Origin of the sequence: Streptomyces sp. NPDC006296 (assembly GCF_040613235.1) — a bacterium.
Lineage (GTDB): Bacteria > Actinomycetota > Actinomycetes > Streptomycetales > Streptomycetaceae > Streptomyces.
Genome location: NZ_JBEXRT010000007.1, coordinates 1 through 187593, shown reverse-complemented (window position 1 = coordinate 187593; position 187593 = coordinate 1). Strand labels below are relative to the sequence as shown.

The 187593-nt window shown below is 70.9% G+C and carries 158 protein-coding genes, 2 tRNA genes and 4 pseudogenes; 57 read left to right on the top strand and 107 right to left on the bottom strand.

What is annotated here, in order from left to right; all coding sequences use genetic code 11:
• Positions 1-590: 590 nt before the first annotated feature.
• The 6 genes from proC to ABZ172_RS07630 form a co-directional block, all read right to left on the bottom strand.
• The gene (proC, locus tag ABZ172_RS07655) at positions 591-1400 is read right to left on the bottom strand and encodes a pyrroline-5-carboxylate reductase (protein WP_356881187.1); all 810 of its coding nucleotides are present in this window, start codon (positions 1398-1400) and stop codon (positions 591-593) included.
• Between the two features lie 59 nt (positions 1401-1459).
• Positions 1460-2218, bottom strand: coding sequence for an ABC transporter permease (locus tag ABZ172_RS07650; RefSeq protein WP_356881185.1), 759 nt, complete (start codon positions 2216-2218; stop codon positions 1460-1462).
• Positions 2215-3006, bottom strand: a complete 792-nt coding sequence (locus ABZ172_RS07645; RefSeq protein WP_356881183.1) for an ABC transporter ATP-binding protein — start codon at positions 3004-3006, stop codon at positions 2215-2217. The genes ABZ172_RS07650 and ABZ172_RS07645 overlap by 4 nt, the downstream gene beginning before the upstream one ends.
• Before the next feature lie 63 nt (positions 3007-3069).
• Complete coding sequence (locus ABZ172_RS07640; protein WP_356881181.1) at positions 3070-3840, bottom strand: methyltransferase domain-containing protein; 771 nt, start codon at positions 3838-3840, stop codon at positions 3070-3072.
• Positions 3841-3982: 142 nt separating this feature from the next.
• Positions 3983-4528 carry a hypothetical protein gene (locus ABZ172_RS07635; protein WP_356881179.1) on the bottom strand — a complete coding sequence of 182 codons (546 nt, stop codon included), beginning with the start codon at positions 4526-4528 and terminating at the stop codon, positions 3983-3985.
• Between the two features lie 34 nt (positions 4529-4562).
• Positions 4563-4898 (bottom strand): SH3 domain-containing protein, encoded by a 336-nt coding sequence (locus tag ABZ172_RS07630; protein WP_356881177.1) that lies wholly within the window; start codon positions 4896-4898, stop codon positions 4563-4565.
• A 124-nt stretch (positions 4899-5022) separates the two neighbouring features.
• On the opposite strand from ABZ172_RS07630, the gene ABZ172_RS07625 reads away from it, so the two are divergent.
• Positions 5023-7191 carry a serine/threonine-protein kinase gene (locus tag ABZ172_RS07625; protein WP_356881175.1) on the top strand — a complete coding sequence of 723 codons (2169 nt, stop codon included), beginning with the start codon at positions 5023-5025 and terminating at the stop codon, positions 7189-7191.
• A gap of 34 nt (positions 7192-7225) precedes the next feature.
• On the opposite strand, the gene ilvD is transcribed toward ABZ172_RS07625, so the two are convergent.
• The 4 genes from ilvD to ABZ172_RS07605 all read right to left on the bottom strand — a co-directional run bounded on the left by ilvD (position 7226) and on the right by ABZ172_RS07605 (position 11815).
• Positions 7226-9076 (bottom strand): dihydroxy-acid dehydratase, encoded by a 1851-nt coding sequence (ilvD, locus tag ABZ172_RS07620; RefSeq protein ID WP_356881173.1) that lies wholly within the window; start codon positions 9074-9076, stop codon positions 7226-7228.
• Positions 9077-9285: 209 nt separating this feature from the next.
• Entirely contained in the window at positions 9286-9909 is a 624-nt protein-coding gene (locus ABZ172_RS07615; protein WP_356881171.1) for a TetR family transcriptional regulator, read from the bottom strand.
• Positions 9906-10730: a sugar phosphate isomerase/epimerase gene (locus ABZ172_RS07610; RefSeq protein WP_356881169.1), complete on the bottom strand. Its 825-nt coding sequence runs from the start codon at positions 10728-10730 to the stop codon at positions 9906-9908. The genes ABZ172_RS07615 and ABZ172_RS07610 overlap by 4 nt, the downstream gene beginning before the upstream one ends.
• A gap of 134 nt (positions 10731-10864) precedes the next feature.
• A complete protein-coding gene (locus ABZ172_RS07605) occupies positions 10865-11815 on the bottom strand; it encodes a Ppx/GppA phosphatase family protein (RefSeq protein WP_356881167.1) in 951 nt (316 codons plus the stop codon).
• Positions 11816-11847: 32 nt separating this feature from the next.
• Here ABZ172_RS07605 and ABZ172_RS07600 point away from each other — a divergent pair, with 32 nt between their 5' ends.
• Positions 11848-12690: a hypothetical protein gene (locus tag ABZ172_RS07600; protein WP_356881165.1), complete on the top strand. Its 843-nt coding sequence runs from the start codon at positions 11848-11850 to the stop codon at positions 12688-12690.
• Positions 12691-12973: 283 nt separating this feature from the next.
• On the opposite strand, the gene ABZ172_RS07595 is transcribed toward ABZ172_RS07600, so the two are convergent.
• The gene (locus ABZ172_RS07595) at positions 12974-14791 is read right to left on the bottom strand and encodes a hypothetical protein (RefSeq protein WP_356881163.1); all 1818 of its coding nucleotides are present in this window, start codon (positions 14789-14791) and stop codon (positions 12974-12976) included.
• A 135-nt stretch (positions 14792-14926) separates the two neighbouring features.
• Here ABZ172_RS07595 and radA point away from each other — a divergent pair, with 135 nt between their 5' ends.
• Positions 14927-16339, top strand: a complete 1413-nt coding sequence (radA, locus tag ABZ172_RS07590; RefSeq protein ID WP_356881161.1) for a DNA repair protein RadA — start codon at positions 14927-14929, stop codon at positions 16337-16339.
• 80 nt (positions 16340-16419) lie between these two features.
• Entirely contained in the window at positions 16420-17544 is a 1125-nt protein-coding gene (gene disA, locus ABZ172_RS07585; RefSeq protein WP_356881159.1) for a DNA integrity scanning diadenylate cyclase DisA, read from the top strand.
• 236 nt (positions 17545-17780) lie between these two features.
• On the opposite strand, the gene ABZ172_RS07580 is transcribed toward disA, so the two are convergent.
• Positions 17781-18614, bottom strand: coding sequence for a hypothetical protein (locus ABZ172_RS07580; RefSeq protein ID WP_356881214.1), 834 nt, complete (start codon positions 18612-18614; stop codon positions 17781-17783).
• Between the two features lie 261 nt (positions 18615-18875).
• On the opposite strand from ABZ172_RS07580, the gene ABZ172_RS07575 reads away from it, so the two are divergent.
• The 5 genes from ABZ172_RS07575 (at position 18876) to cseC (ending at position 23298) form a co-directional block, all read left to right on the top strand.
• Entirely contained in the window at positions 18876-19778 is a 903-nt protein-coding gene (locus tag ABZ172_RS07575) for an A/G-specific adenine glycosylase (RefSeq protein WP_356881157.1), read from the top strand.
• 209 nt (positions 19779-19987) lie between these two features.
• The gene (locus tag ABZ172_RS07570; protein WP_356881155.1) at positions 19988-20572 is read left to right on the top strand and encodes a SigE family RNA polymerase sigma factor; all 585 of its coding nucleotides are present in this window, start codon (positions 19988-19990) and stop codon (positions 20570-20572) included.
• A gap of 71 nt (positions 20573-20643) precedes the next feature.
• Positions 20644-21255: a hypothetical protein gene (locus ABZ172_RS07565; protein ID WP_356881212.1), complete on the top strand. Its 612-nt coding sequence runs from the start codon at positions 20644-20646 to the stop codon at positions 21253-21255.
• A gap of 10 nt (positions 21256-21265) precedes the next feature.
• Positions 21266-21979 (top strand): two-component system response regulator CseB, encoded by a 714-nt coding sequence (cseB, locus tag ABZ172_RS07560; protein ID WP_356881153.1) that lies wholly within the window; start codon positions 21266-21268, stop codon positions 21977-21979.
• On the top strand, positions 21976-23298 hold the full coding sequence (gene cseC / locus ABZ172_RS07555) for a two-component system sensor histidine kinase CseC (RefSeq protein WP_356881151.1): 1323 nt from the start codon (positions 21976-21978) through the stop codon (positions 23296-23298). The genes cseB and cseC overlap by 4 nt, the downstream gene beginning before the upstream one ends.
• A 342-nt stretch (positions 23299-23640) precedes the next feature.
• On the opposite strand, the gene ABZ172_RS07550 is transcribed toward cseC, so the two are convergent.
• A complete protein-coding gene (locus tag ABZ172_RS07550) occupies positions 23641-25218 on the bottom strand; it encodes an MDR family MFS transporter (protein WP_356881149.1) in 1578 nt (525 codons plus the stop codon).
• 131 nt (positions 25219-25349) lie between these two features.
• Here ABZ172_RS07550 and ABZ172_RS07545 point away from each other — a divergent pair, with 131 nt between their 5' ends.
• Positions 25350-25934 carry a helix-turn-helix domain-containing protein gene (locus tag ABZ172_RS07545; RefSeq protein WP_356881147.1) on the top strand — a complete coding sequence of 195 codons (585 nt, stop codon included), beginning with the start codon at positions 25350-25352 and terminating at the stop codon, positions 25932-25934.
• Positions 25935-26046: 112 nt separating this feature from the next.
• Here the strand turns inward: ABZ172_RS07545 and ABZ172_RS07540 are convergent, their stop codons facing one another.
• The 3 genes from ABZ172_RS07540 to ABZ172_RS07530 form a co-directional block, all read right to left on the bottom strand.
• The gene (locus ABZ172_RS07540) at positions 26047-26769 is read right to left on the bottom strand and encodes a M23 family metallopeptidase (protein WP_356881145.1); all 723 of its coding nucleotides are present in this window, start codon (positions 26767-26769) and stop codon (positions 26047-26049) included.
• 624 nt (positions 26770-27393) lie between these two features.
• A complete protein-coding gene (locus ABZ172_RS07535; protein WP_356881143.1) occupies positions 27394-28182 on the bottom strand; it encodes a hypothetical protein in 789 nt (262 codons plus the stop codon).
• Between the two features lie 444 nt (positions 28183-28626).
• A complete protein-coding gene (locus ABZ172_RS07530) occupies positions 28627-31152 on the bottom strand; it encodes an ATP-dependent Clp protease ATP-binding subunit (protein ID WP_356881141.1) in 2526 nt (841 codons plus the stop codon).
• A gap of 439 nt (positions 31153-31591) precedes the next feature.
• On the opposite strand from ABZ172_RS07530, the gene ABZ172_RS07525 reads away from it, so the two are divergent.
• Positions 31592-32179 carry an SCO3374 family protein gene (locus tag ABZ172_RS07525; RefSeq protein WP_356881139.1) on the top strand — a complete coding sequence of 196 codons (588 nt, stop codon included), beginning with the start codon at positions 31592-31594 and terminating at the stop codon, positions 32177-32179.
• Here the strand turns inward: ABZ172_RS07525 and ABZ172_RS07520 are convergent.
• From ABZ172_RS07520 to ABZ172_RS07470, 11 genes are all read right to left on the bottom strand, one after another.
• Positions 32158-32493 carry an Lsr2 family protein gene (locus tag ABZ172_RS07520; RefSeq protein WP_356881210.1) on the bottom strand — a complete coding sequence of 112 codons (336 nt, stop codon included), beginning with the start codon at positions 32491-32493 and terminating at the stop codon, positions 32158-32160. The genes ABZ172_RS07525 and ABZ172_RS07520 overlap by 22 nt on opposite strands.
• 145 nt (positions 32494-32638) lie before the next feature.
• Positions 32639-33262, bottom strand: a complete 624-nt coding sequence (locus tag ABZ172_RS07515; RefSeq protein WP_356881137.1) for an amino-acid N-acetyltransferase — start codon at positions 33260-33262, stop codon at positions 32639-32641.
• 9 nt (positions 33263-33271) lie between these two features.
• A complete protein-coding gene (locus tag ABZ172_RS07510) occupies positions 33272-33706 on the bottom strand; it encodes a BlaI/MecI/CopY family transcriptional regulator (protein ID WP_356881135.1) in 435 nt (144 codons plus the stop codon).
• A 103-nt stretch (positions 33707-33809) separates the two neighbouring features.
• Positions 33810-33989, bottom strand: coding sequence for a hypothetical protein (locus ABZ172_RS07505; RefSeq protein ID WP_014155530.1), 180 nt, complete (start codon positions 33987-33989; stop codon positions 33810-33812).
• A 66-nt stretch (positions 33990-34055) separates the two neighbouring features.
• Entirely contained in the window at positions 34056-34652 is a 597-nt protein-coding gene (locus ABZ172_RS07500; RefSeq protein ID WP_356881208.1) for a hypothetical protein, read from the bottom strand.
• A 140-nt stretch (positions 34653-34792) separates the two neighbouring features.
• The gene (locus tag ABZ172_RS07495; protein ID WP_356881132.1) at positions 34793-35590 is read right to left on the bottom strand and encodes a type III pantothenate kinase; all 798 of its coding nucleotides are present in this window, start codon (positions 35588-35590) and stop codon (positions 34793-34795) included.
• Positions 35590-36639 carry a carboxylating nicotinate-nucleotide diphosphorylase gene (gene nadC, locus ABZ172_RS07490; protein WP_356881130.1) on the bottom strand — a complete coding sequence of 350 codons (1050 nt, stop codon included), beginning with the start codon at positions 36637-36639 and terminating at the stop codon, positions 35590-35592. Before nadC ends, ABZ172_RS07495 begins: the two co-directional genes overlap by 1 nt.
• Complete coding sequence (locus ABZ172_RS07485; protein ID WP_356881128.1) at positions 36636-38402, bottom strand: L-aspartate oxidase; 1767 nt, start codon at positions 38400-38402, stop codon at positions 36636-36638. The genes nadC and ABZ172_RS07485 overlap by 4 nt, the downstream gene beginning before the upstream one ends.
• Positions 38399-39412 (bottom strand): pantoate--beta-alanine ligase, encoded by a 1014-nt coding sequence (panC, locus tag ABZ172_RS07480; RefSeq protein WP_356881126.1) that lies wholly within the window; start codon positions 39410-39412, stop codon positions 38399-38401. Before panC ends, ABZ172_RS07485 begins: the two co-directional genes overlap by 4 nt.
• Entirely contained in the window at positions 39412-40392 is a 981-nt protein-coding gene (locus ABZ172_RS07475; RefSeq protein ID WP_356881124.1) for a DUF2520 domain-containing protein, read from the bottom strand. Before ABZ172_RS07475 ends, panC begins: the two co-directional genes overlap by 1 nt.
• A gap of 414 nt (positions 40393-40806) precedes the next feature.
• Positions 40807-40965 (bottom strand): hypothetical protein, encoded by a 159-nt coding sequence (locus ABZ172_RS07470; protein ID WP_356881122.1) that lies wholly within the window; start codon positions 40963-40965, stop codon positions 40807-40809.
• Between the two features lie 103 nt (positions 40966-41068).
• On the opposite strand from ABZ172_RS07470, the gene ABZ172_RS07465 reads away from it, so the two are divergent.
• A complete protein-coding gene (locus tag ABZ172_RS07465) occupies positions 41069-42181 on the top strand; it encodes a DUF5937 family protein (RefSeq protein ID WP_356881206.1) in 1113 nt (370 codons plus the stop codon).
• Positions 42182-42213: 32 nt separating this feature from the next.
• Here ABZ172_RS07465 and ABZ172_RS07460 read toward each other — a convergent pair whose 3' ends face one another.
• Positions 42214-42888 carry a response regulator transcription factor gene (locus tag ABZ172_RS07460; RefSeq protein ID WP_356881120.1) on the bottom strand — a complete coding sequence of 225 codons (675 nt, stop codon included), beginning with the start codon at positions 42886-42888 and terminating at the stop codon, positions 42214-42216.
• A gap of 20 nt (positions 42889-42908) precedes the next feature.
• Positions 42909-44117, bottom strand: a complete 1209-nt coding sequence (locus ABZ172_RS07455) for a sensor histidine kinase (protein WP_356881118.1) — start codon at positions 44115-44117, stop codon at positions 42909-42911.
• A gap of 96 nt (positions 44118-44213) precedes the next feature.
• On the opposite strand from ABZ172_RS07455, the gene ABZ172_RS07450 reads away from it, so the two are divergent.
• Together ABZ172_RS07450 and ABZ172_RS07445 are read left to right on the top strand one after the other, a co-directional pair.
• A complete protein-coding gene (locus tag ABZ172_RS07450) occupies positions 44214-45197 on the top strand; it encodes an SAM-dependent methyltransferase (protein WP_356881116.1) in 984 nt (327 codons plus the stop codon).
• 67 nt (positions 45198-45264) lie between these two features.
• On the top strand, positions 45265-46407 hold the full coding sequence (locus tag ABZ172_RS07445; RefSeq protein WP_356881114.1) for an NADH-quinone oxidoreductase subunit D: 1143 nt from the start codon (positions 45265-45267) through the stop codon (positions 46405-46407).
• A 115-nt stretch (positions 46408-46522) separates the two neighbouring features.
• On the opposite strand, the gene ABZ172_RS07440 is transcribed toward ABZ172_RS07445, so the two are convergent.
• The 4 genes from ABZ172_RS07440 to ABZ172_RS07425 all read right to left on the bottom strand — a co-directional run bounded on the left by ABZ172_RS07440 (position 46523) and on the right by ABZ172_RS07425 (position 50080).
• Positions 46523-47551: a hypothetical protein gene (locus tag ABZ172_RS07440; protein WP_356881112.1), complete on the bottom strand. Its 1029-nt coding sequence runs from the start codon at positions 47549-47551 to the stop codon at positions 46523-46525.
• A 104-nt stretch (positions 47552-47655) separates the two neighbouring features.
• Positions 47656-48630 carry an ABC transporter substrate-binding protein gene (locus tag ABZ172_RS07435; protein WP_356881110.1) on the bottom strand — a complete coding sequence of 325 codons (975 nt, stop codon included), beginning with the start codon at positions 48628-48630 and terminating at the stop codon, positions 47656-47658.
• Between the two features lie 52 nt (positions 48631-48682).
• Entirely contained in the window at positions 48683-49357 is a 675-nt protein-coding gene (locus ABZ172_RS07430; protein WP_356881108.1) for an ABC transporter permease, read from the bottom strand.
• Positions 49358-49360: 3 nt separating this feature from the next.
• Positions 49361-50080, bottom strand: a complete 720-nt coding sequence (locus tag ABZ172_RS07425) for an ABC transporter permease (protein WP_356881106.1) — start codon at positions 50078-50080, stop codon at positions 49361-49363.
• A gap of 140 nt (positions 50081-50220) precedes the next feature.
• Here ABZ172_RS07425 and ABZ172_RS07420 point away from each other — a divergent pair, with 140 nt between their 5' ends.
• The 6 genes from ABZ172_RS07420 (at position 50221) to ABZ172_RS07395 (ending at position 55013) form a co-directional block, all read left to right on the top strand.
• Positions 50221-51411, top strand: coding sequence for a betaine/proline/choline family ABC transporter ATP-binding protein (locus ABZ172_RS07420; RefSeq protein WP_356881104.1), 1191 nt, complete (start codon positions 50221-50223; stop codon positions 51409-51411).
• Between the two features lie 545 nt (positions 51412-51956).
• The gene (folP, locus tag ABZ172_RS07415; protein ID WP_356881103.1) at positions 51957-52817 is read left to right on the top strand and encodes a dihydropteroate synthase; all 861 of its coding nucleotides are present in this window, start codon (positions 51957-51959) and stop codon (positions 52815-52817) included.
• On the top strand, positions 52814-53296 hold the full coding sequence (locus ABZ172_RS07410; RefSeq protein WP_356881101.1) for a nuclear transport factor 2 family protein: 483 nt from the start codon (positions 52814-52816) through the stop codon (positions 53294-53296). Before folP ends, ABZ172_RS07410 begins: the two co-directional genes overlap by 4 nt.
• Before the next feature lie 194 nt (positions 53297-53490).
• On the top strand, positions 53491-53850 hold the full coding sequence (gene folB, locus ABZ172_RS07405; RefSeq protein WP_356881099.1) for a dihydroneopterin aldolase: 360 nt from the start codon (positions 53491-53493) through the stop codon (positions 53848-53850).
• Positions 53847-54458: a 2-amino-4-hydroxy-6-hydroxymethyldihydropteridine diphosphokinase gene (gene folK / locus ABZ172_RS07400; protein ID WP_356881097.1), complete on the top strand. Its 612-nt coding sequence runs from the start codon at positions 53847-53849 to the stop codon at positions 54456-54458. The genes folB and folK overlap by 4 nt, the downstream gene beginning before the upstream one ends.
• Before the next feature lie 69 nt (positions 54459-54527).
• Entirely contained in the window at positions 54528-55013 is a 486-nt protein-coding gene (locus ABZ172_RS07395; protein ID WP_356881095.1) for a DUF3180 domain-containing protein, read from the top strand.
• 488 nt (positions 55014-55501) lie between these two features.
• On the opposite strand, the gene folE is transcribed toward ABZ172_RS07395, so the two are convergent.
• The 6 genes from folE to dacB all read right to left on the bottom strand — a co-directional run bounded on the left by folE (position 55502) and on the right by dacB (position 63116).
• A complete protein-coding gene (gene folE / locus ABZ172_RS07390) occupies positions 55502-56107 on the bottom strand; it encodes a GTP cyclohydrolase I FolE (protein WP_356881093.1) in 606 nt (201 codons plus the stop codon).
• A 185-nt stretch (positions 56108-56292) separates the two neighbouring features.
• On the bottom strand, positions 56293-58341 hold the full coding sequence (gene ftsH / locus ABZ172_RS07385; RefSeq protein WP_356881091.1) for an ATP-dependent zinc metalloprotease FtsH: 2049 nt from the start codon (positions 58339-58341) through the stop codon (positions 56293-56295).
• A 208-nt stretch (positions 58342-58549) separates the two neighbouring features.
• Complete coding sequence (gene hpt, locus ABZ172_RS07380) at positions 58550-59089, bottom strand: hypoxanthine phosphoribosyltransferase (RefSeq protein ID WP_356881204.1); 540 nt, start codon at positions 59087-59089, stop codon at positions 58550-58552.
• 99 nt (positions 59090-59188) lie between these two features.
• Positions 59189-60262: a tRNA lysidine(34) synthetase TilS gene (tilS, locus tag ABZ172_RS07375; protein WP_356881089.1), complete on the bottom strand. Its 1074-nt coding sequence runs from the start codon at positions 60260-60262 to the stop codon at positions 59189-59191.
• A gap of 187 nt (positions 60263-60449) precedes the next feature.
• Positions 60450-61586, bottom strand: a complete 1137-nt coding sequence (locus ABZ172_RS07370) for a zinc-dependent metalloprotease (protein WP_356881087.1) — start codon at positions 61584-61586, stop codon at positions 60450-60452.
• A gap of 48 nt (positions 61587-61634) precedes the next feature.
• Positions 61635-63116, bottom strand: a complete 1482-nt coding sequence (gene dacB / locus ABZ172_RS07365) for a D-alanyl-D-alanine carboxypeptidase/D-alanyl-D-alanine-endopeptidase (protein ID WP_356881085.1) — start codon at positions 63114-63116, stop codon at positions 61635-61637.
• Positions 63117-63202: 86 nt separating this feature from the next.
• On the opposite strand from dacB, the gene ABZ172_RS07360 reads away from it, so the two are divergent.
• Together ABZ172_RS07360 and ABZ172_RS07355 are read left to right on the top strand one after the other, a co-directional pair.
• Positions 63203-63697, top strand: a complete 495-nt coding sequence (locus tag ABZ172_RS07360; RefSeq protein ID WP_356881202.1) for an inorganic diphosphatase — start codon at positions 63203-63205, stop codon at positions 63695-63697.
• Positions 63698-63893: 196 nt separating this feature from the next.
• Positions 63894-65609, top strand: coding sequence for a threonine/serine exporter family protein (locus ABZ172_RS07355; protein WP_356881083.1), 1716 nt, complete (start codon positions 63894-63896; stop codon positions 65607-65609).
• Positions 65610-65672: 63 nt separating this feature from the next.
• Here ABZ172_RS07355 and ABZ172_RS07350 read toward each other — a convergent pair whose 3' ends face one another.
• Positions 65673-67118, bottom strand: coding sequence for a VTT domain-containing protein (locus tag ABZ172_RS07350; protein ID WP_356881081.1), 1446 nt, complete (start codon positions 67116-67118; stop codon positions 65673-65675).
• Between the two features lie 149 nt (positions 67119-67267).
• On the opposite strand from ABZ172_RS07350, the gene ABZ172_RS07345 reads away from it, so the two are divergent.
• The 3 genes from ABZ172_RS07345 (at position 67268) to ABZ172_RS07335 (ending at position 69786) form a co-directional block, all read left to right on the top strand.
• On the top strand, positions 67268-67633 hold the full coding sequence (locus ABZ172_RS07345) for a YbjQ family protein (RefSeq protein ID WP_356881079.1): 366 nt from the start codon (positions 67268-67270) through the stop codon (positions 67631-67633).
• A 90-nt stretch (positions 67634-67723) separates the two neighbouring features.
• On the top strand, positions 67724-68347 hold the full coding sequence (gene wrbA / locus ABZ172_RS07340) for an NAD(P)H:quinone oxidoreductase (RefSeq protein WP_356881077.1): 624 nt from the start codon (positions 67724-67726) through the stop codon (positions 68345-68347).
• Positions 68348-68361: 14 nt separating this feature from the next.
• The gene (locus tag ABZ172_RS07335; protein ID WP_356881075.1) at positions 68362-69786 is read left to right on the top strand and encodes a glutamate decarboxylase; all 1425 of its coding nucleotides are present in this window, start codon (positions 68362-68364) and stop codon (positions 69784-69786) included.
• A gap of 50 nt (positions 69787-69836) precedes the next feature.
• Here ABZ172_RS07335 and ABZ172_RS07330 read toward each other — a convergent pair whose 3' ends face one another.
• From ABZ172_RS07330 to ABZ172_RS07320, 3 genes are all read right to left on the bottom strand, one after another.
• The gene (locus ABZ172_RS07330) at positions 69837-70478 is read right to left on the bottom strand and encodes a PadR family transcriptional regulator (protein WP_356881073.1); all 642 of its coding nucleotides are present in this window, start codon (positions 70476-70478) and stop codon (positions 69837-69839) included.
• A 284-nt stretch (positions 70479-70762) separates the two neighbouring features.
• A complete protein-coding gene (locus ABZ172_RS07325) occupies positions 70763-72160 on the bottom strand; it encodes an aldehyde dehydrogenase family protein (RefSeq protein ID WP_356881071.1) in 1398 nt (465 codons plus the stop codon).
• A 54-nt stretch (positions 72161-72214) separates the two neighbouring features.
• On the bottom strand, positions 72215-73099 hold the full coding sequence (locus tag ABZ172_RS07320) for a helix-turn-helix transcriptional regulator (protein ID WP_356881069.1): 885 nt from the start codon (positions 73097-73099) through the stop codon (positions 72215-72217).
• A gap of 368 nt (positions 73100-73467) precedes the next feature.
• On the opposite strand from ABZ172_RS07320, the gene ABZ172_RS07315 reads away from it, so the two are divergent.
• A complete protein-coding gene (locus tag ABZ172_RS07315) occupies positions 73468-74007 on the top strand; it encodes an ATP-binding protein (RefSeq protein ID WP_356881067.1) in 540 nt (179 codons plus the stop codon).
• A 56-nt stretch (positions 74008-74063) separates the two neighbouring features.
• Here ABZ172_RS07315 and ABZ172_RS07310 read toward each other — a convergent pair whose 3' ends face one another.
• From ABZ172_RS07310 to ABZ172_RS07295, 4 genes are all read right to left on the bottom strand, one after another.
• Positions 74064-74306: a DUF397 domain-containing protein gene (locus ABZ172_RS07310; RefSeq protein WP_356881065.1), complete on the bottom strand. Its 243-nt coding sequence runs from the start codon at positions 74304-74306 to the stop codon at positions 74064-74066.
• A 329-nt stretch (positions 74307-74635) separates the two neighbouring features.
• Positions 74636-76717, bottom strand: a complete 2082-nt coding sequence (locus ABZ172_RS07305) for an FUSC family protein (protein WP_356881063.1) — start codon at positions 76715-76717, stop codon at positions 74636-74638.
• Between the two features lie 46 nt (positions 76718-76763).
• Positions 76764-77948, bottom strand: coding sequence for a DUF2786 domain-containing protein (locus ABZ172_RS07300; protein ID WP_356881061.1), 1185 nt, complete (start codon positions 77946-77948; stop codon positions 76764-76766).
• A 125-nt stretch (positions 77949-78073) separates the two neighbouring features.
• Complete coding sequence (locus ABZ172_RS07295) at positions 78074-79003, bottom strand: NADP-dependent oxidoreductase (RefSeq protein WP_356881200.1); 930 nt, start codon at positions 79001-79003, stop codon at positions 78074-78076.
• A gap of 185 nt (positions 79004-79188) precedes the next feature.
• Between ABZ172_RS07295 and ABZ172_RS07290 the strand changes: the two genes are divergently transcribed.
• Positions 79189-80895 (top strand): bifunctional 3'-5' exonuclease/DNA polymerase, encoded by a 1707-nt coding sequence (locus tag ABZ172_RS07290; RefSeq protein WP_356881059.1) that lies wholly within the window; start codon positions 79189-79191, stop codon positions 80893-80895.
• Between the two features lie 212 nt (positions 80896-81107).
• On the opposite strand, the gene ABZ172_RS07285 is transcribed toward ABZ172_RS07290, so the two are convergent.
• The 16 genes and pseudogenes from ABZ172_RS07285 to ABZ172_RS07210 form a co-directional block, all read right to left on the bottom strand.
• Entirely contained in the window at positions 81108-82292 is a 1185-nt protein-coding gene (locus tag ABZ172_RS07285) for an alcohol dehydrogenase catalytic domain-containing protein (RefSeq protein WP_356881057.1), read from the bottom strand.
• A 261-nt stretch (positions 82293-82553) separates the two neighbouring features.
• Positions 82554-83534 (bottom strand): TIGR03557 family F420-dependent LLM class oxidoreductase, encoded by a 981-nt coding sequence (locus tag ABZ172_RS07280; protein WP_356881055.1) that lies wholly within the window; start codon positions 83532-83534, stop codon positions 82554-82556.
• Between the two features lie 108 nt (positions 83535-83642).
• Positions 83643-84311 carry an HAD family hydrolase gene (locus ABZ172_RS07275; RefSeq protein ID WP_356881198.1) on the bottom strand — a complete coding sequence of 223 codons (669 nt, stop codon included), beginning with the start codon at positions 84309-84311 and terminating at the stop codon, positions 83643-83645.
• Positions 84312-84331: 20 nt separating this feature from the next.
• Complete coding sequence (locus ABZ172_RS07270) at positions 84332-84769, bottom strand: DUF5709 domain-containing protein (RefSeq protein ID WP_356881053.1); 438 nt, start codon at positions 84767-84769, stop codon at positions 84332-84334.
• 49 nt (positions 84770-84818) lie between these two features.
• A complete protein-coding gene (locus ABZ172_RS07265) occupies positions 84819-85145 on the bottom strand; it encodes a plasmid stabilization protein (RefSeq protein WP_356881051.1) in 327 nt (108 codons plus the stop codon).
• A 261-nt stretch (positions 85146-85406) separates the two neighbouring features.
• Positions 85407-85603: pseudogene (locus ABZ172_RS07260) on the bottom strand (zinc-binding dehydrogenase); the annotation flags it as partial.
• 735 nt (positions 85604-86338) lie between these two features.
• Positions 86339-87454 (bottom strand): hypothetical protein, encoded by a 1116-nt coding sequence (locus tag ABZ172_RS07255; RefSeq protein ID WP_356881050.1) that lies wholly within the window; start codon positions 87452-87454, stop codon positions 86339-86341.
• Entirely contained in the window at positions 87435-91901 is a 4467-nt protein-coding gene (locus ABZ172_RS07250; protein WP_356881048.1) for a hypothetical protein, read from the bottom strand. Before ABZ172_RS07250 ends, ABZ172_RS07255 begins: the two co-directional genes overlap by 20 nt.
• Before the next feature lie 13 nt (positions 91902-91914).
• On the bottom strand, positions 91915-92739 hold the full coding sequence (locus ABZ172_RS07245) for a hypothetical protein (RefSeq protein ID WP_356881046.1): 825 nt from the start codon (positions 92737-92739) through the stop codon (positions 91915-91917).
• A complete protein-coding gene (locus ABZ172_RS07240; protein WP_356881044.1) occupies positions 92736-94232 on the bottom strand; it encodes a hypothetical protein in 1497 nt (498 codons plus the stop codon). The genes ABZ172_RS07245 and ABZ172_RS07240 overlap by 4 nt, the downstream gene beginning before the upstream one ends.
• Positions 94233-94560: 328 nt before the next feature.
• The gene (locus ABZ172_RS07235; RefSeq protein ID WP_356881042.1) at positions 94561-95430 is read right to left on the bottom strand and encodes a GNAT family N-acetyltransferase; all 870 of its coding nucleotides are present in this window, start codon (positions 95428-95430) and stop codon (positions 94561-94563) included.
• A gap of 78 nt (positions 95431-95508) precedes the next feature.
• Entirely contained in the window at positions 95509-95673 is a 165-nt protein-coding gene (locus ABZ172_RS07230; protein WP_356881040.1) for a hypothetical protein, read from the bottom strand.
• Complete coding sequence (locus tag ABZ172_RS07225; protein ID WP_356881038.1) at positions 95670-96791, bottom strand: radical SAM protein; 1122 nt, start codon at positions 96789-96791, stop codon at positions 95670-95672. Before ABZ172_RS07225 ends, ABZ172_RS07230 begins: the two co-directional genes overlap by 4 nt.
• Positions 96792-96801: 10 nt before the next feature.
• The gene (locus tag ABZ172_RS07220; protein ID WP_356881036.1) at positions 96802-97380 is read right to left on the bottom strand and encodes a hypothetical protein; all 579 of its coding nucleotides are present in this window, start codon (positions 97378-97380) and stop codon (positions 96802-96804) included.
• Positions 97377-97778 carry an ATP-binding protein gene (locus tag ABZ172_RS07215; RefSeq protein ID WP_356881034.1) on the bottom strand — a complete coding sequence of 134 codons (402 nt, stop codon included), beginning with the start codon at positions 97776-97778 and terminating at the stop codon, positions 97377-97379. Before ABZ172_RS07215 ends, ABZ172_RS07220 begins: the two co-directional genes overlap by 4 nt.
• 17 nt (positions 97779-97795) lie before the next feature.
• Entirely contained in the window at positions 97796-98215 is a 420-nt protein-coding gene (locus ABZ172_RS07210; RefSeq protein ID WP_356881032.1) for a hypothetical protein, read from the bottom strand.
• 153 nt (positions 98216-98368) lie between these two features.
• Between ABZ172_RS07210 and ABZ172_RS07205 the strand changes: the two genes are divergently transcribed.
• From ABZ172_RS07205 to ABZ172_RS07195, 3 genes are read left to right on the top strand one after another with little or no spacing between them, the layout of a single operon-like run.
• On the top strand, positions 98369-99469 hold the full coding sequence (locus ABZ172_RS07205) for a helix-turn-helix domain-containing protein (protein WP_356881030.1): 1101 nt from the start codon (positions 98369-98371) through the stop codon (positions 99467-99469).
• Positions 99470-99482: 13 nt separating this feature from the next.
• Positions 99483-100151: a YdcF family protein gene (locus tag ABZ172_RS07200; RefSeq protein WP_356881028.1), complete on the top strand. Its 669-nt coding sequence runs from the start codon at positions 99483-99485 to the stop codon at positions 100149-100151.
• Positions 100093-100917: a WbqC family protein gene (locus ABZ172_RS07195; protein ID WP_356881026.1), complete on the top strand. Its 825-nt coding sequence runs from the start codon at positions 100093-100095 to the stop codon at positions 100915-100917. The genes ABZ172_RS07200 and ABZ172_RS07195 overlap by 59 nt, the downstream gene beginning before the upstream one ends.
• 45 nt (positions 100918-100962) lie before the next feature.
• Here the strand turns inward: ABZ172_RS07195 and ABZ172_RS07190 are convergent, their stop codons facing one another.
• The 5 genes from ABZ172_RS07190 to ABZ172_RS07170 form a co-directional block, all read right to left on the bottom strand.
• Complete coding sequence (locus tag ABZ172_RS07190; protein ID WP_356881024.1) at positions 100963-102702, bottom strand: mobilization protein; 1740 nt, start codon at positions 102700-102702, stop codon at positions 100963-100965.
• A 5-nt stretch (positions 102703-102707) separates the two neighbouring features.
• Positions 102708-103244 carry a MobC family plasmid mobilization relaxosome protein gene (locus tag ABZ172_RS07185; RefSeq protein WP_356881022.1) on the bottom strand — a complete coding sequence of 179 codons (537 nt, stop codon included), beginning with the start codon at positions 103242-103244 and terminating at the stop codon, positions 102708-102710.
• Positions 103245-103568: 324 nt separating this feature from the next.
• Positions 103569-104432 carry a DUF2637 domain-containing protein gene (locus ABZ172_RS07180; RefSeq protein ID WP_356881020.1) on the bottom strand — a complete coding sequence of 288 codons (864 nt, stop codon included), beginning with the start codon at positions 104430-104432 and terminating at the stop codon, positions 103569-103571.
• 419 nt (positions 104433-104851) lie between these two features.
• On the bottom strand, positions 104852-106153 hold the full coding sequence (locus tag ABZ172_RS07175) for a DUF3631 domain-containing protein (protein WP_356881018.1): 1302 nt from the start codon (positions 106151-106153) through the stop codon (positions 104852-104854).
• Positions 106154-106386: 233 nt separating this feature from the next.
• Positions 106387-106617: a hypothetical protein gene (locus ABZ172_RS07170; protein WP_356881016.1), complete on the bottom strand. Its 231-nt coding sequence runs from the start codon at positions 106615-106617 to the stop codon at positions 106387-106389.
• 94 nt (positions 106618-106711) lie between these two features.
• Between ABZ172_RS07170 and ABZ172_RS07165 the strand changes: the two genes are divergently transcribed.
• Positions 106712-107413 (top strand): helix-turn-helix transcriptional regulator, encoded by a 702-nt coding sequence (locus ABZ172_RS07165; RefSeq protein WP_356881014.1) that lies wholly within the window; start codon positions 106712-106714, stop codon positions 107411-107413.
• The gene (locus ABZ172_RS07160; protein WP_356881012.1) at positions 107410-109071 is read left to right on the top strand and encodes a tyrosine-type recombinase/integrase; all 1662 of its coding nucleotides are present in this window, start codon (positions 107410-107412) and stop codon (positions 109069-109071) included. The genes ABZ172_RS07165 and ABZ172_RS07160 overlap by 4 nt, the downstream gene beginning before the upstream one ends.
• Before the next feature lie 367 nt (positions 109072-109438).
• Here the strand turns inward: ABZ172_RS07160 and ABZ172_RS07155 are convergent, their stop codons facing one another.
• From ABZ172_RS07155 to ABZ172_RS07145, 3 genes and pseudogenes are all read right to left on the bottom strand, one after another.
• Positions 109439-110917, bottom strand: a complete 1479-nt coding sequence (locus ABZ172_RS07155; RefSeq protein ID WP_356881010.1) for a phospholipase D-like domain-containing protein — start codon at positions 110915-110917, stop codon at positions 109439-109441.
• The gene (locus ABZ172_RS07150; protein WP_356881008.1) at positions 110914-114432 is read right to left on the bottom strand and encodes an AAA domain-containing protein; all 3519 of its coding nucleotides are present in this window, start codon (positions 114430-114432) and stop codon (positions 110914-110916) included. The genes ABZ172_RS07155 and ABZ172_RS07150 overlap by 4 nt, the downstream gene beginning before the upstream one ends.
• A gap of 282 nt (positions 114433-114714) precedes the next feature.
• Positions 114715-115352: pseudogene (locus tag ABZ172_RS07145) on the bottom strand (DUF3631 domain-containing protein); the annotation flags it as partial.
• On the opposite strand from ABZ172_RS07145, the pseudogene ABZ172_RS07140 reads away from it, so the two are divergent.
• A pseudogene (locus ABZ172_RS07140) lies at positions 115330-115737 on the top strand (tyrosine-type recombinase/integrase); the annotation flags it as partial. The pseudogenes ABZ172_RS07145 and ABZ172_RS07140 sit on opposite strands and share 23 nt — an antisense overlap.
• Before the next feature lie 160 nt (positions 115738-115897).
• Here the strand turns inward: ABZ172_RS07140 and ABZ172_RS07135 are convergent.
• The 11 genes from ABZ172_RS07135 to ABZ172_RS07085 form a co-directional block, all read right to left on the bottom strand.
• Positions 115898-115971, bottom strand: a tRNA-Thr gene (locus ABZ172_RS07135).
• Between the two features lie 98 nt (positions 115972-116069).
• The gene (locus ABZ172_RS07130) at positions 116070-117599 is read right to left on the bottom strand and encodes an alpha/beta hydrolase (RefSeq protein WP_356881006.1); all 1530 of its coding nucleotides are present in this window, start codon (positions 117597-117599) and stop codon (positions 116070-116072) included.
• Positions 117600-117799: 200 nt separating this feature from the next.
• The gene (locus tag ABZ172_RS07125) at positions 117800-119005 is read right to left on the bottom strand and encodes a DNA polymerase III subunit delta' (protein WP_356881004.1); all 1206 of its coding nucleotides are present in this window, start codon (positions 119003-119005) and stop codon (positions 117800-117802) included.
• Between the two features lie 128 nt (positions 119006-119133).
• Complete coding sequence (gene tmk, locus ABZ172_RS07120; RefSeq protein ID WP_356881001.1) at positions 119134-122244, bottom strand: dTMP kinase; 3111 nt, start codon at positions 122242-122244, stop codon at positions 119134-119136.
• 225 nt (positions 122245-122469) lie between these two features.
• Positions 122470-125355 (bottom strand): type I DNA topoisomerase, encoded by a 2886-nt coding sequence (gene topA, locus ABZ172_RS07115; RefSeq protein WP_356880999.1) that lies wholly within the window; start codon positions 125353-125355, stop codon positions 122470-122472.
• A gap of 280 nt (positions 125356-125635) precedes the next feature.
• Positions 125636-125833 carry a hypothetical protein gene (locus tag ABZ172_RS07110; protein WP_356880997.1) on the bottom strand — a complete coding sequence of 66 codons (198 nt, stop codon included), beginning with the start codon at positions 125831-125833 and terminating at the stop codon, positions 125636-125638.
• 667 nt (positions 125834-126500) lie between these two features.
• Positions 126501-128003: a methyltransferase gene (locus ABZ172_RS07105; RefSeq protein WP_356880995.1), complete on the bottom strand. Its 1503-nt coding sequence runs from the start codon at positions 128001-128003 to the stop codon at positions 126501-126503.
• 150 nt (positions 128004-128153) lie between these two features.
• Positions 128154-128780 carry a small secreted protein gene (locus ABZ172_RS07100; protein WP_356880993.1) on the bottom strand — a complete coding sequence of 209 codons (627 nt, stop codon included), beginning with the start codon at positions 128778-128780 and terminating at the stop codon, positions 128154-128156.
• 308 nt (positions 128781-129088) lie between these two features.
• Complete coding sequence (locus ABZ172_RS07095) at positions 129089-131536, bottom strand: sodium-translocating pyrophosphatase (RefSeq protein ID WP_356880991.1); 2448 nt, start codon at positions 131534-131536, stop codon at positions 129089-129091.
• 1187 nt (positions 131537-132723) lie between these two features.
• The gene (locus tag ABZ172_RS07090) at positions 132724-133170 is read right to left on the bottom strand and encodes an ATP-binding protein (RefSeq protein WP_356880989.1); all 447 of its coding nucleotides are present in this window, start codon (positions 133168-133170) and stop codon (positions 132724-132726) included.
• 205 nt (positions 133171-133375) lie between these two features.
• Positions 133376-133729 carry an STAS domain-containing protein gene (locus ABZ172_RS07085; protein WP_003967428.1) on the bottom strand — a complete coding sequence of 118 codons (354 nt, stop codon included), beginning with the start codon at positions 133727-133729 and terminating at the stop codon, positions 133376-133378.
• 79 nt (positions 133730-133808) lie between these two features.
• Between ABZ172_RS07085 and ABZ172_RS07080 the strand changes: the two genes are divergently transcribed.
• Positions 133809-136319 carry a DEAD/DEAH box helicase gene (locus ABZ172_RS07080; protein ID WP_356880987.1) on the top strand — a complete coding sequence of 837 codons (2511 nt, stop codon included), beginning with the start codon at positions 133809-133811 and terminating at the stop codon, positions 136317-136319.
• Between the two features lie 222 nt (positions 136320-136541).
• Here ABZ172_RS07080 and ABZ172_RS07075 read toward each other — a convergent pair whose 3' ends face one another.
• From ABZ172_RS07075 to ABZ172_RS07065, 3 genes are read right to left on the bottom strand one after another with little or no spacing between them, the layout of a single operon-like run.
• Entirely contained in the window at positions 136542-137015 is a 474-nt protein-coding gene (locus tag ABZ172_RS07075) for an Rv3654c family TadE-like protein (protein ID WP_356880985.1), read from the bottom strand.
• On the bottom strand, positions 137012-137392 hold the full coding sequence (locus ABZ172_RS07070; protein WP_356880983.1) for a TadE family type IV pilus minor pilin: 381 nt from the start codon (positions 137390-137392) through the stop codon (positions 137012-137014). Before ABZ172_RS07070 ends, ABZ172_RS07075 begins: the two co-directional genes overlap by 4 nt.
• The gene (locus ABZ172_RS07065; RefSeq protein ID WP_356881196.1) at positions 137379-137615 is read right to left on the bottom strand and encodes a DUF4244 domain-containing protein; all 237 of its coding nucleotides are present in this window, start codon (positions 137613-137615) and stop codon (positions 137379-137381) included. Before ABZ172_RS07065 ends, ABZ172_RS07070 begins: the two co-directional genes overlap by 14 nt.
• A 104-nt stretch (positions 137616-137719) precedes the next feature.
• Here ABZ172_RS07065 and ABZ172_RS07060 point away from each other — a divergent pair, with 104 nt between their 5' ends.
• Complete coding sequence (locus ABZ172_RS07060) at positions 137720-137917, top strand: hypothetical protein (protein ID WP_356880981.1); 198 nt, start codon at positions 137720-137722, stop codon at positions 137915-137917.
• Here ABZ172_RS07060 and ABZ172_RS07055 read toward each other — a convergent pair.
• Genes ABZ172_RS07055 through ssd form a run of 4 tightly spaced genes read right to left on the bottom strand, consistent with a single transcriptional unit; the run spans position 137901 to position 141839 of the window.
• Positions 137901-138695 carry a type II secretion system F family protein gene (locus ABZ172_RS07055; RefSeq protein WP_356881194.1) on the bottom strand — a complete coding sequence of 265 codons (795 nt, stop codon included), beginning with the start codon at positions 138693-138695 and terminating at the stop codon, positions 137901-137903. The two genes, ABZ172_RS07060 and ABZ172_RS07055, sit on opposite strands and share 17 nt — an antisense overlap.
• 14 nt (positions 138696-138709) lie before the next feature.
• Positions 138710-139552, bottom strand: a complete 843-nt coding sequence (locus ABZ172_RS07050) for a type II secretion system F family protein (protein WP_356881192.1) — start codon at positions 139550-139552, stop codon at positions 138710-138712.
• Positions 139553-139569: 17 nt separating this feature from the next.
• The gene (locus tag ABZ172_RS07045) at positions 139570-140718 is read right to left on the bottom strand and encodes a TadA family conjugal transfer-associated ATPase (RefSeq protein ID WP_356880979.1); all 1149 of its coding nucleotides are present in this window, start codon (positions 140716-140718) and stop codon (positions 139570-139572) included.
• The gene (ssd, locus tag ABZ172_RS07040; RefSeq protein ID WP_356881189.1) at positions 140715-141839 is read right to left on the bottom strand and encodes a septum site-determining protein Ssd; all 1125 of its coding nucleotides are present in this window, start codon (positions 141837-141839) and stop codon (positions 140715-140717) included. Before ssd ends, ABZ172_RS07045 begins: the two co-directional genes overlap by 4 nt.
• Before the next feature lie 513 nt (positions 141840-142352).
• Between ssd and ABZ172_RS07035 the strand changes: the two genes are divergently transcribed.
• Complete coding sequence (locus ABZ172_RS07035; RefSeq protein WP_356880977.1) at positions 142353-143192, top strand: HAD-IB family hydrolase; 840 nt, start codon at positions 142353-142355, stop codon at positions 143190-143192.
• 447 nt (positions 143193-143639) lie between these two features.
• On the opposite strand, the gene ABZ172_RS07030 is transcribed toward ABZ172_RS07035, so the two are convergent.
• Entirely contained in the window at positions 143640-144464 is an 825-nt protein-coding gene (locus ABZ172_RS07030) for an oxidoreductase (RefSeq protein WP_356880975.1), read from the bottom strand.
• A gap of 102 nt (positions 144465-144566) precedes the next feature.
• Between ABZ172_RS07030 and ABZ172_RS07025 the strand changes: the two genes are divergently transcribed.
• Positions 144567-145562 carry an ATP-binding protein gene (locus tag ABZ172_RS07025; protein ID WP_356880973.1) on the top strand — a complete coding sequence of 332 codons (996 nt, stop codon included), beginning with the start codon at positions 144567-144569 and terminating at the stop codon, positions 145560-145562.
• 30 nt (positions 145563-145592) lie between these two features.
• On the opposite strand, the gene ABZ172_RS07020 is transcribed toward ABZ172_RS07025, so the two are convergent.
• Complete coding sequence (locus ABZ172_RS07020; protein WP_356880971.1) at positions 145593-146915, bottom strand: hypothetical protein; 1323 nt, start codon at positions 146913-146915, stop codon at positions 145593-145595.
• 298 nt (positions 146916-147213) lie between these two features.
• Between ABZ172_RS07020 and ABZ172_RS07015 the strand changes: the two genes are divergently transcribed.
• From ABZ172_RS07015 to ABZ172_RS06990, 6 genes are all read left to right on the top strand, one after another.
• Complete coding sequence (locus ABZ172_RS07015) at positions 147214-149715, top strand: SulP family inorganic anion transporter (protein WP_356880969.1); 2502 nt, start codon at positions 147214-147216, stop codon at positions 149713-149715.
• 180 nt (positions 149716-149895) lie between these two features.
• Positions 149896-151863, top strand: coding sequence for an acetate--CoA ligase (gene acs, locus ABZ172_RS07010; RefSeq protein ID WP_356880967.1), 1968 nt, complete (start codon positions 149896-149898; stop codon positions 151861-151863).
• Positions 151864-152546: 683 nt separating this feature from the next.
• Positions 152547-153986 carry a Na+/H+ antiporter NhaA gene (nhaA, locus tag ABZ172_RS07005; RefSeq protein ID WP_356880965.1) on the top strand — a complete coding sequence of 480 codons (1440 nt, stop codon included), beginning with the start codon at positions 152547-152549 and terminating at the stop codon, positions 153984-153986.
• A gap of 39 nt (positions 153987-154025) precedes the next feature.
• Entirely contained in the window at positions 154026-154556 is a 531-nt protein-coding gene (locus ABZ172_RS07000; protein ID WP_356880963.1) for a phage holin family protein, read from the top strand.
• Entirely contained in the window at positions 154553-155530 is a 978-nt protein-coding gene (locus tag ABZ172_RS06995) for an alpha/beta hydrolase (protein ID WP_356880961.1), read from the top strand. The genes ABZ172_RS07000 and ABZ172_RS06995 overlap by 4 nt, the downstream gene beginning before the upstream one ends.
• A gap of 106 nt (positions 155531-155636) precedes the next feature.
• Complete coding sequence (locus ABZ172_RS06990) at positions 155637-155840, top strand: hypothetical protein (protein ID WP_356880959.1); 204 nt, start codon at positions 155637-155639, stop codon at positions 155838-155840.
• A 695-nt stretch (positions 155841-156535) separates the two neighbouring features.
• On the opposite strand, the gene ABZ172_RS06985 is transcribed toward ABZ172_RS06990, so the two are convergent.
• The 3 genes from ABZ172_RS06985 to nth form a co-directional block, all read right to left on the bottom strand.
• Positions 156536-157741, bottom strand: a complete 1206-nt coding sequence (locus ABZ172_RS06985; protein ID WP_356880957.1) for a MarP family serine protease — start codon at positions 157739-157741, stop codon at positions 156536-156538.
• A 91-nt stretch (positions 157742-157832) separates the two neighbouring features.
• A complete protein-coding gene (locus ABZ172_RS06980) occupies positions 157833-158573 on the bottom strand; it encodes a CoA pyrophosphatase (protein WP_356880955.1) in 741 nt (246 codons plus the stop codon).
• A gap of 203 nt (positions 158574-158776) precedes the next feature.
• Entirely contained in the window at positions 158777-159781 is a 1005-nt protein-coding gene (nth, locus tag ABZ172_RS06975; protein ID WP_356880953.1) for an endonuclease III, read from the bottom strand.
• A gap of 310 nt (positions 159782-160091) precedes the next feature.
• Between nth and ABZ172_RS06970 the strand changes: the two genes are divergently transcribed.
• Positions 160092-160766 (top strand): Crp/Fnr family transcriptional regulator, encoded by a 675-nt coding sequence (locus tag ABZ172_RS06970; protein WP_014046869.1) that lies wholly within the window; start codon positions 160092-160094, stop codon positions 160764-160766.
• 188 nt (positions 160767-160954) lie between these two features.
• Here ABZ172_RS06970 and ABZ172_RS06965 read toward each other — a convergent pair whose 3' ends face one another.
• From ABZ172_RS06965 to ABZ172_RS06950, 4 genes are all read right to left on the bottom strand, one after another.
• The gene (locus ABZ172_RS06965; RefSeq protein ID WP_356880951.1) at positions 160955-161785 is read right to left on the bottom strand and encodes an MBL fold metallo-hydrolase; all 831 of its coding nucleotides are present in this window, start codon (positions 161783-161785) and stop codon (positions 160955-160957) included.
• Positions 161782-162714 (bottom strand): NUDIX hydrolase, encoded by a 933-nt coding sequence (locus ABZ172_RS06960; RefSeq protein WP_356880949.1) that lies wholly within the window; start codon positions 162712-162714, stop codon positions 161782-161784. Before ABZ172_RS06960 ends, ABZ172_RS06965 begins: the two co-directional genes overlap by 4 nt.
• A 269-nt stretch (positions 162715-162983) precedes the next feature.
• Entirely contained in the window at positions 162984-163454 is a 471-nt protein-coding gene (locus tag ABZ172_RS06955; RefSeq protein WP_356880947.1) for a RidA family protein, read from the bottom strand.
• Positions 163454-163612 carry a DUF4177 domain-containing protein gene (locus ABZ172_RS06950; RefSeq protein WP_019992579.1) on the bottom strand — a complete coding sequence of 53 codons (159 nt, stop codon included), beginning with the start codon at positions 163610-163612 and terminating at the stop codon, positions 163454-163456. Before ABZ172_RS06950 ends, ABZ172_RS06955 begins: the two co-directional genes overlap by 1 nt.
• Positions 163613-163684: 72 nt before the next feature.
• Between ABZ172_RS06950 and ABZ172_RS06945 the strand changes: the two genes are divergently transcribed.
• Together ABZ172_RS06945 and ABZ172_RS06940 are read left to right on the top strand one after the other, a co-directional pair.
• Complete coding sequence (locus ABZ172_RS06945; RefSeq protein ID WP_356880945.1) at positions 163685-164719, top strand: ArsA-related P-loop ATPase; 1035 nt, start codon at positions 163685-163687, stop codon at positions 164717-164719.
• Positions 164716-166155: an ArsA family ATPase gene (locus tag ABZ172_RS06940; RefSeq protein WP_356880943.1), complete on the top strand. Its 1440-nt coding sequence runs from the start codon at positions 164716-164718 to the stop codon at positions 166153-166155. Before ABZ172_RS06945 ends, ABZ172_RS06940 begins: the two co-directional genes overlap by 4 nt.
• A gap of 34 nt (positions 166156-166189) precedes the next feature.
• Here ABZ172_RS06940 and ABZ172_RS06935 read toward each other — a convergent pair whose 3' ends face one another.
• A complete protein-coding gene (locus tag ABZ172_RS06935; protein ID WP_356880941.1) occupies positions 166190-166555 on the bottom strand; it encodes a WhiB family transcriptional regulator in 366 nt (121 codons plus the stop codon).
• Positions 166556-166952: 397 nt separating this feature from the next.
• On the opposite strand from ABZ172_RS06935, the gene ABZ172_RS06930 reads away from it, so the two are divergent.
• Positions 166953-169208, top strand: a complete 2256-nt coding sequence (locus ABZ172_RS06930; RefSeq protein WP_356880939.1) for a transglycosylase domain-containing protein — start codon at positions 166953-166955, stop codon at positions 169206-169208.
• An 81-nt stretch (positions 169209-169289) separates the two neighbouring features.
• Here ABZ172_RS06930 and ABZ172_RS06925 read toward each other — a convergent pair whose 3' ends face one another.
• Positions 169290-169754 carry a GatB/YqeY domain-containing protein gene (locus ABZ172_RS06925; RefSeq protein ID WP_356880937.1) on the bottom strand — a complete coding sequence of 155 codons (465 nt, stop codon included), beginning with the start codon at positions 169752-169754 and terminating at the stop codon, positions 169290-169292.
• A 79-nt stretch (positions 169755-169833) separates the two neighbouring features.
• Between ABZ172_RS06925 and ABZ172_RS06920 the strand changes: the two genes are divergently transcribed.
• Positions 169834-170772 carry a metallophosphoesterase gene (locus ABZ172_RS06920; protein ID WP_356880935.1) on the top strand — a complete coding sequence of 313 codons (939 nt, stop codon included), beginning with the start codon at positions 169834-169836 and terminating at the stop codon, positions 170770-170772.
• A gap of 122 nt (positions 170773-170894) precedes the next feature.
• Positions 170895-170968 (top strand) — tRNA-Pro (locus ABZ172_RS06915).
• A gap of 493 nt (positions 170969-171461) precedes the next feature.
• Here the strand turns inward: ABZ172_RS06915 and ABZ172_RS06910 are convergent.
• Both ABZ172_RS06910 and ABZ172_RS06905 read right to left on the bottom strand, forming a co-directional pair.
• Positions 171462-172384: pseudogene (locus tag ABZ172_RS06910) on the bottom strand (RNA polymerase sigma-70 factor).
• Between the two features lie 71 nt (positions 172385-172455).
• Entirely contained in the window at positions 172456-172929 is a 474-nt protein-coding gene (locus ABZ172_RS06905; RefSeq protein ID WP_356880933.1) for a carboxymuconolactone decarboxylase family protein, read from the bottom strand.
• A 207-nt stretch (positions 172930-173136) separates the two neighbouring features.
• On the opposite strand from ABZ172_RS06905, the gene ABZ172_RS06900 reads away from it, so the two are divergent.
• The gene (locus ABZ172_RS06900; RefSeq protein ID WP_356880931.1) at positions 173137-173475 is read left to right on the top strand and encodes a hypothetical protein; all 339 of its coding nucleotides are present in this window, start codon (positions 173137-173139) and stop codon (positions 173473-173475) included.
• A gap of 274 nt (positions 173476-173749) precedes the next feature.
• Here ABZ172_RS06900 and ABZ172_RS06895 read toward each other — a convergent pair whose 3' ends face one another.
• Positions 173750-174946 carry a HAMP domain-containing sensor histidine kinase gene (locus ABZ172_RS06895; RefSeq protein WP_356880929.1) on the bottom strand — a complete coding sequence of 399 codons (1197 nt, stop codon included), beginning with the start codon at positions 174944-174946 and terminating at the stop codon, positions 173750-173752.
• A complete protein-coding gene (locus tag ABZ172_RS06890; RefSeq protein WP_356880927.1) occupies positions 174937-175599 on the bottom strand; it encodes a response regulator transcription factor in 663 nt (220 codons plus the stop codon). The genes ABZ172_RS06895 and ABZ172_RS06890 overlap by 10 nt, the downstream gene beginning before the upstream one ends.
• 146 nt (positions 175600-175745) lie before the next feature.
• On the opposite strand from ABZ172_RS06890, the gene ABZ172_RS06885 reads away from it, so the two are divergent.
• The 4 genes from ABZ172_RS06885 to ABZ172_RS06870 all read left to right on the top strand — a co-directional run bounded on the left by ABZ172_RS06885 (position 175746) and on the right by ABZ172_RS06870 (position 179564).
• Positions 175746-177020 (top strand): FtsX-like permease family protein, encoded by a 1275-nt coding sequence (locus tag ABZ172_RS06885; RefSeq protein ID WP_356880925.1) that lies wholly within the window; start codon positions 175746-175748, stop codon positions 177018-177020.
• A 94-nt stretch (positions 177021-177114) separates the two neighbouring features.
• Positions 177115-178500, top strand: a complete 1386-nt coding sequence (locus ABZ172_RS06880; protein WP_356880923.1) for an ABC transporter permease — start codon at positions 177115-177117, stop codon at positions 178498-178500.
• Positions 178501-178506: 6 nt separating this feature from the next.
• Positions 178507-179208: an ABC transporter ATP-binding protein gene (locus ABZ172_RS06875; protein WP_356880921.1), complete on the top strand. Its 702-nt coding sequence runs from the start codon at positions 178507-178509 to the stop codon at positions 179206-179208.
• A complete protein-coding gene (locus ABZ172_RS06870) occupies positions 179205-179564 on the top strand; it encodes a hypothetical protein (protein ID WP_356880919.1) in 360 nt (119 codons plus the stop codon). The genes ABZ172_RS06875 and ABZ172_RS06870 overlap by 4 nt, the downstream gene beginning before the upstream one ends.
• A gap of 149 nt (positions 179565-179713) precedes the next feature.
• Here ABZ172_RS06870 and ABZ172_RS06865 read toward each other — a convergent pair whose 3' ends face one another.
• Together ABZ172_RS06865 and ABZ172_RS06860 are read right to left on the bottom strand one after the other, a co-directional pair.
• Positions 179714-180856 (bottom strand): 4-oxalomesaconate tautomerase, encoded by a 1143-nt coding sequence (locus tag ABZ172_RS06865; RefSeq protein WP_356880917.1) that lies wholly within the window; start codon positions 180854-180856, stop codon positions 179714-179716.
• A gap of 701 nt (positions 180857-181557) precedes the next feature.
• Positions 181558-182115 carry an NAD(P)H-dependent oxidoreductase gene (locus ABZ172_RS06860; RefSeq protein WP_356880915.1) on the bottom strand — a complete coding sequence of 186 codons (558 nt, stop codon included), beginning with the start codon at positions 182113-182115 and terminating at the stop codon, positions 181558-181560.
• A gap of 117 nt (positions 182116-182232) precedes the next feature.
• On the opposite strand from ABZ172_RS06860, the gene ABZ172_RS06855 reads away from it, so the two are divergent.
• Positions 182233-182886 carry a helix-turn-helix domain-containing protein gene (locus tag ABZ172_RS06855; protein WP_356880913.1) on the top strand — a complete coding sequence of 218 codons (654 nt, stop codon included), beginning with the start codon at positions 182233-182235 and terminating at the stop codon, positions 182884-182886.
• Here the strand turns inward: ABZ172_RS06855 and ABZ172_RS06850 are convergent.
• A complete protein-coding gene (locus ABZ172_RS06850; RefSeq protein ID WP_356880911.1) occupies positions 182861-184120 on the bottom strand; it encodes a damage-control phosphatase ARMT1 family protein in 1260 nt (419 codons plus the stop codon). The genes ABZ172_RS06855 and ABZ172_RS06850 overlap by 26 nt on opposite strands.
• A gap of 293 nt (positions 184121-184413) precedes the next feature.
• On the opposite strand from ABZ172_RS06850, the gene htpG reads away from it, so the two are divergent.
• Both htpG and ABZ172_RS06840 read left to right on the top strand, forming a co-directional pair.
• Positions 184414-186327, top strand: coding sequence for a molecular chaperone HtpG (gene htpG / locus ABZ172_RS06845; protein ID WP_356880909.1), 1914 nt, complete (start codon positions 184414-184416; stop codon positions 186325-186327).
• A 359-nt stretch (positions 186328-186686) separates the two neighbouring features.
• Positions 186687-187481, top strand: coding sequence for an SGNH/GDSL hydrolase family protein (locus tag ABZ172_RS06840; RefSeq protein WP_356880907.1), 795 nt, complete (start codon positions 186687-186689; stop codon positions 187479-187481).
• Positions 187482-187593 lie beyond the last annotated feature (112 nt).

Genomic DNA, 187593 nt, shown 5'->3' with positions numbered 1-187593 from the left:
CTCAAGGAACGGACGCTTCCTTCGGTCCCGTTTCACCGGGGCCCTCCGGGCGCTTCCCTTCGTTCTTGCGTTTCCGACTCTATCAGACTCTTTCGTGTCCGATTCCCGGTCGAAGCGGGATCCTGCGGTACTGCTATTCGCTTTCCAGTTCTTCGCTTTCGCGTTTCCCTTTCCGGCGAGTCCGACTCTATCAGATCCATTCGGGCCTGATTCCCAGTCAGCGGGGTTCGTCTTCCCGGCCCTCGGGCCGTTCCGACGAGTGAGACATTAGCGGAATCCCCGGCCCCGACGCTAATCGGGTCGCCTTCGAACACTGATTCCCCATTTCGCACATGCGCACGTAAAAGCGCACGACAGATGTCGTTCGTTTTTCGTGGTCACTGCGGAATGGCTGTCCGGGGACCGACCGGGGTCGGCGCTCACGTCGGACAACTCGGAGCACACTACGGTTCCGTTCCGGACGTGTCAACCCCCGGTGGCGGCCGCCCCGCCGGGCGACCTCGCCGGCCGGCGTCCGGGCGGATCGGGGCGTCCGCGCCACGGGGACGCACGCCGCGGAGCCGCGCGGCGGGACGCCGGCCGGCCGGGGCTCAGCCGTTGCCGGTGGCCAGCTCGCGGCTGCGGTCGCGGGCCGCTTCGAGGGCCGCGATGAGGGCGGCCCTGACCCCGTGGTTCTCCAGCTCCCGGATGGCGCTGATGGTCGTGCCCGCGGGACTGGTGACCGCCTCGCGGAGCTTGACCGGGTGTTCGCCGCTGTCCCGCAGCATCACCGCGGCCCCGATGGCGGCCTGGACGATCAGGTCGTGGGCCTGGGCGCGGGGGAGGCCGAGCAGGATCCCGGCGTCGGTCATCGCCTCGACGAGGAAGTAGAAGTACGCGGGACCGGAGCCGGAGAGCGCGGTGGCCGCGTCCTGCTGGGACTCGGGCACCCGGAGCGTCTTGCCGACGCCGCCGAAGATCGACTCGGCGTGGTCGAGGTGCGCGGCGGTGGCGTGGCTGCCCGCGGAGATGACGGACATGCCCTCGTCCACCAGGACCGGAGTGTTCGGCATGACGCGGACGACCGGGGTGCCGGCGGTCAGATGGTCCTCGATGAAGGCGGTGGTGATGCCCGCGGCGGCTGTGATCACCAGGCGGTCGGAGGTGACGTGGGGGGCCAGTTCGGTGAGGAGCCCGCCCATGTCCTGCGGCTTGACCGCGAGGATGAGGATGTCGGCCTTCCCGGCGGCCTCGGCGTTGGTGACGGCCTCGACGCCGTAACGGGTGCGGAGCTTCTCGGCGCGCTCGGGGCGGCGGGTGGTCACCAGCAGGTCGCCCGCCCGCCAGCCGGCCCGGATCATGCCGCTGAGCAGAGCCTCGCCGATCTTTCCTGTGCCGAGGACTGCGACTGTCTGGGTCATGCGGTTCATCCTCCGGGGGCGCTGCGCGGTACGTGCTGCGCCATCCTCGCACCGTGCCCTCAGGTGGTGCGGCGGCGGAGCGTGGCGGCACCCAGACAGAGGACGAGCAGGGCGCAGCCGGCCACGACCAGCACGTCGCGGCAGAAGTCCGCGGTGACGTCGGTGTGGGTGAGCACCTGGTTCATCCCGTCGACGGCGTACGACATCGGCAGGACGGCGGAGACGGCTTCGAGGACGGGGTGCATCCGGTCGCGCGGCGTGAACAGTCCGCAGAGCAGCAGCTGCGGGAAGATCACGGCGGGCATGAACTGCACCGCCTGGAACTCGGAGGCGGCGAAGGCCGAGACGAACAGGCCGAGCGCCGTGCCGAGGAGTGCGTCGAGCAGGGCGACCATGAGCAGCAGCCACGGGGATCCCAGGACGTCGAGTCCGAGCACCCCGACGGACATCGCGGTGGCCAGGAAGGACTGGACGACGGCGACGGCACCGAAGGCCAGGGCGTATCCGGCGATCAGTTCGCCCTTGCCGAGGGGCAGGGCGAGGAGGCGTTCCAGGGTGCCGGAGGTGCGTTCGCGGAGGGTGGCGATCGAGGTCACCAGGAACATCGTGATCAGCGGGAAGATGCCGAGCAGGGAGGCGCCGACGGAGTCGAAGGTGTGCGGGTCGGCGTCGAACACGTACCGCAGCAGCGTGATCAGCAGGACCGGCACGACCAGAAGCAGGGCGACGGTGCGGGGGTCGTGGCGGAGCTGGCGCAGGACGCGTCCGGCGGTGGCCAGGACACGGGCCGGGGAGAGCGTCGGGGTGCCGGTGTTCACGAGGTCGCCTCCCGGCGGTCGTCGTCGGCCGCGGCGGCCTCGTCGACGAGACGCAGGAACGCCTCCTCGACGGTGGCGGAGCCGGTGCGGGTGCGCAGGGCGTCGGGGGTGTCGTCGGCGAGGATCCGGCCCTCGCGCATGAGCAGCAGCCGGTGGCAGCGTTCGGCCTCGTCCATGACGTGGGAGGAGACGAGGAGCGTGGTGCCCCGGACCTCGGCGAGGGAGTGGAAGAGGCTCCACAGGTCGCGGCGCAGGACGGGGTCGAGGCCGACGGTCGGCTCGTCGAGGACGAGGAGCTCGGGGGTCCCGAGCAGAGCGACGGCGAGGGAGACACGGCTGAGCTGGCCTCCGGAGAGGGTGCCGGCGAGTGTGCCGGCGCGGTGGGCGAGGCCGACGTCGTCGACGGCCCGGGCGACGGCTTCCGCCCGCGCGGTGCGGCGGGCGCGGCCCGGCAGCAGGACGGCCGCGAAGTGGTCGAGGTTCTGGCGCACCGTGAGGTCCCGGTAGACGGACGGCGCCTGCGTGACGTAGCCGACGCGCGCCCTCAGGGACGGGTGGCCCGCGGGACGGCCGAGGACGTCGAGCGTTCCCGAGACCCTGGCCTGGGTGCCGACCACGGCGCGCATGAGCGTGGACTTCCCGCAGCCGGACGGCCCGAGGAGGCCGGTGACCCGCCTCTTCGCGACGGTGAGGGCGAGGTCGCGCAGCACGGTCCGGTCTCCTCGCAGGACGGTGAGGGCCCGTGCCTCGACGGCTCCCGCGCCGGGGCCGCGCAGATAATTCATCATGTGATGAATATTGATCCCGCCGGATTGCCGCGTCAAGGGACGTGACCTGCCCGGAGCGTGCGGTCAGCGCACCAGCACCGCGAGTTCGGCCACGTAGCGCTCCTCGACCGTGCCGTCGGGGAACACGGAGGCCAGGTGTCCGCGCTCCGCGTCCAGGAACCGGCGGGCGGACTCGGTGTCCGCCCCGCCGCGCACCAGGAAGGCGGAGTGGCTGGAGAGGTTGGCGAGGTGCGTGTCGACCGGCACGCTCCGGGACCAGGGCAGCAGTCGCTGGGCGAAACCGCCGCCGGACAGCAGGTGGAGGCTGCGCGAGCCGGTGACGCCCGCGGTGCCGTGCGCGCTGTCCCGCGCACCGAAGTGGCGTCGCAGCCGGATGTTCTGGTCCGCGATCCACGGCACGGAGTCGTCGGCGACGTTCCACCAGAGCGCCAGGGCACCGCCAGGACGCAGGACGCGGAGCGCCTCGGGGAGCGCCAGGGCGGGGTCGGTCCAGTGCCAGGCCTGGGCGTAGGTGATCAGGTCGGCCGACGCGGTGGCCAGCGGGAGGCGGTTGCCGTCGCCCCGGACGACGGGCACGGAGGGCAGCGTCCGGCGCAGCTCACCCGCCATGCCGGGGCCCGGTTCCACGGCGAGGACCCGGGCACCGCGCTCGTGCAGCAGCCGGGTGGCGATGCCCGTCCCGGCTCCGGCGTCGATGACGCGGGCGCCGTTCAGGGGGCGGGCGGCCAGCTCCTCGACGGTGTCCAGGAGCGCGGCCGGGTATCCGGGGCGGGCCGCCGCGTACAGGGCGGCGGAGGCGTCGAAGGAGAGGGCGCGGGGTGGGGGTGCGGACATGGATCCATCATGTCGGCCGGCCGCCGGGGGCCGGCCGTGGACGCACACATCCCGCAGGAGACGAGCCGGGCACCGCGGGGCGTGCGCCGCGCGTCCGGACGAGCCGGGCACCGCGGACGGATCTCGGGGGGCGTGCGCCGGCTCAGCTACGGCCCGGGCGCTTCCCCTTGCCGCCCTTGCGGACCGCGGGGTTGCCGGTCCGGGCGGAGCGGCGCTTGTCGTACTGCGCGAGCGCCGTCTCGTACTCGGTCCGCCGCAGCTTCTCGCCCGGCGCCTCCGCGAACGAGCGGATGAAGTAGGCGAGGAGCGAGCCGATGAAGCCGATCGACTTGAGGCCGCGCAGCCTGTCCTCCTGGGACGGGTCGGCGGGGCGGCGGCCGAAGCCCTCCCAGGTCTTGCGGAAGGCGATGGAACTGCACACCGCGAACATCAGCACGACGAGCATGCCGACGACGCCCCCGACCTCGGCGATCTCCAGGCCCTCGTAGGCGAAGCGCAGGACGAAGCAGGCGGCGACGGCCGCGGCGAGGGAGCCGACGGTGGCACCCGCGCGCCGCAGCCCGTAGCCGCCGTCGTGGTCGACCCAGGTCGTACCGAAGAAGCGGAGGGGTTCGGGCTGCGGGCCGGGCGGGGTGCCGCCCGGAGGCACGGCCGGGGACGTTCCGGGGGCTTCGCTGTTCTCGCTCACGGAACCGATTATCCCCGGGCGCGCGACGGTGCGGTCAGTCGCAGCGCTGGGCGACGTAGCCGTCGCTGCCCGTCCTGACGTAGGCGTCCGACACGAACTGCCCGTTGGCGATGTTGTCCCAGATGTTCGACGTGCCGTACGGGCCGGTCACCCGCTCCCCCGGCTTCTGGCAGTACACCGGGACGCTGATCCCGTACGGCAGCGTGCGCACGATGCCGTACTGGGTGCCGGGTCCCCTGCGGACGTTGACGCGGTAGCCGGGTGCGACCGGGTAGACGACCGCGTTCGCGGCGAGCGCCCGCACCCCCTCCTCCGCGGCCCCGACGGTGTCCGTGCCGGCCGGGCCGACGGTGTTCTCCTCCATGCCCATGTGGGCCTCCCCCCGTGGAACGTGACGCGTGTGACGCGCAGGCTAACAAGCCCCGGCCGGCTCGCACGCACCATCGACTAGGCTCCGTGCGTCGCGCTTGCGCACGGACACACGGGGGTGGGCGATGCCGCCGCTGAGAGGGACCGGAGCACATCCGGAAGCGGAGCATCCTGAGTACGCGGGGAAGTACCGTCTGGAGGCATGCCTCGGAGCGGGCGGCATGGGTGTCGTCCATCTGGCGCGCTCCCCCTCGGGACTCCAGCTGGCGGTGAAGGTGGTGCACCGCCAGCACGCGGCGGATCCCGAGTTCAGGGCACGTTTCCGGCAGGAGGTCGCGGCCGCCCGACGGGTCAGCGGGGCGTTCACCGCGCCCGTCGTGGACGCCGACCCGGCGGCGGCGCTGCCCTGGATGGCCACCCTGTACGTCCCCGGCCCCACGCTCTCCGCCCAGGTGAAGCGGAACGGCCCGATGAGCCCCGCCGCGCTGCGCAGGCTCACGGCCGGGCTCGCCGAGGCGCTGCGCGACATCCACCGGGCCGGTGTCATCCACCGGGCCGGTGTCATCCACCGGGACCTCAAGCCGAGCAACGTGCTGCTCCCCGACACCGGGCCCAAGGTCATCGACTTCGGGATCTCGCGGCCGTCCGACAGCGATCTCCGCACGGAGACGGGCAAGCTGATCGGTTCGCCGCCGTACATGGCGCCCGAGCAGTTCCAGCGGCCCCGCGAGGTCGGTCCGGCCGCCGACGTGTTCGCGCTCGGGGCGGTGCTGGTGCACGCGGCGACGGGCCGGGGGCCCTTCGACTCGGGCAGCGCGTACCTCGTGGCCTACCAGGTGGTGCACGACGAGGCGGATCTGACCGGGGTGCCGGCGGATCTCGCCCCGCTGGTGGGGCGCTGTCTGGCCAAGGACCCGGCGGACCGCCCCACTCCGGACGAGATCATGTCGGCGCTGCACCCTCCGTCGTACGAGGCCGCCGCCTTCGTGCCCGGCCAGCGCGGGCCGCTGGCGGTCGAGTCCGCGGAGGTGCCCGAGCCGACGACGCATGTGCGGGCGGCGGACGGGCTGCCGGCCGGGGCGGGGCCGGTGAAGGGCCGCAGGACGCGGCGCGGGTTCGCGGTCGCCGCCGCGGCGGCGCTGCTGGTGGCCGGCGGACTCTGGGCGGCCGGCGCCCGGGGCGGCTCCGGGGCACCGCGGCCGGAACCCGGGGCGGAGACGGCCCGCCCCACCGCCTTCGCACCGTGGCGGACACCGCTGCGCTCCCCGGACGGTGCCACCCCCTCGTGCACGGCGGGACCGTACGGCGCCGGGGCCGCGCTGTACTGCGTCACCGCCGGTCTCGGTGCGTCCCGGCTGGACCCGACGGACGGCACGGTGCTCTGGTCGCACCGGAGCGCCTCACCGGAGGGGTCCGGGGGACGGGTGTCCGGAAGCGCGGCGTACACCCTCGTCGAGGGCGAGGAGCTGACGGCGTACGCGCCGGACGGGGGTGCCGAACTCTGGCGCACACCGATCTCCGGGTACCTCGACGTGCCCCTCTCCGCCGGTGGTCTGCTGCTGGCGGTCCGTCAGGACGGTTCGCTGCAGGCGCTCGACGCGGGAACCGGCCGGCCCCGGTGGCGGCACGCCCTCGCGGGCCACGAACGGCCGGGGCTCGCCCTGTACGAGGCCGGGACCGGGCTGGTGTACGCGTTCGAGAGCTCGGCCCGGGGGACGTCCACGCTGGTCACGGCCGTCGAGGCGCGGACCGGAGACACCGCCTGGCAGCGCAGGCTGGACGGACTGCTGACCCCGGCCGGGAGCTCGGACGGCGCGCTCCTGCTGACCTCGATGAACGAACGGGCTCAGACCACCGGCCTGGTCCGCTACGACCCGGCGCCGGGCCGCACGACGCGTATCGCGCTGCCCTTCCGGATGGACGGGCCGGAGACCGTGGTGGACGGGGACACCGCGCTGCTGCTGGAGCGCGGCGGGACGCTGCTGGCCGTCGACGTGCGGCCGGACGCGGGCCGCACGGAACGCTGGCGGCTGGAGACGGCCGTCGGGATGACCTCGGCGCCGGTGCTCGGACCGGGCGGCCGGCTGTACTTCTCGGCCGCCGACGGGCGGCTGCTCGCCGTCGACACGGAGCGCGGGGCGCTGCTCGGCCAGACGCGCCCCCGGCTGCGGGACGGGAAGCTCGGCCACGCCTCGTCGCTGCCGGCCCCCGTGGTGCTGGGCCGGAGCGTCGTCGGCACCGCCCCCGACGGGTCCGTGTTCGCCGTGGACGCGGACGGCCCCGCCGCCTGGTGAGACCAGGGACGGGGCCGGGCGGGACCGCGCAGGGTCAGCCGAGCTTGGTGACGTCGCGGACGGCACCGCGGTCGGCGCTGGTGGCCATCGCGGCGTAGGCGCGCAGGGCCGCGGAGACCTTGCGGTCGCGGTTCTTCGGCGCGTACACGCCGTTCAGCGCCGCGCGGCGGGTGGCGAGCTCCGCCTCGGGGACGAGGAGCTCGATCGAGCGGTCCGGGATGTCGATCCGGATCCGGTCGCCGTCCTCGACCAGGGCGATCGTGCCGCCGGAGGCCGCCTCGGGCGAGGCGTGCCCGATGGAGAGGCCGGAGGTGCCGCCGGAGAACCGGCCGTCCGTGACGAGCGCGCAGGTCTTGCCGAGACCGCGGCCCTTCAGGAAGGACGTGGGGTAGAGCATCTCCTGCATGCCGGGGCCGCCGCGCGGTCCCTCGTAGCGGATGACGACCACGTCGCCGTCCTTGATCTCCTTGCGGAGGATCTTGTCGACGGCGTCCTCCTGCGACTCGCAGACGACGGCCGGCCCCTCGAAGGTCCAGATCGACTCGTCGACGCCGGCCGTCTTCACGACACAGCCGTCCTCCGCGAGGTTCCCCCTGAGGACCGCCAGCCCGCCGTCCTTGGAGTACGCGTGCGCCACGTCGCGGATGCAGCCGCCGGCCGCGTCCAGGTCGAGGGTGTCCCAGCGCTCGGACTGCGAGAAGGCGGTCGCGCTGCGGACGCAGCCCGGGGCGGCGTGCCAGAGCTCCACCGCCTCGGGGGACGCGGAGCCGCCGCGGACGTCCCAGCTCTTCAGCCACTCGGCGAGGGTGTCGGAGTGGACCGCGTGCACGTCCTCGTTGAGCAGCCCGCCGCGGTGCAGCTCGCCGAGCAGCGCGGGGATGCCGCCGGCCCGGTGCACGTCCTCCATGTAGTACGTGCCGCCGGGGGCCACGTTGGGGGCGACCTTCGACAGGCACGGGACGCGGCGCGAGACCTCGTTGATGTCGTCGAGGTCGTAGTCCAGCTCGGCCTCCTCGGCCGCCGCCAGCAGGTGCAGGATCGTGTTGGTGGAGCCGCCCATGGCGATGTCCAGCGCCATGGCGTTGTCGAACGCGGCGCGGGTGCCGATGGAGCGCGGCAGGACGGTCGCGTCGTCCTGCTCGTAGTAGCGCCGGGTGATCTCGACGACCGTGCGGCCCGCGTTCTCGTACAGCGCCTTGCGGGCGGTGTGCGTGGCGAGGACCGAGCCGTTGCCGGGGAGGGAGAGGCCGAGGACCTCGGTCAGGCAGTTCATGGAGTTGGCCGTGAACATGCCGGAACAGCTGCCGCAGGTGGGACAGGCGTTCTCCTCGATGCGGAGGATGTCCTCGTCGGAGATGCTCTCGTCGACGGCGTCGCTGATCGCGTTGACCAGGTCGAGCTTGCGGACCGTGCCGTCGACGAGGGTGGCCTTGCCGGCCTCCATCGGACCGCCGGAGACGAACACCGTGGGGATGTTCAGGCGCATCGCGGCCATCAGCATCCCGGGGGTGATCTTGTCGCAGTTGGAGATGCAGATCAGGGCGTCGGCGCAGTGCGCCTCGACCATGTACTCCACGCTGTCGGCGATGAGGTCGCGCGAGGGCAGGCTGTAGAGCATGCCGCCGTGGCCCATGGCGATGCCGTCGTCCACGGCGATGGTGTTGAACTCGCGGGGCACCGCGCCCGCCGCCTTGATCGCGTCGGAGACGATCCGGCCGACGGGGGCGAGGTGGGTGTGGCCGGGCACGAACTCGGTGAAGGAGTTGGCCACCGCGACGATCGGCTTGCCGATGTCCTCGCCGGCTACGCCGGACGCCCGCATCAGGGCGCGGGCGCCCGCCATGTTGCGGCCGTGGGTGACAGTGCGGGACCTCAGCTGGGGCATCGTCGCTCGCTCCTTCTACAGAAAAGACTGCCTACGAGCGTACGCCTCCCGTGCCAAGATCTGGACATCCTGTCCGGAATGCGGGACGCGGTGCCCAGTGGGCGGGCAGTGCGGCGGCCCGGCCCACACCCTCGGCCACCTGCCCCGTCCCCTTCGCCCAGCAGGTCCGGAGCGGTGGCCGGCCGGTCCCCGAACGGTGGCCGGAGGGCTCAGCCGTCGGCCAGGTAGCGCTGGAGCGTCGGGGCCACCATGGCGACGATCTCCTCCGGGTCGGCGGAGGCCAGCGGCTCCGTCCGTACGACGTACCGCAGGATCGCGATGCCGATCATGTGGGAGGCGGCGAGCTCCGCGCGGAAGGTCGGATCCGGTACGTCGAGGTCCGCCGCGATCCGTTCCAGCAGCCTGCGCAGCACGAATCCGCGCAGCACCTTCGCCGCCGCCTCGTGCGTGAGCGCGGAGCGGATGACGGCGAGCAGCGGCGCCCGGGACACCGGGTTCTCCCAGACGCCGATGAAGTAGCGGGCCAGCCGCTCCCCGACGTCCTCCGAGGGGCCGGACAGGATCGAGGGGATGACGAGCGCGGGTTCGAAGGAGACCTCGACGGCCGCGGCGAAGACCTCGTCCTTCGTCCCGAAGTAGTGGTGGACCAGCGCCGCGTCCACACCCGCCGCCTTCGCGATGCCCCGGACGGAGGTCTTGTCGTAGCCGCGTTCGGCGAACTCCGTGCGGGCCGCCTCCAGGATCCTGGTGCGGGCGTCGGGCCCCCCGGTGCGCGCCGCGCGGGAGGGCCGGCCCCTGCGCCGGGGGGACGGGCCGTCGGCGCCCGGGGTCACGGGCGGGGAGCCCGCGCCGAGGACGCCAGGTGGAGCCGGGTGAAGGCGAGCGCCTCCGCGAGATCGGCCTCGCGTTCGGCCGAGGACATGGCACGGCGGGTGTTGACCTCGATGACCACATGGCCGTCGAAGCCGGTGCCGGCCAGCCGCTCCAGCAGTTCCGCGCAGGGCTGGTCCCCCCGGCCGGGCACCAGGTGCTCGTCCTTGCCGGAGCCCTTGCCGTCGGCGAGGTGGACGTGGGCGAGCCGGTCGCCCATCCGGTCCACCATGGCCAGGGCGTCGCTGCGGGCGGTCGCGGTGTGCGAGAGGTCCACGGTGAAGTGCCGGTAGTCGTCGTTGCTGACGTCCCAGTCCGGGGCGTACGCGAGCATCTCGCGGTCGCGGTAGCGCCACGGGTACATGTTCTCCACCGCGAAGCGCACATCGGTCTCGTCCGCCATGCGCCGGATGCCGGTGACGAAGTCCCGGGCGTAGGAGCGCTGCCAGCGGAACGGCGGGTGGACGACCACCGTCGAGGCACCGAGCGTCTCCGCGGCGGCCCTGGCGCGCTGGAGCTTGACCCACGGGTCGGTGGACCAGACCCGCTGGGTGATCAGCAGACAGGGCGCGTGCACCGCCAGGATCGGGACCCCGTGGTAGTCCGAGAGCCGCTTCAGCGCCTCGACGTCCTGGCTCACGGGGTCGGTCCAGACCATGACCTCGACACCGTCGTAGCCCAGGCGCGCAGCTGTCTCGAAGGCCGTCGCCGTCGACTCCGGATAGACGGAGGCCGTCGACAGGGCGACCTTCGCATCCGGGATGCGCACCACTGGTTCTGCCACGTGGACAGGGTACGGGCAGCGGTGTACGAGGCCGAGGGAGCCCGGCTGAAAGTGAGAAGGCCCATGCGGCACGGAGCACCGCGGCCCGCACGGGGCCCGGCCCTCCGCGGGCCGCACCCTCCGCGGGCGGCGGGTCAGGCCAGGGCCGCCGCCCGCTGCGCCGGCAGGTGGTCGAGGCGGCGCAGGATGACCCCTTCGCGCAGCGCCCAGGGGCAGATCTCCAGCTCCTCGACCCCGAACAGGTCCATCGCCCCCTCGGCGACGAGCGCCCCCGCCAGCAGCTGGGCGGCGCGCCCCTCGGTGACCCCGGGCAGGGTCCCCCGCTGCTCGACGGTCATCGCCGACAGCTTCGGCACCCACTCCTCCAGGGACGAGCGGGTGAGGAGGCGCTGCACGTAGAGCCCCTCGGCGGAACGGGCGGCTCCGGTGATCCGGGCGAGCTGCCGGAACGTCTTGGAGGTCCCGACGACGTGGTCGGGCGGCCCCAGCCGGGTGAACTCGCCCACCGTGCGGGCGATCCCTGCACGGACGTGGCGGCGCAGCGCGCGGACGTCCGTCGGGTCCGGAGGGTCGCCGGGGAGCCAGGCGGCGGTGAGACGGCCGGCGCCGAAGGGCAGCGAGACGGCGGCGTCGGGTTCCTCGTCCATCCCGTAGCCGACCTCGAGCGAGCCCCCGCCGATGTCCAGGACCAGCAGCTTGCCCGCGGACCAGCCGAACCAACGGCGGGCGGCCAGGAACGTCAGCCGGGCCTCCTCCTCCCCGCTGAGGACGGCGAGGGCGACCCCGGTCTCGTCCCGCACCCGGGTCAGCACCTCGTCCGCGTTGCCGGCCTCGCGGACGGCGGAGGTGGCGAACGCCAGCACGTCCTCGCAGCCCTTGTCCTCGGCCGCCCGGAGGGCGTCGCCGACCGTGGCGACGAGCCGGTCCACACCTTCGGGGCCGATCGAGCCCTCCGGGTCGAGGAGTTCGGCGAGCCGCAGTTCGGCCTTGTGCGAGTGGGCGGGCTGCGGGCGGGCACCGGGATGCGCGTCGACCACCAGCAGATGCACCGTGTTCGATCCCACGTCGAGGACTCCGAGTCTCATACCGGAACGCTACTGCGGCTTACTCTGGGCGGGTGCCAAAGACGAAAAAGGCGAAGCCGGACAAAGCCGCGAAGAAGCAGCCGAAATCGAAGCAGGAGATCCACCAGCCGGGAGCAGCGGGGCCGGACGGGCCCGACGAGAAGGGGCTCGACTTCCCCCGGGCCTGGGTCGAGTTCCCCGACCCCTCCGACGACGAGCAGGTCTACCGCTGCGACCTGACCTGGCTGACGTCCAGGTGGAGCTGCGTGTTCGGCAGCGGCTGCCAGGGCATCCAGGCGGGCCGTGCCGACGACGGCTGCTGCACGCTGGGCGCGCACTTCTCGGACGAGGACGACGAGAAGCGGGTGGCCGGTCACGTCGCGCGGCTCACGCCGGAGATCTGGCAGTTCCACGACGTCGGCACGGATACCGGCTGGGTCGGTGTCGACGAGGACGGCGAGCGCCAGACCCGTCGCTGGGAGGGCTCCTGCATCTTCCAGAACCGTCCCGGGTTCGCGGGCGGCATGGGCTGCTCGCTGCACATCCTGGCCCTGCGGGAGGGCAAGGAGCCGCTGGAGACCAAGCCCGACGTGTGCTGGCAGCTTCCGGTCCGGCGGACGTACGACTGGATCGAGCGGCCCGACGACACCCGGGTGCTCCAGATCTCGATCGGCGAGTACGACCGGCGCGGCTGGGGCCCCGGCGGTCACGACCTGCACTGGTGGTGCACCTCGGCGACCTCCGCGCACGGGGCCGGCGACCCGGTCTACGTGTCCTACCGGCCCGAACTCACCGAGATGATGGGCGAGGAGGCCTACGACCGGCTGGCCGGGCTCTGCGAACAGCGCCTGGCCTCGCTGCTGCCGATGGCACCGCACCCGGCCGACCCGGCCTGAGCGCCGCCGGGCACCGCGCCGGGCCGACGGCCGCCGGGGCGGGCCGAGCGTCGCCGGGGCGGGGCCTCTGGCCGAGGGCGGACGCGCGCCCCGGCCGGGGCCGACCGCCCGGTGGTCCGTGCCGAGGGCCCGGTCCCGCCGGTCCGGTGCCCCGCAGGCCCGGCACCCCGGCGTCCCGACGGCCCGCCGTGCGGCGGCCCGGTGCGGTGTGCGGCCGGGCCGCGGGCACCGGCACGGCCCGCGGCGGAACGTTTGTGCTCCGCACCCGGGCGGCCGGTGCCCGTCACCCTCCCGACCCGGACGGCTCGCCCGGGGACGACGGGCCGGACGACGGCCCGGGGTCGGTGGGCCCGTCCGACGGCGGCGGCGTGGGACTCGGCGAGTCCGGCGGGTCCGTGGGGGTCGGGGTCGGTTCCGGCGGGTCGGTGGGCTCCGTGGGGGTCGGCGTCGGGTCCGGCGACGGCGGCGGGGAGGACGGTGCGGTCGGCGTGGGGCTCGGGGCGCCGGACGACGGGTCGGGGGACGGCGCCGGGCTCCCGGGGCGCGGGGCGCCGTGGCCGCTGATCGCGACCGCCGACCCCGAGGGGGCCAGCAGGACCCGGGCGCTCCAGGGTCCGCGCGGCTCGGCCGAGCGGTCCACGAACACGTAGAAGGTGGTGCTCCGGCCGGGCGCGACCGTGCCGGACGTGCGGCTGAGGCGCAGCCACGCCGCGTCGGACCGGGCCGTCCAGGCGACGGCTTCGTCGCCCGTCGCGGTCAGCGTGATCGTCGTACGGCCTCCGGACGAGCGGGCCGAGACACTGAGCGCCCCCGCGCCGTCCGGGACGGCGCCGACGCTGACGACCTCGGCCGAGACGTCGGCGCCCGGGGTGCCGTCCGGGAAGCCGCCGTCCCCGCCGGGTCGCGCGTTGCCGCCGCTCTCGTCGTCGTACGGATCGCCCCCGGTGCCGGGTCCGCCCTCCGCCTCGGTCGCGGTGACCGAGGTGTCGCGTCCCTCGCCGGTGAGCGGCGCGCCCCGGTAGGCGGCCCACAGGGCGATCACCGGAGCGGCCACGACCGTCGCCACGACCGTGGTCGTCACCACCCGGGCCCGCACCCGGTCGCGCCGCGCGGCGTGGTCCTTGGGGTCGAGCGGGAAACCGGTCCGGCCGAAGCGCGGGGCTCCGGTCCGGGTGCGCCGGGCGTGCGCCAGGGCGACGCGCACCGAGGGGCGGGGCGCCTCGACGACCGGCAGCGGGGCGACCGGGGTGACGGCCGCTCCGGGCCAGGGACCGGAGGCACCGGCCCGCTCGGCGGCCCGGCGGCAGCGGGGGCAGTCGTCGACGTGGCGGACGAGCTCCCGGCGCAGGGCGGCCGAGAACAGCACCTGGTGGCTTCCGGTGAGCCGGGCGACCGCGGGGCAGTTCCCGTTCTCCACGACGGCGAGGGCGGCGCGGGTGCGTTCGACCTCGCAGGCGGCTCCGGCCAGGAGCTCCCGGGCGCTGCCGGCGTCGAGGCCGAGCACGGCCGCGACGGCGCGCGGGGTGAGGCCGTGGCGCACGGCGAGCTCCAGCGCCTCGCGCTGCTCCGGGCTGGTGCCCGCGGCCTCGGGCCAGGCCAGCTGGGCGAGTTCGCGCCGGCGCGCTTCGGCCGCCGGGGACTCGGCGGGGGCGCCGATATCCTCCTGCGCACCACCGGGCGCACCGGCGGCGCCCTCGTGCGGCGCGGAGCCCTGGCGGTGCGGACGCCGCCGGTGCGCCTGGCGGCCCCTGCGCTGCTCGGTGAGCACCCGCAGGCACTCCCACCTGGCCAGGGCGTACAGCCAGGATTTACGTTCCTCCTCGGCCTCGGGGCACCGGCCGTCCTGCCGTTCGGCGACCGCCAGGACCGAGCCGAGCGCCTCGGTGGCCGCCTCGTGGTCGCAGAGCACGGAGAGGCAGTAGGTGAACAGGCCGTCGAGGTACGGCTCGTCACGTGCGGGCGACCTGCGCACCGGAGGGCGGGCCTCTCGACGGTGCGCCCGGTGTGCGCCGGTGGTGTGCGTGGGGGGCTCCAGTCTGCTGCTCGTCACCGTGCGACCGTAGGCAGACCAGGGAGTGGCCCTGACAGCATTTTCCGACATTTAATCCTTACGGGTGACAGCACGCCCCGAAAGAGGACAGGGAACCCCGTTCCCTGCGGAAGCGGCACATCGGGCACATGTTCGGCCCCCGTGCCCACGGCCGGTGCTGTCGGACCGCCCCTATACGGTGACGCCATGGCTGCCCGTACGAAATCCGCGAAGGACCGGCCGTCCTACCGCTGCACCGAATGCGGCTGGACGACCGCCAAATGGCTCGGCCGCTGCCCGGAGTGCCAGGCCTGGGGGACGGTCGAGGAGTTCGGCGGCGCCCCCGCGATCCGCACGACGGCGGCGGGCCGGGTGTCCTCCGCCGCCCTGCCGATCGGGGAGGTCGACAGCCGGCAGGCGACGGCGCGCTCGACCGGGGTCGGCGAGCTGGACCGCGTGCTCGGCGGGGGCCTCGTGCCCGGCGCCGTCGTCCTGCTCGCGGGCGAGCCGGGCGTCGGCAAGTCGACGCTGCTGCTGGACGTCGCGGCCAAGGCGGCGAGCGACGACCACCGCACGCTCTACGTCACGGCCGAGGAGTCGGCGAGCCAGGTGCGGATGCGGGCCGACCGCATCCGGGCCATCGACGACCACCTGTTCCTGGCCGCCGAGACCGACCTCTCGGCGGTCCTGGGACACCTGGACGCGGTCAAGCCCTCGCTCCTCGTCCTGGACTCCGTGCAGACGGTCGCCTCCCCCGAGATCGACGGCGCACCCGGCGGCATGGCGCAGGTCCGCGAGGTCGCCGGGGCGCTCATCCGGGCCTCGAAGGAGCGCGGCATGTCGACGCTCCTGGTGGGCCACGTGACCAAGGACGGCGCGATCGCGGGGCCCCGGCTGCTGGAGCACCTGGTCGACGTGGTGCTGTCCTTCGAGGGCGACCGGCACGCGCGCCTGCGGCTGGTGCGCGGCGTCAAGAACAGGTACGGCGCCACCGACGAGGTCGGCTGCTTCGAGCTGCACGACGAGGGCATCACCGGCCTGGCCGACCCCTCCGGGCTCTTCCTCACCCGCCGCGACGAGCCGGTCCCCGGCACCTGCCTGACGGTCACCCTGGAGGGCAAGCGCCCGCTCGTCGCCGAGGTCCAGGCCCTGACGGTCGACTCGCAGATCCCCTCGCCCCGGCGCACGACCTCGGGCCTGGAGACCTCCCGGGTCTCGATGATGCTGGCCGTCCTGGAGCAGCGGGGCCGGATCAGCGCGCTCGGCAAGCGGGACATCTACAGCGCGACGGTGGGCGGCGTGAAGCTCACCGAGCCGGCCGCCGACCTCGCGATCGCCCTGGCGCTGGCCAGTGCCGCCAGTGACACACCGCTCCCGAAGAACCTCGTCGCCATCGGCGAGGTGGGCCTCGCCGGGGAGGTCAGAAGGGTCACCGGGGTCCAGCGCCGGCTCGCGGAGGCGTACCGTCTCGGGTTCAAGCACGCCCTGGTCCCGAGGGACCCGGGGCGGGTCCCGGCCGGCATGAAGGTCACGGAAGTGGCCGACATGGGTGACGCCCTGAGGGTCCTCCCCCGCCGGTCCCGGCCGGACGGACCACAGGACGACGGCGCGCGCCGGTAGACTTTGCCCTGGTTCTCGCCCGCCCGTACGACGGTACGAGGGACGCGAGGGCACCGCGAACCTGTGACCGGAGGAGTGCAGTGGCAGCCAACGACCGGGCAGCATCGCCCGGAAAGTCCGGCCAAGGCACGGGGAACGAGGCCCTGATGCGTGCCTCGTTGAGCGCGGTGGCGCCCGGGACGGCCCTCCGCGACGGCCTGGAGCGCATTCTCCGCGGCAACACCGGCGGCCTGATCGTCCTCGGCATGGACAGGACCGTCGAGTCGATGTGTACCGGCGGCTTCGTGCTGGACGTGGAGTTCACCGCGACGCGGCTGCGCGAGCTGTGCAAGCTGGACGGCGCGATGATCCTCGACAAGGACATGACGAAGATCCTGCGGGCCGGCGTCCAGCTGGTCCCGGACGCCTCCATCCCCACCGAGGAGACGGGCACCCGCCACCGCACGGCCGACCGGGTCTCCAAGGCCTGCGGCTTCCCGGTGGTGTCGGTCTCGCAGTCGATGCGCCTGATCGCCGTCTACGTGGACGGGGAGCGCCGGGTCCTGGAGGAGTCCTCCGCGATCCTGTCCCGCGCCAACCAGGCGCTCGCCACGCTGGAGCGCTACAAGCTCAGACTGGACGAGGTCGCCGGGACGCTCTCCGCGCTGGAGATCGAGGACCTGGTGACGGTCCGGGACGTGACGGCGGTCTCGCAGCGGCTGGAGATGGTGCGCCGGATCGCGACCGAGATCGCCGAGTACGTCGTGGAGCTGGGCACCGACGGCCGGCTGCTGGCCCTCCAGCTGGACGAGTTGATCGCCGGTGTGGAGCCGGAGCGCGAGCTGGTCGTGCGCGACTACGTCCCCGAGCCGACCGCGCGGCGGTCCCGCACGGTCACGGAGGCGCTCGCCGAGCTGGACACGCTCACCCACACGGAGCTGCTGGAACTGCCGGTGGTGGCACGGGCGCTGGGATACAGCGGCTCCCCGGAGACCCTGGACTCGGCGGTCTCGCCGCGCGGCTACCGGCTGCTGGCGAAGGTGCCGCGGCTGCCCGGGACGATCATCGAGCGGCTGGTGGAGCACTTCGGCGGCCTGCAGAAGCTCCTCGCCGCGAGCGTGGACGACCTCCAGGCCGTGGACGGGGTCGGCGAGGCGCGGGCCCGGAGCGTGCGGGAGGGTCTCTCGCGCCTGGCGGAGTCCTCGATCCTGGAGCGGTACGTCTGAGGTCCCCCGCCCCGGACCGCGCGCCCTGAGACAGACCGCCCACCGGAGCGGGCACGAGCCCCGGGGCAGCGGCTCACCGTCCCGGACCGCACGTCCGGAAGCTGACCGTCCGACGGACCGGCCCCGCTCCACGCCCCGTGGAGCGGGGCCGGTTCCGTGCCGCCGAGCGCGTTCCGGCGCCGAGCGCCCCGCCGCGGACGGTTCCCGCGGCGGGCCCGGGGAGGTCCGCGGTGCCGTCAGTCCTCGGCCAGGACGAACGAGGCCCGCTGCACGCTCTCGCCCTGGACCCGGGCCTCCAGCAGATACGTCCCCGGGACGGCCTTCCTGACGGGGGGCGTCGCGCACCGGGGCGCGCTCCCCCTGCGGTCCCACGTCACGGTGTGGACGATCGTCGCACCGGCCGGGATCCGCAGGAAGAAGGCGCCGCCGTCCTTCGGGCAGTCCTCGGAGGCCCACACCTGGGTGTCGTCCTCGCCCGCCTCGGTGATCGTGAACACCGCGCTCTTCGGGCCGAAGTCGGCCTTGCAGTCGGCGGTCGAGGTGTTCCTGGCGCTCAGCCGGAACTCCGGCTCGTCGTCGGGGGCGTAGCTGTTCTCCGTCCGCAGGTTCACCTGCAGGGCGGCGGGTGTGCAGTCGGGGAGCGAGGACCCGGCCGGCACCTGCTGACCGCCGGCACCGTCACCGCCGCCGGTTCCGGTGCCCGCCGACGCGGACCCGTCCGATCCGCCGGTGCCGGATCCCGCCGCGCCGCCCGTCCCGCCGTCCCCCGAGGACCCCGCAGCTCCGGAGGACCCCGAGGATCCCGCCGACGTGCCGGCTCCCGAGTCCCCCGACTCGTCGCGTCCCCCGGGGGGTTGGCCGACGACGGGGCCCGATCCCGACGGCCCGGGGGTGATGGACGGAGCGGGGTCGGAGCCTCCCGGCTTGCCGTCGTCCTTCGCTCCCCCGCCACCGCCGCTCAGGGTGACGGCCCACACGACCAGCGCCGCGAGCAGCGCGATCACCAGCACCGCTCCTGCTCTCCGACGCCAGTAGATGCTGGAGGGAAGCGGCCCGACCGGATTGCGCATAGAACCCACGGAGCGAACTGTACGAGAGATCCCGCCCGACTCCGGCCCTCAACCGCCGCTCTGATCGACAATTCTCCGGATCATCATCACGGAAGGGCTCTTCCCGGGCGCTTCCAGCCACTTTGCACCGGATCGGAGATCGTCCGTCCCGGACGAAGAGACAGAACGGGTGGCGTTATCACCCCGTGGGCCCTGAGCCGGGCGCGACACCCCCACAGCCTGACTCGCCGTCCGGTCTTCCGTGCCAGGATCGTGGGTGCGATGACTGCCACGACTGCGACACATACGCCCCCTGCCTCCCTCCATACGCCCGTCATCGGGTGGTTCGAGCAGCACGCCCGCGATCTGCCCTGGCGCCGCCCCGAAGCGGGCGCCTGGGGCGTGATGGTGAGCGAGTTCATGCTGCAGCAGACCCCGGTGAACCGGGTCCTCCCGGTCTACGAACAGTGGATGGCCCGCTGGCCGCGCCCCGCCGATCTGGCCGCCGACGCACCGGGCGAAGCGGTCCGCACCTGGGGCCGGCTCGGCTACCCGCGGCGCGCGCTACGGCTCCACGGCGCGGCGCAGGCGATAACGGAACGTCATGGCGGGGACGTACCGAGAGAGCACGGTCAGCTGCTCGCACTGCCCGGGATCGGGGAGTACACGGCCGCGGCCGTGGCCTCGTTCGCGTACGGGCAGCGCCATCCCGTGCTCGACACGAACGTCCGCAGGGTGTTCGCCAGGGCCGCCACCGGTATCCAGTACCCGCCGAACGCGACCACCGCGGCCGAGCGCAAGCTCGCCCGCGCCCTGCTCCCCGAGGAGGAGGGGCGCGCGGCGAGCTGGGCGGCGGCCACGATGGAGCTCGGCGCACTCGTGTGCACCGCGAAGAACGAGGACTGCACGCGCTGCCCGATCTCCGGTCAGTGCGCCTGGCGGCTGGCGGGCAAGCCCGCCCACCAGGGCCCGCCCCGCCGCGGCCAGACCTACGCCGGCACGGACCGGCAGGTACGGGGGCGGCTGCTCGCGGTGCTGCGCGATTCGGTCACCCCGGTGCCGCAGTCCGCGCTCGACTCCGTGTGGGAGGAGCCCGTGCAGCGGGCGCGCGCCCTGGACGGGCTCGTCGCCGACGGCCTGGTCGAGCCCCTCGCGAACGGCCGTTACCGGCTTCCCCTCACCTGATCCGCACCTCCGACCGCACGCCCCCGACCCGCACCCGCGACCGCACGGCTGTACCTCGGCTGTTACACAACCGATGGACAGCCGTGCGGTCGTGTACGGCTCCTCCGCACAGCCTCGTGACAACGCCTCCGTAACGTCACCGCACGTCGGGAACGGGACCACCCGGCGACAGCGGTACACGGGGATCCACGGGGACGGAGGCGGTTGTCATGGCGCAGAGCGAGGTGCTCGGCTTCGAGGAGTACGTACGGACCCGGCAGGACGCGCTGCTGCGCAGCGCCCGCCGGCTGGTGCCCGACCCCGTGGACGCCCAGGACCTGCTCCAGACCGCGCTGGTGCGCACCTTCGGCCGCTGGGACGGCATCGCCGACAAGTCACTCGCCGACGCCTACCTGCGCCGCGTCATGATCAACACGCGCACGGAGTGGTGGCGGGCGCGCAAGCTCGACGAGATACCCACCGAGCAGCTCCCCGACGCGAGCGTCGACGACGGCGCCGAGCAGCGGGCGGACCGCGCCCTGCTCGTGGACGTCCTCGGCGTGCTCGCTCCGAAGCAACGCAGCGTCGTCGTGCTGCGACACTGGGAGCAGTTGAGCACGGAGGAGACGGCCGCGGCGCTCGGGATGTCCGCCGGTACGGTCAAGAGCACGCTGCACCGCGCCCTGGCACGCATGCGCCAGGAGCTGGAGGAGCGTGCGACCCGGAACTGTGGGGCCGAGGAGGCACCGACGCGGATTCCCACGCAACGGAACCGGCGTCACGACGAGCGGGGGCAGGATCGGTGGGCGGCCTGACCGGCGGCACGGAGGGGACGACGGCGGCCCGGGGGAGACTCGGAGCGGGCCTGGTGGCGGGGAGTGCGGCGGTGGCCGGGCTCGCCGCCTTCGGGCTGTTGTGCGCCGGCTGCTCCTCCGGGGGCACGGGCACCCGCGACGAGGGCCCCGCGGACCCCCAGCCGGTCGCCCGGGGGACGCCGTCGACCGCGCGTGCCTCGGGGGCGGCGCAGCCCGTCCCGCAGGTGAACGCCGTGCAGCTGGTCCTGCACGACCCCGAGGTGAGCAGGCGCTTCAAGGACGACCTGAAGCCCTGCACCGGTGACGAGTACCCGGTCGACACCTCGTACGGCACGCTCACCGGCGGTTCGGCCGCCGATGTCGTGGTGAACGTGATGACCTGTGGTGACTCGGTGGGGGTCGGCACCTACGTCTACCAGCGGCGCACCGACGGTGCGTACAGGAACGTCTTCGCCGCCGAGGTGCCCGCGGTCTACGGCACCATCGACCGGGGCGACCTGGTGGTGACGACCCAGGTGTACGGCTCGAAGGACTCGGTGGCGTACCCCTCGGGCGAGGAGGTCGTCACCTACCGCTGGGCCGCCGGCCGCTTCACCGAGACCGACCGGGTGCACAACGACTTCAACCGAGCCGTCGGCAGCGGGGAGGACGGCCTCCCCGCACCGCAGACGGCGCTGAACTGAGAGCCGCCCCATGGCCGATACCCACGTCCTCTTCGTCGAGGACGACGACGTCATCCGCGAGGCCACCCAGCTCGCCCTGGAGCGGGTCGGTTTCACGGTCACCGCGGTGCCCGACGGTCTGCGGGGCCTGGAGGCCTTCCGTGCGGACCGCCCCGACATCGCGCTGCTGGACGTGATGGTCCCGGGTCTGGACGGGGTCAGCCTCTGCCGCCGCATCCGCGACGAGTCGACCGTGCCCGTGATCATGCTGTCGGCCCGGGCCGACGCGATCGACGTGGTGCTCGGTCTGGAGGCCGGGGCCGACGACTACGTCACCAAGCCGTTCGACGGGGCGGTGCTCGTCGCCCGGATCCGCGCCGTGCTGCGGCGCTTCGGCCACGCCGCCGGTGCGGGGGACGGGAGTCCCGCCGCGGCCGGCGAGGAGCAGGACGAGGCGGGCGGTGTGCTGGTCTTCGGCGACGTGGAGATCGACACCGAGGGCATGGAGGTGCGCCGCGGGGGCGCGCACGTGGGTCTGACCCCCACGGAGATGCGGCTGCTGCTGGAGTTCTCGGCGGCACCCGGCACGGTGCTCTCGCGGGACAGGCTCCTGGAGCGGGTCTGGGACTACGGCTGGGGCGGGGACACCCGCGTCGTCGACGTCCATGTGCAGCGGCTGCGCACCAAGATCGGGCAGGACCGGATCGAGACCGTCCGCGGTTTCGGCTACAAGCTGCGCGCATGAGGCGGCTGGTCCTGCGGACCGGGGTCCGCTGGAAGATCAGCGCCGCGATCGCCGCCGTCGGCGCTCTCATCGCACTGGCGCTGAGCCTCGTCGTCCACAACGCGGCCCGCATGTCGATGCTGGAGAACGCCCGCGAGGTGCAGCTGGAGCGGCTGCTGTTCGCGCAGCGGCTGTACGAGGCGACCAACGCGCAGAAGCCGTCGCCGAAGTTCGGCGCCAAGATCAACGACCCGTCGCTGCCGGACAGCCTGCGCAGCCAGATGCAGGAGAACCGGCGCGCCACCCACGTCGACGAGTACGCGGACGGGGTCCCCGACGTCTGGGCGGCCGTACCGCTCGCCAACGGCGACATCCTCTCCCTGCACACCCGGTTCGCCGACCGCAGCTCCATGATCATGAGCGATCTCGACCGGGCTCTGATCATCGGCTCGGTCTCGGTCGTCTTCGGCGGCTGCGCCCTGGGCGTCCTGATCGGCGGCCAGCTGTCCCGGCGGCTGCGCAAGGCCGCGGCGGCGGCCGGCCGGGTCGCCCAGGGCAACACGGACGTGCGGGTGCGGACGGCCGTCGGCGGGGTCGTCCGGGACGAGACCGACGAGCTGGCCCGGGCCGTGGACGCGCTCACGGACGCGCTGAACGAGCGGATCGAGGCGGAGCGCCGGGTGACCGCCGACATCGCCCATGAGCTGCGCACCCCGGTGACCGGGCTGCTCACCGCGGCCGAGCTGCTGCCCCCGGGCCGGCCGACGGAGCTCGTGCGCGACCGGGCCCAGGCGATGCGGACCCTGGTCGAGGACGTCCTGGAGGTGGCCCGGCTGGACAGCGCCTCGGAGCGGGCGGAGCTGCAGGAGCTGCCGCTGGGTGAGTTCGTCAGCCGGCGGATACGGCTGCTGGACCCGGATGTTCCGGTGCAGGTGCTGCACGAGTCCTGGGTGTCCACCGATCCGCGGCGGCTGGAGCGCATCCTTGGCAATCTGCTGGGGAACGCCGCCAAGCACGGGGCCGGCCCGGTCGAGGTCACCGTGGAGGGCCGCGTGGTGCGGATCCGCGACCACGGGCCCGGCTTCCCCGAGACGCTGCTGCAGGAGGGGCCGAGCCGGTTCCGTACGGGCAGCAGCGACCGGGCCGGGCGCGGTCACGGTCTGGGGCTGACCATCGCCGCGGGCCAGGCACGGGTCCTGGGGGCCCGGCTGACCTTCCGCAACGCGGCACCCACCGGCGGGACCGACGGCTCGGGCGGGGCGGTCGCCGTGCTGTGGCTGCCCGAACACGCGCCGACGAACACCGGGAGCTTCCCCCTGCTGCCGGAGGAAACGGCCTGAGCGCCGGGCGCGGCCCCGGGGACCTGTCGTCCTCGGGGCCGTGTCCTCGCGGTCTCGCGTCTTCGCGGTCTCGCTTGGGAGGGTCAGCGCGTCCTCGCGTTCTCGCTCCGGAGGGTCGGTGCGTCCTCGCGTCCTCGCGTTCTCGCGTCCTCGCGTCCTCGCGTTCTCGCTCCGGAGGGTCGGTGCGTCCTCGCGTTCTCGCGTTCTCGCTTAGGAGGGTCGGCGCGTCCTCGCGTCGGGGGCGGCAGGTGCCCGGGCCGGGCGGCCGGGGCGTCACGGCCGGGGGCGTCCGCGATGCCGTGTCCGGGCCGTCGCGTCGAACCGTGCCGCGCCCCCGACCGCTCAGACGGCCTGCGACTCCAGCGCCGCGGACCGGCCCGGCGCCGTTCCGTCGTCGTCCGACGAGGCCTGCGGCTTCGCCGTGCCGCGCAGCGGGACCTCCTTGACGAACAGCGCCGCGACCAGCGCCACCACCGCGACCGAGCCGCCCACCAGGAAGGCGATGTGCGTCCCCGAGGCCACGGCGTACTCGTAGGCCTCACGGGCGGCATCCGGGAGCTTCGCCAGGCTGGACGCGTCCAGCTGCGCGGACCTCTCCGTCACCCCGCCGCCGCCGCGTGCCGCCATCTCGTCCTGCACCCGACCGGTGAACAGCGCGCCCATGATGGCGACCCCGAAGGAGCTGCCGAGGGTGCGGAAGAGGGTGGTCGCGGACGAGGCGACGCCCATGTCCTTGAGCTCGACGCTGTTCTGCGCGACGAGCATCGTGATCTGCATCAGGAAGCCCATGCCCGCGCCGAGCACCGCCATGTGGATGCCGGCGGTCAGGCGCGTGGTGCCGGTGTCCATGGTGGCCAGGAGGAACAGGCCCGTGACCATGAGGACGCTGCCCACGATCGGGAAGATCTTGTACTTGCCGGTGTTCGTGGTGATGCGCCCCGCCACGAGCGAGACGACCATCATCGAGAGCAGCATCGGCAGGAGGAGCAGCCCGGAGTTGGTGGCGGAGGCCCCCTGGACCGTCTGCTGGTAGAGGGGCAGGAAGAGGACCGCCCCGAACATCACGAAGCCGGTCATGAAGCCGATCACCGACATCAGGGTGAAGTTGCGGCTGCGGAAGATGTGCAGCGGCATGATCGGCTCGGCGGCCCTGGTCTCGACGAGGACGAACCCGACGAGGGAGGCGACGCCGAGCGCGATGAGCTCCATGATCACGGCCGAGTCCCAGGCGTACTCCGAACCGCCCCAGGTGGTGACCAGCACGATCGCGGTGATGCCCACGGTGAGGAGGGCGGCGCCGAGGTAGTCGATCTTCGCCGTGGACCGCTCCTTGCGGGGCAGGTGCAGCACCACCGTGACCATGGCCAGCGCGACCGCGCCCAGCGGGAGGTTGATGTAGAAGCTCCAGCGCCAGCCCAGGTGGTCGGTGATCGCACCGCCGGCCAGCGGTCCGCCGATCATGGCGACCGCCATCACACCGGCCATCATGCCCTGGTACCTGCCGCGCTCACGGGGAGGCACGAGGTCGCCGAGGATGGCCATGACGCCGACCATCAGACCGCCCGCACCGAGGCCCTGGACCGCGCGGAACCCGATCAGCTGGCCCATGTCCTGGGCCATGCCGCTGAGCACCGAGCCGATCAGGAAGATCACGATGGACGTGAGGAAGACGCCCTTGCGTCCGTAGAGGTCGCCGAGCTTGCCCCAGATGGGGGTGGAGGCCGCGGTGGCCAGGGTGTAGGCCGTGACCACCCAGGACAGATGCTCCATGCCGCCGAGGTCGCCGACGATCGTCGGCATCGCGGTGCCGACGATCAGGTTGTCCAGCATGGCCAGCAGCATCGTGATCATCAGCGCGAGCACCACCACCCGGACGCTGCGTGTGCGCGGCTCGGCCGCCGCCTTCATCGGTTCCGCCATGTCGTCTTCCCCTGATCCCCTGGTGTCCGGTCCGCCGACCCGACACTTACTTGTCGCCCGGCTAGTTGGCTAGACTGAGGAAAGTAGACCCGTAACTAGCCGGTCGTCAAGTAAGTTCTTGGGAGAGTCGCATGGGCAGCACGCCGCAGCCGCGCCGGGGCAACACCCGCCAGCGCATTCAGGACGTCGCCCTGGAACTCTTCGCGGAACAGGGGTACGAGAAGACGTCGCTCCGTGAGATCGCCGAACGTCTGCAGGTCACCAAGGCGGCGCTCTACTACCACTTCAAGACCAAGGAGGACATCCTCGGCAGCATCTTCGAGGACCTGAACAGGCCGGTCGAGGAGCTGCTGGAGTGGGGCAGGGACCAGCCGCGGACGCTGGAGACCAAGAAGGAGATCCTGGTCCGCTACAGCGAGGCCCTCAAGGAGGCCGCGCCGCTCTTCGTCTTCATGCAGGAGAACCAGGCGGCGGTGCGCGACCTGAGTATCGGACCCACCATGAAGAAGCGGGTCGTCGCCCTGGTCGAGCTGGTCAAGGACCCGGACGCCGCACTACCCGACCAGGTGCGCTGCTTCACCGCGCTCTTCGCGATGCACGCCGGGATGATGGCCCTCAAGGACGCCGAAGGCGACCCCGAGGAGAAGCGCAAGGCTGCTCTCGAGGTCGCCTTCGAGCTGGTGACCAAGGCCCATGATCCGGGGCCCACCGCCTGACCGGGCGGCCGCGGGGCGCACGCGCCGACCGCGTGCGGCGTGAGCCGCTTCGGGCGGTGAGGGCGCCGGCCTCGGGTGCACCGGACGGTGACGCCCGCCCGCGTCGGGTCCGTCAGACGGTGACGTGCACGGACTTCAGGTACGAGACCGGGTTGAGCGCCGAACCGTAGTCGGGCGAGTTACGGATCTCGAAGTGCAGGTGCGGGCCGCTGGAGTTCCCGGTGTTGCCGGACAGGGCGATCCGGTCGCCCGTCTTCACGTGGTCACCGACCTTGACCTCTATCTTCGACAGGTGCGCGTACTGCGAGTACTTGCCGTTGGCGTGCTTGATCACGATGGCGTTGCCGTACGCGGGACCGTCGCCGCCGCCGTTCGGGCCCGCCTTGACGACCCGGCCGGTGTGCGCGGCCTCGACCTTGGTGCCGATCGGGACCGCGAAGTCCTGACCGGAGTGCTTGTGGGCCCAGCGGCTGCCGCCGGTGCCGTAGCTGGCGCTCAGCTCGTAGTGGCTGACCGGGGCCTCCCAGGAAGCGGCCTTCTTCTTGGCCGCGGCGGCCTTCTTCGCAGCCGCCTTCTTCTTCGCCGCGGCCTTCTCGGCCTTGTCGGCCTTCGCCTGGGCGGCGGCCTTGCTCTGGGCGGTCGCCTGCTGGGCGACCGAGTCGGCGGTGACCGCGCCGGCGAGGGCCGCGGTGTCCGCGGTGCCCGTCGTGCCGGACGCGAACGCCGCGCCCGCACCGAACACCATCGACGCACCCAGGCCGGCGGCCACGACGGCGCCACTGACGCGGGACATGGACGGGCGGCGGGAGTGCTGGAACGTAACGCGCTTCGACATGCGGGGAGAACCTCCGGGGTGACTGGACCCGATGCTCGACCGGGCTTGCTCCACCTTGGTAACCCGCACCCCCCAGAACACTCAAACACCCCATCTACGAACAAAAGCCGTAGTCGCGGGAGCGGGAATGCACGGCGGCCGGCACCCGGCACGCGACGAACGATCTTTTCGGGCAATATGCGCGAAACGGGTTTAACCGCAGCTCCCGCGGCATCCTTCCTGGACACGGCGCACGAACAGCGCCATATCGCCATGACCGTCAGAAGTCTGCTCCGGCGTGGGCCGAAAGTCCCACGACCGGCCACCGCTGTTTCTCCTACCGCCCCTAGTAGGGCTCCTGAGGCCTGTGCGCCTTGTCACCGCCGGTGGGTCGGAAGCCTGCCCGTTTCGGGACCTTCGGCCCCGGGGCGCCCGAGGACGGGCCTCTCTCCGCCCCGGAGCCGGGCGCGCCCACACCGGCGGACCGGACCGGCAGGGCTTACCAGGCACGGCACCGCGCGACCGGAGGGACCCGGTCTGCTGCGGAAGGCCGGCACCTCCCGCAGCAGACCGGGAGCCGGGGCGGTGAATCAGCCGCCCCGGCTCCCGGCGTCGCCCAGCCGTCGGCTCGCGCGGACCCTCCCGTCAGCCGGCGCGAACGACCCTGACCCCCTTGGCCTCGAAGTCATAGACCTTCTGATTGAGCCGCAGACCGTCGACCGCCCCGATCCACATGCTGTCGCGCCCCTTGCCCACGGCGACGGTATAGACGGTCGCCGGCGCACCTCCGTCGGCGAGCGCAGCCTTCAGCTGCGGAAAGGTGCACAGCGTGGTCTGGTTGCAACCGGTGGCCGTTCCGGCGGCACCCGTGAGGAACCACTGGCCGGTCGTGGTGGCGTCCAGAAACGGGCTCCAGCGGTCGGTCACCGGGGAGGCGTCCGGTACCCACACCATCGAGGAGTAGGTGGTGGCCGGGGCCGCCGTCAGGTTCGGATTGATCTCGAACCTGATGTTGGGCATGTTCCGCGGACCCCCGTAGGAGACGTTCTCACCGGTCTGGAAGACGTGGAAACCCAGCCGGTTCAGCCCGGACACGGGGTCGCCGTAGAAGTCGACCTCATTACCGAAGTCGACCTTCTCGCTGGGCGGGGTGAGCGAGGTGGAGTCGTCCGCCACCTCGATGCCCAGGCTGCCCGTCCCGTACGGCGGCCTGGCGGAGGGGCCGGTGACCCCGAACGATCCGAACGGGCCGTTCCGCAAGGCCGCGACGGGGGAGCCGATCGTGTTGCGGGTGATCACGCCCCAGTGGTCAGCCCTTCCCCCTCCTCCGCCGGTGACGGCCGATGCCGCTCCGGGGACGGCCGCAGCAGCGACCGCGGCCAGCGCGGTCACACCGAGCAATACTTTCCGCCTCACGTCAAAGCGAGCGCTCACGCCCACTCCTTCCAGGTGTTCGGCAGGGCGACACGAACGCCGCAACCGAGTCGGCACGCCCCGCCACAACGATGCGCTTGATAGCACAGGGTCACGAATTGTGACCTATGTGTGAATGTTTGCCGCACTTTGCGTGATGGGCAAACCGACATCCACACCACACCGCGTGCCCGCCGCCGTCCGACTGCAGTGCCGGACGACAGGATCACCCCGGAATCCGGAGCTGCGCCCCGGCGCGTGTGCCCGACCCACGCGAATGCCTCGGCCACGGAGCGGTGACGCGTGCCGCTCCGATGCAGTAGCGCGAACGAACCGCGCTACCCCGATCGCCACCGACGCGGCCGCGCCCACCGGGCCGCTGATCGAGGACACACGTCGAAGGGGCTGCCCCGGACCGAAACCGGTCCGGGGCAGCCCCTTCGACGCTCAGGCGTCCGACGCGCCCTACGCTTCCTTCGTCAGGTTCGGGCCGCCGCCCGCTGCCTGCTCGATCGGCGGGACGTCCGGCAGAGCCGACTTCTCCTCGCCGCGGAAGGAGAACGTCTTCTCGTCCCCTTCGCCCTCCGTGCCCACGACCACGATGTGACCGGGACGCAGCTCGCCGAAGAGGATCTTCTCCGAGAGGATGTCCTCGATCTGGCGCTGGATCGTCCGGCGCAGCGGCCGGGCGCCCATCACGGGGTCGTAGCCCTTCTTCGCCAGGAGCGACTTGGCCTCGGCACTGAGCTCGATGCCCATGTCGCGGTCCTTGAGGCGCTCGTCCACCTTCGCGATCATCAGGTCGACGATCTGGATGATGTCTTCCTCGGTGAGCTGGTGGAAGACGACCGTGTCGTCGACACGGTTGAGGAACTCGGGCCGGAAGTGCTGCTTGAGCTCTTCGTTGACCTTGACCTTCATCCGCTCGTAGTTCGTCTTCACGTCGCCCTGGGCGGCGAAGCCCAGGTTGAAGCCCTTCGAGATGTCCCTGGTCCCGAGGTTGGTCGTCATGATGATGACCGTGTTCTTGAAGTCCACGACCCGGCCCTGGGAGTCGGTCAGGCGACCGTCCTCCAGGATCTGGAGCAGGGAATTGAAGATATCGGGGTGGGCCTTCTCGACCTCGTCGAAGAGGACGACGGAGAACGGCTTGCGGCGCACCTTCTCGGTGAGCTGGCCGCCCTCTTCGTAGCCCACGTAACCGGGGGGCGAACCGAAGAGGCGGGAAACCGTGTGCTTCTCGCTGAACTCCGACATGTCGAGGGAGATCAGCGCGTCCTCGTCGCCGAAGAGGAATTCGGCGAGCGTCTTGGAGAGCTCCGTCTTACCGACACCGGACGGGCCGGCGAAGATGAACGAGCCACCGGGGCGCTTCGGGTCCTTCAGGCCGGCCCGCGTACGGCGGATCGCCTGCGAGAGGGCCTTGATGGCGTCCTTCTGCCCGATGACGCGCTTGTGGAGCTCGTCCTCCATGCGCAGCAGACGCGAGGACTCCTCCTCGGTCAGCTTGAAGACCGGGATGCCGGTGGCGGTGGCCAGGACCTCGGCGATGAGCTCGCCGTCGACCTCGGCGACGACGTCCATGTCGCCGGCCTTCCACTCCTTCTCCCGCTTGGCCTTCGCCGCCAGCAGCTGCTTCTCCTTGTCCCGGAGCGAAGCCGCCTTCTCGAAGTCCTGGGAGTCGATCGCCGACTCCTTGTCGCGGCGGACACCCGCGATCTTCTCGTCGAACTCGCGGAGGTCCGGCGGCGCGGTCATCCGGCGGATGCGCATCCGGGAGCCGGCCTCGTCGATCAGGTCGATCGCCTTGTCCGGCAGGAAGCGGTCCGAGATGTAGCGGTCGGCCAGGGTGGCGGCCTGGACCAGCGCCTCGTCCGTGATGGAGACCCGGTGGTGGGCCTCGTAACGGTCGCGCAGACCCTTGAGGATCTCGATGGTGTGCGGCAGCGACGGCTCCGCGACCTGGATGGGCTGGAAGCGGCGCTCCAGCGCGGCGTCCTTCTCCAGGTGCTTGCGGTACTCGTCGAGCGTCGTGGCACCGATGGTCTGGAGCTCGCCCCGCGCCAGCATGGGCTTGAGGATGCTCGCGGCGTCGATCGCGCCCTCGGCGGCACCCGCACCCACCAGGGTGTGGAGCTCGTCGATGAACAGGATGATGTCGCCGCGGGTGCGGATCTCCTTGAGGACCTTCTTCAGGCGCTCCTCGAAGTCACCGCGGTAGCGGGAGCCCGCGACCAGCGCACCGAGGTCCAGGGTGTAGAGGTGCTTGTCCTTGAGGGTCTCGGGCACCTCGCCCTTGACGATGGCCTGGGCCAGGCCCTCGACGACGGCCGTCTTGCCGACGCCGGGCTCGCCGATGAGCACCGGGTTGTTCTTGGTGCGGCGGGACAGCACCTGCATGACCCGCTCGATCTCCTTCTCGCGCCCGATGACCGGGTCGAGCTTGGACTCACGAGCGGCCTGGGTGAGGTTCCGGCCGAACTGGTCGAGCACCAGGGACGTGGAGGGCGTGCCCTCCGCGGGGCCGCCGGCGGTGGCGGCCTCCTTGCCTCCCGAGTACCCGGAGAGCAGCTGGATGACCTGCTGCCGCACCCGGTTCAGGTCGGCGCCCAGCTTCACGAGGACCTGGGCGGCGACGCCCTCGCCCTCGCGGATCAGGCCGAGCAGGATGTGCTCGGTGCCGATGTAGTTGTGGCCGAGCTGAAGGGCCTCCCGGAGCGACAGCTCCAGGACCTTCTTCGCCCGGGGTGTGAAGGGGATGTGCCCGGACGGGGCCTGCTGGCCCTGACCGATGATCTCCTCCACCTGCTGGCGGACCGCCTCGAGCGAAATCCCGAGGCTCTCCAGGGCCTTAGCGGCGACACCCTCACCCTCGTGGATCAGGCCCAGGAGGATGTGCTCGGTGCCGATGTAGTTGTGGTTGAGCATCCGGGCTTCTTCCTGAGCCAGGACGACAACCCGCCGCGCGCGGTCGGTGAACCTCTCGAACATCGTTAATCGCTCCTCAGAGCGGTCAGGCAGTAAGGGGTCGGTCCCCTCCCTGTCCTTCCGCAGCTTAGTCCCGCAAGCGGGGACCGCTCATTTCAACTGCCGACACCCGGCCCTGCTTCCCGGGGAACTCCCGCCCCGAACGCCGACAACTGCTCCAACCCGATGGTGCGAGACGATGTTCCCGCAGGCCAGGCAGATAGCCCTTTCGCCAGTACGCCGATGGCGAACGTGCGACGTTTTTGCCCGCGTGTCGCCCCTTCCCACTAGGGATGTCTTACCCGCACTCACCGACAGTCCATGCGGCGCACCCCCGTTTCCTCCGCTACGGGCGAACAACTTCGCGCCGGCGGATGCCCCCGCACGCCCCCTCGGCGACCACGTTGAGCGGTCGTCCGCCGACGGCGCGTAACTCCGGGCCGGGTTCGGTGGTTCATCGGACATGGCTTCCGTCGTCCCGCCTCCCCGCTCGCCGTCCGGTTCCGAGGACCGGGCACGGTGGTACGTCCGCGAGCTCGGCTGGGCGACGGCCGGCACCTCACCGGTGCTGCTGCCGACGGGGCTGCGCTTCGACGTGCTGGAGCTGCCCGCCGCGGCAGGTCACGCGGCGCTGCGCCGGATCGGACGGACCGGTCCGGTGGCGGTGGCGGGGCAGCGGATGAGGCTGCTGGTGGCCCCGGGCGGAGCCGACGAGGTGCCCGGTCTGCTCGACTGGCTGGAGTGGGGCGGAATCGACCTCGACCTGTCCGCCGTCGGCGCCGGCGGGCACATCACGGCCCCGGCGCCGCCGGGCTGGGCGACGACGGGCTCGCCGGGGGCCGCGGTCTGGCTGCGGCCCCCCGGAACACGCCAGGAGGCGGAACGGTCCCTCCCGGCCCTCGGCGGCCTCGGGAGCAGCGGTGGGGATGCTCCCGACCTCGTGCGGCTGGTCGACGCGGCGGCCACCGAGTGCCACCGGGCCAGACTCGCTCGTGCCCGGACGCACCGGTGGGCACATCGGCCGACGGTTCAGCCGTTGGCCTGCTCGTAGGCCTCACGGATCTCGGCGGGAACACGGCCGCGGTCATTCACATTGTGGCCGTTCTCGCGCGCCCAACGGCGAATCTCGGCCGTGTCCTTGTTGCCACCGGAAACAGCGCGGCCCTTGCCGCGACCGGCCGCTGCCCGGCCACCGGTGCGACGCCCGCTCTTGGTGTACGGCTCGAGAAGACCGCGAAGCTTGTCCGCGTTGGTCGTGGTGAGGTCGATCTCGTACGTCTTGCCGTCCAGAGCGAACGTCACGGTCTCGTCAGCCTCGCCACCGTCGAGGTCATCAACAAGAAGGACCTGAACCTTCTGTGCCACCGGATTTCCTTTCATCGAAAAATGCAGTACGCGGAAAGGAAACCGCTTTTCTCCGGAAAACACAAACCCCCGGGAGGGGTTCAGCAGCGCAAGAACACGGGAAACATGCGCGATTCGGACATAGGGTTCCGGCACCTTCCGCTGCTCACAGGTGCAGAAGCATCCGACTGTTGCCCAAGGTGTTCGGCTTCACTCGTTCGAGACCCAGGAACTCGGCGACACCCTCGTCATAGGAACGCAGCAGCTCGCTGTAGACATCTCCGTCGACCGGAGTCTCCCCGATCTCGGTGAAGCCGTGCGCGGCGAAGAAGTCCACTTCGAAGGTGAGGCAGAAAACCCGGCGGACACCGAGCCAGCGCGCGGTCTGCAAGAGCTTGTCCAGAACCTGGTGCCCCACTCCTGCGCCCTTGACGCCGAGGTCCACGGCGAGGGTGCGCACTTCGGCCAGGTCCTCCCACATGACGTGGAGTGCGCCGCAGCCGATGACACGGCCGTCGTCGTCGCGTTCGGCGACCCAGAACTCCTGGATGTCCTCGTAAAGGGTCACCGTCGCTTTGTCGAGCAGGATGCCCTGGGAGACGTAGCCGTCGAGGAGTGCGCGGACGGACGCCACATCGCTGGTCCTGGCCCGGCGGACCGTGATGGCCGGCTTCGGCCCATTTACCGACGGGCCGGTATGAACATCTGCGCGAGATCCGGTTTGCGGCGCGCTATGCGTTCCTGATTGCGACTCGGTACGGTGCTCGGTTTGCGACTGCTCTGAGGACATCCCCCGACGCTATCGCCCGCTCTCCGGCGGCGCTTCATCGGCTGCGGCAGTCCCGTCGGGGCGGTTCCCGTCGGGTTCGGGGAAGTCGGGTGCCACGACCCGCATCGCATCCCGGAGCGCTTCACGCTGCTCCGCGGACATCATGCCGAAGAAGGCGACCAGTGCGGCGGCCGGGTTGTCGCTCTGCGACCAGGCTTCGTTCATCAGTGCGGCCGCGTATGCGGCACGGGTGGAAACCGCCGTATACCGATAGGCCCGGCCATCCACTTCACGGCGGACCCAGCCCTTCTGATGGAGATTGTCCATAACCGTCATGACGGTCGTGTAGGCGATGGACCGTTCCCGCTGAAGGTCCTCCAGAACTTCCCGCACGGTGACCGGGCGGTTCCATTGCCAGACCCGTGTCATCACGGTGTCTTCCAGCTCTCCCAATTGGCGCGGCACAGCGTCACCTCACGTGCTAGATGTCCGGAACGGGATCACTCCGGGACGACAGAAGGGCGCACGGCTCCCGTCGGAGCCGTGCGCCCTTCGTCCTCGGTCCGGGTCAGACGCCCTCGGGCCGCGGAGCCTGCTTGGCCAGTTCTGCGCGGGCGAGCGCCGCGTCCACCGCGGCGTCCTCCTTGGCCTTGTTCGGGCCGCCCTGGCTCTTGATGATCGTCCTGACGAGGCCGATGAAGAAGACGGCCATCACCACGGGGGGAACGAGCGCGGATACGTAGTCCATGCCGTCCAGGGTAGCGAGCCCGGCATTCCGGCCGCTCCCGGGCACCCCCCGGGCGCGGCGGCCCGCTCAGGACACGGCGCGCTCCTCCGGCGGGGGCGTCGGCGCGGGGCGGCGGCGGGGCGGGAAGACCTCGGACGGCTTGGGCATCGGCCGCTCGCGCGGCGCCGCCGGACGGGCCGGTGCGTCGGGCTTCGACGGGGTCCGGGGCCGCTCCGGCTCCTTCGCCGCCGCCAGACCGCCCGGCAGGGCCAGCAGCCTGCTGCGCGGCGCGGGCGCCGTCACGGGCGCGGCACGGCCGGCGAGACGCGCCCGCACCGATCGCTCGGCGAGCACCTGGCAGCGCTCCAGCAGGGCCGCCGCGACCGGCCCGGCGCGCAGGGCGCGCAGCGCCGCGAGGTCGTCGGGGCGGGGGTCGTAGCCCGCCGCGAGGGCGTCCTGGAGGAGTTCCAGGTAGCCGGCGAGGGAACCGGGGAGCGCTTCGCGGTAGCGGGCGAGATCGGCGAGGAGGAAGGCGCGCAGCCGTCCCGCCTCGCTCGCCGCCTCGTCCACCGCGCCCGCGAGGCGCAGGCAGTCCTGGACATCCTCTTCCGGCAGGGGCGTGGGGTGGAGGGCGTTGGCGAGAGCACGTCGGAGCACCCGGAGCTCGTCCGCGCTGAACGCCATGCCGCCGCGTGATCCGTAGGGCGTGGGCATGGCGCGACAATACGTGCTAAAGAGACAAAATCCGTTTAACCCACCGCTCGGCGGCGCGCCGTACAGCGCCGCGCCGCCGGGTCGTTCCCGCAGGTGGCCGTGGGCGCGGCCTACAGGCGGGCGATATTGCGCTCGTACACGAGGCGCAGTCCGATGAGCGTCAGCCAGGGCTCGTGCTCGTCGATGACCGAGGACTCGCCCAACACCATCGGCGCAAGGCCCCCGGTCGCGATCACCGTCACCTCGTCGGGGTCGGCCGCCAGCTCCTTCTTCATGCGCCGGACCACCCCGTCGATCTGGCCGGCGAAGCCGTACACGATGCCGGACTGCATGGCCTCGACGGTGTTCTTGCCGATGACGCTGCGGGGCCGCGCCAGCTCGATCTTGCGGAGCTGGGCGCCCTTCACGCCGAGCGCCTCCACGGAGATCTCGATCCCAGGGGCGATCACCCCGCCGGTGTACTCGCCCCGCGCGGAGACCGCGTCGAAGGTCGTGGCCGTGCCGAGGTCGACGACGATGGCCGGGCCCCCGTAGAGCTCGACGGCGGCCACCGCGTTGATGATGCGGTCCGCGCCGACCTCCTTCGGGTTGTCCGTCAGCACCGGCACACCGGTCTTGACGCCGGGCTCGACGAGGACCGCGGGGACGTCGCCGTAGTACCGGCGGGTGACCTCGCGGAGCTCGTGCAGCACGGCGGGGACCGTCGAGCAGATCGCGATGCCCTCGATGCCGTCGCCGAGCTCGACCCCGAGCAGCGGGTGCATGCCCATCAGGCCCTGGAGCAGCACGGCGAGCTCGTCGGCGGTACGGCGGGCGTCCGTGGAGATCCGCCAGTGCTCGACGATCTCCTCGCCGTCGAACAGGCCGAGGACGGTGTGGGAGTTGCCGACGTCGATGGTGAGCAGCATCAGGCGTCGGCTCCGTCGGTCGCCGCCGGGGCCTCGCGGAAGTCCAGCCCGATGTCGAGGATCGGCGAGGAGTGCGTGAGCGCCCCCACGGCGAGGTAGTCGACGCCCGCCTCGGCATAGGCGCGGGCGGAGCCGAGGCTGAGCCGGCCGGAGGACTCCAGCAGCGCACGGCCGCCGACCAGGGCGACCGCCTCGACGGTCGCGGACGGGGTGAAGTTGTCCAGCAGGATCAGGTCGGCGCCCGCGTCGATCACCTCGCGGACCTGCTCCAGGGTGTCCACCTCGACCTCGATCGGGAGCTCCGGGAACGCCTTCCTGACCCGCCGGAACGCCTCGGCGACACCGCCGGCGGCGATCACGTGGTTGTCCTTGACCAGCGCCGCGTCCACCAGGGACATCCGGTGGTTGACCCCGCCGCCGCAGCGCACCGCGTACTTCTCCAGCGCGCGCAGCCCCGGAGTGGTCTTGCGGGTGTCGCGGACCTTCGCCCCGGTGCCTTCGAGCACGTCGGCCCAGGCGCGGGTGGCGGTGGCGATCCCGGAGAGCCGGCAGAGCAGGTTGAGCGCGCTGCGCTCGCCGGTGAGCAGGTCCCTGGTGCGGGTGGTGACGGTGAGCAGCTTCTGGCCGGCGACGACCCGCTCGCCGTCCTCCACGTGCCGCTCGACCTCGAACTCGTCGGTGCAGACGATGGACAGGACGGCCTCGGCGACGCGCAGCCCCGCGACGACGCCGGCCTCACGGGCGGTGAAGTCACCGGTGGCGACGGAGTCCTCCGGGACGGTCGCCACGGTGGTGACGTCCTCGCCCCCGTCGAGGTCCTCCTCGATCGCGACGTGGGCGATGTCCTCGACCTGGACCGGGTCGAGTCCGGCCTCGGCGAGGAGCTGGGCCAGGGCGGGATCGAGGCCGCACTCCAGGCCGTCGGGGTCGTAGCCGTCACCGCAGCCGCAGCCGTCGCCGCAGCCGCCCGCGGACTCGGCCGGGGCGCCGATGTGGATCAGCGGGACGTCCACGGGGGTGGGGCGCGGATTCTCTTCGGACGTGCTCACGGTTGCGGCTCCTCGGGGGCGTCGGCGGGTCGGTTGCGGAGCTCTGCGGACGGTGCTGCGTCCGCAGGGTCTCCGGGGCGTACGGGCGGGAACGCGGCGCTGTCCGTGGTGCGGACGACGGGCTGCCGGTCCGGGGCGATGCGGACCACGAGGTGGCGCCGCCAGGCGGTGTCGTCGCGGTCGGGCCGGTCCTCGCGCCAGTGGCAGCCGCGGGTCTCCTCGCGCTCCCGGGCGGCGGCGACCAGGACCCGGGAGACGAGGAGGAGGTTGGTGGCCTCCCACGCCTCCACCCCGGGCACGGCGTCCTTGGGGCCCTCCGCCCCGGAGGAGGCCGCGGTGCGCTGGAGTGCCTCCAGCTCGTCGGCCGCGGCGGCGAGGCTCCGGGCGGAGCGGATGACCCCGGCGCCCCTGGTCATGATCCGCTGGATCGCGGTCCGGGACTCCGCGGTCAGCAGCGCGACGGTGCCCGCGGCGCCGGCCACCGGGGTGCTGCGGGAGGCCGCGTCGGGCTCCGCCGCAGGTCCGTCCACGATGTCGGCCGCGATGCGCTCGGCGAAGACCAGCCCCTCCAGGAGGGAGTTGGACGCCAGCCGGTTCGCCCCGTGCACGCCCGTACAGGCGACCTCACCGCAGGCGTACAGGCCGGGCACCGTCGTACGGCCCCGGAGGTCCGTCCGCACGCCGCCCGAGGCGTAGTGCGCCGCCGGGGCCACCGGGATCGGCCGGGTGACGGGGTCGATGCCGTGGGCGCGGCAGGCGGCCAGGATCGTGGGGAAGCGCCGCTCCCACATCGCGGCGCCGAAGTGGCGGGCGTCGAGATACATGTGCTCGGCGCCCTGGAGGTGCATCTGCCGGGTGATCGCCTTGGCGACGATGTCGCGGGGCGCCAGCTCGGCCAGCTCGTGCTGCCCGAGCATGAAGCGGGTGCCGGAGGCGTCCACGAGGTGGGCGCCCTCGCCCCGCACCGCCTCGGAGACCAGCGGCTGCTGGCCCTCGGAGCCGGCGCCGAGAAACAGGACGGTCGGATGGAACTGGACGAATTCGAGGTCGGAGACCTCGGCGCCGGCCCGCAGCGCGAGCGCCACCCCGTCGCCCGTGGAGACCGGCGGATTGGTGGTGGCGGAGAAGACCTGCCCCATGCCGCCGGTGGCGAGCACCACCGCCGGGGCGCGGACGGCGCCGACACCGTCGTGCTGGCCCTCGCCCATGACGTGCAGGGTGACGCCCTCGGTCCGGCCTTCGGCGTCCGTGAGCAGGTCCAGGACCAGGGCGTTCTCGATGATGCGCAGGGCGGCCGAGCGGACCGCCCCGACGAGGGCGCGGGAGATCTCGGCGCCCGTCGCGTCGCCGCCCGCGTGAGCGATGCGGCGCCGGTGGTGGCCCCCCTCGCGGGTCAGCGCGATCGCGCCGGTGTCCGTGGTGTCGAAGTGCGCGCCGGTGTCGATCAGCCGGCGCACGGCGTCGGGTCCCTCGGTGACCAGGGCGCGCACCGCCGTCTCGTCGCACAGGCCGGCACCGGCGACCAGGGTGTCGTCGAGGTGCTGCTCGGGGGTGTCGCCCTCGCCGAGGGCGGCGGCGATGCCGCCCTGCGCCCACCGGGTGGACCCGTCGTCCAGGCGGGCCTTGGTGACCACGACGGTGGTGAGGCCCGCCGCCGCGCAGCGCAGCGCGGTGGTCAGACCGGCCACACCGGACCCGACCACGACGACGTCCGCGTCGATGGCCCAGCCGGGGGCGGGGGCGGTCAGCCGTATACCGGTCACGCGAGCGCTCCGAGGGTCAGTGGGATGTTGTCGATGAGGCGGGTGGCTCCCACCCTCGCCGCGACGGCGAGGACCGCCTCGCCGCCGGCGCGGTCGTCGGTCACCTCGGTGAAGTCCGCCGGGTCGACGAGCGCGACGTAGTCCAGGGCCAGCGGCGGGTCCGCCTCGGCCGCCTCCTCCAGGACGGCCCGCGCCGCGGCCAGCACCGCGGAGGGTGCGACGGTCGGCCGGGCCAGCGCCACGGCCTGGGTGTCGGCGGCCGCGCGGGCCTCGCCGAGCCGGGTCAGGGCGTCGGCCCGCCCCTCACGGTCCGGGACCGTCCGGGCGCGGGCGTGCAGGGTCTGCTGGGCGGCCAGCCGGTCGCGGGCGGCGAACAGGGCCCGCGGCAGGGCCAGCGCCGTCCCGCGCTCCTCGGCGGAGAGGAAGCGGTTGCGGCTGGAGAGCGCGAGGCCGTCCGGGTCGCGGACGGTCGGCACCGCGACGATGTCGATGCCGAAGTTGAGGTCGCCCACCATGCGGCGCACCAGCGCGAGCTGCTGGGCGTCCTTCTGCCCGAAGAACGCCGCGTCCGGCCGCGTGAGGTGGAGGAGCTTCGCGACGACGGTCAGCATGCCGTCGAAATGTCCGGGGCGCGCGGCACCCTCCAGCCGCTCCCCCATGGGGCCCGCGGTGATCCTGACCTGGGGGTCCCCGCCGGGGTAGACCTCGTCGGCGGAGGGGGCGAAGACCGCGTCGGCCCCGGCCCCGGTGGCGACGGCGAGGTCGGCGTCCAGGGTGCGGGGGTAGCGGTCGAGGTCGGCGGCCTCGCCGAACTGGAGCGGGTTGACGAAGACGGTGACGACGACCTGCCCCTCCGGTCCCGCGGCGGCGCGCGCCGCGCGGATCAGGGTGGCGTGGCCGTCGTGGAGCGCGCCCATCGTCATGACGACGGCACGGCGTGCGCCGGCGGCCCGGCCGAGGGCCTCCAGCTCGGCGGCGGAGCGGAGCAGGGTGGCGGGTGCGGTGTTCATCACTTCTCCCCCGGTCCGGACTCGCCGGGACCGTGTGTGCCGTTCGTGCCGTTCGTGCCGTTCGCCGTGCCGCCGTCCGACAGGACGCCGAGGAGCGCCTCCGCGGACTCGGGCTTGAGCAGGCCGTGGTCCAGCGCCCGGTCGGCGGTGGCGCGCGCCAGGGCGAGGTAGCCGGGCACCGTCTGCGGTGCGTGCGCGCGGAGCTCCCGGATGTGCGCGGACACCGTGCCCGCGTCGCCCCGGGCGACGGGACCGGTCAGCGCCGCGTCGCCGGAGCGCAGGGCGTTGTCGAGCGCGGCGCCGAGCAGGGGGCCGAGCATCCGGTCGGGCGCGCCCACACCGGCCCGCCGCAGCAGGTCCATGGACTGCGCGACGAGGGTGACCAGGTGGTTCGCCCCGAGGGCGAGGGCCGCGTGGTAGAGCGGCCTGGACTCCTCGTCGATCCACTCGGGCTCGCCGCCCATCTCGATGACGAGGGCCTCGGCCGCGAGCCTGAGCTCCTCGGGGGCGGTGACCCCGAAGGAGCAGCCCGCCAGCCGCTGGACGTCGACGGAGGTCCCGGTGAAGGTCATCGCCGGATGCAGGGCGAGCGGCAGGGCGCCCGCCCGCCGCGCGGGGTCGAGCACCCGCGTCCCGTACCGCCCGGAGGTGTGGACGAGCAGCTGGCCCGGTCGCACGGCTCCGGTCTCGGCGAGGCCCTCGACCAGGCCGGGCAGCGCGTCGTCGGGGACGGTGAGCAGCACGAGCTCGGCGCGGGCGAGCACCTCGGCGGGGGTCACCAGGGGGACGTCGGGGAGCAGCGCGGCGGCCCGGCGCACGGAGGCGTCGGAGACACCGGACACGGCGACCGGGCGGTGCCCGGCGAGCGCCAGCGAGGCGGCGAGCGCGGGGCCGACCCGTCCCGCGCCGACGACTCCGACGGTGAGGCGGGCAGGGCGGTCCCTCGCGTCGAGGGATTCTCTGGAAACTGATGCGTTCACGCGGCGACGGCCTTCCGTTCCAGTCCGCAGGGGGTACCGGACGATTTCTCTGCATGCTACGCCAGCGTTTCGCCCCGCACCCCGGCCGTCCACAGCCTGTGGATAACTTTCTCCTCCGGGAGCCGCGGGACAGCGGGCGTCGGCGTGCCGGGTGGCGATGGTCCCACGGGAACGGCCCGCGGGCGGACGCTTCGGAACCGGGGCCCGGCCGGGTCGGGGGGCCCGCCGGCCGACCGGGCCGTACGGCCGCCGACGGCTCACCCGGCCTCCCGGAACCGCACCGGGCACGGGCTCCGGGACCGCATCGGAACCGCACCGGAGCCCCGTCGGCGCCCGTTCCGGGCCGGCCGGCGGCTCGCGGTCCGCGGCCCGCATGCGCGGCGGGCGCCCCGGGGCGTGCGACCGGCCCCCGTCTCAGGCCAGGGGCGGCCGGTGCGCGACCAGCCAGGCACGGACGCGCCTGCGGATCGCGCGCAGGACCGCGCGGTCGTGGGTGCCGGGCGGCGGGGGCGGCGCCTCACCGTGCCGCGCCGCCCGGCAGCTGTCGAGCATGTGCTGTTGAACGATGTCCATGCGTCCAGCCTGAACCGCGCCCCGCGGGTCCGCCCGTGGATTGACGGGCGCGGTCAAGTGACGCCGGATCCGCCCGCCCGCCCCGCACCATGGAGGGGTGAGTGTGCACATCGACATCGCGGGCCTGCCGCCCGAGCGCGTGGTCTTCGCGACCTCCCCCCTCGCCGAGCTGGGGCTCGCCCTCCACGCGCTCGCCGAGCCCGGTCACCACCCCGGCCTGCACGGCTGGACGACCGCGACCTCGGCGGCCCTGGAGCCGGATCTCGCCGACCGGCTGCACGAGGCCGAGTTCCTGTGGCGGAACACCTTCTCCGACGTCTTCATGCCGTTCGCCGGTGTCCGCGGCGGGGACGGCAGGACCGGCTCGACGCTCGCCGAGGACCTGGACGTCCTGGACCGGCTCGACGACGAGCGGTTCGTCTCGGCCGCCCTGGAGTTCACCTGTTCGAGCCTGTACGACACGGGGGCGCCCTCCCCGCTCACCGATGCCGACGCGCGGGCCCGCGCGTTCGAGATGGCCACGGCCAGGGGGGCGAAGCAGCTGGAATTCACCCGGCAGCTGCTGGCCGACCCCACCTCCGTACGCGTCTGGGTCCGGCGTCTGCTGGAGGACTGCGACCAGGCGTTCTTCGCCGACACCTGGCGGCGCGTCCGGGTCCAGCTCGCCGCCGACGCCCGGCACAAGACCGAACTGCTGCGGCGCAAGGGCGTCGGCGCGGCCCTGGAAGCCGTCTCCGAGGCACTGTCCCTGGACGAGGAGGCCGGCCGGATCAGCGTCGACAAGCTGTCCACGGGCCGGACCGTGGCCACCGGAGCGGCGGCGGGAGCCGGTCTCACCCTCGTCCCGACCAGCTTCGGCTGGCCGCACCTGATGGTGCTGCACGCCCCCGGCTGGCGTCCGGTGATCCACTACCCGGTGCACCGCCCGGAGCTGCCCTCGCCCGCCTCCGTCGAGCTCCTCCAGCTCCGGATGGAGGCGCTGGCCCACCCGCTGCGGATGCGGCTCTGCCGCAACCTGGCCCGCTCCGCCTACACCACCGGCGAACTCGCCGACTCGCACGGCATCACGCCCCCCGAGGTCTCCCGCCACCTGGCGGTGCTCAAGAAGGCGGGCCTGGTCACCACCCGGCGCCGGGGCCGGTACGTCCTGCATGCACTGGACCTGACGGTCGTGGCCCGGCTGGGCAGCGACTTCCTGGAGGGCGTGCTGCGGTGAGCGCCGGACGGCGCGCGTGACCCGCGGGCCGGTCAGCCCGCCCCGCCTCCGGCCCTGACCAGGCCCGTCTCGTAGGCGAGGACGACCACCTGGACACGGTCGCGCAGGCCCAGCTTGGTCAGGATGCGGCCCACATGGGTCTTCACGGTGGCCTCGGACAGCACCAGACGGCCCGCGATCTCGCCGTTCGACAGGCCCTGGGCGACCAGCAGCATCACCTCGCGCTCGCGCTCGGTCAGCTTCTCGACGTGCTTGTGCTGCGGCTCCTTCCGGCCGCTCGGCAGCATCGGCGAGAACCGGTCGAGCAGCCGGCGGGTGGTGGACGGTGCGACGACCGCGTCCCCGCTGTGCACCGAGCGGATGGCGGAGAGCAGTTCGCCGGGCGGCACGTCCTTGAGCATGAAGCCGCTGGCGCCCGCCCTGAGGCCGGAGAAGGCGTACTCGTCCAGGTCGAAGGTGGTCAGGATCAGCACCTTGGGCGGATCGGTGCGGGCCCGGATGCGCCGCGTCGCCTCGACGCCGTCCAGCCGGGGCATGCGGACGTCCATCAGCACCACGTCGACGGCCGTGGACCGCAGGGTCTCGACCGCCTCGGCGCCGTCGCCCGCCTCCGCCACGACCTCCATGTCCGGCTGGGCGGCCAGCACCATGCGGAAGCCGGTGCGCAGCAGCACCTGGTCGTCGACGAGCATCACGCGGATGGCCATGGGGTCTCCTGTCCTGGCAGTCAGTGTTCGGCCGGCTTGAGCGGGAGCAGGGCGCTGATCCGGAAGCCGCCGCCCTGGCGCGGGCCCGCGTCCAGGGTGCCGCCGACCATGCCGACCCGTTCGCGCATCCCGATCATCCCCTGTCCCGCGCCGTCGGCCCCGCCGTCCTCGTAGAGCTCGTGCGGAGAGCCGCGGCCGTCGTCCTCGACCAGCAGGCCGAGCCCGTCGTCGAAGTAGACCAGCCGCACGCTCGCCCCGGCGTCCGGGCCGCCGTGCTTGCGGGTGTTGGTGAGCGCCTCCTGGACGATGCGGTACGCGGTCAGCTCGACCCCGCTGGGCAGGGGGCGCGGGGTGCCCTCGATCCGGAAGTCCACCACGAGGCCGGTCTCCCGGACCTTGCCGACGAGTTCCTCGATCTGCTCGACGTCGGGCTGGGGGACGTACTCCCCGCTCTCCTCCGCGTCACCGGTCCTGAGCACTCCGAGCAGCCGGCGCATCTCGGCGAGTGCCTGGCGGCCGGTGCCGGAGATGGTCTCCAGCGCCTGCCGGGCCTGATCGGGAGACGAGTCCATGACATATGCGGCGCCGTCGGCCTGGACCACCATCACCGAGACGTTGTGCGCCACGACGTCGTGCAGTTCGCGGGCGATGCGGGCCCGTTCGGCGGCCACGGCGACCTTCGACTGCGCCTCCCGCTCCCGCTCCAGCCTGGCGGCCCGCTCCTCCAGCTGGCTGAAGTAGGCCCGCCGGGTGCGTATGGAGTCGCCGAGCACCCAGGCCAGGACGAACGGCACGGTCATGCTCACGATGTAGCCGAGCGACTGCGCCCAGCCGCCGTACGGTGCGTCGTCGGGCCAGCGCAGACGCGAGATCCCCGCGGCGGCCAGGCTGCATCCGAGGGCGAGCCGGGACGCCCAGCGCTCCCCCGACGTGGCCACGGTGTAGGTGATCACCAGCATCGCGAGGTCCGCGACGTCCGGCCGCACCCCGAGCAGCAGCTGGGCCAGCCCCATCGCGATCGCGAGCAGCAGCATCCGCTCCGGCACCCGGCGGCGCAGGGCGACCACGACGGACAGGCCGAGGGCGACCGGCACGGCGGCGACGCGCTCCAGGCCGGAACCGACCTGGCCGGCCACGATGGACACACCGGAGAACCCGAGGAGGAGGACAGCCCAGAGGATGTCGACGCCCGTCGGGTGCCTGCGGAGGAAATCGTAGAAGCGCTGCACGTCACCCAGCGTAGGGACAGCTGATCGGTGACCGGGTCAGCCGGAGGGCCGATCCGGTTCCGGGGACCGTACTCCCCAAGGTGGAGACTTGCCCACGTGACGTATGACTGGTGCCGCTGGCGGGAGGCCGCCGAGACCGCTTTGTACGGGGACGAGGGGTTCTACCGGCGCCCGGAGGGCCCCGCGGGCCATTTCCGCACGTCGGTCCACGCCTCGCCGCTGTTCGCCGCCGCCGTCGCCCGGCTGCTGACCGCCACGGCGCGGGAGCTGGGGACGGACTCGGTCGACCTGGTCGACGTGGGGGCGGGCCGGGGGGAGCTGCTGACCGGTGTGCTGGCGGCCCTCCGGGACACGGCCGACGCCCCGGCCGTACGGGCGTACGCCGTGGAGGTCGCCCCGCGCCCGCCGGGACTGGACCCGGCCGTCGAGTGGTGCGCCGGACTCCCGCAGGGCGTACGGGGCCTGCTGTTCGCCAACGAGTGGCTGGACAACGTGCCCACGGACGTCGCCGAGGCCGACGAGCACGGGGTGCCCCGGTACGTCCTGGTGCGCGCGGCGGACGGCGCGGAACGGCTCGGCGACCCGGTGGCCGGGGCCGACGCGCGCTGGCTGGAGCGCTGGTGGCCGCTGTCCCGGCCCGGCGACCGCGCGGAGATCGGCCTGCCCCGCGACGCGGCCTGGGCCCGGGCCGTCGCGTCGTTGTCCGGCGGCACCGCGGTGGCGGTGGACTACGCGCACGTACGGGCGTCGAGGCCGCCGTTCGGGACGCTCACCGGATTCCGGGAGGGCCGCGAGGTGCTGCCGGTGCCGGACGGGAGCTGCGACCTGACCTCGCACGTGGCCCTGGACGCCTGCGCGGACGCCGCGGGCGGTGCGGCCGGGCTCCTGGACCAGCGGACGGCGCTGCGGGAGCTGGGGGTCAGCGGCGAACGGCCGTCACCGGCACGGGCGTCGGCCGACCCCGTCGGCTATGTGCGGGCCCTCGCCTCGGCCGGGGAGGCCGCGGAACTCACGGCGCGCGGCGGGCTGGGCGACTTCGGCTGGCTGCGGCACCGGGTCCCGGACCGCGGGCAGGACTGAGCGGACCGCCGAGGACCACCGGCGGGCGCCGGGGGATGCCGGGGCATGCCGGGGGATACTGTCCCGCATGACGGAGACGACGATCGGCATCGGCGGCGCGGCGGAGAGCACCGACATGGTGCTGAACATCGGCCCGCAGCATCCCTCCACCCACGGGGTGCTCCGGCTGCGGCTCGTCCTGGACGGCGAGCGGATCCTGCAGGCCGAACCCGTCATCGGCTACATGCACCGGGGCGCCGAGAAGCTCTTCGAGGCCAGGGACTACCGCCAGATCATCATGCTCGCCAACCGCCACGACTGGCTGTCGGCGTTCTCCAACGAGCTCGGGGTCGTCATGGCCGTCGAGCGGATGCTCGGCATGGAGGTCCCCGAGCGCGCCGTCTGGACGAGGACACTGCTCGCGGAGCTGAACCGGGTCCTCAACCACCTGATGTTCCTGGGGTCCTATCCCCTCGAACTCGGCGGGATCACACCGGTGTTCCACGCGTTCCGGGAGCGCGAGGAACTGCAGGCCGTGATGGAGGAGGTCTCCGGCGGCCGGATGCACTACATGTTCAACCGGGTCGGCGGCCTCAAGGAGGACCTGCCCGCGGGCTGGCTCGGCCGGGCCAGGGACGCCGTGGCGTCGGTGCGTTCACGGATGGACGTGTACGACCGGCTGGTCCTCGGCAACGAGATCTTCCGGGGCCGCACCCGCGGGGTGGGGGTCCTGTCCGCCGCGGCGGTGCACGCCTACGGGGTGTCCGGGCCGATCGCCCGGGCCTCCGGCGTCGACTTCGACCTGCGGCGCGACGAGCCGTACCTCGCCTACGGGGAACTGCGGGACACGCTCAAGGTCGTCACCCGGGACGAGGGGGACTGCCTGGCCCGCTTCGAGTGCCTGCTGGAACAGACGCACAACGCCCTGGACCTCGCGGACGCCTGCCTGGACCGGATGGCCGACCTGCCTCCCGGGCCCGTGAACCAGCGGCTGCCCAAGGTGCTCAAGGCCCCGGAGGGCCACACCTACGCGTGGACCGAGAACCCGCTGGGCGTCAACGGCTACTACCTGGTGTCCACCGGCGAGAAGACCCCGTACCGGCTGAAGCTGCGCTCCGCCTCGTTCAACAACATCCAGGCCCTCACCGAACTGCTGCCGGGCACGCTCGTCGCCGACATGGTGGCGATCCTGGGCTCGCTGTTCTTCGTCGTCGGGGACATCGACAAGTAGTCCGCCGCCGGCGGGCGCGGGAGGAGCGCGGCGGGCGGCCTGCTGTCACCGGCCCGGTGAGCGGGGCCGCCGGGCTTCTGCGCCGGCGGGCCGATGGCGCCTGCGGTTCCCTCGGCTACGAGGAGACCGCGCTGCGCAGCTCGACGACCTCCAGCTGCTCGGTCTCGTCGTGCGCCGTGAGGTCGATGACCTTGCCGACGGCGCGGTTCTCGGCCGCACCCGTGCGGTGCGCCGCCAGTGCCTCCTCGCCCACCACGTCCGCGAGGTCCTCGTTCTGCACGGACTCGATCGCGGCGTTCGCCTTCTGCGTGCCGAAGAAGTCGAAGCTCCCCTGCGGCACGAGGTGCCGGCGCGCGGCGGCGTACGGGACGACGGCCGATGCGGCGGGGACGGCACGGGGCGGCCGCACGGCCGCGGGCGACAACTGCGGTGCGGGCGGGGCGGCCTGGGGACGGCGGTGCTGGAGGTCGCCCGCCCCGCCGACCGCCGCGTGCTTCCCCTTCGGGCCTCCGCCCTCCGGGTCCCGGTCCGGGGAGCGCTCACCGGTGTCGCGCGGGCGGGCCCCTCCGGCCGTGCGGCGCGCCTCCTGGAGCGCGGCGTTGCGGCTCAGGTCCCGCAGGGCCAGGGCCGCACGCTGATACGCGCCCGGCGTCGGCGTGGACCGGGCGGGCAGGAGCTCGCGCGGTGCGGACGCCTCGATGGCGAGCTGCCTGCGGCCCTCCAGCGCACTGGCCCGCTCCGTCTCGGCGTTGGCGTACCGGCGCAGCAGCCCGGCGTGTTCGCCGCGCAGACCGGCCAGTTCGACGCGCTTGCGGCGCAGCTTGGTCTCCAGCCGGGTGCGCAGCGCCCGTGACTCCTCGATGTCCGCCTCGAGCTCGGCTATGCGCTCCTCGGTCTTCCACTCGTCGCTGGCCCGGGCCCGGGTGAGCTCGGCGACCCGCAGGCCCGCCGCACGGTCCCAACTGCGCATCAGACAGGCACCGGTGACCGCCGCGGCCGCCGTCACCGCCACCAGGGCGCGCAGCGCCAGGGGATCCGCGAGGAGCCAGGCTCCGGCGGCGCAGACGGCCGGCACTCCGGCCACCACGGCGGGAGGCAGGATTCTGTGGAGGGGCGGCGAATGGCGGTGGCGTCCTCGTGGCATGGCCCGAAATTTACCGTGCGTACGAGTCACGTGGGAGGCCACCCGGCAATCTGTTCCCCGCCGGTTACCTGGCGGCCTCTCACCTGTCCCTCCGGCAGGCCTTTCTACTTCTTGATCAGCCCCTTCGACCGGAGATAGTCACCGGCCGCGTCGGCGGGCTTCGCCCGCTCGGCGTCCACCTTGCGGTTCAGTTCCGCGAGATCCTCGGTGCTCAGTGTGTCGGTGAGCTTCCCGAGCGCCTCGGCGATCTCCGGAGCTCCCGCGTCCTTGGCATTGAGCACCGGAAGGACGTTGTCCGCGTTCTGCAGCTTCTTGTCGTCCTCCAGGAACACCAGCCCGTAGGAGTCGAGCACCGCGTCCGTGGTGGTCGTGAGGACCAGTTGGTCCTTGCCGTCCTTGACGGCCTGCTTCGACTGCGGCGTGCCGACGCCCTTGGGGTCGATTCCGGTGACGTCGATGCCGTACGTCTTCTTCAGTCCGGGCGCGCAGAACGGGCGCACCTCGCACTCGTCACCCGCGGCGATCTTCACCTTGAGCTTCGATTCGCCGAGATCGGAGAGCGATGTGAGCTTGTTCTTGTCGGCGAATTCCTTCGACACCGCGAAGGCGTTCTGGTCGACCGCCCCGCCCGCCGGAAGGACCTTGAGTCCGAGCGGGGTGGCGAGCTTCTCCAGCGCGGCGACGGTGGCCGCCACGTCGCCGGAGGCGACCGGCTTCTTCTCCGCCTCGGCCGCTCCGTTGACCTTGGCGTTGAGGAATTCCGCGAGGGTCGCCGCGTATTCCGGGACGACGTCGATCTCGCCCTTCTCCAGCGAGGGCTCGTACAGCTCGCGGTTCTTCACCGTGGTGACCGAGGTGTCGTACCCGGCGTCGCCCAGGACCTGGGCGTACAGCTCGGCGAGCACCTTGGACTCGGTGAAGCCGGCGGCGCCCACGACGAGCGAGCCCTTCCCGGAGCCTGCGGCCGTGTCCGAGCCGCCCTTCTCCTTCTCCAGGCTGTCGCCGCCGCAGGCTGCGAGTGAGCCCGCCAGCACGACCGCTCCGACGACCGCACCCGCTATGCGCGAGGTCCTGCTCATGGTGTTCTCCGTCCGGGAAAAAAGGGTGTGACAGTCAAGGGGGGCCGCGCGCTCACGCGACCCTGCGGCGGCGCAGGGGCGACAGCAGCCGGTCCAGCGCCACGAGGACGCCCTCCACCACCAGGGCCAGGAGGGCGACCAGCACGGCGCCCGCGAAGACCTGAGCGGTGTCGTAGGTGTTGAAGCCGGCGGTGATGATCCGGCCCAGGCCGCCGAGGCCGACCATCGCCGCGATCGAGGCGGTGGCGATCACCTGGACGGCGGCGGACCGGAGGCCGGTCATGATCATCGGGTAGGCGAGCGGGAGCTCGACCCGCACGAAGAGCTGGACGCCCGACATCCCCATGCCGCGCGCGGCCTCCAGGACCGACCGGTCCACCTCCGTCATCCCGACGTAGGCGTTGGTCAGCAGGGGCGGCACGGCGAACAGCACCAGCGCGATGACCGTGGGCAGATAGCCGGAGTTGCGCAGCGGCGTCATCATGAAGAGCGCCAGCACCGCGAACACCGGCACCGCGCGGCCCACGTTGGAGATGTTGACGGCGAGCCCGCCCCCCTTGCCCACGTGCCCGAGGAAGAGCGCGACGGGCAGGGCGATGACACAGGCCACCGCGAGGGCGATCCCGCTGACGTACAGATGCTCGGACAGCCGCTGTGCAGCCCCGCCGTCCCCCGACCAGTTCGCACCGGTGGTGAGCCAGGTCCAGGCCTCCCCTATGACTCCCATGGATCAGCCGCCCTCCGTCGTGGCGATGCCCGGGCCGCCGGGCGCCCCGGCGGGGGTCCGTATGCGGGTCCAGGGGGTGAGCAGGCGCTGGACGCCGAGCAGCAGCAGGTCCGCCGCCACCGCGAGCAGCACGCAGAGCACGGAGGCGGTGAGCACCTGGGCCTTGAAGAAGCTGGGCAGCGCGTCCTCGATGAGGTTGCCGAGCCCGCCCTTCCCGACGAGGGAGCCGACCGTCGTCAACGCCACGGTCGACACCGTGGCGATCCGCAGCCCGGCCATCAGCGCGGGCAGCGCGAGCGGGAGCTCGACCTCCCAGAGGAGCCGGACCGGTCCGTAGCCCATGCCCTTCGCCGCCTCCCTGGCCTCCTGCGGAACCGCTTCGAGGCCGGCCAGGATGTTGCGGACCAGGATGGTCAGCGAGTAGAGCACCAGGCCGGTGACCACGAGCGCGGCGGACAGCCCGAAGAGCGGGAGCAGCAGCGAGAACATCGCCAGGGACGGCACGGTGTAGAGCACGGTGGTCAGGCCCAGCACGGGACCGGCGAAATGCCGGCCGCGGCGGGCGAGCAGGGCGAGCGGAAATGCCACCGCGAGCCCGATCAGCACGGAGGCCGCCGTGATCCAGATGTGCTGGACGGTCGCCTCGGTCAGCTCATGGCCGCGGGAGCGCAGATACTCTCCGCAGATCCAGTCGTTCGCCACCAGGCAGTTCTGTCCGGCCATCCGCCCCCACCTCCTGTTTGCCGTCGCGATGCGCACCGGGTCCGGTCCTGGAAGACCCTATCCCCGACCACCGACAATCGCCGAGGCTGTCGTATTCCGGCAACATGGCCTTCACAGAACCCGCGTCACAATGGGGAATCATGATCCGTTTCGAGCACGTCACCAAGCGGTACGCGGACGGCACCACCGCCGTCGACGACCTTTCCTTCGAGGTCGCCGAGGGTGAACTGGTCACGCTCGTCGGACCTTCCGGCTGCGGCAAGACGACCACGATGAAAATGGTCAACCGCCTGACCGAACCGACCGGGGGCCGGATATTTCTCGACGGGGACGACATATCGACCATCGATCCCGTCCGGCTCCGTCGGCGTATCGGCTACGTGATCCAGCAGGTGGGGCTCTTCCCGCACAAGACGATCCTGGAGAACACCGCGACCGTCCCCCACCTCCTGGGCTGGGGAAGGGAAAAAGGAAGGAAGCGCGCGGCCGAGCTGCTGGACCTCGTCGGACTCGACCCTTCCGTCCACGGCAGCCGCTATCCCGAGCAGCTTTCCGGCGGCCAGCGCCAACGCGTCGGAGTGGCAAGGGCTTTGGCCGCGGATCCGCCGGTCCTGCTGATGGACGAGCCTTTCGGCGCGGTCGATCCCGTCGTACGGGAAAGGCTCCAGAACGAATTCCTGAAACTGCAGGCACAGGTCCGCAAGACCGTGTTGTTCGTCACCCACGACATGGAGGAGGCCGTCCGGCTGGGCGACCGTATCGCCGTGTACGGGCAGGGCCGCATCGAGCAGTTCGACACCCCGGCCACGGTGCTGGGGGCTCCCGCGACGCCGTACGTCGCCGACTTCGTCGGGGCCGACCGCGGGCTGAAGCGGCTCTCGGTCACGCCCATCGAGGAGAGTGACCTGGACCAGCCGCCGGTCGTCCATCTCGACGATCCGCTGGCCGAGGCGACCGCGCGGCTCCGGGCCGACGGTGCGCGCTGGGCCGTCGTCCTGGACGGCCAGGAGAAGCTGCACGGCTGGATCGCGGCGGGCGACGGGGCCGCCGGGGACGGGACGACGGCCGGGGGCACGGTCCGCGAGCACGCCCGGCGGATGGAGGCCTGGCTGCCGCTCGGCGCGCCGCTCAAGCAGGCCTTCGCCACGATGCTGCAGCACGACGCGGGCTGGATCGCGGTCCTGGACGAGGAGGGCGCCGGCCGGTTCCTGGGCGTCCTCACCCCGGCCCGCCTCCATGAGGCACTGCGCCGCTCGATCGACGCCGACGCGCAGGACGTGCCGCGCGCCGACGTCGCCGTGGAGACCGTCGCGGGCGTCACCGCCGTCTGAGCCCCCGCCGGGCCCGAGCCCGGGGCGAGAGGGCCAGGGGGCCAGGGCGAGAGGGCCAGGGGGCCGCGCCCGCCCGACCCGAGCCGCCCGGTGGCGCGGGCCGGGCGCGGTCCTGTCCCGGGCGTTCCGGCGGGGTGACCGCCTCCGGCACGGAGGACCACGGCACCCGGGTCCGGCCCCCTCCACCGGGCTCGCGGCACCCTCGCCCCGGCCGCCCGCACGGCGCGGGCCACCCCTTCGGGCGTACGGCGGGATCCCGCGGACACCCCGCGGGCCGTCCCGTCGCCCCCTGGTGGATCAGCGCGCGGCGGCCGGCCGGCGGCGCCGCGAGACGGAGGCCCTCCGCGCGCCGCGGGAGTCCGAGGGGCGCCCCACGGGAGGTACGCGGGCCTTGCGACACCGCGGCGAGGTGCCGCGGCCGTCCCCGTGCTCCGTCGCAGCCCCGTCGTGCCGTCGCCGTGCTGCCGCTCCGCCACCGCCGTGCTGCCGCTCCGCCGCCGTCGCGGGCCCGCCGGGCGCGACGGGACAGACCTTAGGCTGGTCGCATGAGTACGTTGCGAGGACGGGGCACGGTGCGGGGTCTGCCGGAGTGGGACCGCTGCGCGGTCATGGGTGTCGTCAATGTGACGCCCGACTCCTTCTCCGACGGCGGCCACTGGTTCGACACCACTGCGGCGATCAAGCACGGCCTGGAACTGGTCGCCGACGGTGCGGACCTGGTCGACGTCGGCGGTGAGTCGACCCGTCCGGGCGCGACCAGGGTGGACGAGGACGAGGAACTGCGACGGGTGATCCCCGTGGTGCGGGGACTGGCCTCCGAGGGCGTCACCGTCTCCGTGGACACCATGCGCGCCAGCGTCGCCGCCCGGTCCGTCGCCGCCGGTGCGGCCCTGGTCAACGACGTGAGCGGCGGTCTCGCCGATCCGGGCATGATCCCGGTCGTCGCCGACGCCGGAGTGCCGTTCGTGGTCATGCACTGGCGCGGTTTCAGCACGTCGATGAACAGCCGCGCGGTCTACGGCGACGTCGTCGCCGAGGTGGTCGCCGAGCTCCGCGACCGCATGGAGGCCGTGATCGAGGGCGGGGTGGCCCCGGAGAGCCTGGTCGTCGACCCCGGCCTCGGCTTCGCCAAGGACGCCGCCCACGACCTCTCGCTCGTCGCGCACCTCGCCGAGCTGCACGGACTGGGCCGTCCGCTGCTGGTCGCCGCCTCCCGGAAGCGGTTCCTCGGCCACGTCCTGACCGGCGAGGGCGGGGCCCCGCCGCCCGCGCGGGAGCGCGACGCCGCCACGGCCGCGATCTCCGCCCTCGCGGCGGACGCGGGCGCCTGGGCCGTCCGGGTGCACGCGGTACGGGCGACGGCCGACGCCGTCCGGGTCGCCCGGGCCGTCGAGGGAGCCGCGTGAGCGCCGCCCGCGACGAGCACGAGGAGGCCGCGGCGGACATCGCCGCCGTCGAGCAGGCGAACACCGCCTTCTACGAGGCGCTGGAGCGCGGCGACCTCGACGGGCTCTCCGGCCTGTGGCTGCCCGGCGAGGACCTCACCGTCTCCTGCGTCCACCCGGGCTGGCCGGTGCTGACGGGCCGCGGCGAGGTACTGCGGAGCTACGCCCTGATCATGGCGAACACCGAGTACATCCAGTTCTTCCTGACGGACGTCGGGGTCGCGATGACCGGGAACACCGCCCTGGTGACCTGTACGGAGAACATCCTCAGCGGTGGCCCCGCGGAGGAGGGCGACGCACTCGGGCCGCTCGTCGGCCAGCTCGTCGTCGCCACCAACGTGTTCCGGCGCACACCGGACGGCTGGAAGCTCTGGTCCCACCACGGGTCACCCGTACTGGCGGAAACCGGCGAGGAGGAGGACGAGGAGCCGACGGCCTGAACGGCCGGACCGGACCACGGGGATTGGGCTCCCCGATCCCCGGGTATACGCGCCTACCGGCTTCGTGCCGGGGCCGGCCCGCGCCCCCGCGGGCGGGAGCTGCCGGGGCCCGCGGGTAGATTCGCTGGACGGCACCTCACCGCCCGCACGCGGCCGGGTGCCCCAGGAGACGACGAACAGCAGGAGTGATTCGCGTGGATCGTGTCGCGCTGCGCGGCCTCAAGGCCCGTGGGCACCACGGTGTCTTCCCCAGGGAACGTGAAGAGGGCCAGACCTTCATCGTGGACCTGGTCCTCGGCCTCGACACCCGCCCCGCGGCAGCCGCCGACGACCTGTCGAAGACCGTCCACTACGGGGTGGTCGCGGAGGAGGTCGTCGACGTCGTCCAGGGTGAGCCGGTCGATCTGATCGAGACGCTCGCGGAACGCATCGCGCAGCAGTGCCTCAAGCACGGAGGGGTCCAGGAGGTCGAGGTCGTCGTCCACAAGCCGGACGCCCCCATCACCGTCCCCTTCGACGACGTGACCATCACCATCACCCGGAGCCGAGCATGACTGCATTTTCCACCGAAGGGCAGAGCGACCCGACCGTACAGCCGGTACCCGCGGCCGTGGTCGAGCAGGTCGACGCGGCGGACGTCACCCTCTCCAACCCCAAACGGGCCGTGATCTCGCTCGGCTCCAACCTCGGCAACCGCCTGGACACGCTCCAGGGCGCCATCGACGCCCTGGAGGACACCCCGGGCCTCCGGGTCAAAGCGGTCTCTCCGGTCTACGAGACGGAACCCTGGGGCGTCGACCCGGACTCCCAGCCGTCCTACTTCAACGCGGTGGTCGTCGTGAAGACGACCCTGCCGCCCTCCTCCCTGCTGGAGCGCGGTCAGGCCATCGAGGAGGCCTTCGACCGGGTCCGCGAGGAGCGCTGGGGTCCGCGCACGATCGACGTCGACATCGTGTCGTACGCCGACGTCGTCTCCGACGACCCGCGGCTGACCCTCCCGCACCCGCGCGCCCACGAGCGCGCCTTCGTCCTCGCCCCCTGGCACGACGTCGACCCCGACGCCCAGCTGCCCGGTGCCGGACCGGTCGCCGACCTGCTGGCCGGTGTCGGCCGCGACGGCGTGCTTCCCCGGCCCGACCTGGAACTCCGTCTCCCCGAGTAGTCGTTAGGGTCTAGGACGACCGCCTGCGGGCGACGACACGGGCAACGGCGACGAAGGGCGGCACTCTCGGTGAAGCAACTACGGCTCGGCATCCTGGCCGGACTCTTCGCCGGGGCCGGCGTCCTGTCCTGGGGTGCGGCCCGTCTCTGGGACGCCCTGGGGACACTGCCGAGCGTGCCGCTCGCCGCGTCCGTCGTGCTGGCCGTGATCGCCGTCATCCTGCTCGCCACGGCCCTGTCGATCCGGGCGCGGCTGCGCGCCCAGCGGGAGCGGCGCCCCGGAGCGAAGGGCGTGGAGCCGATGATGGCGGCGCGCGCACTGGTCTTCGGCCAGGCCAGCGCGCTCGTCGCCGCGCTGGTCGCCGGGATGTACGGCGGCACGGGCGTCTTCCTGCTCAGCTACCTCGACGTGGCACCGCGGCGGGACCAGGCCATCTACGCGGGCTCCGCCGTGGTGGCCGGCATCGGCGTCGTGGCCGCCGCCTTCTTCCTCGAACGCGTCTGCAAGCTCCCGGACGACGGGGAGAACGAGCGGAACACGGCACAGCCCGCCTGAGCGGCGTCCGCGCACCCCACGCCCGGCAGGCGGAGCCTCCGCCCCGGAAGCCGCCGGCCGTCAGGTCGCGATCGGGGCCCCCGTCAGGTTCACCGCCGTCAGGTGTCTGACAGGTCGCCGTCCCGGCCGTGGAACGCGGCTGACCGCCGGACGTGCGCCCCAGGGCCGATCTAATCTCCCGGCCGACAGGACGGCCGCACGCCCACCGCCCGGCCGGCGCCGGTACCGTCCGCCGGCCCGGTCACCGCGGGAACGGCCCCGCAGAGCGGGAACGCCCCCGCAGACCGGGAAGGACCCCGCCGACCCGGAAGGGCATCTGCGACAGCCGGACGGCACCGCCCCGGCAGGCACACGTGGCCGCCGTGCACGACAGGCGGACGGCACCGCCCGGCAGGGACCGGGACGCCAAGACCCGACCGGCGGACGCGGCCGAGCCCCACAGGCACCGGCCCGGTCCGCCCGGCGGTCGGCGCAAGGTCACCGTCCGGTCAGCGCGCCATGATGAGGCTCATCGCCTCGGCGCGCGTGGCCGGGTCCCGCAGCTGGCCGCGGACCGCCGACGTGAGCGTCTTCGCTCCGGGCTTGCGGATGCCCCGCATCGACATGCACATGTGCTCGCACTCCACGACCACGATCACCCCGCGCGGCTCCAGGATCTCCATCAGGGACTCGGCGATCTGGGTGGTGAGCCGCTCCTGCACCTGGGGCCGCCGGGCGAAGACGTCGACCAGCCTGGCCAGCTTCGAGAGGCCGGTGATCTTGCCGGTGGCCGCCGGGATGTAGCCCACGTGCGCGACCCCGCGGAACGGCACGAGGTGGTGCTCACAGGTGCTGAACACCTCGATGTCCTTGACCAGCACCATCTCGTCGTGGCCGAGGTCGAACGTCGTCGTCAGGACGTCCTCGGGCTGCTGGTGGAGACCGGCGAATATCTCCTTGTAGGCACGGGCCACCCGGGCCGGGGTCTCACGCAGGCCCTCACGGTCGGGGTCCTCGCCGACGGCGATGAGGAGCTCACGGACGGCGGACTCGGCCCGCTTCTCGTCGAACGCGCCGATCGGGCTCTGCCCGTCGAGCGTCACCGGGTCGGTCATTCTGGTGCCTCGTTCCTCTGTGCAGTCATATACGCGGACCCGCCCGGCCTCCACGGAATGACGGCAGGCACCAAGCAGGAAAAGAAAAGCCGCGCCCCCACAGGCTAGAACCTGGGGGGCGCGGCATCCATTCCTGGCCTGGTGGAGCCCCCGTGACAGGGGCCACACCGGGTGTCGGGCCGGGGTCAGCTCTCGGGGCGGTCCTCCGGGAGCGTCTCGGTCGACGGACCGTCGTGCTTCGACAGGTCCGTCGGAGCGATCTCCGGAGTGCCCGAACCGTTGGCGGAGCCGTTGGTGAGGGCGAGCTCCTTGGGAGAGAGCACGGGCGGACGCGTCGACGGGGTGCGCCGGGCGGAACCGGTCCACGCCGGACGGGCCGGGCGCTTCACGATCGGGGCGAAGATCTCGGCGATCTGCTCCTTGCCGAGGGTCTCCTTCTCGAGGAGTTCGAGGACCAGGGCGTCGAGGATGTCGCGGTTCTCGACGAGGATCTCCCACGCGTCGTTGTGGGCGGTCTCGATGAGCTTCTTGACCTCCTCGTCGACGAGCGCCGCGACCTCTTCCGAGTAGTCGCGCTGGTGGCCCATCTCCCGGCCCACGAAAGGCTCGGTGTTGTCCCCACCGAACTTGATCGCGCCGAGCCGCTCGGTCATGCCGTACTGCGTGACCATCGCGCGGGCCGTTGCCGTGGCCTTCTCGATGTCGTTCGCAGCACCGGTCGTCGGGTCGTGGAAGACCAGCTCCTCGGCCGCGCGCCCGCCCAGCATGTACGCCAGCTGGTCGAGCATCTCGTTGCGGGTCGTGGAGTACTTGTCCTCCTCCGGGAGCACCATCGTGTAACCGAGGGCGCGGCCGCGGGAGAGGATCGTGATCTTGTGGACCGGGTCCGACTGGGGCGAGGCCGCCGCGACCAGAGCGTGTCCGCCCTCGTGGTACGCGGTGATCTTCTTTTCCTTCTCGGACATGATCCGGGTCCGCTTCTGCGGTCCCGCCACGACGCGGTCGATGGCCTCGTCGAGCATCTGGTTGTCGATCAGCTTCTTGTTGCTGCGCGCCGTGAGGAGCGCGGCCTCGTTCAGCACGTTCGACAGGTCGGCACCGGTGAAGCCGGGCGTACGGCGGGCGACGGCGTTGAGATCGACGTCCTCCGCGACCGGCTTGCCCTTCTGGTGCACCTTGAGGATCTCCAGGCGCCCCTGCATGTCCGGGCGGTCGACGGCGATCTGCCGGTCGAAGCGACCGGGACGCAGCAGCGCCGGGTCCAGGATGTCGGGCCGGTTCGTGGCGGCGATCAGAATGACGCCGCCCTTCACGTCGAAGCCGTCCATCTCGACGAGCAGCTGGTTGAGCGTCTGCTCGCGCTCGTCGTGACCGCCGCCCATACCGGCACCGCGGTGCCGGCCGACGGCGTCGATCTCGTCGACGAAGACGATCGCCGGAGCGTTCGCCTTGGCCTGCTCGAAGAGGTCCCGGACACGGGAGGCACCGACACCGACGAACATCTCGACGAAGTCGGAACCGGAGATCGAGTAGAACGGGACGCCCGCCTCGCCGGCGACGGCGCGCGCGAGCAGCGTCTTGCCCGTACCGGGCGGCCCGTACAGCAGGACGCCCTTGGGGATCTTGGCGCCGACGGCCTGGAACTTCGCCGGCTCCTGGAGGAACTCCTTGATTTCGTACAGCTCTTCGACGGCCTCGTCCGACCCCGCCACATCGGCGAACGTCGTCTTCGGCGTGTCCTTGGTGATCAGCTTGGCCTTGGACTTGCCGAACTGCATGACCTTGGAGCCGCCGCCCTGCATCTGATTCATCAGAAACAGGAACACGACCACGATCAGGACGAAGGGCAGCAGCGAGAGAAGGATCGAGACGAACGGGGACTGCTTCGACGGCGAGACGGTGTAACCCTTCTCGATGTCACCGCTCTCGAACTTCTTCTGCAGCGTGTCGGCGAGCTCGACGCCCTGGTTGCCGATGTAGCTCGCCTGGAACTTGCTGCCGGACTCGCCGTCGAGCTTCTGCTTGTCCTTCAGCTCGATCTTCAGGATCTGTTCGTCACCGGTGGTCAGCTTGGCCTGCTGCACCTGGTTCTTACTGATCGCCTGGATCACCTTGCCGGTGTCCACCGTCTTGTAGCCGCCGGACGAGCCGACGACCTGCATCAACACGACCACGGCGAGGACGGCCAGCACGATCCACATGACCGGCCCACGGAAGTATCGCTTCACGTCCATCCATACGGAGCGAAGTCGCCCCGTCCCTCCTGCCCGTAGGTAAATGCTGCTGTGAGAAAAGACTGTTCTTCGGACGGTACCCCAGCTTTGTCACCCGTGACCGCAGGGGACGCCCGACAAACCCGCCTCGAAGGCTCCAACGGCGGGAACACCACGAGGGTTCCCGGGAGTCCGGCCGGGTTCGGCCGGGCCCCTCCGGGCGGCCGGCTCAGCCGCCGTAGACGTGGGGGGCGAGCGTACCGACGAAGGGGAGGTTGCGGTACTTCTCGGCGTAGTCGAGTCCGTATCCGACGACGAACTCGTTGGGGATGTCGAAGCCGACCCACTTCACGTCGATCGCGACCTTCGCCGCGTCGGGCTTGCGGAGCAGCGTGCAGACCTCCAGGCTCGCGGGTTCGCGCGAGCCGAGGTTGGTCAGCAGCCAGGAGAGCGTCAGACCGGAGTCGATGATGTCCTCGACGATCAGGACGTGCTTGCCCTTGATGTCGGTGTCGAGGTCCTTGAGGATCCGGACCACGCCGGACGACTGGGTGCCGGCGCCGTAGGAGGAGACGGCCATCCAGTCCATGGTGACGGGGGTGGACAGGGCCCGGGCCAGGTCCGCCATGACCATCACCGCGCCCTTGAGCACGCCGATGATGAGCAGGTCCTTGCCCGCGTACTCCGCGTCGATCTTCGCCGCCAGCTCGACGAGCTTCGCGTCGATCTCTTCCTTGGTGAGGAGCACCGACTGGAGGTCGGTGCCCATGTCCTTCTCGTTCACCCGCGTCTCTTTCCCTGCCCTGCCGCACCCGGACTGTTCCCCGGACCGGACCGGCGTTTCGCCTGCGTGTCAGCCGCTTGTGCTTCAGCTCTGCCGAATCACCAGTCTGCCACCCTGCCGTCGCACCTCGACGCGGCCGGGCAGGTTGATGGCTCCCTGGCCCCGCCAGCCGGTGATGAGGCGGTCGACCTCCTCGATGTGGCGGGCGAAGAGCGAACCCGCGGGAGATCCGGCGTCGATCACGGCCCGGCGCAGCACCCGGCGGCGTACCGCGGGCGGCAGGACGGCGAGCTTGGCGCACTCCAGCCGTCCGGCGTCGTCGCGGACCGAGCCGGCGGCCTCGGCGGCCCAGGTGTCGAGGGCGTCGGCATCGTCGCGGGACAGCTGGGCCGTCCGGGCGAGCGCCTCCACGACCCCTTTGCCCAGCGCCTTCTCCAGGGCGGGCAGACCCTCGTGGCGGAGCCGGGAGCGGGTGTAGGCGGGATCGATGTTGTGGGGGTCGTCCCAGACGGGGATCGACTGCACCAGGCAGGCCTTGCGGGCGGTCTGCCGGTCGAGCTGGAGGAACGGCCGGCGGTAGCGGCCCGCCGGCCCGGAGGCGGCGGCCATCCCGGAGAGCGAGCGGATGCCCGAACCGCGGGCCAGGCCCAGCAGGACGGTCTCGGCCTGGTCGTCGCGGGTGTGGCCGAGGAGCACGGCGGCGGCGCCGAGGCGCTCCGCGGCGGCGTCCAGGGCGGCGTAGCGGGCGTCACGGGCGGCGGCCTCGGGCCCGCCGGCGCGGCCGACCCGGACGGCGACGGCCTCGACCGGGTCGAGCCGCATCTCGGCGAGACGGGCGACGACCTCGTCGGCGCGGAGCCCGGAGCCGGGCTGGAGGTTGTGGTCGACGGTGATGCCGCCGGCGCGGACGGGCAGCTTGCGCGACTCGAAGGCGAGGGCGGAGGCGAGGGCCATGGAGTCGGCGCCGCCGGAGCAGGCGACGAGCACCAGCGGGGCGTCGGGCCGCTCGGGGAGCCCGGAGTGCCGCGCGCCGGCGCCGGCCTCGGCGAGCTCGGCGCGCCCCGCCTGCTCGGTGCGACGGGTGGATTCGGTGATGACGTCGTGGAGTACGCGGCGGACCGCCAGGCGTATCGCCGCGACCGCAGGATGGGGACCCATGTCCGGTGCCCTTCGGGTGGAGTTCTGGGTGTGCCTCGGAGCGCCCGGGATGAAGTCCCGTCACTCAGAGTGCGTCGATGGTGACAGAGCCGGGCCGCCCATCGAGCATTGCACGCCTCCCCATGCCCCTACGGTCCCTCGGATGGGTGATTGGAGAGGCGGTCTTCTGCCACCGGACCGGCCAAGATCACGAATCCGCCTTACGGTGCACCCGCGCCACCCAGTCCGCCGGTGCGGCGATCTCGGCCTTGGTGGGGAGGGTGTTGGGCGAGGTCCACACCCGGTTGAAGCCGTCCATGCCGACCTCGTCCACCACGGCCCGGACGAACCGCTCGCCGTCGCGGTACTGCCGCAGCTTGGCGTCGAGCCCCAGGAGCCTGCGCAGCGCCAGGTCCAGCCGGCTCGCGCCGCGCGCCCTGCGCTGCTGGAACTTCTCCCGGATCTCGGCGACGGAGGCGACCACCTCGGGGCCCACCCCGTCCATCACGTAGTCCGCGTGCCCTTCGAGCAGGGACATCACGGCCGTGAGCCGTCCCAGGATCGCGCGCTGGGCCGGCGTCTGGACGATCTCGACGAGGCTGTGCCCGCCGTCGTCGCCCTCCTCGCCCTCGGGGCGGCTGCCGCCCGTGAAGGCCTGTGCGGCCTCGCGGAGGCGTTCGAGCACGGTCATCGGGTCGACGTCGGTCTCCTCCAGGAACGCCTGGATCTCGCCCCGCAGGTGGTCGCGGAGCCAGGGGACCCCGGTGAACTGGGTGCGGTGCGTCTCCTCGTGGAGCGCGACCCAGAGCCTGAAGTCGTGCGGGTCGACGCCGAGTTCCCGCTCGACGTGGACGATGTTGGGGGCGACCAGCAGCAGCCGTCCGCCTCCTTCGGCGGAGCCGGGCAGCTCGCGGGTGGCGGGCGCGAAGGTCTCGTACTGCCCGAGGACCCGGGACGCGAGGAACGACAGCAGCATGCCCAGTTCGACGCCGGTCACCTTGCCGCCGACCGCGCCCAGCACGGCGTTGCCGGGGCCGTTGCCGCGACGTTCCTGCATCTTCGCGAGCAGGGGGCCCAGCAGCTCGCGGAAGCCCGCGACGTTCGCCCTGATCCAGCCCGCCCGGTCCACGACGAGGACCGGGGTGTCCTCGGGTTCGTGCCCGTCCGGGATCATCCGGGTGAACGAACGGACATGCTCCTCGGAGGCCTTGGCGTGCCGCCGGAGCTCGGCGACGACGGCACGGGCCTCCTCACGGCTGATCTCGGGACCCGGCCGCACGAACCGGGTCGCGGTCGCGACCGCGAGATTCCAGTCGACCATCTCGGCACCACCGATGCTCGTCATGCGTCAACCGTACGTGAGGCGGCCGCTCCGCGGTGGGGTGTCAGCCGCTCATCGGGTGCCTTCGGCGAGGGTGGTGGCCAAGGTGTCCAGGGACGCCTCCGCCTCGGCCGGGGACGTGGTGCCCGAGGCGAGGAACGCGAACGCCAGGAGCCGGCCCTGCGGGTCCACCGCGGTCCCGGCGAGGCTGTTCACCCCGGTGAGCGTGCCGGTCTTGGCCCGGATCAGACCGGTCGCCGGGGAGGTCACGGGGAAGCGGTCACCGAGCGTGCCGCTGAATCCGGCGACCGGGAGGCCGGTGAGGACGGGGCGGAGCTCGGGGTGGTCGGGTCCGGCGGCGAGCGCGAGCAGGCCGGCGAGGAGGCCCGCGGTCACCTTGTCCGCACGGTCGAGCCCGCTGCCGTCCGCGAGCCGCGCCCCGGCCGTCGGCAGGCCCAGTCCCTTCAGCTGCGCGGTGACCGCGCGACGGCTCCCGGCGAAGGAGGCGGGCTCCCCGGCCTCGATCGCGGTCTGCCGGGCCAGGGCCTCGGCGATGTCGTTGTCGCTGTTGGTCAGGGCCCGCTCGACCAGGGCGGAGAGCGGCTTCGACCGGTGTGCCGCCAGCGTCCGCGACCCGGCCGCGGCCTTCCCCGGCACGGGGGCGGACCGGGTGGCGGCGCCCGCGTCGCCGAGCAGTCCGGCGAAGACGCCGGCGGCGTCGCGCGCGGGGTCGTCGCTCCGGGGCGCCGGCCCCCGGTCGCTGCCGTCGAGGCGGCCCTCGTCGGCCATGAGCGCGCTCATCGGCGCGATGTTCTCGTTGGGGCCGATGGGGTGGCGGGCCGGTCCCGTGTAGCGCGAGGTGTCGTAGGTCAGCCGCACCGGTCCGGCGCCCGCGTCGCGCAGGGAGCGCGCCGTGTCCGCGGCCAGGAGGCGCAGGGCCGCCTCGTCCAGGGTGGGGTCGCCCCCGCCGACGAGCGTGAGCGTCCGGGAGTCCGGCGACAGCACGACCGTCGTGGCGATCCGGTGGTCGGGGCCGAGCGCCGCGAGGGCGGCGACGGTCGTGGCGATCTTCACGGTGGACGCGGGGATCATGGGGGTGGTCGCGCCCCGCGCGTACAGCTGCTCGCCGGTGGCCGCGTCGACGACCACGCCGGTGCGGACGGAACCGAGCGCGGGCGTGTCCAGCAGGGGGTCCAGGACGGTCTTCAGGCCGCTCGATCCGGCCGGGGTGAGGCCGGTGTCGGTGCCGAGGGCGCTGAGGACCGCGGGCGCGCTGGGCGCGGGGGCCGGTCCGCCGGGCCCGTCCCCTTCGTGATGTGCGCCACCTGCGTGCCGCTCCACGGCCGCCCGGTCCCGCTCGGCCTTACGCTGACCGGAGTCCCAGGGACCGGCGGCCAGGACGGCGCCGGCGGCGACCACCAGGCCGAGCACCGCGGAGCCTGCGGCGAGCCGGCGGTTCCCCGATCCGCCCCCGTGCTTCAGGTACTTCGGGGCTTTCCACCCGCCCCACCTGCTCAACGGTTCCTCTGTCGGTCTCTGCACCGGCTCGGCCACCGTTGACCAGCCCCTTTCGCGAGCACTCGTCTGCGTGAGGGACACTTAACCACCAGTCGTATGTGTTGATCATGGAGGAGCCACCCGTGGAGTTCGACGTCACCATCGAGATCCCGAAGGGTTCGCGGAACAAGTACGAGGTGGACCACGAGACCGGTCGGATCCGCCTGGACCGTCGACTCTTCACCTCGACCAGCTACCCGGCCGACTACGGCTTCGTCGAGAACACCCTCGGCGAGGACGGCGACCCGCTGGACGCGCTGGTCATCCTGGACGAGCCGACCTTCCCGGGCTGCCTCATCAAGTGCCGCGCCATCGGCATGTTCCGGATGACCGACGAGGCCGGCGGCGACGACAAGCTGCTGTGCGTCCCGGCGTCCGACCCCCGCGTGGAGCACCTGCGCGACATCCACCACGTGTCGGAGTTCGACCGCCTGGAGATCCAGCACTTCTTCGAGGTCTACAAGGACCTGGAGCCCGGCAAGTCGGTCGAGGGCGCCGACTGGGTCGGCCGCGCCGAGGCCGAGGCCGAGATCGAGGCCTCCTACAAGCGCCTCGAGGTGCAGGGCGGCTCGCACTGACGCAGTCCCTCCGGATTCCGCTTCCGGGCGGATGAGGTGGACAGCAGCACAGGGGGCCGACCGGCCCGGCTGACCGTACGGACAACGGGCGGCGCACCTTCACCGGTGCGCCGCCCGCTGCGTGTGGCGCCCATGCCCATGCCCATACTGGGCAGAAGCGCTCCCGTGGCGGGCGGTCGAGGAGGAACGAGGTCAAGTGGTGGCGGAGCAGGGCGGTCCCGAGGACCAGAAGCCCCAGTCCGACGAGGCGCACAGCGCCTTCGCCTCGCCGGCCGGGGTCGAGCAGCCGACGGCTCCCCACGAGGACGACCACCCCTCGTCGGAATTCGCCCTTCCGGTCGGTCTGCACCCTGATCCGTCGGCCTCCGGGGGCCATGGTCAAGGTTCCGCTTCCGGGTCGGGGAACGGTTCGGGGTCCGAGTCCCTGTCCTCCGCCTTCGTGCCGCCGAGCGGATACAACGCGCAGCAGCAGAACCCCGCGTTCACTCCGGCGCAGGGCGTTCCGATGGTCCGGCTGACCAAGGAGGCGCCCTGGCAGGACCGGATGCGCACGATGCTCCGGATGCCCGTGTTCGAGCGTCCGGCGCCCGAGATCGTGCAGCGGACCGACGACTCGGGGCCCGCGGTGCCGCGGGTGCTCGACCTGACGCTGCGTATCGGCGAGCTGCTGCTCGCGGGCGGTGAGGGCGCCGAGGACGTCGAGGCGGCCATGTTCGCGGTGTCGCGTTCGTACGGCCTGCACCGCTGCGAGCCGACGGTCACCTTCACGCTGCTGTCCATCTCGTACCAGCCGTCCCTGGTCGACGACCCCGTGACGGCCAGCCGCACCGTGCGCCGACGGGGCACCGACTACACGCGGCTGGCGGCCGTGTTCCGGCTGATCGACGACATCACCACGGCGGAGCACGTCGAGGTCTCGCTGGAGGAGGCCTACCGGCGCCTGGCCGAGATCCGCCGTAACCGGCACCCCTATCCGGGCTGGGTGCTGACCGCAGCCGCGGGCCTGCTTGCCGGCTCGGCATCGGTGCTGGTCGGCGGCAATCTGCTGGTCTTCGTGGTGGCGGCGGCGGGCGCGATGCTCGGCGACCGGCTGGCCTGGCTCTGCGCCGGCCGCGGGCTGCCCGAGTTCTACCAGTTCACGGTCGCCGCGATGCCGCCGGCCGCGATGGGCATCGCCCTGACCCTCACCCACTCGACCGATGTGCGGCCCTCCGCGGTGATCACCGGTGGGCTGTTCGCGCTGCTGCCCGGGCGGGCCCTGGTCGCGGGGGTGCAGGACGGCCTGACCGGCTACTACATCACCGCGGGGGCCCGTCTCCTGGAGGTCATGTACTTCTTCATCGGCATCGTGGCCGGCGTCCTGCTGATGCTCTACCTGGGCGTGCAGCTCGGTGCGATGCTGAACCCGGAGGCGCGGTTCGTCTCCAACGACCGGCCGGTGATCCAGATCCTGGCCTCGATGGTCCTCACCCTGGCCTTCGCCATCCTGCTCCAGCAGGAACGGTCCACGGTCATCGCCGTGACGCTCAACGGCGGCGTGGCCTGGATCATCTTCGGGGCGATGGCCAGCACCGGCAACATCTCCCCGGTGGCCGCGACGGCCGTGGCGGCGGGCCTGGTGGGGCTGTTCGGCCAGCTGTTCTCGCGCTACCGCTACACCTCGTCCCTGCCGTACATCACGGCGGCGATCGGCCCGCTGCTGCCCGGTTCCGCGACCTACTTCGGTCTGCTGGGCGTCGCGCAGAACGAGGTGGACGCCGGGCTGACGTCGCTCTTCACCGCGGTCGCCACGGCCCTGGCGATCGCCATCGGGGTCAACCTGGGGAGCGAGATCTCCCGCCTGTTCATGCGGGTGCCGGGCGCCGTCGAGGGGCCGTCCCGCCGGGCGGCCAAGCGGACCCGCGGCTTCTGACGGACGAACGGCGCCCCGGTCCCCGAGCGGGGACCGGGGCGCCGTCGTCGCGTGCGCGGCCCGTCAGCGCCTGTCCTGCCGGCCGTACGGACCCGGGTCCTCCTCCTGGCCGTCGCCCGGTCGGGCCCCGCCGGCGTGACCGGGCTGACCGGCCGCGTACCGGCCGTCGTGCCCGGCCGCGTCGTACGGGGCCGCCTGGCCGCCGTACGGACCGGCCTGGTCACCGCCGCCGTACGCGCCGGAGGCGTACGGGCCCTGCGCGCCGTACGGGCCGCCCTGGTCCGCGGCGCCGTACGGGCCGCCGGAGTACGCGCCGCCCTGACCGGCGGCGTAGGGGTCCTGCGCGCCGTACTGGTGCTGAGCGCCGTACTGGTTCTGCGCGCTGTACTGGTTCTGTGCGCCGTACTGGCCGCCCTGGTCCGGGGCACCGTACTGGCCCTGTGCGCCGTGCTGGCCCTGTGCGCTGTACTGGCCCTGCGCGCCGTACTGGCCGCCCTGCTCCGGGGCGCCGTACCGGGGGGCTTCGTACGGGGCGTTCCGGGGGTCCTGGCCGCTGCCGTACGGGGCGGCCTGGCCGCCGTACTGACCGCCCTGCTGCTGACCGCCCTGGCCGTACTGGCCCGCCTGACCGCCGTACTGACCGCCCTGGCCCGCCTGACCGCCGTACGGGGCCGCCTGGGCAGCGCCGTAGGGGCCGTCGCCGTACGGGCCCGCCTGACCGCCGCCGTACGGGCCGCCCCGGCCGTTGTCGTACGGGGCGGCGCCCTCGGCCGTGTACCGGTGGGCGGCCGGGCCCTGGCCGTCCTCGTCCGCCCCGTCGTGCGGGCCCGCCGCGGGGCCGCCGGCCGAGGGGCCCTGGTCGTCGCGCTGCTGCGCGGCGTTCTGCTTCTTCGACTTGCCGCGGGCCCTCAGGAACTCGATCAGGATCGGCACCACGGAGATCAGCACGATCAGGATGAGGATCATCTCGATGTTCTCGTGCACGAAGGCGATCTTGCCGAGGGCTGCGCCGAGCAGCGTCACGCCGACACCCCAGAGGATGCCGCCGATGATGTTGAAGGTGATGAACGAGCGGTAGTCCATCCGGCTCACACCGGCGATGATCGGCGTGAACGTCCGGACGATCGGCACGAAGCGGGCCAGCACCAGCGACTTCGGGCCGTACTTCTCGAAGAACTCGTGCGCCTTCTCGACGTTCTCCTGCTTGAAGAGCCGGGAGTCCGGGCGCTTGAAGAGAGCCGGCCCCACCTTGCGGCCGAAGAGGTAGCCGACCTGGTCGCCGATGATCGCCGCCAGGGCGACCAGGACGCAGACCAGCCAGAGCGGGTACTTGAGGTCGCCCGTCGTCACCAGGAGGCCCGTGGTGAACAGCAGGGAGTCACCGGGCAGGAAGAACCCGATCAGCAGTCCGGACTCGGCGAACACGATGAGCAGGAGGCCGGGCAGCCCGAAGGTGTTGAGCAGATAATCCGGGTCCAGCCAGCTCGGGCCGAGCGCAAGCGTATTCAAGGGTCCGGGCTCCAGGGTTGGTCGGTGTGCGCGGCTGCGTGGCCGCCCCAAGCTATCAACGCTGCGGCGTACGCCTGGGTTCCACTGGCGTAAGCGGGGATGCGCACGGGGCGAACCGGGGCAAAGCTTTCCGCAGGAGGTGCCACGTCATGGGCATTGAGGACTACGGCGGCGGACAGACGCCCCGTGCGGACGTCCTGGTCGTCACGACGAACGACGTTCCCGGCCATCAGGTGACCGAGGTCATCGGCGAGGTGTTCGGACTCACGGTCCGCTCCCGCCACCTCGGCAGCCAGATCGGGGCCGGTCTGAAATCGATGGTCGGCGGTGAGCTCAAGGGGCTGACCAAGACCCTCGTCGAGACCCGGAACCAGGCGATGGAGCGGCTCGTCGAGCAGGCCAGAGCCCGCGGCGCGAACGCGGTGCTGATGATGCGCTTCGACGTGAGCGAGGCCGCTGACGTGGGCACCGAGGTCTGCGCCTACGGAACGGCCGCCGTGATCAGCAGGACCTGACCCGCACGTCCCTCTCCCCCGCGTCCGGGCCGCCCCTTGTCTCCGGCCCGTCCGCGCTCCCCGCCGCGTCCCCGCACCGGAGGTTCCCGCATGCCCACGCCCGTCAACGTAGCCGTCGTCTACTACTCCGCCACCGGCACGGTCTCCGCGATCGCCGAGGCCCTCGCGAAGGACGCCGAGGGCGCCGGCGCGCAGGTGCGCCTGCGCAAGGTCGCCGAGCTCGCCCCCCAGGCGGCGATCGACTCCAACCCGGCGTGGGCGGAACACGCCAGGGCCACGGCCGGCACCCAGGAGGTCTCGCCGGACGACATGGTCTGGGCGGACGCGGTGATCTTCGGTTCGCCGACCCGCTACGGCAACGTCTCCGCCCAGCTCAAGCAGTTCCTCGACACGCTCGGAGGGCTCTGGCAGGCCGGGCAGCTCGCCGACAAGGTCTACAGCGGCTTCACCGCCAGCAGCACCGCCCACGGCGGGCAGGAGTCCACCCTGCTGGCGCTCTACCAGACGATCCACCACTTCGGCGGCATCCTGGTGCCGCCCGGCTACACGGACCCGTCGAAGTTCGTCGACGGCAACCCGTACGGCACCTCCCACGTCTCGGGCCAGGGTGACATCCCGGTCGCCGAGCAGACCCTGACCGCGGCGCGGGTCCAGGCCGAGCGCGTCGTGAAGTTCACCCGGGCCATCAAGGCCGGACTCGCGGCCGAGGACTGAGGGGACGGCGCCCGATGGCACTCCACCAGGGACGGCGCGGCGCGGCGGCCCCGTCCGACGAGCACCGCAGGCTCGCCCTCAACCCGTTCTTCGGGGAGGCCGACCCGACCGCGCCGATGATCGCGGCACCGCCGACCCACCGGCTCCCGGACGACCCGCTCCCGCCGTCGACCGCGTACCGGCTCGTCCACGACGAGCTGATGCTCGACGGGAACTCCCGGCTCAACCTCGCCACCTTCGTCACCACCTGGATGGAACCCCAGGCCGGTGTGCTGATGAGTGAGTGCCGGGACAAGAACATGATCGACAAGGACGAGTACCCCCGCACGGCCGAGCTGGAACGGCGCTGTGTGGCGATGCTCGCCGACCTCTGGAACGCCCCCGACCCGGGGTCCACGGTGGGCTGCTCGACGACCGGCTCCAGCGAGGCCTGCATGCTGGCGGGGATGGCGCTGAAGCGGCGCTGGTCGGCCAGGAACGCCGACCGCTACCCGTCGACGGCGCGGCCCAATCTGGTGATGGGCGTCAACGTGCAGGTCTGCTGGGAGAAGTTCTGCACGTTCTGGGAGGTCGAGCCGCGCCAGGTCCCGATGGACGGTGAGCGGTTCCACCTCGACCCGCAGGCGGCCGCCGAACTGTGCGACGAGAACACCATCGGCGTGGTCGGGATCCTCGGTTCCACCTTCGACGGCTCCTACGAGCCGATCGCCGATCTGTGCGCGGCGCTCGACGACCTCCAGGAGCGCACGGGCCTCGACATCCCGGTCCATGTGGACGGGGCGTCCGGAGCGATGGTCGCCCCGTTCCTCGATCCCGATCTGGTCTGGGACTTCCGGCTGCCGCGGGTGTCCTCGATCAACACCTCCGGGCACAAGTACGGCCTGGTCTACCCGGGGGTGGGCTGGGCACTGTGGCGTTCACCGGCCGAACTCCCCGAGGAACTGGTCTTCCGGGTCAACTACCTGGGCGGCGACATGCCGACGTTCGCCCTGAACTTCTCCCGGCCCGGCGCCCAGGTGGTGGCGCAGTACTACACGTTCCTGCGGCTGGGCCGCGAGGGCTACCGGGCCGTGCAGCAGGCGTCCCGGGACATCGCGTGCCGGCTCGCCGCGGAGTTCGAGACCCTGGAGGACTTCAGGCTCCTGACCCGGGGCGACGAGCTCCCGGTGTTCGCGGTGACGACGAACCCCGACGTCCGGGCCTACGACGTCTTCGACGTGTCGAGGCGGCTGCGGGAGCGCGGCTGGCTGGTGCCCGCGTACACCTTCCCCGCCAACCGCCAGGACCTCTCGGTGCTGCGGGTCGTCTGCCGCAACGGCTTCTCCTCGGACCTCGCGGAGCTGCTGCTCGACGACCTGCGTGGGCTGCTCCCCGAACTGCGGGCCCAGGCTCATCCGCTGAACCGCGATCCCGGGGTCCGGACGGCGTTCCACCACTGAGCCGGGGGCGGGGCCCGGCCGTGCGGATCTCCGTACCGCCGGGCAGCCGGTCAGCGGGCGTCCCCGGGATCGGGCACACCGGTGGCGTAGGGGTTGCGCTGTCCCTCCGCGAGCACTCCGACGAAGGGCTCCCCCTCCCCCGCGAAGGTGTAGGCCCCCGCCTCGATGCGGGCGATCAGGCCGCGGGTCCACTCGGCACCGGAGTCGGCCGAGTGGATCCACATGTTCATGATCTCGCCGATGTGGCCGAGGGACTCCGGCCCGTCCGAGGGCGTGTAGTGCTCCGTGACCGAGGCCCGCCAGCCCTCGATGGCCGCGACGCGCTCCTTCAGGAGCGCCACCGCCTCGTCCCGCTCCAGGTCGACGAGGAAGCCGATGCCCGCCGAGAGCACGTCCATGCTCTGGTCGTACGAGGTCAGTGAGGACCGCAGCAGCGTGAAGAACTCCCGGTCACCGAGGTCGGTCGTCTCGTACTCGGTGCGGGGCGGCCCGCCCGCCGTGGACGGGGCGACGTCGTGGGCGAGCAGCAGTCCCTGCTTCGCCATCTGCTTGAGCGCGTGGTAGATCGAGCCGGGCTTGGCGTGGGACCACTCGTGGGCGCCCCAGTACTCCAGGTCGTTGCGCACCTGATAGCCGTGTGCGCGGCCGTGCTGCCGCACCGCGCCCAGGACGAGGAGACGGATCGCCGACATACCACCCACCCTTGTGCTCGGCCTCGACCAGACTAAGGGCTGCCCCTCAGCGGCCGGCCGGAGGGCGGTCCCGCCGCCCGACGTCCGCGGAGGGCACCGGCGTGGCCCGTTGCGGGGACCGGTCGCCGTGCCGGTACGGATCGTCCGCCGGTGCCTCGCGCGCTCCGCGCCCGGGGCGGCGGGAAGGCGGTCGTCCCCGCGGACCTGCGGTGCCGTAAGGGTGGCGGCCCGCACCGCCGGTGTGGCGGTCCGTCAGGCCGGCCGGCGTGCGCCGTCCGGCACGGTCAGAAGGGGAACGCCGTCCGGCCGTGCTGCACCGAGATCCACTTCCGGGTGGTGAAGGCCTCGACCGCGGCCTCGCCGTCGAGCCGTCCCGTCGCGGAGCTCCTCCCGCCTCCGAAGGCGACCGCCGGGTCGTCCTGGACGGTCGCACCGTTCACATGGAACGTCCCGCCGGTGACGCGCCGGGCGAACCGCACCCCGCGTTCGGTGTCCGCCGTGTGGACCGCGCCGCTCAGCCCGCCGGGGCTGTCGTTGACGATGCGCACCGCCTCGTCCTCGCCGTCGAAGGGCACCAGCAGCGCCGGGGGACCGAGGATCTCCTCGGTCGGCAGCGGCGGCCCCTCCGCCGGTCCGGCCGGCACGGTGGCCGTCTCGGCCCGGAGTGCACCGAGGCCCGGGGCCGTCCGGGGGTCCGGGGCCGTCCAGGGGTCCGGGGCACCCGGGTCGCCCGCCGGGAGGGCGGCGGCGACCGCGGCGGTGAACAGCCGGGTGAACTCCTCCTGCACGGTGCGGTCCACCAGGATGCGGTCGGCGGCCGTACCGGCCTGCCCCGGGAACAGGGAGCGGCTGTGGACGGCGGCCCGGACCGCGTGGCCGAGGTCGGCGTCCTCCAGCACCACCAGGGCGCTGGTGCCGCCCAGTTCGAGGACGGTCCTCTTGAACAGTCCGGCGGCGACCGCGGCGACATGGCGGCCCACCCGGTCCGAACCGGTGAACGCGATCACCTTGGGCACCGGGTGCTCGATGAAGGCGTCGCCTATCTCGGCGCTGTCGGTGACCAGGACGTTGAGGAGGCCGGCCGGCAGTCCGGCGTCCTCGAAGATCCGGGCCACCAGCCCTCCGCCGGCGACCGGGGCGTGCTGATGGGGCTTCACCACGACCGCGTTGCCCAGCGCGAGCGCGGGGGCGACGGACCTCATCGTCACCAGGAAGGGGAGGCTGACGGCACTGATCACGCCGACGACCCCGACGGGCAGCCGGTAGACCCGGTTCTCCTCGGCGTCGGCGACCGAGGGCAGCAGCCCCGCCACCGGCCGCACCGCCTGCCCTGCGGCCGCGCGCAGGACCTCCTGTGCGGCACGCACCTCGTACGCGGCCCTCGCCCTGGTCCCGCCGAGCTCATCGGTGATCAGGTCGATGATTTCTTCGCCGCGTTCTCCGACGATGCGAACGGCGTTCTCCAGAACGGCCCGCCGCTCGTGCGAACGCGTCGTCGCCCAATTCCGCTGCGCGCGTTCCGCGGCCCGATAAGCGAGGTCGACTTCCGCGGCCGTCGCCACGGTGATCGAGCAGAGTTTCTCGCCGTTGCCGGGATTGATATCGATGATGTCCCACGCACCGTTGCCGGTCAGCCACTCGCCGTCGATGTACTGGCGGGCCAGTTCACTGGGGAAGGACATGCAATCCCTTACTGCAGGCGCAGACTCCTGTGGGTAAGTCATCGTACTGTCGAATCAGATCAGCTGAAGGAGACCTCGGAGAAGATCCCGGCTCTCCTCCGGCCCCGGACTGTCCTCGTGGAGCCGGATCATGGCCTTTTCGTACTGGGCGACTTCTTCGGCCTTGTCCAGATAGAGGGCACTTGTCAGCTGCTCCAGGTAGACGATGTCCGACAGATCGGATTCCGGGAATCGCAGCATCGTGAATGCGCCGCTCTCACCGGCGTGACCGCCGAAGCTGAACGGCATCACCTGCAGAGTGATGTTCGGCTGTTCCGACATGTCGATCAGATGCCGCAGCTGCGCACGCATCACCTCGCGCCCGCCGTACGGGCGGCGGAGCGCCGCCTCGTCGAGCACGGCGTGGAAGCGGGGGGCGTTCTCGGAGACGAGCGCCTTCTGCCGCGCCAGGCGCAGGGCGACTCTGCGGTCGATCTCGGCGGCCGGCGCACCGGGCATGCCGCGGGCGACGACCGCCTGGGCGTACGCCTCGGTCTGCAGCAGCCCGTGGACGAACTGGACTTCGTAGATCCGGATGAGCGAGGCCGCTCCCTCCAGACCGACATACGTCTGGAACCAGCCGGGCAGCACATCGCCGTAGCTGTGCCACCAGCCCGCCACATTGGCCTCACGGGCCAGGCCGAGGAGGGAGCCCCGCTCCGCCTCGTCCGTGACTCCGTACAGCGTGAGCAGGTCCTCGACGTCCCTGGCCTTGAAGCTCACCCGTCCCAACTCCATGCGGCTGATCTTCGATTCGGAGGCGCGGATGGAGTAGCCGGCCGCCTCACGGGTGATGCCGCGCGACTCGCGCAGCCGCCTGAGCTGTGAGCCCAGGAGGATGCGTCGCACCACGGAACCACTCGACTCGCCTGCCGTCACCGGCTTACCGACCCTCCCCATCGCTTCCCGTACTCCGGAGCTCCCCCGAACCCCGGAGGCGGATTCTGCCACCAAAACGCTTCAGCCCGTACTCATTCGATTACAGAGAAGGGAAGACTTTCGGAAAGCTTCAGAACTGCGAAGCGGAAGAAATGAGTTCGAACCACCACGCTATCGGGCAGACCTCGCGCGTGCACGTGCATCTGCTCTTGCATCTGCCCTGCGCATTGGCAACCATGGGCCTCGCGCACCTGCGCGCTCGTTCCTGTCGCATCGCGTGGTGACGCTCGTGTCGTGTTGTACCGCCCTACCCGCAGTGCCCGCCAGAAGCTGTGACGCTACAGCCGCGAATCCCGGGAGTGCCTCGCATGGGGACGAATGGATCGACGATGCTCGAGCCGTTACGGCAGGGGCTTCCCCCCATCGATCTCTCGGCGGTCTCGGGCTCGGCGTCCTGCACGCTGCCCGCCCGGTACGAAGCGGTGGGCGGGGCACGGCGGTTCACCCGTTCGACCCTCACCTCCTGGGACCTCTGCGACCACTTCGACGACGTGGCCCTGGTCGTGTCCGAGCTGGTCACCAACGCGCTGCGGCACGCCCTTCCGGCCGACGCGGCCCGCGAGCGCCAGGACACCTCCGTCCGTCTGCATCTGATGCGCTGGACCTCCCGCCTGGTGTGCGCGGTGCGCGATCCCAGCCGGCGGGGACCGGTCGCGGGCGAGGCGCCGGACTCCGCGGAGTCCGGCCGGGGGCTGTTCCTCGTCGAGTCCTTCAGCGACTGCTGGGGCTGGCACCCCTCACCCGTACCGGCCGGGGACGATCCGTCCGACGGCGGGCTCGGCAAGGTGGTCTGGGCCCTGTTCCGGCTGACGGACCCCTCCGTGCCGGAGCTCCCCGTCACGGTCGACGCGCTCCCGGACGCCCGGTAGGCACGGCGCGCCCGCGGGCGGCCGGCAAGGGCGCCGGGGCGCGACGCGGCCGGCCGTCAGCTCCCGGCGGTCAGGTGGTCGAACTCCCCGTCCTTGACGCCCAGCAGCAGTGCCTCGATCTCGGCCGGCGTGTAGACCAGTGCGGGCCCGTCGGGGTACCGCGAGTTGCGCACCGCGATATCTCCACCGGGCAGTTTCGCGAACTCCACACATGATCCCTGTGAGTTGCTGTGCCTGCTCTTCTGCCAGACGACCCCGCGAAGCTCTGTGGCCGCCATGCCGTTGTACACGTCGTGCACAGGACGCTCCCGAGTTGCAAGGTGCAAGTGTCAACTAGCTCGGATCATAGCTGTGTTGAATTGCCAATGCATGAGCAGATGCACGTGCACGCGGGGTGCACACGTGATTACACCTTTCCCCGCGGTCCGTCCACCCCTCGGACCACAGTTTCCCCACCTCTATGAGGAAGAGACGAACGGCGTACCAATTCGGCTCCCGATCAACAGAGTTGAATGTTTCCGTTCTGCCGGCCGATGCGGTCTTCCCGGCCCATGAATCGGCCGCGGAACTCCCCGGGGACAGAGTCCCGCACCGCGGCGCACCCCGCCAGCGGTCGCGCGGCCCGCGTTCACGCCCGCCCGCTGCTGATCTCCAGCGCGTGCGAGAAGTCCTCCAGCGCCCGGAGCAGCAGGGTGGCCCCGTTCCGCACGAAGGCGTCGGGCGGCGTACCCGGGTCGGCGTCCCGGCGCTCCAGTGCGTCCCGGACCCGGCCCCAGTCCGGGACGCGACGCTCCCGCACCGCCCTGGCGCCCTCCTCGGTGGCCCGGCGCAGCGCGTCGGCCAGCCCGGCCGCCTCGGGGACGGGGGTGGCGGAGGCGGCGGGCAGGTGGGCCTCCATCAGCATCGCGACCCTGCCGAACTGGGCGAGCGCGTCCTGCGCGTCGGCCGCCGAGGTCCGGGAGATGCCCCGGTGGCGCACCGGTTCGTGCCGGGCCGTCTCCAGCGCCTCCTGCCAGGCCACACGGGCCTCCCGGGTGGTGAGGAGTGCGCTGCGCACCTCCTCCAGGCTCCGGGACGCGGGGTCGGCGTAGCGGTCGAGCACGGTGGCCGCGTAGCGCCCGTCCGTGACGACCCAGGCGGCCAGCCGGTCACGGAGCCGGGGCGTCTCCCAGGCCGGGTAGAGGGCGTACGCCAGCATCGCGAGCAGTCCGCCGATGAAGGTCAGCACCACCCGCTCGGGCACGGTCTGCGACCAGTCGTCACCCGCCATGCCGAGCAGGAAGACGACGTAGGCGGAGACGCAGACCTGGCTCACCGCGTACCCGGTGCGCATGAGCAGGTACATCAGTCCGGCGCTGACGACGGCGAGCACGGCGGACAGCACCGCACCGGGGTGCGCGGCCTGGACGATCCCGGTGGCGACGGCGACGCCGACCACGGTGCCCGTGAAGCGGGCCACCGACCGTGAGTAGGTCTGGGTGAACTCCGGGCGCATCACCATCACGGCGGTCATCGGCGCCCAGTAGCCGTGGCCGAACGGCAGCACCGATCCCAGCAGGTAGCCCGTCGCGGCGACCACCGACACCCGGACGGCGTGCCGCAGGATCGTCGAGCCGCGGCGCATCTCGCGGCGCATGGAGCGGTAGATGACGGGGACGAGCCGCAGCAGGGTGGGCCGGCGGCGGTGCGGGACCAGCGGTTCCCCGGGGGTCCGGTCGTCCGTCCCCGTCCCCTCGGCGATCTCGATGACGTCGGCGAGCAGTGCGGCGAGCCGGTCGGCGGCCCGGCGGGGAGGGCCGGTGAGGATGACCTCGGTGTCGGGGGACTTCAGCACCGACAGCGCCGTCTCGTCCAGCCGGACCGGATCCCCGTGGCGCACCGCCCGGGCCGCGGAGTCGAGCAGCGACCCGGCGGCGCCGAGGATCTCCCGCGCCCAGTAGCGCTCGGGGCCCTCGGCGGGGACCCCCAGCGCGGGGTCGGCCAGCGAGGCGAGGACGGGCCGCAGGCGTTCGGCGACCCCGCGCGCACCGTGCAGGTCGGCGGGGCGCCGACGGGCCTGGCGCGGGGTGACGGCGGCGGCGTTGCGCGCGGTCATCAGCGGTACGGGGTCGAACGGCGCGACCGGGTCGTGCCGCAGCCGGCGCGCGTAGTCGGCCACCCCCGCCAGGGCGTCGGCGAGCGCGTCGCGCTGTGCTCCCCACCGGCGGACCGGGAACAGCACGATCAGTGACGCCTGGACGAGCCCGCCGAAGGCCATCATCGCGGCGTGGGCGGCGGCGTCCACGACCGAGGTCGGCAGGGTGATCGTGACCAGCATGATCGCGACGTTGGAGCCCGCGATGATGCCGCCCGTGGGTCCCGCGGCCCAGGTCATACCGGCCGCGAACGTCCAGAGGACCAGCATCGCGAGGAAGAGCGGGGTGTGCGAGACGGTGAGGTACCCGACGAACGTCGAGACGGCCAGGCTGGCCCCGGAGACCAGGGCGAGCACGGGCCGGGGGCGCCAGCTGCGCTGGAAGGTGGCGATGGCCGCCTGGAACGCGCCGAACGCGGACCCGGCGGCGATCACCGGTCCGAACAGCGCCAGGCTGACGCCGACCACGAGGGCGAGGCCCGCTGCGCCGCGCACCGCGATGAGCGGTTCGAGACGCCGCCGCTCGATCTCCATCCCCGAGCGGGCCGTCTCCTTCAGCGCCCGGAGCCAGCTCATGGGCAGAGCCTAGCCGGATTCCCCCATGACCCCGACTTATACCGCTCTAGGGATCTAACGGCCTTTTCCGGGCTCCCGCTCCGCCCATGCCGGCCCGGTCGGCCGCGGCCGTGCCGTGCGTCCACCCTTCGAGGTCCGTCGCCCCGCGCAGCCGGGTCGTGGTGGTCCTCGGGAACATCCGCTCCGCCGTGTCCGTGACGGCGACGTCCCGGGCCGCCAGGACCGGCAGCAGGGCTCCGTCCTCCTCACGGCCGGCCCTGGCCCCGGTCTCCGAGCCCGCGGCGGCGGTGACCCGCGCGGTGTCCGCCGCGAGACGGCTGCCCAGACGCTGGGCGTAGGCCATCAGGAAGGACTGCCTGAACGTCTTGGTCCGCTTGCGCCCGCCGGCCCGCTGCCCGGCCTCCGCCCGTGTCATGGCCGCGTTGCCCTGCACCAGCAGAGAGGTGAAGAGCAGCTCCACGGACTCCAGGTCCGGCTCGAAGCCCACGACCGTGGTGAAGCCGAGGTCGCCGTTCCACACGGCGCGGCAGCGGTTCGCCGAGGCCACGGCGTCGAGCAGCACGGCCTTCGCGCTCTCGTACGGGGCGTCCACCCCGATCCTGAGGGCGCCCGGCGCGTCGGCGCTGTGCGTACGGGCGGCGAGGAGCGCCTCGTCGATGCTGTGCCGGGCCATCAGCTCCTGCGCCTTGGTGGTGAGCGCGTCCGCCTCCTCCGGGAAACCCGTCGCCTCCGCCTTGGCGAGCAGCGCCCGGATCCTGGTGAGCATGCGGGGTTCGCCGTGGACCGGGGGCCGGTGCGGAGCCCCGGCGGCCGTACCGGGCGCCGGCCCGGCCGGCTCGAGGGCCGGGAGCCGCAGCAGCAGCCGGTACAGCTCCAGCAGCGCGGAGGCGTAGGTGAAACGGTCGGGACGGTTGCGGGGCGCCGGGGCGGGCATCGCGGCGAGCTGATCCGCCCAGCGCAGAGGCAGCTGCGCGTACTGCGCCGTCTCCGCCGTGATCAGGGCGGCGGCGAGCGCGGCCCCCGCCTCGTCCAGCTCGCGCCGCACCGTCCGTACGACGTCGGCGGGCTGCCAGCCGCGGTCCCAGGCCCGCCGGACGAACTCCGCGCCCCGGCGGTGCAGCGCCTCGTCGGCGGACGGGTCCGCGGCGAGCAGGGAGGCGCCGGTGTCCAGGCCCGCGTCGCCGTCCGAGTACAGGGCCGCGGCGCACGCCCGGTCGATCACCGATTCCATCGGGCCAGGGTAGGCGGCGCGGTCGGGGGCGGCGCCGGGGAGGGCGGTGCGGGTGTTCCGGGTGCCGGGGGTGCCGGGGTGAGGTACGGGGCGTGTTCCGGGTGCAGGGGCGGGGTACGGGGTGCTCAGTCCTCCCCCGGGAGCAGCACCAGCTTGCCGCGCACATGTCCCGCCTCGCTGAGCTCCTGTGCCTGCGCCGCCGCACCGAGCGGGAAGGTCTGCGCGACGGGGATGCGCAGACCTCCGACCGCGGCCGACCGTGCGTACGCGGCGAGCCGTCCGCTCTCGTCCGGAGGGTTCCCGCCGCCCGCAGAGAAGGCCACCCCGTGGTGGGCGGCGTCCGGGTCGGCGATGGTGGAGATCCGGTCGGAGGTACCGCCGCGCAGCTCCACCGAGTCCGCCAGGGCGCCCTTGCCCGCCACGTCGAACACCGCGTCCACCCCCTGCGGTGCGGCGGCCCGCACCCGGTCCACCAGTCCCGGCCCGTATGCCACGGGGATCGCGCCGAGCACCCGGAGGTAGTCGTGGTTGGCGGGTGAGGCGGTCCCGACGACGGTGGCGCCCCGGGCCGCGGCCAGCTGGACCGCGGCGGACCCGACCGCGCCGGACGCACCGTGCACCAGCAGGGTCTCGCCGGCCGCCACCGCGAGCTCGTCGAGCACCCGCGCGGCGGTCGCGGTGGCGACCGGCAGCGCGGCGGCCTCCGCCCAGCCCAGCCCCTCCGGCTTGTGCGCGACGGCCGTCACGTCGGCCAGGACGTACGCCGCGTACGCACCGGTCACGCTCCGGCCGAGGACCTCGTCCCCGACCACGAAACGGGTGACGCCCTCTCCGGTCTCGTCGACCACCCCGGCGAACTCACTGCCGGGGGTGGCGGGCAGCGGGGTGGGGAACGCCGCCTCCATCCAGCCGTTGCGGATCTTGTAGTCGACCGGGTTGACCCCGGCCGCCCGTACCGCCACCCGGATCTGCCCGGGTCCGGCGTGGACGTCCTCGACACGGGCCGGGTGCAGGACCTCGGGGCCGCCGAACTCCTCGTACACGATCGCTTCCATCACCGTCTCCTCCGCCGCCTGCCGGATCCCGGTGCGCGCGGCGCGCACCACACCCCGATCCTCGCGGCAGACCAGCGCGTCCGCCCGGCGAGCGGGGACGCCACACCGGCCGGGCCGCCCGGAGCCGGCCCCCGCCTCCCCCGCCGACCGGGGCCGCTGTCGGTGCCGGGTGCGAGACTCGGCCCATGACCGAACGCTGGGCCCTGGCCACCGCGGAAGGGGGCGGCGCGCTTCTCGCACCGCTCACGCGCGAGGGCCTGCCCGCCGGCCCGGTGCTGACCGAGCCGGATCTCGTCGAGTCGGTCCGCTCCCGCCCCGAGGTGACCCGCTGGGTCTGGCGTTCGACCGCCGCGGTCTACCCGCGGCTGCTCGCGGCAGGCGTGCGCGTCGAGCGGTGCTACGACATCGAGTGCGCGGAGCTCCTGCTGCTCGGGCACGAGGGGCGGCTCGGGGAGCCCCGCTCGGCCGCGGCGGCCTGGGCCCGCCTGAGGAACGCCCCGGTGCCGCCCGACCCACCGCCGCGCTCCGCGGAACCCGGCTCCCAGTCCTCCCTCTTCGAGCCGCGCTCCGGCACCGACCTGCCCCTCGACGCACTGCTCCGGGTCTACGCCGAGCAGGTGCGCCGCCACGGCACGGCCGAGCACCCCGGCCGGATGGCGCTGCTCACGGCCGCCGAGTCGGCGGGCATGCTCGTCGCCGCGGAGATGAACGCCTCCGGGCTCCCCTGGCGGGCCGACGTGCACCGCGAGGTGCTGCACGACCTGCTCGGCGAGCGATACGCGGGCGGCGGGGAGCCCCGCAGACTGGCCGAGGCGGCGGACGAGGTGTCCGCGGCGTTCGGCCGCCGGGTGCGCCCCGACCTGCCCGCCGACGTCGTGAAGGCGTTCGCACAGGCGGGGATCAGGGTGAGGTCGACCCGGCGGTGGGAGCTGGAGGAGCTCGACCACCCGGCGGTGGAACCGCTGATCCGCTACAAGAAGCTGTACCGCGTCTGGACGGCGCACGGCTGGAGCTGGCTCCAGGACTGGGTGCGCGACGGCCGCTTCCGCCCGGAGTACCAGCCGGGGGGCACGGTCAGCGGACGCTGGACGACGAACGGCGGCGGGGCGCTGCAGATCCCCCGGGTGATGCGCCGGGCGGTCGTCGCCGACGAAGGCTGGCGGCTGGTCGTCGCGGACGCCGACCAGATGGAACCGCGGGTGCTGGCCGCGATCTCCCGCGACCGGGGGCTGATGGAGGTCGCCGGCCACGAGGGCGACCTCTACAAGGCACTGTCCGACCGCGCGTTCCGGGGTGACCGCGACCACGCCAAGCTCGCGCTGCTGGGAGCGATCTACGGCCAGACCTCCGGAGACGGCCTGAAGAACCTGGCCGCCCTACGGCGACGCTTCCCGCACGCCGTCGCCTACGTCGACGACGCGGCGCGGGCGGGAGAGGCGGGCCGCCTCGTCCGCACCTGGCTGGGCCGTACGAGCCCGCCCGCCGCGGGGTCGGGTGAGGACGGAGAGGCGGGGATCCCGCAGGAGCCCGAGGAGCCGCAGGGCGGGGACGCCGCCGGCACGCACGGATTCACCCCCGGCTACGCGTCGTCGAACGCCCGCGCCCGGGGCCGGTTCACCCGCAACTTCGTGGTCCAGGGCAGCGCCGCGGACTGGGCGCTGCTGCTCCTGGCGGCGCTGCGGCGGACGCTGGCCTCCCAGGGTCTGCGCGCTGAGCTGGTCTTCTTCCAGCACGACGAGGTGATCGTGCACTGCCCGGCCGAGGAGGCGCCCGCGGTCGTGGCGGCGATCCGGGAAGCCGGGGAGCTCGCCGGCCGGGTCGCCTTCGGCGAGACACCGGTCCGGTTCCCCTTCACCACGGCGGTCGTCGAGCGCTACGCGGACGCCAAGTAGCGCCCGGACCCAGCGCGGTGTGCGTCCCGGCGGGACCGTGCCGTGCCTCCGGGCGGGACCGGACCGAGTCGGCTCACCTCCCGCCCGGCCCGGGCGCCGCGACGGCAGGATTCCACTGCGCGTGCGCGCGGGTGACGACCGCCTGTGACTCAGCGATGCGCAGGGGGCGGGTGGTGCGGAGCGTGTATTCGTGCACACGGCGTCGGCCGCGGTCAGGGGATGAGCAGAGTTTTGATCATGCCGTCAGCCTTGTTCCGGAACGTCTCGTACGCCCGGGGCCCGTCCTCGAGAGGAAGGTGATGGGTGGCGAAGGAGTCCACGCCCAGCGGGTCGTCATCGGTGAGCAGCGGCAACAGGTCGTCCACCCAGCGCTTGACGTTGGCCTGCCCCATGCGCAGCTGAATCTGCTTGTCGAACATCGTGAGCAGCGGCATCGGGTCGGCGGCGCCACCGTATACGCCCGAGACGGAGATCGTGCCGCCCCGGCGCACCAGGCCGATCGCTGTGTGCAGGGCGGCAAGACGGTCGATCCCCGCCGTTTCCATCATGCGCTGCGCGATCGCGTCGGGAAGCAGGCCGACCACTGTGTGCGCCGCCTTGGCCACGGGGGAGCCGTGGGCCTCCATGCCGACGGCGTCGATCACCGCGTCCGTGCCGCGCCCCTCCGTGAGGTCGCGGACGGCGTCGCCGAGGTTCTTGTCGTGGCGACGCAGGTCGAGGCAGGTGGCGCCGTGCCTGCGCGCCCGGTCGAGGCGTTCGGGGACCAGGTCCACGCCGATGACGAGACCGGCGCCCCGGTGGAGGGCGATCCGGGCGGCCATGGCGCCGATCGGGCCGAGGCCCAGGACCGTGACGCTGCCGCCGGGCGGGACAGCCGCGTACTCCACGGCCTGCCAGGCCGTGGGCAGAACGTCGGAGAGATAGACGAACCGGTCGTCCGAAGGGCCGTGCGGGACCTTGATGGGCAGGTCGTTACCGAAGGGCACTCGTAGGTACTCGGCCTGGCCTCCGGGCACCTGCCCGTAGAGCTTGGTGTACCCGAACAGTGACGCGCCGGTGCCTCGCTCGCGCACCTGGGTGGTCTCGCACTGCGAGTGCAGCCCCTGCCCGCACATGTAGCAGTGGCCGCAGGACACGTTGAAAGGGACCACGACCCGGTCCCCGGGAGCGACGGCGGTCACCTCGCGGCCGACCTCCTCCACGACACCCATGGGTTCGTGGCCCAGAATGTCGCCCGGATCGAGATAGGGGCCGAGGACCTCGTAGAGGTGGAGGTCGGAGCCGCAGATGCCGGTGGACGTGATCTTGACGATGATGTCCGTCGGGTCCTGGATCCGAGGGTCCGGGACCGTCTCCACCTGGACATTCCGCTTTCCCTGGTAGGTCAGTGCGCGCATGGTCCGCTCCCTGCTTCGTAGTCCCCGAAGGAGGGAGCGGGTCCCACTCCGGCGGTCCCGCAACGCGCGGACCGGCCGTCGGCCGGAACACGAGCGGCCCCCCTGCAGTGACGAGGTCATGAGGAACATTGCTCTGATGACGGCCGACATGACCGATCCCTACGGTCCCCCGACGCCGACCTGCTCGTGCTCTCAGTGTGGGGCACACGCCACCAGATCGCCCGTCTCGGCGCCCCGCCCTGCACAGGGCCTCCTCTTCTTTCAGGCTTGCCCGGTGTTCGGCTCGAGCTGCCGGATGGGCCCGTCGAGCTCGCGTCGGTAGAAGTCGATGAAGCCGTCGGGGTCAGGCCCGGCGTTCTGCATGACCAGCCTGTCGAAGCCCGCGTCGACGTAGGACCGGGCGACCTCGACGTAGCGCCCGGGGTCCGCTCCGCAGGCGAACTTCTGCAGAATGTCCTCTTCGCGCACGGTGCTGGTCGCGGCATGGAAGTTGACCGGATTGGGCAGCTCGCTCATCACCTTCCACCCGGTCAGCGCCCAGCGCGACGTATCCAGAGCGGCGCGCGCGGCGGTGTGCGCGTCCGGCGCCCAGGCCATCGGAACCTCGCCGTAGCAAGGGCCGGTGCCGCCGGCGTCACGATAACTCCGGACGATGCTCGGCTTGTCCTCCGTGGCGAACAGGCCATCGCCCAGCTCGGCGGCGATGCGGGTCGAATCCCGGCCGCTGGCCGCCACCGCGATCAGGGGCGGTTCGTCGGGAAGGTCGAAGACCCGGGCGTCCTGCAGACGCAGGTGCTTTCCCTCGTAGGACCGGTAGCCCCCGCTCCACAGCAACCGGATGATGTCCAGGGCCTCCCTGAGCATTTCGTGCCGGGAGTGGACCCCGTCGGGAAATCCGGGACCGACGACATGCTCGTTGAGCCGCTCCCCCGAACCGACGCCCAGAACGAAGCGGCCTTCCGACAGCAGGGCGAGCGTCGCAGCCGCCTGAGCGATGACGGCGGGGTGATAGCGCACGGTGGGGCACGTGACCCCGGTCGCCAGACCGATCCGCGACGTCCTGGCCGCGATGCTTCCCAGCACCGCCCAGGCGAACGGTGAGTGTCCCTGGTTGTCGAGCCAGGGATGGTAGTGGTCGCTGATCTCGACGAAGTCGAATCCCGCCTCCTCTGCGAGCACGGCCTGCCTGACCAGCTCCCCCGGGCCGAAGGCCTCCGCCGCCAGTTTGTATCCCACCTGCATCTGATCCTCATTCCGCACGCGCCGTGGCCGCCTCGTCCGCACAGAAATACCCTCTGATCCCTGCACATAACGGTCGACTGTGCTGGTAGGTGACTGAAGGTCTGCGTCTCAGCCGGAGCCCGACCCGAAGGGGCTCTCGTCGAGGCGTGCGAGCAGGTCGGCGGCATCGAGGTAGACCGCCTCCGCTCCCGAACCCTGCAGGTCGGCACGGGGTATGCCGCCCGACAGGAGAGCCACCGCGGTCACCCCGGCCCGGTCCGCCGCTTCCATGTCCCACACCGTGTCGCCCACGAACACCGCCCGCTCCGCACTGACTCCGGCCAGTCGGCACGCCAGCTCGACAGGCTCGGGGGAGGGCTTTCCCCGGTCGACGTCGTCCGAGCTCGCCGTGGCCCGGATCGCGTCGTCCGCGTTGACCGCACGCCGCAGAGCATCGAGCTCAGCCCCGCTCGCCGAGGTGGCGAGGACGACCTGCCAACCGCGGGCGGCCAGGGTGCGCAGCAGATCGCCCGCGCCCCGGAAGGGCGGGAGCCGATCGAAGTACGTCGCATAGAGGACCGTGTGCGCCGAGCTGATGGCCGCGTCCTGCCCCGGATCGCGATCGGGCCCCAGCAGCCGCTCGATCAGATCACCGGAGCCGAGGCCGACCGCACGGTGGATGTCCGGCATCGGCACGATGTGCCCGGCCTGCCGAAATGCCTCCCACCAGGCCACCACATGGAGGTGATTGGTATCGGTGAGCGTGCCGTCCACATCGAAGATCGCCGCCCCCGCCATGGTCTCCCCCACCGTCGCCATCAGCCCTCACCCCGCTGGACGTCCGCCTCGTCCGCGACAAGGACGGCTGCTTCCTCCGCCGCTCCACCGTCCACACCCGCGTCCTCGCCGAGAACGTCCTTCTCCCACCGGGCCGCCTCGTCCACCGCACCGAGCCGCCCTGCCCAGGGCTCACGCTCGGCTCCTTCCAGGAGGTCGCCGTCACCGTCGGACGGTTCCACGTCGTCGTCCTCCAGGGCGAGCCGCTGCTCCAGCGACTCGCCCTGGCGCACCTCGGCCCCGGTCGTACCGAACGTGTCCACAGCGACGGGATGTCCGGGAGCCCGGTAACGTGCTTCCACCCCGTCGACCGGCTCCCGCTCGTCGACCGGGTTCTCCAGGTCGAACTCGTCGTTCGACAAATCACCACCGTCGCCCTGCGGTTGGTACACGTCGTCGCCGCGTGCGTCTGCGGGCATGTCCTGGTTCCTCCCTCGTGCGGACGGCCGTTCCCGGGCGTCGTGAGCCTCAGCGTCCGAGAGCTTTGCGGAGTTGTTCCTTGTTCATGGAGGAGCGCCCGTCGACGTTCCTCTTCCTGGCCTCCGCGTAGAGCTGATCCCTCGTGGGGCCCTGCGCGCCCCCGTGGGAACGCTCGCCTCCTCGTTCGTAGGCGGACTTCTTGTCCCGGGTGGACGTCCTGCTCGCCGTCCTCGATTCACCGGACCGAGCCCGCTGCTTGTTGACGGTCCGGGCCGCGATCTCTTTCGCGCGGCCCGTCGACGCGCCCCGTTTCTCCTGGCTCTCCTTGATGTGCTCGTACTGCCGCTCGCGCTTCTTGTCGGACCCAGCAGGCATGACGTGCTCCTCCGCTCCGTCGCGTGGGCGTCGGGCCCGGAACCCGAACGGGCTCGGGGACGCCCAGCGCGTTTCCCGTACAGGCCCCACTAAACAACGCCCACCGGTACGGCGCCCCCGGAGTCAGAAGCACGAAGGGCCACCCACCCTCGAAGCCGGGCGCAGCAGCCTGCAGGCGGACGCGACCCGCTCGGCGCCTCCGGCAGGCTCACAGGTGATTCCGTCAGGTCGCAGCGAAGAGCTTCCGTCGGTGCTGTCATCGAGGTGACCATGGTCGAGCAGCCGGTGTGCGACAGCGACGCGCTCGAAAGGACACGTCTCCTGCACGTGGACCCGGAACTTTCCCTGTTCGACGGCCGGCGAGACCGCGCAGGGCGACAGGGTCGGGGTCGGCCCGCCGCCTCTCATGCGGCGATGAGCTCCGGGTCGCCCTCGGCCGTCGCCGTCACCAGGTGGCCGGCGGCTTCAGCAATGATCTTCAAACTGATGTGTCACTGCCGGACGGGAAAAAGTAAAAGCCCCAGGTCACGGCGAGTGAGTCCTGAGGCTTCCACAGAGCCGCCTTCGGGATTCGAACCCGAGACCTACGCATTACGAGGGCCTGCAAGATCGTGACGGGTGCTGCTCTTTGGTCACCCTCAGTCCAGTTATCCCAGGTCAGGGACTTGCCGATCTCGCTGACGTGCCGCGCAATCCAACAGATGCTATGCCGTCCGCTCACGCATCGCTCACGCAATCCCGACCCTACGCACGGGGCCAGGAGTTGACGTGAGCCGCTTCTGCATCTCCTCAATGCGACACCGCATCACCTCCGCTTTCTGCTCTTCGCACCGGAGCTTCCTCTTATGCTGCGACCCGTTCCCCAGCCAGACGCTCTCGATCCACCGCCGCACGTGCTGCCTGGGTGCCTCGACGCTGTAGGCAGGGACTACGCGGGCGCTCTCCACGACATCACGGCGCTCGCCGCAGTCCGGGCAATCGACGACTCGAACGGACACGCAACTCTGGTAGCGGTGCTGAGTGTGCTTGGCGACATGGCAGGTCACGGTCACCGAGCCGCGTTTCTCGCGGTCGGCCGCCCAGTCCCTTGTCGTTGTGCCGGACAGCGGATGCGGTCCTCGCCATCGCCGACCAGCCCGACTGCGTGAGCCTGGTGCCCTCCTCGCTTCAGCTCAGAGGTGGGCCGGACCTGATCAAACGAGGTCAGCGTGCCAAGCCGTGTTGCGAATCAGGTACCGGTAGCCGACCCACTCCTGTGCCAGACGCTGACCGGCGACCAAGAGGCCGACAGCCTTCGCCCGGTGCGCAGCGGGCATCCACTCGGCCAAGGCACGAGCCTCCCCCGCTTCGACGGCCTTCTCCTTCGCGCCTCGTGCCCGTCCGAGTTCCAGGAGCGCGCCGTAAAGTCGTTCAGTGGGCTGGACAGTCGGAAGTCCCCGCTCGCCGGCCGTCTTGGATGCCGCGTGCGGGATGCGGATCCCACTCAGATCGAGGTCACCGAAGTAGCGGATCTTTGCAATGCCGTGCTTGTCCGCGATCGTGTTCACCGATGCACGGAATGTGCCGCCGAGTCCCCAGGCGACGTACCCCAGGCGGTGGTCATCAGGGAGGCTGTGGACGAGAGACCACCAGGTGGCCGAGTTCTCGACCACGAGCAGGATGTCTCCGCCGCCGACCTGTTGATAGTAGCCGTCCCCGATTTCGGTCAGGAACGTCTCTGTAAGCAGCGGCGGGTGCGTCGTGAACGTACGCAGTGCCGTGTGCAGCCGGTCGGAGTCGCCGAAGATCGGCCCCGAGCGCAGGGTATCGAAGGTCTTTTCCGGCATGGGAAAGTCCGCTTCGCTCCCGTACGTTCCGAAGATCTCCAGGGCCCGCTCCCGGAGCGGCACGGGGAAAAGGTCCGGATCGGTCATCAGCCACTGGTTGACGGCTACGTACGCGGAGCGCTGCTTCGGGGTAGCCGTCGGCCATTCTCGGGCGAGTCGGTAGAGATCGGGGTGCCAGTGCGGCATGGGCGGTGCGGGTGGTCGCGGGGGTGCGGTGGCGCAGAGCCAGATTTTGAGGGGCAGGGACACCTTGTCCCGGGTGCGTTGCTTCATCTGTTGGATCAGGCCTTGCTCTTCGAGTTCGTCCAACATCCTCGACAAGAGCAAAGGTTCAAATTCGCTGTCCGGGTTACGATTGTTCACCTTTCGGAAGGCGATCCAGACGTCGTCCAGTACGACGTGCGTCCTGCGCACGCCGCTCCAGCCCAAATCCGTGGCACCGGCTCTCAGGTGCCCGATGAACTCACTCTGCCTGTGCTTCACGGTTCTGTCCGTCTTCCGTCCCTCGCTTGAAGATTCTGGTGGTGGTGACGTTGCCCGTTCCGTCTGACTCGGGCAGCGCGTCGAGCGCCTCCTGGATCCGGTCGGTCACGGTGAGGTACTTGCGCCCCGCCCGCAGATCGGCGTCGTTACGCAACCGCAGGATGAGGGGGAAGCGTTTCAGCGTGCCGTCGTCGGACAGCCCTGTGGTGTAGATAAGTTGCACACCCAGTGCCTCGGCGACCTTGCGTTGGAGGGCGAGCAGATAGTCCGCGTTGGCCCGGCCGATCGGATTGTCGAGGAACAGGACACCGGAGTATGTGTCCCTCTCCCTGCCCCGGTTACTCGCCCGTAGGGCGGCCATGGTGCAGTACAGGAGGATGGCCGCCGTGAGGTGCTGCCCGCCCGAGAAGACGTCCTTGATCTCGGAGACTCTGATGCGCTCGTTGCGCAGCACGGCGTCGGGCTTGAGCATGTCGATCCGGAACCCCCTGGGGACGGCTGCCCTCACTCCCGCGAGCAGCAACGACATCCCGTCCCTGCGTACAGACCGCCCGTCCGCGGTGCGGCCCTTCGCCGCCTCGTCGATGACCTCCCCGATGTGCAGGTGCGCGGTGTCGTCCTGTGCGGGGGTGAAGTTGAAGCGGAGGAATTCCTGGGCGGCCCAGTCGTCCAGGCTGGCCGGCAGCCGGGACATCCGCTGCGCCTGGCGCAACAGGGCCAAGGCCTTGTCGACCTGTGCCTTGAGGTTCCGCACGATCATGGTGCGGTGCCGCTCCGTCTGGTCGATCTCCTCGTTCAGAGCGCGCAGGCGCGGCCTGAGAGCGTCGGACCACTCCGTCGCACTAGCCGCCACCCTCTCCCAACCCGCGATACGAATCTGGGTCTGCACGCGGACGTGCAGGTCCTTGAACTCCTCTGCGCCGGCGTGGTGTGTGAGCTTCTCTGTCGCCGTACGCAGGGACTGTTCGTCGGTGTGGGCAACCGTTTCGCGTGTCCTGCGTTCCTTGGCCAGCCCGGTGGCGAGCTCCTGGGCAGCGTCCGCATCACCTTCGTAGGGCACGATGTCGGCTGCGTCGCCCTCGCCCTCGGACACATCCTTGGGGAATCCGTCGACGATGAACTGGAAAGCCTTGGCCGATGCCTCGGCGCCCTCCAGTTGTTGTCCAAGCCGGGTGTGCTCCTTCTGTTGGTCCGCCGCCCTACGAGCGCTCGACGTCTGCTGCTGGCCGGCTTCCTCAACGGCTTCTGCGCAGGACTCGATATCGGCTGGGTATTCGGGAAGGTTCACCGGGGTCGTCACGCGCCCCTGGGCAGTTATGAGTTCATCCTCAGCGCGGGACGCGGCCACCGCCGCCTTGCGCGCCACGCTCTCGGCTTCCCGCACCGCCTGACGCGCGCTCTCCAAAGCCGTCGCTCGTGCCGCTTCGTCGGAGCCCTCGGGGCTCTTCAGCAGTGCGGCCGCTCTGCCGCGGAGGTCCTCGGAGAGGTTGAAGTAGCCTTGCTTCGCTTTGGCGGCGCGTTCGTTGGCTCGCTCACGCTCCTCCAACAGGTCGCTCCCGACCTGAACACGGAGATAGCGTGCCGCGGCCTGGTCGTAGGTGCTCCGCAACAAGGCTGTGGAGAGTTCGGGAACAGGATCGGTAAGGCGAACGTCCTCGCTCCCGGGCAATTTGGCCCGGTCGTCGTTGACGATACGCACGGTGCGTTGGTACTCGTCAGCTCTGCGCTGATGACCGGTGACGAGCTTCTCCAGCTCGACGACCTCATCCTCCGCCTTCCCCGCGGCTTCCTGGCGCTCCCTCATCCTCTCCTTCTCGGACGAGGCCCGCTCCGTCCATTCCGGCAGGTGGACATTTCGATCGGCGAGTGCCCTGAGCCGACCGAGCCGTTTGGTGAGCGAGTCCCGAGTCTCACGTAGGGGTGGGAGCTCCTCCTTGATCTTTCGCCGCCGTTCCTGGAGCGTCTCCAGCACTTCTTCACGTTCCGTCACCCCCGCATCGGCAGCCTTGAGCTCCCGCACCACGCCCGCGTGTTCTTCCGCCAGCTCGGTGACGCTGCCTTCGGGGTAACGCGTCCGCCAGTCCGTGAGAGCGTAGGTCAGCTTGCCGTCCTGCTCGATGCGGGCCGTCAGCTCTTCGGCGCGAGCGTTGCGTACGGTGTGCCGGGCGTCAATCGCCTCGTGCTCGGCGGCCGCCGCGTCCACGTCGTAGAGGGCGGGATGAGGCGGGATCACCACCTCGACACCGTCTGTCAGCGCGGCCTCGGGGTCGGTGAAGGTCCTGGTTGTCGCAACCGACACGAAGACAGTCGGTTGGGGACGCAGTGCCGTGAGCACGTCCCGGGCGCGGTCGATGTCAGCAGGATCGTGGAGGAGGATACCCGCGGCCAGGTGCGGCAGCCGCTCCACAATGTCGCGTCGCCGCTCGGCATCGGGGATGGCGGCGAGGTAGCGCCATCCCGGAACCGCGACCACTTTGGCGTCCTCAAGGGCCTTACAGGCATCGGAGACCACTTGGGCCGGCGGCAGGAGATCACCCGCGGCCAGGGCGTGGCGCGCCTGTTCGTCGATGGACGCGGCGACCCTCAGCTCGGTCCGCTCTCGTTCGGCCTCAAGGCGTGCGGCCTTCAATGCCTCCAGGAGCGCGGCGACATCGCGTTCGAGGTCGATGTCCGGCAGGTCGAGAAGCGCCACGAGCCGGGGGTTTGTCTCCCATCGGCCTGTTTGTGTCCGGGCCTCCTCCAAACGGTCGGCGAGCTGCTTACGGCGCCCACGCAGATCGCCCGCCTGCGACTCGGCCTTCCGCAACTCGTCCTGCGCGAGGGCCTCTCGGTCTGCGAGTTCCGCCCATTCTCGTTCCTGGTCAGTGACGCGCTGGGCAGTCTTGTCGCGTTGTTCCTGAACGGTCTCCACGCTCCGGGAGAGCGCCGCGACGTCATGGAGCAGACCGTCCGAGACAGCTGCCTCGATGTCCTCGCGCAGCTGTGTGATCAGCTTGTTGAATTCGACGGCCGCGTTCTCGGCGGTCGTGGCGTCCCGGTACGCCAGGCGTGCTCGCTCTTGTGCTGCCTTCTTCTCCTCTTCCCGCGCCGAGACCCGCTTCAGCTCGTCGGAGGCGGCGTGGGCAGCGTCGTCAGCCGTCGCCCACAGGCTGCGTGCCAGGAGACGGGCCGCGCTGTCGCGCTCTTCCAATGCCGGGCGTGCCTTCTCCTCCTCGGCGCCGATGAGTTCGGTCAATGTCTTGACCTGGGCGATGCTGTCCCCGTACTCGTGCACGGTCGAGGTCTTCTCCCAGGCATCGACCATGTCTTGCGCCCGGGACAGCCCCTTCTCCCGCGCTGCCAGCTCCCGCTGAGCCCTCTGAAGCTTCAAGTCTGCCCAGTGGCGCCGGAGTTCAGCAACAACCACCTCGGCTCGTTCGGCACAACGGGTCAGCTCTTCAAGTTCCTCTTGCGCCTTGTCGAGCTTTGCTCGCCGCCCGAGCACCACGTCGTGCTCGTTTCGCGCACGTACCCGGAGCCGTCCGCCTAGTTCCGCGACGTCACGAGCGGCCTGCTCCGCTCGACGCCGCGACTGCCGGGCGGCTTCGGCCTGTTGGGCGATGGGTCCCAGGAGATCCCGTGCGCCGGCGACGAACTCCCTCTCGGCGAGGAGCAACCCCCGACCGGCGAGCCGCTCCACATGTTCGGTGACCAGCGCCGCCAGGTCGTCCATCTCATCAGCCTTGACGATGGCCCGCAGCAGGAAGTCGACGAACTTCACGTCCGAATCGAGCTTGAGCCAGTTCGCCGCTTCACCTTCGTCGACGTTCATCTCCCTCTGGTAGCGGAAGAGTTCGGGGTCGAGTTCGAGCAGCTGCAGCCGAGTAGTCCAGTCGCCCTGATGCGGTGTCCAGTACAGGGCCAGGCTCTGGTCGGCCGCGTACGCCTCCTGGAGCTCGTCCCGGTATGTGTCCAGAGTGCGCGACTTCGTACCGACCGCCATCGGGAGGGTGTCGAGGTTGATCTCGTCACTGGGCTGCAGGCAGTACCAGCGTTCCCGCAGGTTGTCGGACACTTCGGAAGCGACCTGGTTGCGCCAGGCCATCACTTTTCCGGTCAGCAGCAGCTCCCCGGTCAGCGGGTTCATCCATTCAAGGACGATGTGGGAGACGTCCTTGGGCATGACGAACTTCTCCACGACGCGCGTGTTGGTCGTGCCCACGGTGTGGCGACGTCCGGGAAGGACGACAGAGAAAACGAGCTTGAGCAGAACTGACTTGCCGCCCCCGTTCTCCAGCAGAATCAGGCTGGCGGGCGAGGGCCGGTAGGTCGTGACGGTGGTGTCGAAGAGGGCTCCTTGCTCGGCGCCCACCTGGCGTCCCACGCCACTGAGGTCCATCGTGACGTCGTGGAAGCGGGCACCGGCCGGTCCGACCGTTCTCAACCGGACACGGGACAGCTCGTACATGAATACCGTTCTCCTAGTCGTACAACGTCTCGGAGCAGGGGGTACGGAGCGTTCCCTTCCCGGTGATGGGAGGCAGCACCCCGAGTCCCATCAATTCCTCATAGGCACGTGTGCTGGCGAGTTCACGCACATGAACCTGATAGCGGTGGGTGGCGCGGAAGACGTTCTCCCCGTCCTCAGAGTCGGCTCTGCCCTGGTGGAACATTCCGCGGTCGACCAGGTACGCGAGAGCCCGGCTGATGAGAGTGCGGGTAGCCGATGCTCCTGATCGTCCGGCCTTGGTCGGGGCGACTTCGGGCCGCCGCTCGTACGCCCGCCAAGCCTTCTCCAGTTCGCCAGCATCGGCCGGTGGATCCTGCGACTCCTCGCTCTCGGCGACGCGCTCCGCCAGCACTCGGCACACCGATCGCACCAACCGGTCAATGGACGACACCCGGACCTTGCCCTGATAGCCGTCATCCGCCAAGTCCTCGGGCCGAGGGAAGGCCAGGGCCGCGACCGCCAGGTGCGTGATGCCGTACAAGATGCGTTCGGCCTCCCGGTTCTCACGCATCCGTACCTGCCGGGCGTACTGGTCCATCCGAGTCTCGAAGGCCGACCCCGGCAGAGCGGTGTGCACCATGCCGGCACGTGTGGTGACCGCGATGACCCTCAGACCCATGCCCGCCGCGTACCGAGTGACTAGGGTCTCGAAGTCCGGATCCTCGGCGTAGCGCTTCACGAGTGCCGAGTAGGCGCTGTCGCGCGCGGGTCGGACCTTGGGTCTGAAGCCGTAGCTGACGAGTCTGCCTGCGGCCTCCGCGTCGTCAGCGACGGTCTCGATGGGATCGTTGGTCATGATCGTCCACTGTTCCTCTCCAGACGGTCGGCGTCCAGAGCCGCTCGGTCGAACGCCGCGGACGTCAGCAGCAGGTCGTCACCCTCGAACCCTTGGCTGTCCAAGGGCATTCCTGCCGATACGGCGAGCAGGACACGGTCGGCTCCCTCACTCAACGCCGTCCCAAGTTGCGGGCTGAAGGCACGCAGCGCCAATAGCACCAGCAATTCGGGGAGTTCCGAATCGAGAGACGCGGCCTCCTCCAGCAAGTCGGACAACAGCCGTGCCTCGTCGGCCAGATCGAGCAAGGACTCGGCCACGCCCTGCTGCTCGTCGGTGTACCCGCACACTTCCACGACCGGAACGAGCTCCGGCTCCTCCTCCTCGCCCGTGAACCGGGCTCGTTCGGGTGAGGGGGCGAGCAACGCGGGAACCAGCGTGGCCAGACAGAGCTGGTCCTCCGTCGTCGGCCCCACGGACTGCTCGTAGAAAGAGCGCACGGGACGAGCCGCGTCGGCCAGCGTCAGCCCCAGTACCGGCTCAAGGAGGTCGCCGTACACGTCCACCGGAGCCCTGAGGGCGGTGCCGGAGAACTGCTGGCGGTCCTGTTCGTCGAGAAAAAACCTTCGAGCGCCACGCAAGCGGGTCTGCAGCCGTGTGTGTCGCCGAACACAGTCCTCCAGAATGTCTACCAGGTCGGCGGCCTGCCTCCTGCGGAGCGGATCCTCGGACTGATCACGCACGGTGGAGACGGACCGGGCGATCGCGACCTCTTCCTCTAGCCGGTTGTCGACATGGTCCAGAGCCTCGTTGAGAAGGTCCGGTATCTCGTCCGTCCAGTCGACCGTCGTCACATTGCGGCTTGTGGCGTCGAGTTGGTCCCGGATGATCTCCGCGTACTGAATGGTGCGGATGCGGGCCTGCTCGGCCACGGCCTTCGCGTCGGCCAGCCGCCCTCGGCCGATGAGGTTGCGCAACCTCACCTCGGCGGCGATCTGGGCTGACTCCACATCTGTGTCCAACGCGCCGACCAGAACGTTCAACGCCTCGTTGGAAGCACGCAGATACAGGTCCCCATTGCTGTCCGAACGCTCTTCGATCAGCTTGAAGTCCCACTTCCTCAGCGCATATGCGCCCGCGCCGTCCACTTCTCCGTAGAAGCGGCTGAAACCCCTGTCCGCGTCCCGAACGTTGATCAAGGAGTCGAGCACCCACCCGGCGACCCGTGTGTGCTCATCGGCCGGGCGGTCCGGCGCCTGCCAGCCGACGAATCCCGCAGCCCTGAGCAGGACCTGTTCGTGGTTGGCTCCCGTGTCGTAGTCCATCGCGATAGCCACGTGATCGATGATCTGCAGGGCCACTTCGGCCATCTGGTACTGGGTACCGTTCAACCAGGGCTGCTTCGCCTGACGAATGTCGAGGTCATGCAAGGGCGCCGTGCAGGCCAGGGCCTTCAGCCTGCGTGTGAGCCCCTGGTCGGCCCAGACGTTTCGACCGCCCCCGTGATCATTCATGACGTAACTACATATGCACGACGCCGCAGGCGTCACCTGATGCACATAAGTTGGCGAGAATCAGTGCGGCACCCCTCTATCGCGACCGATCAGTAACTTTGACTCCATGGGGCCTTTTCCTGCGGATTTCCCGACCTCTTCACCCTCGTAGTCATCCGTAGTAACCTCGCCGCCAGTTGCATACTTGTCCGAATCGCATCCTGCCAGGAACTTCAGCCGCCACGTTCCCTGGGGCAAGCTCGCCTTTTGGTGCCGCACACCTCCCAACAGGGCATACGCAATGGTGGGCACCGGAAGCCCATGGAATCGGCGCGCAAAGCAGCGCGACTTATACCCACCCGGTAAACATGAACCCGAGCGTCGTGAGCCCTTCGGCAACGCACAAGTGGTCCGAAGCGCCGCCGACCTCGGTCTGGAGGAGTTGGTAGGCCACGCCGTGCGTCTTGCCCCAGTGCATGGCGGCGCGCCATAGGTGCCGGCCGATACCCTGCCCGCGAGCTTCTGGGTGCACGGCGAAGTACTGCGGCATGAGCTGGGCTACTCCCGTGGGATCGGGACGGATCTCCATGGGGCCGATGGCACCGATAACACGGCCCTCCAGCACGGCGGCAAGGACCGGCCCGCATCCCTTGGCCTTCATCTGACGGTCAAGAAAGACGAAGCCGTCGGCCGCCACGGTCTGGGCAAAGGTGGTGAAGGTGCCGCGGATGTGGGCGGGCCAGTCCTCGAGCTGACGGACGGGGCCGACAGAGGCGGGACAGGGCCGCGCAGTGAAGTCCTGGAGCTGGATCCGGACGCCACGGGGATGCGGTGTCTCCGGGCCCAGAGGCCGGACGATGCGGGCAGAGGATGCTCTGTGGACGGTGGAGAGTTTGACTGCGAGTTCCGCGGCCTGGTCCAGGATGTCGCCTCGGTGACCGTAGGCGAAGACCTTCACCGCTCCCCGGCCGCGGGTCAGCAGAGTGGGGATGAGCGTGTGGTCGGGGTGGTGCACCACGTCCTCGGCGAGGACGACCTCCTGCTTCTCGGTGCTCCAGCGGCGATCCTTGTCGTACGGCAGGAAGTGGCGCTCAGTTGCGGCGGCAACGAGGGTGGCTTCGAAGAGGTCCACGGTCAGGGCGTGCGGGTGGACGGGGCCGAGGGTGGGCACGACCGGTGCGGTGAGCACGGGGCGGAGCCAGTCCCAGCGGAAGAGCATGCGGGCACCTTAGCGCTATACATCAGGGTGCTCCGGCCCGTCGGTGGGACAGGCCGGAGCACATCGATCGGGCCGGAATTAGTGGGGGTTGTCGTCGCCGGCGTCGCAGGAGCACTCGGCGCTCTCGACGACGTCGTCCAGGTCCGCGACGAGCGTCACGGCGGCCGAAGCCACCGGGGGCGCGGCGCGGCGGGCGCTGTTGGGCGGGCCGGTCAGGATCTGTACCGGTACGGGTCCGGTCATGAGGTCACCTTCTCCTTGTCTCCGTGCTGGCAGTAGCTGTGCAGCGGCGCCTTCGCCTCCTGGTAGTGCTTGGCCAGGGGACGGCAGACCCGGCAGGTGCCGGACAGGGCGCAGCCCTCGCACCCTCCGGTGCGAAGCATCAGGCGGTCGGCGATCGTGCCGAGCCGTCGCAGTCCTTCGATGCCTTCGGCCATGAGGTCGATCTGGTCGTCGCGGCCGACCTTGCAGATCGAGACCTTGGCGTGCGGGTCGGCGTGGAAGAAGGTGTGGCCCGCGTTGCATCCGGCGAACGGTTTGCGCTGGCGCAGGTGGTCTGCGGACTGGGCGAGGAGGGGTTCTCCACCGCCGTAGATCGTCGGGGTCATGTTGGTGTACGCGTGGTGCTCCACGCCCCACTCCCCGGCGAGCGCGGCCATCGCGTCTGCCTCGCTGGCGTTGTCCTCGGTGACGACGATGTTGATGCGCAGCGACAGCCCTGCGGCGCGGGCGGCGTCCATGCCGCGCCGGAACGCCTTCCAGGCTCCGCGCCGCTGGGTGAGCGCATCGAAGGACTCCTCGCTCGCGCCGTACATGCTGACGACGAGGCGGTACGGCGGGCATTCCTGGAAGAGCTGGAGCAGGTCGGGGCGGAACAGCAGGGAGCCGTTCGTGGAGATCGTGAGCATCATTCCGGCCAGCCAGGCGTACCGGTATGCGTTCTGGAAGTGCGGGTCCATGGTCGGTTCGCCGCCGGTGATCTGGAGCCAGATGACGCCGGCCTCGCGCATGATGTCCAGGAGCTTGACCTTGTCCTCCCAGGTGAGGCCGGAGAAGGGACGTTCGCCGAGATAGCAGTGCTTGCAGCCGAAGTTGCAGCCGAGGTTGATCTCCCAGGAGGCCCGGCAGTATCCGTACGTAGACGGCTCGCGGATCAGGACCGTGTCCGCGGTCGGGGCGCCGGCGACATCGAGACCCCAGGCTTCGGCCGCCAGGTCGACCGCCCAGTCGGGCAGGGGCTGCGTGCCATCAGCGGCGTGGAGTTGCTCGTAGTGGGTGGCCGGGATTCGGGCGCCGGAACGCCCTCCGGGGCGCAGCAGGAGGTGGCCGTCGAGAAACGGGGCGGCGATGAGCTGATGCATGGCTTGCCCTTCATGGTTCGAGTCGGCAGTGCAGGGAGCAGTCCGGGCATGCGCGGCCCGAGATCGGGTCGGTGCCGCTGCCGCCGCAGGTCGAGCAGACGTCAGCGCTCGGGGTTGGCGGCGGGAGCTGGACGCGCCCGAACAGCAGTCGGTCGCCTGCAAGGGCGGCGTCCAGGTAGGCGTCGAGGCGAGCGGCGTCTGCGGACTGCGGCAGTGGGTCGAGACCGAGCAGGAGGATCGCAAGGCCGGTGCGGGTGACCAGTTCGGTCCAGGTACGGCGGGTTGGTAGCTGCAGTCGTCGGAAAGCATCAGGGATGTGCAGCAGCACGCGGTCGCCGACGAGTTGTAGGCAGCTCTCCAGCTCCGGGATGACTTCGCGGGCTCCGGTCAGGCCACCGAGGCACGCGGACAGTCTCCGCATTCGGTCCTCGGCCGGCACGGCGGTGCCGCCATCAGTCAGGACCGGGGTGTACGTGATCAGGATGTGCGCGATCTCCCTGCCATCCGGTCCGGCACCCTGCCAAGTCCAGGCTGCGAGCGACACCAGCAGGCGTAGATCAGGGCCCGACGGGGTGAGAGCGACGCTCATGCTGACGTCCCACCCGGGGCTTTGAAGCACGACCAGACGATCTTCCCGAACGGGGTGCGGTTCTCCACGCCCCAGCCGTCGGCAAGCGCGGTCACCAGGAGCAGCCCGCGGCCGGCAGTGTCCGTGTCACCGGGATGACGGGGGTGGGGGTGCTGGCGGCGGCTGTCGTGTACTTCCAGGCGCACGACTTCGTCGTCGGCGTCGAGTCTGACGAGAAAGCCGCGGCCGGGATCAGTCCCGTGGAGCACGGCGTTGGTGGCGAGTTCGGAGACGCAGAGTCGGATGTCGTCGCCTCGGCCCAGCAGGCCCCAGGTGGTCAGGGCCTCGGTGGTGAAAGCCCGTGCCTCGGTGACCGATTCGGGACGGGACGCGAAGAACCTCTGGATCGCCTTGGTCATCACGACGGTCCTCACGACTAGGCGTCCACGACTCGGGTGGTGCCGGAGTGCGAACGGTGGACGGAACCGCCTCTAGAAACGGTCGAGGGCATGGAGCGCGGGTGCCGGACCAGCAGCAGCCGGGCGCCGGCCGATTCGATCTGTCGCCCGCGTTCGGCTGCTATGCCCTTCGGGCCCAGGTGCGACATGGCGGGGGCGACGACGCCGTAGACGTCCGGCAGCGCAAGCACGTCGAGGAGGCCGGTGAACGCCGCCGGGGCGGACCTGGCGGCGTCGCGGTCGGTGAATAGGCCGGACAGTTGCAGCTCGTGCTTACGGCAGTACTCGGCAAGCGAGGCGGCCAGTGCTTCCTGCCGTGCTCGGGATACGCGCACCAGCCGCAGGAAGCCGTAAACGACCGGGCCGCTGACCAGGCGATGTTCCGTGAGGGGTTCCATGCTCGGGACCGTCCAATGGCTCGACTCGTGGTGACGCTTCGAGCTTGTCGGCAGACCAACTCGCGTGGAATCACCGCTCGTTCTACTTCCGTTCCACTTCCGTCCCGCCGCGTCGTCGGGTCTGCTTCGATGGCTGGTGGAAGGGAGTGACGCGTGGCGACCGTGCACCACTGGACCGGGCTTGAGGCCAAGGCACTACGGCTCGCTCTGCGGCTGAGCGTGCGGGCCTTCGCCGAGCGTCTGGGCCTGGCGGTCGCGACTGTGTCCAAGTGGGAGAGCAAGCTCGCTGCCACCGAGCCGAGACCCGATACCCAGGCCATCCTCGACACCGCCCTCGGACGAGCGGATGCCGCAGTCCATCTGCGCTTCGAGACGCTCCTGTCAGAGATGGCCGGCACCGTCGCCGCTGTCGGCAGACGCGTCGTCGCGTCCGGCCCCCGGGCGTGGGAGTACGAGTCCTGGGCTGACGACCTCGACCGAGTCGTGGTCGCCCTGTCCCGGCAGAACTTCGCCTTCGCCGATAGCCTTCTCACCCGGTGGCTGGGCCGGTTCAAGGCCCATGAGTTGGACGAGAAGGGCCTGTACCTCTTCGCCCGCTCAACCGCCTTACTCGGTGACCTCAAACGCGACCAAGGCGTCGTCCTGGGCCCGCTCTCGGCCCAGCACTCCTACGCCGGTGCGCGCACGGTCTTCAGTCAGCTCGACATCCCCCGCCGCGTCGCCCAGCTCGATCTGTCGCTCGCCGTCGTCACCGAGATGTCCGGCAAGCTGGAAGTCGCCGCCCGCAACTACGAGACCCTCGCCGTCGACGACCGGCTCTCCCGCCGTGACCGGGCTCGCGCACGGCTGTGGGTGGGGACGGCACTGAGCAAAGACGGCGAGCACGACTACGCGACCCGCGTCATGCAAGCAGCCACCCGCGAGTTCGAGGACCTCACCGAACCGGACGACTGGTCGGTGGCCCACCAGAAGCTCGCTCTGGCCCGCCGTGGCGCCGGCGACCTCTCTCAAGCCCTGCACTTCATCGACATCGCCCGAAGCAGCGGGATGACCGACTCACCGATGCAGCGCGTACGGCTGGACACCGCTCACGGCCACATCCTGCTCTCCGATACAGCGACCCAGGATGATGGAATCCTCGTCCTCGACCAGGCCGCCAAGGTGGCCGCGCAGTACGGACTCGTGCACCAACTGCGCAGCATCGAGGGCGTCAAGGCCATGAGTGAGGGGCCGACCGGCCCCCGGCAACGGTGACCAGGGAGAACGCGTGCGCAACGACCATCAGGGCATCACCGAGGACCAGTGGCACCAGGCCAAGCTGATCTGGGACTACCACCAGATGCAGCACGAACTGCGGCCCGTCGACGTGGCAATCGGACTGGGCAGCCACGATCTCGGCGTCGCGACCCGCTCCGCCGAGCTGTACCGCGCCGGACTGTTCCAGACGCTGGTGTTCACCGGCGGCAACAGCCCCACGACCGCCAAGGTCTTCCCTCGCGGGGAGGCAGTCCACTTCCGTGAGCACGCCATCGACCTCGGTGTCCCCGCCGATGCCATCCTGCTGGAGCCCCACGCAGCCAACACCGGGCAGAACATCACGCTCTCCCGTGAGGTCCTCGCCGCCTCCGGCATCCATCCGGCCACGGTGCTGCTGGTCTCCAAGCCGTACATGGAACGGCGATCGTTCGCGACCGCCCGCAAGCTGTGGCCCGACATCGAGTTCCTCTGCGCGTCGGAGCCGCTGGAGTTCGACGACTACCTGAAGAGCATCGGAGACGAGAAGCTCGTTCTGGACATGCTCGCCGGCGACCTCCAGCGGGTCATCGAGTATCCGAAGCTCGGATTCGCCATCGAGCAGGAAGTCCCCGAGGACGTACATGCAGCGTACGAATCTCTCATTCGCTCCGGCTTCACCAGCCGCCTCATCGCCTCGTGAGCATCCCGCTCCCGGCGGACTGTGCGCGATCCACCAACCCAACCTGTTCCCGAGGCTGACGACGCTGGCCAAGCTGTTCGCGGCGGACTACTGGATCGTCTTGGACGATGTGCAGTTCACCCGCCGCGACTACCAGCACCGAGCGCGCCTCGCCGCCGTAGACGCCCCAAGTCGCCAGCAGTGGCTCTCCATCCCCACCCACCTCCCGAGCGGTCGGCCCACCCTCATCCGAGACGCGCTGATCGAAGAGGGCGAAATCGCCCGCCGAAGGACCGCCGGAATGCTGCGGCAGAACTTCGGAGCCAGCGCGCACTGGCCCTCCCTCGCCCCGGCCCTGGACCCGGTATGGGCTTCCTTCGCCACCGGGCGGACCGCAGTGGTCGCGGAGACCTCCACCCGCGTGCTGCTGGACCTGCTCGGCTGGCGGGGCCAGATCTTCACTAGCAGCCTCCTGTCCGCCAGACCAGGCCGTTCCCTCCGGCTCGCCGACCTGGCCGCCGCGACGGGTGCTCGCGCGTACCTGTGCGGGACCGGCGGCATGACGTATCTCGACCCCGTCCCTTTCGCTGCCAGGAACATCACCGTGGCTGCCTTCCAGCCGCCGCTCACCGGCATCTGGTCGACCGCACGTCGGCTCAGTGCCTTGTGGGCTCTGGCGTCGCTCGGTCCGGACGCCCTGGCTTCTCGTCTCCGTGCCGTTGCCGACGACCATGCTGCACTGGGGCCCACCGCTCGTGAACTGCGGCCATCGGGAACGTCTGTCTGAAATGACAGCGGGCCGGAGCGGTGAAGGGCCGCGCCACCGGAATCGCTACCGCCGAGGGCGACTCCCTCGCTCCGGGACGGCAACTGGCTCCGGTGGACGCTGCTCGGCCGGAGCCGGAGTACTGGCGGCTGCTGTCGACCGCGTCGAACGGATGCGTGCGGCCTCGGCTCGGCTGATGCGTACGGGGTTGCGGCCAGTGTGCTGGATGCGCGTGATCAAGACTCGGGCCGGGCGGTGGGCCGTGTCGAGTTCGCGTTGCTCGGCGGCCTCCTTGAGGAGCTGGTGCGGTTTGTGGCCACCGGCCTCCGCATCCGCCAGGACGGTGGCGAGAGCAGGCCAGTCGCCATCGGCGAGGATGCGTTCGGCATGGTCAGGGACGGCGGCGCGGACATCGCGGGCCAGAGTGCGGCGCGCCTGTTCGCGCGGCAGGCGGTGTTCCAGATCGGCGAGCGTGGGGGCGAGGGCCTGGTCGGCAGCGGTCTGGAGGTGGTCGAGGGCCCGGCGGGCGGCGTCGGCCTGGTGAGCGTGGTTCTTCGCCTCATGCCAGCGCTGGGCGAGGACCGCCGCCCAGACCATGGCGGCGAGCAGGGCCGCGAGCGCACTGCCGTCCGATCCGGTGGCGGTGTGGATGATGTCGCGGACTGCGAGGCGTACGGTGTCGGCGGCTCGGCCTTCGGCACGGATCTGGGAGCGTTGCGCGCGAGCGAACTCCTCTGACCCTGATAGGAGTTCGAAGCGTAGGTTCGCAGGGGCGTGCTGTGCAGTGGCCTCGATCAGTTCGCCGAGCGCAGCGATGTGGGCCTGGGCTCGCGCGTCCATTCCGGACTCGTCGCCGGTTGCGTCGACGAGCTCGGCGTGGAGGGTGTCGAGAGCGTCGGTGGCCTGGTGCCAGGGGGTGGTGTGCCGGGTGCGCCGCGCGGTCGGGTGCTCCTCGGATGATGCGGTCTCCAGGCGGGCCCGCAGTTTGGGGAGGCTGAGGTCGGGGGCGATCCTTCCGCCGGCGCGATAGATCTGCTCCCCCTTGTCGTTCTCGTCGCCAGGGCGGCCGACGGCGTAGCCGAGGAGGTCTCCGGAAGGGCCGCGGCGGGGCTTGACCGCGACGTCGTCAGCTTCGAGGTAGGTGAGCAGTTCCTCGGTGTCGGTGACGTGCGGGAGGGCGGCGCGGATGCGGTCTTCCAGCCACTGTTGGCTGGTCTGCTCCCAGCCGAGGCGGTCGGCCTTGTGCATCTCGGCTTGGGTGGGGCGGCGGCTGCCTGTGCCGTCTCCCTTCTTCAACCGACGTAGCCCGTAGTCCCCTTCGATCTGGCGGCACGCGTCGCCGAGGCGGATGCCGCCGTTGTGGAGCTTGGGGCGGCGGCCGTCTTCGCGGACGGTGGTGGCAAGGATGTGGATGTGATCGTCCGCGTGGCGGACGGCGACCCAGCGACAGGCCAGGTCGTCTCCTTCGGGTGCGATGCCGGCCGCGCGCACGATGCGATCTGCGATCTCACCCCACTCAGCATCCGAGAGGTGCCGGTCCTCGGGTGCCGCACGGACTGCGCAATGCCATACGTGGTCGGTGACCGGCTTACCGAACTCGCTGTTGCGCAGTTGTACGGGCTCGTCGAGGTGACGGGCGAGTTCGGTGAGTGTCGCGTCCTCGTCGCGGCCGGGGTCGGGCATGCCGAGCATCGCGAAGGCGGCCACGAGGTGCGGGTCGAAGTGCTCGTCGTGCCGACCAGGGCCGTAGAGGTAGGCGAGCAGTCCGCGGGTCTTGGATCCGGCGGGCTTGATGGCGGCGATCATTCCGGTCAGACCTCCGTCGTGTCGGCGGGTTCGCACAGGGCCTCGGCGATCAGCTCCAGCAGCTCGTGGAGTTCTTCGAGGCGATGGCGTACGTCGGGTGGGGTGAGGTCGCTGTTGAGGGCGCGGGCGATCTGGTTGACGTTGACGCCGATGCGGTTGAGTTCGCGCAGCACTTGAGCGCGGAACATGTGGGTCCGACGTCGGTCTTCGGACAGCGGCAGGTTGGCGGTGAACCGCCCGGTGATGAAGGCAACGACGACATCGGCGGCGAAGCCGCTCTCGCCCTTGTAGCCGTGCTCGGCGGTGGCTTCCGTCAACTGGGCGAGCTGGTCGCTGGTGAAGCGCAGAGGACCGATGCGCTCTCCGCGCTTGTCTCCGGTGAACCGACGGATGGTCGGCTGGACGCCTTGCACGGGAGGCTCAGCGGCGCGGGCCGGGGTCAGGATCTCGCGCTGTACGGCGTGAAGGCTGCCCGGGTCGGGGCCGCCCTCGGCTCCGACCCCCTCGCCCGGCGCCCCCTGGCGCCGGGCCGTCTCCGCCACCCCCGGGGCGGAGAACCCCGAAGACCGGCCTTGAGTCGGACTCGGGGTACTACTGGCTCCGCCCGGGGCCGTCCTCCCAAATGCCCGACGCAGGCGGGACAGCAGCCTAGGGGACTGTGTTGAGGCAGGCGGCTCAACAGGGGTGTCGTCAGGTAGGTGCTGGCTGTGCTGCATGGAAGATGCTCCCGATACGGCTCGGCGAAATGGACCAAGGCGCCCCACCGGCATGAGCCCGCGCGTTGTCCACAGATGTGTAAATCTGCGGGGCCACCGGCGGGTGCTCGGGTGACCGGAAGGGTTCCGGTCACCCGAGCACCCGAGGCGTCAGCCGCCGGAGACCTTGATGCCAGCGGCTTCAAGTTCCGGCCGGAGCGACTCCATGACTTCGGTCTGCCGCGCGCTGCCGATCGTCAGGTTCCGATCCTTCACGGCAGCTCGCAGCAGGTCACGGGTGAGTTTGCCGTGCTGATGACCGGTGGTTCGGCCGATGTCCACCAGTTCCGCGATGGTCGCCTTCGGCGGACGGCCGCCGACTGATTTGGCCTCTGGCTCCGGGGACGTAGATTCCGTCCGCTCCTCGCCAGAAGTTTGCGGATCGTCGGCGGCAGCATCCTGCCATCGGCCCTCACCGTGCTCACCGGGCTCATCGACCGGCCGGTTCCGCACGGCTACGGAACCGATGCCGGAGGAGACACCGGCCGGGACGACGAGTTGGTGGATCTGTCGCATCAGCACGCCGAACGCGACCATCGCGGCTGCCGGAGGGACGGCAGCGACCACGTAGTCGAGGAGCGGGACGCTGCGTTCGTCGCCCGTGCCGCTGACCCCTGCGACGTTCAGTGCGATGGAGCCGACCGATCCGGTAGCGGTCACGGCGATCGCCCAGAGGTCGGTCGTACGCCGGAGCGCAGCGCGCAGCATGAGCAGTTCGCCGGCAACGATGAACGCGTCCAAGGTGGCGGGCCAGGCCCACCGGCGGATGGTGGATGCGCCGAGCCCGTGCTGGCCGGCGACATCGGCGAGGTGCGCGTAGGACAGCCAGAACGCTCCGGCTGTCAGGGCCACGATGACGATGCCGGCCGCGCCGAGCGCGAGCTGCTCTACGTCGGCACGCTTCGGTCGCTGCTCTTCGGCTGGGCCGTCATCTCGTATCTGCGGCGATGACGTGGTGAGGTACGGGGCGGTCAAGCGGGAATCTCCTTGGGGTAGTGGTGAGGGGCGTCTTCGCCGTCTTGGCCGTTGCATGTGCAGGTCAGCGCGGTACGGCTGCGCGCCGGACGTGCCGTCTTGGCAGGAAGCACTGGCGTCTTGTTCCGACTCGGAACAAGAGGTGAGGCGTAGTTCACCCCGGCTCCTGTCCGAACGCCTGCACCTGCTGGGACGGCCGCGCTACAGCAGCCGTCCCAGCGGGCAGGGCTGTGAACTGCGGCGATACGGCGAGGACGCCTGGGACGGGGCAAGACGGATCTGGACGCCGTCCCCTGCGGGCTGCACGTTCTTGGGCGTGTGCGCTGCCGTCTTGCCCTCGGTCACCGTCTTGCTGGCGTGTGCTCTGACCTGCACGATCACGGCAGGGACGGCAAGTACGGGAACCAGGGAGGTGAGGGTCAGTCTTCGCTGCGACGAGCGTCGATGGGGTAGACGGTCGGGCAGTACCGCCGCCAGGCATCGAGGAACTTGTTGCGCATGTAGCCCTTGCGCTGCGTCCGGTCGGCCATGCGTACATTGCCGGGCCGGATGTCGTAGTCCCGCAGCATCCCGCTGAGCTCCCGGGAGGTCAGGCCGAAGCGTCCACGCTCTCCCCACGGTGCTTCTGCGTCCGCGTTCAGGTGGTGCAGGAGGTCTTCGGTGGAGAGGCTGTCCGCCTCTCGCTGGGCGAAGAAGACCCGTCGGATATCGGCGAGGATGCGCGCCCCGCTCGGGTGGTCCTCCTCGGCCGCCACCTCGGCGGCGACCATTCGTGCGCACGCGATCCGCGCGAGCCGTGGCCAGCGGCCGCCGGCCAGGTCGGCGACGATCACCAGGGGCTCCCAGGTTTCGGCGGCTCGGTCCTCGACCGGCATCTCCGGCTCCAGGATCGCGGCGTCCTCCAGCAGTGGGAGGGCCCAGGCGCGGATGCGGTCGCGCAGTTCGTGCAGAGCGGGGATGTCGCGTCGCGAGCGGAAGGGTTTGACTTTCTCGCCCTCGGCCCTGCGGCGCATGCGGATGACGACCGATCGATCCATGACGGTGTCCGGCAGGTCACCGATGCCCGCGATGGCCGCCATGGCGAAGGTGGCGAACTTGTGCGGGGTGTGGTCGTTGCCGACGACCCGGGTGACGTACCGGCCGCGCTGGTGGCCGGCGTTGAGGAGGCCGCGTGTCTCCTCGTTCTTCTCCGCGACCTTGGGGCCGAAGATGGTGTCGGCCTCGTCCACCAGCAGCGTCGGCGGCTCCTCTTCGTTGATCGAGCGGAAGATGGCCGCTGGTGTGGTGTTGATGGTGAGCATCGGCTCGTGGACCGTCTCGGTCAGCACGTCCAAGAGCCGCGACTTACCGCACCGCTTCGCAGGACCCACCACTGCCAGTCGTGGGGCGTGCTGCCACGCGGGCTGGAGCTGCGTCGCCGCCACCCACAGGGTGATCGCGTCCAGCGCCTCGGAAGAGGGTGGGATCACGAACTGGGCTATCTGGGAGCGCAGTTCATTAAGCAGCTCGGATCCCGGCGTCGGCTCCGCGTCGGAAATGTTCTCCAGGCCCTTCGCCGGGTCCGCCTCGCTGCTGCCGTCGGCCGGATCGTCGTACGCGTCCGCTGTGGCACCGTCAGCCTGGGCGGGACGCAGGTGGGCGCCGGGCCGGCCGGGGATGGCTGTGGTGGGCCAGGCTGCTCGGGAGGAGGCGGAATAGGAGTCGGGGTTCTCAGGTTGCACTGGGCGGCTCCTCGTCTGGCGGTACCGGGCTTGCACGCCCCTGCCGCCGGGTCGGATCTCACGGGATTGCTGGGGAGTCTCGGGGCCTCCGGCGTTGCACCGCCGGAGGCTCTCCCTTTGCTCGCGGGGGTTTCGGTACCGCGAGCGACCACGGACAGTACGTCCACGCCATGCCACAGTCCAGCGTTCCTGTGTCAGCTCAGCGCAGAATGGTCGATGGCGCATCAGACGCCTCACGCGGCCAGCCCCAGCAAGGCCAACAAGTCTGCGGTCACCACCCGGTAGGCATTCCCAAGTCGAAGCACCCTGCACGGGTACTGGCCACGCTTGGCCAGCTCGTAACCCTTGCTCCGACCGAGCCCCAGCGCCCGATTACCCGTCTCCAGGTCAACGGCCGCCGGAAGCCCCAGAAGCTCCTCGCGACTCATCCCCTTCGCCCATCCGGCGTCGTCGTTCTCGCGCATGCGCACTCCATCCATGACTGAGCCCACGGCGAACGCGACCTCCGCGTCCGTCTCCAGGTCTTGGAATCAACGCTAAGCGAGCTAATGTGTCTCTATGACACAACACCGTAGTCATCCTAGAGAGAAGAAGGCCGACGACGGGGACGACGTCCCGGAGTGGGTGGACCAGGTCATGTCCACCGTGGCCGGCGAGGTCCGCAGACGACGGAAGGAACTGGGTTGGAGCGCGCAGGACTTGGCCGACAAATGCGCGGAGATCGGCCACCCGATCCCCCGCAACGTGATCGCCAACATGGAGTCCGGGCGCCGCTCCAACCTGCCCTTGGCAGACGTCATGGTGCTGGCCGAGGCGCTCAACACCCCGCCCATCTGCCTGCTCTATCCCGTCGGCTACGTCGAGGACGTTCAACGCCTTCCACTTCAGCACCCGACCACGTCGCTGAACGCGCTGCGCTGGTTCACCGGGGAGGAGACCGCCCTCGGCGCGGACGACGACATGCTCCGCTACTTCCGCGCCCACCACACCGCGCAGGAGCAGATGCGCCGCGCACAGCAAGACGAGGAGCACGCCCGCTACCAGGCCAAGACCGCCAACAACGCAGATCGAAAGGCCGAGGCCCTGCGAGCTCAAGCGCAGGCCGCCGTAGCCGCCGAGAAGGCCAAGACACGCCTGCACCGGGTCCGCGCCTTCATCGAGGAAGAGGGCGTCACGCCCCCATACCTGTGGCCCGACGTCATCAGCGCCATCGAATCGACCGGCACCAACCCCGACACCACCGAGGAGAATGATCTTTGAAGGGCTCCACCTATCGCCGCTGCTCCTGCCGCGACCCGAAGACCGGCAAGGAACTCGGCATCTCCTGCCCAAAGCGCAACAGCAGGAACCACTGCACCTACTCCGTCCGCCAAGAGCTCTCACCCCGCGAGGACGGCACCCGTCGTTCCTTCGCCCGTGGCGGATACGGCAACCTCAAGGCGGCCCAGGTCGATCTCGACCACGTACGCGGGCTCCTCGGGCTCGCCGACTCGGACGACCCCGAGGGCACCGAACTCATCGCCGAGATGCTGGCCGAGGTCAGCCGCGAGCGGTCTCCTCTGCCCGAGGTCGAGGAGACGCGGCGGCGCCTCAACTCCGGTCAGGACCTCATCGGCAGCCTGACCGTCGCCGAATGGCTCGACCGTTGGCTGGCCGGCAAGCGCATACGCAAGTCCGGCCTCAACCGCTACGAGACCGACATCCGCGTCCACCTGAAGCCGCGCATCGGCGACCGGCGCCTGGACCGACTACGTGTCAGCCACCTCAGCGAGATGTTCACCGAAATCCGCGACGCCAACGCCCAGATCTTGGAGGACAACACCCAACGCCGAGCCGCACGCGACGAGTTGGCGACCATCCCATGGAAGGGCGCAGAGCACCGTGCCCGCCGTAAGGCGATGAAGGCCGCGATCGACGAGATGCCGCCCTTCCGGCGCATCACCGGCCCCGCCACCCGTCAGCACGTGAAGGCGACCCTTCGCGCGGCTCTGAACGACGCGATCGGGCAGCAGATCATCACGTTCAACCCGGCCGCCCACGTGGAGATCGATCCCGTACGCAAGCCGAAGGCGCTCGTGTGGACCGACGAGCGGGTCGCCAAGTGGGAGCAGACGGGCGAGAAGCCCTCGCCCGTGATGGTCTGGACGCCGGAACAGACTGGCGCCTTCCTCGACTTCGTCGCCGAGGACCGGCTGTACGCGATGTGGCACCTGATCGCGTTCCGCGGCCTGCGCCGTGGCGAGGCGTGCGGGCAGCCGTGGTCGGAGACGAACCTCGACACCCACTTCCTCACCGTCTCCTCCCAACTCTTGCAGGACGGCTGGGAAGTGGAAGCGTCAGATCCCAAGACCGAGAGCGGCTCCCGCGTGGTCGCCCTCGACGACGACACCGTCAACGTCCTAAAACACCACCGAGAACGGCAGGACAAGGCCCGCGAAGAGTGGGGCAAAGCCTGGATCGAGACCGGCCACGTCTTCACACAGGAAGACGGCTCCTGGCTCCACCCCGGCAAGGTGACCGACCTCTTCGAGCGCCTCGTCGCCGCCTCCGGCCTCCCGCCCATCCGCCTGCACGATCTGCGGCACGGCGCGGCCACCCTCATGCTCGCCGCCGGTATCGACATCAAGATCGTCTCGGACACGCTCGGGCACAGCGACACCCGGATCACGCGTGATATCTACCAGAGCGTGCTCCCCCATGTCGGCAAGAGCGCCGCCGAGGCCACCGCGAAGCTCGTTCCCCTCCAGCGCAAGGTCGAGGCCGAGAAGGCTGCGCGCAAGGCCGCGAAGAAGCAGAAGGCCAGGAAGGCTGCAGCCAACGAGGCCGACGCTGGCAAGGGCAGCAAGCCGAAGAAGAACAAAGCGAAAGCCCAGGCCAAGGGCTCCAAGAAGGCAACTCACCTTAAGCCCAAGAACTAGGCTCCCGAGCGGCTCCGCTCAAGCAAGCAAAGTCGCGGCACCCAGACCGTGTGATGTCACCTGCCCCGAGCAACACAAAAGGCCAGGTCACACGGGCTTGCAAGATCGTGACGATGCGTTCTGAGTCGTGCTCGGCGATCCGTTTTCGGCTGGTCAGCGACATGCAGCCTGCCGATCCTATGACTTCACGCAGACCGTGGGTTCGACAGCACACAGCGTGGGCCGGCCTTCATCGCTGAGCACCGAGACCCGAACTACTGATCTGCTATGCGCTCGGCGGGGCTGGCATGTCCTGCCTGATCGAAGTGGCCCACCCGTGCCACCCACGCAGAGACCAATCAGGAGCCGGCGCCCTTGCCTCTGCGCATCATTTACTTGACTCTGGCAACGACTTAACCCGATCAAGGTAGTCCGAATACAAACGGTCTATTTCGGGCTTGATAGTGATCATAGTTCCGCGTTCATCACGGAATGGGCGGTTCGGGTCCCCTCGGAAAGAAAGCCAATTAAAACTCGTTACCACGGCGTAAGAGTCGTCCGATACCAGAACCTTAGCGTGGGTGTCTCCCAGACGCGAGAAAGTGAAGCTCTCATACTCGGTCGCCAGCCTCTGCAGCTGTGCCTCTGCTTGACGATCACGCTCTCGCGCAGATTTATCGTCACCGATTCCATATCCGATTACAACATTGACGCCGGCCGCAAGAAGTTTACGAAGGTTATCCAGAAACTCCTTATCGACGATCGCCGCACGGATCCATGGCGAGATGATTAGAAGCCTACTATTGGATGAGAGCAAAGCTCTAGCTAGTAGTGGCGCATGCTCATGCACCTCTAGCACGCGGACAGGAATTCCTTCTAGTGCGGTCTCGGCCTCGTCGAGGCGCCTAGCAACTTCTGCTGCTTGGTCGACGAATTCTTCCCTCTGTTCGTGCGATACGACGGCTGCTTTCTCTTCCAGAGCCGACAATTGATTCCTGTAGCGCTCAGTCGTACGCCTAATGACCGCCACTTCGGACTCGTCTGTGCACTGTTTGAGCAGTTCATCACTGAGCAGGGACTCGGGAGAGTTACCATCTGTGATCTGCCCAACTATCCCTACTTTCCTCAGACCTTCCGCCTTAGCGAAGGCGAGATCATGCTCCTCGCTCACTCTTCCGTCAATCGCAAAACTTACATGGATTTCTTCAGGTCGATCTACCGATTGAAAAACCAGGGAGATGGCGCGAACGAAGAATTTTTCCCTTTTCCCATCCAACGCCACAACCGTCAAGAGCTCATGCTCGGAGGCTTCAGTGACGTCACGGAGAGCTGAACCAATGCTGCTAGTGTCACCCGGACCGACCGACGGCGGATCTACAGGGAATGCGGGTATTTCTAGGATGTCGTACTGACGTAGATCTCTAGGCCGCCAGCGCATTACCTTATCAATAACGGTGTACGTCCGCTTTAGGCCGTCATAAGCCAACCGTAGCGTACGCTCCTCCGGAGTGATTTCCGCAAGATCAGATAGCACCTTCTGGCCGTGTTCGGTGACCGCATAGTGGATCTCTGACGTGCTTGTAGCGACCGCAGCAAGGCTGCCTGAATTAACGAGCTTCCCCATGATCGTGTGCACTACCTGCTCCGGTATGCCGAGGAATCTCGCGACGTCAGCACTATTTCTTAGGTCGGCTTGAATGCATTTAAGGACGAACTCGTCAAGCACACCGACGGGTTTCCTGCGCAGGAGGCGGCAACGTATAGGCACGTCCCAGAAGGGAAGACCAACCTCCCTGTACGTAGCCAACCTGTAACCGGGCCGCTTGGACAAGCGCCGCACGATCTCTTCGACTGCTGATTCTGTCATGATGCATCCATTTCCACGGTACAGTCAGCAGATCGGCGCATGTAAGAAAGCACCCGCCTCAAGGGGTTGTCGATGTCTGGAACGGAATCAATAAACCCTGCATCCCCCACTATGACCAGAGAGTCACGTGCCCGTGAAACGGCGACGTTGACTCGTTCCTCGCTTCGCAGGAACCCTAGTTCATCCCTTTCATTGGATCTGGTCACGCTGAAAATTGCAACGTCAGCCTCCTGCCCTTGGTATGAATCGACTGTGGCAACCCGCACTTTGAGCAAGTCGCGAGAGAATTCGCCGGGAGCAAGCGTTTCGACTATTTCCCTCCTCTGAGCTTCGTAACCAGTTAGAACTGCGACGCTCAGAGGCTCCGTGGACTGCTGTTTGGCAACCCATTGAAGCCTGTCAAGCAATTTGGCAATCGCTCGCGCTTCACCTTTATTTTTCACGCTCTTACCAGCTCGATTTTCACGCCTGTCTGTTCTACTGCTGGTATCGAGCCACACGGCCGTAGCTCCCAGCGCTCGTTCAATCACAGGCGATATCTGTCGCGGCTCCGAAGTGAGCGTATCATCGTAAAAGCTATGGCTGACCAATTGCCCAATTGAAGGATGCATGCGGTGTTGATGCGTGAGCGAGAAACGACACGGTTCAGGCAGTCGCTCTGACAATGCTGAGAACAATGTCTCACGCATCTCTTGTCGAGTAACCTTGTACCTGTCGAGAAGGGCAGGTTCTTCCAGGGCCTTTTCCACGAATGGCGGCAATTGCTTATCGTCACCTACCAGCACCCATTTACGGCTGTTCGCAAGGGGAACCAATGCCTCCGTCGCGGTCGCTTTCGAAGCTTCATCAATGATGCAGAGATCGAATGGTGATGTATCTGCTCCAGGGACGCCTGTAAGCCCGACACATGTCGCAGCTACGACCTGAGCACGAGCTATAAGGACAGCCGTGAAGTCTTTCCCACGGCCGAACCTTTCCTCCCACTCTGAAGCAATGCGTTGAAGACTGGCCAAGCGTGGGTCGTCTACAGCTGAGCGCTTCAGCGCCGTCGCAATTAGATCGTCAGTGGCAAGATTGGGGTCAGAGGCGAGCCCTTCGACTAGCGAGTTTCGAATACTTTCTCGCTGCTCTTTGTGCAGCTTGAGTTCCTCTCGCATACCAACAAGAAGCGCTTCCATCTCCACGAGGCGTTGCCCCAGCGGCCCTCCAGTTTCGAGTTTCGAAGCAAGATCGAGACCTACCTCGATAAACCGCTCAGCCGCAACAGAAAGATCAGTTCCTACTCCCTTCCCGGCAGCTGCTTCGATCGTTGAGGCAACTTCTAGGAGGGGGGCAGCCATGGCGTTGACTCTATCGATTTCCGATACGAGCTTCCTTCGCTCCTCTTGCGAGTTTCGAAGCTTCTGCTCAATTATCTGAACGCGGTCGTGGCGGCGCTGCAAATCTGTGGCAGCATTTTTCAGATCTGCAGAATCTAGGTCGATCCCAAGTCTGGCCGCGTACTCCTTGATGAACAGCCGGCTTTGCTCAACCACAGATTGACGCCAATAGTCCATCTGTGTAGGAACCGACAAGGGCTCCACGTCCTTGGCGAGTCTGTCTGCACGTCCGAGGCGAAGTAGAACTACCGACGGATCAAGTTCAGCAATACGCATTAACGCATTGTCCAGTGCGATATGCGTCTGCGAGGTCAGTACGATCCTTGCCTGTGGGCTCCGCCGAAGATGCTGGGCCACCATCTCTGCGATGAATGTCGTCTTTCCCGTTCCAGGCGGACCTTGCACCAAAAGGAAGTCCCGCGCACCAAGCGAGGCAGCGACTGCAGCCTTTTTTGCTTCATCGAGGTTTTGCTGTATGTACGCTTCTACAGTTACTGATTGCGGTACGGCGCTCTTACGTGGATCAAGCAAGATATCGCGGAGGTCTGCACGAACCGACCTTCGATTAGTTATGCGGTCAAGTGCATCCTTTTCTCGTTTCAGCTTGGACTTTGACGCTTCGGAGTCGAACTCTAGGTAGCCCCGCCGGGGGAGTGCATTGCTACCCCCGCGGACACTGGTGACATAGAGAATCACGTCATTATTTTCGATCCCTTCAACTTCTCCGAAGAGTACCCTCCTGCTTCCTTCCCTAATCAGTCGCGCTTCACCAATTTCAACCCCCGTGGCGTCCTCAACACGGAATCGAACTCTGCTCCCGTCTCGCCGATATTGGTCATATTTGACACGAACGCCCCGCTCATTCTCAAGAGCAAACTTGGCGTTCAGAGAAGAGCGCCACGGAGAGAATGCATCTGCATCGGCTGCGGCCGCCTCTCTCTGCGCCCGCTCGCCGTCTTTCTCAGTTACCAACTCCAGAAGTTCTGTAAGCTCTCTTGCTGCATTGCGCGCATCTGTTGGTGAGCTCGTTCGCAACTTGAGACGTGGGCGATACCACGTTGAGCGCGCCAGCTCAAGCACCTGTGCAGGGGCACGTTGTACGCGAACAACTCGCAGGAGACCTGGACGGGTCCGATGCTCTTGGAGACGCAACATGAATCTTTGTCCGCACAGTTGGAGATCTGGCTTCGCTCCCGCACGTCCGTCGAAAGCCAGCGCACCCACTTCCCGGATGTCGTCCAAGACCTGGCTCTTGGACATCGATACGTTGTACTGTTTCAGGAAGGCTTGTAGCACCTGATCAGGGAAGTCCAAAAAAATCTCAACTTCAGGTGCACGTCGCATCTCCCGGCGACTTTGAATTTCCTCCAGCTGGGCTTTCAGCACACCAGCACTCGGAGGGCGATCGTCTGGATTGTCCGATAGGCATGGTGCTAGCGCTTTGGCAATTTCCGGTGGTAGGTCTAGGTTCGCAAATCCAGATAGTACATTTTCCTCATCAGCTGGAACTCGACCTGTAAGGCAGACAAGCACCAAGACAGCGAAAGAATAAAGGTCATACGACGCCGTGGGCGTCCGAGTTCCTCGCTCCTGCGGCGAATACGGCACCGTCCCCAACGGGGCCATGGTGAGTCCGAGGCTGACAGTCTCCGCAAGTCGCGTAGTGCCGAAGTCGGCGACCTTGTACCCGCCAGTCGCAGACATGAGTATGTTCTCCGGCTTTACGTCTCTGTGGACGAACCCCTCCGCATGGATGACAGCAAGCCCCGAGAGAATTTCTCTGGCCACCGGCCAGAAATCGTCCCATCCTTCAATCTGGAGGTCATCAAGTGCTGCTAGAAGATCCTGATCTAGCCATTCGAAAACGAGGTACGGGCATCCGTCGTTGCAGCGGCCCCAGTCGATCAGCCGGGCAAGATTTGCATGATCTCCAAGCGCTTGGTAAGCACTCAGTTCGTTAGTCCAGGCAGCTTGCAGAACGCGATCATCCAAGACCTTTGAAGGATTGAAGATCTTGACTGCCACTGATGAATTATCATTCTCAAGGTCTGCTGCCTTAAATAGCTTCGCATGCCCTCCTTCGCTGACAGGAGAGCTAGGCAGAGCGAATCGATCTGCGATGATCGGCAAATTCATTACCCCCAGCTAAGCCGCCGCGACTCCCCCTGCTGCACGCTGAATCTGCGACGTGACAGCAGAGTTCATACCTGTTGTACCGCACAGATGCACTGTGTACCCGGGTTTCAAGGCAACCGCCCTGGCCACTCTTCTGACGAGCAACGTGTGACCGCCGAGCTCCGCGCCAGGACTGCGGGTCATAGGGAAGCGGGGCGATTGCGTCACGCGGACGTTCCCCATCGCCAGGTTCCGCCTGTGCACCACCGTCACGGACCCGACGGCCTCACAGGTAGCCGACCTGCTGGAGAAGCTGTCGACCTCGCGCTTGGCGGCGAAGACCCGGCGGATCTCGGCCAGGATCCGCGTTGAGCTGGATGGTATTCCTCAGCCGCCGCTTCGGCCGCCACCATCTGCGCGCACGCCGCGCGGGCGAGGCGAGGCCAGGGCCCGGCGGCAAGGTCGGCGACGGGCACCAGGGGCTCCCAGGTGTCGGGGGCGCGGTCCACCGGCATCACCGGTTCCCGGCCGGCGGCCTCATCGAGCAGCGGCTGTGTCCATGCGGCTATGCGGTTGCGCTGGTGGTCGGCGTTGAGCATGCCCCGCATCTCCGCCATCTTCGAGGTGCTGAAGATGGTGTCCGCCTCGTCCACCAGCAGGGTGGGAGGTTCGTCGGTGATGGAGCGGAGGACGGCCGCGGGCGTGGTGTTGATGGTGAGCATCGGCTCGTGGACCGTCTCGATCAGCACCTCCAGCAGCCGCGACTTGCCGCACCGCTTCGCCGGCCCGACCACCGCCAGACGCGGGGCATGCTGCCACGGGGGCTGCAGGTGCGGCGCCGCCACCCACAGCGTCACCGCATCCAGCGCCTGCCGGGAAGGCAGGATCACGAACTGGGCTACCTGAGAACGCAGGTGAGAGGTCGAGACCTCCGAGCCCAAGACAGACTGCGGCTTCCGCGTGGTCGCGCTCGACGACGGCACCGTCAACGTTCTGAGGCGGCACCGCGCGCAGCAGGACGCTGAATGCGAGGAGTGGCGATCAGCCTGGGTCGAGACCGGCATGGTCTTCACCCGGGAAGACGGCTCCCGGCTCCATCCTGGGAAGCTGACCGACCTCTTCGAGCGCCTCGTCGCCGCTTTCGGCTTCCCGCCGATCTGACTGCACGACCTCCGGCACGGCGCGGTCTCACTCATGCTCGCCGCCGGCATCGACGTGAAGATCGTGTCGGTCACGCTCGAGCACGGTGACACTCGGATAACGCGGGACATTTGCCAGAGCTTCCTGCCGCAAGTCGACAAGAATACGGCCGAGGCCAGGGCCAAGAGGAAGGGCAAGCGGAGAAGCGCAAGAGGTAGGGCACCAGCCCGCTCCGCTCACGCATCGCTCACGCAAGCAAAGCCACGACACCCCGACCGCGTCCCCCGTCACGCCCAGAGCAACAAAAAACCCCAGGTCACGGGCAATGTGACCTGGGGTTTGACTGAGCCGCCTTCGGGATTCGAACCCGAGACCTACGCATTACGAGTGCGTTGCTCTGGCCATCTGAGCTAAGGCGGCACGCTCTGTCACACCATGGTGCGGTCAGCAGCGAGGCCAAGTCTACACAGTTTCGCGGGGTGCTCCGCACCACCCGTCACCGCGGCCGTATGCGCAGGTCAGGTGCACTTCTTGCCGTCCTCGGGAGGTGTGCCGTCCAACAGATAGGTGTTGATCGCCGTGTCGATGCAGTCGCTCCCCCGGCCGTACGCCGTGTGGCCGTCGCCCTCGTAGGTCAGCAGGGTGCCGGAGGAGAGCTGGTCCGCCAGGGACTTCGCCCACGTGTAGGGGGTGGCCGGGTCGCGGGTGGTGCCGACGACGACGATCGGGGCCGCGCCCTCGGCCTCCGTGCGGTGCGGAGTGCCGGTGGGCTCCACGGGCCAGGGAGCGCAGTTCAGGGCCGCCCAGGCGAACCCCCGGCCGAAGACCGGGGATGCCTTCTCGAACTCCGGGAGCGCCTTCTCCACCGCTTCGGGGCCGGAGAAGGCGGGGGCGAGGTCGAGGCAGTTCACGGCGGCGTTGGCGAACATCAGGTTCTGGTACGAGCCGTTCGGGTCGCGCTCGTAGTAGCTGTCGGCCAGGGCGAGGAGGCCGGAGCCGTCGCCGCGCTGCGCGGCGGCGACCGCCTGGCGGAGCTGGGGCCAGGCGGACTCGTCGTACATCGCGGCGATCACCCCGGTGGTGCCCAGCGACTCCGTCAACCGGCGGGTCCCGCCCGTCGCCGCCGGCTCGGAGTCCAGGTCGGCGAAGAGCTTCTTGAGCTCGGTCGCCGCGTTCGCGGTGGACGTCGTGCCGAGCGGGCAGTCGTCCTGCTTCACGCAGTCGGCGGCGAAGGACTGGAACGCCGCCTCGAAACCCGCGGTCTGGTCGCGGTTGATGTCGATCGCGGGGAGCGACGGGTCCATGGCACCGTCCAGGACGAGCCGCCCGACCCGCGCGGGGAAGAGGTCGGCATACGTCGCGCCGAGGAACGTGCCGTACGAGGCCCCGACGTAGTGCAGCTTGTCGTCACCGAGCAGCGAGCGCAGGATGTCCATGTCGCGCGCCGTCTCGACGGTGGAGACGTGCGGGAGGATCTTCCCGGAGCGCTTCTCGCAGCCGGCCGCGAACTTCTCGTAGGACGCGGCGAGCGCGGCGACCTCGGCCTTGTCGTCCGGGGTCTGGTCCACCTGCGTGTAGGTGTCCATCTCCTTGCCGGTGAGGCACTCGACCGGCTCGCTGCGGGCCACCCCGCGCGGATCGACGGCCACCATGTCGTACCGGGCACGGACCGGCGCCGGGTAGCCGATGGCCGCGTACCCCTGGAGGTAGCCGACGGCCGAGCCGCCGGGTCCGCCGGGATTCACCAGGAGCGAGCCGATCCGCTTGCCCGGACCGGTCGCCTTCTTCCGTGAAACGGCGAGCTTCACGTCGCCGCCGTCGGGCTCGGCGTAGTCCAGCGGGGCCTTCATCGTGGTGCACTGGAAGCCCTCGACTCCGCAGTCACGCCAGCGGAGCTCCTGGCCGTAGTACGGCTGGAGTTCCTCGGAGGCGGCCGAGCCCGTCGCCGACGCGCTCGGCGCCGAACCTCCGCCGGAACAGCCGGAGACGAGAAGGCCGGCAGTGCCGAGCGCGATGGCGAACGTACGGAGCAGGCGCCTGGTGTCCATCCCCGGAGCGTAGCCGCCGTGTGACGAGTCGACCGATTCCCTGCTCATACGGGTGAATTCAGCCGGCCTCACCGACCGGGCGGGACCACGGCGCCGGGCACCCGCTCCCGGACTCGGCCCGCCCGGAGGGGATCGGCCCCGGACGGAGTCGGCCCGCCCGGAGGGATCAGCCCGCCCGGACGGGGTCGGCCGGGGAGGGATCAGCCCGCCCGGAGCGCCACCGCCATCGACTCCACGGCGAGCAGGGGTGCGACGTTGCGGTCGAGGGCACGGCGGCAGGCGAACACGGCCTCGATCCGGCGCAGGGTGCGCTCGGGGGTGGAGGACTCGGCGATCCGGTCCAGGGAGTCCCGTACGTCCGTGTTGGCCAGCGCCGTCCCGGACCCGAGCTGGAGGGCCAGCACATCGCGGTAGAAGCCGGTGAGTTCGCTCAGCGCCAGGTCGAGGCTGTCGCGCTGGGTACGCGTCCTGCGGCGCTTCTGCCGGTCCTCCAGCTCCTTCATCGCCCCCGCGGTGCCCCGCGGCATCCGGCCGCCGGCCACGGCGCCGAGCGCCGCCTTCAGGTCGTCCGTCTCCTTGACGTCGACCTCCTCCGCGACCTGCTTGGCGTCGTCCGCCGCCGTGTCGATGAGCTCCTGGGCCGCCTTCAGGCAGCCGCCGACGTCGTGGACGCGCAGCGGGAGCTTGAGCACCGCGGCGCGCCGGGCGCGCGCCCGCTCGTCCGTGGCGAGGCGGCGCGCCCTGCCGATGTGCCCCTGGGTGGCGCGGGCCGCGGAGGCCGCCCGCTCCGGGTCGATGCCGTCCCGCCTGACCAGCACATCGGCGACGGCGGCCACCGGAGGCGTGCGCAGGGTGAGATGACGGCAGCGGGACCGGATCGTGGGCAGCACGTCCTCCAGGGACGGGGCGCAGAGCAGCCACACGGTCCGGGGCGCGGGCTCCTCCACCGCCTTCAGCAGGACGTTCCCCGCACCCTCCGTGAGGCGGTCGGCGTCCTCCATGACGATGACCTGCCAGCGCCCCACGGCGGGGGACAGCTGGGCACGGCGGACGAGCTCGCGGGTCTCTTTCACACCGATGGAGAGCAGATCCGTGCGGATCACCTCGACATCGGCGTGGGTGCCGATCAGCGCCGTGTGGCAGCCGTCGCAGAAGCCGCATCCGGGTGCCCCGCCCAGCGCCCGGTCGGGGCTGGTGCACTGGAGCGCCGCGGCGAACGCCCGGGCCGCGGTGGCCCGGCCGGAACCGGGCGGACCGGTGAACAGCCAGGCATGGGTCATCCTCGAACCGGGGGGAACCGGCTCCCCCACGGACTGGGCGGTGACCAGCGCATCGGCGTCCCCGGCGGCGGCACCGAGCTGCTCCTGCACTCGGTCCTGTCCGACCAGGTCGTCCCATACGGTCATGGTCACCGCCCTTCCGGTGGTGTGGTGCGGGAACGCCGGGTGTTCCGTCGCCTCCCCATTGTGCGGGAAGGCTCTGACAGCCCCGGCGCTCCGCTCCCGGTCACGCTCCCGGATGCGTCGTGCGCCCGTCAGCGGCGCGGCTTGCGCCCGCCCCGCCCGGAGTCGCCCTGATCGTCCTCGTGGCCGCCGAGCAGTTCGTCGGCCAGGGACGGCAGATCGTCGAGGGGCGTCTCCTCGGCCCAGTCGGGCCGCGGCCGCTTCCGGCGGCCCTGGGCGTCCTGTGCCGCCTGCGGGTCGTCGCCGACCTGCGGCAGTTCACGGGTGCGCTCGTTCTCGTTCTCGGCACCGGAAGCCCCGCGCTCCTCGCGGAAGACGCCCGGCGGCACCCGGTCCGAGGGGTCCTCGTCCCGTACGGGCCGCAGCACGGCGGTCTCGTCCGCGTCCCGCACGGGCGGCAGTACAGCGGTCTCGTCCACGTCCCGCTCCGGCCGGGCGACCGGGACGGGCTGCGTGATCTCGTTCGGGTTGACGACCGGTGTCGGAACGGTGAGCTCGTTGTCCGGAACGGACGGCCCCGAGGACCGCGTCGACCCGGAACCGGACCGGCCGGACTCCTGGGACCGCTGCGCGGCGGCGTCGGCCGCGGACTTCTCCGCGCGGGCGGCCGCCTCGGCCTCGGCACGGCGACGGGCCTCCTCGGACCTGAGCAGCGCCTCCTCCGCCTTGCGCTGCTTCTCCAGGCGGGCCTGCTCCGCCTCCTTGCGGAGCCGTGCCTCCTCCTGGGCCTGCCGGCGCAGCCGCTCCTGCTCGGCCTCGCGCACCCGGTCCTCGGCTTCGAGACGGGCCCGCTCCTCCTCCGCACGGCGTCGGGCGTCCTCGGCGCGCTGCCGGGCCTCCTCCGCCTGCCGCTCGGCCTCGCGCTGCCGCGCCTCTTCCTCCTCGCGGCGCTTGCGCTCCTCCTCCTCGGCACGGAGCTTGGCGAGCTGAGCCTGCCGCTCCTGCTCGAGGCGCTCCTCCTCGGCCTTGCGCGCCGCCTCTTCCTCGGCCTTGCGCCGGGCCTCCTCCTCGGCCGCCCTGCGCGCCTCCTCCTGAGCCTTGATCTCGGCCTCGGAGAGGGGCAGGAGCCGGTCGAGCCGGTGGCGTACGACGGTGGTGATCGCCTCCGCCTCCTGCCCGGCGTCCACCACCAGGTAGCGGGCCGGGTCGGCCGCCGCGAGGGTGAGGAAGCCGGAGCGCACCCGGTCGTGGAACTCGGCCGGCTCGGACTCCAGCCGGTCGGGCGCCTCGGTGAAGCGTTCCCGGGCGGTCTGCGGGTCGACGTCCAGGAGCACCGTCAGATGCGGGACGAGTCCGCTCGTCGCCCAGCGCGAGATCCTGGCGATCTCGGTCGGGGCGAGGTCACGGCCCGCGCCCTGGTAGGCGACGGACGAGTCGATGTAGCGGTCCGAGATGACGATCGCGCCGCGCTCCAGTGCCGGGCGCACGACCGAGTCGACGTGCTCCGCCCGGTCGGCGGCGTACAGCAGCGCCTCGGCGCGGTTGGACAGGCCGGCCGACGAGACGTCCAGCAGGATCGAACGCAGCCGCTTGCCGATCGGGGTGGCCCCCGGCTCGCGGGTCACGACGACCTCGTGGCCCTTGGCGCGGATCCATTCGGCGAGCGCCTCGACCTGGGTGGACTTGCCGGCTCCGTCGCCGCCCTCCAGGACGAGGAAGAAACCGTTCGCCGCGGGAGCGACCGCCGGGTCGCCGCCGCGCAGCGCCTCGCCCAGGTCACGGCGCAGCGGGACACCGGAGCGGTCGTCGGTCTTCGCGAGGACGATCACCGCGACGGGCAGCAGCAGCGCGCCGATGAGCATCAGCGCGAAGGCGGCACCGCCGTGCGCGAAGACGAAGTCGCCGGAGCCCAGCCGGTGGCGGCCGATCGCGGCGGCGAGCAGCGGGCCGCCCACCGCGCCGAGTGCGACCAGCACGCGGACGACCGCCTGGAGGTGCTCGGTGTTCCTGGCCTGCCGGGAGGCCTCGGTCTCCTGGTCGATGACCGTGTGCCCGAGGTGCGCGGCGACCCCCGCCGCGTAACCGGCGAGGAGCGCGATCAGCAGGCCGGTGGCGGTGTCCGGCACCAGGCCCAGCGCGAGGAGCGCCACCCCGGTGACGGCCACCGCCAGCGCCAGCAGCCGACGCCGCGACAGCGCGGGCAGCACCTTGCGCGCGGTACGGATACCGAGCGCGGTGCCCCCGGTCAGCCCCAGGATCAGCAGGGCGAAGGTGGCGGGGCCGCCGCCGAGGTCGGAGGCGTGGAGCACGGAGACGCCGGCAGCGGCGGCGACGGCCCCCGCGACCGCGGAGCACGCGGCGACGACCAGCGGGATGCTGCCGGTGCGGCCCTTGTCGGTTCCCGTGCCGGCGGACGGCCGGCGCAGCCCCTCCAGGGGCGAGCGCGGCCGGGGCGTCTGGGTGGCCGGGAGTTCGAGGAAGTACAGGGTGGAGACGGAGGCGGAGAAGAGTCCCGCCGCGATGTAGGAGCCGAGGGCCGCCTGGTGGAAGGAGAACCAGTCGAAGCCGGTGCCGAGCAGTTCACCGATCAGCGCGGCGACCAGCAGCACCGCGGCGGCCGCGGGGACCGCCAGGAAGGTCGTCCGCAGGGAGAGCCTGCGCAGGGCGTCGAGGTGGTCCGGCAGCGGGCGCACGGCGGCGCCCTCCGGGGGCGGGGCGGGGAGCAGCGCGGGGGCCGCGCTCTCCTTGGCGACCGCCCAGAGGCGTTCACCGAGACCCGCCACGAACACGGTGATGAGGACCATCATGAGTGCCTTGTCCGGCATCCAGTCGATCCACAGGGGCGCGACGACCAGCAGGGCGAGCCGGAGCCCGTCCGCCCCGATCATCAGCCACCGGCGGTCGACCGGCCCGCCGGGCGCGACGAGCGCCGTCAGAGGCCCCAGGAGGACGGCTCCGAAGAGCACGGTGGAAAGGATCCGGGCACCGAAGACGGCGGCGACGGCGAAGGCCGCCCCGCGGTATCCGGGCCCGAAGGAGCCCTCGAGGACCGCCGCCTGCAGCGACAGCAGAACCAGCACGAGAAGGGCGAGTGAATCGCCGATGCTGCCGACGAGCTGGGCGCTCCACAACCGCCGGAGCGGGGGAACACGCAACAGGGCTCGTACGGCGCGCTCGCGTGAGTCTGCGGCAAGTGTGTCGGAGGTGGGGCTCACGACCGGAGGCTGCTCGGCTCGCGTCATCCGCCCAGCCTATCGGGCGCGGCACGGTGCCTGCGGGCCGCGTCCGAACATATGCCCCATAGCGGCGCCGGCCCGTCTCACGCGCATGCCGTGAGGTCCGGGGCGACCCGGTCCTCACGGCATGGAGGCAGGGCCGACGGCCGGCTCGGCGACGTCCCGCGCCCGGCCGTACGCCCGCTCCCGCGGGTGCCCGGTGCCGTGCGCGCAGGCCGGGCGCCCGTTCGGTCAGCTCTCCTCGGACGGCGCCGGGGCGGCGCTCCTCGCCGTGGTGGCGGCCTTCTTCGCGGGGGCCTTCTTGGCGGCCGTCGTCTTCTTCGCGGCCGTCGTCTTGGTGGCCGTGGCCTTCTTGGCGGTCGTCTTCTTGGCGGCCGTCGCCTTCTTGGCCGTCGTGGCCTTCTTCGCGGTCGCCTTCTTGGCCGGGGCCTTCTTCGCCGTCTTCTTCTTCGCCGGCCCCTTGGCCCGCTTCTCCGCGAGCAGCTCGTAGCCGCGCTCCGGCGTGATGTCCTCGACGCTGTCATCGGTCCGCAGCGTCGCGTTGGTCTCACCGTCGGTGACGTACGCGCCGAACCGGCCGTCCTTGACGACCACCGGTGCCCCGCTGACGGGGTCCGTGCCCAGTTCCTTCAGCGGCGGCTTGGCGGCGGCCCGCCCGCGCTGCTTCGGCTGGGCGTAGATCGCGAGGGCCTCGTCGAGCGTGATGTCGAAGAGCTGCTCCTCGGACGTCAGCGAACGCGAGTCGGTGCCCTTCTTGAGGTAGGGACCGTAGCGGCCGTTCTGCGCGGTGATCTCGACGCCCTCGGCGTCCTCACCGACGACGCGCGGCAGCGACATCAGCTTGAGCGCGTCGGCGAGCGTCACCGTGTCGAGCGACATCGACTTGAAGAGGGACGCGGTCCGCGGCTTCACCGCGTTCTTGCCCGTCTTCGGCGTGCCCTCCGGCAGCACCTCGGTGACGTAGGGGCCGTAGCGCCCGAGCTTGGCGACGATCTGGTTCCCGCCGACCGGGTCGGCGCCGAGCTCGAAGTCGCCGCTCGGCTTGGCCAGCAGCTCCTCCGCGAGCTCCACGGTCAGCTCGTCGGGCGCCAGGTCCTCCGGCACGTCCGCGCGCTGGTGGTCCTCGGAGTCCTTCTCGCCCCGCTCGATGTACGGACCGTAACGGCCGACCCGCAGCTTGATGTCGTTGCCGACGGGGAACGAGGAGATCTCGCGGGCGTCGATCGCGCCCAGGTCGGTGACGAGCTCCTTCAGGCCGCCGAGGTGGTCGCCGTCACCGTTGCCCGCGTCGGAGGCCGCACCGGCTCCGGCCGTGTCGTCCCCCGCCCCGAAGTAGAAGCGGCGCAGCCACGGCACGGACTGGGCCTCGCCCCGCGCGATGCGGTCGAGGTCGTCCTCCATCCGGGCGGTGAAGTCGTAGTCCACGAGCCGGCCGAAGTGCTTCTCCAGCAGGTTCACCACGGCGAACGAGAGGAACGACGGCACCAGGGCCGTGCCCTTCTTGAACACGTAGCCGCGGTCCAGGATGGTCCCGATGATCGAGGCGTAGGTCGACGGACGGCCGATCTCGCGCTCTTCGAGCTCCTTGACCAGCGAGGCCTCGGTGTAGCGGGCCGGGGGCTTGGTCGCATGACCGTCGACCGTGACCTCGTCGGCGGTGAGCGCGTCGCCCTCGGCGACCTGCGGGAGCCGGCGCTCACGGTCGTCCAGCTCGGCGTTCGGGTCGTCGGCGCCTTCGACGTAGGCCTTCATGAAGCCGTGGAAGGTGATCGTCTTGCCGGACGCGGAGAACTCGGCGTCGCGGCCGTCGCTCGCCCGGCCGCCGATCTTCACCGTGACGGAGTTACCCGTGGCGTCCTTCATCTGGGAGGCGACGGTCCGCTTCCAGATGAGCTCGTAGAGCCGGAACTGGTCACCGGTGAGGCCGGTCTCCGCCGGGGTGCGGAAGCGGTCGCCGGAGGGGCGGATCGCCTCGTGCGCCTCCTGCGCGTTCTTGACCTTGCCGGCGTACGTGCGGGGCTTCTCGGGCAGGTAGTTCGCCCCGTACAGCTGCGTGACCTGCGCCCGGGCCGCGGAGACCGCGGTGTCCGAGAGGGTCGTGGAGTCCGTACGCATGTAGGTGATGAAGCCGTTCTCGTACAGCTTCTGGGCCACCTGCATCGTGGCCTTGGCGCCGAAGCCCAGCTTCCGGCTCGCCTCCTGCTGGAGGGTCGTGGTGCGGAAGGGCGCGTACGGCGAGCGGCGGTACGGCTTCGACTCGACCGAGCGGACCGCGAACGCGGAGTCGGCGAGCGCCGCGGCCAGGGCGCGGGCGCCGGTCTCGTCCAGGTGCAGCGTCTGGGCGGAGCCCTGCTTCAGCTGCCCGTCGGGGCCGAAGTCGCGGCCCTGGGCGATGCGGCGCCCGTCGACCGCGCTGAGGCGGGCGACGAGCGTCGAGGGGTCGGAAGCGTCACCGGTGCGCCCGGTGGCAAACGTGCCGGTCAGGTCCCAGTACTCGGCGGAACGGAAGGCGATGCGCTCGCGTTCCCGCTCGACGACGAGGCGGGTGGCGACGGACTGGACACGGCCGGCGGAGAGCCGCGGCATGACCTTCTTCCACAGGACCGGCGAGACCTCGTAGCCGTAGAGGCGGTCGAGGATACGGCGGGTCTCCTGGGCGTCGACCATGCGCTGGTTGAGCTCGCGCGGGTGGGCGACGGCGGACCGGATCGCGTCCTTGGTGATCTCGTGGAAGACCATCCGGTGGACGGGGACCTTCGGCCTGAGGACTTCCTGCAGGTGCCACGCGATGGCTTCGCCCTCGCGGTCCTCATCGGTGGCGAGGAAGAGTTCGTCGGATTCGGCGAGGAGCTGCTTGAGCTTCCTGACCTGGGCTTTCTTGTCCGCGTTGACGACGTAGATCGGCTGGAAGTCATTGTCGACGTCCACGCCGAGACGGCGTACCTCACCGGTGTACTCGTCCGGCACCTCGGCGGCGCCGTTCGGCAGGTCGCGGATGTGCCCGACGCTCGCCTCGACGACGTATCCGGGGCCGAGGTAGCCCTTGATCGTCTTCGCCTTGGCAGGCGACTCGACGATGACGAGTCGGCGGCCTGCGGTCTCGCTGGTCGGGGACAACTTCGCTCTTCTCTCCGGTCGGCACTCGTGGGCATCCGGGCGGCGCTGTGGCGCTGCCCGCGGTGCTGTCGCTGCGGAGTGTGACGGTACAACCCGCCCCCGTGTCAAACGGCAAAAGCCCGCAACGGCCACTCGAACGGTAACCCGACTTCCGCCATTCCTGCCGCCCGGACCACCCGGTCCGCTCGTCGGGGAGCCGCCGCCTGCGGGTTTCGGGGCCCGGCCGGGGAACCTTCCGGAAAGCCGTCCGGCGGCCCGCCGCCCCTGCGGGAGAAGAGGATCAGATGCGGGTGAGGCACCACACGCCGAGGACGAGGAAGAGTACGCCGAAGAGCGTGGCCAGAAGGGTGGAGGCGACGGGGCTCACACCGCGTGCCACCGGCGCGCGCTGGACGGTGCGCGCCCCTGTCCAGACGAGGAGTGCGGTACCGAACAGCGCGAACGTCGCACCGGCGAAGACCGCGGTGACACTCTCCATGCCCGTACCCCTCACACTCTTCGCCCCGGCTTCCGCCGCGGATTCCGTGCGCCGTCGTGCGCCCCGCTGGACGGCGTGGCCGTCGGGGATGCCCGGACGGCTCCGCAGGGGGAGGCTGCCACCCCGGGGCATCGGTGCGTGGAACCCGGGATGAACGCCGCAGGACCGTCCGGCGTACCGCCGTAGCGGAACCCGCACGACGCACCGGAGCGCTGCGCGACCGGGACCGGAACACCGCTGGCAGGGCCGCCCCCCGACGCCGGAAGGGGCTGCTCCGGTACGCCGGAGCGGAGCGGTACGGACGCGTGCTCCGCACGGGTGCGGAGCACGCAGGTGGAGAGCGGGGGCGACGGGACGTGCGGAACGGGGGCGACGGTGGGGCGGGGGCGGCTGTGGCAGGGGCGGCTGCGGGGCGGGGGCTGCCGGGCAGAGGCGGGACAGCCGAGACCGGGCGTGGGCTGCCACCGGGGCCCCGGGGCGGTCAGGACGCGGGGCAGCCGGGACACAGGAACAGTGAGGCAGTGGGGCTACCGGACAGCCGGACGGCCCGGTGGTCGGCCGGGAGCCGCCGCGCCACCGAGGGCCGTCCCGGACGTGAGGCCTCCGGGGCCGGGGGACCTCGGACGCCGGGGACGGTCGGCGCCGCGGGTCGGCGACGGCCGGGCCGTCACCGCACGGGCTCCAGGAAGCCCTCCTCGACCAGCAGCCGGATCGCCTGGGGCGTCCGGTCGCGCAGCAGCACCGGGTCCTCCGCCATCAGCTGGGCGATGGCGTCCAGGATCCGGCCCGCGGGCAGCGAACCGTCGCACACTCCCGCGAACCCCGCTCCGACGGCGTCGACCTTCGTCGCCCGGCGCATTCCGCGGTGCTGACGCAGCACCACATGCTCGGGGTCCTCGGCGCCCGGCAGTCCGACCTGCTCCTGCACGACCTCCTCGGCCAGGGTGAAGTGCGCGGAGAGCAGGGCCGCGTCGTCGTGCTCCCGCAGATAGTCCTGTCGTGCGAAATGAGCCTCCACGGCGGCCCCTAGGGGCTGTTCCACCGCGTGCGGCCACTCCTCCGCCACGACCGAGGGACTTCCGACGGCCGCCGCGGACTTGCGCAGCGTGATCCACCCGAAGCCGACGGCCTTGGTGCTGCGGGCCTCGAACTCGTCGAGCCAGGCTTCGTACCGCTCGGCGTACAGGGCCGGATCCGTGCGGTGGTCGCCGCTGTCACGCAGCCACAACTCGGCGTACTGCGTGACGTCCTGCACCTCGCGCTGCACGATCCAGGCGTCGCAGCCGGCAGGCACCCAGGAGCGCACCCGGTCCTGCCACTCCTCACCCTCCACGTGCTGCCAGTTGGCGAGGAACTGCGCGTAACCGCCTTCCTCCAGCCGCTCACCGGCCTGCTGCACGAGCGTCCGGCACAGATCGTCACCGCCCATGCCGCCGTCGCGGTAGGTCAGCCGGGCGCCCGGCGAGATGACGAAGGGCGGGTTGGACACGATCAGGCCGTACGTCTCGGTGCCGACGGGCTCGAAGAGCGATCCCTCCCGCAGGTCGGCGGGGGTCGCCCCCGACAGGGCAAGGGTCAGACGGGTGAACTCCAGGGCGCGCGGGTTGACGTCCGTGGCCGTGACCCGGGTGGCGTGCTGGGCGGCGTGCAGGGCCTGGATACCGGAACCCGTGCCGAGGTCGAGCGCCGAGGTGACGGGCCTTCGCACCGTGATCCCGGCGAGCGTCGTGGAGGCCCCTCCGACGCCCAGGACGACGCCCTCCTCGTGCGAGCCGATGCCCCCGGCCCCGCCCACGGCGCACCCCAGATCGGAGACGATGAACCAGTCCTGCCCCTCGGGCCCGCCGTACGGGCGGACGTCGACGGTGGCCCTGACCAGGCCGTCCTCGTGGACCGCCCAGCCGTCCTCGACGCACTCATCGAGCGGGAGGGCTTCGGCGGCCGAGGCAGCCGGCACGGGGCGCTGCAGGAGGAACAGCCGCACCAGTGTGTCCAGCGGCGTGTTCCCGCGGGCGGCTCGGAGCGCCGGGACGGTCTCGCTGCGGGCGAGGGCGGCGTACGCGGGCGCGCCGAGCCGTTCGAGGAGGCCGTCGGCGGTGAACGCGGCGGCGATCAGGGCTTCGCGGAGCCGGGCGGCGCGATCGGATGCGGGGAGGCTGGTCGTACTCACCCGACCATTGTGGACGCTCCCGCCGACAACGGCAGCGGCCCGGCGCCCAGGGGGACGGCCGGGCGGCAGCGGCCCGGCATCCGGGGGGACTGCCGGGCCGCTGTGCGCGTGTCCGGGGGACGGCCGGGCCGTCCGCCGGTCAGGGGCTTTCTACGACTTCTCGCTCGCCGAGGCGGACGGCGACGCGGACTCCGACTCCGGCGCGGGCTGAGCGGGCGCGGGCGAAGCCGAGGCCGTCGGCTTCTGGCAGCCCTTCTGCTTCGCCATCGCGGAGCCGACCTCGCCGGACTGGAGCTTCTTCAGCGCCTGGTCACCGTTGGTGCTGATCTTGTTCAGCTCGTCGGCGATGCCCTTGAGACCGTCGGCGAACTTCGCCTGGTCCTTCGTGTCGAGCGCGTCGACCTTGGTCTTCAGGTTCGCGTAGGCCACCGAGGAGGCGTTGAGCTCCTTGACGGCCTCCTTCTGCGTGGTCTCACCGCCGTCCACGGGCGGCGCACCCGCGGACTCCACGGCCGAACCCAGCGCCTTGTACGCCTGCGAGATCTGCTGGAAGGCGGCCGAGTCGGTCTTCTGGACATCGGCGGGCTTGCTGTTGTCGGCCGTCTGCTGCTGGATCGCGGCGTTGGCGTTCGCGATCTTCTGCAACTGCGGCTGGACCTGGTCGCAGACCTTCTTCGCCCAGTCGTTGACCTTGTTGTCGCTGTCGTCGCTGCAGCCCGACAGCGTCAGTACGAGTACCGCACCGCCGGACAGTGCGGCTGCAAGCTTCTTGTTCACCGGATTGGGTCCCTTCCAAGGCTCTCGGCCCCGGAACTTACACGGCGCGTGGGTGACAATCAGGCGCCCGGTATCCGATATGTATTCTTTTGCAGCCATTTGCACCAAGAGATGTGAGGGAGATACAACTCACCCACCCGCTCGGACGCTCCCGCGGACATCCATGCGGACACACCGTCCGGTCCGCCCGTCCGACCGCTGCCCACCCGGGCCGGATGCGACGGACGCTGCGTCAGGGCGTCTGGCCGGCTGCCCCGGTGAGCGGGCGTCACCGATGACCGGCTCGGCTTCGGTCATGACCGTCCGTCTCAGGAAAGAGCCGCCGGACCGGAGGGCGTCGGGGCGCCGTCACCACCCGCGTGACCGTCTCCACCGGCCGGTCCACCGCTGTCCCCCACCGCGATTCCCCGCCGTTTGGACACGACGACCGCGGCGACGATGACCACGACGGCGATGACGGCGACCAGAGCCCGTACGCCCGCGCTCGCGTCCTGGCCGTAGCTGAACCGGACCACTGCGGGGGCGATCAGCAGCGCCACGAGATTCATCACCTTGAGAAGCGGGTTGATGGCCGGGCCCGCCGTGTCCTTGAACGGGTCACCGACCGTGTCACCGATGATCGTCGCCGCGTGGGCCGGGCTTCCCTTGCCCCCGTGGTGACCGTCCTCGACGAGCTTCTTGGCGTTGTCCCACGCTCCGCCGGAGTTGGCCAGGAAGACCGCCATCAGGGCCCCGGTGGCGATGGCACCCGCGAGGTACGAGCCGAGGGCCCCGACCCCCAGGGTGAAGCCGACGGCGATCGGTGCGAGGACGGCGAGCAGACCGGGTGTGGCCAGTTCCCGCAGAGCGTCCCTGGTGCAGATGTCGACCACGCGCCCGTACTCGGGTTTCTCCGTGCGGTCCATGATCCCGGGGTGCTCCCGGAACTGCCGGCGCACCTCGTACACCACGGCTCCCGCCGACCGGGAGACCGCGTTGATGGCCAGCCCGGAGAAGAGGAAGACCACGGCGGCCCCGAGGATCAGCCCGACCAGGTTGTTCGGCTGGGAGATGTCCAGACTCAGCCCGAGCTCCCCCGCCCGGGCACCCACGTCGCCGACCGCGGTGGCGAGGGCGTCCCGGTACGAGCCGAAGAGCGCGGACGCCGCCAGGACCGCCGTGGCGATCGCGATGCCCTTGGTGATCGCCTTGGTGGTGTTGCCGACGGCGTCCAGATCGGTGAGGACCCGGGCTCCCGCGCCCGTGACGTCGCCGGACATCTCCGCGATGCCCTGGGCGTTGTCGGAGACCGGGCCGAAGGTGTCCATCGCGACGATGACGCCCACCGTGGTGAGCAGGCCGGTACCCGCCAGGGCCACGGCGAAGAGCGCCAGCGTGATCGACGTACCGCCGAGCAGGAAGGCTCCGTAGACCCCGAGACCGATGAGGAGAGCGGCGTAGACGGCCGACTCCAGGCCGAGGGAGACACCGGCGAGCACGACGGTCGCCGGGCCCGTCAGCGAGGACTTCCCGATGTCCCGCACGGGCCGGCGGCCGGTCTCGGTGAAGTAGCCGGTGAGCTGCTGGATCAGGGCGGCGAGCACGATCCCGATGGCCACGGCGACCAGCGCGAAGACGCGCGGATCACCGCCGTGCGAGGTGATGGCCCTGTCGGTGACCCCGCCCAGCTCGGCGTAGGAGGACGGCAGATGGACGAGGACGGCCACCGCCACGAGGACGAGCGAGATCACCGCGGACACGAAGAACCCGCGGTGGACGGCGCTCATCCCGCTGCGGTCCGCGCGCCTGGGGGCCACGAGGAGGATCCCGATCACCGCCGTGACCACGCCGATCGCCGGAACGATCAGCGGGAAGGCGAGACCCGCGTCCCCGAAGGCAGCCTTGCCCAGGATGAGTGCGGCCACGAGCGTCACGGCGTACGACTCGAAGAGGTCCGCGGCCATGCCCGCGCAGTCCCCGACGTTGTCACCCACGTTGTCGGCGATGGTGGCGGCATTGCGCGGATCGTCCTCCGGGATGCCCTGCTCCACCTTGCCCACGAGGTCGGCCCCCACATCGGCGGCCTTGGTGAAGATGCCGCCCCCGACGCGCATGAACATGGCGATCAGCGCGGCACCGAGGCCGAAGCCCTCCAGCACCTTCGGCGCGTCCGCCGCGTAGACGAGCACCACGCAGGAGGCGCCGAGCAGGCCGAGGCCCACCGTGATCATGCCGACCACGCCACCGGTACGAAAAGCGATCTTCATCGCCCTGTGCGACACGACGGCGAGGTCTTTCTCCGGTTCTCCGTCCGCGGGAGTCGCCTCGCGGGCGGCGGCTGCGACGCGCACATTGCTGCGGACGGCGAGCCTCATGCCGATGTATCCGGTGGCAGCCGAGAAAAGCGCCCCCACCAGAAAGAAGAGCGAGCGCCCCGCCCGCTGGGGCCAGTTGTCGGCCGGAAGCAGCAGGAGCAGGAAGAACACGGCTGCGGCGAAAATACCGACGGTGCGCAACTGCCGGGTCAGATAGGCGTTCGCGCCCTCCTGAACGGCTGCCGCGATCTCCCTCATCCGCTCGGTGCCCTCACCGGCGGCCAGCACCTGGCGCGCCAGCAGCCGCGCCACGACGAGCGCGGCAAGGGCGACGACCGCGATGGCGACGACGATCAGCCTGTTGCCGCTGGTGAGTGCTGCGGCCGCGAACGCGGTGGACCGGCCGGACGGCACGGAAACGTGCACCAGGTCCACCGGTGGGGTGCTGAGGAACTCGGCCATACGTCCTCCTTGACGCTCAGTGCTCAAGACGTGGACGGAACGCAGGAAGAAGAGCCTGGTCAACCTAGTGGGTGGTCAGTGAAATGGTTTTTCTCCCACCCGACGGCACACCATCCCGCACGTAAACGAACCCGAATGCAGCAAGGGGAGCGACGAGCCCGATACCTGCAATACGCGGAATGTCCGGAGATCAGCGATCGGCGGTCATTGATCACTGGTCGCCGGCCTCTGGTCGCTGGTTATCGACTCATGGTTGGTGCTCGCTGATCGCGCGGAGGGAGAGCCACGAACAAGCAGATCCTTCCCGCCCGCCGGGGCTTCTCGGCACACGACACGGCCCTGGCCTGAACAGGCCGACGATCGGTGATCTCCGGCCGGCCCCGGAGATCAGCAGGATCCGGGGCTGGTTGTGGTCGGGGGTGACGGGTGTCCGGGGCTGGCTGCCGTCCGGAGACGACGTGGATCCAGGGATAACCGGGATCGGGGACTGACCGGGATCGGGGGTGGCCTGGCGTCGTAGGTGGCCCGGATCCGAGAGCGGCCCGGATCCGCGGGTGGCCGACGTCGGACCACTGACCGGCACTCGGAGGCGGCCTGGATCCGAAGCTGACCGGAACAGCCCGCAGCTGGTCACGCCGTCGGGCCCGGTGTCCGAATCCAGGGCATAGAGGCGAAGGGCCGCGGGTCGAGCAGAGGGAGGGTAGGCGCAGCTGAACGCACGGAAGGCAGCTCAGTGGAGCGCGGGTCCATGCGGAGGCTTCCCGGGAAGGAGCCGGGTCTGCGGACGCACGTCGACTGCACAGGGCGGAGGCGCTGCAGCAAGTGAGCTACCTCGTCGGACGAGGCTGCGTCAGGAACCGCGGCGGGCGAAACCGCGCGAAGGCCGAGCCGGGCCTGACCTGGCGAGGGATCGAGCAGGGCGGGCCGCGTGGGCCGTATGGGCCGGGACCGCGTGCGAGCGGACGGTGTGCGGGCCGAGTCGGGCGGAGCCACGTGCAAGGCCGGGCCGAACCGGACCCGGTGAAGGGCCGAGCAGGGCGGGCGTACGCATGCGTACGGGGTCTGCGCCGAGGCGGATGGGACCGCGGGAGGAGCCGAGCAGAGCGACTGCAGGCAGGCGGAGCCGAAAGGAGGTGGGGGCTAGGTGGACCGCTCCGGGCCCAGAGGCCGGTTCCCGTCCGGGTGGGTCAGGGAAGCGCCACGGCCGGAGTCGTCGGCCAGGTCATGCGGATCACGCCGCCGTCCGCTCCCGTACGGACCTCCACGTCGTCGACCAGGCCGCTGATGACGGCGAGGCCCATCTCGTCCTCGGTGTCGGCCTCGGTCTCCGGAACATCCGGACCGCCGCCGGGCACACCTTCTGCCGAGGTGCCGCTTCCCGCGGCAAGATGCCCGTCGCCGACCTCGATGGAGAAGGCCTTCTCGTCCTCGATCAGGACGACCGTGACGGGCGCAGTGATGTCATGGCTGCGATGCAGCCCCACGGCGCGACTGCACGCCTCGCCGACCGCGAGTCTGACCTCGTCGAGCACCGCCTCGTCGACGCCGGCCCGGCGCGCCACCGCAGCCGCCACGAGGCGGGCCGTCCTGACGTGTTCGGGCTGAGCGCTGAAGCGGAGTTCAACGGTTGGCATGCCATCCCCCTCGAACGTACGGGCGTGCGTTTCAGGGGCCCGGGCGTGACGCCCGGGTACCCCTGTTCTCATTCTCCCCCGGAAACCGACGAAGCCGGCAGTCGACCACATGGTCGACCGCCTGCTCGTGGCGGCCCGTCTGCTGCCGCCTGCCGGTCCGTCACCGCCATGCCTGCCGACCTGGGAACGGCCGGCCTGCGCCGACTCAGTCGGTGGCCGCGACAGCCTCGTCGACCGTGGTGTGAATGGGAAACACCTTGGTCAGACCTGTGATCCGGAAAATCTTGAGAATGCGCTCCTGGTTGCACACCAGGCGCAACGAGCCCTCATGGGCCCGCACACGCTTCAAGCCGCCCACGAGCACGCCGAGGCCGGTGGAGTCGAGGAAGTCGACGCCTTCCATGTCGACAACCAAGTGGTAGCTGCCGTCATTCACCAACTCGACCAACTGCTCGCGCAGCTTGGGCGCGGTATACACATCAATCTCGCCACCGACCTCGACGACCGTACGGTCGCCACCAGGCCCGGACACATTGCGAGTCGACAGGGACAGGTCCACGGATCCTCCAGCACCTTGCTATCGAGCGGTCGCCCCTCGGTCTCCCCGACGGAGGTCAGGGGACGGATCGCCAGCCGCGATGGCATTCAATCACTTACCAGCAGCCATGCACGACGCCTTGGGGCCATTGTCCGTCACGCCAGTGACACACTCGGTGTCGATGGCCAAGAATCACCGCCCCAGTCGACCACCCGGGAACGCAGGCTCGCGCCCCTCTCCCGCTGTGGTTCTCGACCGGCTCGCCGCAACGGCGGGCCGGGCAGCGCGCATCACTCATACGGAGCACCTGCCCCCGCGTGCGGGAACCCATGCCACCTGGCCCGATCGCATCCGGCCAGAAGTGATCGCGGCAATCAGCCAGGCGGGGATCGACCATCCGTGGACGCACCAAGCCGTCGCGGCCGAGCACGCTCTGGACGGCGAGTCCGTGGTGATCGCCACCGGAACGGCGTCCGGCAAATCACTCGCCTACCTCGCTCCGGTACTGAGTACCCTCCTCGACGGCTCCCATGCCCCGAACGGCCGCGGCACCACCGCCCTGTACCTCGCTCCCACCAAGGCTCTGGCCGCCGATCAGCGCCGCGGAGTGAAGGCGCTCGCGGCTCCCCTGGGCTCCGCGATCCGGCCCGCGGTCTACGACGGGGACACGCCGGTCGAAGAACGCGAATGGGTGCGCCAGTACGCCAATTACGTCCTGACGAACCCCGACATGCTGCATCGGGGGATCCTCCCGTCGCATCCCCGTTGGGCCTCGTTCCTGCGCGCGCTCCGCTTCGTCGTCATCGACGAGTGCCACACGTACCGGGGTGTCTTCGGCTCACACGTCGCCCAGGTGCTGCGCCGTCTTCGCCGTCTCTGCGCCCGCTACGGATCCGATCCCGTCTTCCTCCTCGCTTCCGCCACGGCGGCGCATCCCTCCGTCGCCGCGGGCCGTCTCACGGGTCTGCCGGTCAAGGAGGTCGCGGACGACGCCTCGCCCAGGGGGGAGATGGTGTTCGCCCTCTGGGAGCCACCGCTGACCGACCTGCACGGCGAGAAGGGTGCGCCCGTACGCCGAACCGCCACGGCCGAGACAGCCGACCTCCTGACCGATCTGACCGTCCAGGGTGTGCGCTCGGTCGCCTTCGTGCGCTCACGGCGGGGTGCCGAGCTCATCTCCGTCATCGCCAAGGAGCGGCTCGCCGAGGTGGACCGCTCCCTGCCCGGGCGCGTCGCCGCCTACCGGGGCGGTTACCTTCCCGAGGAACGCCGCGCCCTGGAGAAAGCCTTGCACTCCGGGGACCTGCTCGGGCTGGCGGCCACCACCGCGTTGGAGCTCGGCATCGACGTCTCCGGTCTGGACGCGGTCGTCATCGCCGGCTACCCGGGAACGCGTGCATCCCTCTGGCAGCAGGCAGGGCGTGCCGGACGCTCGGGGCAGGGCGCTCTTGCCGTCCTCGTGGCACGGGACGATCCGCTGGACACCTTCCTCGTCCACCATCCCGAGGCGCTGTTCGACCAGCCGGTGGAGTCGACCGTCCTGGACCCGGACAACCCCTACGTCCTCGCTCCGCACCTGTGCGCGGCGGCAGCGGAGATTCCCCTCACAGCGGCCGACCTCGCGCTCTTCGGCCCCACTGTGCCCGAACTGCTGCCCCAGCTGGAGGCCGCGAAGCTGCTGCGCAGACGGACGACGGGCTGGCACTGGACGCGCCGGGAACGCGCTGCCGACCTCACCGACATCCGGGGCGGAGGCGGCCGTCCGGTCCAGATCGTCGAGGAGGGAACCGGCCGACTGCTGGGAACGGTCGACGAAGCAGCCGCGCACACCTCCGTCCATGAGGGCGCCGTCCACCTCCACCAAGGCCGGACCTACCTGGTCCGGAACCTCGATCTGGAGGATTCGGTGGCCCTGGTGGAGGAAGCCGTCCCTCCGTACTCCACCAGCGCCCGCGACACCACGGCGATCTCCGTGCTGGAAACCGACACCGAGATCCCCTGGGGCAACGGACGGCTCTGTTTCGGCTCCGTCGAGGTCACCAACCAGGTCGTCTCCTTCCTGCGCCGCAGACTGATCACCGGAGAGGTCCTGGGCGAGACCAAACTCGACCTGCCGCCGCGCACCCTGCGCACCCGCGCCGTGTGGTGGACGGTCACCGAGGACCAGCTGGACGCCGCCCGGATCAATCCGGAGATCCTCGGAGGCGCCCTGCACGCGGCGGAGCACGCCGCCATCGGGATGCTGCCGCTCTTCGCCACCTGCGACCGCTGGGACATCGGCGGTGTCTCCGTTCCTCTGCATCCGGACACGCTCCTTCCCACGGTGTTCGTCTACGACGGCCATCCCGGTGGTGCCGGCTTCGCGGAACGCGCCTTCCGCACCGCCCGTGCATGGCTCACCGCGACGCGTCAGGCCATCGCTTCCTGCGAGTGCGAGGCAGGGTGCCCCTCCTGCATCCAGTCCCCCAAGTGCGGCAACGGCAACGAACCTCTGCACAAGCGGGGCGCGGTGCGACTCCTGACCGAGCTGCTCGGAACGGCGCCGCCGGACCTCGAAGAGGTCAACCCGGGCGGAAGCGCTGAGGACTCGCGACCGGAAGGCACCGGCTGAGGAGTGCCGCGTATCTCACGGCTCGTTCCCGAGTTCTCGGTACAGGCATTTCCCGGGCTCTCGGGTTCTGGGGTTCCCGGCCCTCGGATATTCCTGACCTTTCGGGTCACCGGGCCTTCAGGTCCCAGAGTCCTCCGGCCTCGGGTCCCTGAGCTCTCCGGGGGCTGGGGATTCTCTGACTTCTTCGAATCTTCCGGTAAGGGGCTGTCCGGTTCCCGGGGCTCACGTTTCACCGAATCCAGGGTCCCCGGGTCCAAGGACTCGGTAGTCACTCATTCCCAGGTTCACGGCCCGCAAGTGTCCGCTGCGAGTGCCGGGGACGGCGCCGGAGGCCGTGCCGGTGACAGCCGGGGGCTGCGGAGGCCCGGCTCTCGACCTGACCTCCGGTGTGTAGGGGCCGAAGCGTGCACGCGCGGTCACGTCAGCGATCTCGGCACGGACCACACAGCGCACGATCTCCGCCCGCTGCGCCAGAGCGACCTCGGCAGCCGCCCCGCAGGCCGCTTCCGCACCTCGCAGCGCCCGGTCGGCTGCGGCGAGCGCCGCCAGATCTGCTGCACCACCGGCCCTGTGACGAGCGGCCACGACCTGGCCGAGCGCGAGCACCAGCGCGAAGACCGCGCAGAGCGTCGCGGTCGTGACAGCCACCCAGACCGTCGCGAGCCCACGGTCCCCGGATCCCTCCCTCCTCGTCACGAATCCACCCCGACGCTGTCCTCGGCCAGCGCGACTGCTTCGGCACTCAGCGTCAGAGCAAGCGGTCCGGGCCCCGGTGTCGGTGCCTCGACTCTGACCCGCCACAGGCCCCCCGTACGCTCCACGGCCACGCGAGCCCTGTCCGGCGCCGATTCCCGCGCCACGGTCCGCACCGCGGCCTCAGGCTCGGACCGGGCAGCCGCCCTCGCTCCGGCGCGTGCGGCGTCCACACAGCGAATCTGGTCCGCCGCGGCCACGAGCGCCCAGACGAGAACGAACGCGAAGGCCACGAGCACGGTGAGGGCCATGGCGGCCTCCGCCGTCACCGCGCCCCGGTCGCCTTCCCTCCGCCCGAGCATCCGCTCAGAACTTCGCATCGAGGGCGTCCTTGATCAACGACTGCAGCGCCGACAGCACCGCCCCGCTGGTGACCACCTTGTAGAGCACCGCCGCGAACGCGCAGGCGGCGATGGTCCCCACCGCGTACTCGGATGTCGTCATCCCCCGGTCGAGGCCCCCGCGGCGGGCGCGCCGGCCGAAGCCTGCCGTCCACCCGCGACGCAGAACGCGCAGAGACCGCTCCATGAACTTCCTGTCCACATCAACCCCCATGTCTCAGACCTCACGGTGTTCCATCCGGAACTCTTGATTCAGCTTTCATTCAGCGCTTCGCCCCGGCCGGATCCCGGCCACGCCGCGATGCGATGGGCGAGCGAGCGGCGGCCCGGCCGCCGCTCGAGAACATCCGGCAGCCCTGCTCACCCCGGGCACACTCGGCGGTGCGGCTGTGGCGCCCGCAGTCCGACGAGGCCGTGCAGCGCATCCAGAGGGACCCGTTCCGCCGGCTCGCCTCGGGCCAGCCCCTGGACGACCTGGTGCCGTGTCTCAGCCGCTTCGGGTGAGACCGGTCGCCAGTCCGATCACCACCGGTGCCACTCCCATGGCCAGAAAGGCAGGCAGAAAACAGAGCCCCACCGGTGCGGTGATCAGCACGCCCGCCCGCTGGGCGCGCGCCACAGCAGCGCTCGCACGCTCGGCGCGTATCTCGTCGGCGATCCTGGACACGGGTTCCGCCGCAGGTGCCCCCGTCGATGCGGCGCGGGCCAGACAGCGGGCCAGCGGCGCGGCCCCCGGCAGCTCTCCGAACTGGCGCCACGCCTGGTCGGGTTCGCCGCCGAGGAGGATCACACCGGCCGTACGGGCGAGCCGCTCGCCGACCGGACCGGCAATCGTTTCCCCGACCGCCTCCGCCGCTTCCCTCGGTCCGGCACCCGCCGAGAGACAGGAGGCCAGCAGGTCGGCCGTGATCGGCAGTTGCCGGGCGATCAAAGCAGCCTCGCTCTGTGTACCGGCAGGGGTGCGCCTCCTCGCGGAACGCCACCACCGCCGCGCTCCGTACGCCGCCAGAAGGCCGACCCCGCATCCCGGAATGCCGCCCACGAGGATCCAGCCGGACGCCCAGACGGCCAGGAACACCGCCCACCGGCGCGCAGGTTCCCAGCCCGCTGCCCGTGGGTCCCACCGCCTCCGTGCCGGTCTGCTCCCACCGGACGTGACCAGCCGCGCTCCCTTCCTGCGTACGCGCTGCTCACACCGCCGATCGGCCAGGGCGAGACCGAGATACCCCACTGAACCCAGCAGCGCCCCCACGGCCCCGGCCGCTGACGCCCAGGCCTCCATGGCATACGTCCCGGTCATGCCGCCTCCCCCGCCCGCACGATCCGCGAGGCCCAGAACAGACCCACAGCCTCCAGCAGACCGCCCGTCGCCAGGCAGACGAGTCCGCCCGGGCTGTGCAGCAGCACTCTCAGTGGTTCCGCTCCGAGCGCCGCCCCGAGTCCCAGGCCCAGCACCGGCAGTAATGCCAGAACCGCGACCGTCGACCACGCGCCGGCGAGCTGGGCCCGCAACTCCTCCCGCCTCCGCCTCTCCCCCCGCAGGGCGGACTCCAGCCGGGCCAGCCCCGCACCGAGCCCGGCTCCGCCGTTCACAGCGACCCGCCAGCAGGCGGCCATACCCGCGAGACCGTCGCGGCCCGGCCCGGTCGATGCCTGCAGCAGAGCGGCCGGGACATCGCCGCCGAACCGTGCGGCAGCCAGCACGGCTGGTTCGGCGGCGCCCAGCGCCCGGGCGTCACGAGCGGCGACGAGCAAGGCCTGCCCCGGCTCGCGCCCTGCCCGTAGTTCACCGGTCACCGCCCCGCAGAGCGCCGTCACCGCGCGAGCCGCCTCCTCACGCTCACGCCGCCGCTCACGCCGCTCGATCCAGCGCTTCGCGAGAGGGACCGCCACGGCGCCCGCGAACAACGGGAGCACCGATTCGCCCAGGAGAGCGAGGAGAGCCGCCACGGGAGCACACAGCCATTCCCTCCGCCGGTCGGGAAAGGCGCGGACACCGGTCCATACGGCCGGCCCCCACGGCTCTGTCCCCCGTCGGGTCATCAAGGCCCGAGCGCGCGGTGCGCCCCTGTCCCTGGCCACGACCAGACCTCCGGCCAGACCAGTCAGGCCCGCCATCGCCCACTCCGGCATGCGCATCAGAGCGTCGGAGCCCGTCACAGCCGCTCCCCGACCAGAACTCCGAGCCGCTCCCAGCCGCGTTGCGGAACGAACCCGCCGTCGCTCCAGCTCAGCGCGGGCACGGTGACGACCAGGCCTGCGGAATCACGCTCGAGCACATGGACTTCGGCCAGGCGCCGCTGCCCGTTCCTGTCACGCACGAGGTGAACGACGACGGACAGTGCCGCGGCCAGCTGGCTGTGCAGAGCCGCACGGTCGAGGCCGGCAGCCGTCCCCAGAGCCTCCAGGCGCGCCGGAACGTGCTCGGCCGCGTTGGCGTGGACCGTGCAGCACCCACCCTCGTGCCCCGTGTTGAGAGCCGCCAGGAGCTCCGTCACCTCAGCTCCGCGGACCTCTCCCACCACCAGACGGTCAGGACGCATGCGGAGTGCCTGGCGTACGAGATCCCGCAGCGTCACCCGCCCGGCACCCTCCTGATTGGCGGGACGCGACTCCAGCCGCACGACATGCGGGTGATCGGGCCGCAGCTCCGCGGAGTCCTCCGCCAGCACGATGCGCTCGCGCTCGCCGACCGCCCCCAGCAGACTCGACAGCAAGGTGGTCTTCCCCGCGCCGGTTCCTCCACTGATCAGATAGGAGATTCGGGCCTCCACCAGCGCCCTCAGCAAGCGGTCTCCGCCGGGCGGCACCGTCCCCGCCGCAACGAGCTCCGCCAGGGTGAAGGCCTTGGGCCGCACCACCCGCAGTGAGAGACAGGTCGAGCCGACGGACACCGGCGGCAGGACCGCGTGCATGCGTGTTCCGTCCGGCAGCCGCGCGTCCACCCACGGCCTGGCGTCGTCCAGTCGGCGCCCCGCCACTGCTGCGAGCCGCTGAGCGAGCCGGCGGACGGCCGCCGCGTCCTGGAACACGACCCTGGTGAGCTCGAGTCCGCCGCCGCGGTCCACCCACACCCGGTCGGGAGCCGACACCAGCACATCGGTCACCGCCGGGTCGGCAAGCAGCCGCTCCAGCACGCCTGTACCGACCAGCTCGCCCCGCAGCTGCTCGGCAGCGCCGAGGACTTCGGCGTCACCGAGCAACCGGCCCTGCTCCCTCAGTGCGGCGGCCACCCCAGCCGGGGTAGGTGCCACACCGCTTCGGGCCAGTCGTTGGCGCACGGCGTCGAACAACGCGTCGGTCATCGTGTCCCTTCCGTCCGAGGCCGGGCCGGGACGGCCTCCGAACGGGCCGGGGCGTCCGCCAGCTCCCAGAACGCGGCGGAGAAGCGAGCCAGCGTCCCGCGGGGATCTCCGCCCGGGGGTGTCCCGTTGTCCTGGGACGAGGACAGCCCGGCCTCCGGAGGCAGATCGCCGACGAGCGGGAGCTCCAGCGCCTCTGCCACCCAGTGCTCGTCCAGACCTGCGGTGTAGGGGCCTCGGGCGACGACGCGCAGGTCCTCCAGGACCATGCGGACGGACGAGGCGACGCGCTGCGCGGCCGCGACAGCCCTCAGCTCGCCGGGCACCACCAGCAGTCCGACGTCCAGCTGCGCCAACGCCTCTGCCACGCTCTCATCGACCCTCCGCGGCAGATCGACGACCACCACGCCGCCGAGCCTGCGCGCCGCCGCGAGCACGGACCGCATGGCCTGCGGCGGAACGGTCACCTCGTCGTCACGGCCACAGCTGAGCACCCGCAGTCCGTGCAACGCAGGCAGGGACTCCTCCAGTGCCCCTCCTCCCACCCGCCCCTTCGAACGGGCGAAATCCGGCCATCGCAGACCCTCGGAGGCCTCACCGCCCAGCAGTACGTCGATGCCTCCGCCCAGGGGATCGCCGTCGATCAGCATGGTCCGCCGCCCCGAGCGCGCCGCCGTCACGGCCAGCGCGCAGGCCAAGGTGGACGCACCGGAGCCACCGCGTCCTCCCAGCACCCCGACGGTGAGTGCCGGCCTGCCCACGCCCTCCACCGCATTGGCGATCTGGTCGACGAGCCACCCCTCGGAATCGGGAAGCCGCAGCACGTACTCGGCGCCGATCTCCACGGCCAGGCGCCACACACGGGGATCGTCCTGATCCCGGCCGACGAGCATGACCCCGGGGCGGCGCGCCGCCCCGCGGCAGCCTTGTGCCGCGTCGTCACCCACCAGAACCATCGGGGCACGCTCCCATCCGCCCCTCCCCTCCGGAGGCCCGTGATGGACCTCCGGAACCGCTCCGGCCGCCGCGCACAGCCTGAGCAGATCGTCCAGCAGCTCGGCGTCCTCCGTCACGATCAGCGGTCCGCTCCGTGGCCCTTCGCCGCTCGACGTGCCCTCGCCCATGAAAGATCCAGCCACGATCTCCGCCCCTCTCACTGCCCCTTCAGTGCGGTCTCGCGGCGATCTCGAAGCTTCCGAGAGGCGCGATTCCGGAACCTGCGGACTTCGCAGGTGGAATCACCATGCAACTGCACGGAAAGACATGTGGATCTTGCTCAAAAACTGTGGACAACCCCGGCGCTGTGAATAACTCGGTAGCTCGTACAGGGGACTTTCACAGCGCAGCACTTCCACTACGCACAGTCACGACGGATGATCGATCCCATGCCTGCAAGGAGACGCCGATCATGGCCCGCAGAGGAGAGGAGGCCTCGATCCTCGGCCGTGAAACACATCCGGACATGCGACGACCCCCGCCGGGGGGGAGAGCGGGGGTCGTCCCCACGGCCGACTCGGGGGGGGGAGGAGCCGGACCGGGTTAGCACGGTCGCGAACGATCCGTGACTTCCATGGTGTACCCGAGCCCCTTCTCAAGCAAACCCACCCGCCGGACTTTACGCCGAATGGCGGGCCCCTATGCTCACCTTTGTGGAAAACTGCTTCTCGCCTCGCACAGCAGCCTTCTTTGACCTGGACAAGACGGTCATTGCGAAGTCATCGACACTGACCTTCAGCAAGTCCTTCTACCAGGGCGGGCTGATCAACCGACGCGCTGTACTGCGTACCGCGTACACACAGTTCGTGTTCCTTGCCGGAGGTGCCGATCACGACCAGATGGAGCGGATGCGCGAATACATCTCAGCGCTCTGCAAGGGGTGGAACGTCCAACAGGTGAAGGACCTGGTGGCCGAGACCCTGCACGACCTGATCGACCCGATCATCTACGACGAGGCGGCGACCCTCATCGAGGGGCACCACACCGCCGGCCGCGACGTGGTCATCGTCTCGACCTCGGGGGCCGAAGTCGTCGAACCGATCGGGGAACTGCTCGGCGCCGACCGGGTGGTGGCGACCCGAATGGTGGTGGGCGACGACGGCTGCTTCACGGGCGAGATCGAGTACTACGCCTACGGCCCCACCAAGGCAGAGGCGGTCAGGGCTCTCGCCGAGTCCGAGGGCTACGACCTCTCCCGCTGCTACGCCTACAGCGACTCCGCCACCGACGTGCCGATGCTCGAGTCCGTCGGACACCCGCACGCCGTCAATCCGGACCGCGCGCTGCGGCGAGAGGCGACTCTCAGGGAGTGGCCGATTCTCGTCTTCGACCGGCCCGTCCGGCTCAAGCAGCGTCTGCCGGCCTTCTCGATGCCTCCCCGCCCCGCACTGGTGGCGGCTGCCGCGCTGAGTGCGGCCGCCGTGACCGCCGGACTGGTCTGGTACGCCAACCGCCGCCGGTCCTCGGTGCTCGCCAGCTGACAGGCCCGCCCCGAGGGAGGCTCCGGGCGCCGCGTATCGACGCGTCGCCCCTCGGCCGGCGCTCCCGGAACGCCCGACTCACGACTATTTGAACACAAAAGTAAAGAAGTGCGGGCAAGCCTTCCACTTCCACCGGCCCCGGAGTACAAAGGAGTCAACGGCCCGCGAGACCAGGGACATCCGCGAGGATGACCTTTCACGCACAGCAGGCCCCACGGACCGCGCACGAAGGCCGAGCACCCACGCGACGTCGACCCGTCGATTACGGGCCAGCCGCACCAGGTGACGGGCAATGAACCCGACCTGATGGGCATATATCGAGGACGCTTGGTAACTCGGCGGACGTGCCAGCGGCGGTACCGGAACCGGTACCGCCGCACCCCTTTCCCGGCCCCGCCGACGCACACGCAGCACCGGCCGCCCGGGGGTGCTCTGCGCACCGAGCGGCTACGCGGCGCCCCGCTGCAGCGCCTCGCACACCGCCGTGGACTCCCGGACACCCAGTTCGACCGATCGGCCGCAGTGCGCGATCCAGGCCGCCATACCCTCCGGGCTCCCCGACAGATACCCCTCGAACGCGGCCACGTACGCCGCTCGCCCCTGCTCCGCATGGCCGACTTCGGCGGGGCAGACCGACTTGGGATCGAGCCCACTGCCGATCAGCACGATGCGCTCCGCGGTCCGGGCGACCAGGCCGTTGCACGAACCGAAGGGGCGGAGCGCGAGCAGTTCACCGTGCACCACCGCGGACGCGACCAGCGCGGGGGCGGCACCACCGGCGATGATCAGTTGCGACAGCCCTTCGAGCCGCCCGGACACCTCGCCCGCGCCGGGGAGGGGCGCCTCGATCAGCGGTTCGTCGACCGGCTCACCGGCCAGCCGGGGCCTGCCGACCGTGTCGTCAGGAGTCGCGCCACCGGCCGCCACCAGGTGCAGCCGGGCCAGGACGCGGAGCGGTGACTGCCGCCAGATGGAGAGCAGTTGACCCGCCTCCGCCGTCAGCCTGAGGGCGGCACCGACGGTGCGCGCCTCGTCCTCACCGCTGAAGTCCGTACGCCGACGCACCTCCTCGAGGTTCCAGTCGGCACCCGAGAGGGCCGCCGACCCGCGAGCTCCACGCAGAGCGGCCTCGGCGGTGACCTCGTTGCTGCGGCGCCGCATGACCCGGTGGCCGTAGACGCGGTCGACGGCCTTGCGTACGGAGTCCACCGCATCGGCGACCCCCGGCAGGTCCCCGAGGGCGGCGAGCGGATCCGAGGAAGACGTACTCATAAGTAGGAAGGCTACGCGCCCGGGGTCCGCACACCGCCGGGGAGTGGCCTTCTTCACGAAGAGTGACAACAGGGAGCAATTGAGCGACTACCCTAGGTGAACATGAAGATCGCTTTCGTGGGGAAGGGCGGCAGCGGCAAGACGACGCTGTCCTCGCTCTTCATCCGCCACCTCGCTGCCAATGAAGCCCACGTCGTCGCGGTGGACGCCGACATCAACCAGCATCTGGGCGCCGCCCTGGGGCTGGACGAGAACGAGGCCGCCGCGCTCCCGGCCATGGGCGCCCAGCTGCCGCTCATCAAGGACTACCTCCGCGGGAGCAACCCCCGCATCGCCTCGGCCGCGACGATGATCAAGACGACCCCGCCCGGGCAGGGGTCCCGGCTCCTGCGCGTCCAGGAGGACAACCCGGTCTACGACGCCTGCGCCCGGACGGTCCGCCTCGAGGACGGGGAGATCAGGCTGATGGCCACCGGGCCGTTCACCGAGACGGATCTCGGCGTCGCCTGCTACCACTCGAAGGTCGGGGCGGTGGAGCTCTGCCTCAACCACCTCGTGGACGGCCAGGACGAGTACGTGGTGGTCGACATGACGGCGGGGTCGGACTCGTTCGCGTCGGGGATGTTCACCCGCTTCGACATGACCTTCCTGGTCGCCGAGCCGACCAGGAAGGGCGTCTCCGTCTACCGTCAGTACAAGGAGTACGCGAGGGACTTCGGCATCGCGCTGAGGGTGGTGGGCAACAAGGTGCAGAGCGAGGACGACCTCGACTTCCTGCGCGCCGAGGTCGGCGACGACCTGCTGGTCGGAGTCGGCCATTCCGACTGGGTCAGGGCGATGGAGAAGGGGCGTCCGGCACCGTTCGATCTGCTGGAGGCGGACAACCGGATGGCCCTGCAGGCACTGCAGAACGCCGCCGAGGACTCGTACGAGCTGCGCGACTGGGAGCGTTACACGCGGCAGATGGTCCACTTCCACCTGAAGAACGCGGAGAGCTGGGGCAACGAGAAGACGGGCGCCGACCTGGCCGCTCAGGTCGACCCCGCCTTCGTCCTGCACGAGCACCTCACCGAAGCGTCCGCCGCACAGCCGGCCTGAACCGGCCCGGGCGAGGTCCGGGCAGCCGCCCTATCCCGCGGACCCGTCGGCCGTCCTGCCTGCCGGCCGGTCCGGCCCGGCAGGGGCGGGGCTGCCGGCCGGCTCTCCGGCCGGTGCGGTTCCCGTCAGGAACGCGGACCAGCCCGGCTTGGGCGCCTGCCCCACCTTCAGCGTCCCGAGCTTGTCGAGCGTCGCGGGGTCCTGGGCGTCCAGCCAGTCGGCGAGCTGGCGGAAGGAGACGCACTGAACGTCCTGCTGGGTGCACACCGTCTTGATCGTCTCCTCGATGGCGCGCATGTAGGTGCCACCGTTCCAGGATTCGAAGTGGTTGCCGATGATCAGCGGGGCGCGGTTCCCGTTGTAGGCGCGGCTGAACGCCTGGAGCAGGCCGTCCCGCATCTGGTTGCCCCAGTACGCGTGCTTGCCCGGGTCGCCCTGTGTCGTGCCGGACTGGTTGAACATGAAGTTGTAGTCCATCGAGAGCGTCTCGAAGGCTCGTCCCGGCACCGGGACGAGCTGGAGGGGGAGATCCCAGAGCCCGTCCTTCTTCGCCGGCCAGACCTGGTTGCCCACGCCGCTGGAGTCATAGCGGAATCCCATGGTCCGCGCGGCCGCGACCATGTTCTTCTGGCCCTCCAGGCACGGAGTGCGGGCCCCGATCAGCTCCTTGTCGTAGTCGAAGGGGAGCGGCGCCTCGCCCTTGAGGGCCGGTGTGTTGGTCTTCCAGCTCTTGACGAACGACTTCGCCTGGCTGATCTCGCTCTTCCACTCCTCGACCGACCAGGTGCCGACGCCTCCCTCCGGACCGCAGAAGTGGCCGTTGAAGTGGGTGCCGATCTCGTTGCCGTCCTGCCACGCGGCCCGCAGCTCGGTGAGGGTGTCGCGGATCCCCTCGGCGTCGTTGAATCCGATGTCGGAGCGGCCGGCCGAGTGCTGCGGCGGGTCGTAGAGCGCCTTCTTCTCCTCCGGAAGGAGGTACACGCCGCTGAGGAAGTACGTCATCCGGGCGTCGTACTTCTTCGCGACCGCGCGGAAGTGCGAGAAGAGCTTCTGGCTGTCCTCACCCGCACCGTCCCACGAGAACACCACGAACTGGGGCGGCTTCTGACCGGGCTTGAGGCGCTTGGCCGCGGGGAGCTTCGGCTGGGCCCCCGTGAACGCGGTGGACCCGTCACCGATGAGGCTGACCGGACCCTTCGGCGCAGCCGCCGGAGAGTTGCCCTCCGCGCCGGGTGCCGACTGCTCGCCGGATCCCGGCCGGGTTCCCGTACCGGAGCCCGAGCAACCGGCCAGGCCGGTGATCAGTGCCGTGACCACGGCACCCAGTGCGATCCGCTTCGTGACGGCCATCATCCGTCCACCCTCTTCCTTGCAGGATTCGTGCGTTGAAGTGCCGACACGGCGCCGTCAACCTCACACGCAGCCCTGCCGGAATCAGTACGACAAGCCGAATGAAAAGCTGCTTATTCACCTGGAAGGGTGACTCACTGCGCTATTTGATCGAAAGCATGGACACCTTTCTTTACTCTCCATTACGATTCATTTACGGAGAGTTGAAAATCCCGCCGCTGTACCCCACCGCTGCACGCCGTGATCAACGGCCGCCGTCACTCGTACACCGCGACCGCGCTGCCCCGGAGGAGACGGGAACATGTCTGCCTGCGTCCCTACCCGCAACGACCACTCGTCCCGTAGTTCGCGCCCCTCGCGCGCCTCGGGCATCAAGCGTCCGCACAGCCCGCCGCCCCGTCGGGGACGTTTCCGCGTCTCGGGTGCGGATCTGTCCGCATCGATCACCGTCTTCCTCATCGCCGTCCCCATGTCGCTCGGTCTCGCCGTCGCCATGGACGCCCCCCTCGCCGCCGGCCTCGTCGCCGCGGCGATCGGAGGGATCGTCGCCGGACTCCTGGGCGGCACACCGCTCCAGGTCAGCGGCCCCTCCGCCGGACTGACCGTGGTCACGGCCGAGTTGATCCAGGTCTACGGCTGGCGCACCACCTGCGCGATCACCATCGGCGCAGGCCTCCTCCAGATCCTGCTGGGCTCGCTGAGAGCGGCCCGTAGCGCCTTGGCCGTCAGCCCGGCCATCGTGCACGGCACACTCGCCGGGATCGGCGTGGCCATCGCCCTGGCCCAGCTGCACATCGTGCTCGGCGGGGCACCGCAGAGCTCCGCTCTCGACAACGCCCTGACACTTCCGTCACGCCTGGTGGAGTCCGATCCGGCCGCCCTCTCCATCGGGATGCTGACGGTCCTCCTCCTCATCGCGTGGCCGCGTCTGCCCGGACGGGCCGGAAAGTCCCTGGGCAGAATTCCTGCCGCGCTCGCCGCCGTGGTCATCGCCACGGCCGTCGCGGCCGCGGCGACTCCCGGGATCGCCCGTGTGAACCTCCCCTCCTGGCGCTCGCACGCGCTGCCCGAGGCGCCGCACGGCCCGGTGGCCGCGCTCGCCGCGGCGGTGTTCACGGTCATGCTCGTCGCCAGCCTCGAATCGCTGCTCGCCGCGGTCTCCGTGGACAAGCTCGCCGCGGACCGGTCGGCAGCGGCACCGAAGGACGGGACACCACCCCCCGCACCGGTCGAACGATCCGATCTCGACCGGGAGCTGCGGGCCCAGGGAATCGCCAACGCGCTGTCAGGACTGGCCGGAGGTCTCGCCGTGTCCGGCGGCGCGGTGCGCAGCTCGGCGAACGTGCGAGCGGGAGCGGAAAGCCGCGCCTCCACCGTGCTGCACGGCGTCTGGGTGCTGCTGGCCGCCCTGCTGCTGGTCACCGTCCTCGAGTGGATCCCCCTGGCCGCGCTCGCGGCCCTGGTGATGGTGGTCGGCATCCAGATGGTCAGCTTCGCCCACATCCGCAAGGTGCACCGGCACCGGGAGTTCCTGGTCTACGGCGCGACGATCAGCGGTGTGATCCTGGCCGGGGTGCTCGAGGGTGTGGCGATCGGCATCGTCGTGGCGGTCGCCGTCGCCCTGCACCGGCTGGCCCGCACCAGGATCACCGTGACGGAGCAGGACGGCCGTTACCTGGTGACCGCGCGTGGACAGCTGACCTTCCTGGCCGTCCCCCGCCTCAGCCGTGTGCTGGGGAGGCTTCCCCACGGGGTCGACGCCGTCGTCGAGTTGGACGGCTTCTTCATGGACCACGCGGCGTACGAGACGATCCAGGACTGGTACACGGCGCAGACGGCGATGGGAGCCCACATCGAGTTCACCGGACGTTCCGGTGGCCGGATCGCCGAGCCTGCGTCGGCGGCCCACTCCTGCTGCCGCCCATGGACACCGTGGCGCAACCACCACTGCCACGACGGCGTGCAGGACACCCCGGCGACCAGCACACCTGCCCCCTCGTACGTCGTCTCGAGGACCGCCCCCGCCGAGGCCGCGGCCGCGGCAGGATCCTCGGCCGGCCGGCACGGCGCCAGCCGGCTTCTCAGCGGGCTGAGTTCGTTCCAGCGCACCACCGCCCCGCTCGTCCGCGGGGAGCTGGCCCGGCTCGCCGAGGAAGGACAGCGGCCCTCACAGCTCTTCCTGACCTGTGCCGACTCCCGCCTGGTCACCAGCATGATCACCGCGAGCGGCCCGGGCGATCTCTTCACGGTGCGCAACGTCGGCAACCTCGTGCCGCCTCCGGACAGCGAGGGCTCGACGGGAAACGACGATTCCGTGGCTGCCGCGATCGAGTACGCCGTGGACGTGCTGGAAGTCGAATCCATCACCGTCTGCGGGCACTCCGGATGCGGGGCCATGCAGGCTCTGCTGAAAGCCGAGCCGGAGACGCCCCGGACGCCTCTGTGGCGCTGGTTGCGGCACGGCCTGCCGAGTGTGGAGCGCATGCGTTCCCGTGACCACTCCTGGGCGCGCATCGCAGGCCGGCTGCCCACCGACGCGGTCGAGCAGCTCTGCCTGACCAATGTCGTTCAGCAGTTGGAACACCTGCGCGCACACGAGTCGGTGGCACGCAGGCTGGCGGCAGGCACCCTGCACCTGCACGGCATGTACTTCCATGTCGGCGAGGCCCAGGCCTACCTGCTGACAGAGGGCGCCAGCTCGGGGACGGGGCCCGACGAGGTCTTCGCCCGAGTCGCCCCCGGAGCGGTGTGGGGCGCGGAGCCCGACAGCGAAGCGGCACCGACCGCTCCGGTGAGTGCCTGAACCACTCCCTCATCCGGTCCGTGAGACCTGGTGGTCCCGCTTTCACATCACGCTGCACGTGGAAGCGGGACCCGTGAGTCCCCGCACGGGGCACAGGTCTAAACCAATTCCCGGCAGACACTTGTCACCTGGCCCGCAGCCTGATGAGCTGTCCTCCGGGACACAACGGACACCCTGGGAATGGGAGATGTCGTGAGCAACGAAAGTCTGGCCAATCTGCTCAAGGAGGAGCGGCGGTTCACACCGCCCGCCGATCTGGCCGCGAACGCCAACGTGACAGTGGAGGCGTACCAGCAGGCCGAGGCGGACAGGCTGGGCTTCTGGGCCGAGCAGGCCCGCCGCCTGACCTGGGCCACGGAGCCGACGGAGACGCTCGACTGGAGCAATCCGCCCTTCGCGAAGTGGTTCGCCGACGGCGAGCTGAACGTCGCGTACAACTGCGTGGACCGCCACGTCGAGGCGGGCAACGGCGACCGGGTCGCGATCCACTTCGAGGGAGAGCCCGGCGACAGCCGCGCGATCACGTACGCGGAGCTGAAGGACGAGGTCTCCCGCGCGGCGAACGCGCTGACCGAGCTCGGGGTGGGCAAGGGCGACCGGGTCGCGGTCTATCTGCCGATGATCCCTGAGGCCGCCGTGGCGATGCTGGCCTGCGCCCGCATCGGCGCCGCCCATTCGGTGGTCTTCGGCGGCTTCTCCGCGGACGCCATCGCCGCCCGCATCCAGGACGCCGACGCCAAGGTCGTCATCACGGCCGACGGCGGCTACCGCCGCGGCAAGCCCTCGGCGCTCAAGCCCGCCGTGGACGACGCGGTCTCCCGCATCGACACGGTCGAGCACGTCCTCGTGGTCCGGCGCACCGGCCAGGACACCGCCTGGTCCGAGGGCCGGGACGTCTGGTGGCACGAGATCACCGGCCGGCAGTCGGCCGAGCACGCTCCCGAGGCCTTCGACGCGGAGCAGCCGCTCTTCATCCTGTACACGTCGGGCACCACGGGTAAGCCCAAGGGGATCCTGCACACCTCCGGGGGGTATCTCACCCAGGCGGCGTACACCCACCACGCGGTCTTCGACCTCAAGCCCGAGACCGACGTGTACTGGTGCACCGCCGACATCGGCTGGGTGACCGGACACTCGTACATCGTCTACGGCCCGCTGGCCAACGGCGCGACGCAGGTCATGTACGAGGGCACGCCCGACACGCCTCACCAGGGGCGGTTCTGGGAGATCGTCCAGAAGTACGGCGTCACGATCCTCTACACGGCGCCGACCGCGATCCGGACGTTCATGAAGTGGGGGGAGGACATCCCCGCGAAGTTCGATCTGTCGTCCCTGCGTGTCCTCGGTTCGGTCGGCGAGCCGATCAACCCCGAGGCCTGGATCTGGTACCGCAAGAACATCGGTGCGGACCTCGCCCCGATCGTGGACACCTGGTGGCAGACCGAGACCGGCGCCATGATGATCTCGCCGCTGCCCGGGGTCACGGCGACCAAGCCCGGTTCGGCTCAGCGGGCCCTGCCCGGCATCTCGGCCACCGTGGTCGACGACGAGGCCAACGAGGTACCGGACGGCGGGGGCGGCTACCTCGTCCTCACCGAGCCGTGGCCGTCGATGCTCCGCACCATCTGGGGCGACGACCAGCGCTTCATCGACACCTACTGGTCGCGCTTCGAGGGCAAGTACTTCGCGGGCGACGGCGCCAAGAAGGACCAGGACGGTGACATCTGGCTGCTCGGCCGGGTCGACGACGTCATGCTCGTGTCCGGGCACAACATCTCGACCACCGAGGTGGAATCGGCTCTGGTGTCGCACCCGTCGGTCGCCGAGGCCGCCGTGGTCGGCGCCAACGACGAGACGACCGGTCAGGCCATCGTCGCCTTCGTCATCCTGCGAGGCACCGCCACGGCCTCCGACGAACTGGTCGCCGAGCTGCGTCAGCACGTCGGCACCACGCTGGGGCCGATCGCAAAGCCCAAGCGTGTCCTTCCGGTGGCCGAGCTGCCGAAGACCCGGTCCGGCAAGATCATGCGCCGCCTGCTGCGTGATGTCGCCGAGAACCGCGAGCTGGGCGACGTCACGACGCTCACCGACTCGTCGGTGATGGCGCTCATCCAGACGCAGCTGCCCTCCGCGTCCTCCGAGGACTGAGAGAGCAGGCACGACCGGTGTGGGAGGGCGGCAGACCGCAGGACAACAGGCCCGGACGGTCCCGGGCCTGACCGCCCGTCCCACCGGGTGCCTGATCTCCCCCGCCCCCACCGGGTGCCCGAACTCCCCCGGCACCCGGTCGGTGCTCGCTCTCCCGGGCACCCGCCAGGTGCTCGCCCTCTGCGGGCGCCCACCCGCGAGGACTGTCCGCCCGCCGGGACTGTCCGGCCCGCCGTCGAGGGGCATCCGGAGCGATCCGGATGCCCCTTCCGGCTCTCCTCGGAGGGCCGGCACCAGGACCGGCGGCCGGGCCCCGGAACCCCGCCGCTGGGCCGGCGTTCCCCGCAGGACCAGTGCCCCGGCGCAGTGGTGCCGTCCGGAACACGAACCGGCACCGCCCGGCCGGCGCAGCGGCGCCGCCCGGAGCACGAACGGCACCGCCCGGAGCACGCTGCCGGGCGGCGGGCGGTGGATCCGGATACGTTTCCGGTACCCCGGGTAGAGTGGAGATTCCCTCGGGCGGGTCACGTCGTCGTGTACGCGTGCCCGCCGACGCGGAAGCGTCCGCAGGTCAGCGCGAGGACCGACCGACATCAAGAGCAGCAGCGCCACCCGCAGCACCGACAACGACATAGACATCTCCACAGGGGCGCCGGGAAGTCTGGTCGGCATGTGTGTCCGCCATGCCACCACTGCCGTCACCCGACCCGGAGGTCTCCCTCGTGGCCCCGCCCGCTCCCCCGTCCGACCGCCGCACCCTGCTCGGCCGGCTGTCCCTCCCCGAGCGCAACTACGTCGCCGAGGCCCTGCGCACCGAGACGGTCGGCGGCGTCATCCTGCTGGTGGCCGCCGTCGCCGCCCTCGTCTGGGCCAACACCTTCGGCTCCGCCTACGCCTCCGTCAGTGACTTCCACATCGGCCCCGAGGCGCTGGGACTGAACCTCTCGGTGGCCCACTGGGCGGCCGACGGACTGCTCGCCGTGTTCTTCTTCGTGGCGGGCGTCGAGCTCAAACGTGAGCTGGTCGCCGGGGAGCTCCGCGACCCCCGGGCCGCCGCCCTGCCGGTCGCCGCGGCGCTCTGCGGCATGGCCGTCCCCGCCCTCGTCTACACGGTGGCCGCGGGACTGGGCGACGGATCCCTCGCCGGCTGGGCCGTGCCCACCGCCACGGACATCGCGTTCGCACTCGCCGTCCTCGCGGTCATCGGTACGTCGCTGCCCGCGGCGCTGCGGGCCTTCCTGTTGACGCTCGCCGTCGTCGACGACCTCTTCGCCATCCTCATCATCGCGGTCTTCTTCACCGAGAACATCGACTTCCTGGCGCTCGGCGGGGCGTTCCTCGGTTTGGCGGTGTTCTACACGCTGCTGCGCACCGGCGTCCGGGGCTGGTACGTCTACCTCCCGCTCGCCCTGGTCATCTGGGCGCTGATGTACAACAGCGGGGTCCACGCGACGATCGCGGGGGTCGCGATGGGCCTGATGCTGCGCTGCACCCGGCGCGAGGGGGAGACGCACTCCCCCGGCGAGCACATCGAGCACCTGGTGCGGCCGCTGTCGGCCGGGGTCGCCGTGCCGCTGTTCGCCCTCTTCTCCGCAGGCGTCACCCTCAAGGGCGACGCCCTGGCCGGCGTCTTCACCCGGCCCGAGACGCTCGGGGTGGTTCTCGGTCTGGTCGTCGGCAAGACGATCGGCATCTTCGGCGGCACCCGGCTCGTCACCCGTTTCACCAAGGCCGAGCTGAACAAGGACCTCACCTGGGCGGACGTCTTCGCCGTGGCCACACTCGCCGGGATCGGCTTCACCGTCTCGCTGCTCATCGGGGAGCTCGCCTTCGCCGGCGACGAGGACATGATCAACGAGGTCAAGGCCGCGGTCCTCATCGGATCCCTGATTGCGGCCGTACTCTCCGGTGTACTGCTCAAACTGCGGGTACGCAGATACAGGGCGCTGTACGAGGCGGAGGAACTCGACGCGGACGAATCGGGCGTGCCCGACGTCTACGAACAGGACGACCCGGAGTACCACCTGCGGATGGCCGCGATCCACGAGAGGAAGGCGGCCGAGCACCGCCGCCTTGCCGAACGGGCGGGGGGAGCGAGCAGCGAGCCGGACAGTCCGGCATGATCGGACATCGGATGTACAGAAGAGGAGAGGGAGTCAGGGATGAGCGACCCCGGCAACTACGCGGGCAGCACCGACCGTAGTATCGGACAGCTGTTCGCCTCGGCGACGGCGGAGATGTCCGCGCTGGTGCACGACGAGATCGCCCTGGCCAAGGCCGAGGTGCGGCAGGACGTCAAGCGCGGAGTGATCGGCAGCGTGGCGTTCATCGTCACGGGTGTGCTGATCCTGTTCGCGATCCCCGTGCTGAGTTTCGCCGCGGCCTACGGGATCCACAACCTCGGGCTCGGGCTCGCCTGGTCGTTCCTGATCGTGGGCGGTGCGTTCATCCTGCTGGGGATCCTGCTCGCCCTCTTCGGGCTCGCCAAGTTCAAGAAGGTCAAGCCGCCGGAGAAGTCCATCGCCTCGGCCAAGCAGACCGCCGCGGTCCTGCAGGGCGTCAAGCCGCACCCGCGGCCCGTCGACGGCACGCGTGCGATCGAGCAGGGACAGGGGAGCACACTCTCGGACAGGGCCGTGGAGAACCTGCCTGTCCAGGACAAGGCGGTCTCTGTGACACGCTCGTCCACATGACCGACCCCGATTTCAGCGCATCCGGCCCGGTGGGGCCGCTGGGACCGGCTGCCGGTTCCGGCGGCCCCGTCCGCATCGACGGGCCGTGGACCCACCGCGATGTGGCCGCCAACGGCGCACGCTTCCACATCGCCGAACTGGGCGACGGGCCGCTGGTGCTGTTGCTGCACGGGTTCCCGCAGTTCTGGTGGACCTGGCGCCATCAGCTGACCGCTCTGGCCGACGCCGGCTACCGCGCGGTCGCGATGGACCTGCGCGGGGTCGGCGGCAGCGACCGTACGCCCCGCGGCTACGACCCCGCGAACCTGGCGCTCGACGTCACCGGGGTGATCCGCTCGCTCGGCGAGCCGGACGCGGCGCTCGTGGGACACGACATGGGCGGCTATCTCGCCTGGACCGCCGCCGTGATGCGGCCGAAGTTGGTGCGGCGGCTGGTGGTGTCCTCGATGCCGCATCCGCGTCGCTGGCGTTCCTCGATGCTCTCGGACCCCGCGCAGTCCCGGGCGGGTTCGCACATCTGGGGCTTTCAGCGGCCCTGGGTCCCGGAGCGTCAGCTCGTGGCGGACGACGCGGCGTTGGTGGCCCGGATGATCCGCGACTGGTCGGGGCCGCGGACGCAGGAATTCCCTGACGACGCGACGGTGGACGTCTACCGCCGCGCCATGTGCATCCCGTCGACGGCGCACTGCTCGATCGAGCCGTACCGCTGGATGGTGCGGTCCCTGGCACGTCCGGACGGTGTCCAGTTCAACCGCCGGATGAAGCGGCCGGTGCGCGTACCGACGCTGCATCTCCACGGCTCGCTCGACCCGGCCGTCCGGACCCGCAGCTCAGCGGGGTCGGGTGAGTACGTCGAAGCACCGTACCGGTGGCGACTTTTCGACGGGCTGGGGCACTTCCCCCACGAGGAGGACCCGGTCGGTTTCTCGACCGAACTCATCAACTGGCTCAAGGATCCTGAGCCGGACCGGTAGCCCGAACGGCACACCTGTCCGACGAACAGCCATGTGCCCGGCGCATAAGCCATTTGGCTGACTCCCGCACGATTACCGACCTTGGGTCGGGGGCACACGTCGGGGTATGGGCTGGACGCGCGACTTCGATGACGCAGCACGCAACCGCCGCTCGACGGCTCCTGCCGGTCCGAGCGTTCACGAGGGGGGCGGCTCACCGAGCCGGGTGCACGAGATGAGCGATTTCCACGATCTCCGGCTGGGGATCCCGCGCATTCTGCATCGCCGGGCCCGCTGGGTCTCGGCACGCCTGCGCCACCCCCGTGGATGACGCGGTCGCCCTCGGGCGACGCGCGGCGCGCCGGATGCCGGATCCGTCGAGATCCGGTCTCCGGCTCCTGCGCTCCGTGATTCCGCCGGTACGCGGATCCGGCACGGCGGCAGAGCCCCGGTAGTCCGGAGTTCCGGAAGCCCGGAGCCCCGGCAGGTCCGGGCGTAAACGACCGGGCGCGAACGACCGGGCCGAGCGCCCCGGCGCCCGTGCGCCAGCCGGCCGGCCGGCGCCGCGCGGGACCACCGCGACCACGCAGCCACCGCGCCCGTCGGACGGCCGACCACGTGTCCCGCGCCCCGCCACGGCCACCGGACCGTCACCACCATGGCGAGAGCCACGGTCGCGGCCGCGGCCGCAGTCGCAGTCGCAGTCGCAGTCGCAGTCGCAGTCGCAGTCGCAGTCGCAGTCGCAGTCGCAGTCGGCCGACGGTCGCACCGCCCGGACTCAGGCCGGTGCGGACACTCCTGCCGGGAGAGCTTGCGGATGTCCGCGCCCGCACCGCTTCAGGGCGCCCGCCACGCCCCCCTCCGGCCTCAGCCGGTCAGGACAGCGCTCCGGAGCCGACCCCCGGTCCCGGAGCCCTCAGCACCCGCGCACCTCAGCGCCCCGGCACCCCCGCGCCCCCAAGGTCCCGGCACGCGGGCGCTCAGGGGCGGGGATCCAGGGCGCGAGCGCTCAGTACACGCGGTGCCTCAGAGCGCGCAGCCCTGGCTGTCGACCTGCTGCACGGAGGCCTTGCCCAGCTTGATGTCCTCGCGGATCTCGTCGGCCGTCAGCGCGTAACCCGTCTCCGGGTCGTCGAGCGACTTGGCGAACACCACTCCGTACACCTTGCCGTCCGGAGTCAGCAGCGGGCCGCCGGAGTTGCCCTGCCGGACGGTCGCGAAGAGCGAGTAGACGTCACGCCGCACGGTGCCCCGGTGGTAGATGTCCGGGCCGTTGGCGTCGATACGGCCCCGGATGCGCGCGGAGCGCACATCGTAGGCGCCGTTCTCCGGGAAGCCGGCGACGATGGCGCTGTCGCCGGTCTCCGCGTCCTTGTCGGGGGCGGTGAAGCGCAGCGGCTCGGCGTCCAGGTCCGGCACGTCCAGCACGGCGATGTCCCGCTCCCAGTCGTAGAGGACGACCTTGGCGTCGTAGAGACGGCCCTCGCCGCCGATCTGGACCGTGGGCTCGTCGACGCCGCCGACCACGTGGGCGTTGGTCATCACCCGGCGGTCGGAGAAGACGAAACCGGTCCCTTCGAGGACCTTGCCGCAGCCCGGTGCCATGCCGACGACCTTGACGATGGACTTCTTGGCGCGGGTGGCGACGGGGCTTCCGGCCAGCGCCGGGTCCGGCGGGTCGACCTCGGTGATGGTTTCGTCGGCGAAGGGGCTGAAGACCTGCGGGAAACCGTTCTGCGCCAGCACGGAGGAGAAGTCCGTGAACCAGTTGGACGCCTGAGCGGGCATCACCCGGGAGACCCCGAGCAGGACCGAGGAGCTGCGGACCTCCTTGCCCAGCGTCGGCAGCGACGTACCGGCCAGCGCGGAACCGATCAGCCAGGCCACCAGGAGCATGGCCACCACATTGACCAGGGAGCCGCCCGTGGCGTCCAGCGCCCGGGCCGGCGACCACGTGATGTGCCGGCGGAGCCGGTTGCCGAGGTGGGTGGTGAACGCCTGCCCCACGGAGGCGCACACGATCACGAGCACGACCGCGACGATGGCGGCGGTGGAGGAGACTTCCGAGCCGTCGGTCAGCCGGTCCCAGATGACCGGCAGCACATAGACGGCGACGAGGCCACCGCCCAGGAAACCGATCACGGACAGGATGCCGACGACGAAGCCCTGTCGGTACCCGATGACCGCGAACCACACGGCGCCGAGGAGCAGCAGGATGTCCAGCACGTTCACCGTCTATAGCCTCGCAGATTCGTCACCTGGCCCGTCCGGTTCGACGGGGTCCGGGCCAGGCCCGGAACAGCGCAGCACGGGACTCAGCCTGTCATGAGCGCCGGTCGAGCGGCACCTGCCTGGTCCTGTCCCAGGGGCGTTCCCACCCCGCGTAGTGCACAATCCTGTCGATCACACCGGCTGTGAACCCCCAGACCAGGGTGGATTCGACCAGAAACGCGGGGCCCAGGTGGCCGCTGCCGGGGTGGGCGACGGTGACGCGGTGGGCCGGGTCGGTGAGATCCGCCACGGAGGCGGTGAAGACCCGGGCCGTCTCGGCCGGGTCGACGACCCCCACCGGGCTCGGCGTCCGCCACCAGCCGAGGACGGGCGTGACCACGAAGCCGCTCACCGGGATGTAGAGCCGGGGCAGCACTCCGAAGAGCTGGACGCCGCCGGGATCGAGTCCGGTCTCCTCCTCCGCCTCCCGCAGGGCGGCCCTGAGCGGGCCGGTGGTCAGGTGGTCGCCGTCCTCGGGGTCGAGGGCGCCTCCGGGGAAGGACGGCTGGCCCGCGTGGGAGCGCAGGGAGCCGGAACGCTCCATCAGGAGCAGCTCGGGGCCGCGCTCGCTCTCGCCGAAGAGGACGAGGACGGCGGACTCGCGTCCGGCACCGCTCTCGGGCGGCAGGAACCGGCTGAGCTGCCGGGCCTTCACGGTCCTCGCCGCGCTCGCGACGGGCCGGAGCCAGCCGGGCAGGCCGTCGTCGCGGACGGTGAGCGCGTCGGCGTGGGGCCCGCCCGTCCCGCTGCCGGCCGCGTCGACCGCGGCCCGTGTGCTCTGTGCGTGCGTCATGGGCACCCCCGTCGTTCCAACGCCTGCCGTCGGCCGTTTCGTTCCGGACGGGCCCGTATTGCGGTCGGGCGTCGGTGCCGCGGACGGGTCCGCACCCCGGTCGGGCGGCCTCGCCGCGGGCCCCTCGGCGGGCCGGGCCGGCCGTCCGGAAGACCCCGGACGGCCCCCGGCAGGGGAGGGCCGCCCCCGCGCAGGACGGCCGCTCATCCGGCTCCCAGCGGCGGGGCGGGGCTGCCCGGGTAGTCCGGAGGCGGGCTGAGGCGCTGGCCCGGCTGGCCGCCCATCTCGTACTTCAGGAGCTTCCGGGCCTTCTCGGGATCCGTCTCGCCCTCGCCGTACGAGGGGCAGAGCCCGGCGATCGGGCAGGCCCCGCAGGCGGGCTTGCGGGAGTGGCAGATGCGGCGGCCGTGGAAGACGACCCGGTGCGAGAGCATCGTCCACTCGCTCTTCGGGAAGATCGCGGCGATCTCGGCCTCGACCTTCTCCGGATCCTCCTGCTCGGTCCACTTCCAGCGGCGGACCAGGCGGCCGAAGTGGGTGTCCACCGTGATGCCGGGCACGCCGAAGGCGTTGCCGAGGACGACGTTGGCCGTCTTGCGCCCGACGCCCGGCAGCTTCACCAGATCCGCCAGCCTGCCGGGGACCTCCCCGCCGAAGTCGTCCCGCAGGGCGGCCGACAGCCCCATGAGGGACCGTGCCTTGGCCCGGAAGAAGCCGGTCGGCCGGATGATCTCCTCCAGCTTCTCCGGAACGGCGGCGGCCATGTCCTCGGGTGTCGGGTACGCCGCGAAGAGTGCCGGGGTGGTCTGGTTGACCCGCAGGTCGGTGGTCTGCGCGGAGAGGACCGTGGCCACCAGGAGCTCGAAGGGGTTGCGGAAGTCCAGCTCGGGGTGGGCGTACGGGTAGACCTCGGCGAGCTCGCGGTTGATCCTGCGGGCGCGGCGGACCATCGCGAGGTGCGACTCCTGCTTCACGGTCCCGGCCGGCCTGCCCGCCCCGGACGCCTTCGCCGCGGATCCGGCGGGCTTCTTCGCGGACCCGGCCGCGGTCTTCCCGGGTCCGGCGGGCTTCTTCGCGGACCCGGCCGCCTTGCCCGCGGATCCGGCGGGCTTCTTCGCGGACCCGGCCGCGGTCTTCCCGGGTCCGACGGCCTTCGCCGCGCGCCCGGCAGGCTTCTCGGCGGGCTTGCCGGCAGCCGCTCCCGTCACCGCTCCTGCCGAGCGGTCTGCGGCTTTTCCAGCACTTCGTACACCTTGTTCGCCCACGGCGGAATTCCCGTCTCCCGACACCCCATCAGCCCCCTCGGCCTGCACTCTCACCGGCTTTCCGGACGCCCGGCCAGCCTAGAGCCAGCCACTGACATCCGCCCCGGTCACCGAGCAGCCACGCCCGATCGGCCCCCTGCCGTAGGGTCCGGCACGCTCGTGCGTCAAACTGGTTTGTGATCGATCGCACTGTTTTACCGTCCGGCATCATGGAAACGACGCTTCCCTGAACAGGCCGACAAGGAGAGAACTCGTGGACGACGTTCTGCGGCGCGCCCCGCTTTTCGCGGCGCTCGATGACGAGCAGGCCGCGGAGCTCCGCGCCTCGATGAGTGAGGTGACCCTCGCGCGCGGCGACGCGCTGTTCCACGAGGGGGATCCGGGCGACCGGCTGTACGTGGTCACCGAGGGCAAGGTGAAGCTCCACCGCACCTCGCCCGACGGGCGGGAGAACATGCTGGCCGTCCTCGGCCCCGGCGAGCTGATCGGTGAGCTGTCGCTCTTCGACCCGGGCCCGCGCACCGCCACCGCGACCGCGCTCACCGAGGTCAAGCTCCTCGGCCTCGGTCACGGGGACCTCCAGCCCTGGCTGAACGCGCGCCCCGAGGTGGCCACCGCGCTGCTGCGCGCCGTCGCCCGGCGCCTGCGCAAGACGAACGACCAGATGTCCGACCTGGTCTTCTCCGACGTGCCGGGGCGTGTCGCCCGTGCGCTCCTCGACCTGTCGCGCCGCTTCGGCGTGCAGTCGGAGGAGGGCATCCACGTCGTGCACGACCTGACCCAGGAAGAGCTGGCCCAGCTGGTCGGCGCCTCCCGCGAGACGGTCAACAAGGCGCTCGCGGACTTCGCCGGACGGGGCTGGCTGCGGCTGGAGGCACGTGCCGTGATCCTGCTGGACGTGGAGCGGCTGGCGAAGCGGTCCCGCTGAGCCCCGACACCCGCACCCCGGCGCCGTACGAGCGGGCGCCCGGCAGCTCACCACCACGTGTCGCGGCAGGCCGGGCCGACCGTCCGGAAGGCCCCTGACGGCCCCGAGAGGCCCCACTCCGGTGGGGCCTCTCGCCCGTGCGGGGCGCCCGTGCCCGGCGGGCGGCAGGGCCGCGCGGGAGCGACGGGTCAGATCAGGCCGTGCTCGGTCAGGTACTCCAGCTGCGCCCGTACCGACAGCTCCGCCGCGGGCCAGAGGGAGCGGTCCACATCCGCGTACACCGCCGTCACGACCTCGGCGGGCGTCCGGTGTCCCGCCTCCACGGCCGTCTCGACCTGCGCGAGCCGGTGGGCCCGGTGGGCGAGGTAGAACTCGACGGCCCCCTGTGCGTCCTCCAGGACGGGCCCGTGCCCCGGGAGCACCGTGTGCACCCCGTCGTCGACCGTCAGGGAGCGCAGCCTCCGCAGGGTGTCCAGGTAGTCGCCGAGCCGTCCGTCCGGATGGGCGACGACGGTGGTGCCGCGCCCGAGGACCGTGTCCCCCGTCAGCACGGCGCCGTCGGCGGGCAGATGGAAGGACAGCGAGTCCGCGGTGTGCCCCGGGGTGGGGACGACCCGGAGTTCGAGCCCGCCCGTGGTGATCACGTCGCCCGCCGTGAGCCCCTCGTCGCCGAGGCGCAGGGCCACGTCCAGGGCACGCACCTTCGTCCGGGTGAGCTCGGCGAACCGGGCGGCACCCGCCGCGTGGTCGGGGTGCCCGTGCGTGAGCAGCGTGAGGCCGACGCGCCGTCCCGCCCTCTCCGCGGTCTCCACGACGGCCCGCAGGTGTACGTCGTCGAGCGGACCCGGATCGATCACGACCGCGAGGTCGGAGTCCGGTTCGGCGACGATCCAGGTGTTCGTGCCGTCCAGCGTCATCGCCGAGGCGTTGGGCGCCAGGACGTTGACCGTACGCGCGGTGGCGGGTCCGGAGAGGACCCCGCCGCGGGGCTGTCCGGGCAGTGCGGCCGCGTCACTCATGCGGGGTCCCCCTCCTCACCCTCTCCCTCGCCCGCGGGAGGAGGTGCGGAGCCGCCGGACGCCGGGACGTGCCGGGTGAACTCCTCGTGTCCGGGCCAGCTCAGCACCAGCTCGTCGCCCTCCATGCGGGCCTCTGCCAGCACGGGGACGAGGCTCTGGTCGCCGGCCGCCCCCAGCGCCTCCGCGGCCGTCCCGTACGGGCTCAGCGTCCGCAGGGTGGCCACGGTGGGCGGCATCATCAGCAGGTCCCCCCGGTCGTAGCCCTCGGCGGCGTCGCCGGGCCGGATCCACACCGTCCGGTCGGCCTCGGTGGACACGTTCCGGGTGCGCTGTCCCTCCGGGAGCACGGCCACGAAGAACCAGGTGTCGTAGCGCCGCGGTTCGAACGCCGGCGTGATCCAGCGCGCCCACGCGGCCAGCAGATCGGAACGCAGCACCAGGCCCCGGCGGTCCAGGAACGCCGCGAACGACAGGTCCCGGGCGACGAGCGCCTCCCGGTCGGCCTCCCAGTCGGCGCCCGTGGTGTCGCTCACGACGGTGTCGGCGCTCGGCCCGGCCAGCAGGACGCCCGCCTCCTCGTACGTCTCGCGGACCGCGGCGCAGACGACGGCCTGCGCCTCGGTGGGGGTGCCGACGCCCAGCCGGTCCGCCCAGCTCTCCAGGGACGGTCCCGCCCAGCCCACGAGGCGGTCGTCGTCCCGCGGGTCCACCCCGCCACCCGGATAGGCGTACGCGCCCCCGGCAAACTCCATGGACGTCCGCCGGCGCAGCATGTGGACGGCGGGACCCGCCCCGCCCGTCCCCGGCGGATCGTCCCGGAGCAGCATCACCGTGGCCGCGCGCCTGGGGGTCACGGCCGTCAGCTCGCCGCTGTCGAGGGCGCGGATCCGAGCGGGCCATTCCGGTGGGTACCACTGACCGTTGGGCATGGCCGGAGGCTATCCGGAACCGCGCCGATGTTCGAGAGGCCTCCGGCGCGGTGTCTGCCCCTTACACACAGGCCCCCGAACGCGTGATCCTGCGCCCCGTGATCCCGGCGGGCGCGGGCCCGGCCGGCACGGTCCTGGCGCTGCCCGGTTCAGGGCGGCCCGCTTCCGTCGGGGGCGGCTCCGACCCCGCGCGCCCCGTGGCCGGCCCGGTTCCGACACACGTGATCCCGCCCGGCAACCGGGCCGGGCGGGATCACGGACGTACGGGATCAGGCGTCGACGAGCTCCACCTGGACCTCGATCTCCACCGGGGCGTCCAGCGGCAGCACCGCGACACCCACGGCGCTGCGGGCGTGCACGCCCTTGTCGCCCAGGACCGCGCCCAGCAGCTCGCTCGCGCCGTTGACGACGCCCGGCTGCCCGGTGAAGTCGGAGGCCGAGGCGACGAAGCCCACGACCTTCACCACCCGGGCGATCCGGTCCAGGTCGCCGGCGACCGACTTCACCGCCGCGAGGGCGTTCAGCGCACAGGTCCTGGCGAGCTCCTTCGCTTCGTCCGCGGTGACCTCGGCGCCGACCTTGCCGGTCACCGCGAGTGTGCCGTCCACCATCGGGAGCTGGCCCGAGGTGTAGACGTACACCCCGGACCGCACGGCCGGCTGGTACGAGGCCAGCGGCGGCACGACGTCGGGGAGGGTCAGGCCGAGCTCGGCGAGCTTCGCCTCGACGGCGCCCGCCACTACGGCTTCTCCCGCTTCAGGTAGGCCACGAGCTGCTCGGGGTTGTTCGGGCCGGGAACGACCTGGACCAGCTCCCAGCCGTCCTCGCCCCAGGTGTCCAGAATCTGCTTGGTCGCGTGCACGAGAAGGGGCACGGTCGCGTATTCCCACTTGGTCATGCAGCCGACTGTAATGCCTGGCACACGCGGCCTCGTGCGTAGCCTGCCTGCCGACTGGTTAGGCTCGAAGGCGTGAGCAGGTTCCAGGTCGTCAGCGGCAAGGGCGGGACCGGTAAGACCACGGTCGCCGCCGCACTCGCGCTCGCCCTCGCGACCGAGGGCAGGCGCACGCTCCTCGTCGAGGTCGAGGGCAGGCAGGGCATCGCCCAGCTCTTCGAGTCCGATCCCCTCCCCTACGAGGAACGCAGGATCGCCGTCGCCCCCGGCGGCGGCGAGGTCCACGCGCTGGCGATCGACGCCGAGCGGGCGCTCCTGGACTACCTCCAGATGTTCTACAAGCTGGGCAGTGCGGGCCGGGCACTGAAGAAGATCGGCGCGATCGACTTCGCCACCACCATCGCCCCGGGTGTCCGGGACGTCCTGCTGACCGGCAAGGCGTGCGAGGCCGTGCGCCGCAAGGACAAGCAGGGCAGGTTCGTCTACGACCACGTGATCATGGACGCGCCCCCCACCGGCCGGATCACCCGCTTCCTCAACGTGAACGACGAGGTGGCGGGCCTGGCCCGGATCGGCCCCATACACAACCAGGCCCAGGCGGTGATGCGGGTGCTCAAGTCCCCTCAGACCGCGGTCCACCTGGTGACGCTCCTGGAGGAGATGCCGGTCCAGGAGACCGCCGACGGGATCGCCGAGCTGCGGGCCGCGGAACTGCCCGTGGGCCGGGTCGTGGTGAACATGGTCCGGCCCCACCTGCTGGACGAGGACGCCCTGCGGACGGCGTCGGGGGGCCGGCGCAAGGAGATCGCGAAGACGCTCACCCGGGCCGGGGTGACGGGTTCGGCGGGGCTGGTGCGACCGCTGGTCGCGCAGGCCGCCGAGCACGCCCAGCGGGTGGGTCTGGAGCGTGAGCAGCGCAGTGTGCTGGCCGGGCTGGGACTGCCCCTGGCGGAGCTCCCCCTGATCACCGGGGGAATGAGCCCGTCCGCGCTGGACGAACTGGCGGAGGAGTTCCGCAAGCAGGGTGTCGGCGACGAGACCGCGGACGCGGCGGGGCCCACGCCCCGGGACGGCGGACGACGCGGCTCCGGACGAGGGGCGGGTTCATGACGGCGGACACGGACATCGCACCGGGGCTGGAGACCGACGCGCTCCTCGACGACCCCGGGATCCGCATCGTCGTGTGCTGCGGTTCCGGCGGCGTGGGCAAGACCACGACCGCGGCGGCGCTCGGTGTGCGGGCGGCCGAGCGGGGCCGCAAGGTCGTCGTCCTCACCATCGACCCGGCCCGCCGGCTCGCCCAGTCCATGGGCATCGACCGGCTGGACAACGTCCCGCGCCGGGTGGAGGGCATCGAGGGCGAGGGCGAGCTGCACGCCATGATGCTCGACATGAAGCGCACCTTCGACGAGACCGTCGAGGCGCACACGGACGCCGAGCGGGCCCGCGCGATCCTGGAGAACCCCTTCTACCAGTCCCTGTCGGCCGGGTTCGCGGGCACGCAGGAGTACATGGCGATGGAGAAGCTCGGGCAGCTCCGGGCCCGCGACGAGTGGGACCTGATCGTCGTCGACACCCCGCCGTCCCGCTCCGCCCTGGACTTCCTGGACGCGCCGAAACGTCTCGGCTCCTTCCTGGACGGGAAGTTCATCCGGCTGCTGATCGCCCCGGCGAAGATCGGCGGACGGGCCGGGATGAAGTTCCTCAACGTCGGGATGTCGATGATGACGGGGACGCTCGGGAAACTGCTCGGCGGCCAGTTCCTGCGGGACGTGCAGACCTTCGTCGCGGCGATGGACTCGATGTTCGGCGGATTCCGCACCCGGGCCGACGCGACGTACAAGCTGCTCCAGGCCCCCGGTACGGCGTTCCTCGTGGTGGCGACGCCGGAACGGGACGCGCTGCGCGAGGCCGCGTACTTCGTGGAGCGGCTGGCCGCGGAGGAGATGCCGCTGGCCGGACTGGTGCTCAACCGGGTGCACGGCAGTGAGGCGTCACGGCTCTCCGAGGAGCGGGCACTGGCGGCCGCGGAAAATCTTGAAGCCGTCGGCATTGTGGATCAGACGGAAGGGAAGGCTGGCCTTGGTGACCCGGTGAGCCCGGTGTCCGCCACCCCTCCCGCGGCCCCGGAGCCGCCGCTCTCCCCCGAGCGCAGCAACGACCCCACGCCCCACGACCCCCCGCAGCAGGAGCCGCCCCAGCACGACCGGACATCGCGCAGCCCCGAGCCGCACGGCCGTGGCCGGAAGCCGGCCGGCCCCTCCGTGTCAGGCACGGAGGCGGACACACCCGACACTCCCGGAACGCACGACGCGTCCAGCGAGGTGTCGGTCGAGCAGCTGACCGCCGGTCTGCTGCGTCTGCACGCCGAACGAATGCAGGTCGTCGCGCGCGAACAGGACACGCGTGACCGCTTCACCACACAGCACCCCGAGGTCCCGGTGGCCGAGGTGGCCGCACTGCCCGGTGACGTGCACGACCTCTCGGGCCTCAGGGCCGTCGGGGACCTGCTCGCGGCCGGATCCACCCCGGCCGGAGCCGCCTGAGCCCCGCCCCCACGGGTGGCCGCCCGAGCAGGCGTCACCCCACGGCGGCGTACGTCTCGTGCAGCTCGTCGTCGTGCAGGCCGTCGTCGTCCAGGCCCACCGCTGCGGGCAGCATGCCCGTGGACCGCTCGTACTCACTCCGCGCGGTCTCCAGCAGGCGGCGCCAGGACGTCACGGTGGGCCGCCTGCGCAGCAGCGCGCGGCGTTCCCGCTCGGTCATTCCGCCCCACACGCCGAACTCGACGCGATTGTCCAGCGCATCGGCCAGGCATTCGGTCCGCACCGGACATCCGGTGCACACCGCCTTGGCCCTGTTCTGCGCTGCCCCTTGTACGAACAGTTCATCCGGATCAGTAGTGCGGCAGGCTGCCTGCGCACTCCAGTCGGTTACCCAGCCCATGCCGGCGCCGTCCTCTCCCGAATCGAGGCTCCCCCACGGCGGCAGCGGCATATTCACCGCTGCCAGTTGAGGACGTTACGGAAGGTGGCGACAGCGCAACACCCCCTTCGGGCCCAATCTTGGATGGCCCGAACGGACTATGCGTACGCGGCAGATCACCCAGAGGAGTGACGCAGGGACATGCGTGATCATCCCGGCGCAATCGGGGCACACAACGCAACTCACAGCGGACATTCAGCGACGGATACGGCGAATTCGGGAACGCCTTCGCACTGGCTGAATTCCGTTGAGGGCCGTGCAGGGGGGTTGATGCGCAATCGGACTGCTGTGACAGTTGAGAGCAGCTTAGGCCAAGGCCTGTACCTGTGTCCGGCGAATGAGAACGTAGGCTGCCCTCATGCCAAAGAAGCGCTCAGGCGGGGGTCTGACGACGACCCAGCAGGCCGCCAAGTTCCTCGGTGTCGCCGCGCTCTCCGGAGCTGTGCTGGCGGGCATCGCGCTCCCGGCCGCCGGCGCGCTCGGGCTCGCGGCCAAGGGGACGGTCGAGGGATTCGACGAGATCCCCTCCAACCTCAAGACCCCGCCGCTGAGCCAGCGGACCACCATCCTGGACAGCGAGGGCGGTGCGATCGCCACCGTCTACTCCCGTGACCGCACCGTCGTACCGCTCACGGACATCTCCCCGTACATGCAGGACGCGATCGTCGCCATCGAGGACTCGCGTTTCTACGAACACGGCGCGGTGGACCTCAAGGGCATCCTGCGCGCGATGAACCGCAACGTGCAGGAGGGCGGCGCCGCGCAGGGCGCGTCGACGCTCACCCAGCAGTACGTCAAGAACGTCTTCGTCGAGGAGGCGGGCGACGACCCGGACAAGGTCGCCGAAGCCACCCAGCAGACCATGGGCCGCAAGGTCCGGGAGCTGAAGTACGCGATCCAGGTCGAGGAAGAGCTCGGCAAGAAGAAGATCCTGGAGAACTACCTCAACATCACGTTCTTCGGGCAGCAGGCCTACGGCGTCGAGGCGGCCTCCCAGCGCTACTTCTCCAAGCACGCGAAGGACCTGAAGCTGGAGGAGGCCGCCATGCTGGCCGGCCTCGTCCAGTCGCCGACCCGGTACGACCCGGTCAACGACTCGGAGGAGGCGACCAAGCGGCGCAACACCGTGCTGACCCGCATGGCCGCCGTCGGCAGCATCTCCCGGGCCGAGGCCGACAAGGCCATCGCCACCCCCATCAAGCTGAACGTCAGCAAGCCGAACAACGGCTGCATCACGGCCGTCAGCGGCGCCGGGTTCTTCTGCGACTACGTCCGCAAGACGATCCTGACCGACCCGGCCTTCGGGAAGACCGACGAGGAGCGGGCCAAGCTCTGGAACCTCGGCGGCCTGACCATCAGGACCACCCTGTCGCCGCGGGCGCAGAAGGCGGCCGACGAGGCCGCGACCTCGAAGGTCAACAAGGACGACAAGATCGCCGCGTCCGTGGTCCAGGTCCAGCCCGGCACCGGCAAGATCCTCTCGATGGGCCAGTCCCGCCCGTACGGCCTGGACCAGAAGCAGCACGAGACGGTGCTCAACCTCGCCGTCAGCAGCAAGATGGGCGGCAGCACCTACGGCTTCCAGGTCGGTTCGACGTTCAAGCCGATCACGGCAGCGGCGGCCCTGGAGAAGGGCATCGACCCGGCGCAGAGCTACAGCTCCGACTGGAAGATCTCGATGCCGATGGACTCCTACCGGAACTGCGCGGGAGCGCCCACCGGCAGCGGGACCTGGGACCTCCAGAACGAGCTGGAGTCCGAGAAGGGCTCCTTCGACATGACGAGCGCGCTCGGCAAGTCGATCAACACCTACTTCGCCAAGCTGGAACAGCGGGCCGGGCTGTGCGAGACGGTCACCATGGCGAAGAAGCTCGGCTACGAGCGGGGTGACGGCAAGCCCGTCTCGGACAACCACCCGTCGATCACGCTGGGCGGCACGGAGAGCACCCCGCTCGGCATGGCCGCCACGTACGCGGCGTTCGCCAACCGCGGCACCTTCTGCACGCCGATCGCCATCGAGGCCATCAAGGACGCGAACGGCAAGAAGGTCGCCGTACCGAAGTCCTCCTGCTCGCCCGCGATGAGCGAGAAGACGGCCGACACCATCAGCCAGATGCTCAAGGGCGTCGTCGAGGACGGCACCGGCACCCTGGCGGGCCTGACCGACCGGGACAACGCGGGCAAGACCGGTACCACCAACGACCGCGTGGACGCCTGGTTCGTCGGCTACACGCCGAACCTCTCCACGGCCGTGTGGGTGGGTGCGGACGTCGGCAAGAAGGTGCCGATGTACGACATCACCATCGGCGGCCAGTACTACGACAAGGTCTGCGGCGGCTGCCTCCCCGGCCCCATCTGGAAGACCGCGATGACCGGCGCCCTCGACGCCTCGGAGACCCCGTCCTTCAACCCCGTCTCGGTGCCGCGCGCCAAGGACAAGGGGCAGGACAAGGGCCGCGGCGGTGACAACGGCGACGGTGGAGACGACGGCCGGCCCGGCGCCGACCCCGCCGGCGGCATCACCATCCCGCCCGGCTTCATCGGCGGCAACGACGGTGGCGGGAACAACAGGGGCGGGAACAACGGCGGCCACAACGGGCGCAACGGTCCCTGACCGCTCCGCCCGCACGGCCACACGGTGAAGGAGGGGCACCCCCGACGGGGGTGCCCCTCCTTCGTGTGCGCGGGCCGGTCCTCAGCCCGCGAGCAGCTTCTTCACCGTGGCGGCGACCCGGCCGCCGTCCGCGAGACCGGCCACCTTCGGATTGACGATCTTCATGACGGCGCCCATGGCCCGCGGCCCCTCGGCCCCCGCGCTCCTCGCCTCCTGGACGGCCTGGGCGACGATCACGTCCAGCTCGTCGTCGGAGAGCTGCTTGGGCAGGTACGCGTCCAGCAGCTCGCCCTCCGCCCGCTCGCGCTCGGCCTGCTCGGTCCGGCCGCCCTGCGCGAAGGCCTCGGCCGCCTCGCGGCGCTTCTTCGCCTCCTTGGCGATCACCTTCTGGACCTCGTCGTCGGAGAGCTCGCGCGACGTCTTGCCGCTGACCTCCTCCTTGGTGATCGCGGTCAGGGTGAGCCGGAGGGTGGACGAGGTGAGCTCGTCACGCGCCTTCATGGCCGTGGTGAGGTCTTCCTTGAGCTTGGACTTGAGCGTGGTCATGCGGTGATTGTGACAGGTACGGGGCACTCGCCGCCCGCCGGTTTTCGTCCCACCGCACCGTTTCTGCGACGATGGCCCCATGCGCGCACGCTACGGAGTACCCCTGAAAATCACGGCAGTCGGCGCAGCGGTCGGTGCCGCCGGCCTCGTCTACGCGGCCGGGTTCGAGGCACGCTCGTTCCGCCTCCGCCGGATCACGATCCCCGTCCTCCCGCACGGGGCACGCCCGTTGCGCGTACTCCAGGTCTCGGACATCCACATGGTGAGCGGGCAGCGCAAGAAGCGCGCCTGGCTGCAGTCGCTGGCCGGTCTCCGCCCGGACTTCGTGGTGAACACCGGCGACAACCTCTCCGACCCGGAGGCCGTGCCGGAGCTGCTCGACGCGCTCGGCCCGCTGATGGAGTTCCCCGGGGTCTACGTGTTCGGCTCGAACGACTACTACGGCCCGAAGCTCCGCAACCCGGTCCGCTACCTCCTGGAGAAGACCCAGGGCAAGCACGGGCTCAACGGCAACGCGCCGGCCGTCGGCGTCGTCCACAACCCGTGGGAACCGATGCGGGACGCCTTCGACGACGCCGGCTGGCTCAACCTCACCAACACCCGGGGCAGGATCAAGGCCGACGGGCTCCAGATCGCCTTCACGGGCCTGGACGACCCCCACATCAAGCGCGACCGCTACGCCGAGGTCGCCGGAGGTCCCGAGACGGACGCGGACCTGTCGATCGGCGTGGTCCACGCGCCGTACCTGCGCTCCCTGGACGCCTTCACCGCCGACGGCTACCCGCTGATCCTGGCCGGCCACACGCACGGCGGCCAGCTCTGCATCCCCTTCTACGGCGCCCTGGTCACCAACTGCGACCTGGACACGGACCGGGTGAAGGGCCTCTCCGACCACATCGTCGGCGACCAGCGCTCCTACCTGCACGTCTCGGCGGGCTGCGGCGCGAACCGCTACACCCCGGTCCGCTTCGCCTGCCCGCCGGAGGCGACCCTGCTGACGCTGGCACCACGGGACTGAGCAGCCCCGCACCCCGCCCGTCCCGCGCCCGCCGCGGCTCCGCGCTGCCGGTCCAAACCGGATTTCGCCTCCGGGCGCGGGTGGGCTAAAGTAAGTGATGTCGCCGGGACACCGGTGGGCATCGGGGTGTAGCGCAGCTTGGCAGCGCGCTTCGTTCGGGACGAAGAGGTCGTGGGTTCAAATCCCGCCACCCCGACAGCTGAAACACCAGGTCAGGCCCGGTACTGAGAGATCAGTACCGGGCCTGACCTGTGTGTGGGGGCCAATGTGGGAGCCGTTCGGGTGCCGCCGTCACGATGGGCTCCCCGGGCAGGAGCGCCCGCACGGAAACACCCCGCCGCCCGAGGCCGTCTCCGGTGCCGAGAAGGAGATCCGGCCCCGACATCTCGCACCGGACTCACTCGTCGTCCGCGCTCCACACCGCCTCGCCGCTCTCGTGACTCGGACAGCCATCCCTGCAGAGATCCGACGCTCACGCGGACCGTCGCCCCTTGGCCCCGGCCGGGCGGCACCCCACGGTGAACGTCGCTCGCAGGAGCCCCGTCCGCCAGGGCATCCTCATCCGCCCCGGTTGCGGCTGCTGTCCGAGACGGACTTGACGCGCCCTCAGCCGTCGCGGTGGCGGTGACGGGTTCGTGGCGTCGACGCCTGCGAGGAACGTTTCGACACGGCCACCGCGCTCCGCAGGGTCAGCGTGCCTCCCTGCGGGTCCGCCGCACCTCGCGGTCGACGGCCCAGGCGTCGGCGACCGGGCCGAGGTGGGCGAGCTTGTCGGGATTGATGACGGAGTGGATGGTCCGGATCCGACCGTCGAGGACGTCGAGGGCGAAGATGTGCAGGACCTTTCCGTCGCGGTCGCGGAACAGCGCGCCCGGCCGGCCGTTGATGTCCCGTGGCTCGCAGGTGACGCCGGTGCGGGTCATCAGCGGGTGCACGGTGGCCAGCAGCCGGGCCACATGCCCGGCGCCCGCCACTCCGCGGGCCAGCCTCGGGGCCTTGCCTCCCCCGTCGCCTACCAGCTGGACGTCGGCGGCGAGCAGGTTCTGCAGGGCGTCCACCTCTCCACGGGCCATCGCCTCGAAGAATCGCCGCGCCAGCTCCCGCTGCTGGTGCCGGTCGGCCTCGAAGCGAGGCCGGCCTTCGTGCATGTGGCGGCGCGCCCGCACCAGCAGTTGCCGGCAGGCCGGCTCCGAACGCCGACCGTCTCGGCGATCTCGTCGAAGCCGAAGTCGAAGACCTCCCGCAGCACGAACACCGATCGCTCCAGCGGGCTGAGACGCTCCAGGAGCAGCAGTGCCGCCATCGAGACCGATTCGGCGAGTTCCGTCGCGCGGGCCGGGTCCTGGTAGGGGTCCTCCAGCAGCGGCTCGGGCAGCCACGGCCCGGGGTACTCCTCGCGCCGCACCCGGGCGGAGCGCAGCACGTCGATCGCGATGCGGGTCACCGTGGTCGACAGGAACGCCTTGGCCGACACCGGCCGGGTGGTCGTGGCGTCGTAGCGCAGCCATGCCTCCTGGACCGCGTTCTCGGCCTCGCCGACACTGCCCAGGATCCGGTAGGCGATCGAGAACAGCAGCGGCCGCAGCTCCTGGAATTCCTCGGTCTTCCTCACGTCTGTCCCCCTGGTCCTTCGATGTCCCGAGCCTTCTGATCCTGGCACCGGCCGTGTGGGAACGGGGCGGTTCAGTGGAAGCGGCCGGCTTCGTACCCGCCGCCCGGCCGGCGGGTGATGACATTCATCCGGTTCGTCATGTTCATGAATGACACCAGCAACACGAGGGCGGTGAGCTGCTGCTCGTCGTAGTGGCGGATGGCCCGCTGCCACACACCGTCGTCCACGCCGGTGGCCGCGTCCGCGATCCGGGTGCCCTGCTCCGCCAGTGCCAGCGCCGCGCGTTCGGCCTCGGTGAAGACCGTCGCCTCCGGCCAGGCCGCGACCAGGTTCAGCCGCACCTGGTCCTCGCCTGCTGCGGCGGCGTCCTTGGTGTGCATGTCGATGCAGGCCGCGCAGCCGTTGATCTGGCTCACCCGCAGCGCCACCAGCTCCCGCACCGCCGCGGGCAGCGCAGAGTCCTTCAATGCCCGTCCTGCCGCCATGACGTGCTTGAGGACAGGGCCGGCGCTCGCCTCGGCGACGTAGTCCAGTCGTGCGTCCATCGTGTGCTCCTCGGGGTCGGCCTGCGGTCAACACCTGGGACGGGACCGCGCCTGCGCCTGCGCCTGTGACACGGAGCGAGGTGATGCACGTCTCACCGCCTGTCCGCCCCGGGGATGTCACAGGCCGGGCCGCCGCCTCGTCCTGTGCTCGGAGCCCTTGATCAAGGCTTCTCCTTTCGTCCGCTCGCCCCAGGGAAGGTCACTGGTATGGAGAGCCTTCGCCATGTGTTGCTCGTCTTTCATCTCTTCGGCTTCGCCGCGATCCTCGGCGGGCTGTTCTACCAGTTGCGGGGCAAGGATCCGGTCGCAGGCGGCTACATGGTCACGAGCGCGGGTGTCCAGCTGGTCACGGGGGCCGGGCTGATCTGGATCCGCATGTCTCTGGACCTGCCGGTGATCGGCGCGAAGATGTGGGTGAAGCTGGCCCTGGACGCCCTGGTGGCGGCGATCGCGCTGGTGGGCATGCGCAACCGGAAGGCGTGGCCCTTCTACGGTGTGGGCGTCTCCACGGCCGCCGCCGTCGTGGTGGCCGTCGCCTGGACGTAGTGGTCCGCTCGCGCAGCGGGCGGCGCAGGATCTCCTGGAACTGCTGCTCGGGCACGCGAGCGCGCCGGACGGTGGAACAGTCACTCGTGTTCGGCCGGCACGCCTGCTCGCCGGCCGGTCTTCCGATACGGGCCTGACGGCGCATCGGCGAAGCGCTGCCCGGGTGGCGTTCGGAAGCCGGTCCGCTCCCACCCGGTCTCGCCCCGCCTCCGTGACGAGTACGGAGGCCGGCCCGCGTCGCAGGCAGGCAGGCGGACGGGCGGGGTGGGCGCGTTCAGGGAAAGCGCAGGGTGAGGGTCAGGCCTCCCTCGGTGCCGGGGCGGGCCGTCAGGGTGGCGTGGTGGGCTTCGGCGATCGAGGCGGCGATGGAGAGGCCGAGGCCGTGGCCCGTCGTCGCGGTGCGGTCGCCGTCCAGGCGGCGGAAGGGCTCGAACAGGTCGGGAACGCGCTCCGGCGCCACACGGGGGCCGGTGTTGCTGACGGTCAGCGTCGGGGCGTCGAGGCGTACGAGGACGTGGCCTCCGGCGTGGTTGTACTGGATGGCGTTGCGGACCAGGTTGGCCACCAGGTGGCGCAGCAGGACCGGGTCCCCGGGAACGGTCAGCGGGGTAGCGGTCTCGACGGCGACGTGCACGGCGTGCTCGGTCGAGAGCGGGGCGAGTTCGGAGGTGACGAGGCGGGCGGTGGCTGCGAGGTCCACGGGTTCGGTCTGTTCGGTTCCGCGGTCGCTGCGGGCCAGCAACAGCAGGGCGTCGACCAGCTTCTCCGCTTCCCGGTTGGCGAGCAGCAGGTCCTCGCGCACCTCGGTGAGGCCGTCGGGCAGCGGATCGGCGAGGCCGACCTGGAGGCTGGTGCGCTGCACGGCGAGAGGGGTCTTGAGTTCGTGGGAGGCGTTGGCGACGAACCGGCGCCGGCTCTCGAACGACTTCTCCAGCCGGTCGAGCATCGAGTCGAAGGTGTCGGCGAGGCGATGGAGTTCGTCGTCCGGGCCGGGGAGCGCGAGGCGTTGGTGCAGGTTCTGCTCGCTGATACGGCGGGCGGCCTCCGTCATGGAGGTGACGGGACGCAGTGCCCGTCCCGCCAGCCACCGGCCGAGCAGGCCGGCGAGGAACGCCATGACGAGGAGGCCGACGGCGGACCAGAGCACCATCTGGCGCAGTGCGGTGTCCTGCACGGCCTGCACCGTCCGGTCGATCTTCTGGATCGCCGCGGTCTCACCCGGAGAGCCGGACGGGCGGCCGGGGTCCGGCCGGGTGGGGCGTGCGGCGCCGAAGGGTGCCGTCTCCTCGGTCGGTGCGTCGCCGTACGTGATCGACATCCCCTGGACCTGCTGGTCCGTTCCGTAGCGTGCGAGCACCACCACGAAGGCCAGGAGGAAAACACCGGCGAGGAGGAAGAGCCCGGAGAAGGACACGGCCAGGCGGGTACGGAACGGCAGCCTGCGCAGCAGGGCCCTCGGGTTCAGTCGCACAGCCGGTATCCCTCTCCCCGGTCGGCGGCGATCAGGCCGGGGTCGCCGAGCTTGCCGCGCAGCCGGCTGACGGTGGCGCGGACCGCGCTGGTGCGGGGGTCGAGGTGCTCGTCCCAGACCGTGCGGACGAGTTCGCCGTGCGGCACCGGGGCTCCGCCGGCCCTCACCAGCAGGTGCAGGACCGCGAACTCCTTCGCGGTCAGCTCCAGCGGGCGGCCCCCCACGGACACCTCGTGCCGTGTCTCGTCCAGGACGATGCCCGCGAAGCGCAGGACACGGGACGGCGGTTTGGCGACCCGACGCCCCAGCGTCCGCACCCGGGCGACCAGTTCGTCGAACTCGAAGGGCTTCGGCAGGTAGTCGTCCGCGCCGAGTGTGGTGAGTCCGTAGACCCTGTCGGTGAGCCCGCCGGCCGCGGTCAGCATCAGGATCCGCGGTGGGTCGGAGAGTTCACGCAGCCGCCTGCACACCTCGTCGCCGCTCATGACCGGCAGGTCGCGGTCGAGGATCAGTACGTCGTAGGCGGTCAGCAGGCACATCCGCTCGGCCTGGTCGCCGGTGGAGGCGATGTCGACCGCCATGGCCTCGCGGCGCAGCCCGGTGGCGAGGGTGCGGGCGAGAACACGGTGGTCCTCGGCTACCAGAACTCTCATGCACCCCATGAAACCAAGGTCGCGCTTGCAGCCGGATAAGGACGCGGAACGCCGTGGCAGGAGGCGGTGGACGCCCTGGCGTCCTGCTCTTATGCCGGTGTAACACGCTTATCCCGCTGCACACGGCCGACTGCTTTCGTCTCGGCATGAACTTCGTCAAGCGCGCCGGGATGAGCCTCGGTGCCAGGAAGCCCAGGACCGCCGCCCTGTTGGCGATCTTCGTCGTCCTCTGCACCCTGCTCCTCGGCGGCTTCCTGCTGCAGAGCGCCGCCGCCCGTCAGGAAGCCGACGCGCAGCGCACCGTCGGCGTCGACGTGACCGTCAGGAAGAAGGGGCTCACCCCGGCCCTCGCGGACCGGATCGGCGCCGCGGACCCGGTGCACCGCTACAGCCCGGAGGTTCCGGTGCGGGCGGAGGCACGCGGGTTCACACCGCTCGTCGCGGACGTGCCGGCGCCGGAGGGCGACGGAGCCGGGCAGCGGGAGCAGGGCCCGCTCGCCGTGACCGGCGTGCGCGACCTGGGCATGCTGCTGCCCTTCTCGTACGGTTCGACGAAGACGACGGAGGGGCGCGGCATCACCCCGGAGGACGCCGGCCGGAACGTCGCGGTGATCGAGCAGCGCCTGGCCGCCGGGAACCACCTCGGCGTGGGCGACACCGTCCACGCGCGGTCGGCGGACGGCCGGCGTGAGGTGGCCCTGAAGATCGTCGGCATCTTCCAGGACCCGAGGCGGGATCAGCCGGGCTGGGCGCCTCCGCACGAACTGCCCGGCAACACGCTGTACGTACCGGTGCGCACCGCACAGACCCTCGGCACCGGTCCCGCCAAGGTCACCGAGGCGGTGTACAAGGTCGGTTCGCCGGACCGGGCCGGGCAGCTGCACGCCGCTGCCGAGCGAATCCTGGGCGGGGGCGGCTTCGACTTCCGCGTCAACGACAAGGCGTACCGGGACCAGGTCCGGCCCGTCCAGCGGGTCGGCGCGTTCGCGGGACTGATCGTCTGGGTGATCACCCTGGCCGGCGCGCTGGTCCTCGGCCTCATCGTGACCCTGCAGATCCGCGAGCGGCGGGCCGAGCTGGGAGTGCTGCTCTCCCTGGGCGAGAAGAAGTGGAAGCTCATCGGCCAGCACGCCGTGGAAGTGGCGGCCGTGGCCCTGCCCGCGGTCGCCCTCGCCGCTCTCGCCGGCTCGCTCGCCGGGCAGCACGCGGGCGACGCGCTCCTCGGCCGGCAGGGCGACGAGCCGGTCACGGCGGCCGGTGCGCCGGACACCGTGACCGCTCCACCCGCCGTGCGGGTCGAGCCGGCGGCCGTCGGCAAGGTCGCCGGTATCGGTCTCGGCATCTCCCTGGTCTCCACCGTCGTCCCGGGCCTCGGGATCCTCCGGCTGCACCCCCGTTCCCTTCTCACCGACAGCGAGTAGTCCGCCGTCCGGCACATCGCCACGGACCCGGAGACCCGCAGCTTCCACAGATCCGCAGCCCCACAGCCTCCACAGACACGGAGAGTCGACCTCGATGAACTTCGTCAAACGGGCAGGGCTCAGCCTGTGGGCCCGCAAGGCCCGCACCCTGATCACCCTCGCCACCTTCCTCGTCATCTCCGTGATGGTGCTCGCCGGCGTCCTGATCGACGACGCGACCGCCCGGGCCGAACAGGACGCCAAGCGCTCGGTGGGCGCCGAGCTCAACCTCGCCATGGACCTGGGCGCGCTGGGCGACGGCGGAGGAGGCGGGCTCCAGGCCCCGCGGATCGACGCCGCGACACTCGACAGACTCGGCGCCCTGCCCCAGGTGCAGAAGTACACCTACGCGATGTGGGACCGGGCCCTCCTCAAGGGCAGCACCACACTGGTCGACGGCGGGCCGGACAACCCCATGGGCCCGGGGGGCACCGTGGGCATGGGCGTGCTCGACACCTCGCTGCTGCCCGGCTTCCGCAGCGGTGCGCTCACCCTGCTGTCCGGCCGGCATCTCTCCGCCGCCGACAAGGACGCGAAGCAGCTGCTGATCGAGGAACGGCTGGCCGGGAAGAACGGCCTCGACGTCGGCGACACGATCACCCTGACCGGCAACGACGGCACGATCACGGCCGACTACACCGTGGGCGGCGTCTTCCGCGACGCGCGTCCCGCCGGCGAACCCGATCCCGAGTACGGCATCGATCCGGCCAACATGCTGTACGGGACGGTGGGCGGCATGTCCGCCCTCGTCGCCGAGAAGGACGGGGCGCCGCAGGTCGGTGCGGCGACCTTCCTCCTCCAGGACGCCGATGCGCAGGGCGCGTTCAAGAAGGAGGCGCAGCGGATCGCGGGAGCGGAGCTCGACGGCTTCACGCTGGACGCCAACGACAAGGCGGTCCGGCAGATGACGGGCCCGCTCAGGAGCATCCGCTCCACGGCGACCGCGGCCATGTGGCTGATGGCCCTCGCCGGCGCGGCCGTCCTGGCGCTCCTGGTCAACCTCGCGGTCCGGCAACGCCGCAAGGAGTACGGCGTCCTCCTCGCGATGGGCGAGAGGAAGGGCCGGCTCATCGCCCAACAGGCCCTGGAGATCCTCGTGGTGGCCGCCGTCGCCCTCGGGGTGAGCTCGCTGTTCGCCCCGGAGCTGACCCAGCGCGCCGGCCAGGCGCTGCTCGGCAGGGAGGCCGCCTCCGCCCAGCACAGGCTCGACTCGTGGGAGGCGCCGCCGCCCGGCAGCACCGGACTCGGCGAAGGCGTCGACATGAACGACAAGCCCGTGGAGAACGCCGATCCCATCGACCAAATCACGGTACGGCTCGCCCCGGAGGATCTCGCCGCGATCGGCGGCGTCGGTCTCGGGATCGGGCTCCTCGCCACCGCCGTACCGGCCGCCGCCGTGCTGCGCCTCAGCCCCCGCTCCATCCTCACGAAGGGCAAGTGAACCGCCATGACCAGCGCCACCACCCCACCCGTCCTGCGGCTCGCCGGCGTCAGCCACACCTACTCCGGCCACCGCCGCAGCACCACCGTCCTCAGGAACATCGACCACACCTTCGAACGCGGCACGTTCTACACCGTCCTGGGACCCTCGGGCAGCGGCAAGACCACCCTGCTCAGCCTCGCGAGCGGTCTCGACACCCCCACCAAGGGCGTGATCAGCTTCGACGGACAGGATCTCACCGCGCTGGGGCTGGGCCGCTACCGCAACAAGCACGCCGCCACGGTCTTCCAGCAGTACAACCTCCTCACCTACATGACCGCGCTCCAGAACGTGACCACCGCGATGGAGATCACCGGCACCAGGCCCGCGACCGGGACCCGCAGGGCCCGTGCCCTGCAACTCCTCGAAGACATGGGCCTCGACAAGGCGATGGCCACCCGCAACGTGCTGCAGCTCTCCGGCGGTCAGCAGCAGCGCGTGGCCATCGCCCGCGCCCTCGCCTGCGACGTCGACATCCTGTGCGCCGACGAACCCACCGGAAACCTCGACGAGGACACCGCCCGGGGCATCATCGACACCTTCCGCGAACTCGCCCACGAGCGGGGCACCTGCGTGGTCGTCGTCACCCACTCCCAGCAACTGGCCGCCCGGTCCGACCGCATCCTCCACCTGCGCAAGGGCAAGCTCACGGAGCAGGTGAACGCATGAGGACGACCCGCGTGACACAGGCGGCAGCCGCTCCGCTGCTCGTCCTCGTCCTGACCGCCTGCGGCAGCGACCCGAGCGGCTCCCCCGACACCGACCGGCCGTCGACGCCCCGGGAGCAGCCCACCGGCGACGTGCGGGCAGGGACCGGGCCGGCATCCGAACTGCCGGACGGCTGGCTCGAATCCCTGCAGGAGTACGCGGACTGCCTGAACCGGAACGGCGCCCAGGACGTCGAGGTCGACACCGCACGGGGCGGCCTGGCCCTGGACAGCGTCCTGCCCCCGGACGCCGTACGCACCTGCCTGCAGTACAACCCCGTGCACAAGAACGGCGGCCCCAGGGAGATGAAGCCCTGACGGGGGTGCGTGGTGCGGGCGCCGGCCGGGTCCTCCGAGTCGGGGCGGGACGGGGCAGGCTCGGCTCGTGGATCCGTGTCCCGCTGCCCCGCCGTCCCGCTGCCCCGCCGTCCCGCCGTCCCGCCGTCCCGCCGTCCCCGAGGAGTCGCCTACCGCTCCCGCCCGGGGACACCGGGTGCCGGTGCGGCCTCGTCGGGCTCGGGGGCGGAGGCCGGGGCGGTCCGCTCGGGTCCGGGGAAGACCGTGCCGTCGAAGATCTTGCGTGCGGTGCGCACCACCGCGGTGCGCCGGACGACCGGGGTGCCGTCCGCGTCGGTCCCGACACCTGCCTCGATGTCCAGGAATCCGGTGGGGTGTTCGATGCGCAGCCGGTCGCCGTGGGCGGGCAGTCGGGCGATGTCCGCGGCGACGCTGCCGGGGATGCGCAGCCCGGCGGCCACGCCGGCGGCGCCGAGGACGCCGATGGAGGTGTGGCAGCGGTGCGGGATGAAGGTGCGGGTCGTCACCGCGCCGTCCTGCGCGGGCGGGGCCAGCAGGCTGAGTTTGGGCACCGTCGTGTCGCGGACGTCGCCGAGCCCCATGAGGCGGCCCGCCTCCAGCCGGATCCGCTCGATGCGGTCGCGGAGCGCGGGGTCGTCCTCCAGTTCCCGCGGTGTCTCGTGTCCCGTGACGCCCAGGGCGTCCGCCGGGATGAGCACGGTGGGCATTCCGTTGTCGACGCAGGTCACCGGGGTCCCGGCGACGACCTCGCGTGCGCGGCCGGTGGGCAGCAGTGGGGCGGCGCCCTGCGCGAACTCGATCACCACCGGTGCGGCCGTCCCGGGCACCCCGGAGATCACGGCCGCGCCGGTGTAGTCGACGCGCCCGCCGGGAGTGGGGAACGTCGCGGTGGCCAGGTCACCGGAGTTGAGCATCCGGATGCGTACGGAGGTGTGGCCGTCCCGGGCGGGGACCAGCCCGCGTTCCACGGCGAAGGGGCCGATGCCCGCGAGCAGGTTGCCGCAGTTCTGACGGTCGGACACCTCCGCGGTGTCCACGGCGACCTGGAGGAAGAGGTAGTCGACGTCGGCTTCCGGATCGTCCGCGACGGAGACGACCGCGACCTTGCTGGTGAGCGGGTGCCCGCCGCCGAGACCGTCGATCTGGCGCGGGTCGGGGCTGCCCATGATGCGCAGCAGCAGTCCGTCGCGGGCAGCGGTGTCCTGCGGCAGATCGTCGGCCAGGAAGTAGGCGCCCTTGGACGTGCCGCCCCGCATCAGGAGGCAGCGGACCTCGGCCGGCCCGCCGGTCATGCCCCGGCCTCCGGGGCTCGCCCGGCTCGCCCCTCGCGGACCGGGGCCCCGTGGAGTCGGCCGGCGCGGATCCGTCCCTCCCGGCGGGCTGCACCGGTGCACGGCTCCGCACCACGCGCGTCCGTCGCCGGCGTCGTCTCACGCGCGTCCGTCGCCGGCGTCCGGTGGAAGGCGCCGCTCATAGCGGCCGCTCCGCTGTCCGGATCGTGTCGGTCGTCATGCTGAGATCTCCTTGCCGGACAGGGCCCGGGCGGGGCATGGGCAGGGCGTGGACGGGCCTGGACGGCACTCCGGACCCGGGCGGGGCGAGGCACACCGGGTGCACCGGCCGACCGGATGCGACGCGACGGCGCTGTGCCCATCGGCCGCGGACATACGACGGCGGTAGGCCGGCCGGGCGCCCGGGCGGCATCCGGGCCGGGTGTCTCTCGCTCGCCGGCTGGGAGCGGACGGCCACCCCGCCCCCCTGAGTGCGTGCCTATCGAACCTAAATCCGGCGCGACAAGATTGTCAACAATTACGTTGCCCATATTGCAGGCGATGACAGGCCCCGATACGGCACCTCCGTACGCCGCCCCCGCACGGACCTCCCCGTACACCCCGCACGCACGTGGGCCCGGCCCCCCTCGATCGGGGAGCCGGGCCCACGTAGGCACCGGGCGGCGGTGCGGCACCCTCGGCGCGCCACCGCCGGAGGTCGGTCAGGCGGCCACCGTGGTGCCCTCGACGACCTGGCGGAGCACCTCGGTCAGCGAGGTGACGACCTCGGCGTCGTCCGCCGGGTGAAGCTCGGCGAAGCGGGTCACGGAGCCGGGGATGGAGAGCTTGGCGTCCGCGAGGACCGCTCCACCGGCAAGGCCCGCGGCCTTGCGCGCCTCGTCCTGGGCCCACACGCCGCCGAACTGGCCGAAGGCGGTACCGACCACGGCGACCGGCTTGCCGGTCAGCGCGCCGGCGCCGTACGGACGGGACAGCCAGTCGATGGCGTTCTTCAGCACGGCCGGCATGGTGCCGTTGTACTCGGGCGAGAACAGCAGGAACGCGTCGGCCTGTCCGGCGGCGGCGCGCAGCTCGGCGGCGGCAGCCGGGACACCGCCCTCGACGTCGACGTCCTCGTTGTAGAACGGGATCTCGGCGAGGCCCTCGTACAGCTCGATCTCGACGCCCTCGGGCGCGTGCTTGACGGCCGCCTCGGCGAGCTGGCGGTTGTGGGAGCCGGCGCGGAGGCTGCCGACGAGGGCGAGGATGCGTACAGACATGGGGGAAGCTCCTGGGAGACGGAGACTGCAGAAGTAAGCGGACCACGGTCCGTTTAAAGTTGTACCACCTAAACGGACCGTGGTCCACTTATGCCGGTCCGGGGCTACCCTGAAGCCATGACCGCTCCCCCCTCCCCGCTGCCCGGGCCGCCCGACCCCGGCGAGACGCGGACGAGCCTCACACTCGCCGCCGTCGGCGAGCCGGAGCTGCTGCGGGCGGACGCGGCGCGGAACCGAGCGCTCCTGCTGGACGCGGCCTCTCGCCTCCTGGCCTGCTGCGGGGCCGCGGATCTGACCATGGAATCGGTCGCCGCGGCCGCCGGCGTGGGCAAGGGCACCGTCTTCCGGCGCTTCAAGGACCGCACCGGTCTGCTCATCGCCCTGCTCGACCACCGGGAGTCCCTGCTGCAGGCTGCCTTCCTCTCCGGACCGGCCCCCATGGGCCCGGACGCCCCGGCGGCCGAGCGGCTGCACGCCTTCGGCCCCGCCGTGCTGCGCCACGAACGTGACCACCACGAGCTCATCCTGGCCTCCCGCACCGACCCCCTGCGCACCTACACGGTCCCCGCGCAGCGGCTGAGGATCAGCCATGTCACCCTGCTGCTGCGCGAGGCCCGCGCGGCCGGTGAGCCGGAGCTGCTCGCGCACATCCTGCTCGGATCGATCGACACCCCGCTCGTCCACCACCTGACGTGCGAACGCGGCATGTCCGTCGAGCGGTTGGAACAGGGCTGGCACGACCTGCTCATCCGGTACGGCGTGCCGCACTGACGGCAGCTCCCCCGGACCGCTCCCGCACCTGGATCAAGGCGTGCGTGCCGCTGGTCCGCCAGGCGTGCCCGGACCGCTCCAGACCGTCCAGGGTCCGCGGATCCAGACCGACGACGACATCGGACTTCAGGGTGCGCAGCGCGGCGACGGCCCCCGGGAAGTACGCCGTGCACGCCGCGAACGACGTGGTGGCGGGCCACTGCCGGTCATCCACCAGGCGGCGGTAGTTGAGGTCGCCCTTCAGGATCGTCAGGGCCGCCTCCCCGAACTCCGCCCGGAGGTCGTCGGGCATCCGCGCGTACGGAAACGGGGCGCAGAAGAAGGCGTGGGCCCGCACCCGGAGCCGGCCGGCGCCCATCGCCTCCCTGATCCGCCCGCCGATCGCACCCGCCTCCCCCGGGGCTCGGTGCAACCGCCGTACGCAGTCGGCGACATCGGCCGTCGTCGCGTCGGAGACGTAGTACGGACCGGGCTTCACGTGGAGCACGACCCGGTCGGCGTGCCCGTGCGCGAGCAGGTGGTCGACGAGGACGAGGTCGGGGATCAGCTCGCGTCCGGTGTTGTCGGCGACGACCGCGACGGTCGCGCGGGCCCCCGGCGGCAGGAGCGACCACAGCAGCGCGCTGTCGTCGGCGACCAGGCCGGGGGCGGGTCCGCCGGGCTCCGTCCCGCCGGGAGCTGACCCGCCTCCCGGCCCGTGAAAGCCGAGATCGGCGCGGTTGCCCCAGAGCGAGGCCCGGAGCAGAGCGGCCGCTTTCCCGGCCGCCGGTACGCCGGCGAGGTCGTCGAGGGCGCGGAGCTCCTCCTCGACCGCGGCGCCGTCCAGTTCGGCACGCTTGAACGGGGCGAAGGGGTCGACGCCCCGCCACGGCCCGTCCCCGAAGTAGCCCACGGCGCCCAGGAGTCGGCGGTAGAAGTAGCTCTCCGACCAGAGGAACGGGGCGTCGAACCAGGAGTGTCCGACGTGCGCGCGCCCCCACTCCAGCCAGCGGCCCCGGTCCGGACACGAGTGGTCCAGCGGTTCGACGACGCCCTCGGCGATCTCGTGCAGCAGGCTCTCCAGGGCACGGAGTTGCCGCGGGCCGTACGGAAAGGCCTCACGCACCTGCCCGACCAGGGCCGGATGCCGTTCCGCCATGACCCCCCGGGCGAAACTGCCGGGCTCCCGGCAGGTGATCACCGGAGGGAGGCCCTGGTCCGGCCCGGCCCCGGATACCGTTCGTGTGTCGCCCATGCACCCAGTCTGCCCGGCCGGCGGGCCGCCCGCCGCACGAAGATCCGCATGGCGCGGGACCGCCGCGCGTGCGGGTATCGGCGTCGTGCGGCGGGCGCGTCGCACGGGCGCCGCTCCCCGTCCCCGGTGCGTACGGGCCGGCCGGGGTACGCGAACAGGTCCGGGCGCCCGGCGCCCGGTGGCCGACGGCCGCGGCCAACCGCCGCGGGCGAACCGGCACATGGACGGGCCGGGCCCTGGCTACGATATACAGCGAATCTGACGACTTGCCCCAGGAAAGGGAACCCGCACCCATGCCGGCCGAGACATTCGAGTTCCAGGTAGAAGCGCGCCAGCTCCTGCAGATGATGATCCATTCGATCTATTCGAACAAGGATGTATTCCTGCGTGAGCTGATTTCCAATTCCTCCGACGCGCTGGACAAGCTGCGACTTGAGACTCTCCGCGACGATTCGCTCCGGGCGGACTCGTCCGATCTCCACATCGCCATCGAGGCGGACAAGGAGAAGCGCACCCTGACCGTGCGCGACAACGGCATCGGGATGTCGCACGACGAGGTCGTGCAACTGATCGGGACGATCGCCCATTCCGGTACCGCCGCATTCCTCAAGGAGCTCAAGGAGGCGAAGGACGCCACCGCTTCCGAGGAACTCATCGGACAGTTCGGCGTGGGTTTCTATTCGAGCTTCATGGTCGCCGACGAGGTCACCCTGCTGACCCGCCGGGCGGGCGAGGACACCGGTACCCGCTGGCAGTCCAGCGGCGAGGGCACCTACACCGTCGAATCCGTCGACGACGCCCCGCAGGGCACCTCGGTCACGCTGCGGCTCAAGCCGGAGGACACCGAGGACAAGCTCTTCGACTACACCTCGCCCTGGAAGATCAGGGAAATCGTCAAGCGCTACTCGGACTTCATCACCTGGCCCATCCGCATGGCGGCCGAGGGGGGCGAGGAGGACGCCGAGCCCGGCACCGAGACGGTCAACTCGATGAAGGCCCTGTGGGCCCGGTCGAAGGACTCCGTGACCGATGAGGAGTACAGCGAGCTGTACAAGCACATCAGTCACGACTGGACCGACCCGCTCGAAACCATCCGTATGCAGGCGGAGGGGACCTTCGAGTACCAGGCGCTGCTCTTCCTGCCGTCCCACGCACCGCAGGACCTGTTCATGCAGGACCACAAGCGCGGGGTCCAGCTGTATGTGAAGCGCGTGTTCATCATGGACGACTGCGAAGCGCTGATGCCGACGTATCTCCGTTTCGTCAAGGGTGTGGTGGACGCCCAGGACCTCTCGCTCAACGTGTCGCGGGAGATCCTCCAGCAGGACCGCCAGATCGAGATGATGCGGCGCCGGCTGGTCAAGAAGGTGCTGTCGACGGTGAAGGACATGAGGTCCGGCACCCCCGAGAAGTACGACACGTTCTGGAAGGAGTTCGGCCGGGTCCTCAAGGAGGGCCTGTTCCAGGACTTCGAGAACCGTGACGCGATCCTGGAGATCTCCTCCTTCGCCTCGACCCGGGACGAGGAGGGTCTGACCACCCTCCGCTCGTACGTCGAGCGGATGAAGGAGGGGCAGGAGCAGATCTACTACATGACGGGCGAGTCGCGTGCGGCCATGGAGAGCTCGCCCCACATGGAGGCCTTCCGCGCCAAGGGCTTCGAGGTCCTCCTGCTGACCGACCCGGTCGACGAGGTCTGGGTGCAGTCCGTCCCCGAGTTCGACGGCAAGCCGCTCCAGTCCATCTCCAAGGGCGAGGTCGACCTCGACAGCGACGAGGAGAAGAAGGAGGTCGAGGCCGAGCGTGAGAAGCAGCAGCAGGACTACGCCGGCCTGCTGACCTGGATGACGGAGCAGCTCGGCGACACCGTGAAGGAGGTGCGCCTCTCCTCGCGGCTCACCGTCTCGCCGGCCTGCATCGTCTCGGACACGCACGATGTCACTCCGGCCCTGGAGAACATGTACCGCGCCATGGGCCAGGAGGTGCCGCAGATCAAGCGGATCCTCGAACTCAACCCCTCGCACGCCCTCATCAGCGGGCTGAAGAAGGCGCACACCGAGCGGGCCGGCGACGAGGGTGCCGGCACCGAGCTCGCCGAGACGGCCGAGCTCGTCCACGGGCTGGCCCTGCTCTCGGACGGCGGCGAGCTGAGCGACCCCTCGCGCTTCAGCAGGCTGATGGCGGACCGCCTGGAGCGCACGCTCTGACGGATCCCCCTCTCCGCACGGCTGCGGCCGCCAGGCTTCCTGGCGGCCGCAGCCGTGCGGCGTACCGGGGGCGTGCCGACGGGGCGGGAGCGGACGGCGGGCGCACGTTCGAACAGACGGCTCTGCCCCCGAGGTGACGCAGAGGAGTCGCGACGGGGGTCGGAATGTTCCACAACTTCACTCTTTCGAGCGCGTGTTGAAGGTTTATCTACGCGCGGAGCATCGTCTACCGAACGATCCTTCGGGCATATCAGACGACTTTCCGCGCGGCCATTACCGCCGGGTACCGGAAGCTGCTAGAAACGTGCTCGCCCCACGAACCCCCCACTCGTCCCCCACGTTTCGAAGGGCTGGCAGCCGTGTCAGTACGAACCTTCCGGGCTTCCGTCTGCACCCTCGCGATCGCCGCCGCCGCCGCGCTCGGTGTCGCCCAACCCGCCTCCGCCGCCGGCGAGAACTACGTCGCTCTCGGTGACTCCTACTCCTCCGGAGTGGGCGCCGGCAGCTACACGTCGGAGAGCGGTGACTGCAAGCGCAGCACCAACGCCTACCCCTACCTCTGGAACAACGCGAACGCCCCGGCGTCGTTCGCGTTCGTCGCCTGCTCGGGCGCGACGACCTCGACCGTGTCCAGCAGCCAGCTCGGTGCGCTGAGTTCGTCGACCACGCTCGTCAGCCTCACGGCGGGCGGCAACGACGTCGGGTTCGCGGACGTCATGCAGACCTGCGTCCTGCAGAGCGAGGCCACCTGCGTGAGCCGGGTGAACACGGCGGTCTCCGAGGTCCAGAACTCGCTGCCCGCCAAGCTCGACTCCCTGTACGCGGGCATCCGTTCGCGGGCCCCGCAGGCCCAGGTGGTGGTGCTCGGATACCCCCGCTTCTACCAGCTGTCGGGCAGCTGCATCGCCGGCCTCACCGAGACCGAACGCGGAGCGATCAACAACGCCTCGGACGTGCTCAACGGGGTGCTGGCCAAGCGGGCGGCCGACGCGGGGTTCACCTTCTCCAGCGTCGTGGACGAGTTCACCGGGCACGAGATCTGCTCGGGTGACGCATGGATCCACAGTGTGACCGTCCCGGTCACCAACTCCTACCACCCCAAGGCAGCCGGGCAGTCGAACGGCTACCTGCCGGCCTTCCGCTCCGTGGCGTAACGCGCGGCGGACCGGCCCGCACGACGTGCGACGGCACCACCGGCGGCCACCGCCGGTGGGCAGCCCAGCTCCATCGCCAGCGCGGCGTCCGACGCGGTCCCGGCGCCGGCGT

What these genes read in the sequence shown, in the direction of transcription:
- proC (WP_356881187.1), bottom strand. Translation starts at nt 1,400, where the DNA reads ATGACCCAGACAGTCGCAGTCCTCGGCACAGGAAAGATCGGCGAGGCT.
- ABZ172_RS07645 (WP_356881183.1), bottom strand. Translation starts at nt 3,006, where the DNA reads ATGATGAATTATCTGCGCGGCCCCGGCGCGGGAGCCGTCGAGGCACGG.
- ABZ172_RS07640 (WP_356881181.1), bottom strand. Translation starts at nt 3,840, where the DNA reads ATGTCCGCACCCCCACCCCGCGCCCTCTCCTTCGACGCCTCCGCCGCC.
- ABZ172_RS07630 (WP_356881177.1), bottom strand. Translation starts at nt 4,898, where the DNA reads ATGGGCATGGAGGAGAACACCGTCGGCCCGGCCGGCACGGACACCGTC.
- ABZ172_RS07625 (WP_356881175.1), top strand. Translation starts at nt 5,023, where the DNA reads ATGCCGCCGCTGAGAGGGACCGGAGCACATCCGGAAGCGGAGCATCCT.
- ilvD (WP_356881173.1), bottom strand. Translation starts at nt 9,076, where the DNA reads ATGCCCCAGCTGAGGTCCCGCACTGTCACCCACGGCCGCAACATGGCG.
- ABZ172_RS07605 (WP_356881167.1), bottom strand. Translation starts at nt 11,815, where the DNA reads ATGAGACTCGGAGTCCTCGACGTGGGATCGAACACGGTGCATCTGCTG.
- ABZ172_RS07595 (WP_356881163.1), bottom strand. Translation starts at nt 14,791, where the DNA reads ATGTCGGAAAATGCTGTCAGGGCCACTCCCTGGTCTGCCTACGGTCGC.
- radA (WP_356881161.1), top strand. Translation starts at nt 14,927, where the DNA reads ATGGCTGCCCGTACGAAATCCGCGAAGGACCGGCCGTCCTACCGCTGC.
- ABZ172_RS07580 (WP_356881214.1), bottom strand. Translation starts at nt 18,614, where the DNA reads ATGCGCAATCCGGTCGGGCCGCTTCCCTCCAGCATCTACTGGCGTCGG.
- ABZ172_RS07575 (WP_356881157.1), top strand. Translation starts at nt 18,876, where the DNA reads ATGACTGCCACGACTGCGACACATACGCCCCCTGCCTCCCTCCATACG.
- ABZ172_RS07570 (WP_356881155.1), top strand. Translation starts at nt 19,988, where the DNA reads ATGGCGCAGAGCGAGGTGCTCGGCTTCGAGGAGTACGTACGGACCCGG.
- cseB (WP_356881153.1), top strand. Translation starts at nt 21,266, where the DNA reads ATGGCCGATACCCACGTCCTCTTCGTCGAGGACGACGACGTCATCCGC.
- cseC (WP_356881151.1), top strand. Translation starts at nt 21,976, where the DNA reads ATGAGGCGGCTGGTCCTGCGGACCGGGGTCCGCTGGAAGATCAGCGCC.
- ABZ172_RS07550 (WP_356881149.1), bottom strand. Translation starts at nt 25,218, where the DNA reads ATGGCGGAACCGATGAAGGCGGCGGCCGAGCCGCGCACACGCAGCGTC.
- ABZ172_RS07545 (WP_356881147.1), top strand. Translation starts at nt 25,350, where the DNA reads ATGGGCAGCACGCCGCAGCCGCGCCGGGGCAACACCCGCCAGCGCATT.
- ABZ172_RS07540 (WP_356881145.1), bottom strand. Translation starts at nt 26,769, where the DNA reads ATGTCGAAGCGCGTTACGTTCCAGCACTCCCGCCGCCCGTCCATGTCC.
- ABZ172_RS07530 (WP_356881141.1), bottom strand. Translation starts at nt 31,152, where the DNA reads ATGTTCGAGAGGTTCACCGACCGCGCGCGGCGGGTTGTCGTCCTGGCT.
- ABZ172_RS07525 (WP_356881139.1), top strand. Translation starts at nt 31,592, where the DNA reads ATGGCTTCCGTCGTCCCGCCTCCCCGCTCGCCGTCCGGTTCCGAGGAC.
- ABZ172_RS07515 (WP_356881137.1), bottom strand. Translation starts at nt 33,262, where the DNA reads ATGTCCTCAGAGCAGTCGCAAACCGAGCACCGTACCGAGTCGCAATCA.
- ABZ172_RS07505 (WP_014155530.1), bottom strand. Translation starts at nt 33,989, where the DNA reads ATGGACTACGTATCCGCGCTCGTTCCCCCCGTGGTGATGGCCGTCTTC.
- ABZ172_RS07500 (WP_356881208.1), bottom strand. Translation starts at nt 34,652, where the DNA reads ATGGCGTTCAGCGCGGACGAGCTCCGGGTGCTCCGACGTGCTCTCGCC.
- ABZ172_RS07495 (WP_356881132.1), bottom strand. Translation starts at nt 35,590, where the DNA reads ATGCTGCTCACCATCGACGTCGGCAACTCCCACACCGTCCTCGGCCTG.
- panC (WP_356881126.1), bottom strand. Translation starts at nt 39,412, where the DNA reads ATGAACACCGCACCCGCCACCCTGCTCCGCTCCGCCGCCGAGCTGGAG.
- ABZ172_RS07470 (WP_356881122.1), bottom strand. Translation starts at nt 40,965, where the DNA reads ATGGACATCGTTCAACAGCACATGCTCGACAGCTGCCGGGCGGCGCGG.
- ABZ172_RS07460 (WP_356881120.1), bottom strand. Translation starts at nt 42,888, where the DNA reads ATGGCCATCCGCGTGATGCTCGTCGACGACCAGGTGCTGCTGCGCACC.
- ABZ172_RS07445 (WP_356881114.1), top strand. Translation starts at nt 45,265, where the DNA reads ATGACGGAGACGACGATCGGCATCGGCGGCGCGGCGGAGAGCACCGAC.
- ABZ172_RS07440 (WP_356881112.1), bottom strand. Translation starts at nt 47,551, where the DNA reads ATGCCACGAGGACGCCACCGCCATTCGCCGCCCCTCCACAGAATCCTG.
- ABZ172_RS07435 (WP_356881110.1), bottom strand. Translation starts at nt 48,630, where the DNA reads ATGAGCAGGACCTCGCGCATAGCGGGTGCGGTCGTCGGAGCGGTCGTG.
- ABZ172_RS07430 (WP_356881108.1), bottom strand. Translation starts at nt 49,357, where the DNA reads ATGGGAGTCATAGGGGAGGCCTGGACCTGGCTCACCACCGGTGCGAAC.
- ABZ172_RS07425 (WP_356881106.1), bottom strand. Translation starts at nt 50,080, where the DNA reads ATGGCCGGACAGAACTGCCTGGTGGCGAACGACTGGATCTGCGGAGAG.
- ABZ172_RS07420 (WP_356881104.1), top strand. Translation starts at nt 50,221, where the DNA reads ATGATCCGTTTCGAGCACGTCACCAAGCGGTACGCGGACGGCACCACC.
- folP (WP_356881103.1), top strand. Translation starts at nt 51,957, where the DNA reads ATGAGTACGTTGCGAGGACGGGGCACGGTGCGGGGTCTGCCGGAGTGG.
- folK (WP_356881097.1), top strand. Translation starts at nt 53,847, where the DNA reads ATGACTGCATTTTCCACCGAAGGGCAGAGCGACCCGACCGTACAGCCG.
- folE (WP_356881093.1), bottom strand. Translation starts at nt 56,107, where the DNA reads ATGACCGACCCGGTGACGCTCGACGGGCAGAGCCCGATCGGCGCGTTC.
- ftsH (WP_356881091.1), bottom strand. Translation starts at nt 58,341, where the DNA reads ATGGACGTGAAGCGATACTTCCGTGGGCCGGTCATGTGGATCGTGCTG.
- hpt (WP_356881204.1), bottom strand. Translation starts at nt 59,089, where the DNA reads ATGGGCACCGACCTCCAGTCGGTGCTCCTCACCAAGGAAGAGATCGAC.
- tilS (WP_356881089.1), bottom strand. Translation starts at nt 60,262, where the DNA reads ATGGGTCCCCATCCTGCGGTCGCGGCGATACGCCTGGCGGTCCGCCGC.
- ABZ172_RS07370 (WP_356881087.1), bottom strand. Translation starts at nt 61,586, where the DNA reads ATGACGAGCATCGGTGGTGCCGAGATGGTCGACTGGAATCTCGCGGTC.
- ABZ172_RS07345 (WP_356881079.1), top strand. Translation starts at nt 67,268, where the DNA reads ATGGGCATTGAGGACTACGGCGGCGGACAGACGCCCCGTGCGGACGTC.
- wrbA (WP_356881077.1), top strand. Translation starts at nt 67,724, where the DNA reads ATGCCCACGCCCGTCAACGTAGCCGTCGTCTACTACTCCGCCACCGGC.
- ABZ172_RS07335 (WP_356881075.1), top strand. Translation starts at nt 68,362, where the DNA reads ATGGCACTCCACCAGGGACGGCGCGGCGCGGCGGCCCCGTCCGACGAG.
- ABZ172_RS07330 (WP_356881073.1), bottom strand. Translation starts at nt 70,478, where the DNA reads ATGTCGGCGATCCGTCTCCTCGTCCTGGGCGCGGTGCGGCAGCACGGC.
- ABZ172_RS07325 (WP_356881071.1), bottom strand. Translation starts at nt 72,160, where the DNA reads ATGTCCTTCCCCAGTGAACTGGCCCGCCAGTACATCGACGGCGAGTGG.
- ABZ172_RS07320 (WP_356881069.1), bottom strand. Translation starts at nt 73,099, where the DNA reads ATGGGGAGGGTCGGTAAGCCGGTGACGGCAGGCGAGTCGAGTGGTTCC.
- ABZ172_RS07315 (WP_356881067.1), top strand. Translation starts at nt 73,468, where the DNA reads ATGCTCGAGCCGTTACGGCAGGGGCTTCCCCCCATCGATCTCTCGGCG.
- ABZ172_RS07305 (WP_356881063.1), bottom strand. Translation starts at nt 76,717, where the DNA reads ATGAGCTGGCTCCGGGCGCTGAAGGAGACGGCCCGCTCGGGGATGGAG.
- ABZ172_RS07300 (WP_356881061.1), bottom strand. Translation starts at nt 77,948, where the DNA reads ATGGAATCGGTGATCGACCGGGCGTGCGCCGCGGCCCTGTACTCGGAC.
- ABZ172_RS07295 (WP_356881200.1), bottom strand. Translation starts at nt 79,003, where the DNA reads ATGGAAGCGATCGTGTACGAGGAGTTCGGCGGCCCCGAGGTCCTGCAC.
- ABZ172_RS07290 (WP_356881059.1), top strand. Translation starts at nt 79,189, where the DNA reads ATGACCGAACGCTGGGCCCTGGCCACCGCGGAAGGGGGCGGCGCGCTT.
- ABZ172_RS07285 (WP_356881057.1), bottom strand. Translation starts at nt 82,292, where the DNA reads ATGCGCGCACTGACCTACCAGGGAAAGCGGAATGTCCAGGTGGAGACG.
- ABZ172_RS07280 (WP_356881055.1), bottom strand. Translation starts at nt 83,534, where the DNA reads ATGCAGGTGGGATACAAACTGGCGGCGGAGGCCTTCGGCCCGGGGGAG.
- ABZ172_RS07275 (WP_356881198.1), bottom strand. Translation starts at nt 84,311, where the DNA reads ATGGCGGGGGCGGCGATCTTCGATGTGGACGGCACGCTCACCGATACC.
- ABZ172_RS07270 (WP_356881053.1), bottom strand. Translation starts at nt 84,769, where the DNA reads ATGCCCGCAGACGCACGCGGCGACGACGTGTACCAACCGCAGGGCGAC.
- ABZ172_RS07265 (WP_356881051.1), bottom strand. Translation starts at nt 85,145, where the DNA reads ATGCCTGCTGGGTCCGACAAGAAGCGCGAGCGGCAGTACGAGCACATC.
- ABZ172_RS07250 (WP_356881048.1), bottom strand. Translation starts at nt 91,901, where the DNA reads ATGTACGAGCTGTCCCGTGTCCGGTTGAGAACGGTCGGACCGGCCGGT.
- ABZ172_RS07245 (WP_356881046.1), bottom strand. Translation starts at nt 92,739, where the DNA reads ATGACCAACGATCCCATCGAGACCGTCGCTGACGACGCGGAGGCCGCA.
- ABZ172_RS07240 (WP_356881044.1), bottom strand. Translation starts at nt 94,232, where the DNA reads ATGAATGATCACGGGGGCGGTCGAAACGTCTGGGCCGACCAGGGGCTC.
- ABZ172_RS07235 (WP_356881042.1), bottom strand. Translation starts at nt 95,430, where the DNA reads ATGCTCTTCCGCTGGGACTGGCTCCGCCCCGTGCTCACCGCACCGGTC.
- ABZ172_RS07230 (WP_356881040.1), bottom strand. Translation starts at nt 95,673, where the DNA reads ATGACCGGACCCGTACCGGTACAGATCCTGACCGGCCCGCCCAACAGC.
- ABZ172_RS07225 (WP_356881038.1), bottom strand. Translation starts at nt 96,791, where the DNA reads ATGCATCAGCTCATCGCCGCCCCGTTTCTCGACGGCCACCTCCTGCTG.
- ABZ172_RS07220 (WP_356881036.1), bottom strand. Translation starts at nt 97,380, where the DNA reads ATGAGCGTCGCTCTCACCCCGTCGGGCCCTGATCTACGCCTGCTGGTG.
- ABZ172_RS07215 (WP_356881034.1), bottom strand. Translation starts at nt 97,778, where the DNA reads ATGACCAAGGCGATCCAGAGGTTCTTCGCGTCCCGTCCCGAATCGGTC.
- ABZ172_RS07210 (WP_356881032.1), bottom strand. Translation starts at nt 98,215, where the DNA reads ATGGAACCCCTCACGGAACATCGCCTGGTCAGCGGCCCGGTCGTTTAC.
- ABZ172_RS07195 (WP_356881026.1), top strand. Translation starts at nt 100,093, where the DNA reads ATGCAGCGTACGAATCTCTCATTCGCTCCGGCTTCACCAGCCGCCTCA.
- ABZ172_RS07190 (WP_356881024.1), bottom strand. Translation starts at nt 102,702, where the DNA reads ATGATCGCCGCCATCAAGCCCGCCGGATCCAAGACCCGCGGACTGCTC.
- ABZ172_RS07170 (WP_356881016.1), bottom strand. Translation starts at nt 106,617, where the DNA reads ATGCGCGAGAACGACGACGCCGGATGGGCGAAGGGGATGAGTCGCGAG.
- ABZ172_RS07165 (WP_356881014.1), top strand. Translation starts at nt 106,712, where the DNA reads ATGACACAACACCGTAGTCATCCTAGAGAGAAGAAGGCCGACGACGGG.
- ABZ172_RS07155 (WP_356881010.1), bottom strand. Translation starts at nt 110,917, where the DNA reads ATGACAGAATCAGCAGTCGAAGAGATCGTGCGGCGCTTGTCCAAGCGG.
- ABZ172_RS07150 (WP_356881008.1), bottom strand. Translation starts at nt 114,432, where the DNA reads ATGAATTTGCCGATCATCGCAGATCGATTCGCTCTGCCTAGCTCTCCT.
- ABZ172_RS07130 (WP_356881006.1), bottom strand. Translation starts at nt 117,599, where the DNA reads ATGGACACCAGGCGCCTGCTCCGTACGTTCGCCATCGCGCTCGGCACT.
- ABZ172_RS07125 (WP_356881004.1), bottom strand. Translation starts at nt 119,005, where the DNA reads ATGACCGTATGGGACGACCTGGTCGGACAGGACCGAGTGCAGGAGCAG.
- tmk (WP_356881001.1), bottom strand. Translation starts at nt 122,244, where the DNA reads ATGACGCGAGCCGAGCAGCCTCCGGTCGTGAGCCCCACCTCCGACACA.
- ABZ172_RS07110 (WP_356880997.1), bottom strand. Translation starts at nt 125,833, where the DNA reads ATGGAGAGTGTCACCGCGGTCTTCGCCGGTGCGACGTTCGCGCTGTTC.
- ABZ172_RS07095 (WP_356880991.1), bottom strand. Translation starts at nt 131,536, where the DNA reads ATGGCCGAGTTCCTCAGCACCCCACCGGTGGACCTGGTGCACGTTTCC.
- ABZ172_RS07090 (WP_356880989.1), bottom strand. Translation starts at nt 133,170, where the DNA reads ATGCCAACCGTTGAACTCCGCTTCAGCGCTCAGCCCGAACACGTCAGG.
- ABZ172_RS07080 (WP_356880987.1), top strand. Translation starts at nt 133,809, where the DNA reads ATGGCATTCAATCACTTACCAGCAGCCATGCACGACGCCTTGGGGCCA.
- ABZ172_RS07070 (WP_356880983.1), bottom strand. Translation starts at nt 137,392, where the DNA reads ATGCGAAGTTCTGAGCGGATGCTCGGGCGGAGGGAAGGCGACCGGGGC.
- ABZ172_RS07060 (WP_356880981.1), top strand. Translation starts at nt 137,720, where the DNA reads ATGGGCGAGCGAGCGGCGGCCCGGCCGCCGCTCGAGAACATCCGGCAG.
- ABZ172_RS07055 (WP_356881194.1), bottom strand. Translation starts at nt 138,695, where the DNA reads ATGGAGGCCTGGGCGTCAGCGGCCGGGGCCGTGGGGGCGCTGCTGGGT.
- ABZ172_RS07050 (WP_356881192.1), bottom strand. Translation starts at nt 139,552, where the DNA reads ATGCGCATGCCGGAGTGGGCGATGGCGGGCCTGACTGGTCTGGCCGGA.
- ABZ172_RS07045 (WP_356880979.1), bottom strand. Translation starts at nt 140,718, where the DNA reads ATGACCGACGCGTTGTTCGACGCCGTGCGCCAACGACTGGCCCGAAGC.
- ssd (WP_356881189.1), bottom strand. Translation starts at nt 141,839, where the DNA reads ATGGGCGAGGGCACGTCGAGCGGCGAAGGGCCACGGAGCGGACCGCTG.
- ABZ172_RS07035 (WP_356880977.1), top strand. Translation starts at nt 142,353, where the DNA reads ATGCTCACCTTTGTGGAAAACTGCTTCTCGCCTCGCACAGCAGCCTTC.
- ABZ172_RS07030 (WP_356880975.1), bottom strand. Translation starts at nt 144,464, where the DNA reads ATGAGTACGTCTTCCTCGGATCCGCTCGCCGCCCTCGGGGACCTGCCG.
- ABZ172_RS07025 (WP_356880973.1), top strand. Translation starts at nt 144,567, where the DNA reads ATGAAGATCGCTTTCGTGGGGAAGGGCGGCAGCGGCAAGACGACGCTG.
- ABZ172_RS07020 (WP_356880971.1), bottom strand. Translation starts at nt 146,915, where the DNA reads ATGATGGCCGTCACGAAGCGGATCGCACTGGGTGCCGTGGTCACGGCA.
- ABZ172_RS07015 (WP_356880969.1), top strand. Translation starts at nt 147,214, where the DNA reads ATGTCTGCCTGCGTCCCTACCCGCAACGACCACTCGTCCCGTAGTTCG.
- acs (WP_356880967.1), top strand. Translation starts at nt 149,896, where the DNA reads ATGGGAGATGTCGTGAGCAACGAAAGTCTGGCCAATCTGCTCAAGGAG.
- nhaA (WP_356880965.1), top strand. Translation starts at nt 152,547, where the DNA reads ATGCCACCACTGCCGTCACCCGACCCGGAGGTCTCCCTCGTGGCCCCG.
- ABZ172_RS07000 (WP_356880963.1), top strand. Translation starts at nt 154,026, where the DNA reads ATGAGCGACCCCGGCAACTACGCGGGCAGCACCGACCGTAGTATCGGA.
- ABZ172_RS06995 (WP_356880961.1), top strand. Translation starts at nt 154,553, where the DNA reads ATGACCGACCCCGATTTCAGCGCATCCGGCCCGGTGGGGCCGCTGGGA.
- ABZ172_RS06990 (WP_356880959.1), top strand. Translation starts at nt 155,637, where the DNA reads ATGGGCTGGACGCGCGACTTCGATGACGCAGCACGCAACCGCCGCTCG.
- ABZ172_RS06980 (WP_356880955.1), bottom strand. Translation starts at nt 158,573, where the DNA reads ATGACGCACGCACAGAGCACACGGGCCGCGGTCGACGCGGCCGGCAGC.
- ABZ172_RS06965 (WP_356880951.1), bottom strand. Translation starts at nt 161,785, where the DNA reads ATGAGTGACGCGGCCGCACTGCCCGGACAGCCCCGCGGCGGGGTCCTC.
- ABZ172_RS06960 (WP_356880949.1), bottom strand. Translation starts at nt 162,714, where the DNA reads ATGCCCAACGGTCAGTGGTACCCACCGGAATGGCCCGCTCGGATCCGC.
- ABZ172_RS06950 (WP_019992579.1), bottom strand. Translation starts at nt 163,612, where the DNA reads ATGACCAAGTGGGAATACGCGACCGTGCCCCTTCTCGTGCACGCGACC.
- ABZ172_RS06940 (WP_356880943.1), top strand. Translation starts at nt 164,716, where the DNA reads ATGACGGCGGACACGGACATCGCACCGGGGCTGGAGACCGACGCGCTC.
- ABZ172_RS06935 (WP_356880941.1), bottom strand. Translation starts at nt 166,555, where the DNA reads ATGGGCTGGGTAACCGACTGGAGTGCGCAGGCAGCCTGCCGCACTACT.
- ABZ172_RS06930 (WP_356880939.1), top strand. Translation starts at nt 166,953, where the DNA reads ATGCCAAAGAAGCGCTCAGGCGGGGGTCTGACGACGACCCAGCAGGCC.
- ABZ172_RS06925 (WP_356880937.1), bottom strand. Translation starts at nt 169,754, where the DNA reads ATGACCACGCTCAAGTCCAAGCTCAAGGAAGACCTCACCACGGCCATG.
- ABZ172_RS06920 (WP_356880935.1), top strand. Translation starts at nt 169,834, where the DNA reads ATGCGCGCACGCTACGGAGTACCCCTGAAAATCACGGCAGTCGGCGCA.
- ABZ172_RS06905 (WP_356880933.1), bottom strand. Translation starts at nt 172,929, where the DNA reads ATGGACGCACGACTGGACTACGTCGCCGAGGCGAGCGCCGGCCCTGTC.
- ABZ172_RS06900 (WP_356880931.1), top strand. Translation starts at nt 173,137, where the DNA reads ATGGAGAGCCTTCGCCATGTGTTGCTCGTCTTTCATCTCTTCGGCTTC.
- ABZ172_RS06890 (WP_356880927.1), bottom strand. Translation starts at nt 175,599, where the DNA reads ATGAGAGTTCTGGTAGCCGAGGACCACCGTGTTCTCGCCCGCACCCTC.
- ABZ172_RS06885 (WP_356880925.1), top strand. Translation starts at nt 175,746, where the DNA reads ATGAACTTCGTCAAGCGCGCCGGGATGAGCCTCGGTGCCAGGAAGCCC.
- ABZ172_RS06880 (WP_356880923.1), top strand. Translation starts at nt 177,115, where the DNA reads ATGAACTTCGTCAAACGGGCAGGGCTCAGCCTGTGGGCCCGCAAGGCC.
- ABZ172_RS06875 (WP_356880921.1), top strand. Translation starts at nt 178,507, where the DNA reads ATGACCAGCGCCACCACCCCACCCGTCCTGCGGCTCGCCGGCGTCAGC.
- ABZ172_RS06870 (WP_356880919.1), top strand. Translation starts at nt 179,205, where the DNA reads ATGAGGACGACCCGCGTGACACAGGCGGCAGCCGCTCCGCTGCTCGTC.
- ABZ172_RS06865 (WP_356880917.1), bottom strand. Translation starts at nt 180,856, where the DNA reads ATGACCGGCGGGCCGGCCGAGGTCCGCTGCCTCCTGATGCGGGGCGGC.
- ABZ172_RS06860 (WP_356880915.1), bottom strand. Translation starts at nt 182,115, where the DNA reads ATGTCTGTACGCATCCTCGCCCTCGTCGGCAGCCTCCGCGCCGGCTCC.
- ABZ172_RS06855 (WP_356880913.1), top strand. Translation starts at nt 182,233, where the DNA reads ATGACCGCTCCCCCCTCCCCGCTGCCCGGGCCGCCCGACCCCGGCGAG.
- ABZ172_RS06850 (WP_356880911.1), bottom strand. Translation starts at nt 184,120, where the DNA reads ATGGGCGACACACGAACGGTATCCGGGGCCGGGCCGGACCAGGGCCTC.
- htpG (WP_356880909.1), top strand. Translation starts at nt 184,414, where the DNA reads ATGCCGGCCGAGACATTCGAGTTCCAGGTAGAAGCGCGCCAGCTCCTG.